221 protein-coding genes are annotated in these 226,133 nt (G+C 74.9%); 116 read left to right on the top strand and 105 right to left on the bottom strand.

The annotated features are described in order from the left end of the window. Nucleotides 1-1,182: 1,182 nt before the first annotated feature. The 4 genes from WCD58_RS24485 (at nt 1,183) to WCD58_RS24470 (ending at nt 4,833) form a co-directional block, all read left to right on the top strand. A complete protein-coding gene (locus WCD58_RS24485) occupies nt 1,183-1,986 on the top strand; it encodes a GAF and ANTAR domain-containing protein (protein WP_337705699.1) in 804 nt (267 codons plus the stop codon). A 203-nt stretch (nt 1,987-2,189) separates the two neighbouring features. Further along, on the top strand, nt 2,190-2,393 hold the full coding sequence (locus WCD58_RS24480; RefSeq protein WP_337705698.1) for a hypothetical protein: 204 nt from the start codon (nt 2,190-2,192) through the stop codon (nt 2,391-2,393). A 142-nt stretch (nt 2,394-2,535) separates the two neighbouring features. After that, nucleotides 2,536-3,582 (top strand): chemotaxis protein CheB, encoded by a 1,047-nt coding sequence (locus WCD58_RS24475; protein ID WP_337705697.1) that lies wholly within the window; start codon nt 2,536-2,538, stop codon nt 3,580-3,582. Nucleotides 3,583-3,753: 171 nt separating this feature from the next. Then, on the top strand, nt 3,754-4,833 hold the full coding sequence (locus WCD58_RS24470) for a GAF and ANTAR domain-containing protein (protein WP_337705696.1): 1,080 nt from the start codon (nt 3,754-3,756) through the stop codon (nt 4,831-4,833). A gap of 37 nt (nt 4,834-4,870) precedes the next feature. On the opposite strand, the gene WCD58_RS24465 is transcribed toward WCD58_RS24470, so the two are convergent. Further along, nucleotides 4,871-6,868, bottom strand: coding sequence for a SpoIIE family protein phosphatase (locus WCD58_RS24465; RefSeq protein ID WP_337705695.1), 1,998 nt, complete (start codon nt 6,866-6,868; stop codon nt 4,871-4,873). A 352-nt stretch (nt 6,869-7,220) separates the two neighbouring features. On the opposite strand from WCD58_RS24465, the gene WCD58_RS24460 reads away from it, so the two are divergent. From WCD58_RS24460 to WCD58_RS24450, 3 genes are all read left to right on the top strand, one after another. Beyond that, entirely contained in the window at nt 7,221-8,261 is a 1,041-nt protein-coding gene (locus WCD58_RS24460) for a helix-turn-helix domain-containing protein (protein ID WP_337705694.1), read from the top strand. A gap of 105 nt (nt 8,262-8,366) precedes the next feature. Continuing rightward, nucleotides 8,367-9,284 (top strand): alpha/beta hydrolase, encoded by a 918-nt coding sequence (locus tag WCD58_RS24455; RefSeq protein ID WP_337705693.1) that lies wholly within the window; start codon nt 8,367-8,369, stop codon nt 9,282-9,284. Between the two features lie 33 nt (nt 9,285-9,317). After that, on the top strand, nt 9,318-10,166 hold the full coding sequence (locus WCD58_RS24450) for a mycofactocin-coupled SDR family oxidoreductase (RefSeq protein ID WP_337705692.1): 849 nt from the start codon (nt 9,318-9,320) through the stop codon (nt 10,164-10,166). On the opposite strand, the gene WCD58_RS24445 is transcribed toward WCD58_RS24450, so the two are convergent. Then, the gene (locus WCD58_RS24445; RefSeq protein ID WP_337705691.1) at nt 10,159-11,541 is read right to left on the bottom strand and encodes a cytochrome P450; all 1,383 of its coding nucleotides are present in this window, start codon (nt 11,539-11,541) and stop codon (nt 10,159-10,161) included. The two genes, WCD58_RS24450 and WCD58_RS24445, sit on opposite strands and share 8 nt — an antisense overlap. Nucleotides 11,542-11,803: 262 nt before the next feature. Beyond that, nucleotides 11,804-12,262 carry a Clp protease N-terminal domain-containing protein gene (locus WCD58_RS24440; protein ID WP_337705690.1) on the bottom strand — a complete coding sequence of 153 codons (459 nt, stop codon included), beginning with the start codon at nt 12,260-12,262 and terminating at the stop codon, nt 11,804-11,806. A 73-nt stretch (nt 12,263-12,335) separates the two neighbouring features. On the opposite strand from WCD58_RS24440, the gene WCD58_RS24435 reads away from it, so the two are divergent. The 7 genes from WCD58_RS24435 (at nt 12,336) to WCD58_RS24405 (ending at nt 16,350) form a co-directional block, all read left to right on the top strand. Next, complete coding sequence (locus WCD58_RS24435) at nt 12,336-12,551, top strand: hypothetical protein (RefSeq protein ID WP_337705689.1); 216 nt, start codon at nt 12,336-12,338, stop codon at nt 12,549-12,551. Nucleotides 12,552-12,567: 16 nt separating this feature from the next. Beyond that, nucleotides 12,568-13,068, top strand: coding sequence for a MarR family winged helix-turn-helix transcriptional regulator (locus WCD58_RS24430; protein ID WP_337705688.1), 501 nt, complete (start codon nt 12,568-12,570; stop codon nt 13,066-13,068). 144 nt (nt 13,069-13,212) lie between these two features. Next, the gene (locus tag WCD58_RS24425) at nt 13,213-13,536 is read left to right on the top strand and encodes a hypothetical protein (protein WP_337705687.1); all 324 of its coding nucleotides are present in this window, start codon (nt 13,213-13,215) and stop codon (nt 13,534-13,536) included. Between the two features lie 674 nt (nt 13,537-14,210). Then, entirely contained in the window at nt 14,211-14,513 is a 303-nt protein-coding gene (locus WCD58_RS24420; protein WP_337705686.1) for a PGPGW domain-containing protein, read from the top strand. Nucleotides 14,514-14,515: 2 nt separating this feature from the next. Next, nucleotides 14,516-15,397, top strand: coding sequence for an NAD(P)H-binding protein (locus WCD58_RS24415; RefSeq protein ID WP_337705685.1), 882 nt, complete (start codon nt 14,516-14,518; stop codon nt 15,395-15,397). A 90-nt stretch (nt 15,398-15,487) separates the two neighbouring features. Further along, nucleotides 15,488-15,820: a hypothetical protein gene (locus tag WCD58_RS24410; protein ID WP_337705684.1), complete on the top strand. Its 333-nt coding sequence runs from the start codon at nt 15,488-15,490 to the stop codon at nt 15,818-15,820. Nucleotides 15,821-15,966: 146 nt separating this feature from the next. Further along, complete coding sequence (locus tag WCD58_RS24405) at nt 15,967-16,350, top strand: hypothetical protein (protein WP_337705683.1); 384 nt, start codon at nt 15,967-15,969, stop codon at nt 16,348-16,350. An 87-nt stretch (nt 16,351-16,437) separates the two neighbouring features. Here the strand turns inward: WCD58_RS24405 and WCD58_RS24400 are convergent, their stop codons facing one another. The 3 genes from WCD58_RS24400 to WCD58_RS24390 all read right to left on the bottom strand — a co-directional run bounded on the left by WCD58_RS24400 (nt 16,438) and on the right by WCD58_RS24390 (nt 19,271). Further along, nucleotides 16,438-17,205, bottom strand: a complete 768-nt coding sequence (locus tag WCD58_RS24400) for an N-acyl homoserine lactonase family protein (RefSeq protein ID WP_337705682.1) — start codon at nt 17,203-17,205, stop codon at nt 16,438-16,440. Then, nucleotides 17,202-18,536 carry an MFS transporter gene (locus WCD58_RS24395; protein WP_337705681.1) on the bottom strand — a complete coding sequence of 445 codons (1,335 nt, stop codon included), beginning with the start codon at nt 18,534-18,536 and terminating at the stop codon, nt 17,202-17,204. Before WCD58_RS24395 ends, WCD58_RS24400 begins: the two co-directional genes overlap by 4 nt. Before the next feature lie 72 nt (nt 18,537-18,608). Beyond that, a complete protein-coding gene (locus WCD58_RS24390; protein WP_337705740.1) occupies nt 18,609-19,271 on the bottom strand; it encodes a TetR/AcrR family transcriptional regulator in 663 nt (220 codons plus the stop codon). A gap of 111 nt (nt 19,272-19,382) precedes the next feature. Between WCD58_RS24390 and WCD58_RS24385 the strand changes: the two genes are divergently transcribed. The 7 genes from WCD58_RS24385 (at nt 19,383) to WCD58_RS24355 (ending at nt 25,510) form a co-directional block, all read left to right on the top strand. Further along, entirely contained in the window at nt 19,383-20,276 is an 894-nt protein-coding gene (locus WCD58_RS24385; RefSeq protein ID WP_444876325.1) for a shikimate dehydrogenase, read from the top strand. Beyond that, nucleotides 20,266-22,107, top strand: a complete 1,842-nt coding sequence (locus tag WCD58_RS24380; RefSeq protein WP_337705679.1) for a sugar phosphate isomerase/epimerase and 4-hydroxyphenylpyruvate domain-containing protein — start codon at nt 20,266-20,268, stop codon at nt 22,105-22,107. The genes WCD58_RS24385 and WCD58_RS24380 overlap by 11 nt, the downstream gene beginning before the upstream one ends. 168 nt (nt 22,108-22,275) lie before the next feature. Further along, entirely contained in the window at nt 22,276-22,575 is a 300-nt protein-coding gene (locus tag WCD58_RS24375) for a hypothetical protein (protein ID WP_337705678.1), read from the top strand. Between the two features lie 17 nt (nt 22,576-22,592). Further along, nucleotides 22,593-24,017, top strand: a complete 1,425-nt coding sequence (locus WCD58_RS24370) for a chloride channel protein (protein WP_337705677.1) — start codon at nt 22,593-22,595, stop codon at nt 24,015-24,017. Then, entirely contained in the window at nt 23,998-24,438 is a 441-nt protein-coding gene (locus WCD58_RS24365; protein ID WP_337705676.1) for a DUF6325 family protein, read from the top strand. Before WCD58_RS24370 ends, WCD58_RS24365 begins: the two co-directional genes overlap by 20 nt. Before the next feature lie 14 nt (nt 24,439-24,452). Then, complete coding sequence (locus WCD58_RS24360; RefSeq protein ID WP_337705675.1) at nt 24,453-24,764, top strand: SHOCT domain-containing protein; 312 nt, start codon at nt 24,453-24,455, stop codon at nt 24,762-24,764. 53 nt (nt 24,765-24,817) lie between these two features. Next, nucleotides 24,818-25,510, top strand: coding sequence for an ankyrin repeat domain-containing protein (locus tag WCD58_RS24355; RefSeq protein WP_337705674.1), 693 nt, complete (start codon nt 24,818-24,820; stop codon nt 25,508-25,510). Between the two features lie 116 nt (nt 25,511-25,626). On the opposite strand, the gene WCD58_RS24350 is transcribed toward WCD58_RS24355, so the two are convergent. Beyond that, entirely contained in the window at nt 25,627-27,099 is a 1,473-nt protein-coding gene (locus WCD58_RS24350; protein ID WP_337705673.1) for an aldehyde dehydrogenase, read from the bottom strand. Nucleotides 27,100-27,129: 30 nt separating this feature from the next. Continuing rightward, nucleotides 27,130-27,675, bottom strand: coding sequence for an NADPH-dependent FMN reductase (locus WCD58_RS24345; protein WP_337705672.1), 546 nt, complete (start codon nt 27,673-27,675; stop codon nt 27,130-27,132). A gap of 188 nt (nt 27,676-27,863) precedes the next feature. On the opposite strand from WCD58_RS24345, the gene WCD58_RS24340 reads away from it, so the two are divergent. Both WCD58_RS24340 and WCD58_RS24335 read left to right on the top strand, forming a co-directional pair. After that, on the top strand, nt 27,864-28,859 hold the full coding sequence (locus WCD58_RS24340) for an AraC family transcriptional regulator (protein WP_337705671.1): 996 nt from the start codon (nt 27,864-27,866) through the stop codon (nt 28,857-28,859). 137 nt (nt 28,860-28,996) lie between these two features. Then, nucleotides 28,997-30,145 (top strand): LLM class flavin-dependent oxidoreductase, encoded by a 1,149-nt coding sequence (locus tag WCD58_RS24335; RefSeq protein WP_337705670.1) that lies wholly within the window; start codon nt 28,997-28,999, stop codon nt 30,143-30,145. Here the strand turns inward: WCD58_RS24335 and WCD58_RS24330 are convergent. Continuing rightward, nucleotides 30,139-31,188 carry a phenylacetaldoxime dehydratase family protein gene (locus WCD58_RS24330; RefSeq protein ID WP_337705669.1) on the bottom strand — a complete coding sequence of 350 codons (1,050 nt, stop codon included), beginning with the start codon at nt 31,186-31,188 and terminating at the stop codon, nt 30,139-30,141. The genes WCD58_RS24335 and WCD58_RS24330 overlap by 7 nt on opposite strands. Before the next feature lie 130 nt (nt 31,189-31,318). Here WCD58_RS24330 and WCD58_RS24325 point away from each other — a divergent pair, with 130 nt between their 5' ends. From WCD58_RS24325 to WCD58_RS24315, 3 genes are all read left to right on the top strand, one after another. Next, nucleotides 31,319-31,594, top strand: a complete 276-nt coding sequence (locus tag WCD58_RS24325; RefSeq protein WP_337705668.1) for a DUF4242 domain-containing protein — start codon at nt 31,319-31,321, stop codon at nt 31,592-31,594. Nucleotides 31,595-31,691: 97 nt separating this feature from the next. Further along, complete coding sequence (locus WCD58_RS24320; RefSeq protein WP_337705667.1) at nt 31,692-32,552, top strand: amino acid kinase family protein; 861 nt, start codon at nt 31,692-31,694, stop codon at nt 32,550-32,552. After that, entirely contained in the window at nt 32,549-33,343 is a 795-nt protein-coding gene (locus WCD58_RS24315) for an amino acid kinase family protein (RefSeq protein WP_337705666.1), read from the top strand. The genes WCD58_RS24320 and WCD58_RS24315 overlap by 4 nt, the downstream gene beginning before the upstream one ends. Here the strand turns inward: WCD58_RS24315 and WCD58_RS24310 are convergent. Together WCD58_RS24310 and WCD58_RS24305 are read right to left on the bottom strand one after the other, a co-directional pair. Then, on the bottom strand, nt 33,330-34,907 hold the full coding sequence (locus tag WCD58_RS24310; RefSeq protein WP_337705665.1) for an alpha/beta hydrolase: 1,578 nt from the start codon (nt 34,905-34,907) through the stop codon (nt 33,330-33,332). The genes WCD58_RS24315 and WCD58_RS24310 overlap by 14 nt on opposite strands. Nucleotides 34,908-34,983: 76 nt before the next feature. Next, a complete protein-coding gene (locus WCD58_RS24305; RefSeq protein ID WP_373696269.1) occupies nt 34,984-35,355 on the bottom strand; it encodes an ArsR/SmtB family transcription factor in 372 nt (123 codons plus the stop codon). An 86-nt stretch (nt 35,356-35,441) separates the two neighbouring features. On the opposite strand from WCD58_RS24305, the gene WCD58_RS24300 reads away from it, so the two are divergent. Next, nucleotides 35,442-37,373, top strand: coding sequence for a heavy metal translocating P-type ATPase (locus WCD58_RS24300; protein WP_337705664.1), 1,932 nt, complete (start codon nt 35,442-35,444; stop codon nt 37,371-37,373). Further along, on the top strand, nt 37,370-38,098 hold the full coding sequence (locus WCD58_RS24295; protein ID WP_337705663.1) for a 2OG-Fe(II) oxygenase: 729 nt from the start codon (nt 37,370-37,372) through the stop codon (nt 38,096-38,098). The genes WCD58_RS24300 and WCD58_RS24295 overlap by 4 nt, the downstream gene beginning before the upstream one ends. 444 nt (nt 38,099-38,542) lie before the next feature. Here the strand turns inward: WCD58_RS24295 and WCD58_RS24290 are convergent, their stop codons facing one another. Beyond that, on the bottom strand, nt 38,543-39,466 hold the full coding sequence (locus WCD58_RS24290) for a LysR family transcriptional regulator (RefSeq protein WP_337705662.1): 924 nt from the start codon (nt 39,464-39,466) through the stop codon (nt 38,543-38,545). Between the two features lie 132 nt (nt 39,467-39,598). On the opposite strand from WCD58_RS24290, the gene solA reads away from it, so the two are divergent. Genes solA through WCD58_RS24265 form a run of 5 tightly spaced genes read left to right on the top strand, consistent with a single transcriptional unit; the run spans nt 39,599 to nt 45,656 of the window. Beyond that, nucleotides 39,599-40,780 (top strand): N-methyl-L-tryptophan oxidase, encoded by a 1,182-nt coding sequence (solA, locus tag WCD58_RS24285; RefSeq protein WP_337705661.1) that lies wholly within the window; start codon nt 39,599-39,601, stop codon nt 40,778-40,780. Further along, complete coding sequence (locus WCD58_RS24280; RefSeq protein WP_337705660.1) at nt 40,773-42,065, top strand: aromatic ring-hydroxylating oxygenase subunit alpha; 1,293 nt, start codon at nt 40,773-40,775, stop codon at nt 42,063-42,065. Before solA ends, WCD58_RS24280 begins: the two co-directional genes overlap by 8 nt. Further along, nucleotides 42,062-43,522 (top strand): aldehyde dehydrogenase family protein, encoded by a 1,461-nt coding sequence (locus tag WCD58_RS24275; protein WP_337705659.1) that lies wholly within the window; start codon nt 42,062-42,064, stop codon nt 43,520-43,522. Before WCD58_RS24280 ends, WCD58_RS24275 begins: the two co-directional genes overlap by 4 nt. After that, nucleotides 43,519-44,709 carry an NAD(P)/FAD-dependent oxidoreductase gene (locus WCD58_RS24270; RefSeq protein ID WP_337705658.1) on the top strand — a complete coding sequence of 397 codons (1,191 nt, stop codon included), beginning with the start codon at nt 43,519-43,521 and terminating at the stop codon, nt 44,707-44,709. The genes WCD58_RS24275 and WCD58_RS24270 overlap by 4 nt, the downstream gene beginning before the upstream one ends. 11 nt (nt 44,710-44,720) lie before the next feature. Beyond that, nucleotides 44,721-45,656: a PDR/VanB family oxidoreductase gene (locus tag WCD58_RS24265; RefSeq protein ID WP_337705657.1), complete on the top strand. Its 936-nt coding sequence runs from the start codon at nt 44,721-44,723 to the stop codon at nt 45,654-45,656. Here WCD58_RS24265 and WCD58_RS24260 read toward each other — a convergent pair. After that, nucleotides 45,640-46,257, bottom strand: coding sequence for a maleylpyruvate isomerase family mycothiol-dependent enzyme (locus tag WCD58_RS24260; protein ID WP_337705656.1), 618 nt, complete (start codon nt 46,255-46,257; stop codon nt 45,640-45,642). The genes WCD58_RS24265 and WCD58_RS24260 overlap by 17 nt on opposite strands. A 186-nt stretch (nt 46,258-46,443) precedes the next feature. Then, nucleotides 46,444-47,517: an alkaline phosphatase family protein gene (locus tag WCD58_RS24255; RefSeq protein WP_337705738.1), complete on the bottom strand. Its 1,074-nt coding sequence runs from the start codon at nt 47,515-47,517 to the stop codon at nt 46,444-46,446. Between the two features lie 164 nt (nt 47,518-47,681). On the opposite strand from WCD58_RS24255, the gene WCD58_RS24250 reads away from it, so the two are divergent. Then, nucleotides 47,682-48,443, top strand: a complete 762-nt coding sequence (locus tag WCD58_RS24250; RefSeq protein ID WP_337705655.1) for a thioesterase domain-containing protein — start codon at nt 47,682-47,684, stop codon at nt 48,441-48,443. Further along, complete coding sequence (locus WCD58_RS24245; RefSeq protein ID WP_337705654.1) at nt 48,440-49,426, top strand: glycosyltransferase family 2 protein; 987 nt, start codon at nt 48,440-48,442, stop codon at nt 49,424-49,426. Before WCD58_RS24250 ends, WCD58_RS24245 begins: the two co-directional genes overlap by 4 nt. A 4-nt stretch (nt 49,427-49,430) precedes the next feature. Here WCD58_RS24245 and WCD58_RS24240 read toward each other — a convergent pair whose 3' ends face one another. Then, nucleotides 49,431-50,741, bottom strand: coding sequence for a lipopolysaccharide biosynthesis protein (locus WCD58_RS24240; RefSeq protein ID WP_337705653.1), 1,311 nt, complete (start codon nt 50,739-50,741; stop codon nt 49,431-49,433). Between the two features lie 283 nt (nt 50,742-51,024). Between WCD58_RS24240 and WCD58_RS24235 the strand changes: the two genes are divergently transcribed. Genes WCD58_RS24235 through WCD58_RS24215 form a run of 5 tightly spaced genes read left to right on the top strand, consistent with a single transcriptional unit; the run spans nt 51,025 to nt 56,371 of the window. Then, on the top strand, nt 51,025-51,846 hold the full coding sequence (locus WCD58_RS24235) for a glycosyltransferase family 2 protein (protein ID WP_337705652.1): 822 nt from the start codon (nt 51,025-51,027) through the stop codon (nt 51,844-51,846). Beyond that, nucleotides 51,836-52,909 carry a glycosyltransferase family 2 protein gene (locus WCD58_RS24230; RefSeq protein WP_337705651.1) on the top strand — a complete coding sequence of 358 codons (1,074 nt, stop codon included), beginning with the start codon at nt 51,836-51,838 and terminating at the stop codon, nt 52,907-52,909. Before WCD58_RS24235 ends, WCD58_RS24230 begins: the two co-directional genes overlap by 11 nt. Beyond that, nucleotides 52,870-55,179 carry a hypothetical protein gene (locus tag WCD58_RS24225; protein WP_337705650.1) on the top strand — a complete coding sequence of 770 codons (2,310 nt, stop codon included), beginning with the start codon at nt 52,870-52,872 and terminating at the stop codon, nt 55,177-55,179. Before WCD58_RS24230 ends, WCD58_RS24225 begins: the two co-directional genes overlap by 40 nt. Next, the gene (locus WCD58_RS24220; protein WP_337705649.1) at nt 55,176-55,382 is read left to right on the top strand and encodes a hypothetical protein; all 207 of its coding nucleotides are present in this window, start codon (nt 55,176-55,178) and stop codon (nt 55,380-55,382) included. Before WCD58_RS24225 ends, WCD58_RS24220 begins: the two co-directional genes overlap by 4 nt. Further along, entirely contained in the window at nt 55,379-56,371 is a 993-nt protein-coding gene (locus WCD58_RS24215) for an alpha/beta hydrolase fold domain-containing protein (protein ID WP_337705648.1), read from the top strand. Before WCD58_RS24220 ends, WCD58_RS24215 begins: the two co-directional genes overlap by 4 nt. Here the strand turns inward: WCD58_RS24215 and WCD58_RS24210 are convergent. Continuing rightward, complete coding sequence (locus WCD58_RS24210; protein ID WP_337705647.1) at nt 56,307-56,969, bottom strand: chorismate--pyruvate lyase family protein; 663 nt, start codon at nt 56,967-56,969, stop codon at nt 56,307-56,309. The genes WCD58_RS24215 and WCD58_RS24210 overlap by 65 nt on opposite strands. Then, nucleotides 56,966-59,329, bottom strand: coding sequence for a non-ribosomal peptide synthetase (locus WCD58_RS24205; protein ID WP_337705646.1), 2,364 nt, complete (start codon nt 59,327-59,329; stop codon nt 56,966-56,968). Before WCD58_RS24205 ends, WCD58_RS24210 begins: the two co-directional genes overlap by 4 nt. Before the next feature lie 233 nt (nt 59,330-59,562). Here WCD58_RS24205 and WCD58_RS24200 point away from each other — a divergent pair, with 233 nt between their 5' ends. Further along, nucleotides 59,563-60,483, top strand: coding sequence for an SAM-dependent methyltransferase (locus WCD58_RS24200; RefSeq protein ID WP_337705645.1), 921 nt, complete (start codon nt 59,563-59,565; stop codon nt 60,481-60,483). Beyond that, nucleotides 60,480-61,556, top strand: coding sequence for a glycosyltransferase family 2 protein (locus tag WCD58_RS24195; protein WP_337705644.1), 1,077 nt, complete (start codon nt 60,480-60,482; stop codon nt 61,554-61,556). The genes WCD58_RS24200 and WCD58_RS24195 overlap by 4 nt, the downstream gene beginning before the upstream one ends. Here the strand turns inward: WCD58_RS24195 and WCD58_RS24190 are convergent. Next, nucleotides 61,465-62,769: a hypothetical protein gene (locus WCD58_RS24190; protein ID WP_337705643.1), complete on the bottom strand. Its 1,305-nt coding sequence runs from the start codon at nt 62,767-62,769 to the stop codon at nt 61,465-61,467. The genes WCD58_RS24195 and WCD58_RS24190 overlap by 92 nt on opposite strands. Before the next feature lie 168 nt (nt 62,770-62,937). On the opposite strand from WCD58_RS24190, the gene WCD58_RS24185 reads away from it, so the two are divergent. The 3 genes from WCD58_RS24185 (at nt 62,938) to WCD58_RS24175 (ending at nt 63,865) form a co-directional block, all read left to right on the top strand. Then, nucleotides 62,938-63,108, top strand: coding sequence for a hypothetical protein (locus WCD58_RS24185; protein ID WP_337705642.1), 171 nt, complete (start codon nt 62,938-62,940; stop codon nt 63,106-63,108). A gap of 137 nt (nt 63,109-63,245) precedes the next feature. Next, nucleotides 63,246-63,575 (top strand): DUF6247 family protein, encoded by a 330-nt coding sequence (locus WCD58_RS24180; RefSeq protein WP_337705641.1) that lies wholly within the window; start codon nt 63,246-63,248, stop codon nt 63,573-63,575. A 17-nt stretch (nt 63,576-63,592) separates the two neighbouring features. Beyond that, the gene (locus tag WCD58_RS24175) at nt 63,593-63,865 is read left to right on the top strand and encodes a hypothetical protein (RefSeq protein ID WP_337705640.1); all 273 of its coding nucleotides are present in this window, start codon (nt 63,593-63,595) and stop codon (nt 63,863-63,865) included. Between the two features lie 8 nt (nt 63,866-63,873). Here the strand turns inward: WCD58_RS24175 and WCD58_RS24170 are convergent, their stop codons facing one another. The 4 genes from WCD58_RS24170 to WCD58_RS24155 form a co-directional block, all read right to left on the bottom strand. Then, a complete protein-coding gene (locus WCD58_RS24170) occupies nt 63,874-64,749 on the bottom strand; it encodes an alpha/beta fold hydrolase (protein WP_337705737.1) in 876 nt (291 codons plus the stop codon). Nucleotides 64,750-64,829: 80 nt separating this feature from the next. Continuing rightward, nucleotides 64,830-65,342 (bottom strand): CGNR zinc finger domain-containing protein, encoded by a 513-nt coding sequence (locus WCD58_RS24165; protein WP_337705639.1) that lies wholly within the window; start codon nt 65,340-65,342, stop codon nt 64,830-64,832. Nucleotides 65,343-65,369: 27 nt separating this feature from the next. Further along, complete coding sequence (locus WCD58_RS24160) at nt 65,370-66,167, bottom strand: hypothetical protein (RefSeq protein WP_337705638.1); 798 nt, start codon at nt 66,165-66,167, stop codon at nt 65,370-65,372. Nucleotides 66,168-66,174: 7 nt separating this feature from the next. Next, nucleotides 66,175-66,723 (bottom strand): HdeD family acid-resistance protein, encoded by a 549-nt coding sequence (locus tag WCD58_RS24155; protein ID WP_337705637.1) that lies wholly within the window; start codon nt 66,721-66,723, stop codon nt 66,175-66,177. Nucleotides 66,724-66,823: 100 nt separating this feature from the next. On the opposite strand from WCD58_RS24155, the gene WCD58_RS24150 reads away from it, so the two are divergent. Genes WCD58_RS24150 through WCD58_RS24140 form a run of 3 tightly spaced genes read left to right on the top strand, consistent with a single transcriptional unit; the run spans nt 66,824 to nt 69,790 of the window. Beyond that, complete coding sequence (locus WCD58_RS24150) at nt 66,824-67,294, top strand: pyridoxamine 5'-phosphate oxidase family protein (protein ID WP_337705636.1); 471 nt, start codon at nt 66,824-66,826, stop codon at nt 67,292-67,294. After that, the gene (bla, locus tag WCD58_RS24145) at nt 67,291-68,172 is read left to right on the top strand and encodes a class A beta-lactamase (RefSeq protein WP_337705635.1); all 882 of its coding nucleotides are present in this window, start codon (nt 67,291-67,293) and stop codon (nt 68,170-68,172) included. The genes WCD58_RS24150 and bla overlap by 4 nt, the downstream gene beginning before the upstream one ends. Before the next feature lie 19 nt (nt 68,173-68,191). Further along, nucleotides 68,192-69,790: a metallophosphoesterase family protein gene (locus WCD58_RS24140; protein WP_337705634.1), complete on the top strand. Its 1,599-nt coding sequence runs from the start codon at nt 68,192-68,194 to the stop codon at nt 69,788-69,790. Here WCD58_RS24140 and WCD58_RS24135 read toward each other — a convergent pair. Genes WCD58_RS24135 through WCD58_RS24120 form a run of 4 tightly spaced genes read right to left on the bottom strand, consistent with a single transcriptional unit; the run spans nt 69,787 to nt 72,561 of the window. Continuing rightward, nucleotides 69,787-70,263 (bottom strand): GNAT family N-acetyltransferase, encoded by a 477-nt coding sequence (locus WCD58_RS24135; RefSeq protein WP_337705633.1) that lies wholly within the window; start codon nt 70,261-70,263, stop codon nt 69,787-69,789. The genes WCD58_RS24140 and WCD58_RS24135 overlap by 4 nt on opposite strands. Then, complete coding sequence (locus tag WCD58_RS24130; RefSeq protein WP_337705632.1) at nt 70,260-71,081, bottom strand: SGNH/GDSL hydrolase family protein; 822 nt, start codon at nt 71,079-71,081, stop codon at nt 70,260-70,262. The genes WCD58_RS24135 and WCD58_RS24130 overlap by 4 nt, the downstream gene beginning before the upstream one ends. Nucleotides 71,082-71,138: 57 nt before the next feature. After that, the gene (locus WCD58_RS24125; protein WP_337705631.1) at nt 71,139-71,879 is read right to left on the bottom strand and encodes an SDR family oxidoreductase; all 741 of its coding nucleotides are present in this window, start codon (nt 71,877-71,879) and stop codon (nt 71,139-71,141) included. Nucleotides 71,880-71,892: 13 nt separating this feature from the next. Beyond that, nucleotides 71,893-72,561 (bottom strand): RraA family protein, encoded by a 669-nt coding sequence (locus tag WCD58_RS24120; protein WP_337705630.1) that lies wholly within the window; start codon nt 72,559-72,561, stop codon nt 71,893-71,895. A gap of 76 nt (nt 72,562-72,637) precedes the next feature. On the opposite strand from WCD58_RS24120, the gene WCD58_RS24115 reads away from it, so the two are divergent. Then, a complete protein-coding gene (locus tag WCD58_RS24115) occupies nt 72,638-73,510 on the top strand; it encodes a beta-keto acid cleavage family enzyme (RefSeq protein WP_337705629.1) in 873 nt (290 codons plus the stop codon). Continuing rightward, nucleotides 73,503-74,264, top strand: coding sequence for a putative protein N(5)-glutamine methyltransferase (locus WCD58_RS24110; protein ID WP_337705628.1), 762 nt, complete (start codon nt 73,503-73,505; stop codon nt 74,262-74,264). The genes WCD58_RS24115 and WCD58_RS24110 overlap by 8 nt, the downstream gene beginning before the upstream one ends. A 73-nt stretch (nt 74,265-74,337) precedes the next feature. On the opposite strand, the gene WCD58_RS24105 is transcribed toward WCD58_RS24110, so the two are convergent. Beyond that, entirely contained in the window at nt 74,338-75,300 is a 963-nt protein-coding gene (locus WCD58_RS24105; RefSeq protein ID WP_337705626.1) for a DNA polymerase domain-containing protein, read from the bottom strand. 345 nt (nt 75,301-75,645) lie between these two features. Here WCD58_RS24105 and WCD58_RS24100 point away from each other — a divergent pair, with 345 nt between their 5' ends. Further along, on the top strand, nt 75,646-76,164 hold the full coding sequence (locus WCD58_RS24100) for a L,D-transpeptidase (protein ID WP_337705625.1): 519 nt from the start codon (nt 75,646-75,648) through the stop codon (nt 76,162-76,164). A 50-nt stretch (nt 76,165-76,214) separates the two neighbouring features. On the opposite strand, the gene WCD58_RS24095 is transcribed toward WCD58_RS24100, so the two are convergent. Beyond that, the gene (locus WCD58_RS24095; RefSeq protein ID WP_337705624.1) at nt 76,215-77,882 is read right to left on the bottom strand and encodes an ABC-ATPase domain-containing protein; all 1,668 of its coding nucleotides are present in this window, start codon (nt 77,880-77,882) and stop codon (nt 76,215-76,217) included. 229 nt (nt 77,883-78,111) lie between these two features. Between WCD58_RS24095 and WCD58_RS24090 the strand changes: the two genes are divergently transcribed. From WCD58_RS24090 to WCD58_RS24070, 5 genes are read left to right on the top strand one after another with little or no spacing between them, the layout of a single operon-like run. Next, nucleotides 78,112-79,878 (top strand): carbamoyltransferase family protein, encoded by a 1,767-nt coding sequence (locus WCD58_RS24090; protein ID WP_337705623.1) that lies wholly within the window; start codon nt 78,112-78,114, stop codon nt 79,876-79,878. After that, nucleotides 79,875-80,984 (top strand): hypothetical protein, encoded by a 1,110-nt coding sequence (locus tag WCD58_RS24085; RefSeq protein WP_337705622.1) that lies wholly within the window; start codon nt 79,875-79,877, stop codon nt 80,982-80,984. The genes WCD58_RS24090 and WCD58_RS24085 overlap by 4 nt, the downstream gene beginning before the upstream one ends. After that, nucleotides 80,981-81,991 carry an LLM class flavin-dependent oxidoreductase gene (locus WCD58_RS24080; RefSeq protein ID WP_337705621.1) on the top strand — a complete coding sequence of 337 codons (1,011 nt, stop codon included), beginning with the start codon at nt 80,981-80,983 and terminating at the stop codon, nt 81,989-81,991. Before WCD58_RS24085 ends, WCD58_RS24080 begins: the two co-directional genes overlap by 4 nt. Further along, complete coding sequence (locus WCD58_RS24075) at nt 81,988-83,559, top strand: amino acid adenylation domain-containing protein (protein WP_337705620.1); 1,572 nt, start codon at nt 81,988-81,990, stop codon at nt 83,557-83,559. The genes WCD58_RS24080 and WCD58_RS24075 overlap by 4 nt, the downstream gene beginning before the upstream one ends. 2 nt (nt 83,560-83,561) lie before the next feature. Further along, a complete protein-coding gene (locus WCD58_RS24070) occupies nt 83,562-83,822 on the top strand; it encodes an acyl carrier protein (RefSeq protein WP_337705619.1) in 261 nt (86 codons plus the stop codon). Here the strand turns inward: WCD58_RS24070 and ald are convergent. Continuing rightward, entirely contained in the window at nt 83,819-84,916 is a 1,098-nt protein-coding gene (ald, locus tag WCD58_RS24065) for an alanine dehydrogenase (protein WP_337705618.1), read from the bottom strand. The two genes, WCD58_RS24070 and ald, sit on opposite strands and share 4 nt — an antisense overlap. Before the next feature lie 90 nt (nt 84,917-85,006). Between ald and WCD58_RS24060 the strand changes: the two genes are divergently transcribed. The 3 genes from WCD58_RS24060 to WCD58_RS24050 are packed head-to-tail and all read left to right on the top strand — an operon-like array spanning nt 85,007 to nt 86,283. Further along, the gene (locus WCD58_RS24060; RefSeq protein WP_337705617.1) at nt 85,007-85,519 is read left to right on the top strand and encodes an Lrp/AsnC family transcriptional regulator; all 513 of its coding nucleotides are present in this window, start codon (nt 85,007-85,009) and stop codon (nt 85,517-85,519) included. 10 nt (nt 85,520-85,529) lie between these two features. Continuing rightward, entirely contained in the window at nt 85,530-85,904 is a 375-nt protein-coding gene (locus WCD58_RS24055; protein ID WP_337705616.1) for a hypothetical protein, read from the top strand. Next, nucleotides 85,894-86,283 carry a hypothetical protein gene (locus WCD58_RS24050; RefSeq protein WP_337705615.1) on the top strand — a complete coding sequence of 130 codons (390 nt, stop codon included), beginning with the start codon at nt 85,894-85,896 and terminating at the stop codon, nt 86,281-86,283. The genes WCD58_RS24055 and WCD58_RS24050 overlap by 11 nt, the downstream gene beginning before the upstream one ends. Here WCD58_RS24050 and WCD58_RS24045 read toward each other — a convergent pair. Then, the gene (locus tag WCD58_RS24045) at nt 86,276-87,067 is read right to left on the bottom strand and encodes an alpha/beta fold hydrolase (protein WP_337705614.1); all 792 of its coding nucleotides are present in this window, start codon (nt 87,065-87,067) and stop codon (nt 86,276-86,278) included. The two genes, WCD58_RS24050 and WCD58_RS24045, sit on opposite strands and share 8 nt — an antisense overlap. A gap of 46 nt (nt 87,068-87,113) precedes the next feature. On the opposite strand from WCD58_RS24045, the gene WCD58_RS24040 reads away from it, so the two are divergent. Beyond that, nucleotides 87,114-87,548, top strand: a complete 435-nt coding sequence (locus WCD58_RS24040; protein ID WP_337705613.1) for a MarR family winged helix-turn-helix transcriptional regulator — start codon at nt 87,114-87,116, stop codon at nt 87,546-87,548. A 45-nt stretch (nt 87,549-87,593) separates the two neighbouring features. Here WCD58_RS24040 and WCD58_RS24035 read toward each other — a convergent pair whose 3' ends face one another. Further along, a complete protein-coding gene (locus tag WCD58_RS24035; protein WP_337705612.1) occupies nt 87,594-88,394 on the bottom strand; it encodes a siderophore-interacting protein in 801 nt (266 codons plus the stop codon). 35 nt (nt 88,395-88,429) lie between these two features. Beyond that, the gene (locus WCD58_RS24030) at nt 88,430-89,071 is read right to left on the bottom strand and encodes a TetR/AcrR family transcriptional regulator (RefSeq protein WP_337705611.1); all 642 of its coding nucleotides are present in this window, start codon (nt 89,069-89,071) and stop codon (nt 88,430-88,432) included. Between the two features lie 90 nt (nt 89,072-89,161). Between WCD58_RS24030 and WCD58_RS24025 the strand changes: the two genes are divergently transcribed. Further along, on the top strand, nt 89,162-89,980 hold the full coding sequence (locus WCD58_RS24025; RefSeq protein WP_337705610.1) for an NAD-dependent epimerase/dehydratase family protein: 819 nt from the start codon (nt 89,162-89,164) through the stop codon (nt 89,978-89,980). Between the two features lie 22 nt (nt 89,981-90,002). On the opposite strand, the gene WCD58_RS24020 is transcribed toward WCD58_RS24025, so the two are convergent. Next, the gene (locus tag WCD58_RS24020; protein WP_337705609.1) at nt 90,003-90,560 is read right to left on the bottom strand and encodes a dihydrofolate reductase family protein; all 558 of its coding nucleotides are present in this window, start codon (nt 90,558-90,560) and stop codon (nt 90,003-90,005) included. 68 nt (nt 90,561-90,628) lie between these two features. Between WCD58_RS24020 and WCD58_RS24015 the strand changes: the two genes are divergently transcribed. From WCD58_RS24015 to WCD58_RS24005, 3 genes are read left to right on the top strand one after another with little or no spacing between them, the layout of a single operon-like run. Further along, a complete protein-coding gene (locus WCD58_RS24015; protein ID WP_337705608.1) occupies nt 90,629-91,990 on the top strand; it encodes an FAD-binding oxidoreductase in 1,362 nt (453 codons plus the stop codon). 15 nt (nt 91,991-92,005) lie between these two features. Then, nucleotides 92,006-93,004 (top strand): ERCC4 domain-containing protein, encoded by a 999-nt coding sequence (locus tag WCD58_RS24010; RefSeq protein ID WP_337705607.1) that lies wholly within the window; start codon nt 92,006-92,008, stop codon nt 93,002-93,004. A 2-nt stretch (nt 93,005-93,006) separates the two neighbouring features. Further along, nucleotides 93,007-94,614, top strand: a complete 1,608-nt coding sequence (locus WCD58_RS24005) for a flavin-containing monooxygenase (RefSeq protein ID WP_337705606.1) — start codon at nt 93,007-93,009, stop codon at nt 94,612-94,614. Between the two features lie 352 nt (nt 94,615-94,966). Here the strand turns inward: WCD58_RS24005 and WCD58_RS24000 are convergent, their stop codons facing one another. The 7 genes from WCD58_RS24000 to WCD58_RS23970 all read right to left on the bottom strand — a co-directional run bounded on the left by WCD58_RS24000 (nt 94,967) and on the right by WCD58_RS23970 (nt 101,018). Further along, nucleotides 94,967-95,590, bottom strand: a complete 624-nt coding sequence (locus WCD58_RS24000; protein ID WP_337705605.1) for a nucleoside/nucleotide kinase family protein — start codon at nt 95,588-95,590, stop codon at nt 94,967-94,969. Nucleotides 95,591-95,600: 10 nt separating this feature from the next. Further along, a complete protein-coding gene (locus tag WCD58_RS23995; RefSeq protein WP_337705604.1) occupies nt 95,601-96,956 on the bottom strand; it encodes an MFS transporter in 1,356 nt (451 codons plus the stop codon). 82 nt (nt 96,957-97,038) lie between these two features. Further along, entirely contained in the window at nt 97,039-97,593 is a 555-nt protein-coding gene (locus WCD58_RS23990; RefSeq protein ID WP_337705603.1) for a hypothetical protein, read from the bottom strand. 11 nt (nt 97,594-97,604) lie between these two features. After that, nucleotides 97,605-98,156, bottom strand: coding sequence for a hypothetical protein (locus WCD58_RS23985; protein WP_337705602.1), 552 nt, complete (start codon nt 98,154-98,156; stop codon nt 97,605-97,607). 120 nt (nt 98,157-98,276) lie between these two features. Continuing rightward, nucleotides 98,277-99,941 carry an acyl--CoA ligase family protein gene (locus tag WCD58_RS23980; RefSeq protein ID WP_337705601.1) on the bottom strand — a complete coding sequence of 555 codons (1,665 nt, stop codon included), beginning with the start codon at nt 99,939-99,941 and terminating at the stop codon, nt 98,277-98,279. Further along, nucleotides 99,938-100,387 (bottom strand): rhodanese-like domain-containing protein, encoded by a 450-nt coding sequence (locus WCD58_RS23975; RefSeq protein WP_337705600.1) that lies wholly within the window; start codon nt 100,385-100,387, stop codon nt 99,938-99,940. The genes WCD58_RS23980 and WCD58_RS23975 overlap by 4 nt, the downstream gene beginning before the upstream one ends. A gap of 10 nt (nt 100,388-100,397) precedes the next feature. Further along, a complete protein-coding gene (locus WCD58_RS23970) occupies nt 100,398-101,018 on the bottom strand; it encodes a cysteine dioxygenase (protein ID WP_337705599.1) in 621 nt (206 codons plus the stop codon). 432 nt (nt 101,019-101,450) lie between these two features. Between WCD58_RS23970 and WCD58_RS23965 the strand changes: the two genes are divergently transcribed. The 3 genes from WCD58_RS23965 to WCD58_RS23955 all read left to right on the top strand — a co-directional run bounded on the left by WCD58_RS23965 (nt 101,451) and on the right by WCD58_RS23955 (nt 106,875). Then, nucleotides 101,451-105,182 (top strand): ABC transporter ATP-binding protein, encoded by a 3,732-nt coding sequence (locus WCD58_RS23965; protein WP_337705736.1) that lies wholly within the window; start codon nt 101,451-101,453, stop codon nt 105,180-105,182. A gap of 138 nt (nt 105,183-105,320) precedes the next feature. After that, a complete protein-coding gene (locus WCD58_RS23960; RefSeq protein ID WP_337705598.1) occupies nt 105,321-106,112 on the top strand; it encodes a hypothetical protein in 792 nt (263 codons plus the stop codon). 109 nt (nt 106,113-106,221) lie between these two features. After that, nucleotides 106,222-106,875, top strand: a complete 654-nt coding sequence (locus tag WCD58_RS23955; RefSeq protein ID WP_337705597.1) for a class F sortase — start codon at nt 106,222-106,224, stop codon at nt 106,873-106,875. Here the strand turns inward: WCD58_RS23955 and WCD58_RS23950 are convergent. Together WCD58_RS23950 and WCD58_RS23945 are read right to left on the bottom strand one after the other, a co-directional pair. Further along, nucleotides 106,868-107,467, bottom strand: coding sequence for a class F sortase (locus tag WCD58_RS23950; RefSeq protein WP_337705596.1), 600 nt, complete (start codon nt 107,465-107,467; stop codon nt 106,868-106,870). The two genes, WCD58_RS23955 and WCD58_RS23950, sit on opposite strands and share 8 nt — an antisense overlap. Before the next feature lie 2 nt (nt 107,468-107,469). Further along, nucleotides 107,470-108,159: a CHRD domain-containing protein gene (locus WCD58_RS23945; protein WP_337705595.1), complete on the bottom strand. Its 690-nt coding sequence runs from the start codon at nt 108,157-108,159 to the stop codon at nt 107,470-107,472. Nucleotides 108,160-108,392: 233 nt separating this feature from the next. Between WCD58_RS23945 and WCD58_RS23940 the strand changes: the two genes are divergently transcribed. The 4 genes from WCD58_RS23940 (at nt 108,393) to WCD58_RS23925 (ending at nt 113,855) form a co-directional block, all read left to right on the top strand. Further along, entirely contained in the window at nt 108,393-108,938 is a 546-nt protein-coding gene (locus tag WCD58_RS23940) for a sigma-70 family RNA polymerase sigma factor (RefSeq protein ID WP_337705594.1), read from the top strand. Beyond that, a complete protein-coding gene (locus WCD58_RS23935; protein ID WP_337705593.1) occupies nt 108,935-109,633 on the top strand; it encodes a zf-HC2 domain-containing protein in 699 nt (232 codons plus the stop codon). The genes WCD58_RS23940 and WCD58_RS23935 overlap by 4 nt, the downstream gene beginning before the upstream one ends. Nucleotides 109,634-109,861: 228 nt before the next feature. Continuing rightward, a complete protein-coding gene (locus tag WCD58_RS23930) occupies nt 109,862-113,659 on the top strand; it encodes a multifunctional oxoglutarate decarboxylase/oxoglutarate dehydrogenase thiamine pyrophosphate-binding subunit/dihydrolipoyllysine-residue succinyltransferase subunit (protein WP_444876326.1) in 3,798 nt (1,265 codons plus the stop codon). Between the two features lie 19 nt (nt 113,660-113,678). Continuing rightward, nucleotides 113,679-113,855 carry a DUF6104 family protein gene (locus WCD58_RS23925; protein ID WP_337705591.1) on the top strand — a complete coding sequence of 59 codons (177 nt, stop codon included), beginning with the start codon at nt 113,679-113,681 and terminating at the stop codon, nt 113,853-113,855. Between the two features lie 15 nt (nt 113,856-113,870). Here WCD58_RS23925 and WCD58_RS23920 read toward each other — a convergent pair whose 3' ends face one another. Continuing rightward, nucleotides 113,871-115,622, bottom strand: coding sequence for a sigma-54-dependent Fis family transcriptional regulator (locus WCD58_RS23920; RefSeq protein WP_337705590.1), 1,752 nt, complete (start codon nt 115,620-115,622; stop codon nt 113,871-113,873). Nucleotides 115,623-115,809: 187 nt separating this feature from the next. On the opposite strand from WCD58_RS23920, the gene WCD58_RS23915 reads away from it, so the two are divergent. Then, nucleotides 115,810-116,769, top strand: a complete 960-nt coding sequence (locus tag WCD58_RS23915; RefSeq protein WP_337705589.1) for an alpha/beta hydrolase — start codon at nt 115,810-115,812, stop codon at nt 116,767-116,769. 10 nt (nt 116,770-116,779) lie between these two features. Further along, entirely contained in the window at nt 116,780-118,414 is a 1,635-nt protein-coding gene (locus tag WCD58_RS23910; protein ID WP_337705588.1) for a flavin-containing monooxygenase, read from the top strand. Nucleotides 118,415-118,421: 7 nt separating this feature from the next. Here WCD58_RS23910 and WCD58_RS23905 read toward each other — a convergent pair whose 3' ends face one another. From WCD58_RS23905 to WCD58_RS23870, 8 genes are all read right to left on the bottom strand, one after another. Then, nucleotides 118,422-119,417 (bottom strand): CobW family GTP-binding protein, encoded by a 996-nt coding sequence (locus tag WCD58_RS23905; RefSeq protein WP_337705587.1) that lies wholly within the window; start codon nt 119,415-119,417, stop codon nt 118,422-118,424. A 42-nt stretch (nt 119,418-119,459) separates the two neighbouring features. Next, nucleotides 119,460-120,428 carry an ABC transporter substrate-binding protein gene (locus WCD58_RS23900; protein ID WP_337705586.1) on the bottom strand — a complete coding sequence of 323 codons (969 nt, stop codon included), beginning with the start codon at nt 120,426-120,428 and terminating at the stop codon, nt 119,460-119,462. Further along, nucleotides 120,425-121,165 carry an ABC transporter permease gene (locus tag WCD58_RS23895; RefSeq protein WP_337705585.1) on the bottom strand — a complete coding sequence of 247 codons (741 nt, stop codon included), beginning with the start codon at nt 121,163-121,165 and terminating at the stop codon, nt 120,425-120,427. The genes WCD58_RS23900 and WCD58_RS23895 overlap by 4 nt, the downstream gene beginning before the upstream one ends. A gap of 2 nt (nt 121,166-121,167) precedes the next feature. After that, nucleotides 121,168-121,803 carry an ABC transporter permease gene (locus WCD58_RS23890; RefSeq protein WP_337705584.1) on the bottom strand — a complete coding sequence of 212 codons (636 nt, stop codon included), beginning with the start codon at nt 121,801-121,803 and terminating at the stop codon, nt 121,168-121,170. Further along, entirely contained in the window at nt 121,800-122,900 is a 1,101-nt protein-coding gene (locus WCD58_RS23885; RefSeq protein WP_337705583.1) for an ABC transporter ATP-binding protein, read from the bottom strand. The genes WCD58_RS23890 and WCD58_RS23885 overlap by 4 nt, the downstream gene beginning before the upstream one ends. Before the next feature lie 125 nt (nt 122,901-123,025). Then, nucleotides 123,026-125,635: a putative bifunctional diguanylate cyclase/phosphodiesterase gene (locus WCD58_RS23880; protein ID WP_337705582.1), complete on the bottom strand. Its 2,610-nt coding sequence runs from the start codon at nt 125,633-125,635 to the stop codon at nt 123,026-123,028. A gap of 648 nt (nt 125,636-126,283) precedes the next feature. After that, nucleotides 126,284-127,534, bottom strand: coding sequence for an NAD(P)-dependent malic enzyme (locus tag WCD58_RS23875; RefSeq protein ID WP_337705581.1), 1,251 nt, complete (start codon nt 127,532-127,534; stop codon nt 126,284-126,286). Between the two features lie 221 nt (nt 127,535-127,755). Next, a complete protein-coding gene (locus WCD58_RS23870) occupies nt 127,756-128,097 on the bottom strand; it encodes a S24/S26 family peptidase (protein ID WP_337705580.1) in 342 nt (113 codons plus the stop codon). Between the two features lie 92 nt (nt 128,098-128,189). On the opposite strand from WCD58_RS23870, the gene sodN reads away from it, so the two are divergent. The 4 genes from sodN to WCD58_RS23850 all read left to right on the top strand — a co-directional run bounded on the left by sodN (nt 128,190) and on the right by WCD58_RS23850 (nt 132,017). Further along, on the top strand, nt 128,190-128,603 hold the full coding sequence (gene sodN, locus WCD58_RS23865; RefSeq protein WP_444876324.1) for a superoxide dismutase, Ni: 414 nt from the start codon (nt 128,190-128,192) through the stop codon (nt 128,601-128,603). 103 nt (nt 128,604-128,706) lie between these two features. Next, nucleotides 128,707-129,357: a histidine phosphatase family protein gene (locus tag WCD58_RS23860; protein WP_337705579.1), complete on the top strand. Its 651-nt coding sequence runs from the start codon at nt 128,707-128,709 to the stop codon at nt 129,355-129,357. A gap of 19 nt (nt 129,358-129,376) precedes the next feature. After that, the gene (locus WCD58_RS23855; RefSeq protein ID WP_337705578.1) at nt 129,377-130,297 is read left to right on the top strand and encodes an NUDIX domain-containing protein; all 921 of its coding nucleotides are present in this window, start codon (nt 129,377-129,379) and stop codon (nt 130,295-130,297) included. A 211-nt stretch (nt 130,298-130,508) separates the two neighbouring features. Then, nucleotides 130,509-132,017 (top strand): HNH endonuclease signature motif containing protein, encoded by a 1,509-nt coding sequence (locus tag WCD58_RS23850; protein WP_337705577.1) that lies wholly within the window; start codon nt 130,509-130,511, stop codon nt 132,015-132,017. Between the two features lie 32 nt (nt 132,018-132,049). Here WCD58_RS23850 and WCD58_RS23845 read toward each other — a convergent pair whose 3' ends face one another. Next, nucleotides 132,050-132,607, bottom strand: a complete 558-nt coding sequence (locus tag WCD58_RS23845; protein ID WP_337705576.1) for a class I SAM-dependent methyltransferase — start codon at nt 132,605-132,607, stop codon at nt 132,050-132,052. A 22-nt stretch (nt 132,608-132,629) separates the two neighbouring features. Next, entirely contained in the window at nt 132,630-132,980 is a 351-nt protein-coding gene (locus WCD58_RS23840; protein WP_337705575.1) for a hypothetical protein, read from the bottom strand. A 112-nt stretch (nt 132,981-133,092) separates the two neighbouring features. On the opposite strand from WCD58_RS23840, the gene WCD58_RS23835 reads away from it, so the two are divergent. Together WCD58_RS23835 and WCD58_RS23830 are read left to right on the top strand one after the other, a co-directional pair. Then, the gene (locus WCD58_RS23835; protein WP_337705574.1) at nt 133,093-134,013 is read left to right on the top strand and encodes a diacylglycerol/lipid kinase family protein; all 921 of its coding nucleotides are present in this window, start codon (nt 133,093-133,095) and stop codon (nt 134,011-134,013) included. 479 nt (nt 134,014-134,492) lie between these two features. Further along, nucleotides 134,493-134,747, top strand: coding sequence for a WhiB family transcriptional regulator (locus tag WCD58_RS23830; RefSeq protein ID WP_133824458.1), 255 nt, complete (start codon nt 134,493-134,495; stop codon nt 134,745-134,747). 192 nt (nt 134,748-134,939) lie between these two features. Here WCD58_RS23830 and WCD58_RS23825 read toward each other — a convergent pair whose 3' ends face one another. Then, nucleotides 134,940-136,424: a sensor histidine kinase gene (locus WCD58_RS23825; RefSeq protein ID WP_337705734.1), complete on the bottom strand. Its 1,485-nt coding sequence runs from the start codon at nt 136,422-136,424 to the stop codon at nt 134,940-134,942. A 77-nt stretch (nt 136,425-136,501) separates the two neighbouring features. Here WCD58_RS23825 and WCD58_RS33720 point away from each other — a divergent pair, with 77 nt between their 5' ends. Further along, complete coding sequence (locus WCD58_RS33720; protein ID WP_373696271.1) at nt 136,502-136,576, top strand: 50S ribosomal protein bL37; 75 nt, start codon at nt 136,502-136,504, stop codon at nt 136,574-136,576. Between the two features lie 65 nt (nt 136,577-136,641). Here the strand turns inward: WCD58_RS33720 and rsrA are convergent, their stop codons facing one another. Together rsrA and WCD58_RS23815 are read right to left on the bottom strand one after the other, a co-directional pair. After that, a complete protein-coding gene (gene rsrA, locus WCD58_RS23820; RefSeq protein ID WP_337705573.1) occupies nt 136,642-136,980 on the bottom strand; it encodes a mycothiol system anti-sigma-R factor in 339 nt (112 codons plus the stop codon). Then, entirely contained in the window at nt 136,977-137,591 is a 615-nt protein-coding gene (locus WCD58_RS23815; RefSeq protein WP_337705733.1) for a sigma-70 family RNA polymerase sigma factor, read from the bottom strand. Before WCD58_RS23815 ends, rsrA begins: the two co-directional genes overlap by 4 nt. A gap of 291 nt (nt 137,592-137,882) precedes the next feature. Between WCD58_RS23815 and ybaK the strand changes: the two genes are divergently transcribed. Further along, nucleotides 137,883-138,368 carry a Cys-tRNA(Pro) deacylase gene (ybaK, locus tag WCD58_RS23810; protein ID WP_373696268.1) on the top strand — a complete coding sequence of 162 codons (486 nt, stop codon included), beginning with the start codon at nt 137,883-137,885 and terminating at the stop codon, nt 138,366-138,368. On the opposite strand, the gene WCD58_RS23805 is transcribed toward ybaK, so the two are convergent. Beyond that, the gene (locus WCD58_RS23805) at nt 138,341-139,483 is read right to left on the bottom strand and encodes an epoxide hydrolase family protein (RefSeq protein WP_337705572.1); all 1,143 of its coding nucleotides are present in this window, start codon (nt 139,481-139,483) and stop codon (nt 138,341-138,343) included. The two genes, ybaK and WCD58_RS23805, sit on opposite strands and share 28 nt — an antisense overlap. A gap of 62 nt (nt 139,484-139,545) precedes the next feature. On the opposite strand from WCD58_RS23805, the gene WCD58_RS23800 reads away from it, so the two are divergent. Then, complete coding sequence (locus WCD58_RS23800) at nt 139,546-140,523, top strand: helix-turn-helix transcriptional regulator (RefSeq protein WP_337705571.1); 978 nt, start codon at nt 139,546-139,548, stop codon at nt 140,521-140,523. Here the strand turns inward: WCD58_RS23800 and WCD58_RS23795 are convergent. Continuing rightward, complete coding sequence (locus WCD58_RS23795) at nt 140,475-141,515, bottom strand: NAD(P)-dependent alcohol dehydrogenase (RefSeq protein ID WP_337705570.1); 1,041 nt, start codon at nt 141,513-141,515, stop codon at nt 140,475-140,477. The two genes, WCD58_RS23800 and WCD58_RS23795, sit on opposite strands and share 49 nt — an antisense overlap. A 95-nt stretch (nt 141,516-141,610) precedes the next feature. Here WCD58_RS23795 and WCD58_RS23790 point away from each other — a divergent pair, with 95 nt between their 5' ends. Continuing rightward, nucleotides 141,611-142,186: a TetR/AcrR family transcriptional regulator gene (locus WCD58_RS23790; protein WP_337705569.1), complete on the top strand. Its 576-nt coding sequence runs from the start codon at nt 141,611-141,613 to the stop codon at nt 142,184-142,186. Here WCD58_RS23790 and WCD58_RS23785 read toward each other — a convergent pair. Both WCD58_RS23785 and WCD58_RS23780 read right to left on the bottom strand, forming a co-directional pair. Then, nucleotides 142,173-142,811, bottom strand: a complete 639-nt coding sequence (locus tag WCD58_RS23785; protein ID WP_337705568.1) for an alpha/beta hydrolase family protein — start codon at nt 142,809-142,811, stop codon at nt 142,173-142,175. The genes WCD58_RS23790 and WCD58_RS23785 overlap by 14 nt on opposite strands. Next, nucleotides 142,808-143,590: an SOS response-associated peptidase gene (locus WCD58_RS23780; RefSeq protein ID WP_337705567.1), complete on the bottom strand. Its 783-nt coding sequence runs from the start codon at nt 143,588-143,590 to the stop codon at nt 142,808-142,810. The genes WCD58_RS23785 and WCD58_RS23780 overlap by 4 nt, the downstream gene beginning before the upstream one ends. 67 nt (nt 143,591-143,657) lie before the next feature. On the opposite strand from WCD58_RS23780, the gene aroA reads away from it, so the two are divergent. The 3 genes from aroA to WCD58_RS23765 all read left to right on the top strand — a co-directional run bounded on the left by aroA (nt 143,658) and on the right by WCD58_RS23765 (nt 146,307). Continuing rightward, nucleotides 143,658-144,980, top strand: a complete 1,323-nt coding sequence (gene aroA / locus WCD58_RS23775) for a 3-phosphoshikimate 1-carboxyvinyltransferase (RefSeq protein ID WP_337705566.1) — start codon at nt 143,658-143,660, stop codon at nt 144,978-144,980. 12 nt (nt 144,981-144,992) lie between these two features. Then, entirely contained in the window at nt 144,993-146,018 is a 1,026-nt protein-coding gene (gene rsgA / locus WCD58_RS23770) for a ribosome small subunit-dependent GTPase A (RefSeq protein ID WP_337705565.1), read from the top strand. Between the two features lie 124 nt (nt 146,019-146,142). Then, nucleotides 146,143-146,307, top strand: a complete 165-nt coding sequence (locus WCD58_RS23765) for a hypothetical protein (protein WP_373696267.1) — start codon at nt 146,143-146,145, stop codon at nt 146,305-146,307. Here WCD58_RS23765 and WCD58_RS23760 read toward each other — a convergent pair. Beyond that, nucleotides 146,304-146,912: a nucleoside/nucleotide kinase family protein gene (locus WCD58_RS23760; RefSeq protein WP_337705564.1), complete on the bottom strand. Its 609-nt coding sequence runs from the start codon at nt 146,910-146,912 to the stop codon at nt 146,304-146,306. The two genes, WCD58_RS23765 and WCD58_RS23760, sit on opposite strands and share 4 nt — an antisense overlap. Before the next feature lie 10 nt (nt 146,913-146,922). On the opposite strand from WCD58_RS23760, the gene WCD58_RS23755 reads away from it, so the two are divergent. Both WCD58_RS23755 and WCD58_RS23750 read left to right on the top strand, forming a co-directional pair. Next, a complete protein-coding gene (locus WCD58_RS23755) occupies nt 146,923-148,191 on the top strand; it encodes an FAD-binding domain-containing protein (RefSeq protein WP_337705563.1) in 1,269 nt (422 codons plus the stop codon). Between the two features lie 50 nt (nt 148,192-148,241). Beyond that, on the top strand, nt 148,242-149,021 hold the full coding sequence (locus WCD58_RS23750) for a DUF5710 domain-containing protein (RefSeq protein WP_337705562.1): 780 nt from the start codon (nt 148,242-148,244) through the stop codon (nt 149,019-149,021). A gap of 8 nt (nt 149,022-149,029) precedes the next feature. On the opposite strand, the gene WCD58_RS23745 is transcribed toward WCD58_RS23750, so the two are convergent. From WCD58_RS23745 to WCD58_RS23725, 5 genes are all read right to left on the bottom strand, one after another. Further along, on the bottom strand, nt 149,030-150,964 hold the full coding sequence (locus WCD58_RS23745; RefSeq protein WP_337705561.1) for an HNH endonuclease signature motif containing protein: 1,935 nt from the start codon (nt 150,962-150,964) through the stop codon (nt 149,030-149,032). A 45-nt stretch (nt 150,965-151,009) separates the two neighbouring features. Next, a complete protein-coding gene (locus tag WCD58_RS23740) occupies nt 151,010-151,627 on the bottom strand; it encodes a hypothetical protein (protein ID WP_337705560.1) in 618 nt (205 codons plus the stop codon). A gap of 116 nt (nt 151,628-151,743) precedes the next feature. Continuing rightward, on the bottom strand, nt 151,744-152,247 hold the full coding sequence (locus WCD58_RS23735) for a DUF6912 family protein (RefSeq protein ID WP_337705559.1): 504 nt from the start codon (nt 152,245-152,247) through the stop codon (nt 151,744-151,746). Continuing rightward, nucleotides 152,244-153,200, bottom strand: a complete 957-nt coding sequence (locus WCD58_RS23730; protein WP_337705558.1) for a patatin-like phospholipase family protein — start codon at nt 153,198-153,200, stop codon at nt 152,244-152,246. Before WCD58_RS23730 ends, WCD58_RS23735 begins: the two co-directional genes overlap by 4 nt. After that, the gene (locus WCD58_RS23725) at nt 153,197-154,612 is read right to left on the bottom strand and encodes a WS/DGAT/MGAT family O-acyltransferase (protein WP_337705557.1); all 1,416 of its coding nucleotides are present in this window, start codon (nt 154,610-154,612) and stop codon (nt 153,197-153,199) included. Before WCD58_RS23725 ends, WCD58_RS23730 begins: the two co-directional genes overlap by 4 nt. Before the next feature lie 66 nt (nt 154,613-154,678). On the opposite strand from WCD58_RS23725, the gene WCD58_RS23720 reads away from it, so the two are divergent. Continuing rightward, nucleotides 154,679-155,458: a TrmH family RNA methyltransferase gene (locus WCD58_RS23720; RefSeq protein WP_337705556.1), complete on the top strand. Its 780-nt coding sequence runs from the start codon at nt 154,679-154,681 to the stop codon at nt 155,456-155,458. A 107-nt stretch (nt 155,459-155,565) separates the two neighbouring features. Then, the gene (locus tag WCD58_RS23715; RefSeq protein ID WP_337705555.1) at nt 155,566-156,099 is read left to right on the top strand and encodes an Rv3235 family protein; all 534 of its coding nucleotides are present in this window, start codon (nt 155,566-155,568) and stop codon (nt 156,097-156,099) included. Nucleotides 156,100-156,106: 7 nt separating this feature from the next. Here the strand turns inward: WCD58_RS23715 and secA are convergent, their stop codons facing one another. The 8 genes from secA to ahcY all read right to left on the bottom strand — a co-directional run bounded on the left by secA (nt 156,107) and on the right by ahcY (nt 168,039). Then, nucleotides 156,107-159,301, bottom strand: coding sequence for a preprotein translocase subunit SecA (gene secA, locus WCD58_RS23710; protein ID WP_337705554.1), 3,195 nt, complete (start codon nt 159,299-159,301; stop codon nt 156,107-156,109). Nucleotides 159,302-159,438: 137 nt separating this feature from the next. After that, complete coding sequence (gene hpf / locus WCD58_RS23705) at nt 159,439-160,122, bottom strand: ribosome hibernation-promoting factor, HPF/YfiA family (protein ID WP_337705553.1); 684 nt, start codon at nt 160,120-160,122, stop codon at nt 159,439-159,441. A gap of 220 nt (nt 160,123-160,342) precedes the next feature. Beyond that, the gene (locus tag WCD58_RS23700; RefSeq protein WP_337705552.1) at nt 160,343-161,107 is read right to left on the bottom strand and encodes a ComF family protein; all 765 of its coding nucleotides are present in this window, start codon (nt 161,105-161,107) and stop codon (nt 160,343-160,345) included. 105 nt (nt 161,108-161,212) lie between these two features. Then, nucleotides 161,213-163,033, bottom strand: coding sequence for an LpqB family beta-propeller domain-containing protein (locus WCD58_RS23695; protein WP_337705551.1), 1,821 nt, complete (start codon nt 163,031-163,033; stop codon nt 161,213-161,215). Next, nucleotides 163,030-164,880, bottom strand: a complete 1,851-nt coding sequence (gene mtrB, locus WCD58_RS23690) for an MtrAB system histidine kinase MtrB (protein WP_337705550.1) — start codon at nt 164,878-164,880, stop codon at nt 163,030-163,032. Before mtrB ends, WCD58_RS23695 begins: the two co-directional genes overlap by 4 nt. A gap of 16 nt (nt 164,881-164,896) precedes the next feature. Beyond that, nucleotides 164,897-165,574, bottom strand: coding sequence for an MtrAB system response regulator MtrA (gene mtrA / locus WCD58_RS23685; protein ID WP_337705549.1), 678 nt, complete (start codon nt 165,572-165,574; stop codon nt 164,897-164,899). After that, nucleotides 165,571-166,287: a dTMP kinase gene (locus tag WCD58_RS23680; RefSeq protein WP_337705548.1), complete on the bottom strand. Its 717-nt coding sequence runs from the start codon at nt 166,285-166,287 to the stop codon at nt 165,571-165,573. The genes mtrA and WCD58_RS23680 overlap by 4 nt, the downstream gene beginning before the upstream one ends. Nucleotides 166,288-166,554: 267 nt before the next feature. Further along, complete coding sequence (gene ahcY, locus WCD58_RS23675; RefSeq protein ID WP_337705547.1) at nt 166,555-168,039, bottom strand: adenosylhomocysteinase; 1,485 nt, start codon at nt 168,037-168,039, stop codon at nt 166,555-166,557. 525 nt (nt 168,040-168,564) lie between these two features. Between ahcY and WCD58_RS23670 the strand changes: the two genes are divergently transcribed. Then, the gene (locus WCD58_RS23670; protein ID WP_337705546.1) at nt 168,565-170,187 is read left to right on the top strand and encodes a long-chain fatty acid--CoA ligase; all 1,623 of its coding nucleotides are present in this window, start codon (nt 168,565-168,567) and stop codon (nt 170,185-170,187) included. A gap of 62 nt (nt 170,188-170,249) precedes the next feature. Here the strand turns inward: WCD58_RS23670 and WCD58_RS23665 are convergent, their stop codons facing one another. The 7 genes from WCD58_RS23665 to WCD58_RS23635 form a co-directional block, all read right to left on the bottom strand. Continuing rightward, nucleotides 170,250-171,806, bottom strand: a complete 1,557-nt coding sequence (locus WCD58_RS23665; protein ID WP_337705545.1) for an amino acid permease — start codon at nt 171,804-171,806, stop codon at nt 170,250-170,252. Nucleotides 171,807-171,960: 154 nt separating this feature from the next. Further along, a complete protein-coding gene (locus tag WCD58_RS23660; RefSeq protein ID WP_337705544.1) occupies nt 171,961-172,911 on the bottom strand; it encodes a cation diffusion facilitator family transporter in 951 nt (316 codons plus the stop codon). A gap of 94 nt (nt 172,912-173,005) precedes the next feature. Next, entirely contained in the window at nt 173,006-174,226 is a 1,221-nt protein-coding gene (manA, locus tag WCD58_RS23655) for a mannose-6-phosphate isomerase, class I (RefSeq protein ID WP_337705543.1), read from the bottom strand. Between the two features lie 37 nt (nt 174,227-174,263). Beyond that, complete coding sequence (locus WCD58_RS23650; RefSeq protein WP_337705542.1) at nt 174,264-175,388, bottom strand: hypothetical protein; 1,125 nt, start codon at nt 175,386-175,388, stop codon at nt 174,264-174,266. A gap of 6 nt (nt 175,389-175,394) precedes the next feature. Then, entirely contained in the window at nt 175,395-175,613 is a 219-nt protein-coding gene (locus tag WCD58_RS23645) for a Trm112 family protein (protein ID WP_337705541.1), read from the bottom strand. A gap of 21 nt (nt 175,614-175,634) precedes the next feature. After that, complete coding sequence (locus WCD58_RS23640) at nt 175,635-177,011, bottom strand: phosphomannomutase/phosphoglucomutase (protein ID WP_337705731.1); 1,377 nt, start codon at nt 177,009-177,011, stop codon at nt 175,635-175,637. A 167-nt stretch (nt 177,012-177,178) separates the two neighbouring features. Next, nucleotides 177,179-177,622: a DUF3499 domain-containing protein gene (locus WCD58_RS23635; RefSeq protein WP_337705540.1), complete on the bottom strand. Its 444-nt coding sequence runs from the start codon at nt 177,620-177,622 to the stop codon at nt 177,179-177,181. A 182-nt stretch (nt 177,623-177,804) separates the two neighbouring features. On the opposite strand from WCD58_RS23635, the gene WCD58_RS23630 reads away from it, so the two are divergent. After that, the gene (locus WCD58_RS23630; protein ID WP_337705730.1) at nt 177,805-178,209 is read left to right on the top strand and encodes a metallopeptidase family protein; all 405 of its coding nucleotides are present in this window, start codon (nt 177,805-177,807) and stop codon (nt 178,207-178,209) included. A 4-nt stretch (nt 178,210-178,213) separates the two neighbouring features. Here the strand turns inward: WCD58_RS23630 and WCD58_RS23625 are convergent, their stop codons facing one another. The 3 genes from WCD58_RS23625 to WCD58_RS23615 form a co-directional block, all read right to left on the bottom strand. Continuing rightward, nucleotides 178,214-178,600, bottom strand: a complete 387-nt coding sequence (locus WCD58_RS23625; protein WP_337705539.1) for a VOC family protein — start codon at nt 178,598-178,600, stop codon at nt 178,214-178,216. Nucleotides 178,601-178,640: 40 nt separating this feature from the next. Then, complete coding sequence (locus WCD58_RS23620) at nt 178,641-182,180, bottom strand: glycosyltransferase (RefSeq protein WP_337705538.1); 3,540 nt, start codon at nt 182,178-182,180, stop codon at nt 178,641-178,643. Nucleotides 182,181-182,278: 98 nt separating this feature from the next. Continuing rightward, a complete protein-coding gene (locus WCD58_RS23615; RefSeq protein ID WP_274198973.1) occupies nt 182,279-182,512 on the bottom strand; it encodes a WhiB family transcriptional regulator in 234 nt (77 codons plus the stop codon). A gap of 376 nt (nt 182,513-182,888) precedes the next feature. On the opposite strand from WCD58_RS23615, the gene WCD58_RS23610 reads away from it, so the two are divergent. From WCD58_RS23610 to WCD58_RS23595, 4 genes are all read left to right on the top strand, one after another. Beyond that, entirely contained in the window at nt 182,889-183,653 is a 765-nt protein-coding gene (locus WCD58_RS23610; RefSeq protein WP_337705537.1) for a site-2 protease family protein, read from the top strand. 66 nt (nt 183,654-183,719) lie between these two features. After that, nucleotides 183,720-184,673, top strand: a complete 954-nt coding sequence (gene cofD / locus WCD58_RS23605; protein ID WP_337705536.1) for a 2-phospho-L-lactate transferase — start codon at nt 183,720-183,722, stop codon at nt 184,671-184,673. Next, complete coding sequence (locus WCD58_RS23600; protein ID WP_337705535.1) at nt 184,666-186,021, top strand: coenzyme F420-0:L-glutamate ligase; 1,356 nt, start codon at nt 184,666-184,668, stop codon at nt 186,019-186,021. The genes cofD and WCD58_RS23600 overlap by 8 nt, the downstream gene beginning before the upstream one ends. Before the next feature lie 3 nt (nt 186,022-186,024). After that, nucleotides 186,025-186,606: an NUDIX hydrolase gene (locus WCD58_RS23595; protein ID WP_337705534.1), complete on the top strand. Its 582-nt coding sequence runs from the start codon at nt 186,025-186,027 to the stop codon at nt 186,604-186,606. Here WCD58_RS23595 and WCD58_RS23590 read toward each other — a convergent pair. Continuing rightward, the gene (locus tag WCD58_RS23590) at nt 186,591-187,541 is read right to left on the bottom strand and encodes a DNA-3-methyladenine glycosylase family protein (protein WP_337705533.1); all 951 of its coding nucleotides are present in this window, start codon (nt 187,539-187,541) and stop codon (nt 186,591-186,593) included. The two genes, WCD58_RS23595 and WCD58_RS23590, sit on opposite strands and share 16 nt — an antisense overlap. Beyond that, nucleotides 187,534-188,640 (bottom strand): mannose-1-phosphate guanylyltransferase, encoded by a 1,107-nt coding sequence (manB, locus tag WCD58_RS23585; protein WP_337705532.1) that lies wholly within the window; start codon nt 188,638-188,640, stop codon nt 187,534-187,536. Before manB ends, WCD58_RS23590 begins: the two co-directional genes overlap by 8 nt. Nucleotides 188,641-188,767: 127 nt before the next feature. Between manB and WCD58_RS23580 the strand changes: the two genes are divergently transcribed. Next, the gene (locus WCD58_RS23580) at nt 188,768-189,238 is read left to right on the top strand and encodes a hypothetical protein (RefSeq protein WP_337705531.1); all 471 of its coding nucleotides are present in this window, start codon (nt 188,768-188,770) and stop codon (nt 189,236-189,238) included. Nucleotides 189,239-189,240: 2 nt separating this feature from the next. Here WCD58_RS23580 and WCD58_RS23575 read toward each other — a convergent pair whose 3' ends face one another. Continuing rightward, nucleotides 189,241-190,110, bottom strand: coding sequence for an alpha/beta fold hydrolase (locus WCD58_RS23575; RefSeq protein WP_337705530.1), 870 nt, complete (start codon nt 190,108-190,110; stop codon nt 189,241-189,243). 100 nt (nt 190,111-190,210) lie between these two features. On the opposite strand from WCD58_RS23575, the gene WCD58_RS23570 reads away from it, so the two are divergent. Continuing rightward, the gene (locus WCD58_RS23570; protein WP_337705529.1) at nt 190,211-192,337 is read left to right on the top strand and encodes a WD40 repeat domain-containing protein; all 2,127 of its coding nucleotides are present in this window, start codon (nt 190,211-190,213) and stop codon (nt 192,335-192,337) included. Nucleotides 192,338-192,360: 23 nt separating this feature from the next. Here the strand turns inward: WCD58_RS23570 and WCD58_RS23565 are convergent, their stop codons facing one another. Continuing rightward, nucleotides 192,361-193,569, bottom strand: a complete 1,209-nt coding sequence (locus WCD58_RS23565; RefSeq protein WP_337705528.1) for an oxygenase MpaB family protein — start codon at nt 193,567-193,569, stop codon at nt 192,361-192,363. A gap of 60 nt (nt 193,570-193,629) precedes the next feature. Here WCD58_RS23565 and WCD58_RS23560 point away from each other — a divergent pair, with 60 nt between their 5' ends. Both WCD58_RS23560 and WCD58_RS23555 read left to right on the top strand, forming a co-directional pair. Continuing rightward, on the top strand, nt 193,630-194,247 hold the full coding sequence (locus tag WCD58_RS23560; protein WP_337705527.1) for a TetR/AcrR family transcriptional regulator: 618 nt from the start codon (nt 193,630-193,632) through the stop codon (nt 194,245-194,247). A 38-nt stretch (nt 194,248-194,285) separates the two neighbouring features. Then, nucleotides 194,286-196,274, top strand: coding sequence for a hypothetical protein (locus WCD58_RS23555; RefSeq protein ID WP_337705526.1), 1,989 nt, complete (start codon nt 194,286-194,288; stop codon nt 196,272-196,274). Here the strand turns inward: WCD58_RS23555 and WCD58_RS23550 are convergent. The 4 genes from WCD58_RS23550 to rfbD all read right to left on the bottom strand — a co-directional run bounded on the left by WCD58_RS23550 (nt 196,271) and on the right by rfbD (nt 199,366). Continuing rightward, the gene (locus WCD58_RS23550) at nt 196,271-197,149 is read right to left on the bottom strand and encodes a glycosyltransferase family 2 protein (RefSeq protein WP_337705525.1); all 879 of its coding nucleotides are present in this window, start codon (nt 197,147-197,149) and stop codon (nt 196,271-196,273) included. The two genes, WCD58_RS23555 and WCD58_RS23550, sit on opposite strands and share 4 nt — an antisense overlap. 17 nt (nt 197,150-197,166) lie before the next feature. After that, complete coding sequence (locus tag WCD58_RS23545; protein WP_337705524.1) at nt 197,167-198,078, bottom strand: tetratricopeptide repeat protein; 912 nt, start codon at nt 198,076-198,078, stop codon at nt 197,167-197,169. A gap of 39 nt (nt 198,079-198,117) precedes the next feature. Next, complete coding sequence (locus tag WCD58_RS23540; protein ID WP_337705523.1) at nt 198,118-198,375, bottom strand: hypothetical protein; 258 nt, start codon at nt 198,373-198,375, stop codon at nt 198,118-198,120. 76 nt (nt 198,376-198,451) lie between these two features. Beyond that, complete coding sequence (rfbD, locus tag WCD58_RS23535) at nt 198,452-199,366, bottom strand: dTDP-4-dehydrorhamnose reductase (RefSeq protein ID WP_337705522.1); 915 nt, start codon at nt 199,364-199,366, stop codon at nt 198,452-198,454. Nucleotides 199,367-199,773: 407 nt separating this feature from the next. Between rfbD and WCD58_RS23530 the strand changes: the two genes are divergently transcribed. Both WCD58_RS23530 and WCD58_RS23525 read left to right on the top strand, forming a co-directional pair. Beyond that, nucleotides 199,774-201,744, top strand: a complete 1,971-nt coding sequence (locus WCD58_RS23530) for an LCP family protein (RefSeq protein ID WP_337705521.1) — start codon at nt 199,774-199,776, stop codon at nt 201,742-201,744. A gap of 60 nt (nt 201,745-201,804) precedes the next feature. Beyond that, on the top strand, nt 201,805-202,524 hold the full coding sequence (locus tag WCD58_RS23525; protein ID WP_337705520.1) for a TIGR03089 family protein: 720 nt from the start codon (nt 201,805-201,807) through the stop codon (nt 202,522-202,524). Nucleotides 202,525-202,626: 102 nt separating this feature from the next. On the opposite strand, the gene WCD58_RS23520 is transcribed toward WCD58_RS23525, so the two are convergent. The 3 genes from WCD58_RS23520 to WCD58_RS23510 form a co-directional block, all read right to left on the bottom strand. Next, nucleotides 202,627-203,199, bottom strand: coding sequence for a DUF805 domain-containing protein (locus WCD58_RS23520; protein WP_337705519.1), 573 nt, complete (start codon nt 203,197-203,199; stop codon nt 202,627-202,629). A gap of 104 nt (nt 203,200-203,303) precedes the next feature. Beyond that, the gene (locus tag WCD58_RS23515) at nt 203,304-204,458 is read right to left on the bottom strand and encodes an acyl-CoA dehydrogenase (RefSeq protein ID WP_337705518.1); all 1,155 of its coding nucleotides are present in this window, start codon (nt 204,456-204,458) and stop codon (nt 203,304-203,306) included. A gap of 96 nt (nt 204,459-204,554) precedes the next feature. Then, nucleotides 204,555-205,814, bottom strand: coding sequence for an FAD-dependent oxidoreductase (locus WCD58_RS23510; RefSeq protein WP_337705517.1), 1,260 nt, complete (start codon nt 205,812-205,814; stop codon nt 204,555-204,557). Between the two features lie 90 nt (nt 205,815-205,904). On the opposite strand from WCD58_RS23510, the gene WCD58_RS23505 reads away from it, so the two are divergent. Further along, complete coding sequence (locus tag WCD58_RS23505; RefSeq protein WP_337705516.1) at nt 205,905-206,516, top strand: TetR/AcrR family transcriptional regulator; 612 nt, start codon at nt 205,905-205,907, stop codon at nt 206,514-206,516. On the opposite strand, the gene purE is transcribed toward WCD58_RS23505, so the two are convergent. From purE to WCD58_RS23490, 3 genes are read right to left on the bottom strand one after another with little or no spacing between them, the layout of a single operon-like run. Further along, the gene (gene purE, locus WCD58_RS23500; RefSeq protein ID WP_337705515.1) at nt 206,489-207,016 is read right to left on the bottom strand and encodes a 5-(carboxyamino)imidazole ribonucleotide mutase; all 528 of its coding nucleotides are present in this window, start codon (nt 207,014-207,016) and stop codon (nt 206,489-206,491) included. The genes WCD58_RS23505 and purE overlap by 28 nt on opposite strands. Before the next feature lie 11 nt (nt 207,017-207,027). Then, nucleotides 207,028-208,215 (bottom strand): 5-(carboxyamino)imidazole ribonucleotide synthase, encoded by a 1,188-nt coding sequence (locus WCD58_RS23495; protein WP_337705514.1) that lies wholly within the window; start codon nt 208,213-208,215, stop codon nt 207,028-207,030. 12 nt (nt 208,216-208,227) lie between these two features. Further along, nucleotides 208,228-209,145 (bottom strand): GGDEF domain-containing protein, encoded by a 918-nt coding sequence (locus WCD58_RS23490; RefSeq protein ID WP_337705513.1) that lies wholly within the window; start codon nt 209,143-209,145, stop codon nt 208,228-208,230. A 132-nt stretch (nt 209,146-209,277) separates the two neighbouring features. Between WCD58_RS23490 and WCD58_RS23485 the strand changes: the two genes are divergently transcribed. From WCD58_RS23485 to WCD58_RS23475, 3 genes are all read left to right on the top strand, one after another. After that, nucleotides 209,278-210,861 (top strand): sigma-70 family RNA polymerase sigma factor, encoded by a 1,584-nt coding sequence (locus tag WCD58_RS23485; RefSeq protein ID WP_337705512.1) that lies wholly within the window; start codon nt 209,278-209,280, stop codon nt 210,859-210,861. After that, nucleotides 210,858-211,343, top strand: a complete 486-nt coding sequence (locus WCD58_RS23480) for a GtrA family protein (protein ID WP_337705511.1) — start codon at nt 210,858-210,860, stop codon at nt 211,341-211,343. The genes WCD58_RS23485 and WCD58_RS23480 overlap by 4 nt, the downstream gene beginning before the upstream one ends. Before the next feature lie 365 nt (nt 211,344-211,708). Then, a complete protein-coding gene (locus WCD58_RS23475) occupies nt 211,709-211,966 on the top strand; it encodes a hypothetical protein (protein WP_337705510.1) in 258 nt (85 codons plus the stop codon). On the opposite strand, the gene WCD58_RS23470 is transcribed toward WCD58_RS23475, so the two are convergent. Next, complete coding sequence (locus WCD58_RS23470; protein WP_337705509.1) at nt 211,929-212,792, bottom strand: SDR family NAD(P)-dependent oxidoreductase; 864 nt, start codon at nt 212,790-212,792, stop codon at nt 211,929-211,931. The two genes, WCD58_RS23475 and WCD58_RS23470, sit on opposite strands and share 38 nt — an antisense overlap. A gap of 61 nt (nt 212,793-212,853) precedes the next feature. Here WCD58_RS23470 and WCD58_RS23465 point away from each other — a divergent pair, with 61 nt between their 5' ends. Next, nucleotides 212,854-213,732, top strand: coding sequence for a LysR family transcriptional regulator (locus tag WCD58_RS23465; protein WP_337705508.1), 879 nt, complete (start codon nt 212,854-212,856; stop codon nt 213,730-213,732). Nucleotide 213,733: 1 nt separating this feature from the next. Here the strand turns inward: WCD58_RS23465 and WCD58_RS23460 are convergent, their stop codons facing one another. Both WCD58_RS23460 and WCD58_RS23455 read right to left on the bottom strand, forming a co-directional pair. Then, nucleotides 213,734-215,014, bottom strand: coding sequence for a sensor histidine kinase (locus WCD58_RS23460; protein ID WP_337705507.1), 1,281 nt, complete (start codon nt 215,012-215,014; stop codon nt 213,734-213,736). A 9-nt stretch (nt 215,015-215,023) separates the two neighbouring features. Further along, nucleotides 215,024-215,698 (bottom strand): response regulator transcription factor, encoded by a 675-nt coding sequence (locus WCD58_RS23455; protein ID WP_337705506.1) that lies wholly within the window; start codon nt 215,696-215,698, stop codon nt 215,024-215,026. A gap of 49 nt (nt 215,699-215,747) precedes the next feature. Between WCD58_RS23455 and hisN the strand changes: the two genes are divergently transcribed. Then, nucleotides 215,748-216,551, top strand: coding sequence for a histidinol-phosphatase (gene hisN, locus WCD58_RS23450; protein WP_337705505.1), 804 nt, complete (start codon nt 215,748-215,750; stop codon nt 216,549-216,551). Nucleotides 216,552-216,614: 63 nt separating this feature from the next. After that, nucleotides 216,615-217,460: a helix-turn-helix transcriptional regulator gene (locus tag WCD58_RS23445; protein ID WP_337705504.1), complete on the top strand. Its 846-nt coding sequence runs from the start codon at nt 216,615-216,617 to the stop codon at nt 217,458-217,460. Nucleotides 217,461-217,924: 464 nt separating this feature from the next. Here WCD58_RS23445 and WCD58_RS23440 read toward each other — a convergent pair whose 3' ends face one another. Beyond that, nucleotides 217,925-218,176 carry a hypothetical protein gene (locus WCD58_RS23440; protein ID WP_337705503.1) on the bottom strand — a complete coding sequence of 84 codons (252 nt, stop codon included), beginning with the start codon at nt 218,174-218,176 and terminating at the stop codon, nt 217,925-217,927. Between the two features lie 102 nt (nt 218,177-218,278). Here WCD58_RS23440 and WCD58_RS23435 point away from each other — a divergent pair, with 102 nt between their 5' ends. Further along, nucleotides 218,279-218,758: a MaoC family dehydratase gene (locus tag WCD58_RS23435; RefSeq protein WP_337705502.1), complete on the top strand. Its 480-nt coding sequence runs from the start codon at nt 218,279-218,281 to the stop codon at nt 218,756-218,758. Here WCD58_RS23435 and WCD58_RS23430 read toward each other — a convergent pair. Together WCD58_RS23430 and WCD58_RS23425 are read right to left on the bottom strand one after the other, a co-directional pair. Further along, entirely contained in the window at nt 218,703-219,371 is a 669-nt protein-coding gene (locus WCD58_RS23430) for a PH domain-containing protein (protein ID WP_337705501.1), read from the bottom strand. The genes WCD58_RS23435 and WCD58_RS23430 overlap by 56 nt on opposite strands. A gap of 32 nt (nt 219,372-219,403) precedes the next feature. Further along, the gene (locus tag WCD58_RS23425) at nt 219,404-220,225 is read right to left on the bottom strand and encodes a biotin--[acetyl-CoA-carboxylase] ligase (RefSeq protein ID WP_337705500.1); all 822 of its coding nucleotides are present in this window, start codon (nt 220,223-220,225) and stop codon (nt 219,404-219,406) included. A gap of 82 nt (nt 220,226-220,307) precedes the next feature. On the opposite strand from WCD58_RS23425, the gene WCD58_RS23420 reads away from it, so the two are divergent. The 3 genes from WCD58_RS23420 to WCD58_RS23410 are packed head-to-tail and all read left to right on the top strand — an operon-like array spanning nt 220,308 to nt 223,166. Further along, on the top strand, nt 220,308-221,951 hold the full coding sequence (locus WCD58_RS23420; RefSeq protein WP_337705499.1) for an acyl-CoA carboxylase subunit beta: 1,644 nt from the start codon (nt 220,308-220,310) through the stop codon (nt 221,949-221,951). Between the two features lie 54 nt (nt 221,952-222,005). Next, on the top strand, nt 222,006-222,245 hold the full coding sequence (locus tag WCD58_RS23415; protein ID WP_337705498.1) for an acyl-CoA carboxylase epsilon subunit: 240 nt from the start codon (nt 222,006-222,008) through the stop codon (nt 222,243-222,245). Between the two features lie 30 nt (nt 222,246-222,275). Then, complete coding sequence (locus tag WCD58_RS23410; RefSeq protein WP_337705497.1) at nt 222,276-223,166, top strand: YceI family protein; 891 nt, start codon at nt 222,276-222,278, stop codon at nt 223,164-223,166. 3 nt (nt 223,167-223,169) lie between these two features. Here the strand turns inward: WCD58_RS23410 and WCD58_RS23405 are convergent, their stop codons facing one another. After that, nucleotides 223,170-223,580, bottom strand: coding sequence for a MarR family winged helix-turn-helix transcriptional regulator (locus WCD58_RS23405; protein ID WP_337705496.1), 411 nt, complete (start codon nt 223,578-223,580; stop codon nt 223,170-223,172). A 94-nt stretch (nt 223,581-223,674) separates the two neighbouring features. Between WCD58_RS23405 and WCD58_RS23400 the strand changes: the two genes are divergently transcribed. The 3 genes from WCD58_RS23400 to WCD58_RS23390 all read left to right on the top strand — a co-directional run bounded on the left by WCD58_RS23400 (nt 223,675) and on the right by WCD58_RS23390 (nt 226,125). Next, on the top strand, nt 223,675-224,574 hold the full coding sequence (locus WCD58_RS23400; RefSeq protein WP_507237435.1) for an alpha/beta hydrolase: 900 nt from the start codon (nt 223,675-223,677) through the stop codon (nt 224,572-224,574). Nucleotides 224,575-224,701: 127 nt separating this feature from the next. Further along, a complete protein-coding gene (locus WCD58_RS23395; protein ID WP_337705494.1) occupies nt 224,702-225,490 on the top strand; it encodes an SAM-dependent methyltransferase in 789 nt (262 codons plus the stop codon). An 11-nt stretch (nt 225,491-225,501) separates the two neighbouring features. Continuing rightward, a complete protein-coding gene (locus WCD58_RS23390) occupies nt 225,502-226,125 on the top strand; it encodes a Maf family protein (RefSeq protein WP_337705493.1) in 624 nt (207 codons plus the stop codon). Nucleotides 226,126-226,133: the final 8 nt, after the last annotated feature.

Raw genomic sequence — 226,133 nt, 5'->3', positions numbered from 1 at the left:
GCGAACTTCATTCCGCTGACGTCACAGCATGGCCGCTCTCGAGTCGTCGCCGCCACTACTCAATATTGTGTGGCACGAACTGGAGAACACGGGAGCCACTCGGTAGAGGCTGGCCGCGACGTCAGAGCACCTCGAGTCCGGGGTAGAACGCTGCTGACCACGTGGGCGCCCGCCCTCCGGAGACTGCCGCTATTGGCTGGACCTCGTCTCAGTGACCCTCCTCGGTGTGAACGAGCCTCGCCTTGCTTGGGTGTCAATTCGTCCTGCCGAACCCACCTTGACCTGCTGCTCGATGTCAGGTCGTGCGCCGGGCCCGGACCACATGCTCTCGCCCGTCCTACCTAGCTAGATGCTGCATGATCTTGAGCCGCTGGACGCGATGAGCGTCTGGCGGCGTCAGCCGGTTGTGTCGTTCATCGGTGCCTAGCGCCCGGGGGCGCTGCGTGCTCTCATGTTGGATCGCCGGCGGCTTGACCCAGCGGCGACTCCGGACGAACAGAATGGGCGAACAAGTCTTCAAGCCGGGCGCCGCACAGGCCAAGCCTGCTCAGCGTGTAGAAGCGGAACGGTGCTGTTTCGGCGTCGGTATCACCGATTTGCTCCGGACAGCTCCAGCCAGTGATCTCGAAGATCGTCCGACGGCGTGGGACGGCTCGTGGGACGAACGAGGGATCCCTGGGAGCTCTTGGAGGCAGGAGCAGCGACAGGTGGAGCCCAAGAAGCCCTGGAAGAGCGCTCGAGACCAGGTAGTTGCCCGGCCTCCGGAGGCGGGAGCGCAGGTTCGAATCCTGCCGGGGGCACCACGTGTTGACCAGCGGAAACGCGTCGTCGGCTCGGGTCCTCGTGGCCCGGATCGTTCCCGCATTCGCCTCCCTCCGTCCCGGAGCGCGCGAGCGTCGTGGACGCCCACTGAGCGTGCGGGGACTTGACCGCAGCGTGTCGAGCGAGGACCGTGAGCCACATCGGCGCATGTACAAGTCGTTCGCCGACCGAACAGAACGTCCCTCGGAGAGGTCTCCGATCAGCTGGGATCGGCGCCTCGTCAGATCGTTCTTCATGTGCGTCCTCGAACAACCGACCGTCGGCGCGGGGCAGAACGCAGCGCATGACGCTTCGCCTCTGCCACCGACCGCGCGGCTCCCTGGCGCGGTCTCCCGCTCCCAGCGGACGGAGACGGTCGCGATGACCGCACACGACATCGACACCTTCACCGCGCACCTGCGACGCAGCACTCGTGGCCTCAACGAACGGCACGGTGTCCGCAACCAGGTCGACGCCCTCGAACGCATCATCGAGAGCGCCGTCGCGGCCGTGCCGGGCGCCCACACCGCCGGGCTGACCCTGACCGACGACCACTACCTCGCGATCGCGGAAGACACCGACTTCCCGGTGACGGGGAAGCTCGACGCCCTGCAGCGCGAGCTGGGTACGGGCCCCGCGACCATGGTGCTGGCCGAGCCGCCGGCCGACGGCGTCGTCGTGGCCGCGGACTTCGCCGGTGAGGCCGGTGAGCGCTGGCCCGAGTTCGCCGCGCACGCCCTCGAGGCCGGCCACCGGTCGATGATCTCGGTGCTGCTCGAGGTCGACGGGAAGCCGAAGGCGGCGCTCAACCTCTACAGCGATCGCTCGGACGCTTTCGACGAGCAGGCGCGTCGTGCGGCGGCGATGGTCGGGATGACCGCCGCGATGTTGCTGCTGGCCGCCGAGCACGTCGCGCAGCTCCGGCACGCCCTCGACTCGCGCGATGTCATCGGCCGCGCCAAGGGCATCCTCATGGAGCGCTTCGGCCTGGACCAGAACGGCGCCTTCGCGAAGCTGCGCGAGGCCTCGCAGGAGACCAACGTCAAGCTCCACGACGTCGCGACCTGGCTCGCCGAGGAGTCCGACGCCCTCGGTGGCCCGGCCGAGAGTACCGACACGCGCGCATCGGCCACTGGCGACACCGCTGACGTCGTGAGCTCGCCGCCGGTCCTGCGCGCCGTCTGACGCCCGCGCGACATCGCCCGTCCGGACCCCTGGGGGCGGTGGTCGGTGTCCGACGGCTCGGATCGAGGAACGCTGCGTTCGTGATGTTCGTCAACGTGTCACCGGTTTCGCCGTCGTGCCAGATCGGGCAGGCTGAGCCGACCGGTTCACGCGTGGTGCTGGGGTCAGGAACGACCAACCCCGGACGACGAGGTGACCCCGACGTGCTCGAGCAGGACCACTCCCCGGCGGGGAGGGCACTTCGCAGCGCGCGCGAAGCCCTCGCGAACGCCGACCGGGTCGTCGAACGGGCCCAGCTCGCGCAGGCCGCGGCACGGTCGGCGCGTACCAGCCGTGCTCCACGGACGGTCGACGCCGAGACGGAGGCCGTCCTCCGCGCGCGGCTCACCCGCCCGGATCCGACCTGATGCGTCGCACGAGCCCTCGACGCGGACCGCTGGTGTTGCGCGTCACAGCGGCGGGCATCCCGCCTTCTTCCGCCCAGGAGCGACAGCAGGAGCTGAGTCTTCTCCGGCCCGTTCTGGGCAGTCTTCCTCAGGAGGCGAGGACATGGCAGATGAGCGGCTGATCGGGCTCGGCGCCTCCGCCGGGGGGATCGAGACCTTGTTCGAGCTGGTCGCCGGGCTCGACCACGACCTGCCCGCGGCGCTGTTCGTGGTGCTCCATCAGTCGGCATCGGCGCGGACGACGCTCCCGGACCTCCTGGGTCGACGCTGCGAGCTACCGGTCGACGCGGCGCGCCACGGTGCCCCGGTGCGGGCAGGACGGGTGGTCGTGGCGCCCCCGGACCGTCACCTGCTGGTCCAGGACGGACGCGTGGTCCTGAGCCGCGGTCCCCACGAGAACGGGCACCGCCCCGGCGTCGACCCCCTGTTCCGATCGCTCGCCCTCGAGGCCGGGCCGAGCGCCACCGGGGTCGTGCTCAGCGGCCTGCTGGACGACGGGGCAGCGGGACTGCTCGAGATCGTCCGCCACGGCGGGAACGCCGTGGTGCAGGACCCCGGGGAGGCGCTCTTCGACGCCATGCCCCGGGCGGCACTCGACCAGGTCCCGGGTGCGGTCGTCGCACCCGCCGGAGCCGTCGGGACCGCCCTGCGTGAGATCGTCGCGCGGGACCCGCTCGGGACCCGTCGGCCGTCGCCGCAACTGGTCTACGAGGTGCGGGTCAGCAGGGCCCAGCCCCCGGAGACGGTGGACGAGGACCCGCCCGGTGAGCCCGCCGGGCTGGCGTGCCCGGACTGCTCGGGTCCCCTGTTCGCGCTCGGCGACGACCGCCTGCACCGCTTCCGGTGCCGGGTCGGCCACGCGTGGTCCCAGGACAGCCTGCGCAGCGCGCAGGACGTCGTGGTGGAGCACGCGCTCTACGAGGCGCTGCGGGCCCTCGAGGACAAGGCGGCGTTGGCGGGTCGCGTCGCCGACGCGGCGGATTCCCGCGGGTCCGCCCTGGTCGCCCGGCGCTCGCGCCGCAAGGCGCACGAGGCGCTCCGGCAGGCGGCCGTCCTGCGCAGGCTGCTCTCCGCGGACGTCGACGACGGCGAGGATCAGGACGGGCACGACGAGAGCACGACCGAGCAGGAGGGGCAGGAGGGGCGGTAAGGGCGGTTCGTTCCCGTCGACCCGCCGTCCGAGTACCCTCGGCCGTGAGTTGACCATCCAGCTCGGCGGTTCGTGCATGCCGCCGCTCCGGGCTGGTGAGGCGTCGAGGCGGGCCGTCCCGGACCGTGCGCTGCGGGAGGTGCGGCGCCTGTTCCCCGACGAGGTGAGAGCGTGGCCCGCACTGATCCGGACTCCCGCGGAGAGCACGTCGAGCGCGTCGAGGTCGTGAACGACGTCGAGGCCGACGGCGCGAGGCTGCTGGAGCTGCTCGACTCGCTGTCCGCCGACCTCGCGGTCGCCACGGCGCCGGAGCGCCCGGACGAGGTCGCCGGCGAGAGCCCGAGTGCCTACGAGAACAGGGCGATCCACACCGCGCGCAGCGTGGTCGAGCAGTCCCGGGCGGCTGCGCTGGCGATGCGCGTCGAGGAAGCCCGGGGGACGGCGCGGCGCCTGGTCGAGGAACGGCGGGAGCGCCGGGGCGGCCGGCCGCGTGACGAGGCGACGTCCGGGACTGTGGAGTCCCACGAGACGGACACGGGCCTGCGGGCCACGCTGTCGGAGTCCGCCCGGCGACTCAGCCGGGTGCGCACCACGTCGGACGACCCGGTCGAGATGCTGCAGGCCATCGTCAACGGGGTGCTGGTCGCCGTCCCGAACGTCGTCGGCGCCAGCATCACGCTGATGGACAAGAAGGGCGCGCTCACCACCCACGCCCCGTCGAACGAGATGGTCGCCGAGATCGACCGCATCCAGACCGAGCTGCGCGAGGGCCCGTGCATCGACGCCCTCGACGACGCGCATGCGGACACGACCATCGCGCCGGACCTGGCGCAGGAGTCGCCGTGGCCGCGGTTCGCCGCCACCGCCCTCGAGTCGGGGGTCCGCGCCGTGCTGTCGTTCCGGCTCGTGGGCAACGGCGCCGCCGGCGCGCTGAACCTCTACGCCGACGCACCGCACCGGTTCACCACCCGCGACGAGCTGCTCGCCGCGCTGTTCGCCGACCAGGCCGCGATCGCCCTCACCGGGGCGCGCCGCACCGGCCAGCTCAACACGGCGCTGGTCAGCCGCGACGTCATCGGACGGGCGAAGGGCATCCTCATGGAGCGCTTCCGTCTCGACGACGAGCGAGCCTTCCGGATGCTGGTCGACGCCTCGCAGCACACGAACGTCAAGCTCTCCGACGTCGCCGAGTGGCTGGTCAGCGACGCGGAGGCGGGCTACGCCACCGGAACGGACCGCCCCGAGAGCTGATCGCCGTCGGTGCCCGGGGCGGGCAGCCCGACGTGGCTCACGCCTCGCCGTCGGGCACGAGGAACGAGACGCGCGTCCCGGTCGGGCCCGGGACGAGCTCGACGTCCCGGGCGATCTCGCGGATCAGGACCAGACCGCGGCCACGGAAGCCCGGGTCTGCCGTCGGCGGACGCCATCGACCGAAGTCGGCGACGGCGACCTGGAGGTCCCCGGTGCTGGTCCGGGAAACGTCGCACACGAAGTCGCCGCCGTGGTGGGCGTACGCGTGCTCGATGGCGTTGGTCGCCGCCTCCCCGAGGACGAGGTGGAGATCGCCCGCCTGATCGTTGGAGAGTCCGGCGCGCGCGGCCCAGTCGTTGACCTGCTGACGCAACGTCCGCAGCGATGCCGGCACGGCCGGGAGCCGGCTCCGGAACGGCGGCGGTATCCACCGGATGATGACCAGCGCGATGTCGTCCGCGCCCGCACCTTCTCCGCCGTCGACCGCGGCCTCGGCCAGGCCCGTGGCGAGCTCTTCGGGATGCCTGTGCCCGACCTTCGCGGTGGTCCGCAGCAACCGGTCGAGTCCCTCGTCGAGGGACTCCCCGCGACGTTCCACCAGACCGTCGGTGTAGAGCAGCACCGACGATCCGGGATCGAGCACGAGGCTCGCGGAGCGGTACGGGGAGCTGCGGGTGCGGACCCCGAGCATGGTGCCCTCGCCGCCGGCCGGGAAGCGGACACCGTCGTCGTCGACGACGAGGAGCGGGAGGTGCCCGGCGAGAGCCCAGGTCAGGATCCCGGTCTGCCAGTCGAAGGTGAGGCATGCGCACGTGCTTCCGAGGGCCCCGTCGACGCCGGCCGCGAAGCGGTCGAGGCGCTCGAGCGCCTCCGCGGGCGGGTGGCCCTCGAGCAGGTAGGCGGACAGGGCGCTGCGGAGCTGGCCCATGATCGCGGCAGCACGAGGGCCGTGTCCGACGACGTCGCCGACGGCGAGCGCGACGGTGGTCTCCCCGACCGGGATGAGCTCGTACCAGTCGCCGCCGGCCTGCGCCCCGGTGGTGGCCGGGAGGTACCGGGTGGCGGTGGTGAGCCGGGCGAGCGCCGGTGCGTCGCGCGGCAGCAGGCTGCGCTGCAACGTCTGGGCGAGCTCGTGCTCGATCAGGTAGACGCGGTCGCGCTCGACCTCGGCCTGCCGACGAGCGGTGACGTCGCGACCGATGGCCTGCCAGAGGCCATCGGGGGTGAACCAGATGCTGAGCTCGACCGCCACGGTCCCGCCGTCGCGATGGCGCATCTCCCAGGTCTCCTGGACGGCCTCTCCCCCGCGCAACCGCTCGATCAACCCCTCGAGCCGGCCCCCGTCCTCGTCGCGCACGAGGTCGTGCACCCGCAGCAGCACGTGCTCGTCGCGGGAGAAGCCGACCATGGCGCAGGCGGCCGGGTTGGCGTCGAGGAACTGTCCGTCCCGGTCGGCGAGCCAGATCCCGTCGGTCGCGCGCTCGAAGAGCAGCCGGAACCGGTCCTCGCTGCGCTGCGCGGTCTGGACGGCCCGGGCGCGCGTAAGCGACTCCCAGCACCGGTTGACGACCACGGCGGTCAGGTCGATCTCGCCGGGCGCCCAGCGCCGCGGGTGCGCCTGGTGCACCGCCATCGCGGCGACGAACCGCTGCTGCTTGGTCAGCGGAAGGCAGATCACCGCGCGGATCCCGGTGGCGGCGTACAGCTCCCGCTGGGTGTCGTCGAGGCGGGGGTCGGTCCGGGCGTCCTCGACCACCCAGGCCTCCCCGCGGCGCATCGCGGCGAGCGCCTCGGGGCCGAACGCCGACATCGCGAACCGCCCGGGCAGGTGCGGCAGGCCCGAGGCCCAGTCCCCGGACATGGTGAAGTGGTCCTCGTCGGCCTCGACCTGGGCGTAGGCACAGCGGTTGGCGCCGACGAACTGCCCGAGCCGCCGGGACACGAGCCGCATGATCTCGTCGACGTCCTCGACCGGGTGCAGGTCGCGATCGAGAGCCGCCAGGAACTCCGGACCGCCGACCATCAGCCCGCTCATCGCGGTCCCCGGCAGCTCGTCGCCCGACCGAGAGGTGGCACCGTCCGCATCCTCCCGCCGTCGACAGAGGGGCCGGGCGACGAGGCCCGTGCAGAAGGCCATCGTAGGGCGATCCCCCGCTGACCAGCCTCTCGACGACGGCCCGAGCGGTGGTCGACCAGGTCCGGAGCAGAGGCCGGGCTTCGGGGGAGTCTCCGACCGCGACCTGCCCGCCGCTCCACGGGGGATGTGCTACACCTCTCGACACCACAAGCGCGTCCTGCTCGCCGGGTCGTGCACGGCGTCGTGGAGGTGCACGGTCGTCCGGACCTCTCGCGACGCACCGTCGACGGGCACGTCGCAGGGGGCAGGCATGGTCGAGCACTCAACACCCACGACGGCCGGCCGGCTCCCGGACGAGGGTCCGGCCGCCCGGTCGCCGGGCGGCCCGGAGGCCGAGGACGTCGGCGACGTCCCTTCGGGCGAACGCGAGGCCGCCGTGGAGGCGCTCATGTCGCGGACGCACGTCGCCATGTCGGTGCGGCTCTCCCCGGACAGGCCCCCGTCCTCGTTCCGGGCCCGGGTCCGTCAGCACCGCCTGCACGACCTCACGCTCGTCGACACGACCTGCGACCCGTGCAGCGGGGTCCGGAGCCGACGCCGGGCGGCCCTGACCCGCGAGCCCTACCTCGGGGTCATGGTCCTGGGTCGAGGACGCGAGACCGTCGACCTCGGGGACGGCATCCGCGCGGACATGCGCCCCGGCTCCGCCGTGGTCTGGCGCAGCGATCGTCCGGCGCGGATCGAGGTGCACGAACCGCAGACGAAACGGACCTTGATCGTGCCGCGCTCGGCTCTCGACGAGGTCGGCGCGGCATCGCGTCTCTTCCGGACCACCGTTCTCGAGCCGAGCGCTCCCGGCACCCGGCTGTTGACCGGCTATCTCGATCTCCTGGCCCGCAGCGGGGCACAGCTCGGCACGCAGGCGCGCGGCGCGGCACGCAACGCCGCGCTCGAGCTCGTCGCCGCCGCCGTCGCCGGTGGTGATCCCTCGTCCGGCACCGGCGTCCCGACACCGCCACGCGCCCTGGTCGACGCCTGGATCGAAGGGCAGCTCCTCGGGGGCGACCTGCGCCCCGAACGGATCGCTGCCGCGCAGGGACTGTCGGTGCGCACTCTCTACCGGATGTTCGAGGAGTCGGGTGAGACCGTCGCCGCCTACGTGCGCGCCCGACGCCTCGCGCGGGCGCGGCACGACATCGTCACCACCGGCGAGACCATCACCGACATCGCGATCCGTTGGGGCTACACGGACGCCAGCCACTTCAGCAGGGCGTTCCGGGGTGCGTACGGGTCGTCGCCCAGCGATTATCGCGAGCTGTTCTCCGGCTGCGGGCCGATGCCGTCGCCGTGACGAGGTCGGCAGGCGTTGGCCCGGTGCTGGCAGGCCGATACCAGCCGCGGGCGTCGCGAGCGAACCACCATCACTCCTCGAGATCGTGGAACCGAGGAGGATCGCGTGGCCGGCGAGGACATCGCATTCAGTGCCCAGAACGCCGTCCTGCGCGGCTGGTTCTACCCACCGTCGGACCGCAGCCGCACCAGTCCGTGCATCGTCCTGCAGACCGGCTTCTCCGGCGTCAAGGAGATGGCGACGCCCGATTACGCCGAGGTGCTCCAGGCGGCCGGCTTCGCGTGCCTGGTCTACGACCACCCCGGCTTCGGCGCGAGTGACGCCCTCCCGCAGTCGCCCCCTCAGGAGATCGATCCCTGGCAACAGGTGCGGTGCATCCAGGACGCGATCTCCTATGCCCAGTCGCGACCCGAGGTCGATCCCGACCGCATCGGACTGTGGGGGACGAGCTTCGCGGGAGGGCACGCCATCGTCGTGGCGGCCGGCGATCGTCGGGTCAAGGCGGTGGTCACCCAGCTGCCGCTGATCTCCGGCTCGCGGACCTTCGACGACCTCGTTCCCATCGGAGCACGAGCCGACCTCGAGGCCACCTTCGCGGCGGAGCGCCGCGCCCGCTTCGCGGGCGCCGACCCGACGCTGCTGCCCGTGGTGGCCGCGGACCCGACGGCGAACGCCGCGCTGTCGTCGCCGGGCGCCTACGAGTACTTCACCGAGCTCGCGCGATCGAGCGCCCCGGCGTGGCGCAACGAGGTCACGCTCTCCTCCATGGAGCTCCTCCGGGCCTACGAACCGGGCGCCTGGATCCGGCTCGTCGCACCGACGCCGCTGCTCATCGTGGCCGCGCCCGGGGACCACCTGGCCGACGGCCGCCAGGTGCTCGCGGCCTACGAGGAGGCGCTGCACCCCAAGAAGCTCGTCAGCCTGCCCGGCGGCCATTTCGACCAGTACTCCGGAACGAACTTCGACCGGGGCTCGGCGGCGACACGCGACTGGTTCGTCGAGCACCTGTTCCCCACGACCTGACAGCACACCGCCGAGACGACAGGAGGACCGGCCATGGGACGGATGGACGGGAAGGTCGCCTTCATCACCGGGGCAGCGCGAGGCCAGGGGCGCCGGCACGCGGAACGGCTCGCCCAGGAGGGCGCCGACATCATCGCCGTCGACCTCTGCGAGGACCTGGACACCATCCCCTACTCGAGCGCGACGCCGGACGATCTCGCCGAGACCGTCCGGCTCGTCGAGCACCTCGACCGCCGGATCGTCGCGCACCGCGCGGACGTCCGGGACCTCGACGGGCTCCGTTCGGCGGTCGCCGACGGCCTCGCACAGCTCGGCCGCATCGACGTCGTGTGCGCGAACGCGGGCGTGGCCAACTTCGCGCCCGCCCTCGAGCTGACCGAGCAGCAGTGGGACGAGGTCATCTCGATCGACCTGACCGGGGTCTGGAAGACGGTCCGCGCGGCCGCCCCCGCGGTGATCGAGGGTGGCCGCGGCGGCTCCGTCATCCTGACCAGCTCGATCGCGGGACTGATGGCCTACCCCAACCTCGCCGCCTACGTCGCCGCCAAGCACGGGGTGGTCGGGCTGATGCGGGCTCTCGCCACGGAGCTCGCTCCCCACCGCATCCGGGTGAACTCGATCCACCCGTCCAACGTCGACACCCCCATGATCGACAACGACCTCGTGCGCGGGTTCTTCACCGGCCAGGAGCGCGCCACCCGGGATCAGGCCGCGCAGGGCATGCAGTCGATCAACGCACTGCCGTTGCCGTGGGCGGAGGTGGACGACATCAGCAACGCCGTCGTGTACCTGGCGTCCGACGAGTCCCGATACGTCACCGGCTCGATGATGACCATCGACGCCGGGGCCACCCTGCCCTTCAAGCTCCCCCACGTCAGCTGAGGCGCCCCGGAGCCCCCGACGACACCACTCGCGACGTGGTGCGGAACCGGACGCGGAAGGGGCTGATCACGCCGGGGAGGCGGGTCGGATCGAGGCGCCGCGGGTGGACCCGCTCGTGCTCGTGGTGCTCGAGCAGCGTCGCCAGGAAGGTGCTGGCGGTGAGGAGCACGAGGTTCTGACCGGGGCACACCCCCGGGCCCTCGCTGAAGGGGACGAGCGGCCAGGTGGTGCGCGCGTCGCCCGCCGGGCCGTCGCCGAGCCAGAGCGCCGGGTCGAAGCGGTGCGCGGCGTCGAGGGTGTCGTCGTCCCGGTGGAAGAACGGCGCGTAGACGGCGACGGCCGTGCCGGCCGGCAGCCGGGCACCGGCCCACTCGGTGTCGCGTGTGGTCTCGCGCAGGATCATCGGCGTGGTCGGCCAGAGCCGCACCGACTCCAGCACCGCGGCCCGCAGCCGCCGCAGCTCCTGCGGGGCGTCGAGGTCCGTGTCCGCGAGCTCGGCCCGCGCCCGGGCACCCTCCTGCAGGTCGGCGGTGAGGAGGGCCAGCGCGCGGATCGTGGCCATGCCGGCGGGGTCGAAGGCGAAGAGCCACTGCGGGATCTGGTCGACCGGGTCGACCTCGGCGTCGTCCCCCGCGGTGGTGGCGAGCAGGCCCGCGAGGCTGCCCGGCTCGGCGCGCTCGAGGTAGCCGGACAGCCGCCCGCGGAAGCGGTCGCGGCGCGTGCGGTCGCGCGGCAGCAGGTAGGACCAGTTGCCCCGGTAGCGCAGCGCGTCGAGGTCGGCCTGCAGCGCCTCGTCGTCGCGGGCCGCGTCGCCGAGCACCACGCGGCGGACCACGCGCCGCCATCCGGCCGAGAACGACGACCAGTCCAGGTGACCGCCGCGCGCGGCGTGCGCGGCCACCTCCCGGGCCTCCTCGCGCACCGCGGTCACGATGGCGGGCGCGAGCCGGTGCACGGGGCGCGGCGTGTCGAGCACGGTCTCGTTGACGGCGCGCCGCTCCTCGCGCGCCCGACCGTGCGAGGCGAGGACGCCGTGGGGCTGGAACTGGCTCAGCGCGCCCTGTTTCTCGCGGTTGGCGAGGGCGAACGGTTCCGGCGAGTCGCCCAGTACCTCGTGCACGTCGTCCGCCCCGAGCACCAGTGCGACCCGGCGCGGCAGCGCGAGCCGGACCAGGCCGTCGCCGTGGCGCCGGTGGAGCTGCTGCACCGTGGTCACGGCGCGGCCGTCGAGGTCGAAGCGCTCCGCGAGGGCCATGGCGCGGGGACGCCGGGCGATCACCCCTTGGGCGAGCGTCGGAGCGACCACGCCCAGCGCGACGCGGAGCGTGTCGGCCACGCCGAGGCGCGGCACGAGACCGCCGTCGGACGGTCCCACGGGTGAGGAGTCCTGTGACCAGGACGGCGACGAGGACGGCGACGAGGACGGCGAGCACACGGGTGGACCTCCCGGGGTCGTCGGACGCGAACGGCTGAGGAGGTCAACCACCCGGGCCGTACCCGCAACCGGGTGTCGCCGACTCCTCGTGGTCGGCGCCGCCGACGGCTCGGGCGCCGGACGCGACGCCGCTGTGACCACCCCCGTCGATCCCTTCCGTGCCCCCGCACGTCGACGAGGCTCACCGACCGGCTGGAGCGCGTCAGGTGTGCTCGGGAACGCCCCGGCGGAGGCGGCGCAGGGCGCCGAGCTGCTCGAGGACGAGCAGCGCGAGACACGGCTCCTCGTCGCTGACGAGTGCCGCGAGGAGGTGGACGTCCTCCAGCGGGCGCTCGGTCGCCGGTCCGCCGCGGTCGACCAGGTGCGTCGCCCGCAGCAGCACCGCCTGCGCCCGCGTGCCGGGACGGATGCCCGCCGGGTCGACGGGCTCGAGCGGCGCCGAGTCCGGCCCCATGATCGCCTCGAGGGCGCGACGCACGGTGCCGATCCGCACGCCGGCCTCGGCCAGGAGCCGCTGCGCCGGGCCGGGCGGGCCCTCGACCAGCGACAGCAGCAGGTGCTCGGTGCCGGCGCGTTCCCGCCCGGTCGCCGCCGCGTGCTCGGCCGCCCGCGACCAGCCCGACCACCGCCGGGCGTCGTTCGCGGGCGATCGCGGCGTCACGTGACCTCACCGACAGGGCTGATTCTTGTGTACAGTACATGCGCCTGATCGGCGGACCGCGTCGGAGGGAACGATGTGGAACGACGACCGGGACGACGAGAACGACCTCGACGAGTGCGACGGGTACGTGGTGCTCATCGCGGACGCGACCACGGGCGAGCTCGACTGCTACGGCCCGTTCCACGACGTCGCGGGCGCCGCGACCCACGTCATGAGCGCGCGCGAGGACCTCTGCCGGGAGGAGTTCGACGGAGTCGTCGTCGAGCTCGTGCGGTGGCACCGGCGCTGACCCTTAGGGTCACCGGGTGACATCCCGGGAGCTCCAGGCCCTCGACGCGGCCATGATGCGGCTGCGCCGCGTCTGGGCCCCGACGCCGTCGCGCACCCCCCGCGTCCCCGACGGCGCCGGCCGCGTGGAGCTGTCGACGGTCCTGGTGGTGGAGGCGTGCGTCCGTGGGGATGCGGACAACCCGACCACGGTGGCGGACGTCGGCGCGTTCGCCGGCGTGGCGCCCAGTACGGCGAGCCGGTTCGTCCGGCGGGCCGCCGAGGCCGGGATGGTCGTCCGTGACGCGCACGACGGCGACGGGCGCCGCGCCGCGGTCGAGCTGACCGACGCCGGCCGGGCGCTCTACGAGCGGGCCCGCGCGTTCCGCCTCCGGCGCCTGCAGGCCACCCTCGACGGCTGGTCGGACGCGGAGGTCCTCGTGTTCGTCGACCTGCTCGGACGCTTCGCCGCCGCGGCCACGGACCCCGACCACGGCGCCCCGCTCGACCCCGCCTTCGAGGGCGACGACGAGCACTGAGCGACCCCTCACCTCTGTGCGTGGACCGCGCCGGTCCGCTTGTTCGGTGTACCGTGCACGGGTCGCGCACAACAGACGTGCGCCGACGCCCGGGAGGTCCCCACCCACCCCGGACCCCGTGCCGAGACCGAGGACGACGAGATCATGGTGCTCACCCGCGCGGCCGAGATCGCGGTCAGCGCCGCGACCCGCCGTGAGGACGTGCCGGCTCGCCGGGTGCGGTTCACGGAGGCCGGCGACGGAGCGTCCTCGGTGATCGTCGAGACGGAGCTCGCCCAAGGGCCGGGACCCGGCGAGTTCGCGGTGAGCCGCGGCGCCGCGACCGTGTACGTACCGGCCGCGCTGTTCGACCGGTACGCGGAGTCGACCCTCGACCTGCACCGACAACCGCACGGCGCGGCACCCCGGCTGGTACTCCGCGCCCCGGCGGCCGCGTCGAGGGCCGCCGACCGACACCGGGGGTCCTGACCCTCGCGGTCGACCCACATCGTCGCTCGCCGTCCGGGCGACGCCCACGGACCGGGTCGGCGCCGTTCGCAGCCACCCCCTCTCGAACGGCACGGCCCGTCCGGCCCGGCCGGTCGCCACTCCCCCCGAGCGACCGGTCGGGCCCCCACGCGCACGTACCCGGCGACGGGCTCGGTTTGTGTACCGTACACATAGGGAATGCGGTCGCGACTTCGCTGCCGCCCGGAGGAGCTCTTCGATGTCTCCCGCGACGCCACCGCCTCGTCCCGGCGCCTCCCCGTGAAAGGCATGGACGAGGGCCAGGACGCACCGGTGCACGGTCTTCCTCCCGGCGGCCCGGAGGCCCGGCGGCGCGGCTGCTCGTGCTCGGTCCTCGCCAACGCCGGGCACCGCGTCGACCCCGCGACCGCCGCTCTCGTCGATCCCGAGTGCCCGGTGCACCGCACCGGCGATCGGCATCGAGAGGGAGGACGAGGATGACCGGAGCCGGGCGCAACGGGCACCACATGCCAGAGGCGGCACGGGAAGCGGCGCCACGACGACCGCTGCGGATCGTGCGGGAGTCGGGACCCGGCGACGATCCCGGCCCGCTCGGTCGGCCCTCTGTCGTGCCGCACGGCAGCCGCCGGCACCGGCTACGGCAGCGTCCGCCGCTGCACCGGGCCTGTCGCCTCGTGATCCTGGTGGCCGGCCTCGTGTGCATCGCCGGCGGGCTCGCCCTGTCCGTCCTGCCCGGGCCGTTGACGATCCCCCCGGTGCTGCTCGGACTGTGGCTGTGGTCCACGGAGTTCGCCTGGGCCCAGCGGCTGTTCCAGAGCGCCGCGGTCAAGGGTCGCGAGGCGTGGCGTCACGCTCGGAAGCACCCCGTCAGCTCCACCACCATCACCGCCGGTGGCCTGCTGATGGTCGTCGCCGGTGTGTGGACGCTGCAGCGCCTCGACGTCGTGTCGACCGTGCGCGCAGCCGTGGGAGCCTGACGATGCCGACAGCGGCGGTGGCCGTCACCGGCGCCACCGGCACGGTCGGCCGGCACGTCCTGCGCGAGCTCTGCCACACCGATCCCGGCGTCGAGGTGCGCGGTCTCGGGCGCGGCGACCGGGATCGGCGCCTCCCCGGCGACGCGCAGTGGGCGCGCTTCTCGTTCACCGACCCGGCGACCTGGACGGCCGCCTTCTCCGGGGTGGACGCCGTGTTCGTGGTCCGGCCCCCCGAGCTCGTGCACGTCACCCGGGACCTGCTGCCCGCGCTGGCCGCGGCGCGCGACCTCGGGGTCCGGCGGGCCGTCCTGCTCTCGGTGCTCGGCGCCGAGCGGAACCCCGTGCTCCCCCACCGCCGCATCGAACGGTGGCTCGAGACGTCGGGCATGGCCGCGACGACCCTGCGCGCGAGCAACTTCATGCAGAACCTCGCCGGCGTGCACGCGGCGGAGATCCGCGACCACGACCGCATCGCCGTGCCCGCGGGGGACGCCGCGATGTCCTACGTCGACGCGCGGGACGTGGCCGCCGTCGCCGCCCGCTGCCTGCTGGAGCAGGCGCCCCGGCGCGGGGCGTGGGACGTCACCGGGCCGGCGGCGATCACCCACCACGACGTCGCCGACGCACTGACCCGCGCCCTGGGCCGCCCCATCCGGTACACCCGGCCCGGCCTGCCCCGCTACTGGGCGCACGCCCACCGGGCGGGCATGCCGGCCGGGCTCGTCGCCGCGACCTCGGTGCTGTACACCCTCGCGCGCGTGGGTGTCGGCAGCCGGACCAGTACGGACGTCGCCACCGTCCTCGGTCGTCGCGGCATCGACATCACCACGTTCGCGGACGACTACCGCAGCGTGTGGTGGCCCTCCCCGCCGGGCCGGTCCTGATCCCGCTGCGCCGACCGGCTCCGGGAGGTCGTCATGTGCACTGTGCACTCGCCGGGCGCGGAACGGGCGGGTCCCGCAGACTCATGCTTCGTGGAGAGCGCCGAGCAGGCGGCCATCACGGCCTTCGAGGGAGCCGCCCGCGCGCTGAGCGCCGGCCGCGCCGCCGGCCCGTCCGGGGACAAGGTCAGCGAGGTCGGCAAGCCCCACGTCGCGGCGGCCGTGGCCGACATGCTCGACGCCGCGGTCCGGCTCCTGCGCACGGTCGACCTCCAACCGCCGGCGGTCGGCGGCCCCGGCCACTCGATGCGAGCCATCGCGCAGCACATGAACGCCGGTGCCGAGCTCGCCCGGCGCATGGGGTCGAACCGAGGCTTCGACGCGGGCCACACCAGCCACCCCGAGCCCCGCTCCCTCACCGAGTAGCGGGCCGCGCGCTCCCTCACCCGATGCTCGCCCTGATGGTTCTCGACGGGCGGGTTGCGCCCAACCGACGTCATACTGACCGCGACGGCTCCAACCCAGCGGGCTTGATCCGAGACTGCCCACAGCTCTCGCCCGGGGGACCGCTCATGAGCCTGCCGTACAGCAAGGTCGCCGTAGCACAGGTCGCGCTCCGCGAAGCGGCCCACTCGCTCGACATCGGCGTCAGGGTGCTCCCCGCCGACGCCGGTCTCGACAGCCTCGCCCTGCGAGCGGTCGCCGCCGATCTCGCCTACGCGATGGATGCTCTGGCGGAGATCGTGCGTCATGTCAGCTTCGGGCCCGTACCGACCTCGGCGCCGCCGTCCGGCGTCAGCTGCCACATGCAGACGTTGTTCCACCACGTCCGTGACGGAGCGACCATGGCGCGGCACATCGCCGCGGTGGAGGGGGCAGTGGACGGGGCGGTGGACGGGGCGGTGGCGGGGGCGCTCCTCACACCGGGCGTCCCGATGACGGGGCCCGACGACTGATCCGCGAGATCCTCGTCGTCGACGTCCGACACCCGGGCGCGGCCGGTCGGCCCGTCCGGCGCTCCACACCGGCCCCGACACATCAGCTCACGCGATACGCATGACACGGTCGTTGTGGACCTGCACGCCGCCCATGAGGTCGGGGTCGTGCCCGGGAACGATCAGGGCGTCGGGGCCGGCGAGCTCGTGGAGGCGGTCGAAGGCCAGGTGGACGTCCGGCAGCGAGTGGAGGATCGGCGGTGGGCGGTCGGCGTCGAGGTTCTCGTGGAAGTGGGCCGCGTCGGAGGCGAGGACCAGCGGGCCCGAGGCGGTGTCCACGCGGACGACCTGCATGCCGGCGGTGTGGCCGCCGACGTGGTGCACCTCGAGCCCCGGCACGACCTCGGTGGAACCCTCGACGAGGTCGAGGCGGTCGCGCGCCGGCCCGGTGAGGTGAGCGAGGTCGTCGCGCGAGACCAGCCAGTGCTCGCGGCGGATGCGCGCCGCGAGCGGGCCGGTCCAGTAGTCCAGCTCCGCGCGCTGCACGACGTACCGGGCCGACGGGAACGCGGCGACCGTCCCGGTGTGGTCGTAGTGCAGGTGCGTGAGGACGACGTGGTCGACGTCGCCCGGCCGGGCTCCCAGTGACGCGAGGCCGTCGATCGGCGAGCCGTGGAAGGCGAGGCCGTCGATCGGCGCCGGCCGCGCGGGGTCGATGCCGGCGTCCACGAGCACGGTGTGCGCGTCGTTCCTCGCGAGCCAGACGTAGTACGCGGTCGGGTGCGGCTCGGCGGAGCGGTCGTCGTGGCCGAGGAAGTGCTGTCCGCGGACACCAGGCCGGCTGGCGAACCGGATCGCGTGGACGGCGAAGGTCACGCGGCCGCCTCCGCGCGCGGCCGGGGCACCGGGCGCAGGCCAAGGTCCTCGGTCGGGGTGCGGTAGTAGTCGCGGCCGGTGGCGACGGCGATGATGTTGATCAGGCACACGACGGCGACGAAGCCCGCGACCGCAGGCCAGTTGCTGCCGTCGTCGCCGGCCAGGGCCGCGGCGATCGAGGGGGCGAAGCCGGCCACGGCGAACCCGATCTGCGTGCCGATCGCGACCCCGGAGAGCCGCACGCGAGCCGGGAACATCTCGCCGTAGAAGGCGGGCCAGACTCCGCCCGTGGCGCTGTTGCCGAGACCGAACACGAGGATGCCGAAGACGAAGATCCAGGCGTAGCTGCCCGCGGAGATCGCGTAGAGGTAGCCGACCATCGTCACGGCCATCCCGATCGACCCGGCGAGGAACACCGGCTTGCGCCCGATCCGGTCGCCGAGGAGCCCGAAGAACGGGATGACGACGATCGCGACGAGGTTGGCCACGACGCCGACCCACAGCATCGCGGTGCGCGAGAGCCCGACGTCGTTGACCGCGTAGGAGAGCGCGTAGACGGTGAAGATCGTGCTGACGGTCGCGATGGTGGCCGCGAGGACGACGCGGATCACCGCACCCGGGTGCTCGCGCAGCAGCTCCTTCACCGGCGCCTTCGCGGTGTCGGCGCGACGCTCCTGCTCACGGAAGACCGGCGTCTCGTCGAGGGTGCGGCGGATGAGCAGCCCCGCGACGACGACCACGGCGCTGAGCCAGAACGGCAGGCGCCAGCCCCAGCTCAGCAGGTCCGCCTCGGGCAACGCGGCGACCGGCAGGAAGATCGCGGTGGCGAGCACCTGCCCGAACTGCGTGCCGCCGAGGGTGAAGCTGGTGAAGTACGCGCGCCGGTGCGGCGGGGCGTGCTCGAGGCTCGTCGACGAGGCGCCGGCCTGCTCGCCGCCGGCCGAGAAGCCCTGCACCAGCCGCAGCACGACCAGGATGATCGGCGCAGCGACACCGATGGTGGCGTAGGTCGGCAGGCAGCCGACGGCGAACGTCGCGACCCCCATCAGCAGGACCGTCGACACGAGGACCCGCTTGCGCCCGAAGCGGTCGCCGAGGTGGCCCAGCACGAACGCCCCGAGCGGTCGGGCGAGGTACCCGGCGCCGAAGGTGGCCAGGGCGAGCAGCGTGCCCGTCGCCGGCTCCGAGCCGGGGAAGAACAGCTTGTTGAACACCAGCGCGGCGGCCGTGCCGTAGATGAAGAAGTCGTAGTACTCGAGCGCGCTGCCGATCCATGCGGCCAGGGCAGCCTTGCGGGGCTGGGCAGGAGGTGCTGCCTGCGGTGCGGTCACGGGCCACTCCCTCGGCACGACTATGTACCAAACAGTTACGTACCGGATGGTGAGTTGTGGAGCTCAGTCGTGTCAAGCACGGCCGACGTGGGCCGTCAGGTACTCCACGACGAGGTCGCCCACCATCCGGCGGTAGTGCTCGCGCCGGGAGGGATCGAGCAGGTCGCGGTCGAAGACGGCCGAGAAGGTGTGGCGGTTGGCGAGCCGGAAGATGCAGAACGCGCTGATCACCATGTGCACGTCGAGCGCGTCGACGTCGATACGGAACAGCCCCGCCGCCCGTCCCCGCTCGAGGATGCCGCCGAGCACGTCGACGGCCGGGGCGGCCAGACCGGCCAGGACCTCGGACCCGCGCAGGTGCTCGGCGCGGTGGATGTTCTCGATCGCCACCAGACGGACGAAGTCGGGGTGCGCCTCGTGGTGGTCGAAGGTCAGTTCGGCCAGGGCGCGGATGGCCCGAGCCGGGTCGAGGTGGTCGACCGCGAGCTGCGACTCGAGGGCCCGGATGCCGGCGTAGGCGTGTTCGAGGACCGCCAGGTAGAGCCCGCGCTTGCTGCCGAAGTAGTAGTAGATCATCCGCTTCGTGGTGCGGGTCCGCGCGGCGATCTCGTCGACCCGCGCCCCCGAGAAGCCGTGGTCGGCGAACTCGGTGGTGGCCACGGCGAGCAGGTCGGCCCGGGTCCGGGCGGCATCGCGACGCCGCTCGTCGGCCCCGTCCACACCCTCGGCGGTCACCGTGTCCCTCCGGTCCACGGCCACGACCCTAGGCCGTTCGATCGAGCCTCGTGACTTATGAACCATCCGGTACGTACGCTCGCGTCTATGAGACTCGGTGTCGATGAGCGCGTGGCCGATCCGGGCACCGTGCACGTCGGACTGATCGGGGCGGGCATCGGACCGTCCCTCTCCCCCGCGCTGCACGAGCGCGAGGCGTCGGCCCTGTCGCTCGCCTACCGGTACACCCGCTTCGACCTCGACGCGCTGGGCGTGGCCCCGGCGGCCGTCGGCGACCTGCTCGCCCGCGTCCGCGACGCCGGCCTGCGCGGGGTCAACGTCACCCACCCCGTCAAGCAGACGGTCCTCGCCCACCTCGACGAGCTCTCGCCCGACGCCGCCGCGATCGGCGCGGTCAACACCGTCCTGTTCGACGACGGGCGCGCCGTCGGCCACAACACGGACTGGTCCGGGTTCGCCGCGGCCCGCCGGACCGGGCTGGCGGGCACCACGCTCGGCCGGGTCGCGGTGCTCGGCGCCGGCGGGGCCGGGGCGGCCGCCGCGCACGCCCTGCTCGTCGAGGGGGCCGGCACCGTCGACGTCCTCGACGTCGACGCCGACCGGGCCCACGCGCTCGCCGTGCGCCTCGCCACGACCTTCGGCGCCGGCCGCGCCGTCGCGTCACCGACCGCGGCTCTCGGCGACGTCCTCGCCCGGGCCGACGGCCTGGTGCACGCCACACCGACCGGGATGGCCGAGCACCCTGGCCTCCCGGTCGACCCCGCCGTGCTGCACCACCGCCTCTGGGTCGCGGAGATCGTCTACCGGCCCCTGCGCACCGGGTTGCTGCGGGTCGCCGAGGCGGCGGGGTGCCCGACGCTCGACGGCGGCCTGATGGCCGTCCACCAGGCCGCCGACGCGCTGAACCTGTTCACCGGCCGGCGCCCGGACACCACCCGCATGCGGCGGCACCTGGCCGAGCTGCTCGACGACCCCGAGCCCCGGGAGGACCCCCGTGCCGGCTGACCTCCGCACCGCCGTTGCGACCGTCTGCCTCTCCGGGGCGCTCGAGGACAAGCTGGCGGCCGCCGCCTCGGCCGGGTTCGACGGCGTCGAGATCTTCGAGCCCGACCTCGTCGCCTCACCGATGTCGCCGGGCGAGGTGCGCCTGCGCTGCGCGGACCTCGGCCTGTCGATCGACCTCTACCAGCCCTTCCGAGACCTCGACTCCACCGACGACGCCCGGCTCGCGGCGAGCTACCGGCGCGCCGAGCACAAGTTCGACGTCATGCGCGCGCTCGGCACCGACACCGTGCTCGTCTGCTCCTCGGTCGCCGCCGACGCCGTGACCGACCGCGACCGACTCGCCGCCCAGCTGCACGGCCTGGCCGAGCGCGCGGGCGACCGCGGGCTGAGGCTCGCCTACGAGGCGCTCGCGTGGGGGCGGCACGTCAACACGTGGGACGCGTCCTGGGACGTCGTGCGCCGCGCCGACCACCCCGCGCTCGGGCTCTGCCTCGACAGCTTCCACGTGCTCTCCCGCGCCTCCGAGGTCGACGGGATCGCCGACGTCCCCGGCGAGAAGATCTTCTTCCTGCAGCTCGCCGACGCGCCGGTGCTCTCGATGGACGTGCTGCAGTGGAGCCGCCACCACCGCCTGTTCCCCGGCCAGGGCGGCTTCGACCTGCCCCGGTTCCTCGGGGCGGTCCTGCGCGCCGGCTACCGCGGGCCGCTCTCGCTCGAGGTCTTCAACGACGTGTTCCGCCAGGCAGACCCGGTGCGCACCGCCGTCGACGGCCACCGGTCGCTGCTGGCGCTCGCCGAGGCGACGGCGGCCCACGGCGCCGGCGTCGACCCGGTGGGCGGACCCGCGCCCGACCTCGAGGGCACGGCGTTCGTCGAGATCGCGACCGGCGGCGACGAGCCCGGCCTCGACCACGCCCTCGCCGCCCTCGGCTTCGCCCGCACCGGGCGTCATCTGTCCAAGCCCGTCGACCGCTGGGAGCAGGGACGCGCCCGCATCCTCGTCAACCGCTCCGGCGAGCACGCGACGGCGATCAGCGCGCTGGCCGTGGAGTCCGTCGACCCGGCCGGAGCAGCCCGGCGCGCCGAGAAGCTGGGAGCCCCGCTGCTCCCCCGCTCGCGGGCACCCGGCGAGGCCGATCTCCCCGCCGTCACCGCGCCCGACGGCACCACCCTGTTCTTCTGCCGGCCCGGCGTCGCCGCGGACTGGAGCGGCGACTTCCACGCCACAGGGGACGCCGCCGACGGGGTCGGCGTCCGCGACGTCGACCATGTCGGGCTCGCCCAGCCTTTCGACCAGTACGACGAGGCGACGCTGTTCTACCGCACGGTCCTCGGCCTCCAGCCCGGCAGCACCGGCGAGTTCGCGGCCCCGTTCGGCCTCGTCCGCAGCCGCGCTCTCGCCGACCCGTCTCGCCGCGTGCGCCTCGCGCTCACGGTGTCGCTGCTGCGCCGGGGCGACTGGGCACCGGGCATCCCGGAGCCGCAGTACGTCGCACTCGCCGTCGAGGACATCGTGGCCGCCGCCCGCGCGGCCCGGGCCGCCGGCGCGCCCCTGCTCGCTATCCCGGACAACTACTACGACGACCTCGCCGCGCGCGTGGAACTCCCTCCCGACCGGCTCGCGGACTACCGCGAGCTCGGCGTCCTCCACGACCAGGGGCCCGACGGCGCGTACCTGCAGGTGTGCACCGAGGTCCTCGCCGGGCGCATCTTCGTCGCCCTCGTCCAGCGCGTCAGCGACGTCGACGGCTACGGCTGGGCCGACACCCCGGTGCGCATGAGCGCCCATCGGCGTCAACGCCTGACGCGGCGGCAGCTCTCCTCGGGCTGACCGGCTCCGCGACCCAGGTCGCCCTGCCCGCCTCCGGCCTCCGTCGTCGACCAGGACGCCGGGCGCCTGCTCGTCGGGCGCTGCGCTGACTCACCTGGTGCAGGTGATGTGCGCACGCCGGCGCGCGTCCCACCGTGGACGGGCATCGACCACCCACGGAGGTCCGCCATGGCGTCGCATCCCCTCGACCGCAGGTTCAACTCCCGCCTCTTCCTCGGCGGCGCGGTGCTCGCCGCGACCGGCAGCGTCCTCGTGAGCGTCGGGCTCGGGCTCGGCAGCGCCGCGCTCCTCGACGCCGCCCGCCGCTGGCAGCGGGGCACGGAGATGTCGCCCGCGCAGCTGGCGCGGCACGCGATCGGTGTCGCGCAGGTGGCGACGAACGCCGGCGCGCAGGCCTGGCAGGCGCCGATGCCGAACGGGCGCCGGAGGGTGGCGGCAGGCGACGGGCACGCCGCGCCCGTGTCGTGACCGAGGCCGTCTCCGGCGTGGCAGCTCCGCAGGGCTCCGCGCCGCACGCCGGCCACCCCCCGGCGACCACACCGTCGGCGGCGCCGCCCACCGACCCGTTCACGATCCTGCGCTCGCGCCGCTACCTGGGGCTGCTGGCGCTGGCCGCCGTGCTCGGCGTGCCGATCTCGGCGGTCGCGTACGGGTTCCTCGTCCTCGTCGGCGGCCTCCAGCGGTGGACGTTCCAGGGTCTGCCGGCGTCCCTCGGGTTCGCGGCGGCGCCGCTGTGGTGGCCCCTGCTGCCGCTCGGCGTCGCGGGGCTGCTGGTCGGGGTGGTCGTGCGCTACCTGCCCGGACGCGGCGGCGAGTCGCCCGCCGACGGCTTCCACTCCGCCGGGTACCCGGAGCCCGCCGCCCTCGGCGGCATCGCCGCGGCGGCCGTCGCCAGCATCGGGCTCGGCGTCGTCGTCGGCCCGGAGGCCCCGCTGATCGCGCTCGGGGGCGGGCTCGCAGTGGTCGCGCTACGGCTGGCGCGCCGCGGGGCGGCGCCGGCGTCGGTCGCGTCGGTGGTCGCGGCCACCGGGAGCTTCGCCGCGGTGAGCACGCTGTTCGGGAACCCGCTGGCCGGCGCGTTCCTCATGATGGAGGCCATCGGGCTCGGCGGCGCCACCGCGACGATGGTGCTGGTCCCGGGGCTGCTGGGGTCGGGGATCGGCTCGCTGGTCTTCCTCGGGCTGGACTCGTGGACCGGCTTCGGCACCTTCTCCCTGGCGATCCCGAACCTGCCGCACGCGCCCTCCCCGACCGTCGCGTCCCTCGCGTGGGCGGTGGTGACGGGCGTCGTCGCCGGCGGGCTGTGCTTCGCCATCCGGTGGGTGGCCCTGCGGCTGCGGCCGGTCGTGGTGCCGCGGCCGGTCCTGCTCACGCCGCTGGTCGGCCTCGCGATCGGCGCCCTCGCGGTGGTGTTCGCGGCGGCGACCGGGCACGGCGCGTCCGACGTGCTGTTCTCCGGCCAGGACGCGCTGGGGCCGCTGCTGCAGGACCCCGCCGCGTACGGGCTCGGCGCGCTCCTGCTGCTCATCGCGTGCAAGGGCCTCGCCTACGCCGGGGCGCTGAGCAGCTTCCGCGGCGGCCCCACGTTCCCCGCCATGTACCTCGGCGCGGTGGGCGGCACGGCGCTCGCCCTGCTGCCGGGCCTCGACCCGCTCTCCGGCGCGGCGATCGGGATGGGCGCGATGACGGTCGGCATGCTGCGCCTCCCGCTGACCTCGGTGCTCCTCGCGACCCTCTTCCTCGGGTCGGCGGGGATGGCCGTGGTGCCGCTCGTGATCGTCGGCGTCGTCACCTCCTACATCGTCACCCTGCGGCTGCCCGACCCCGCCGGGACGCGGTCACCCTCGCCGGGCGAGGCCGCGCCCGCGGCGCCCGGCAAGCATCGGACCCATGACCGAACCCAGAGCTGAGACGGGCCCCATCGACTACCTCGTCGTCGAGTTCCCGGCGGGCACCCCGACCGGCGTGGGCATGCCCCTGCTGCTCGACCTCGTCGACCGCGGGCTCATCCGCATCCTCGACCTGGTCTTCGTGAGCAAGGGCGACGACGGGACCGTGGCGGGCCTCGAGCTGGCCGACCTCGACGGCGACGGCGAGCTCGACCTGACGGTGTTCGCGGGCGCGTCCTCGGGCCTGCTGGGTGCCGACGACCTGGACGAGGCCGGCGCCGTGCTCGACCCGGGCGCCACGGCCGCGGTGCTGGTCTACGAGAACGTCTGGGCGGCACCGCTCGCGACCGCGCTGCGCCGCAGCGGTGCGCAGCTGGTCGCCGGTGGCCGCATCCCCGTCGACGAGGTCGAGGCCGCCCTCGCCCCGTCGGTCCCCGCGTAGAGGAGTCGAGAGCGATGCCAGGACTGTTGCGAGGTCTCGCCCGCACCGCGCTCGTGGCCGGCACGGCCACCGCGGTCTCCAACCGCGTCTCCCGCCGCCAGGCCGGGCGCTGGGCCCGGGAGGAGGAGGCACAGCAGTACGAGCAGCAGCAGTACCAACAGCAGTACCAGCAGCCGCAGTACCAGCCGCCGCAGTATCAGCAGGCCCCGCCGCCGGGCGGTGGCGACACCATCGAGCAGCTCCGCCAGCTCGGCGAGCTCAAGAGCCAGGGCATCCTGACCCAGCAGGAGTTCGACGAGCAGAAGCGGCGGATCCTCGGGACCTGAGCGTCCGATCGGTGGACTGACACGCCGATCCCGGTCGGCGAAGCTGGACGGTGATGGTCCGACCCGCCCCGGCCGCGACGCAGCTCCTCTGGGACGCCGTCCTCGAGCGCTCCGACCTCGAGCCCACCGTCCTCGCCCTCCGCGACGCCCTCTCCGACGCCGTCGAGGCGGGCCACTGGGCGCACGTCGCGACGCTGCTCGACCGCACCGACGACGACCTGCCCTCCGCGCTGAGCGCCAACGCCCTGCGCGCGGGCGACCGCAGCGGCACGGCGCCGCTGCACCACGCGGCGCGACAGGGCGCGCACCCCGACGTCGTCGACGACCTCGTCGCGCGCGGCGCCTGGCGCACGCTGCGCACCACCGACGGCGAGACCGCCGAGGCGGTGGCGCGCCGGCTCGGGCACGCCTCGCTCGCCGACCGGCTCCGCCCGGAGCCCGCGATGGTGATGGACGACGAGGCGGTCGCCGACGTCGAGACCTTCCTGCGCGCGCTCGTGGAGGTCCGCACGCGCCGGATCGCCCGCCCGCTGCGCCACCCCCAGCTCGGCCCGCTGCTCGAGTACCCCGACACGACGATGTGGGTCCGCGTGCCCGGGATGTACGGCGGCTTCGCGTGCCGCTGGGCCGAGGACACCAGCGAGCCGACGGTCGAGGTGCGCAGCGCGAGCCGCGTCGTCGGCGGCTCCGGGCGGACACACCACGTCACCGCCGAGGGCGTCGAGCTCGTCGCGCGCGTGCTCTGAGCGTCCCGACGCCCTCACATGCTCCCGGCGTCGCCGACGGCCCGCCGGACCGTCGTCGATCCCCGTGCGCAGCGCCCGGTCCATCCGCGGGCCGACGTCCGCCCACCCCAGCGCCACTAGCCCAACGTGAACGGGTCGCGCGTGCCGCCGGTCAGCTCGACCCACACCGCCTTGGTCTCGAGGTAGGCGTCGACGCCGTGCACGCCGTTCTCGCGGCCCAGGCCCGAGGCCTTGTAGCCGCCGAAGGGCACGCTCGGGCCGAGCACGCGGTAGGCGTTGATCCACACCGTGCCGGCCTTGATGCGGGCGGCCACCCGGTGCGCGCGGTGCACGTCCTTCGTCCACACCGCGCCGGCGAGGCCGTAAGGGGTGTCGTTGGCGAGCTTGATCGCCTCGTCCTCGTCGGTGAACGTCACCGCCGAGAGCACCGGCCCGAAGACCTCCTCGCGGTAGACGGTGTCGGTCGGCTTCACGCTGAGCACGGTCGGACGGACGAAGTAGCTGCCGAGGCTCTCCTCCGCCACGCCCCCGTAGGCGACGGTCGCGCCCTCCTCGCGGGCCTTGTCGAGGTAGCCGAGCACCTTCTCGTACTGCGGCCGGTTCGCGACCGGCCCCATCTCGGTCTCCGCGTCCATGGGGTCGCCGAGCTTGATCGTCGACGCCCGCTCGGCCACCAGGCGGACCAGCTCGTCGTGGACGTCCGCGTGCACGATCAGCCGCGAGCCCGCCATGCACGTCTGCCCGGTCGCGGCGAACACCCCGGCGACGAGCCCGTTCGCCGCGGCCTGGAGGTCGGCGTCGGGGAAGACCACCTGCGGCGACTTGCCGCCGAGCTCGAGGGTGACCGCGTTGAGGTTCTCCATCGCCGCCTTGCCGACGGCCTTGCCGGTGGCGGTCGAGCCGGTGAAGGCCACCTTGTCGACGCCCGGGTGGGACGCGAGGTGGGCGCCGGTGTCGCGGGAGAGCCCGGTGACGACGTTGACGACGCCGTCGGGGATGCCGGCCTGCGCGATGAGGTCCGCGAACCCGAGCGTCGAGCCCGGCGCGTGCTCCGAGGGCTTGATCACCGCGGTGCAGCCGGCCGCGAGCAGCGGGGCGAGCTTGAACGTCATCAGCAGCAGCGGCGAGTTCCACGGCGTGATCGCCGCGACGACCCCGACCGGCTCGCGGCGGGTGTAGACGAGGTAGTTCGGGTTGGGCGAGGGGATCTGCTGACCCTCGATCTTGTCGGCGAGCCCCGCGAAGTAGTGGTACCAGCCCCCGAGCCCGTGGAGCTGGCCGATCATCTCGCGGTAGAGCTTGCCGGAGTCGTTGACCTCGAGCGTCGCCAGCCGCTCGGCGTTCTGGCCGATGAGGTCGCCGAGGTGGCGCAGGCACGCCGCGCGGGCGAAGCCCGTCATCCGCCCCCACTCGCCGTCGAGCGCGGCGCGGGCGGCGCCGACGGCGGCATCGACGTCCTCGGGGCCGCCGTCGGGGATCGTCGCCCAGTCCCGCCCGGTGTACGGGTTCTGGGACGCGAACGTCCTCCCGGAGATCGCGTCGACGGCCTTGCCGCCGATCAGCAGGCGGAACTGCTCGAGGTCGGCCACGGGAGTCACTCCTCGGTGTCGGGAACGGGGTCAGAGCAAGGGGCGCAGCGCCTGGACGGACGGCGCGGCGCGCACGGCGGCGGTGAACTCGGCGAACGCGCGCCCGTGGGTGTGGGCGAGGTCGGCGGCGCGGTCGGTGAGCGTGCCCGCGTCGACGTAGTCGGCGCCCTCGAAGTACAGGCCCGGCGAGAGCACCTGCGCGGCGAAGAACCCGCCGAGGACGTCGCGCAGGTCGTCGACGGCGAGGAAGTGGTGGGCGGTGGCGCCGGTGTGGACGATCGCCGCCGCCTTGCCCAGCAGCGGCGCGCGGGTGTCGCCGGCGATGCCGCGCTCGGTGTTCTCCAGGACGCCCTTGATCAGGCTGCTGGAGCGCGCGCGGTAGGTCGGCGTCGCGAAGGCGATGCCGTCGGCGCGCTCGATCGCCTGCTGCACGGCCTCCGGGTCGGGGGCGTCGGCGAGCTCGAGGACCTCGGTCGCCGCGCCGGCCGCCGCGGCGCCCTCGAGCAGCGCGCGCACCGCCACGAGGCTGCGGCCGCCCGGCGACGGCGACCCGACGATCCCGAGCAGCGTGGTCATCCACCGAGGCTAGGAAGCACCGGCGAGCCGGCCCCATCCGTCACGCGCACCGCGACAGCCGATATGCGCAGGACCCGGCGGTGGAACATCTCCGCACGTCACGGCGGGTCGTCGATCGACTTGCCGTGCCGATCGGTTGGGTGCAACTGTGGCCCGCGACACGGTCGCACGGGGGCGAGGGGTCAGGCGTGGACGCAACCGCCGAGCACGAACCCCTCGCCGGTCACGCCGTCATGAACACCGCGGACGTCGACGAGGCCCAGCACGTCGTCACCGAGGTCTACGTCCGCCACGAGCTCGACTCGCTGGGCGGGCGCCCGCTCGACGCGCGGCTCAACTGCGTCGCCTCGGAGCGGATGACGCTGGGCTACCTCGTCTACGGGGCGAACGCGTCGCTCGACCTGCCGCCGCTCGAGCACTGCTACCACGTCAACCTGACCCTCTCCGGGAACACGCAGGTCACCCGCCGCGGCGGACGCGACCACGCGATCACGGCCGGCGGGCGCAGCGGCGCCGTGCTGCTGCCCACCGAGCACTCGACGGTCACGTGGACCCCGGAGGCGACGCAGTTCGCCATGAAGTTCAACCGGGCGCCGCTCGAGGAGCACCTCGGGAGCCTGCTCGGCCGCCCCGTCCACGACCCGCTCGACTTCGACGTCACCATGGACCTCACCGCAGGCCCCGGCGCCGCGCTGCTGGCCGCGGTGCGCTTCCTGCAGAGCGAGATCGACCGGCCCGGCGGGATCGCGGACGCGCCGCTCGCGCGGGCCCAGCTCGAGACCTACGTGATGACCGCCCTGCTGCACGGGGTGCCGCACCAGTACACCGACGCGCTGCACTCCCCCCGCGCCGAGGACCGCCCGGCGATCGTGCGCCAGGCGCTCGACCACATCGACGCCCACGCGGACGAGGCCTTCACGATCCCGCAGCTCGCGCGGCACCTCGGGGTGTCGACGCGCACCCTGCAGGTCACCTTCGCCCGCAACGTCGGCGTGACGCCCAGCGAGTACGTCCGCGACGTCCGCCTGGCGCGCGTCCACGCCGACCTCCTCGCCGCCAACCCGGCCGACACCTCGGTCACCGAGCGCGCGGCGGCGTGGGGGTTCCTGCACCAGGGCCGCTTCTCCGAGCAGTACCGGCGCAAGTACGGGCAGCTGCCCTCGCAGACGCTGCGACAGGGGTGACGCCTGCGCTTATCGGACCCATCGCTGCGTCTCGCGGATGTCCGGGCCCGGGCCCGCTGCTTAGCGTGGTCCCGATCACAGCGGCGCGTGCCCATCCGTGCACGCAGCGCTCCCCCGACGCACGCCGGAGGTCACCCATGGTCCAGACGATCACCCGCGGCCGCGAGCAGGAGATCCCGCTACGGCACCCGCGCGAGAACGGCCGGCCGTCGATCTTCAACGACCAGAAGATGAAGCTCGGCCTGTTCGGCTCGAACTGCTCGGGCGGCCTGTGCATGACCGACGCGCCGACCACCTACGAGATCACGTGGGACCACACGAAGTCGATCGCGCAGAAGGCCGACCGGCTCGGGATGGAGGCAATGGTCCCCGTCGCCCGCTGGAAGGGGTTCGGCGGCAACGTCAACTTCAACGGCACCAACTTCGAGACGTTCACCTGGGCCGCCGGGCTGGCCGAGTGCACCGAGCAGATCACGATCTTCACGACCACCCACATCCCGACCGTGCACCCGATCGTCGCGGCGAACATGGCCACGACGATCGACCACATCTCGGGCGGCCGGTACGGGATGAACCTGGTCATGGGCTGGTTCACCCCCGAGATGCACATGTTCAACCCCAGCCAGCTCGAGCACGACGAGCGCTACCAGTACGGCGGGGAGTGGCTGGAGTTCGTCGAGAAGCTCTGGACCGCCGAGGGCGAGTTCGCGTTCGACGGGAAGTACTTCCAGGCCCAGGAGCTGGAGTCCGAGCCCAAGCCGGTGCAGAACCCGCGCCCGGTGCTCATCAACGCCGGCAACTCGTCGGCGGGCACGGACTTCTCGGCGAAGTACGTCGACATCAACTTCGCGTCGCTGGACCTCGAGAAGATGCCCGACTACACCCAGGCGATCAAGAAGAAGGCGAAGGACTCCTACCAGCGCCAGATCAGCACGATGACCTACGGGCTCGTCGTGTGCCGGGACACCGAGGCCGAGGCCAAGCGCGTCCACCAGGAGATCATCGACAAGGGCGACTGGCCCGGCGCCCGCCACCTCATGAGCATCATCGGCGTCGAGAGCCAGTCGTTCGGCGAGCAGATCGAGAAGTTCCAGGAGCGCTTCATCGCCGGCTGGGCGGGCCAGCCGCTGGTGGGGACGCCCGAGCAGGTCGTCGACGGCTTCCAGCGGCTCTCCGACGCCGGCATGGAGGGCATGATCATGGGCTTCCTCGACTACAACGAGGAGATCGACCACTTCGGCGAGGCCGTCATGCCGCTCATGCGCGAGGCCGGGTTGCGCTACTGACCCTGCTCGACGGAGTCCCGCAGCAGTCCCGTCGCTGCATGGCAGTTGACGTACTCGTAGTACTGCGACCCCGCGTCGATCACCGCGACTTCGTGGTAGAGCCGCAGCGACGGGACGTGCCGGGCCCGGCTGACGAAGGCCACGAAGACGTTGAGGTGGCTCGGGTGCGACTCGGCCCAGCGCTCGAGCAGGTCGAGCGAGCGCCAGTACGAGATGGCGTAGGTCGTGTCCAGCGGGACGCCGTCGGCGTCGACGTTGCGCACGTAGCGGTTGCTGTAGCAGCCGATCCGCTGGCCGCGGTCGCGCAGGAAGTCCATGGCGTCGGCCAGCGCGGGCTCGATCGCGCCGAGGTAGAGCTCGCGCTCCTCGGGCGGGGTGTCCGTCCAGTCCTGGCCGGACCGGATCAGCGCCACGTTCTCGTGCCCGCGGACCACCACGCGCCCGGACGGGTCGCCCTCGGCCCGCAGCTCCCCGTCCGGGCTCATCCGGTCGGTCTGCGAGCGCGGGATGCGGTCGCGCATCGCTCCCCAGTAGGCGTGCTCGGTGACCTGGTCGCTCACGTCGTCGAGCACCCCGCCGACGCCGGGGAGCCCCTCGGTGAAGGGGTAGAGCGTCTCGAAGCGGTCGACGCCCGGCGCGAGGATCTCGCGGAAGACGCCGACGCCGGCCGACAGGCGCTCGGGCGCGTCCCACCAGCCGGCCACCTCGGGGCGTGCGAGCCAGCGGTCGTACGTCGCGGTGTCGCGCCAGTACGCGGCGGCGATCAGGGTGTCGTACCCCTGGGCGTCGACGTGGTGGGTGAGGTCCCACCCGCCCGGCCCGTCGTCGAGCGCGAACCCGTCGGTGATCGCCCGCAGGGTCGCCCACGCCTCGGCGCGCCGCTCCTCGCCCCGGTACTGCACGCCGAAGTAGCCCATGACGACCGCCGTCACGTCCCGGCCGACGCGCGCGACCCAGATCGGGAAGGGCGGCCGGTACTCGTCGGGCACGCGGCGCGACAGCGTGCGGGGGCACTGCAGGTGCGTGTCGATCGCGGATTCCACGCGTCCTCCCGAGATGGGTACCGCCGGGCCGAACTACGGGGATTCTCTCCCGACGCGTCCGCGCCGCGCCCGCTCCTAGCGTTCTCGCAGGCCACGAGGCCGACGAGGACCACGAGCGAGGAGCAGCACCATGGCCACCTTCCTGATCGAGCGGAACATCCCGGGCGCGTCCGGCCTGTCGGACGAGCAGCTGCGAGAGATCGCGACGACCTCCAACGACGTCGTCGACTCCCTCGGCGTCGCCTACACCTGGAGCCACAGCTACGTCGCCGGCGACAAGTTCTACTGCGTGCACGAGACCGACGACGCCGACACCGTGCGCGAGCACGCCCGCCGCGGCGGCTTCCCCGCCGACGTCGTCGTCGAGGTCGCGGCCACCATCGGCCCCGGGACCGCGGACGCATGATCCCCTTAGGGTGAGGGCGACCAGGGCCGACGACGTGCCTCCCCCCGGCACGCCGTCGGCCCTGGTCCCGTCATGCACCCCACGAGGAGGTCCCCTGGTGTCCGTGTCCGCGAGCGGGTCGGCGGACCATGCCGACCTCGCCGACCTCGCCGCCCTCCTGAGCGACCGCTCGCTCGACGACGCCGGTCTGGCGGCCCTGAGCGACCGGGCGCCGGAGATCCCGACGCTGCCCGGCGTCTCGGTCGTCAAGATCGGCGGCCAGAGCCTCATGGACCGGGGGCGCACCGCCGTGCTGCCCCTGGTCGACGAGATCGTGGCGGCGACGGCGATCCGCCGGCTGCTCATCGGCACCGGCGGCGGCACCCGCGCCCGGCACGCCTACGCGCTGGCGGCCCAGCTGGGCCTGCCGACCGGCGTGCTCTCCGAGATCGGCTCGGCGGTCGCCGGCCAGAACGCCACGATGCTCGGCTTCCTGCTCGCGAAGCACGGCATCCCCGTCGTCGAGGCCAACGCCTTCGCGACGCTGCCGCTGCGCCTGGCCGAGGTCGGCGCCGCGGTCTTCCCGGGCATGCCGCCCTACGGCCTGTGGCAGCGCGTGCCCCACGAGGGCGTCGTCCCGCCCTACCGCACCGACGCCGGCTGCTACCTCGTCGCCGAGACCTACGCGTGCGAGCAGATGATCTTCGTCAAGGACGAGGACGGCCTCTACACCGCGAACCCGAAGAACGACCCCGCGGCGACGTTCATCCCCGAGATCACCGTCGACGAGCTGCTCGCGCGCGACCTGCCCGACCTCGTGCTCGAGCGCGGGATGCTCGAGCTGCTGCGCGACGCCCGCCACGTCCGGTCCGTGCAGGTCGTGAACGGCCTCGTGCCCGGCAACCTCACCCGCGCCCTCGCCGGCGAGCACGTCGGCACGATCATCACGGCAGTTCCGAGAGGCGGAGGCCCGCAGTGACACCCGACGACCGCCAGGGCCGCGACGTCGAGTCCGCCTTCGTCCGCCAGACCCTGCTCGACCGCGACCTCGTCCGTTCCGCCGAGCCGGACGACGTCGACCGGATCCGCCTGCTGCCGTGGCTCGAGGTCGTCGTGCTGGGCGGCTCGACGATCGTCGACCGCGGGCGCGACGTCCTCGTCCCGCTGACCGACGAGATCCGCTCGCTGCTCCCCGACCACAGGATGCTGCTGCTCACCGGCGCCGGCGTCCGCGCACGCCACGTGCTGGGCGTCGGCCTCGACCTCGGGCTGCCGACCGGCGCGCTCGCCGGGCTCGCGGCCACCGAGGCCGAGCAGAACGGGCGCCTCGTCGCGTCGCTGCTCGCGGCCGAGGGCGTGTCGTACCTGCCGCACCAGACCGTCGCGGGCCAGCTGCCCGTGCACCTCGCCGCCGCGAACGCCGCGGTCTCCAACGGCTACCCGCCCTACGGCGTCCACGAGTTCCCGGCGGCCGCGGGGCGCCTCCCGGTGCACCGCACCGACACCGGCGCGCTGCTGCTCGCCGACGCGTTCGGGGCGTCGCGGCTGGTCTACGTCCGCGACACCGCGGCGCTCGCCGGGCTGCCCGACGTGATCTCGGCGAAGGAGCTGCTCGCCCGCGACGGCGACCTGCCGGTCGACCGGCTCGCGCTCGAGCGTCTCGGCCTCGCGCGCCACGTCACGTCGCTGACCCTCGTCGACGGGACCACCCGCGGCGCGCTGACCGGCGCGCTGTCCGGCAAGGGCGGCGTCACCGTCACCGCGGTGTGACTCCGGGGAACGGCGGCCCGTCCGGCTGGCAGACGGTGCCCGGCGGCGGCGTCACGAGGTCGACGAGGTAGCGCTCGCGCGCCGCGTCGACGCACGCGCCGGGGTCCTGGTAGGTCGGGTGGCCGTAGCCGTCCTGGACGAGCAGGACGGCGTTGCCGAGCCGCTGCTGGGTGGCCTCGGCGTTGCGGATGCCCGTCGCCGGGTCCCACCGGTTGTTGATCAGCAGGACGGGGTTCTGGGTGCGGGCGGTCCACGGCCCGGCGTAGCGGTCGTCGCTGCGCCCGGGCCACCCGGACGCGCACGGCCCCCAGAGCCACCACCCGTTGACCGCGCCCCACAGCGCGCTGCTGCGGTCGAACTCCGGGACCACGGTGGGCCACGCCGTCACCGGCTGCTGTGCCGGCCCGTCGAGGCAGGAGATCGACGACGACGTGACGCTCGACTGGTAGCCCTCGGGCGACTGGTACTGCTGCGCCGAGGTCTCCAGCGCCGAGGCGTCGCCGTTCGCGGCCGCGTCGAGGTCCGTCGCGAACTGCGGCCACATCTCCGGCACCCGCAGCGGGGTGAAGGTGGAGACGAGCAGGTCGCCGTAGGTGAGCTCGCCGGGCGGGGTCGCGGTCGGCGCGGGGATCGGCCCCAGCCGGGCGCGGTCGAACAGGGCGGCGACGCGCTGGTCGACGGTCTCGGGGCCGCGGGCGAGCGCGCAGCCGGTCGGCCCCGCCTGCTGACAGAGCTGCCGGAACCGGGCGAAGACCCCGTCGGTGTGCGCGACGTCGCCGACGGTCCGTGCCTCGGCGCTCTCGGTGTACTCGACCGCGTCGATGAGCCCGTCGAGCATCACCGCGCGCACACGGTCGGGGAACATGTTGACGTAGGTCTGGCCGATCATCGTCCCGTAGGAGAGCCCGACGTAGGTGATCTGCGGGTCGCCGACGGCGGCGCGCAGCGCGTCGAGGTCGCGGGCCGTGTCGGTGGTGGAGACGTGGTTCAGCAGCTCGCCGCTGACCTCGCCGCAGCGCCGCGCCAGGTCGGTCGTGCGCTGGGCGTAGGCCTGCGACTCGGCGGCGGTGGCCGGGATGCTCACGCCCGCCCAGAACCGCGCCTGCTCCTCGGGCGACGTGAAGCACTCGACCGGCGAGCTGTCGTTCGTGCCGCGCGGGTCCCAGCCGACGACGTCGAACCGGCCGCCGCCCCAGCGGTCGAAGTCCGAGCCGCCGCCCGCGACCAGCTCGACGCCGCTCTGCCCGGGGCCGCCCGGGTTCACGAACATCGACCCGAGGCGCTCGGCCGGTTTGCTCGCCTGCCGGCGCATGACGGCCAGCTCGATCTGGCGGCCCTGCGGCGCGTTCCAGTCGAGCGGCACCGGCAGGCGCGCGCACTGCAGCGCGGGGTCCTGGTCGGCCGGCGGTGCACAGGGCCCCCAGGCGATCCCCGGACCGGGGGCCGGTCCCGTGACCGGGGAGGCCGGGGCCGCACCGGCCTGCTGCGTGGCGGAGGAGCAGGCGGCCGCCATCAGCGCGCAGCACAGCGCGGCGATCACGGCGCGGAACACACCCAGTGTCATCGAGACCCACCCGTTCGAGGGACAAGTCGGATCAAGCTACTGGGTATGGATCACGCTGTGCAGCTAGAACTGTCGCCTATCGGACAGTTTCCGGGACGTCGCTGACGCCCAGGCGCAGGTGCTGGACATGGTTGACGGCCTCGGTCAGCAGACGGGCGACGTGCTGGTCGAACAGCCGGTAGGAGATCTGCTTGCCCTGGCGGGTGCCGACGACGAACCCGAGCTGGCGCAGCACGCGCAGCTGGTGGGACACCGCGGACTGCTCCATCCCGACGGCCGCGGCGAGGTCGCCGACCGACGACGGGCCCTCGGCGAGGTGCAGCAGGATGCGCAGCCGGCTCGGCGTGCTCAGCGCACTGAGGGTCTCGGCGATGCCCTCGACGGGGACGTCGGTCCCCAGGCGCAGCGAGGCCAGGATCGACGTCTCCCCCGGCGTCCCGTGGCCCACGCCGGCGATGCTACCGAGCCGCCACCTCACGACCTGCTGAACCGACCAAATATGAACACATGCTCACGTGAGCTAGCGTGCGGGGCATGGCGATCGGTGGGTGGTGGCGGAGCGCCGTGCGTCTGGCGGAGGCGCGGTGGGCGCTCGCGTCGCTGGCGTTCTTCGTCGTCGCGGCGCTCGCGCAGCTGGCCGACGCACCGGTGTGGATGTGGGGGCCGCTCTACGCGGCCTGCTACCTCACCGGCGGCTGGGAGCCCGCGCTCACCGGGCTGCGCGCCCTGCGCGAGCGGACGCTCGACGTCGACCTGCTGATGATCGTCGCGGCGGCCGGCGCCGCGGCCATCGGCCAGGTGTTCGACGGCGGGCTGCTCATCGTCATCTTCGCGACGTCCGGGGCGCTGGAGGCCTGGGCGACGGAGCGGACGGAGTCGTCGGTGCGCGGGCTGCTCGAGCTGGCGCCGCAGAGGGCTCGGCGGGTGCTCCCCGGTGACGGCGAGGAGGAGGTCGACGTCGTGGACCTGCGGGTCGGCGACGAGGTGCTCGTCCGCCCCGGGGAGACGATCAGCGCCGACGGGACCGTCGTCGACGGCGCCGGCGAGGTCGACCAGGCGAGCATCACCGGCGAGCCGCTGCCGGCGGCGAAGGCGGCGGGCGACGACGTCTACGCCGGCACGGTGAACGGCACCGGGGCCCTGCGCGTGCGGGTTTCTCGGGAGGCGGGCGAGTCGGTGGTGGCGCGCATCGCCGTGCTGGTCGAGCAGGCCGCGGCGACGACGGCGCGCACCCAGCGGTCCGTCGAGACGATCGAGCAGCGCTACTCGGTCGGCGTCGTCGTGGCCACCGTGGCGATCTTCGCGATCCCGCTGTGGTCCGGCGAGGAACTCCGGGGCGCCCTGCTGCGGGCGATGACCTTCATGATCGTCGCCTCGCCCTGTGCGGTGGTGCTGGCGACCATGCCGCCGCTGCTCGCGGCGATCGCGACGGCGGGGCGCCACGGCGTGCTGGTGAAGTCGGCGCGGGTGATGGAGGACCTCGCGACCGTGGACGCGGTCGCGCTCGACAAGACCGGCACGCTCACCGAGGGCCGGCCGGAGCTCGCGTCCGTGCGCGGGGACGCCGCGGTGCTCGGGCTCGCCGCGGCGGCGGAAGGGCCCAGCGAGCACCCGCTGGCGCGGGCGGTCGTGGCGGGCGCGCGGTCGCGGGGGGTGCGCGTGCCCTCGCACGTGAGCGACTTCGCCGCCGAGCCGGGGCGGGGCGTGCGCGCGGTCGTCGAGGGTCACGTGGTGCGGGTGGGGAGCCCGGCGCTGCTGGGTGTCTCGCCGGCCCTGCGCCCGCTCGTCGACGACGTCGAGGCCGAGGGGCACACCGCCGTCGTCGTGCTCGTCGACGATCACCCGCGGGCCGTGCTCGCGCTCACCGACGCCCTGCGCCCCGGCGCCCGCGCGACCGTCGCGGACCTGGCCGCGCGCACCGCCGAGGCGCCCGTGCTGCTGACCGGCGACAACCCGCGCACCGCCGCGCGGATCGCCGACACCGTGGGGATCGCCGACCGCCGCGCCGGGCTCCTGCCCGCCGGCAAGGTCGCCGCGATCGAGGAGCACCACGCCGCCGGGCGCCGGGTGATGGCCGTCGGCGACGGGATCAACGACGCCCCGGCGCTCGCCGCCGCGCACGTCGGCGTCGCGATGGGCCGGGCCGGCGCCGACCTGACGCTGCAGGCCGCGGACGTCGTGGTGGTGCGCGACGAGCTCGCGACCCTGCCCGCCCTGATCGACCTCGCCCGCCGGGCGCGCCGCGTGGTCGTCGCGAACCTCGTCATCGCCGGATCGATCATCACCGGCCTCGTGGTGTGGGACCTCGTCGGCACGCTCCCCCTGCCTCTGGGCGTCGCGGGGCACGAGGGGTCGACGGTGCTGGTCGCCCTGAACGGGCTGCGCCTGCTGCGGTCCGGCGCCTGGCCGCGCCGCCGGCCCGTCGCTGCCACGCGGACGGAGCCGTCGGTGTTCTCCCGGACATGACGACGACCGAGGTGTCCACGCAGCCCGACCTGCCCGCGCTGGACGGGCTCGACTGGACGAGCATCGGCGAGGCACTCAACCGCGACGGGTACGCGACCACCGGTCGGCTGCTCGACCCGGAGCAGTGCGCGGAGACGATCGACCTGTTCGACCGCGACGAGGTGTTCCGGTCGACCGTCGAGATGGCGCGGCTGTCGTTCGGCGAGGGGCGCTACCGCTACTTCGCCGACCCGCTGCCGCCGCTGGTGCAGGCGCTGCGCACCCGGCTCTACCCGGGCCTCGCGTCCGTCGCGAACCGCTGGGCCGACGCGCTCGGCGAGGACGAGTGGCCGACCGAGCACTCCGGGCTCGTCGAGCGCTGCGCCTCCGCGGGCCAGCACAAGCCGACGCCGCTCGTGCTGCGCTACGGCCCCACCGGCTACAACTGCCTGCACCAGGACGTCTACGGCGACCTGACCTTCCCGCTGCAGCTGCTGATCATGCTGAACACGCCGGACGTCGACTTCACCGGCGGCGAGAGCGTGTTCGTCGAACAGCGCCCGCGCCAGCAGTCGCGGGCGATGGTCGTGCGCCCGGGGCTCGGCGAGGGCGTGATCTTCCCGGTCCGGTACCGCCCGAAGCTGGGTGCGCGCGGCTACCACCGCGTCCAGATGCGCCACGGCGTCTCGGCGGTCCACACCGGCGACCGCCACGTCCTTGGGATCATCTTCCACAACGCTCGCTAGGTGTCAGCGGCGTGTCAGCGGCGTGGCGCTGCGGACACTCAATGTCCGTAGCGCCACGCGCTTGCACAGGTGTCAGCGGTGGGCCCCCGCTGACGCTCAGCGTCTGTATCGCCACCCGCTCGACGCGCGAGGCTCTCGAGACCATGGAGATCGACATCGCGGGCACGCGCCTGCCGCGTCACGTGACGGAGATCAGGAGAGCGATGTCCACCCCCGGCGGGCCGCGGAGGTGCACCACGCTCTCTTGATCTCTGCGGAGTGCCCGACGAGGCCGCGCCGCGCGCCCTGAGCGCTGCCGTCGACGGTTACTGGCTGGTATCGCTCGCCTCGCGAGCGATACCAGCCAGTAACCATGACCTCCACGCTCGGCTCGCCGCTGAATCGAGCGCGTGGCGTTGCAGACACTCAACGTCTGCAACGCCACGTCGCTGACACGAGGGCTCGCTAGGGATCGAGCGCGTCGAGGCGGGTCTCCGTGACGTGGCGCAGCGCCTCGAGGCCCGCCGCGATGGTCGGCAGTTCCTGCGAGCCCGCGCGGACCGCCGAGATCACGCGCCTCGTCGGGGCCGGGCCCGTGGTGATCCGCAGGCGGCGGGTGTCGTGTTGCGCGGGCAGGTCGGCGAGGCGTGGGACCAGCGCGACACCGAGGCCCCGCGCGACGAGGGCGGCGCCGGTGTCCCACTCGTCGGCGTAGTGCGCGATGTCCGGCGCGAACCCCGCCTGCGAGCACGCCAGCGTCACGAGCTGGTGGTAGGCGCGGCCCGTGTTCCCGCAGACCCACGGGTCGCCCGCGAGGTCGGAGAGCGCCACGACCTCGGCCCCGAGCAGCGGGTGCCCGGGGCCGACGAGGACGTCGAGCGGCTCGTCGAACAGCGGGTGCTGGTCGAACGCCGGGTCCGACGCCGGCGGGATGCTCGGCGTCGCGACGACGACGGCGAGGTCGACGTCCTCGGCCGCGAGCAGGTCGAACGAGCGGGCCGGCTCCGTCTCGCGCAGGTGCGCGCGCAGCTGGGGGTGCTCGCGGCGCAGGTGCTCGAGGACGCGCGGCACCACGACCGCCGCCGCGCTCGAGAACGCCGCGAAGCGCAGCGTCCCCCCGACGGCGCCGGCGCGGTGGGCCGCGAGGTCGGCCCGCGCCTGCTCCCACTGCGCGGTCAGCGTCTCCCCGTGCGCGAGCAGCGTGTGCGCCGCCGGCGTGAGCCGCACGCCCCGCCCGACGGGCTCGAGGAGCGGCACGGCGAGCTCGCGGGCGAGCGCCTGCATCTGGTGCGACACCGCCGACGGCGTCAGCCGGCAGACCTCCGCGGCGGCCGTGACGGTGCCGTGCCGGGCGATCGCCGCGAGCACCCGCAGACGCCGGTCAATCATGTACTCAACGTACAAGATCATAGGTTCGACGTTTCGATGGACGTGGAAGGAATCCCGCTCCCACACTGCGACCACGCACCCGTCACCGCCGCCGGCCGGTGCGTCGACCACCACCTGGAGCAGGAGATTCCCTTGTCCTACCGCGCGATCGTCGTCGGCCTCGGCGGGCTGGGATCGGCGGCCCTCTACCGCCTCGCCGCGGAGCTCGGCCCGGGCGTGCTGGGGCTCGAGCAGTTCGAGCTCGGGCACGCCCGCGGCGCCTCCCAGGACCACTCGCGGATCATCCGGCTCGCCCAGCACCAGGAGGAGTACGCGGCGCTCGCGGCCCCCGCGTACAAGGCCTGGCACGAGGTCGAGGCCGAGGCGTGCCAGCAGATCGTCACCCCCACCGGCGGCCTGGTGATCGAGGACCGGGCGGCACGGGCGGGCATCGCCACCGGCAGCCGCAACATCGAGGGCTACACCGCGATGTTCGACCGGTTCGGCGTCGCCTACGAGCGCCTCGACGCCGACGAGCTCGTCGCGCGCTGGCCGCAGTTCCGCGTGAACGGCAGCGAGCAGGCGCTCTACCAGCCCGACTCCGGCATCGTCGACGCCGCGCGCGCCAACGCCGTGCACCGCGCCCTCGCCCGCGCCCACGGCGCCGAGATCCGCGCGAACACCCCCGTGCGTGCCATCAAACCGGACGGCGAGGGCGTCGCGGTGGTCACCGACGAGGGCGTGCTGCGCGCCGACAAGGTCGTCGTCACCAGCGACGCCTGGACCAACCAGGTCCTCGCCGATACCGGCACCGCGCTCCCCCTGACCGTCCTGCAGGAGCAGGTCACCTACTACGCCACCCCGCATCTCGCGGAGTTCGCGCCGTCCCGCTTCCCGGTCTTCATGTGGCACGGCGCCCACAACTTCTACGGCTTCCCGGTCTACGGCGAGGTCGCCACCAAGCTCGGCCAGCACATGGGCGGCCACGAGACCACCGCCGACGACCGCACGTTCGAGCCCGACCCCGTGCGCCGGGCGCGCTACGCCGACTTCGTCGGGCGCCACGTCCCGCGCTTCGGCGGCCCGGAGCTCTACTCGAAGACCTGCCTCTACACCGTTCCCCCGGACCAGGACTTCGTGCTCGACACCCTCCCCGCGCACCCGCAGATCGTCGTCGCCAACGGCGCGGGCCACGCGTTCAAGTTCGCCGCCCTGATCGGGCAGCTGCTCGCCGAGCTCGCGCTCGACCACACCCCGTCCCAGCCGATCGGGAGCTTCTCGATCACCCGCCCCGCCCTGACCGACCCGAACCACCCGCGGAGCTTCCATGTCTGAGACGACCCTGCCCACGACCCTGCCCGCGCGTCCCGTCGACCCCGCCACCTACACCGACGAGGCCACGTACGCCGCCACCCGGCTGCCCGTCGAGCTCGCCTCGACGCTGCTGCCCGACGCCTACTCCGCGCCCGAGTTCTTCCGCCTCGAGCAGGAGAAGGTCTTCGCGTCGGGGTGGGTCGCGGTCGGGCTCGCCGCCGACGTCGACCGCCACGGCGCGTGCATCGTCGTCGACGTCGCCGGCCGCTCGGTGATCGTCACCCGCAACCGCCACGGTGCGCTGCGCGCGTTCCACAACGTCTGCCGCCACCGCGCCACGAAGCTGCTCCCGGGCGACGCCCGCGAGGTCGGCCACCGCGGGCGCATCCGCTGCCCGTACCACTCGTGGACCTACGACACCGACGGGAAGTGCCTGGGCACCCCGCTGTTCGAGGGCTCCGACGTCCCGGCCGGCGAGGAGTCGATCTTCGACACGTCCGTCGCCAAGGGCTTCGACAAGGCCGACTACGGGCTGCACGACGTCGCCGTCGACACCTGGGGCCTGTTCCTGTTCGTCAACCTCGACCCCGACGCGTCGCCGCTGTCGGTGCACCTGGGCGACCTGCCGACCCGGTTCCGCGACTACCGGCTCGACGAGTGGGTGCCGCAGCGCCGGCTCACCTACGACATCAACGCCAACTACAAGCTCGTCGGCGAGAACTTCATGGAGTACTACCACCTGCCCTGGGTGCACCCCGAGCTCAACCAGGTCTCCAAGTTCTCCGACCACTACCGGTGGCAGGGGCCCGGCATGTACACGGGCATGTGCACGACGCCGGTGTCGCGCAACACCGACGCCGGCGGGTGGGACGGCCTGCAGGCCCTGAGCACGCTCGGCGCGCAGGACGCCGACAGCGGCCGGTTCGTCTGGCTGTTCCCGAGCACCGCGCTCGTCGTCCTCCCGAACCACGCGTTCGTGCTGTTCAACCGCCCGGTCGCCGCGAACCGCACCGTCGAGACCGCCGTGCTGCTGGCGCACCCCGAGTCGCTCGAGCACCCGGAGGCCGAGGACGGCATCGAGCAGCTCGCGAAGTTCTGGGACCTCGTCAACACCCAGGACATCGAGATCGTCGAGCGGGTCCAGGAGGGCATCGAGAACCCGGCCTACCGGGGCGGGCGGATGTGCTTCCGGTTCGAGGAGCCGCTGCACCGCTTCCAGAACATGGTGATCGACAAGGTGGTCGGCGTCGATCGCGTCCCGGGCGGTGACGAGGACACGATGACGCGGATGTTCCCGGACCCGTGACCGCGACCGCCCCCGCCTCAGGGCACGTCGTCGGCGGCGCGACGGTGCCCTCGCGCGACGGCCGCACGATCCCCGTCGAGGACCCGTCGACCGGCGAGACGATCGCCGAGATCGCGCGCGGCGACGCGCACGACGTCGACGCCGCGGTGGCCGCCGCGCGGGTGGCCGCCCGCCGCACGCGCCGGACGACGCCCGCCGAGCGGGCCCGGATGCTACGGGCCCTGGCCGCCTCGCTCGACGCCGACCGCGAGGAGTTCGCCCGCCTCGAGACCCTCGACACCGGCAAGCCGCTCTCGCTCGCGCGCGGCGAGATCGCGGGGTGCGTCGGTTACCTCGACTACTACGCCGGCGCCGCCGACAAGCTGCACGGCGAGACCATCCCGCTCGGGCCGGGCTCGCTGGCCTGGACCGTGCGGGAACCGGTCGGGGTCACCGCGCACATCGTCCCGTGGAACGCGCCGCTGTCGATGCTGTGCCGCAGCGTCGCCCCGGCGCTCGCCGCGGGGAACACCGCGGTGGTCAAGCCCGCCGAACAGACCCCGCTGACCGCCCTGCGGTTCGCGGGGCTCGTCGAGGCCGCGGGCTTCCCGAGCGGGACGGTCGACGTGGTCACCGGCCTCGGCACCGAGGCCGGGCACGCGCTGGCGGGCCACCCGGGGATCGGCTCGCTGACCTTCACCGGCTCGGTCGCCACCGGGCGCGCCGTGCTGCGGGCCGCGGCCGAGCACATCACCCCGGTGGTGACCGAGCTCGGCGGCAAGTCGCCGCAGATCGTGTTCGCCGACGCCGACCTCGACGAGGTCGCGCGCCAGGTCGTCATCGGCTTCACCACCAACACCGGCCAGTACTGCGACGCCGGCACCCGGCTGCTCGTCGACCGGGCGGTGCAGGACGAGCTCGTCGAGCGCATCGTCGCCCGCACCGCCGCGCTGACCATCGGGGCCGGGATCGACGACCCCGACCTCGGCCCGCTCGTGTCCGCCGAGCACCACCGCCGCGTCACCGGCTACGTCGAGATCGGGCGGCAGGAGGGCGCGCGGGTCGCCGACACCCCGCGTGCGCTCCCCGGCACCGGGTACTTCCTCGCACCGACGACCTTCGTCGACGTCACCCCGGACATGCGCATCGCCCGCGAGGAGATCTTCGGCCCGGTGCTGGCCGTGCTGCCGTTCGACGACGAGGAGCACGCCATCGCCCTCGCCGACGACACCGACTACGGCCTCGGCACCGGCATCCACACCCGCGACATCGACCGCGCGCTGCGCGTGGCCGACCGCGTGGACGCCGGCTACGTGATGATCAACGACTACTTCGCCGGCGGCCCCGGCGTCCCGTTCGGCGGCACCGGGCACAGCGGCACCGGCCGCGAACGCGGGCTGGTCGCGCTCGAGAGCTACGTGACGCTCAAGACCGTCGTCGCCCGCGTCGCCCCCGTACACCAGGAAGGAACCCCGTGAGCACGACATCCGCGGACGTCGTCGTCATCGGCGGCGGCCTCGAGGGCTGCGCCGCCGCCTGGGCCCTCACCGGCCGTGGCGTGACCGACGTCGTCATCGTCGAACGGGCGACCGTCGGCTCGGGCGGCACCGGGAAGTCGTCGGGGGTCGTGCGCAGCCACTACGGCGTCTCCTCGCTCGCGGCGATGGCCGCCAGCAGCCTGCAGACGTTCGAGGACGCGCCGCTCGTGCTCGGCGCCGACGTCGGCTTCCACCAGACCGGCTACGTCGTCGGCGTCGGCCCGGAGAACGTCGACGCCTTCGCCGCCTCGCTCGAGGCCCAGCGCGCCGTCGGCGTCAAGACCGAGGACGTCGACCACGGCGAGGTGCAGAAGCTCTGGCCGGTCGCCGACCTCGCGCCGTTCGGGGCCTTCGCCTACGAGCCGCGCGGCGGGTACGGCGACGCCTACCAGACCGCGCAGGCCTTCGCGGGCGCCGCACGCCGGGCCGGGGCGCGCCTGCGGCAGGGCACCACGGTCACCGCGATCCGCACGGCCGGCGACCGCGTCACCGGTGTCGAGCTCGCCGACGGCACGGTGGTCGCGGCCGGCACCGTCGTGCTCGCCGCCGGCCCGTGGTCGGTGCCGCTGCTCGCCGCGCACGGGATCGAGCTGCCGCTGACCGCGCACCGCGAGCAGATCGTGCTCGTCGACCCCGGGCAGCCACTCGGGCCGGTGCCCGTGTTCTCCGACCTGGTGTCGCTCCAGTACATCCGGCCCGAGGGCACCGGGCAGCTGCTGTTCGGCAACTCGGACCTCTCGGTGCTCGAGCCCGCGGACCCGGACCGCTACTCGAACCGGGCGAGCCCGGACGCGGTCGACGTCGCCGTGGAGAAGGTCGGGACACGCCTGCCGGGTCTCGCCGATCCGGCGGTCGCCTCGACCTACGCGGGGTGCTACGACGTCACGCCCGACTTCAACCCGGTGATCTCGCGGACCGGGCTCGACGGGCTGGTGGTCGCCGCCGGGTTCTCCGGCCACGGTTACAAGATCTCCCCCGCCGTCGGGCGGCTCGTCGCCGACCTCGTCGTGGACGGCACGAGCTCCGACCCCGACATCCCCGCCGGGGACTTCCGTCTCTCCCGGTTCGCGGAGGGGGCGCTGCTCACGAGCCCGCACCCGTACGTCGGCGCCGGCCAGATGCGCTGAGAGGGCCACCCATGGACATGATCGTCACCGAGCGCCGCGACGAGGCCGACGGCGTCGTCGCCCTGACGCTCGCCCGCACCGACGGCGGCGAGCTCCCGGCGTGGGCGCCGGGCGCGCACGTGGACGTGCACCTGGCGGACGGGCTCGTCCGCCAGTACTCGCTGTGCGGCGACCCCGCCGGCCGGACGCGCTGGCGCCTCGGCGTGCTGCGCGAGCCCGTGAGCCGCGGGGGCTCGGAGTTCGTGTTCGACAAGGTGCACGGCGGCGACATCGTGACGGTGGGCGAGCCGCGCAACCACTTCGCGCTCGAGCCCGCGGCACGCTACGTCTTCGTCGCCGGCGGCATCGGGATCACGCCGATCCTGCCGATGATCGCGGCCGCCGAGGCGTCGGGCGCCGAGTGGACGCTGCTCTACGGCGGGCGCACCCGGCGCTCGATGGCGTTCGTCGACGAGCTCGCCGCCCACGGCGACCGCGTGACGATCGCGCCGCAGGACGAGGTCGGGCTGCTCGACCTCACCGGCCTGCTCGCCACCCCGCGCCGCGGCGCGCTCGTCTACGCGTGCGGTCCCGAGCCGATGCTCTGCGCGGTCGACTCCTTCATGGCCGGCTGGCCCTCGGGGAGCCTGCGCGTCGAGCGCTTCGCGCCGAAGACGCTCGAGAACACGGGGGCCGAGGGCTTCGAGGTCGAGTTCGCGGCCAGCGGCGTCACGGCCGTCGTGCCCCCGGACCGCAGCATCCTCACCGTCGCCGAGGAGGCGGGGATCGCCGCCCTCTGGTCGTGCCGCGAGGGCACGTGCGGGACGTGCGAGACGCCGCTGCTCGCCGGGCGCGCCGAGCACCGCGACTCGATGCTCACCGCGGAGGAGCAGGCCGACCAGAACACGATCTTCATCTGCGTCTCGCGCGCCGAGCAGGGGTGCCCCCGCCTCACGCTGGATCTCTGAGGGCCTCGACCCCGGTGAGCTCGCCCGGCGCGGTCGGGCGCCCGCACGCGACGAGCAGCAGGGCGAGCGCGGGCCCGCGCACCTCCGGGCCCTCGCCGAGCGCGAGGTCGGCGTCGGTCGCCGTGAGCCGCACCCGCGCGACGAGCTCCTTCGCGCCGCCGAACGACGCCGGCGTGCGGGCCTGGAGCCGCAGGGCCCGCGCGACGGCCTCCGCCGGGTAGGCGCGCCGCAGTCCGAGGGGCCGGCGGACGTCCTCGCCGTGCACGATCTCCTCGACCAGTCGGGAGTCGAGCGGCGCCGGGGGCGTCGTGCGGCGGGAGGCCACCGCGCGCAGCCGCGCGAGGGTCTCCTCCGGCGACCCGCCGCGCTCGCGCGTCACGCCGCGCGCGTTCTGTCGGTCGAAGTCGAACCCGGCGCGGGCGAGCCCGAGGACGAAGCCGACGCGGGTCGTCCGCGCGGTGTCGACGAGGTGGGCGACGACGTCGTGCACCGTCCAGCCCGGGCACGGCGAGGGCTGCGACCACCGCCGGTGATCGCTGCCCTCCAGGTCGTCGATCAGGGCCGCGCGCTCCGCGTGCACCATCGACCAGACGTCGTCCACGGGTCCTCCTCGTCTCGGGCTCCGAGGGTGTGACGGCGGCCGGGCGCCGGACTCATCGGCCGTACGCGGGATGGGTCACGGTGTCGCGCTGCTCGACGAGCCGGTGCGCGTCCGCGGGAACGCCGGCGCCCCGCCCCATCCCTGACTGATGCGAGTCGAGTCCCGGCATCGTCGCCTCCTCGTGAATCAGGTCCGTACCGCCGCCAGCAGCGGCACCACGTGCTCGTCCCCGGTCAGCGAACCGTGCTGGCCCGGCAGGCGCGAGAGCAGGCGCTCCCCCTCGGTGCGCACGACCGCGGCGCTGCCCCGCAGGGCGGCGACGACGTCGGGCACGCGCGGGCGCACCGCGTCGTCGAGGGCCCCGAACCAGCCGCGGTCGACGACCTCGGCACCCGTCAGCACCCACGCGTCCTCGCCGAGCACGCCGCGCCAGGTGGCGAGCACGTCGTCGGCGGCGCCGTCGTCGGCGTAGACGAGGCGGGCGCGCGGGTCGCCGCCGACCAGCGCGACGCCCGCCTGCAGGTCCGGGTCGGTGTCGGCGTCGTAGCGGCGGTCGACGCGCACCATCCCGTGGTCGCCGGTGACGGCGAGCAGCGCGCCAGCGGGGAGCTCGGCGACGAGCTGCTCGACGAGCCGGTCGATCTGGCGCAGCTGCCAGCGCCACGCCGTCGAGCCGGGGCCGTGCAGGTGCCCGAGCTGGTCGAGGTCGGAGTGGTACCCGTAGACGAGCTGCGGGCCCGGGCGCCCGAGGGCGTCGAGCAGCTCGGCGGCGAGGTCGCCGAACGCGCCCACCCCGCGGTAGTCCGCGCCGCGCAGCGCCGAACGGGTCAGCCCCGAGGTGCGGAACGCGCGGGCGGACACGACGGTGGCGCCGACGTCGAGGCCGACGGCACGCTCGAAGACGGTCGGGTGGGGCTGGACGGTCTCGGGCGGCAGGAGCTCGGCCGCGTCGCCGGCGTCGCTGGTCCAGGTCAGCGAGTCGAGCAGGGTGCCGTCCACCCGGAAGCGGATGCCGAGCGTGCCGTGGGTCCCCGGCGGCAGGCCGGTGCCCAGCGAGGTCACGCTGATCGAGGTGCTGCTCGGGAAGCCGGCGAGCAGCGGCCCGTGGTCGGACATGGCGGCGAGGAACGGTGCGTCCGCCGCGTGCTCGTGGAGCAGCCGGTGGCCCAGCCCGTCGACGAGCAGCAGGGCGGCCGCGCGCACGGGCGGCAGGTCCAGACGCATCGGTCCGCCGGTGACCGCGTCCAGCAGCGCCGGCATCACGTCGTGCAGACCGGGGCGGGTGGCATCGGGCAGGACGAGCTCGGCGGCCTCCACGCCCCGCATTCTCGGTTAGCACGGCCACACCGTCACGCGGAGTCTCGCCCCGGCGAGGAAGGGGAGGCTAACCTCGCTCGACAGCGAACGGGACGAGAGGACGGAACGTGTCGGTTCTGGACACCACACCCCCGGCGACGGCATCGCGTCCCCCGCTCTGGTGCTTCGCCGGCGGCGGCGCGCCCGCGCTGGCGATGCTGCCGATCGCGCGCTCGCTGCCGGCCGACCAGTCCGTGCACGGGCTGCAGGCCCACGGCTACGAGGGCCGCGCCGTGCCGGACTTCTCGGTGCGCGGAGTGGCGCGCCGCTTCGAGCGCCGCATCCTCGCGACCACGCCGACCGGCCCGTACCCGCTGGTCGGGCACTCGTTCGGCGGGCTCGTGGCCCTCGAGGTCGCCCACCGCCTGACCGCGCGCGGTGCCTCGGTGCCGTTCGTGATGATGCTCGACAGCGTGCTGCCGCCGGCGCTCGGTCACTCCGAGGGCCTGGCCACCACCGACGGGCCGCCGCCGGCCCCGGAGGCGCCGACGCTCTCCGCGGCGTGGGTCCGCCAGCGCCTGCGCCGTCGCGCCCAAATGGCAGCGGCGGGCCTCGTGCCGCTGCCCCGGGGCGTGCGCGACGAGGTGTTCTGGGAGCGCAGCATGCGCATGGCCGCCCGTCACCGTCCGCGGCGCTGGACCGGGCGCGTCGTGCTCGTGCTCTCCGAGCACAACACCGACGACGTCGAGGCCTGGGCGCCGGTGACCAGCGGCGAGATCGTCGTGCACCGCGTGCGCGGGGGCCACAGCGCGATCATGCGCCCGCCGTTCCACAAGCCCGTGGTCGAGATCCTCGCTGCCGAGCTGGACCGCGCCCGAGCGGAGCGGTGACGCCCCCGACCGTCACCGTCGTCGTCCCGGTCCACGGGGCAGCCGAGCACATCGTGCGGTGCCTGACGTCGCTGGCGCGCCAGGACCGCGGTCCGGACCAGGTGGTGCTCGTCGACGACCGGGGCCCCGACGACTCGATCCCGCGCGCGGTCGCCGCCGCCGGGGTGCTCGACCTCGACGTCACCGTCGTGACCCACCCGGAGAACCGGGGGCTCGGCGCAGCCCGCAACACCGGCCTCGCCGCGACGACCGGGGACGCGGTGCTCTTCCTCGACGCCGACGACGAGCTGCGCCCCGACGGCCTCGCCCTGCTCGCCGACGCCCTCCGGCGCCATGACGCCGACTTCGCGGCCTCCCGCACCGTGACCATCCGCCCGGACGGCACCGAGCTCGCCGAGGTCGAGCGGCCGTACCGCCGCGAGGTGGTGCCCGGCCGCGCCTACGCGCGGGGCCTGCTGCGCGACCGGCACCGGGCCTACGCCGGGAACAAGCTCTTCCGCCGCGCCGCGCTCCCCGCCGAGATGTGGGACGTCGGGCGGGCCTACGAGGACTTCGCGCCCGTGCTGTACGCCGCGCGCCGGGCCGCGCGGGTCGCGCTGGTCGACACCCCGGTCTACCGCTACACCGTGCACCCGACGTCGATCTCGCGGCGCTGGGGCCGCCACACCACCGACCTGCTCGCCGTCGGCGACGACGTCCGCCGCGCGCTCGCCGGCCCGTCCCGCGACCGGACCTGGCGCCGCGACGCGGCGGTGTACGGCGTGCTGAACGTGGCGCTGCCGGTGGCCAACATGGCGCTGCGGGCCCGCGCGGCCGACCCCGCCGCGTCCGGCGTGGAGGACGCCGTGACCGCCGCGCGACGCCAGGTCGGGCCCTACGCGCTCGGCGCGCTGGCGCTCGAGGGCCGGCTCCGCCCCGCCGCGGCGGCCGCGGTGCTCCGGCTGTCGCCCGCGGCCTACGCGCGGGTGCTCGCAGTGCGCTGAGCGGTCAGGGGTCGAGCTCTCCTATCGGCGTGCTCCCCTGATCGCTCCGTCTCCCGGCGCGCAGCAGTCGGATGAGCGGCACGAGGACGATCGCTCCCGCGACGGCCTCGGTGACGACGTAGGCGAGCCCGATCCCGGGCAGCCCCATCGTCGGCACGAGCAGCACACACCCGCCGACGATCGTGACGGTCATGATGATCTGCACGGCCACCGCCAGCCGCAGGCGCCGGTGTACGCGGGCCAGGGCGCTGTAGAGCACCGGCACAACGGCGAGCACCGTGCTGGCCGCCATCACCCGCACGAGCCCCGTGCCCTCGACGCCGTACTGCGGCCCGAGCCAGGACAGGACGATCGGGGCACCGACGAGCAGGAACAGCGCGCCCCCGCCGGCCACACCGCCGAGCAGCAGCACCACGCGGCGCGTCAGCGAGGCGAGCCGCTCCGGGTGGGCCGCGGCCTCGGCGACGAACGGGCCCACGATCATCGTGATGAGCAGCATGAGCGCGGTGATGATCGTCCAGGCCATCGTGAAGTAGCCGTTCGCCTCGGCGCCGAGGGCGTGGATGACGATCAGCGGGATGACCAGCGGCGGCAGCGCCGAGACGACGGTGATGCCGTAGGTCGCGCCGAAGAACTCGACCAGGCCCGCGGTCGGCGGGAGGTCGGGCGGGCGGGCGAACTCCTCGGCGCGCAGCGCCCGGCGGAACACCCAGACGAGGACGACCCCCGCGGCGAGCGCAGCCGGCACGGTCCACGCGAGGACGATCGCGAAGCCGGTCCCAATGGCCGCGACGGCGATCACCAGCCCCAGCTTGGCCACGGCGTGGACCACGTTCTTGACCGCCGCGTAGCTCGCCCGCCGGAAGCCGGTGAGCAGGTTGTCCTGCAGCGCGAACGCGGCGAGCACACCGGTGACGAGCGGGAAGCTCCAGCGCTCGAACGGGGTCATGAGGACCCGGTCGCCGGCACCGACGAGCACGAAGCCCGCCCCGAGGAGCACCGCGAGCAGGAAGGCCAGGGCGCTGCTGGAGGCGAGCAACCGCCGCGCGCGCGTCCCCGCCACCGGCAGGAAGCGTTCGTACATGCCGCCGATGCCCTGATTGGCCAGCGTGCCGAGCGTGGTGGCCGTCGAGATCGCCGCCGACCCGCGGCCGATCTCGGCGACCGGGAACGTCCGCGCCGTCGCCGCCCAGAAGACCATGCCGAGCAGCCCGGTCACGAGGCTCGACGCGGCGAGGGCCAGCGAGTTCACCGCCAGCGCGCTGCGCCGGTCGGTGACGGGTGCCGGCGCGGTGATCGCGCGGGACTCCGGCACCCGGCCTCCTTCGCATGGTGAGTCGGTGTCCGTCGGTGAGGTCAGGCAACCCTCAGTCGGCGGGCCACGCTAACAGGTGAACTACCGCATCGATCAATCACTGTGAGTTGAAAATCGGATGTCACATACCGTTCACCAACTCCCAAACGTGACAGCACACACTTGGCTGGACTGATCCACATAGCAGGTGGTAACCAAGGTAAGGCTTTCCTCAGTCGGGGGGGATGGCCGACGGAAACCCTCTGATCCTGGGAGCCCCATGCCCGCGCGACCTTCCCGTCCGGTGGAACCGACGGTCACCGTGGTGATCCCCGCTCGCAACGAGGCCGACAACCTCCGCGAGCTGCTGCCGCGCCTGTCGACCGAGCACGAGGTGCTCGTCGTCGACGGTCACTCCACCGACGAGACCGCCCACGTCGTGCGCCGGGTCCGCCCGGACGCGCGCCTCATCACCCAGACCCGTCGCGGCAAGGGCAACGCTCTCGTCTGCGGCATGACCGCCGCGACCGGCGACGCCATCGTGCTCGTCGACGCCGACGGCTCGGCGGACCCGGGCGAGATCCCGCGGTTCGTCGACGCCCTGGCCGACGCCGACGTCGCCACCGGCTCACGCACCATCACCGGCGGCGGCAGCCACGACCTCACCCAATTCCGCGCCGCGGGCAACCGGATGCTCACGGGCCTCGCGAACCTCGCGGTGGGCTCACGGGCCTCGGACCTCTGCTACGGCTACAACGCCCTGTGGCGCGACGTGCTGCCCGCGCTCGGGCTGCCCGACGTCGACGCCCGCAGCCCCTTCCGCCTCGGTGACGGCTTCGAGATCGAGGCGTTCCTGCACTGCCGCTCGACGCGCGCCGGGCTTCGGGTGGCGGAGGTGCCCAGCGTCGAGCTGGCCCGCCACCACGGGGCGAGCAACCTGCACTCGGTCAAGGACGGGCTGCGCGTGCTCGCGATGCTGCTCGCCGAGGGCGTGGAGCGCCCGCTCGGGGCGTCCGCCCCGCCTGCCCAGCAGCGTCCGCTCACCCCGCGGCCCGCGCCGGGCCGCGCCGGGACCCGCCGAGCCCTGCGCCGCGCGGCCCACCCCGTCGTGACCGATGTCAGCTGAGAGCGACCTCCGGCCGGCCCCCTCGCGTGGCCGGCCGGAGCCCTCCGGTCCGTCCTCCGCGCTCTCGGCGCCGCCGCGCGTCACGGCGATCCTGTGCACGCTCGGCCGGCACCCCCGCCTGCGGGACGCCGTGACCGCATTGCGCCGGCAGCGCGACGTCGACCTCGAGGTCGTCGTGGTCGACAACGATCCCGCGTCGGGGCGCACGACCGCGGCCCTCGCCGGGCTGGACGAGGAGCCGGGCGCGCCGCTGTGGGTCGTCGCCGCCGAGCGCCGCGGCCTCTCCGCGGCCCGGAACGTGGGGCTCGCGGCCGCGACCGGTGACCTCGTCGCGTTCACCGACGACGACGCGCTCCCGGCGCCGGACTGGGCCGCGACCGTCGTGGCGCTCTTCGACGACGCCCCTGAGAGCAGCCGTCTGAGCTGTGTGACGGGCCGGGTGGTGCCCGGTTCCCTCGAGACGCCGTGGGAGCGGCTGTTCGAGGAGGCCGGCGGCTTCGACAAGGGCGGCGAGCCGCTCGCCTGGTCCCTGGCCCCCGACGGTCCCTCGGCCGCCCTCGGCCGGCCCGGCCCGCGCGGCGTGCTCTACCCGTACGGGGGCACGGAGTTCGGAGCCGGCAACAACATGGTCTTCCTGCGCGCACGCCTCGACGATCTCGGAGGCTTCGACGAGGACCTCGGGGCGGGCACGCCCACCCGCGGAGGGGAGGACCTCGACGTGTTCCGGCGCGTCCTGCTCGCCGGCGACACGCTCGCCTACAGCCCGGGGGCCGTCGTCCACCACTTCCACCGCGACTCGGCCGACGCGCTGCGCGACCAGATGTACGGCTACGGCACGGGGATGGCCGCGGCGATGACCAAGATCCTCACCTCGGACGGCAGGGCGTCGTGGCACCTCGCCCGGCACCTCGCCAGGGTGGGCTGGGTGGTGTTCAGCCGGCGATCGCCGAAGAACGTCGGCAAGAGCGACGGCTACCCGGGCTGGCTCACCCGGGCCGAGCTCGCCGGGTACCTCGCCGGCCCGTGGCTGCTGCTGCGGACCCGCCGGAGCCGGCGGCGGTGACGGCGGCACCCCTCGTCACGCTGCGCCCGCTCGAGCCGACGGCGCACGGGGGCGACCGACTCGACACCGCCGAACCGCCCTCGGGCCCACGCCGGTGGGGGCTCGGCGCCTGGGCGGCGGTCGCGCTCTCCGCGCTGCTCGCGGTGCTCGTGCCCGTCCTGGTGCTCGCCGACGCGGCGGTCCCGGGACGGGCGCTGCTCTGCGTCGCGTTCGTGATCGCGGTGCCGGGCGTCCCGGTGGCGCTCGCTCTGCGACTGCCCGACCAGCCGGTCACGGCCGCGCTCGCGGTGGCGATCTCGCCCGCCGCGGCGATGCTGGCCGCGACGACGGGCGTGCTCACCGACGCGTGGGACCCCACGGGTGCCCTGCTCGTCCTCGCCGGGACCGGCCTCGTCGCCACGGCGGTCGCCGTGACCCGCGAGCTGCTCCACGCCCGTCCCGTCCTGCCGTCCTGGCGGGCGGCCGGCGGACCCGAGCCCGCGGTGCGCGCGGCGGTCCTCGGCCTCCTCGTGCTCGCCCTCGTCCTGTGGTGGGCCGCGACGCGCGTGCTCGACCCCCGCCTGACCGGTCCGGCCGGACTGGTCCTCGCCCTGCCGTGGACCTACTGGGCCGCCCTGGTCCTCGTCGCCGCGGCCGCCGCGCTCGCGCTGACCCGCCCCCGCCCGGACCACGTGGCGATCGGCGCGGTCGTGGGCACGCTCGTCCTCGTCGCGTACGGCGTGGTCAACGTCGCGGACGGCGCGGGCTCGGTCGGTGCGGGGTGGGTGCAGGTCGGCTTCGCCGAGGCGATCGCCCGCACCGGCGACACCGTGCCCGGGGTCGACGCACGCTTCAGCTGGCCGGGCTTCCTGGCCGGCATCGCCCAGCTGACGACCTGGGCCGGCCTCCCCGGCGCCGGACCGCTGCTCGTCCTCGCCCCGGTGGTGTTCGAGCTGCTGACCGTCCCCGCGCTGTGGGTGATCGGCCGCGCGGTCACCGCGTCGCCGCGGCTCGCGTGGGTCGGGGTGGTGCTGTACCTGCTCGTCAACTGGTACCAGCAGGACTACTTCTCGGCGCAGGCCACCGCCTCGGTGCTCGGCACCGGCGTGCTCGCGGTGCTCCTCTGGGCGGCGACCGCCGCGCCGCCGGGGCCGGACGACCCCCGCCCCTGGTGGCGCCGCGCCCTCACCGCGCCGCTGCGCCTCCCCGCGCGGCCCGCCGGCGTCGACGGGCCGACCACGGTGGCGCTCGACGTCCTGCTGCTCGTGGTGCTCACCGCCGTGATCGTCGGGCACCAGCTCACCCCGACCGTCCTGCTCGCCGCGCTGGCCTGGTTCGTCCTCGCGGGCGCCACCCGCCACCGCACGCTGGTGGTCGCGGCGTTCGTGTTGTTCGTCGGCTGGTTCTCCTACGGCGCCACCGACTACTGGACCGGGCACCTCGCCACCGTGTTCGGCGACGTCGGCCAGGTCGGGTCGGTCGTGTCCGCCGGCGTCGGGGACCGGATCGCGGGCGACCCCGTCTATCAGGCGATGCAACTGGTCCGCGTCGGGTGGACCGCGCTGCTCGGCCTCCTCGCCGCGGTCGGCTGGTGGCTGCTGCGGCGCGAGCGCAGTGCGGTCCTCGTGCTCGGCCTCGCCGCCGCGCCCGCGGCGCTGGTGCTCGTGCAGTCCTACGGCGGCGAGGTCGTCATCCGCTGCGCGCTGTACGCGAGCCCGTTCCTCGCCCCGCTCGCCGCCGTGGCGCTGGCCCGCCTGGTGTGCCCGGCGCGAGGCCTGAGACGGGGCGTGCCCGGTCTAGTCCCCGTGCTCGTCGCGGCCGGGCTCGTCGCGGGCTCCGTCGCGCTGACCACCACGCGCGGCGTCAACGTCTCGTTCGAGCACGTCGCCGCGGTCGAGGTGGACGCGGCCCGGCTCGTGCACGCGAGCGCCCGGCCGGGCCAGTCGGTCGCGGGCCTCGGTCCCGTCGGTCCGCTGCCGATGGCCGGGGTCGGCGTCGTCCGCGCGGAGGGTCTCGTCGACCGCGCGGAGTGCTCCGACCGTCCCTATCCCGCCTGCGTCGCCGCACGGCTGGGGCCGACCGGCGACGGCGGGCCGGACTGGGTCTACGCCACCGCCGGGATGGAGGCCGAGGGCGTGCTGCAGGGCGAGCAGCCGCCCGGGTGGGTTCCCGCGGGCCTCGCCGTCCTCCAGCAGTCCGGTCGCTACCGCACGGTGGTCGCGACCGACGACGTTGTCGTCCTCGAGAAGGTCGGCCGGGTCGAGCCCTCGATCGGGAGGAACCTGCGATGAGCTTCCTGACCAGCGACTACGGGGCCTGGTGGGTCGTCGCGGGGGTGGTCCTCGCCCTGGCGGCGACGGTGCTGCGCGAGTGCCGCACCGACGGTGTGCCCACCGGGGGACGCGTCACCCGGTGGTCGGTCCACGCCGCCCTGGCCGTCGTGGTCGTCGTGCTCGCCGCGAGCACGGCGGCGCGGTTCGCGACGGTGCTGTGAGGATCCGGTCCGCCGTGCTCGCCGCCGTGGTCGGCGTGCTCGCCCTAGCCGGGGTGCTGCACGGGGCCGCGGGCCCGCCGTCGATCCGCCCGCTCGAGCCGCGGCCCGCGGGCGTGCGCGCGGAGGCGGAGGTGCGGAAGGACGTCCCCTACGCGTCGGCCTCCCCGGTGCAGACGCTGCACCTCTCGCTGCCGCACCGCTACGGCGTCGCAGTCCCCCTCGTGGTGGTCGTGCACGGCGGCGGGTGGTTCGAAGGCGACAAGGGCGACGTGCTCGGCATCGTGCAGTCGCTCAACGCCGCCGGGTACGCGACGGCCGCCGTCGGCTACCGGCTCAGCGGCGAGGCGCCCTTCCCCGCCGCGGTGGTGGACGTCGCGACGGCCGTGCGCTGGGTCCGTGCGCACGCCTCGACGTACGGCGTGGACGCCTCGCGGATCGCGCTGATGGGGCTGTCGGCCGGTGGCCACCTGGCCTCGATGGTCGCGGTGACCGGCGGGGAGACCGATGTGCTCGGGGACGACGCCGCGCCGTTCGCGAGCGGGGTGGCCGACGACGTCGCGCGGCGGTCGGCGGCCGTGCAGGCGGTGGTGAGCTGGTACGGGCCGTCGGACTTCGCCGCCATGGACGCCCAGGCGGCGGTCAGCGCCTGCCGCGGCGAGCCCGACGTTCACGGGGGCGCGGACTCACCGGAGTCACGCTGGCTGGGCGTGCCCGTGGCGACGCACCCGGAGCGGGCGGCGGCCGCCGCGCCGGCGACCTACCTCGACGGCGCGGGCGATCTCCCGCCCTTCCACCTCGCGCACGGCGACCGCGACTGCACGGTGCCGCGCGCCCAGTCCGACGGGCTCGCGGCCGCGCTGCGCGACGCCGGGGCGTCGGTGTCGCTGACCGTGCTGCCCGACGGCGAGCACGCCACCGACGCGTTCACCGAGGAGCAGATCGGGCCCTCGATCGACTTCCTGGACGGTGTGCTCGGCGCGGCGCCCTGACCGGTGCCCTCGCGGCCCCGCCCAGCGCCGCGGGCGAGAACCACTCGGTGATCGCCGCGAGCGGGCGGCCGGACGCGACCGCGCGCATGCGGTAGGTGCGGGCGGGGACCTCGCTCTCCGGGGCGACGGCCAGGCGCCCGGCGAGCTCCCCGGCCGGCCGCAGGCCCCAGCGCAGCAGCTCGCGGCGCACCGCCACGCCGTGGGCGGCGAGCAGGCGACCGATGGGCTCGTCGGTGGTCCCGAGGCGGTGGGCGAGCGGCGCGGGCAGCACGCCGAGCACCGCGACCAGCGTGGCCGCGGCCAGCACGGTGCCGCCGCCGACGAGGTCCAGCTCGCGCACGAGCAGCTCGTCGCCCGCGCCGGCGTCGAGGACGTCGCCGGCGAACCACGCCCAGCGCCGGGAGTCGTCGGCGGGCTCCCCCGCGTACGACGCCCCGTCCGCCTGCGCGCCCCACTCCGCGCGCAGCGGCAGGCGCCAGTGCGCGCGGACCGCCGTGGTCACGGTGGCGCCCGTGAGGATCTCGAGGCTCGTGGTCGTCAGACCGTCGCCGCGCAGGACCAGCTGCTCGACGGCCCCGAGCCCGGGGACGCCGCTCATACCGGAAGGGCTGTGCCGAGGGCCTGGCGGGCGGCGTCGAGGCTCGCCGGGTCGACGACCGGGTCGGAGGCTCCCGCGACGACGACGTCGACGACGCGGACCCCGGCCGGCGCGACCGGGGCGAGCGTCCCGGCGCGCACGGCCCGGACGAGCAGCACGGCTCCCTCGTGGGCGAGGAGCACCGCGGCCGCCGCGGCGGGGCGGTCCCCGCCGGTCACCAGGACCCACGGCCCGCCCGGGTGCCGCGACGTGACCGCGCGGGCCAGGGCGGGCGGGGTGCGCCGTCCGCGGGAGCGGCGCGTGAGGTCCGCCGCGCGCAGGTCGTCGAGCGTGGTGCCGTCCGTGCCCAGCGCGGCGACGAGGGCGTCGAGGGCCGGGTCGGGCGCACCGGACCGGAGCACGATCGGTCGCGGCTCCGCGCGCCCGCGCTGCAGCACGACGTGCGGCGAGGCCGCCGGCGGGACCACGAGCGCGTGGAGTCGCCGCGCCACCGGACGCAGCACACCGCCGCGCTCCCGACCGCTGCGCGCATCCCGCCCCAGCTCCGCCGCCCGCGCCGCGAACTCCCGCAGCGTCGGCGCGTCGGCGAGGTCGCCGGTCCGCAGCCGCACACCGAGGCGCTCGGACACCATGACGAGCATCTGCTCGACGTCGAGCGAGTCGCCGCCGATCTCGGTGAAGTCGCTGTCGCGCCCGACCTCGTCGACGCCCACGACGGCGGACCAGATGTTGGCGACCACGGCCTCCCACGCCGAGCGCGCCGGCTCGCCGACCGTCGGGGGCGGCGGGGCGGGCAGCGCCGCGCGGTCGAGCTTCCCGCGCTCGTTGCGGGGCAGCGACTCCAGCACCACGAGGGCCGACGGCACCATCCACTCGGGCAGCCGGTCGCGCAGGGCGCGGCGCAGCGCGGTGGTGGACAGCGCCTTCTCGGTCGACTTCGGCGCCACGTAGGCGACGAGGCGCGCCTCGGTGCCGTCGGCAACGGCGTGGCCGACCACCACCGCCTCGGCGACGTCCGGGTCGGTCAGCAGGACCGCCTCGACCTCGGCGGGCTCGACCAGGTAGCCGCGGATCTTCAGCGCCGAATCCTGCCGGCCGAGCAGGTGCAGGGTCCCGTCGGCGTCGCGACGCCCGCGGTCGCCCATGAGGTAGCGCACGCGGCCGTCGGGCAGGGGGACGAAGCGCGCGGCGGTGGTGTCGGGGTCGCCCAGGTAGCCCTCGGCGAGGTAGGCCGAGGTCACCGTCACCTCGCCGATCTCGCCGTGGGGCACGTCATCGCCGTGCTCGTCGAGCAGGCGCACGAGCTTGTTGGCGGCGGGGCGCCCGACCGGGACGACGCCGTCGGGGACGGGGTCGGCGGGGTCGATGCGGTGGAAGGCGAGATGGCCGGTCTCCGACGACCCGGACCACGACGTGTACACGGCGTCGGCGCGCAGGTGGCGGCGCAGCGCGGCGACGTCACGGCCGTGCACGGCCTCGCCGCAGGTGGTCGCGAGCCGCAGGCCCTCGAGCCCGCCCTCGGGGGGCAGCACGCCGAGCAGGCTGCGCAGTAGCGAGGGCGTGGTGTGCAGGGTGGTCGTGCCCGTGCGGGCGAGGAAGTCGGGGAGCTCGCGCACGCCGGACAGGCGCGGGTCGGCGATGCAGAGCGTGGCGCCGTTGAGCAGGCCCATGAAGAGGACGGTGAGCCCGGCGGCGAAGGCGCTGGGCAGCACGAGCGCCGTCCGGTCGCCGGGTCCGAGGTCGAGGTCGAGCGCCGCGCCCCAGGCCTCGTTGACCAGCCACCCGTCGTCGTAGGTGACCGCCTTCGGGGTGCCGGTCGAGCCGGAGGTGAAGACGACGCAGCGGCGCCCGGGCGACGGCGGGCGCGGCGGCGCGGGCGGGGCGGCGACGACGGTGTCGAGCGCGAGCAGCTCCGGGCGGGACCGGCCGGCGGCGAGGATCGCGTCGGCGGCCTCCCGGCGCTCCTCGTCGGCGACGAGCGCGATCGCGTCGGCGCGCTCGAGCACCAGCGCCAGGCGCTCGACGGGCAGCAGGGGGTCGGCGACGACGACCGGGCGCCCGGTCCCGAGCACGCCGAGGATCGCCAGCAGGCTGGTGGTCGACTGCTCGGCGAGGACGGCGATCGGGCGCGTGTCCGGCTCCTGGCGTCCCCCGGCGTTCACCGCGACCTCGAGCTCGGCGGCAATCGCGTCGACCCGTTCGGCGACCTCGGCGAACGTCGCCGTGCGCTCGCGGCTGACGAGGGCCTCGGCGTCGGGCATCGCCCCGGCCAGCACCCGAAGCCGTCCGACCACGGTGGGCGCCTCGTCGCCCGGGCCGGGGACCTCGGGGAGCCAGGTGGACGGCACGGATGACGTCATGGAGCGAGTCCTCACGACAGAAGGAGAGCAACCCGCACCCCGCGGCAGGTTTAGGACAGCCTAAGCTAGGTCAGCAGCCGCACAGGATCAAGCACTTGGTGACGTTCTGTGCGCATAATCTCCAGACTGTTCCCTCGGACGTGCCACTTTGGGTTTCCTGTCCGGGTTGATCGCGCTCCCTGACTCCGTTGTGTGACGACGGCGTTAATCGACATCTTCCCGCAGGAGGACGTGTGCTGAAGTACGCCGGTGTCGCGGCGGCCTCGAAGGGCTTCTCGGCCTCCGCCCCGGGACGCCGGCTCTACCGCAGGCTCGGCAACGTCGCGCTCGAGCGCAGCCGCCGGGCCGAAGGCCTCCCGCAGCGCTACCTCGACCGGGCCGAGCGGCTGCTCGCGCTCTGCGAGACCTACGACGTGCTCGCCCCCGGCGACCGCGTGCTCGAGCTCGGCACGGGCTGGGTGCACTGGGAGGCGACCGTCCTCGCCCTGCACCACGACGTGTCGGTGACGCTCTTCGACGTCTGCGACAACCGCCTGCTCGGCGCCTACCGGACCTACCTCGCGGGGTACCGCGCGCACCTCGCCGCCGCGCCCGACGGCGACGGCACGCGCCGCGCGCTCGACCGGCTCGACGCCGCGCTGGCCGCCGACGACTTCGCCGGCATCTACCGCGTGCTCGGCTTCGACCACGTCATCGAGCCGTCGGGGCACCTCGACGGGCTGGACGCGGGCGCCTACGCGCTGGAGGTGTCGGCCGACGTCCTCGAGCACGTGCCGGCCGGGATGCTCGCGGAGTACCTGGACGAGGCCCACGCGCTGCTGCGCCCGGGCGGGCACGCGATCCACCAGATCGACCTCGCCGACCACTACCACTACTTCGACCCCTCGATGTCGCCCAAGCACTACTACCGCTACTCGGACACCACGTGGCGGCGCTGGTTCGAGAACGACGTCCAGTACTTCAACCGGGTCCAGCGCCCCGAGTGGCGCGCGCTGTTCGCCGGGGCCGGCTTCGGGATGGTCGAGGACGACGACCGGTCCCTTCCGCCCGAGGAGCTGACCCGGCTCGACGCCGCGCCCACCGCGGCCCCGTTCGACGCGCTGAGCGACGAGGACCGCGCGTGCCTGCAGATGCTGACGGTGCACGCCGCGTGAACCTCACCGCCGCGGTCGTCGTCTGTGCCTACACCGAACGCCGCTGGGACGACCTGTGCGCCGCCGTGGACTCGGCGCTCGCCCAGGACCCCCGCCCCCGGGAGGTCGTGCTCGTCGTCGACCACCACGAAGGGCTCCTCGAACGCGCCCACCGCGAGCTGACCGCCGCGGTGACCGTGCTGGCGAACACCCGCCGCCGGGGGCTCTCGGGCGCCCGGAACACCGCCGTCGACCACGTGCGCGCGTCCGGTGGCGCCGACGTGGTGGCCTTCCTCGACGACGACGCGGCCGCCCGCCCCGGCTGGCTCGCCGCCCTGCTCGCGCCGTACGCCGACCCGGCGGTGGCGGCGGTCGGCGGCACCGCCGTGCCGCGCTGGCCGGGCGGGGACGCGCCGGCGGTGCTGCCCCCGGAGCTGTGGTGGGTGGTCGGCTGCACCTACACCGGCCAGCACCCGGAGCGGGGCGCGGTGGAGGTGCGCAACCTCATGGGCTGCTCGATGTCCTTCCGCCTCACCGCGCTGGACGCCGCCGGCGAGTTCGCCGAGGAGATGGGCCGCATCGGGACGGTGCCGCTGGGCTGCGAGGAGACCGAGCTCTGCCTGCGCGTGCGGCAGTACGTCCCCGGCGCGCGCGTGCTGCTCGAGCCCGCCGCGGTCGTCGACCACCGGGTCTCCGCCGACCGCACGGGCTGGTCGTACCTGGGGCGCCGCGCGCTGGCCGAGGGCCTGTCCAAGGCCGCGGTCACCCGCCGCGCCGGGACCGGGCGCGGCCTGGCGGCCGAGGCCGACTACACCCGCCGCGTCCTGCCCGTCGCGCTGGGCCGCGAGGCCCGGTCGGCGGTTGCGGCGCTCGCGGCCGGCGACCCGGCGGCCGCGCAGGACCGGGTTCGGGCGGGCGGCGCGATCGTGCTCGCCGTCGGGGCCGCGGGTGTCGGGTTCCTGCGGGGGCGGGCGGCCGAGACGGCGCCGCCCGAGCACCGGATCAGAAGCGGGGCAGGACGGCCGTGGCGTAGCCGGGCAGGTCGAGCGGGCCCGCCGTCGTGGCGACGGAGGCACTCTCCGCCGAGGAGTTGACCACCAGGACGCCGTCGGCGGCGCGGAAGCCGAGCAGCCGGGTGTCCGGGGAGCGGCCCACCTCGACCTCCCCGCGGGCCAGGCGTGGCGCGAGCCACGTCCAGGGCTCGGTGAGCGGGGTCGGGGTGCCGCCGGCGGCGGTGGCGACGTCAGTCCACAGGGCGGCGTGGCGCAGCGGCTCCCCGGCCTGGGGCTGCCAGAGCAGCGCGGTGTCGACGCCGCTGCGGGCGAACGCCGCGACCGCCTCGAGCGCCATCACCGCGCGCTGCGGCGTGTCCGACCGGGTCTCCGTGTCCGCCGGCTCCGGGTAGAACTCCGCCCACCAGATCGGCAGGTCGCTGCGCTCGCGCAGCCAGCGGGTGAGCGCCGCGAACCGGTCGACGCCCCGGGTCGGCGTCGTGATCAGCCCGGCGTCCTTGGTGCCGGTGCCGCCGTCGATCGTCAGGAAGTCGGCGCCGTCGTAGTGCGCGAGCCAGTACGACACGGCGTCGAGCGCCCGCCCGTCGGTGACGCCCCACGGTCCGCGCACGTCCGACGGCGTGCCGCCCCGCCCGTCCGCCGACCACGCGTCGAGGGGGACGTAGGGGCCGCCGACCAGGACGTCCGGGCGGACCTGCTTCACCGCGCGGTGGATGCGGTTGTAGAGGTCGGTGTACGCGGCGGCGTCCCACGTGTTGGTCGCGGCGTCGTGGAAGCCCTTGAACTCGTTCCACACCTGGACCGCGGCGACCTGCGGATACCGGGCGACGGCGTCGGCGGACAGGCGCGCGAAGTCGTCGAAGTGCTCCGGCTCCGGCGCGGTCTCGATTTCGGCCCAGTCGGTGGCGCCGGGCGCGCCGCCCTTCATCCAGTCCGGGGCGCCCGCCAGCGTGAGCACCGTGGTGCCGCCGGTCCCGGCGATCAGCCGCATGCGCGCGTCGAGGGAGGTCCAGTCGCGGACCCCGGGCGACGGCTCCGGGTTCTGCACGCCGAAGCCCATGAGGTGCTGGTTCTGCCAGCGGCCGGCGCCGCGCAGGATCTCGCGGCCGCGGGCCACGGCGGACGGGTCGCCGAAGGCGTCGAGGCTGTACTGCATGTGCGTCACGCCGAGCGACAGCGGGCGCTCCTGGGCCACCCAGCCCCAGTCCGGTCCCGGGGCCGTCGATCCCGCCCCGGCCCCGCACGACACGAGCACGACCACGGCCAGGACCAGGGCCGTGAGCAGGGGGCGCACGTGATCAGGATAGGGCCCCCTTACCCGGGATCGGCGTGATGATCGACGCTCCCCGTATCGGCATGCACACCCCATGCCGAATACGTAGGGCCGTTCGAGTGATGACTACTGGCTTCTCCGACGACCCGCTGTCACCGTCGGGACTCTCGGTGACCGAAGGAGCCCGCCATGACCGCCGACGTCCTCACCCGGCCCGTCGCCACCGTCGCGCGCCGCGGCCACGAGCACGACCGCTCCTGCTACTGGGACGTGTTCGCGTGCCGGTGGGCCGGTCCGGCGCACCCGGACCTCGCCGGACCGGCGTCCGTGCCGTCGCCCCGGCGCTCGCCGGAGGACTGAGCCCGTGATCGCTCCGAGTGCTCCGTCGACCCGACCTCACCGGGTCATCGGAGCACCTGGGGCGATCGACGCCGTTCAGCAGGTCGGATCGAGCGTTCGCCTCCAGCCCGTCGGACGCCTGCGCTAGCGTCGACGTCGTGACCGCGACGCATCCGGTCGGCCCCGGACCCGAGCCCCGGAACGCGCTCGCGCCCGGCGCACAACCCGCGGCGATCGCCGCCGCGCTCTGGCCGGAGGACCGGGAACGCTTCCTCGAGTCCTATGACCGCGAGCTGGGTCGGGCTCGCTCGACGCTGGACCTGACCTCGCTCTTCGCCACGCTCGAACAGTGGCGTGGGCTCGCCGCGATGCAGTCACGGCCCGACCAGTACCGCCGCGATCTCCGCCGGGCCGCCGAGCTCATCACCGGTGTGCCGAGCCCGGACGACGAGCCGATCGAGGTCACACGCGCCAAGGCCGGCGCCTAGGCCCAAGAACGATCTCGGTGTCCTACGAGCTCGAGCCGGAGGCCCTCGACGAGTTCCGGGCGAAGGTGGCCGAGCTGCCCGACGCCGTGCGGTCGGCGATCGAGGACGTGATCGCTGAGCTCGGCGCGCGACCGTGGCACAGCTTGCCGATGAACGAGGCCAACCCGAACGGCCAGTACCGCTTCGTCGCCGTCGACGTGGCCACCGGCTACGGCTTCGTCACCTTCGTGGTCCTCGAGGCGGAGCATCGGGTATCGATGGTCGACCTCGTCTGGTTCGCGTACGACTGATCCGCTGCTCAGGCCGCGACCGACCCCGTCGCGACGCGGCGGTGCAGGAAGTCGCGGATGATCGGCGCGACGTCGTCGAGGTGGCTCTCGAGCAGGAAGTGTCCGCCGTCGAGCAGGTGGACCTCGGCGTCCGGGGCGTCGGCCAGGAACGCCTCGGCACCCGCCGGGCCGAAGATCTCGTCGTTCCGGCCCCAGACCGCCAGCACCGGCACGCGGGTGACGCGCAGCATCTCGTGCAGCGCGGGGTAGAGCGGCGGGTTGGTCGTGTAGTCGGCGAACAGGCGCAGCTGGACCCGGTCGTTGCCCGGACGCGAGACGAGCGCGTGGTCGTGGTGCCACGTGTCGGGACTGACGACCTCGGCGTCGGGCACGCCGTGGGTGTACTGCCAGCGGATCGCCTCGAGCGACAGCGCGGGCCGGACGCCCGCCTCGGTCTCCGGGGTCTGCTCGCGGCCCCACGCCCACACCGGCGCCCAGAAGTCCTCGACGAAGCCCGCGTCGTAGGCGTTGCCGTTCTGGCTGATGATCGCGGTGATCGCGTCGGGGTCGCGGAGCGCGAGGCGCCAGCCGACGGGGGCGCCGTAGTCCTGCACGTAGATCGCGTACCGGGTGACGCCGAGCGCGGCGAGCAGCTCGGCGGTGAGGTCGGCGAGGGCGTCGAAGGAGTACGCGAACTCGTCGACCGGCGGGGCGTCGGAGAGCCCGAACCCGAGGTGGTCGGGGGCGATCACCCGGTAGGAGCCGGCGAGCCGCGGGATCAGCTCGCGGAACATGAACGAGCTCGTCGGGTAGCCGTGCAGCAGCACGACCACCGGGGCGTCCGGCGCGCCGGCCTCCCGGTAGAAGAGCGAGTGCCCGCGGACGGTGGCGTGACGGTGGCGGATCACGACTAACCTCTCACGTCGGTTTCAACGGTTAGTCAGGGACAGTGCCCGACGCCAACCGTTCTCGCAAGGGTGAGTGGTTAGGCTCGCTGGTGGTGGCGGGACGCCTTCACGCGGTTGCCGCACGTGGCCATCGAGCACCAGCGGCGGGTGCCGTTGCGCGAGGTGTCGAAGAAGTGCAGGACGCAGCGGTCGTGGGCGCAGCGGCGGATCCGGTCGGGCGCGCGCTCGACCAGGCGCAGGTAGTCCTCCGCCGCCGACCAGGCCGGGAGCCAGGCGGGGCTGTCCGCCTCGGCCCGGGTCACCGGGCCGCCCGGGCCGACCTCGCGGCGCAGCCGGCCGTGGCGCAGGACCTCGTTGAGGCCGTCGGCGGTGTCGCGGTCGACCACGTCGACCAGCGCGGTGCGGGCGCGGCGCAGCGCGGCGAGGGTCTCCTCGTCGGCGGGCCCGTCGAACCCGTGGCCCGCCAGCCAGGGCGCGAGGCCGTCGACGTCGGCGAGCAGGTCGCGCTCGACCTCGCCGTCGAGCCAGCGGGTGTTGAGCAGGTCGAGGGCCAGCGGCTCGCCGGTCAGCGGGCGGGGATCGACCGACATGGCATCGAGAGTAGCCACACCCCGGGCTCAGCGACCCGCGGCGAGCACTCCGCCGGACGGGAAGAGGTGGTGCTCGGCCACCAGCGCGAGGAACCGGCGCGCGAGCTGCGGGGACGCCGCGACGCCGGCGGGCACGGCGCCGCCCGTCTGCGCGTACGCGCGCCCGGCGAGCTGCTCGAGGAGCTCGGTGACGGGACCGTCGGCGGGTCCGGTCAGCCGCGCGAGCCGCGCCCCGCCGAGCGTGCGCTCCGCGTACTCCGGGAACACACCGGCCAGGAAGAGCGCGCCGTCGCCGATGCGCCGCCACACCCCGGGCTGCTGGTCGGCGGGGACGGCGGAGAGCAGGCGCGCGAGCGCCGGGAGGTCGAGCTCGTCCCACCGCTCCCGCCGCCGGCCCCACTCGTCGCGGCGCCACACGGCCCCGGAGGTCAGCCGGGAGTAGGAGGCGAGCAGCTCGGCCAGGTGCAGGCGGTGCTCGGGGTCGGCCGCGAAGGCCGCGAGCACCGGGGCGTCGAAGATCGGGACCCGGGTCCGCGGCGCCGTGCGGTCGGGCGTGTGCAGGCGCCCGACGAGGGCCCGGCTCGTCCGGTGCACCGCCGCGGCGAGCAGGAGGAACGGCGAGACGTGCCGGAACCGCCCGCCCTCGTCACGGCGCGCGGCGAGGACGGCGTCGGCCACCGCCGGCCGGTCGAGCAGGTCGAGCACGAGCTCGGGGCGCCGGCGCAGCGGCGCCACGCGGGTGGGCTCGCCGTCGGCGAGGGCCAGGAGGTCGCGGTCGGTCAGGTGCTCGCCGTAGCGGCGCCCGACGGCCTCACGCGCGTCCATCGCTCCATCATGCGGCGCGGCGCATGCTCAGGGCGAGGCCGATGTCCATCGCCCCGCGGAGCAGGAAGCCGAGCGCGATGAAGATCGCGAGCGTGCCGACGGCGGTGCCGGGGGACACGATGAGGATGAAGGCCACGACGATGCTGAGGATGCCGAGCACGATGTTCCACCACCGGTGGTCGCGCTCGGAGAAGCCGACCAGCAGGTCGTGCACTCCCGCCACGATGAACCAGAGGATCAGGCCCCAGACCAGCACGAGGATCCCGCCGCCGGGCTGGAAGAGCACGAGGACGCCCGCCACGAGCGCCAGGACACCGAAGGCGGCGAGCCACCCGCGTCCCGCGGAGCCGGTCTCGGCGCGCCAGGCGACCCCGATCTCGAGCGCGCCCTGGATGATCAGACCGATCCCCAGGGCGAACGCCACGCCGAGGAGGGCGAGTCCGGGGCGGAACAGGGCGATGATGCCGACGAGCACGCCGATGATCCCGGACGCGAGGATCCATCCCCACCCCCTCGACTCCCGACGCACGCCGACCGCACCCAGTGCGCTGCTCATCCCTGTCCCCTCCCGCCACACCGGTGATCAGGGCACATCGAATCGCCGTCGCGGCTCCGTGTCGAGAGGGCGCGCTTGACCGCACTGATGGGGTGAGTGCGTGAGCACGCGACTGCTCGACCCCGCGGACCCCACCGACGCCCATGCGGCGGAGCGTCTGGCGTCCGAAGCGGTGATCTGGCTGGGCACGGTGGCCCCCGACGGGCGGCCGCACACGGTGCCGGTGTGGTTCGCGTTCGACGACCCCACGGTGACGGTCTTCAGCCGCCCGGACACCGCCAAGGTCGGTCACCTGCGCACCCACGACCTCGTCACCGTCGCCCTCGACACCGCCGGCCAGGGCGCCGACGTCGTCACCGGCAGCGGGCGGGCGACGCTCTCCGAGCTCGGGAAGGTCGAGAAGGCGCTCGACGCGTTCGGCCGCAAGTACGCGCCGATGCTCGGCAGCCAGCCGCTCGACGCCTGGCTGATGACGTTCTCGCTGCCGATCGTCGTCACGCTCGACCGGTTCGTGGCGTGGCGGAACACCGCCGACGGGCTCGAGTACCGGTCGCTACCCTCCCGCGGGTGATCAACCGCCGGGCCGCACTGGTCGGGGCCGGCCTCACCGTGCTCGCCGGGTGCGCGCGGAGCGAGCCCCCGCCTCCCCCGTCGACGACCCTGTCCGAACCCCCCATGGCCCTCGCCGGGCTCGAGCAGCGCTCCGGGCGCCGGATCCGGCTGCTCGCCCTCGACACCGGCGGCGGCCGCGCCCTCGCCCACCGCGCCGACGAGCGGGCGCTGATGTGCTCGACGGCCAAGGTCCTCATCGTCGCCGCGGTGCTCGACCGCGCCCGCCGCGAGCCCGGGCTGCTGGACCGCACGATCCGCTGGTCGCGCGCCGACCTGCTGGACCACGCGCCGACCACCGCGCGCTTCGTCGAGAGCGGGATGACCGTCGCCGCCCTGTGCGAGGCCGCGATCGTCGTCAGCGACAACACCGCCGCCAACCTGCTCACCGGGGTCGTCGGCGGGCCTGCGGCGACCACCGCCTTCGTCCGCACACTCGGCGACACGACGACGCGGCTGGACCGGCTCGAGCCCGAGCTCAACGAGACCGCCCCGGGCGACGAGCGCGACACGACCACGCCCGCCGCGATGGTCGCCGACCTGCGGGCGCTCGTGCTCGGGGACGCCCTCGACCCCGCCGGTCGCGACCGGCTCACGGGCTGGATGGTCGGCGCCACCACCGGCACCGAGCAGATCCGCGCCGGGCTCCCCCGCGACTGGCACGTCGGCGACAAGACCGGCTCCGGCGCGCAGGGCGAGAACAACGACGTCGCCGTCGTCTGGCCGCCCGGCCGCGCGCCCTGGGTGATCGCGGTGTTCACGACGCCCTCGGATCCCACCAGCACCAACGGCAGGGCGACGATCGCGGACGCGACGCGGATCGCCACCGCCGCGCTGTGATCGCCACTACGGTGCGGTCATGGTCGACGGCGAACCGGTGCGGCTCCCGGCGGTGCGCTGGCTCTCGCCGACGGAGCTGATCCGCACCGGCGTGACGGTGATCCTGGGCAGCACCGTCGCGGCCTACGCCGACAAGCGCGACGTCATGGCCGGCACGACGTTCGCCCAGGACGTCTCGTTCCACGAGGTGGCGGACGACGAGCCGTTCTGGTTCGACTTCCTCTGCGACACCGGCGACGGCTTCCCCGCCATGGCGACGGTCGCGACGCTGCTCGGCGCCCCGGAGCTGACGGTCGACGGCGCGACGCTGCCGCGCGGGCGGGTGCTGCTGATGGGCGGCGACGAGGTCTACCCCGTGGCCGGCACGCTCGCCTACGAGCAACGGCTGGAGAGCCCGCTCGAGGAGCAGTTCGTCGCCGACCCGGACGGCGTCGTCCCGACCGTCTACGCGATCCCCGGCAACCACGACTGGTACGACGGCCTGACCGCGTTCCTGCGCGTGTTCTGCCAGGGCCGGCACGTCGCCGGGTGGAACACCGACCAGCGGCGCTCGTACTTCGCGCTGGGGCTGCCGCACGGCTGGTGGGTGCTGGCCATCGACATCCAGCTCGACACCTACGTCGACGCCACCCAGCTCGCGTGGTTCCGCGCCGTCGTCGCGCGGATCCCCGACGGCGACCGGCTCGTGCTGCTCACCGCGGCGCCCGCCTGGTACGGCGCGCAGGACGGCGACGACCGCTCGATGGACCGGCTCGCGTTCTTCCTGCGCGAGATCCTCGGCGACCGCGACCTGCCGATCCGGCTCGTGCTCACCGGCGACACCCACCACTACGCCGTCTACTCCCTCGAGCACCCCGACCGCGAGCAGGTGCTCGTCACCGCCGGGCACGGCGGGGCCTACACGTCGCCGACGCACTTCCTGCCCGACGAGCTCGACGTCACCACCGACCTCGCCGACCCCGGCCCGAAGCGCGCGACCGGGACCCACCGCTACGTCCGGCGCGCGGCGACCTTCCCGACCGTGCGGACCTCGCGCGCCGAGGCGTTCCGCGTGCTGTGGCGGCTGCCGCTGCGCAACGGCCTGCTGCTGCCGCTGCTCGTGCTGCTGCCCGCGCTGGTGATCGTGCCGTGGGTGCTCGGCGTGCCCGCGGTGTCGGTGATCGCCGCGGTGGCCGTCGCGGGCGGGTCGTACGCGTTCGTCGTCCCGCAGCGCGCCGGTCGCGTGCGGCGGATCGCCCTCGGGCTCGCGCTCGCGCTCCCGGAGCTGGCGGTGGCGATCGCTGCGACCGTGGTCGCCGCCCGGCTCGACGCGCCGCTCGCGACCGTCCTCGTGGTCCTCGCCGCCGGGCTGCTGTCGAGCCTCGTGCTGTCGACGTTCCTGCTGATCGCGGCGCGCGGGGCCAACCGCAACGAGCTGTTCGCCGCCCAGAGCATCGAGGACCACAAGGGCTTCCTGCGTCTGCGCGTCGATCCCGACGGGACGCTGACCCTCTACGCGCTCGGTGTGGGGACGGTGCCGCGGCGCTGGCGGTGGTCCCCCGGCGCCACGCCCCGCTGGACGCCGCGCACGCCCGTGGACGTGCACCTGGTCGACGAGCCGATCGTGCTGCGTCCCTAGTCGAGGACGAGCGTCATGTGCACGCTGTTCGGGTCCTCGGGGTAGTCGCCGAACGGGCCGCAGCGCACGAACCCGTGGCGCGCGTAGAGCCGCTGCGCGGGCGCGAAGTGCGCGGACGACCCGGTCTCGAGGGACAGGCGCCGGTAGCCGCGCCGGCGGGCCTCGCCGACGACGTGCCGCAGGAGCGCCCCGCCCACCCCGAGCCCCTGGTACGCCGACGCCGTGCGCATCGACTTGATCTCGCCGTGCGTCGCGTCGAGCTCGCGGAGGGCGCCGAAGCCGAGCAGGACGTGGTCGTCCCGGACGGTCCAGAAGGTGACGTCGGGGCGGCGCAGCGCGTCGAGGTCGAGCGCGTGCTTGCTCTCCGGCGGGGACGCCGCCCGCATGTCGTCGAGGTGCTCGGCGAGGAGCGCGGCGACCTCGGGGCCGGCGAGATCGTCAGCGTCGACCCTGACGATGCTGACGCCGCTCACCGGACGGGCGTGAGCTCGGGCCGCTTCGCGCCGAGGTCGTCGCCGCTGCTGCGGCCCTGGGCGCGGCGCTGCACCCACGGCCAGAGGTGCTCGCGCGCCCACCGGACGTCCTCGACGCGGCGGTGGCTCCACGTCGTCGGTGTCGCCGCGGGCCACGGCGCGTGCCAGTCGAGCTCGGGCGGCAGGCCGAGGACCTCGCTGACCCGCGCGGCGACCCGGGCGTGCCCGCCGGGGTTGAGGTGCAGGCGGTCGTCGGTGCGGGCGCGCATGTCCGACAGCGGCGGCATCACCCACAGGTCGACGAGGTAGGCGCCCTGGCGATGGGCGATCTCGCGGATGTGGTCGTTCATCGAGGCCAGGCGCTTGCCGATGAGGTTGAGCAACGGGCTCTCGCGGGTGTCGAACCCGGTGAACACCAGCACGTCGGCGCCGGTGGCCCGCAGCGTCGCGACCGCGCCCTCGAGGCGCTCGGCGAGCGCGGCGGGGTCGGCGCCGGGGCGCAGGAGGTCGTTGCCCGCGGCGCAGAGGCTGACGAGGTCCGGGCCCATGCGGACGGCCTCGGGCACCTGGGTGCGCACGATCGGGTCGAGCAGCAGCCCGCGCACGGCGAGGTTGGCGTACCGGAACCCCGGGTCGCGGCGGGCCATGGCGGCGGCGAAGCGGTCGGCCCAGCCGCGCTCGCGCCCGGTCGCCGGGTCCGGGTCGCCGACGCCCTCGGTGAAGCTGTCGCCGAGGGCGACGTACGAGCGCCAGCGCGTCGTGGTGTCGCGCGTGGTGTCGCGCGTGGTGGTGGCCTGCCGATCCCCCGCTCCGCTCACGTCCGGCGATTCTGCTCCCCGCCCCGATCTCGGGAACACCTGGGAGGGCGCTCCCGGTTACCGGCCGCCCGCGACGTCCAGCACGCTCCCCGTGCAGTAGGAGGCCTCGTCGGAGAGCAGCCAGGCGACCGCGGCGGCGACCTCGTCGGCCGTCCCGGCGCGGCCCACGGGCACCAGCGGGCCGATGCGTTCCACCCGGTCGGGTTGCCCACCGGACGCGTGGATGGCCGTGTCGACGATGCCCGGCCGCACCACGTTGACGCGCACGCCCTCGTCCGCGACCTCCTTGGCCAGCCCGAGCCCGAGGGTGTCGACGGCCGCCTTGGACGCGGCGTAGTCGACGTACTCCCCCGGCGAGCCGAGCCGCGACGCCGCCGAGGACACGAGCACGATCGACCCGCCCGGCCCGCCGTGCGCGGTCGAGAGGCGCCGCACGGCCTCGCGGCAGGAGACGACGGCGCCGACGACGTTGATCGCGAGCATCGCGGCGACACGCTCGGCGGACATCGCGTCGACCCGCGCCTTCGGCACCACGACCCCGGCGTTGACGACGACCCCGCCGAGGGGGCCCAGCTCGTCGGCCGCGGCGAACGCCGCCTCGATGTCGGCCTCCACCGCCGCGTCCGCGCGGACCGCCCGCGCCTCGACGCCAAGCGAACGGGCCGCGGCGACCACCTGCCCGGCGGCGTCGGCGTCACTGCGGTAGGTGACGCAGACGTCCCACCCGGCGGCCGCGGCACGCTCCGCGACGGCGGCACCGATGCCGCGGCTGCCGCCGGTGACGAGGAGAACCCCCATCAGACAGCCCCCATCAGACGAGGAAGCGCAGCGACGAGTCCCGGCCCTCGGCGCGCGCGGCGCGGTGGTCGTCGAGGTTCGTGTGGTCGGCGAGTCCGCGTCCGGTCCCCATGCTCGCGAGCACCGCCGCCTCGGCCCGCTCGACCTCCTCGGCGCCCGCGAGCGCGCCGCGGACCTGGGCGGGCGTGGCGACCGCGAGGCCGTCGTCGTCACCCAGCACGACGTCGCCGGGCCGCACCGGCACCCCGCCGAGCGCGACCGGCCCCAGGTTCAGGCCGCGCGGGTCGTGCGCGCTGCCCGAGGCGGGCGTCGACCCGCGGGCGAACACCGGCAGCCCGATCCGGCGCAGGCCCGCGACGTCGCGGCAGTACCCGTCGATGACGACCCCGGCCAGCCCGTTGCGCCGCGCCTCGGCGGCCACCAGCTCGCCGGCGACGGCCCGCGTGCCCCGCGGGTTGACGACGACGAGGACCGACCCCGGCGCGGCCTCGCCGGCGGCGAGCAGCACCGGGAGGTGGTCGTCGGGGGCGACGACGGTGACCGCGGGCCCCGCCATCCGCACGTCGGGCACCATCGCCCGGATCGCGGGGTCGGGCAGGGCGAAGGACTTGTCGGCGTCGCAGAGCGAGGAGGTCGCGAGCGCGCGCACCCGGCCGAGCTCGTCGGGGGTCAGAGGGTCCACGGGCGGTCATGATGCTCGACGCGGGGCCGTGTGGCGACGATCCTTCGGCGTCGTGACATCTCCAGGGTCGTCTCCAGTGATCGTCGAGGTCGCCGTCAACGGGGCCACGCCGCGCTCGGCGAACCCGCACGTGCCGCTGACCCCGGCCGAGGTGGCCGACGAGATGCTCGCCTGCGTCGCGCGCGGCGCGAGCATCGCGCACGACCACCACGAGGCGATGTTCGTCCCCGACGGCGTGCACCCGGTGGAGCCCTACGTCGAGGCGTGGTCGCCGGTGCTCGCGCGGTACCCGGACCTGCTGCTCTACGCGACGATGGCCGCCGGCGCCCGCGGCATCCCGATCGAGACGCGGTGGGCGCACCACGAGGAGCTCGCCCGCCGCGGGCTCGGCGGGCTCTCGCTCGTCGACCCCGGGTCGGTGAACCTGGGGCTGACCAGCGACGGGGCGGTCGCCGCGGCCGCCGCGCCGGGCCCGTACCAGAACAGCCTGGCCGACACCGAGCACATGTTCGCCCGCTGCGCCGCGCACGGCACCGGCCCGTCCATCTCGATCTTCGACCCGAGCTTCCTGCGGGTCGCGCTGACCCTGCACCGCCACGGACGCGTGCCGCCCGGCGCGATCGTCAAGCTGTACTTCGGCGGCGAGCTGGAGTTCGGGCTGCCGCCGACGACCACTGCGCTCGAGGCCTACCTCGAGATGCTGGAGCCGAGCGGGCTGCCGTGGTCGGTGGCGGTGCTGGGTGGCGACGTCGTCGCCTCCGGGCTCGCCGAGACGGCCGTGCGCCGGGGCGGGCACGTGCGCGTGGGGCTCGAGGACTTCGCGGGGCCGTCGACACCGACGAACACCGCGCTCGTCGACGAGGTCGTGGCGCTGCTCGCGGACCTGGGGCACCGACCGGCGACGATCATCGAGACCCGGGAGATCCTGGGGCTACGTCCTCGTGGATGACCACCTCGCGGACCGCCTGCGCGCCGCCGGCTGCGTGTTCGCCGAACAGGAGGCGGCGCTGCTGCGCGCCGCGCCCGGCGACCTGCAGACCCTCGCGGCCCGTCGGATCGCCGGCGAGCCGCTGGAGCAGATCCTGGGCTGGGCGGAGTTTGCGGGGCTGCGGGTCGCGGTGACGCCGGGGGTGTTCGTGCCGCGGCGGCGCAGCGAGTTCCTGGTGGGGCGGGCGGCGCTCGGGCTCGTCCCGGGTGCCGTCGTCGTCGACGTGTGCTGCGGCACCGGGGCGATCGGGGCGGCGCTGCAGGCGGCGTCGCCGGGGATCGTGCTGCACGCGGCGGACGTGGACCCGGTGGCTGTGGCGTGCGCCCGGGCCAACCTGCCGTTCGCGGCGGGCGTGCACACCGGTGACCTGCTCGACGCCCTCCCGCCGTCGCTCGCCGGGACCGTCGACGTGGTCGTCGCCAGCACCCCGTACGTGCCGAGCGCGGCGGTCGCCGCCATGCCGCCCGAGGCGCGCGAGCACGAACCGCTCGTGGCCCTCGACGGCGGCGGGGACGGGATCGACGTGGTGCGCCGGCTCGCGGCCCAGGCGCCGGCGTGGCTGCGGGCGGGCGGGCGCCTGCTCGTCGAGTGCGCGGGGCACCAGCGGCTCTCGGCGCGCGACGCGCTCGAAGGCGTCGGGTTCGCGGTGTCGATCGCGCGCGACGACGAGCACGACGCGACCGTCGTCGCGGGCGTGCTCGAGCACCCTCGGTAGCGGAGATCAACCTGAGCGCGTGGCGATACGGACACTCATCGTATGCGGCGCCACGCCGCTGACACGGGCGCGGCTACTCGGCGCGTTCGGCGGCGCGCTTGCGGCGCTTGCCCTCGTGCATCGCCTGGACGCGGGCGACGGGGATCGTGCGGCCCTCGGCGACGAGGTCCTCGGGCAGGGCCTGCGGCGCGGGGAGGGCGTCGGGGTCGCTCCACGGGTCCGGGCGCCCGAGAGCGGTCGCGACGGTGATCTCGGCGGGCACCACGGTGTCCAGCTCGTCCCACGACACCGGGAACGACACCGGCAGGCCCGGGCGCACGCGCGGGCTGTAGACCGACGCGATCGTCGAGCCCCCGGCGCGGGTGGGGTCGACGAACACCTTGCCGCCCCGGTCGGCGCGGATGAACGCCGTGGTCGCGATCGCGGGGTCGAGGCGCTCGGTGCGGACGGCCAGCGCGCGGGTGGCGCCGGCGACGTCCTCGTGGGTCGGGCCGGGCGCGAGCGGGACGAGGATGTGCACGCCCTTCGCGCCCGTCGTCTTCACCACGCCGTGCAGGCCCGCGTCGTCGAGCGCCCGGCGCACCAGGTGCGCGGCGGCCACCACGGCGTCGAACCCGGCGTCCTCGGGCGGGTCGAGGTCGAGCACGAGGTGCTCGGGGACCTCCATCGCCGCGGCGCGCACGAGCGTCGGGTGGTACTCGATCGCGCGCTGGTTGGCGAACCACAGCAGCGTCGGCAGGTCGTCGCACAGCGCGTACGCGACCTCGCGCCGCGAGGACTCGGCCCAGAACGACACCGTGCGCACGAAGTCCGGCGCGTACGTGGGGACGTTCTTCTGCATGAACGGCTTCTGCCCGCGCAGCGCCCGCACCACCGACAGCGGGCGTCCCGCGAGCGCCGGCAGGATCCGCGGCGCCATCGCCTCGAGGTAGTCGACGAGCTCGCGCTTGCTCACCCCGGCGCCGGAGAACAGCTCCTGGTCGAGGTTGGTCAGCGCGACGCCGTGCCGCTCCTCGCCCGCGCCCTTCGCCGCCACACGCCGACCTTCCCGGGCGCCCGCCGCGACGGCAAGGTCCGGTCGGGGTCACGCCGGCGCCGGTACCGGCGACGATCTCCGGTAGGTCCCGGATCACCCGGACGAGGACCGCTTCCGCCACGTCGTCCGGTACGTCCCACCCCGCGCTGGAGCAGGGGGCGGGGGGTCCGCGAGGGCGGTCCGCGGGGATGAGAGAGTCCCCGCCCGGCAGGCTCGTGTGCCACGGAGCGCAGTCGGATCTTCACTCTCGGGAACCACCCGGAGAGACCACTCGTCCGTGACGCCCACGCTGCCGTTGAGAGGGAGGCGCCGTGCGGTGCGGCGCGAACCGTCGAGAGGAGCACGGTGGGTCGGCACACCTGGATGGAGATCGGGGCTGCGGGGCGGTCGGCGCGTGATGGCGCCCGGCGTCGGATCGGCGGCCGGGTCGCCGCGCTCGTCCTCGGCCTCGTCGCGCTGGCCGGCCTCGGCAGCGTCGGTGCGGTCGCGATGGCCGTGCCGAGGGCCGCCATGCCGTGCGAGGACAACGTCAAGGCCTGCGCCCGCCTGTCGACCAACGAGGCGTGGCTCTCCGACGGCAAGGGCAACATCCTGCGCGGCCCGGTGCGGATGAACCACGGCGCGCCCGGCAACGAGACGCCGGTGGGCTTCTTCTCCGTGCAGCGCAAGGAGGAGGTCCACCTCTCCAAGGAGTACAACAACGCGCGGATGCCCTGGTCGGTGTTCTTCGACGACAACGGCCGCGCGTTCCACGGCGGCGACCCGGCCCGGCAGTCGGCGGGCTGCGTGCGCATGGCCGACCCCGACGCCCAGGCCTTCTTCAACGGCCTCAACGTCTACGACCGGGTCCAGATCGTCGAGTAGTGGCCTTCGGCCTCGTGAGTGATGTGGGTCGTCCTGACGACCCATGTCACTCACGTGCGGCGCAGCCGCATCGACCGCAGGCGGTTGAGGGCGGCGGCGACCTCGTGGCGGCGGGGCCGGGCGATGTCCGCTGAATCACCCGGGCGCCCGTCGAGCAGCGCCCCCAGACCCTGCCGGTCGAGCTCGGCGTCGAGCAGGTCCAGGCCCTCGGCGAGGGTGATCGTGCCGTCGAGGACCCCGTCCCCGAGCAGCGCGAGCGCCCGCCCGATCCCCGCGACCTGCGAGCGGTCGGTGATCTGCTCCACCGCCGAGAGGTCGATGTCGTCCTCGCCGAACGTCAGCGTGTCGCGGCCCCGGGCGGTGACCCTCCGCTTCCCGCGCGCCGTCGGGTCCAGCGAGCCGGGGTCGACGACGCGCGGCGTCACCTTCGGGAAGCCGGTGTGCTCGACGGTGCGCGCCGGCCCGGCGGCCGCGATCTCGTGGGCGCGCGCCGTCACGTCCGACGCGCGGTAGGCGTCCATCATGATCACGGTGTCGGCGACGCCGAGGTAGTCGCCGGACCCGCCCATCACCAGCACCGTCGACACCCCGTGCTCGGCGTGCAGCGGGCGGACGCGCTCCACGAACGGCACCAGCGGCTCGGTCGCGATGAGCTGCTGCATCCGCGCGTCGCGGATCATCATGTTGGTCGCCGACGTGTCCTCGTCGATGAGCAGCACGTCCGCGCCCGCCTCGACGGCCTCGACGGTCGACGCGGCCTGGCTGGTCGATCCCGAGGCGTTGGTGGTCGAGAAGTCGTCGGTCGGCTCGCCGGAGGGCAGGTGCGCGACGAACGCCGAGACGTCGAGGTGGATCACCGCGCGCCCGTCCTCGGCGCGCAGCTTGACCGCGTCGGGCCGGGTCACGACCTGCTCGCGCCCGTCGCCGGGCACGTGGTCGTAGACGCCGGCCTCCAGCGCGCGCAGCAGCGTCGACTTGCCGTGGTAGCCGCCGCCGACGATCAGCGTGACGCCCTCGGGCACGCCGAGGCCGCTCACCTCCCCGGCGTTGGGGGCCGTCAGCGTCACCTGCAACGAGGACGGGCCGCCGAACGGCGTCGCACCGTCCAGCGGCCGGTCGTCGACGCCGCTGCGCCGGGGCAGCACCGCGCCGTCGGCGACGAACGCGACCAGCCCGCGCCCGGCGAGCGCCGCCCGCAGCGCGACGGCGTCCTCGACGGTCTCGACGAAGGTCCGCGCCGCGTCCTGGTCCACCGACGCCCAGCACAGCGCCTCGCGCGCCGCGGCCGGCAGCGTCTCCCCCAGCAGCGTCGCCGCCTCGCGCCCCAGGATCCGGCGCTTCGGGCCCGGGAACGGGACGCCGACCTCGACCGTCACGACGCCGTCGGCGTCCACGGTGCCGGCGCTGCGGTCGAGCACCTCGGGCCCGCCCGCGTCGACGTGCACCGGCGTGCCCCGCAGCGCCCGGCGCAGCCCGCGCAGCAGGAAGCCGGCGAGCGCGCGGCGGCGGTCGGCGGTCGCGTGGAGATCGGCGGGCAGGCCGGCGTCGGACACGGTCAGCCGGACCCGGCTCGGCGGCGCGAACGGGTCGGCCTGCACGCGCAGCACCTCGAGCGTCACACCGCCGACGGACCACGACCCCGACAGCGACTTGTAGCGCCCGTAGCTCGCGCCGTCGAGCGAGCGCAGGGACGCGGCCAGATCGGAGCGTGCAGCCATGGGCGGGATGGTGCCCGCCGGAGACCCGGCGCACGCCCGGGGAACTCTGGGCGCCCCCCGCGCGTCTTCTGTCACAGATGACCGGAGAGAATTGTCCGGTTCCCGCCGCTCCGGCCCCGGAGCGCAACAGATGACCTTTTCACAGGAGGGCCCCCACGCACAGGGGAAGCATCGCCCAGGCGATAGTGGAACCGCTCACAACGTCGTGTCCTATCCCCAGAGGAGCGCCGTGATCGTCCTCGGCCTGTCCGGTCTGCCGCGCTCGCAGGAGCACCTGCGAGCCACCTCCCCCGACATCGATCCGCTCGACGCGCGGATCTGTCAGGGCCTCGACAGCGCCGCCGCGCTGGTCGTCGACGGCCGCCTCGTGGCGGCCGCCGCCGAGGAGCGGTTCACCGGCGAGAAGGGCACGGGCGCGCTGCCCGCGCAGGCCATCGCGTCCTGCCTCGCGGAGGCCGGCCTGACCCCCGACGACGTGGACCTCGTCGCCCACGGCTTCGACTACGAGCGCCACCGCCGCGCCTTCGAGCTCGCCGGCACCCCGTTCGACGAGGTCTACGCGAGCGCCACCGTGATCGACGGGCTCGCCGAGCTCGGCTGGACGCGCGTCGCCGAGCGCTTCCGCCCGGTGCGCCACCACGTCGCGCACGCCGAGTCCGCGCTGGCCCCGAGCGGGTTCGAGCGCGCCCTGGTGGTCGTGAGCGACGGCATGGGCGAGGCGGAGTCGCTGTCGGTGTTCCGCGCCGATGGCGACGAGCTCGAGCTCCTCCACACCGTCCCGATCGCCGCGTCGCTCGGCATCCTCTACTCGATCGCGACCCGGTTCCTCGGGTTCCAGTTCAACAACGACGAGTACAAGGTCATGGGCCTCGCGCCCTACGGCGACCCGGAGCGGTTCCGCCCGGTGTTCGAGAAGCTCGCCCGCGCCGACCTCGAGCGCGGCACCGTCGTCGTCGACTGGCCCGCGGGCAGCCTCACCGAGCCCGCCGCGGGCTACCCGCACGCCCGGGCGTTCCTCGCCGAGGCCGCGTTCACCCCGCAGGCCCCCGACGGCGACATCCACCGCGACGAGGCGGACTTCGCCGCCGCGCTGCAGGAGCGCCTGACCACCGTGCTCGTCGATCTCGTCGGGCACTGGCTCGAGCGCACCGGCGAGCGGAACCTCGCCCTGGCCGGCGGCACGTTCCTCAACTGCAAGGCCAACCAGTCGATCGCCGACCTGCCGGGTGTCGACGCGGTGTTCGTCCAGCCCGCCTCGGGCGACGACGGCACGGCGCCGGGCGCGGCGTGGCACGTCGCGCGCACCGAGGGCGGCGGCCTCGCGCCGGTCACCGGGCCGTTCGACCCGTACCTCGGCCCGGCCTACACCGCCGACGACGTGCGCGCCGAGCTCGACGCCCGCCCCGAGCTGACGTGGACGTTCCTCGGCGAGACCGACGAGTACCACGCCCGCGCCGCCGACGACATCGCCGCCGACCGGATCGTCGCCTGGTTCTCCGGGCGCATGGAGTTCGGGCCGCGCGCGCTGGGCCACCGCTCGATCCTCGCCCGCCCCGACGGCGACCGGATCAAGGAGCGGATCAACGGCGCCGTGAAGTTCCGGGAGGCGTTCCGCCCGTTCGCGCCCGCGGTGCTCGACGAGGACGTCGACCGGCTGTTCGTCACCCGCGGCTTCGAGCCGGACCGCTACATGCTCTGCACCGCGCAGGTCCGCCCCGAGGCCCGCGGCGTCGTCGAGGGGATCGTCCACGAGGACGACTCCGCGCGCATCCAGACCGTGCGCGACGACCTCGCCCCCGGCTTCGCCCGCCTGCTGCGCGAGGTGAAGGCGCGCACCGGCTCGGGCGTGGTCGTCAACACGTCGTTCAACGTCAAGGGCCAGCCACTGATCATGGCGCCGGGCACGGCGCTCGACACGTTCGCCGGGATCGCTCTCGACCGCCTCTACATCGAGGGGTACGTCGTGGAACCTCGCGCGGGCACGAAGGACGCATGACCGGAATCCGACCCCTGCTGCGGGAGGACCTGCCCGCCGTCGCCGCCCTCTACGAGCGCCTCGCGCGCTCCGGGCGGGACACGCCCCCGGCGCCCCTGGCCGGGTACCTGGCGCGTACGACGCTCGACGCCGTCTGGGCCGACCCGGAGATCCCGCCGCTGGTCGCGGAGGGCTCCGACGGCCGGGTCATCGGGTTCCTGGCCTCCTATCCGCGCCGCCTGCGCCTCGACGGGCGGGCGCTGCGGGTGGGCTGCTCGGGGCACCTGGTGGCGGACCCGTCGACGCCCGGGATCGGCGCCCTGCTCACGCGGGCCTACCTGCGCGGGCCGCAGGACCTCACGATCACCGACGGCGCGACCGACCTCATGCGCCGGATGTGGCGCCAGCTGCGCGGCCGCGTGCGCACGGCGCCGTCGTTCGCCTGGTACCGCGTGCTGCGTCCCACCTCGGCGGTCGCCGCGCACCTCGGCGACCGCGGGCGGTCAGTCCCGGGCCCGCTGCGCACGGCCGGCGGGGGCGTCGACGCGCTGGTGCGCCGGCTCCCGCGGATCGGGGCGCGGCCGGCCCCCGCGCCCGACCCGGAGCTCGCGAGCGAGCCGCTGACCGTCGAGGCGCTCGTCGAGCAGACCGCCGAGGCGCCGCGGCACTGGCGCCTGCACCCCGACTACGACGCCCGCTACCTCACCGCGCTGTTCACCGAGCTCGACACGGTCGCGCCGGCGCGCGGCGACGTCGTCCGCACGCTGGTGCGCGGTCGCGGGGGCAAGGTGCTCGGCTGGTACGTCGCGTTCGCCCCGGAGGGCGGGATCGTGCAGGTCCAGCAGCTGGCGAGCACCACCGGCGATCCGGGCCCGGTGCTCGACCACCTCCTCGCCGACGCGGACGCCCGCGGCGCGGCCGCCGTCTCCGGGCGGCTCGAGCCCTCGCTCGCCGAGGCCGTCCGCGAGCGGCGCTGCCTCGTGCGCCCGGCGGCCTGGGCGCTCGTCGACTCCAAGGACCCGGGCGTGCTCGCTGCCCTCGACGCCGATGACACCCTCCTGACCCGACTCGACGGTGAGTGGTGGATGGGCCACCACGTGCTCTGGCCCCAGGGAGTGCCCGCATGACCGGTCTGACGGTCTACTCGACCTGCCCGCAGTCCAAGGACGTGGCGGCCCCGGACTACCTCGACGCGGTCGCCGCGACCGCCCGGTGGAGCGAGGAGGCCGGCTGCGCGGGGATGCTCGTCTACACCGACAACGGGATCGCCGACCCGTGGCTGGTGGCGCAGACGGCGATCGCCGCGACGTCGCGCCTCGCCCCGCTGGTGGCCGTGCAGCCGGTGTACATGCACCCGTACACGGCGGCCTCGATGGTGTCGTCGCTCGCGTACCTGCACGGCCGCGCGGTGCACCTCAACATGCTGGCCGGGGGCTTCAAGAACGACCTCCTCGCGCTCGGCGACCGCACCGAGCACGACGACCGCTACGCGCGCACCGTCGAGTACACCCAGATCCTCACCGCCCTGCTGCGCGGCGAGACCGTCACCCGCGACGGCCGCTGGCACCAGGTCGAGAACCTGCGCCTCGCCCCGGCCCTGCCGCCGGAGCTCATGCCCGAGGTGCTGATCTCGGGCTCCTCCCCCGCCGGGCGCGCGGCGGCCGAGGAGATCGGCGCGACGCCGATCCGCTACCCCGAGCCGCTCGGTGACGCCCCGGACGCCCCCACCGGCGGCGGCGTGCGGATGGGGATCATCGCCCGCGACGACGCCGACGAGGCGTGGCGCGTGGCCCACGAGCGCTTCCCCGCCGACCGCGCGGGCCAGGTCGCGCACGCGATGGCGATGCGGGTCTCGGACTCGCACTGGCACCACCAGCTGACCGCGGCCGCGAAGAACCCGACGCCGCCGGCGGCGCTGGACGCGGAACCGGAGCCCTACTGGCTCGGCCCGTTCCAGAACTACCAGTCGTTCTGCCCGTACCTGGTCGGCTCGCACGACCGGGTCGCCGCGGAGGTCGCCCGCTACGTCGAGCGCGGCACCGACGTCTTCGTGCTCGACATCCCGCCCGCGGCCGAGGACCTCGGCCACGCCGGCGAGGTGTTCGCCCGGGCCGGCGCGGCGGTGGGCGCGTGAAGCACCTGCAGGATCTGCTCGCCGTCTCGGCGGACCGCCACGCCGACCGCCCGGCCCTCGTCGGCACCGACGTGACGATGACCTACGCCGAGCTCGACGGGGCGGTCAACCGGGTCGCGCACGTGCTGCTCGAGCACGGACTCACCCCCGGCGCGCGGGTGTGCGTGCTCGCCGAGAAGGCGCCGTGGACGATCGCCGCGCTGATCGGCACCCTGCGCGCGGGCGGCGCCTACGTCCCCGTCGACCCGGCCGGGCCGGCGTCGCGCGTGGCGCGGATCGTGGGCGCCGCCGAGCCCGAGGTGGTGCTGGTCGACGGCGCGTCGCGCGCGCTGCTCGACGAGGTGCTCGCCGAGCTGCCCGAACAGCGCCCGGTCGTCGGGGCGATCGACGTCCAGGAGGGGCTCGCCTTCACCCGCGACGACCTGCTCACCGCGGCGAGCACCCACCCGGGCGTCGCGCCGACCGACCTCGCGCACCTGCTCTTCACCTCCGGCTCCACCGGGATGCCGAAGGGCGTGATGATCAACCACGACACGGTCCTCGCGTTCGTCGACTGGGGGCTGCGCCACTTCGGCACCCGCCCCGGCGACCGGGTCTCCGGGCACCCGCCGCTGCACTTCGACCTGTCGACCTTCGACATCTACGCGACGCTCGCCGCGGGCGCCGAGCTGCACCTCGTCCCGGCCTCGCTGGGCGTCGACCCGCGGGCGACCGCGGCGTTCATCCGCGACCGGGCGCTGACCCAGTGGTTCTCGGTGCCGAGCGTGCTGACCTATCTCGCGCGGTTCGACGTCGTCGCCCAGGACGACTTCCCGGCCCTGGAGCGGCTGCTGTGGTGCGGGGAGGTCCTGCCGACGCCGGTCCTCGCGCACTGGATGCGCCGGCTCCCGCACGTGCGGTTCACCAACCTCTACGGCCCGACCGAGGCGACGATCGCGTCGTCGTGGTTCGACGTGCCCGGGGTCCCGGCCGACGAGACCGTCCCGGTGCCGATCGGCCACCCGTGCGACGGCGAGGAGCTGCGCGTCCTCGACGACGCGATGGCCCCGGTGCCGACCGGGGAGATCGGCGACCTCTGGATCGGCGGCGCGGGCCTGTCGCCGGGCTACTGGCGCGACCCGGAGAAGACGGTCGCGGCGTTCGTGCCCGACCCCTCGGGCGAGCGGCTCTACCGCACCGGCGACCTGGCGCGCGCCGACGACGACGGCGTCGTGCACTTCCTGGGCCGCGCGGACTCGCAGGTCAAGAGCCGCGGCTACCGCATCGAGCTGGGCGAGATCGAGGCCGCGCTCGCGACGGTGCCCGGGATCCGCGAGGTCGCCGTGGTCGGCGTCGACACCGGTGGCTTCGAGGGCACGACGATCTGCTGCGCGTACTCGGTGGCCGAGGGCCACGTGCTGCCGGCCACGGACGTGCGACGGCGGCTGACCGAGCTGGTACCGAGGTACATGGTGCCGGCGCGCTGGGCGGAGCTCGACGACCTGCCCCACAACGTGAACGGCAAGATCGACCGCCCGGCGCTGCGGGACCGCTTCGCCCCCGCAGACGCGACGACAGGAGGACGCTGAGCATGCCCGACGCCACCACCGGGCCCCTGACCGAGCGGCTGACCGACCTGGTCCGCGACCGTCTCGGCGTCGAGGTGCCCGCACCCGACACCGACCTCGTCGCCGAGGGCCTGCTCGACTCGCTCGCGCTGGTGACGCTGATCGTCGGCCTGGAGGACACCTTCGGCTGCCAGCTCCCGCTCGACGACTTCGACATCGACCGCTTCCGCAGCGTCGACGCGATGGCCGCGTTCCTCACCGAGGTCGGGGTGACGGCCGACTAGAGCGCGCTGACGGGCAGGCCGTGCGCCTCGCCCACGGCGGGGCTGTAGAGCTCGCCGGCGTGGGTCGCGAGGCCGTCGGCCAGCCCGGGGTCGGCGGCCAGCGCGTCGCGCCAGCCGTGGTCGGCGAGCGCCAGCGCGAACGGCAGGGTCGCGTGCGTGAGCGCGTGGGTGGAGGTGTTCGGCACCGCGCCGGGCATGTTCGCCACGCAGTAGAAGAGCGTGTCGTGCACCGGGAACGTCGGGTCGGAGTGCGTCGTCGGGTGCGACGAGGCGAAGCAGCCGCCCTGGTCGATGGCGATGTCGACGAGCACCGCGCCCGGCTTCATCCGCGCCACGAGCGCGTCGGGCACCAGCGTCGGGGCCTTCGCGCCCGGCACGAGGACGGCGCCGACGACGAGGTCGGCGTCCAGCACGGCGCGCTCGAGGTTGTCGACGCTCGAGTACATCGTCTGCACGCGGCCCGCGTAGCGCGCGTCGAGGGCGCGCAGGGTGTCGAGGTCGGTGTCCAGCACGGTGACGCGGGCGTGCATGCCGACGGCCATCTGCACCGCGGACGCGCCGGAGACGCCGCCGCCGATGACGACGACGTGGCCCGCGGGCGCACCGGGGACGCCGCCGAGCAGCAGGCCGCGCCCGGCGTTCGAGCGCATGAGGTGGTACGCGCCGACCTGCGGGGCGAGGCGGCCAGCGACCTCGCTCATCGGGGCGAGCAGGGGCAGCGCGCCGTTCCGGGTGACGGTCTCGTAGGCGATCGCCGTCGTGCCCGCGTCGAGCAGGGCGTCGGTGCACGCGCGCGAGGCGGCGAGGTGCAGGTAGGTGAAGAGCGTGAGGTCGGCGCGCAGGCGGTGGTACTCCGAGGCGACCGGCTCCTTGACCTTGACGACCATGTCGGCGTCGCCCCACACGTCGTCGGCATCGGCGAGGATGCGGGCGCCGGCCTCCTTGTACTCGTCGTCGCCGAACGCGGAGCCGAGCCCCGCGCCCTGCTCGACGGTCACCGTGTGGCCGTGGGCGACGAGCTCGCGCACGCCGCCGGGCGTCAGGGCCACCCGGAACTCGTTGTCCTTGACCTCGGCGGGCACCGCGACCTTCATCGTGCTTCTCCGTCCCTCGACTCCCCTCCAGCGTGAAATTCCTGCGCTGTGATCGGTATATGGGTGAAGAAGATTCTGTAGATTGACGGTATGCGCGAAGGATTGGACGATCCGCTCGTGCGGGCGGGGTCTGCGCCGCACGATGTGCGGGCGCTCGACGAGGTCGATCGCGCGCTGTTGGCCCACCTCGTCGCCGACGCCCGGATCACCAACGCCGCGCTGGCCGAGGCGGTGGGCATCGCGCCGTCCACGTGCCTCGCGCGGGTGCGGTCGCTGCGCGAGCGCGGGGTCATCCGCGGCTACCACGCCGACGTCGATCCGGCCGCCGTCGGGCTGCCCCTGCAGGCGATGATCTCCGTGCGGCTGCAGAGCGACGCCCGCGACCGCCTGGGCGAGTTCACGGGGCTGGTGCGCCGGCTGCCGGAGGTCCGCGACGTGTACTTCGTCGCCGGCGAGGACGACTACCTCCTGCACGTCGCGACGGCCGGCACGGGCGCGCTGCGCGACCTCGTGGCGCGGCTCAACGCCCACCGCGACGTGGCGGGCACGGTCACCAGCCTGATCTTCGACCACCTCCGGCCCGTGCCGGGTCCCGGCTCGTAGGCTGCCGTCCGTGATCGTCGGCCTGACCTTCGTGGTCCTCGCGCTCGCCCTGGCGTGGGCGCTGTGGTGCGGGGTGTCCGCGGCCGTGGGACAGGCCCCGACCGTGCGCCACCGCATCGGGCTGCTGGTGCTCGAGGGCGTGGCGCTGGTCGTCGCGCTGGTGATCGTCGTCGGGCTGGTCGTCGAGGGCGGGCGCACCACGGGCGCCGTCGTGGAGATCGTCGGCTACCTCGTGGCGACGCTGATCGTGCTGCCCATCGGCGCGGCGCTGGCGCACGGCGAGCGCACCCGGTACGGCTCGGTGGTGCTCGCGGTCGCGGGGGTCACGCTGGCGGTGCTGTCGCTGCGCACGGGCCAGGTGTGGACGGTGACCGGTGCCCGCTGAGCGGTCCCTGTCCGGCGGCCCCGGGCGCGTGCTGCTGGTGGTCTACGTCGTGTTCGCGATCTCGGCGGGCGCCCGCGCGCTGTACCAGATCGCGGTGCAGTTCGAGCGCGCACCGGAGGCCTACCTGCTCTCGGCGTTCGCGGCGGCGGTGTACCTCGTCGCCGCCGTCGCCCTGGGCCGCGGGGCGCGGCGGGTGGCGCTCGTGGCGGTGGTCATCGAGTTGGTCGGCGTGCTCGCCATCGGCACGCTGTCGCTGCTGCGCCCGCAGGACTTCCCCGACCCGACGGTGTGGTCGGACTTCGGCATCGGCTACGGCTTCGTCCCCGTGGTCCTGCCGATCCTGGGCCTGCTCTGGATCCGCCGCGCCTCAGCTATGTGAGCACTTTCCGGTGCTCTAGCACCGGAAACTGCTCACGAAGGAAGGTGAGCAGCGCGCGGTTGAAGGTGCCGGGGGCCTCGAGGTTGGGGTAGTGCGCGGCCCCCTCGATCTCGACGACATCGTGCGCGACCTCGCGGGCCATGCGCTGGTGGTCGGGGGCGTCGAGCAGGCCGACGATCGCGAGCACCGGGATCTCCAGCTCCCGGGCGCGCTCCCCGGCGTCCGCGACCGGCGTCGGCAGCACCGGCGGGCCGTCGGGCACGTGGTGCTCGAGCGTCGCGACCGCCATCTCCCGGACGTGCGCGAGCACCGCCGGGTCGACGTCGTCGAGGGGCCGGTCGATCCCGAAGCTCAGCGCGAGGAAGATCCGGATCCACGCCTCCGGGTCGCGGTCCTCCTCGGCCCGCCGCCAGCGGGCGAGCAGGTCGATGGTCGCGGGGTCGCGCCACTCCGGCTCCCCCGCCCCGGCGCCGCTGACGACGAGGCGCTCGACCAGCTCCGGGGCCTCGAGCGCGACGTCGACGGCGGTGCGGGCGCCCAGCGAGATGCCGACGAGCGCCGTCGGCCCGAGGTCGAGCGCGCGCAGGAGCGCGGCGACGTCGTCGGCGTGGCGGAACGGGGCGGTCGGGGTCGGCGACGCGCCGTGCCCGCGCAGGTCGGGGGCGACGACGCGGTGGGTGCGCGCGAGGTCGGCGATCTGGGGGTCCCAGAGCCGGTGGTCCAGCGCGCCGCCGTGCAGGAGGACGACGGGCGGGCCGTCACCGTGGTCGGTGTGGTGCAGCATGACAACCAAGGTGTCATGTTGTCAGCCATATGACAACATGGGTGTCATGAGCGAACCCGGGACCCGCCTCGCCGCCGTGTTCGACGTCCTCGGCCCGCTCTACCGGCGCGGGGTGCGGGCCGTCGAGCAGGAGGGCGGCATGCCCGTCGGGGTCCGCGCGGTCCTCGACGCGCTGGCCGGCTGCGGGCCGACGACGGTGCCGGCGCTCGGGCGCACGCTCGCGCTGTCCCGGCAGTTCGTGCAGCGCTCGGTGGACGACGCCGCCGGGCGCGGGTGGGTGCGCACGCGCGAGAACCCGGCGCACCGCCGGTCGGTGCTCGTGGAGCTCACGGCGTCCGGGGAGCAGACGCTGACCGACGTCCGCGACGGCGAGCGCCGGGAGCTCGGAGCTCTCGAAGAAGCCCTGGACCCCGACGACCTCGACGCCTGCCTGCGCGTCCTGCGCGCCCTGTCCGCCCGCCTCACCGACCACCCCACGTGAGTGCTTTCCGCCCCTATAGGGCTGGAAAGCGCTCACATGGGCCGGTCAGCCCAGCCCGGTCCCCTCGACGCCGCGGCGCCAGTAGCCGTCCAGGTCGACCGCCGCCGTGGGCAGGAACGCGCGTAGGCGCCGGCGCACCGGGCGCAGGGCGCCGGCCTCGGCGCCCATCCACGCGAACCCGTCGCCCGCGGGCGGGGTGAACGCGGCGACACCCTCGTCGAGCAGCGTCGTCGTGCCCGGCGCGACGTCCCCGCGACGGCGCCAGTCGACCCTCACGTGCCCCGGGACGTCGCCGAGGTAGGCCTCCTCGGCGGCATCCGCGACCTCGACCACGATGTGCACGGGCACCGTCGGCAGCTGGTCGATCCACCGCGCCAGCGCCGGCAGGGCGGTCTCGTCACCGCCGAGCAGGTACCAGTCACGCGCCTCGACCGCGAGGCTCGAGCGGGGGCCGTGCAACCACAGCGCACCACGCGGGTCCTCGGCCCACGTCCCGGCGAGCCCGCCGCCGTGGCGCACGAGGTCGATCTCGACGACGCCGGCCGCGGGGTCGTGGCGGCGCAGCGTGTACTCCCGGTACGGCCGCGGGATGCCCGCCGGCGGCACGACGAGCCCGCGCGCGTTCAGTTCCGGTTCCGGCGGCTCCTCCCCCGGCGCCGGCGGGAAGAACACCTTCGCGTGGTCGGTCGGCCCCGCCACGGGCAGGTCGTGCAGGTCGCCCGCGAGGCGGACCCGCCGCATCCGCGGCGTGAGATCCCACGCCTCGACGACCTCCACCCGCCGCGGACGCGACGCCTCCGGCGTGTGCTCGACGTGCGAGACGATCGGGGCGTCGCGGACCACCATGGCCCCACGCTAACGAGCGCGGTCCCCCTCCCCGATCAGGACGGCCTCCGCGCCGGCGGCGACGGCGCCGGGCCTTCCCCGGCCGACGTGCACCGGAGTCCGTCGAGGAAGACCGCGAGCCGCCGGTCGCGGTGCCCGGGCTCCTCGCCGGGAACGGGCAGACAGAGGAGGGCCACGGCGTGCAGGAGCTCCTGGGCGTCGAGGTCGTCGCGCACGCGGCCGGTGGCGGCCGCCGCGGCGAGCAGCGGTCGCAGGGCCGGCTCGATCCGCGCGTCGAAGTGTCCGCGCAGCGCCTCGAACGCCGGATCCTCGGAGTGCAGGGCGTGCGCGAGGCCCTGCTTGTGCGCGAGGAGCGCGGTGTAGCGATCGAGCCACGCGACCAGGGCCGTCTCCGGGTCATGGGCGGCGCCGAGCGTCGCGACCGCGTCGGCACAGGTGTCGATCTCGTGGCGGAGCACTGCCAGCACCAGGTCGGAGCGACGGGGGAAGTGCCGGTAGAGGGTGCCCACGCCGAGCCCGGCCCGGTCGGTGATCTGTTTCGCGGGGGCGTCCACCCCCTCGTCGGCGAAGACGGCGGTCGCCGCCGCGACCAGCGCGTCCATGTTCTGGCGCGCGTCGACCCGGCGACGCCGCGGCGGCGTGCCGTCTCCCACCGCACGGTCGGGCTGCTCGCTCATGGTCTCTCTCGTTGCTCAACCGGAAAGCTCTTCCGTATATTAACGGAAAGCTCTTCCGCTTCCACTGCAGCACAGCGACGAGAAGGACACATGAGCGACATCCTGGTCACCGGCGCCACAGGGCTGGTCGGGTCACGACTGCTCGCACGCTTCCACGCCGACGGGCACGCCTGTCGCGTCCTGGTCCGCCCGGGCCGAGAGCTCCCGCCGGGCGTGGAGGTCGCCGAGGGCGACGTCCTCGCCCCGGACACACTCGGGGACGCGCTCGCGGGCGTGTCGACGATCATCCACCTCGCGGCGTCGTTCCGTGACGGCAACGACGAGCAGACGTGGGCGGTCAACCTCACGGGCACGCAGAACCTGATCGACGCCGCCCGCGCCCATGCCCCCGACGCCCGGTTCCTGATGGCCAGCACCAGCAACGTCTACGACGCCGGCGCCGACCACCCCGCCCGCGAGGACGACGCCCTGCACCCGGTGCTCGCCTACCCCGCGAGCAAGGCCCGGGCGGAGGAGGAGCTCCGCGCCAGCGGTCTGACCTGGAGCATCCTGCGACTGCCGTTCGTCTACGGCGAGGGGGACGGTCACCTCGAGGCGGCGCCCCGCATGATGGCCCGGCGCGGCTGGCATCCCGCCCACCGGATGAGCGTGGCGCACCACGCCGACATCGCCCACGCCTTCGCGATCGCCGTCACCGGGGCCATGGACGGTCTGACGGTCAACATCGCCGACGAGGCTCCGCCCACGCTCTACGAGATCGCCCAGATCGTGGGCGAGACCTACCCCGCGTCGGACGAACCGCTGACCGACCCGTGGCACCTCCACGTCGACGCGACGCTCGCGCGGCGCCTCGGGTTCCGGCCCAGGGTGCGGACCGTGTACCAGGCGCTCGCCGAGAACCTCCTGTAGATCCCGACGGGCGTTCGAGCCCTCAGGGCCGGACCCGGTAGCGCAGGTGCACCGCGCCACTGGCGAAGCGCCTCTCGCCGACCAGCTCCAGGTCGAGCCGCACCCCCTCGGGCAGGAAGCGGGTGCCGCCGCCGACCACGACGGGCATGACCACCGGCGCGATCTCGTCGACCAGCCCCGCCGCGAGCGCCACGGCCGCCAGGCCGGGCCCGTCGACGGTCAGGTCGCCGGACTCCTTGAGCTCCCGCACGGCGTCGGCGTCGAACTCCCGCTCGATGCGGGTGCGCGCGCTGGCGACCGTGTCGAGGGTCCGGGAGTAAACGATCTTGTCGGCCGCCTGCCAGGTCTTCGCGAACTCCGCCACCTCCGGCGGCTCGTCCGGCAGCGCGTCGGCGGTCTCCCAGAACACCATCGTCTCGTACATGCGGCGCCCGTAGAGGTAGGTGCGGACGTCCCGGACCATCTCCTCCATGGCGGAGTGCAGCTCGGGGTCCTCGGCGATGCCCCAGCCGAAGTCGCCCGCGGCATCGGCGGTGTAGCCGTCGAGCGACGTCAGCATCGAGTAGATCAGACGGCCCATCTCACGCTCTCCTCTGGTTGCATTTCACAACTGGTTGGCAGCGTAGCGGCTCGTGCTAGGACTCGGGAATGCTCCAGTGCCTCGCCGACGCCGTCGGACCCGACCACGTCCTGCCGGGCGACGACCCGTCCGTCGCGGAGCTGTGCGCCGACGAGGCTCTCGGCGTCCCGGCCGGCAAGCCCGTCGCCGTGGTGTGGCCGGGCGACCGCGACGAGGTCGCCGCCGTGGTGCGCGCCGCCCGCGACGCCGGGGTCCCGCTGACCGCCCGCGGCGCCGGCACCGGGCTCTCCGGCGCCGCGACCCCCGACGACGGCGCCGTGCTGGTCTCGTTCGCGCGGATGGACCGGATCCTCGAGATCGACCCCGTCGACGCGGTCGCGGTCGTCCAGCCCGGGGTCTCGCTCGCGGACCTCGACGACGCCGCCGCCGCGCACGGCCTCACCTACCCGGTGCACCCGGGCGAGACGTCGGCGTCGCTGGGCGGCACCGTCGCGACCAACGCGGGCGGGATGCGCGCGGTGCGCTACGGCGTCACCCGCTCGCACGTGCTCGGGCTGGAGGCGGTGCTCGCCGACGGGGCCGTGGTGCGCACGGGCGGGAAGCTCACGAAGATCTCGTCGGGCTACGACCTCACCCAGCTGCTCGTGGGCTCGGAGGGCACGCTCGCGCTGGTCACCGAGGTGACCGTCCGGCTCCACCCGCGCCTGCCCGCGCGGCGCACCGTGCTGGCGCCGTTCCCGTCCGCGGACGCGATGATCGCGGCGGTCGGCAGGGTCGTGTCGTCGGGGCTGGAGCCGGCGATCTGCGAGTACCTCGACGGGCCGACGATGCGCGCGGTGTGCGGGGCCGCCGACCTGTCGCTGGGCCTGCCCGACGACCTCGTCGACGCCGACCACCTGCTCGTCGAGCTCGCGGGCCGCCGCCAGGAGCGGGTCGACGAGGACGCCGAGGAGCTCGCCGACGTCCTCGGGGCCGCCGGTGCCGCCGACGTCTTCGACCTGCCCGCGGGCTCGGCGCGCCGGCTCGTGGAGGCGCGCGAGAAGGCGTTCTGGGCGGTCAAGGCCGCGGGCGCCGACGAGATCGTCGACCTGGTCGTGCCCCGCTCGGCGATGGCCGCGTTCCTGTCCCGGGCCCGCGCGGCCGGCGACGCGCACGGCTCGCGCGTGCTCGGGTGCGGGCACGCCGGCGACGGCAACGTGCACCTGGCGGTGTTCCAGCCGGACCCCCAGCGTCTCGCCGCGACTCTCCACGACGTCTTCGCCGCCGGGACCGCCCTGGGCGGGGCGGTGTCGGGCGAGCACGGGGTCGGACGGGCCAAGGCGCACCTGCTCGCGGAGTTCGGTGATCCGGTGGCGCTCGACGTCGTCCGTCGCATCAGGGCCGCCCTCGACCCCGACGGCGCGCTGAACCCCGGCTGCTCGGTGCGGTGACGCTAGGGTCGCGACGTGGCGGAGCTGGTCATCGCCCGCAACCCCGATGCGGGCTCGTCGCTGGGGTTCCTGCTCTGGCTGCCGCTGGGCGACGGCCTGGTGTTCCGCACGTCGGGCACGTGGCCGCGGACCAAGGCGCTGTACTGCCACCCCGCCGAGCCCGGGGAGTGGCCCGCCGACCCCGAGGTCGTCGAACGCGTCGCGCTGCGCTCGTGCGCGCGGCGGGGTGCGGCCATCGACGTCGTGCTCGACCGGGCCCGCGAGAACCGGTCCCAGATCGTCTACACCCGCGGGCGCGGCCGGGACATGGTGTTCTGGCAGTCGCCGCGCACGCGCAAGCAGGCGCGTCCGCAGGTCCGGACACCGACGGCGCGGGCGCCCGGTGCGGACGAGCTCGAGATCCTCGTCGACGCACACGAGCGCTACCCGTACACGTTCCCGTCCCAGCAGGTCCGGACCGCCCGGCGCACGCTCCCGGCCGGCGACTACGGCGTCGTGCTCGGCGGGACGCTGGTCGCGTCGGTCGAGCGCAAGTCGCTGTCGGACCTGGTCTCCAGCGTCAGCAGCGGGCGCCTGCGGTTCGCCCTCGGCGATCTCGCCGCGCTCCCCCGCGCGGCCGTGGTCGTCGAGGACCGGTGGTCGCAGGTGTTCGCGCAGCGCCACGTCCGGCCCGCGCAGGTCGCCGACTCCCTCGCCGAGCTGCAGGTCCGCTGGCCGGCGATCCCGATCGTCTTCGCCGAGACGCGCCCGCTCGCCGAGGAGTGGACGTACCGCTTCCTGGCCGCCGCACTGGCGTGGGCGCGCGACGAGAACGCCGTCGGCACCCGGCTGCCGGGGGCGGTGACCGAGCTGTCCTCGGGGACGGCACCGGAGCCGTCGACCGCCGAGGTGCGGGCGTGGGCCCGCGAGCAGGGCATCGCCGTGCCCGACCGCGGACGGCTCCGGCCCGAGGTGTGGGAGCGGTACCGGGCGGCGCACGGTTGTCCCGACGGGGATCACGACCGACACTCGTGAGCATGGGCAACGATCCCGACGTCGTCGTCATCGGGGCCGGGTTCGCCGGGCTCTACGCCGTCCACCGCCTGCGCGGGCTGGGGCTGTCCGTGCACGGGCTCGAGGCGGCCGACGGCGTCGGCGGCACCTGGTACTGGAACCGGTACCCGGGCGCGCGGTGCGACTCGGAGAGCTACTACTACTGCTACGCGTTCTCCCGGGAGCTCGAGCAGGAGTGGGACTGGTCGGAGCGCTACCCGGGCCAGGCGGAGATCCTGTCCTACCTCGAGCACGTCGCCGACCGCTTCGACCTGCGGCGGTCCTTCTCGTTCTCGACGCGCGTCGTCTCCGCGTCCTGGGACGGTGCGCGCTGGGTGCTCGAGACCGAGGACGGCGCGCGGTGGACCTGCCGGTGGCTCGTGACGGCGGTGGGCTGCCTGTCGTCGGCGAACGTGCCCGACATCCCGGGCCTGGAGTCGTTCGCCGGCGAGTGGCACCACACCGGGCAGTGGCCGCACGAGGGCGTCGACGTCGCGGGCCGGCGGGTCGGGGTGGTCGGCACCGGCTCCACCGGCATCCAGGCGATCCCCGTGCTCGCGGCGTCGGCCGGGCACCTCACGGTCTTCCAGCGGACGGCGAACTTCAGCATCCCGGCGCGCAACGCCCCGCTGTCCGCCGACGAGGCGGCGGGCTACAAGGCGGACTACGCCGCGATCCGCGCGGTCCAGCAGGCGTCGACCAACGGGCACCCGTTCGTCATCAGCGACGTCGACACGCTCGCCCTGTCCGACGAGGAGCGCCGCTCGCTCTTCGAGCGCGCCTGGGAACGCGGCGGCCTGCGGTTCCGCGCGGCGGTGCGTGACGTGCTCGCCGACCCGGCGGTGAACGAGAAGGCGTCGGACTTCATCCGGTCGAAGATTCGCACGACAGTCGACGACCCCGTCGTCGCCGAGGCGCTCACCCCGCGCGACCACCCGTTCGCCACCAAGCGCCCGCCCATCGACACCGACTACTTCGAGACCTACAACCGGCCGAACGTGTCGCTCGTGGACGTGCGGGCGGACCCCGTCGATGCCGTCGTGCCGGGCGGGGTGCGGCTGGCGTCGGGAGCCGAGCACCCGCTCGACGTCCTCGTGTTCGCCACCGGCTTCGACGCCCTGTCCGGCCCGCTGCTGCGCCTCGGCCTGCGGGGCGCCGACGACGTGACCCTCGCCGACGCGTGGGCCGAGGGCGCGGCGACCTACCTCGGGCTCGGCGTCGCGGGCTTCCCGAACCTCTTCACGATCACGGGCCCGGGCAGCCCGTCGGTGCTCACCAACATGCCGACCTCGATCGAGCAGCACGTCGACTGGATCGCCGACCTCGTGACCTACCTGCGCGCCCACGACCTCGACGCCGAACCGACCCCCGAGGCGCAGGCGCGGTGGGCGGAGCACGTGCGCGAGGCGGCCGACGCGACGCTGCTCCCGCAGGCGGCCAGCTCCTGGTATTTGGGCGCGAACGTGCCCGGCAAGCCGCGTGTGTTCCTGCCCTACGCCGGCGGGTTCGCCCGCTACCGCGGGATGTGCGACGCGGAGGCGGAGGCGGGCTACCCGGGGTTCGCGCTGCGCTCGCGGCGGCGGGCGGCGTAGGCGGCGCCGAGCGGCACTCGGCGCATGATCGTCCGGCGGTGGCGTCTGCGGAACGCGCCGGTCGGCTTCGGAGGCGCGCGGCTCCCGGTCGGCGAGAGGCACCCTCCGGATGATCATCGCGCCTCGCCGCCTGCGGAGCGCGCCTCTCGCCCCGCCGCACCAGCGCATACATGCCCGCCGGCCCGCCGGCCCGCCGGCCCGCCGCCCCGGCGTGTCGCGCCGGCGAGCGTGTGACGATCCTGGCGTCACATGCCGGGGATGCCGCATCGCTCGCGCGTCCAAGATCGTGGCGCCTTTCCTGACGTTCAACGTCAGCGTGGCCGCCACGCTGACATACGACGTGCGTCAGGGGTCAGGCGGTCTGGAGGGCCGGGCGGTCGGGGTGGTCGGCGCGGACGACGAGGTCCGCCACGCTCACCGGGTCGACCTCGTCGGCGTAGCGCGCGTAGGCGGGCAGGGTCCACGCCTCGTCGGCGGGGGTGCGGCGCTGGAGCACCGTGTCCGAGAGGGCGAGGTGCACCGCGAGCTCCGCCGGCAGGCCGCGGCCGAGCAGCAAAGGGCCGTCGACGACCACCACGCCCGACGCCGGCAGCGAGACCCGCTCCGCGCGTGCCGCGCGCTCGACCTCCACGTCCCAGAGCCGCGGCAGCACCTCCCCGCTGCCGCCGGGACCGAGCGGGGCGAGCACCTCGCGCACGAGCGCGCCCGCGTCGAGCCAGTCGTCGTAGAACGAGTCGGGGTCGGTGCGCCCGCGCTCGAGGCGCACCGACGCCGGGCGCAGGAAGTCCCACGCCGACACCCGCACCACGGGCCGCGAGCGCACCCGCAGCGGGTCGACGAGCGCGTCGGCGAGCACCTCCGGGCGGGCCGGCGGCGCCCCGTCGACCAGCACCCGGACGTGTCCCGGGCCGGCGCGCTCGATCGCGGCGACGAGCTCGCCGGCCAGGGCGTCGGGGGTCAGGGGGCGGATCGGCATCCCCTCGAAACTACGTCGCCGTGCGCTCCGAGCGCGCCGCGTCGTCGATCGCGTCCTGGCCCGCGTTGTCCTCGGACGCGAAGTCGGCCTCGTCGGCCTCCGGCGGGCGCGGGTGCATGAGCAGCAGGGCGCCCAGCGAGACCACCGCGCAGATCACGATGTAGATCGAGATCCAGAAGCTCGACCCGGTCGCGGCCAGGATCGCCGCGGCGATGAGCGGCGCCGGGCCGCCCGCGGTGATCGAGGCGAGCTGGTAGCCCAGGCCCGCGCCGGTGTAGCGGATGCCGGTGCCGAAGCTCTCGGAGATCAGCGCCGCCTGCGGCCCGTACATCAGGTCGTGGAACACCAGGCCGAGGATCATGCCGAGCAGGACCAGCCCGCCGGTCCGTGTGTCGAGCAGCGCGAAGTACGGGAACGCGTAGAGCCCCGTCAGCACGACGCCCGCGCCGTACACCAGGCGCCGCCCGATCCGGTCGGAGAGCCACCCGAAGAACGGCACGCTGACGATGCCGATGCAGGCCGCGAAGATCAGGTAGAGCAGCAGGTCGCTGCGCTCCAGGTCGAGCTGCTGGGTGCCGTAGACCAGGACGAACGAGGTGAACAGGTAGAACGGGCCCTGCTCGGCGGTGCGGACGAACATCGCCTTGAGCACGTCGCGCCACTGGGTGCGCAGGGTCTCGGCCAGCGGCAGCTTCGCGACCTTGCCCGACGTCTTCACCTGGGCGAACGCCGGCGACTCGAGGACCGTGAGGCGCACCCAGAGCCCGATGCCGATGAGCACCACGCTGGCGATGAACGGCACCCGCCAGCCCCAGGCGAGGAACTCGGGGCCGGAGAACTGCCAGACCACGAACGTGCCGAGCGCGAGCCCGATCGGGACGCCCGCCTGCGGCCAGGCCGCCATGAGGCCGCGCTGGCGGCGGTGGCCCCACTCCATGGCCATGAGCACCGAGCCGCCCCACTCACCGCCGACGCCGATGCCCTGCAGCACGCGCAGCAGCGTCAGCAGGATCGGGGCGAGCACGCCGATCGTCTCGTAGGTGGGCAGCAGGCCGATGACGACCGTCGCCCCGCCCATGAGCAGCAGCGTGGCGACGAGGCTGTACTTGCGGCCGATGCGGTCGCCGTAGTGGCCGAAGATCGCGGCGCCGATGGGCCGCGCGGCGAACCCCACGAACTGCGTCGAGAACGCCAGCAGGACCCCGCCCGCCTCGGAGTTCGCGAAGAACAGCGGCCCGAACACCAGCGCGGCGGCGGTGTTGTAGAGGAAGAAGTCGTACCACTCGATGGTCGTACCGACGGTGCTCGCGACGACGGCCCGGCGCTTGAGCGCCCGACGGTCGGCTCCGGCGGGAAGTGTGCTCATGCCGGACCATCGTTGCGACTTCACTCACACAGGGCAATAGCTCGGGCGCTCCGCGTGACTACGCCGTTCGGAGCAGCACCGGTCAGATCACCGAGAAGCGGTCGGTGAGCGGCTCGCCGTCACTGCGCGAGATGAGGCAGCTGACCTCGCGGCCACCGCGCGTGGCTCCCGCCGACCCCGGGTCGGCGAACGCCGCCCGGCTCGGCACCACGGCGGTCATGCGCAGGTCGTCGCGGTCGACGCCGCTCGCGGACGGCACCAGCAGGTCGGAGTCGACGTACATCGCGCAGAAGGCGCGCCCGAAGTCGGCCAGGGCGGCCTCGCCCGGGTACGACACCGCGCGGCCCTCGCCGATCGGCGCGGTCGACGCGACGACCTCGACGTCGTGGGGCGTGCCGCACTGTGCGTCGGCGTCCGCGCCGAAGCCGCCGCCGGAGGCCAGCTGCCCGCGCGCGCACTGGCCCTCGAACAGCGTGAACTGCTCGAGGTCGCCGCCCGCCCCGAACGTCAGCACGTCGGGGGCGGCGGTGAACGGGCGCCAGCCGGCCATGAGCGCGCCGGCCAGCAGCACCACGAGGACGGCGGCCACGGCCCCGGCGGCGAGGACCACACGTCGCGGTACGGCCGGGCGCGCCATCCTCACGGTGCTCAGTTCTCCTGCTCCACGTGCAGCGCCTGCTCCTCGACGGTGCCCGGCTCCCGGTCGATGCCGGCGACCTCGCCGATCGTGTCGTCGGCGGGCAGGCCGGTCGGCTCCGCGCTGCCGTTCGCGGACGAGACGCCGAGCTGGACCTCGCGCTCCTCGTCGGCGAGCAGCTCGGCCTCCGTCGCACCGTCGCCGCCCTGCGTGTCCAGCACCGCGGCGCCGCCGACGCCGTCGACGGCGTTCGCCGGGTCGTCGACCGACTCGTCGAGCTCGTCGATCGGCGTGTCCGCGAGCGGCCGGTCCGGCGGCTGCTCGGCCTCCGCCTCGGGCTCCTCCTGCGGCAGGCGGTAGTCGATGCTGGGGGACTCGGTCTCCCATTCCTGGGTGCCGCCGAGCCGCACGTCGCGGCTGTAGCCCTCGGGGGCGTCCATGCCGTCCTCGAGCGGGTCGGCACCCATGCGGTCCTCGTCCATGACGACGGACGGCTCGGCGTCGAGGGCGGAGATGTCGTTCTCCACCTCGGCCTCGATCCGGTCGACGGGCTCCTCGCTCACGCGTCCTCGCTCCTCATCGCGACAGCGGCGGACAGTCTCCGCCGTCCCGCAGCGTTTCCCGTCGGCGGGTCCCGTCATGCGCCCGGCACGGCCGGGTGAGGTGTGGGCGCGGCGAGCGGCTCAGCCCCGGATGCGCGTGGTGCCCTCGCCCCACTCCTTCGCGCGCAGCTCGAACTTCTGGATCTTCCCGGTCGACGTCTTGGGCAGGTCGTCGACGATCTCGACGTCGCGCGGGGCCTTGTAGCGCGCGATGGTGCCCTTGACGTGCTCGATGATCGCGTCGGGCTCCGCCGACTGCCCGGAGCGCAGGATCACGAACGCCTTGGGCCGCTCGCCCCACGTGTCGTCGGGCACGCCGACCACGGCCGCCTCGAGCACCGCCGGGTGGGAGAGCACGGCCTGCTCCACCTCGACGGTCGAGATGTTCTCGCCGCCGGAGATGACGACGTCCTTGGCGCGGTCGCGCAGCTCGACGTAGCCGTCGGGGTGCATGACGCCCAGGTCGCCCGAGTGGTACCAGCCGCCGGCGAACGCCTTGGCCGTCGCGTCGGGGTCGCGGAAGTAGCCGGACATGACGTTGTTGCCGCGCATGACGATCTCGCCCATCGTCTCCCCGTCGTGGGGCACGTCGACGAGCTCGACCGACGCCCAGTCGGTGACGCCCTCCCCGAGCGTCTCCACCACGCGCAGCGGCTCGGTCTGGAGCATCCCGACACCCTGGCGGGCCTGCAGCTTCGCCCGCGCGTGCTCCTCGAGCCCGCGCCACTCCTCCTGCCACTGGCACACGGAGTAGGGCCCGTAGGTCTCGGTGAGCCCGTAGACGTGCACGATCCGGAAGCCCATCTTCTCCATCTCGAGGATGGTGGTCGGGCTCGGCGGCGCGCCGGCGGTGGTGACGACCAGCGCGTAGTCCAGGGTCCGCGCCTCCGCCGCGTTCATGATCGTGGTGACGACGGTCGGCGCGCCGTTGAGGTGGGTGACCCGGTGCTCGCCGATGAGGTTCCAGATGGCGTCGCCGCGCACCTCGCGCAGGCACACGTGGGTGCCGCCGATCGCCGTGATCGCCCACGGCGTGCACCACCCGTTGCAGTGGAACATGGGCAGCGTCCACAGGTAGACCGTCGACGGGTCGTGGTACGAGTGGACGATCTCGCCGAAGGAGTTCAGGTACGCGCCGCGGTGGTGGTACTGGACGCCCTTGGGACGCCCCGTGGTGCCGCTCGTGTAGTTGATGCTGATCGTGGAGCGCTCGTCGGTGATCTCCCAGGCGAGGTCCTCGCCCTGGTCACCGCGGGTCAGCAGGTCGTCCCAGGTGGGGCCGTCCACCGACGCGCCCGCGTCCGGGCCCTGCGGGTCGACGAGGGTGACGATCTCGCGCACGGTCTCCAGCGAGCCCGCGATCGGCTCGACGGTGCCCCGCAGCGCCGAGTCGACGATCAGCACGGTCGCCTGCGAGTGGTCGAGGATGTAGCGCACCTCCTCGCCCGACAGGCGTGTGTTCACCGCGACGAGCACGGCCCCGGCCAGCGGCACGCCGAAGTGTGCGACGAGCATCGGCGGCACGTTGGGCAGCAGGCACGCCACGCGGTCGCCGGGCTGCACGCCGCTCGCGCGCAGGGCGCGGGCCAGGCGCTGGGCCTGCTCGGCGAACCGGGCGTAGCTCGTGCGCTCGGTCCCGTGCACGATCGCCGTCTTGTCGGGATAGACGTCGGCGGAGCGGCGCAGGAACGCGAGCGGCGTGAGCGGGGTGATCCAGGTCTCGGGCGCGGTCACGCCCCGGATCATCGCCCGTCGCCGTGTGTCGGGCCAGGGCCCCCTGCGTGACGGCGGGCGTAGTCGGGCCGCTCGTCCGACCCGGGCGCCGTCTCGAGCCCCTCGGCCGCCCAGGCCCGGAAGCCGCCGACGACGTCGGTGGCCCGGTGCAGCCCGAGGTCCTGCAGGGCCGCCGCCGCGAGCGAGGACGTGTAGCCCTCGGAGCACAGCACGATCCACTGCTGGTCGTGGTCGGTGGCCTCGGCGACGCGGGCGTCGGAGGCGGGGTCGAGGCGCCACTCGAGGTGGTTGCGCTCGATCACCAGCGCGCCCGGCACCGTGCCCTCGTCGAGGCGCTGCCAGCCGGGGCGGATGTCGACCAGGCGCCCGCCCGCCGCGACGGCCGCGGCCGCGTCGGCCGGGTCGAGGCGGTGCAGGCGGGCCCGCGCGTCGGCGAGGATCTCGGCGATCGTGGTCACTCGCGGCCCTTCATTCGGGAGCCTGTCCCGGCGCGATGAGCTCCGAGCGCGTGCGGCGCAGCACGCCCGCCTCGACGCCGTAGTACGACATCGCGGACAGCGGCGGCGAGTAGGCGTGGACGCTGACCGCGGTCTCGACGTTGCGGTTCGACACGTCGTGCACGTGCCCGAGACCGAACGCGACGGAGCGGCCCGGGTCGAGCGCGCGGCGGCGCAGGCCCGGCCCGCGGGCGGGCAGCTCCTCGGCGGGGCAGTTGCTGTCGTCCTCGGAGCCCGCGGTCCAGCGCCACTCGGTCAGCGAGCCGCGCACGACGGTGAGCGCGCCGATCGAGCCGCCGTGGTCGTGGAGCTCGGCGGCCTGGTCGGTGGCCCAGGAGATCAGCCAGACGTCGAGGTGGTCGTCGGCGTGCAGGCGCCGCGACCAGCGGTGCGCCGGGTCGACCTCGACGGTGTGGCGGCCGGCGTCGACCTCCGCGGCCACCTCGCGGGTGAGCGCGAGGAGGTCGGCGAGGCTCGCCGGGGTCGGGCCGTCCTGCCAGCGCCGCAGGTCGGGGCGGCGCGAGCGGGGGCGGGTGAAGGTGTCGGAACGGGCGGTGCGGTCGTGCGCGGGGTGGTCGACCAGGGCGGTCACGGAACTCGTCCTCCGGGGGTGCGGGCGTCCGCGCACCCACGCCACCGGCGGTCTTCAGCCGATCACAGGAGGGAGGTGCGGTGCGCGGGCGAGGGGACGTCACGGCCGGACGGCACGTGACTTCGACTCGTCAGGCCCGGCAACACCGCTGGTCGAACAGGTGCGCACGACGGCTCTCCCAGAGGGGGCCGAGGAGGAAGTGCTGCACGGGCACATTTGACCACGGCGCCGGGGGTTCGTCACGTGCGGGTCCCGATCCGGATCACCGCGTCGGGCGGGGTGTCGGTGGGCGGTCCTAATCTGGAGGGGATCGGCCACCACCACACCCGGCCACCACACCCGGAGGACACCACGGAGCGCACCCCTGCGCCGGCACGCCGCGAGCGCGGCTGGGTCCGGCGTCTCGCCCGCGACTGCTGGCGCCGCCCGGCGCTGACGGTCGCCGCCCTCACCGCCTCCGTGTTCGGCGTCAGCCTCGAGGCCGTCGGCCCCCTGCTCATCGGCACGGCGGTCGACCGCGCCGTCGCGGGGTCCACCGCGGGGCTCGGCTGGCTGGTCGCCGCCATGGCCGGCATCGCGGTGGTCCGCTTCGGCGCGGCCTTCCTGCGCCGCTACCTGGGCGGACGGCTGTCGCTGGGGGTGCAGCACGACCTGCGGCGCCGCGTGTTCGGCTCCGTCTCGCGCCTCGACGGCCCGAAGCAGGACGCGCTGCGCACCGGTCAGGTCGTCTCGCGGGCGAACTCCGACCTGCAGCAGGTCCAGGGGCTGCTCGGCATGGTGCCGCTGGTCGCGGGCACGCTCGGCCAGCTCGTCGTGTCGGTCGCGATCATGATGTTCCTGTCGCCGCTGCTCACGGCCGTCTCGCTGGTCGTGCTGCCGCTCGGCGCCGTGTTCACCGCCCGCCTGCGCCGCCGGCTGTACCCGGCGACGTGGTCGGCGCAGCAGCGCGCGGCGGAGGTCGCGCAGCACGTCGAGGAGACGGTCACCGGGGTCCGGGTGGTCAAGGGCTTCGGGCAGGAGACGCGCGAGGTCGGCCGGCTGCGCGAGGCCGCGCGGAAGCTCTACGCCGAGCGCCTGCGCGCCGCGTGGCTCAACGCCCGGCTGACGCCCACGCTGACGGCCCTGCCGACGGTCGGGCAGCTCGTCGTGTTCGCGCTCGGCGGCGCCCTGGCGGTCGACGGGTCGATCTCGCTGGGCGTGTTCATCGCGTTCACCTCGTACATCGCCGCCCTGGTCGGGCCGGCGCGCCTGGTCGCGGGGCTGGTCGTCATGGGCCAGCTCGCCCGCGCGAGCGTGGAGCGCGTCTACGAGCTCGTCGACTCCCAGCCCGAGATCGTCGACGCCCCGGGCGCCCGCGTCGTCCCCGACGGCCCGCTGGGCGTGCGCCTCGACGACGTGCGCTTCGGCTACGCGCGCAGCGAGCCGGTGCTCGACGGCCTCTCGCTCGACATCACCCCGGGCGAGACGGTCGCGCTGGTCGGCACCGCGGGCTCGGGCAAGTCGACGGTGGCCCTGCTCGCGCCCCGGTTCTACGACGTGCAGGAGGGTTCGCTGCGCATCGGCCCGCCCGGCGACCTCGCCGACGTGCGCGAGCTGCGGCTGGACTCCCTGCGCCACGCGGTCGGCGTGGTGTTCGAGGAGGCGTTCCTCTTCTCCGACACCGTGCGCGCCAACATCGCCTACGGCTTCCCGGACGCCACCGAGGAACAAATCCGCGCGGCCGCCGTCGCCGCGCAGGCCGACGCGTTCATCACCGCGCTGCCCGAGGGCTACGACACCCGCGTCGGCGAGCGCGGGCTCACGCTCTCCGGCGGCCAGCGCCAGCGCGTCGCCCTGGCCCGCGCCCTGCTCTACGACCCCCGGGTGCTCGTCCTCGACGACGCCACGTCGGCGGTCGACGCGAGCACCGAGGCGGCGATCGGCGAGACGCTGCGGGCGGTCACCGCGCAGCGCACCACCATCGTCATCGCCCACCGGCGCTCCACGCTCGCCCTCGCCGACCGCATCGCCGTCCTCGACGGCGGCCGGGTCGTCGACGTCGGTACCCGCACCGAGCTCGAGGGCCGGTGCCGGCTCTTCCGCGAGCTGCTCGCCGGCCCGCAGGACCGCATCGACGAGACCGGGCGGATCGACGAGAACGGGCGGGCGCCGGACGGGTCGGCCGAGGTCACCCCGGGTCTGACCCGCTCGCTGTGGCCCGACGACCCCGCGCCCGACCGGCCGCTGCCCGCGCCGGAGCCGGTGGCCGTCGCGGCCGGGTCGGACGCGCTCGCGGGCGGGATCAACGGCGGGGCGTCGCCGGAGATGCGCGCGCAGCTCGACCGCCTGCCGCCCGCCGGCGAGGCGCCGCGCCTCTACGGCGAGGACCCGACGGCGCCCGACCCCGCGTTCCGCCTCGGCCGGCTGCTGCGCCCGGTGCGCTGGGCGCTGCTGCTCGCGGTGGTGCTCCTCGGGCTCGACGCGGCGGCCACCGTCGCGTTCCCGTCGCTGGCGCGCCTCGCGGTCGACGGCGGCATCCAGGCCCGCTCGCTGGACGTCCTGTGGCTCGCGGTGGGGCTCGGCGTGATCGTGGTCGCCGTCGACTGGTTCGTGGTCGCCGCCCAGACCGTGCTCACCGCGCGCATCGGTGAGGGCCGGCTCTACCTGCTGCGCACCCGCAGCTTCGCCCACCTGCAGCGGCTCGGCCTCGACTTCTACGAGCGCGAGCTCGGCGGCCGGATCATGACGCGGATGACCACGGACGTCGACGCGCTGTCGACGTTTCTGCAGACCGGGCTCGCCCAGGCCTTCGTCGCCCTGCTGACGATCCTCGGGGTGGCCGTCGCGCTGCTGGTCACCGACGTCGAGCTGGCGCTGGTCGCGCTCGCGGTGATGCCCGTGCTGGTGATCGCCACGGTGATCTTCCGCCGCATGTCGTCGGTCGCGTACGCCGAGGCGCGCGAGCGGGTCAGCGTCGTCAACGCCGACCTGCAGGAGAACGTCGCCGGACTGCGGGTCGCGCAGGCCCACACCCACGAGGAGCTCTCGGCGGCCACGTTCGCCGACAACAGCGACGCCTACCGCCGGGCGCGGCTGCGCGCCCAGCGCCTCATCGCGACGTACTTCCCGTTCGCGGCGATGCTCTCCGACCTCGCGCAGGCCGCCGTGCTCGGCGTCGGCGCCGCCCGGGTGGCCACCGGCGGCCTGTCCCCCGGCGTCCTCGCCGCGTTCCTGCTCTACCTCGCGATGTTCTTCGGGCCGGTCCAGCAGCTCTCGCAGGTGTTCGACGGCTACCAGCAGGCCCGCGTCGGTCTCACGCGCATCGGCGAGCTGCTGCGCACGCCGACCTCGGTGCCCGCCCCGGAGCACCCCGTGGTGCTCGACGATCTGCGTGGCGAGGTCGAGCTGCGCGACGTCGGCTTCTCCTACGCCGGCGCGGAGACCCCGGCGCTCGCCGACTTCTCGCTGCACGTGCCGGCGGGGCGCACGGTGGCGCTGGTCGGGGCGACGGGCGCGGGCAAGTCGACGGTGGTCAAGCTCGTCGCCCGGTTCTACGACGCCTCGTCGGGCGCCGTGCTCATCGACGGCGTCGACGTGCGCGACCACGACCTGCCGAGCCTGCACCGGCGCCTGGGTGTCGTGCCGCAGGAGGCGCACCTGTTCGTGGGCGACGTCGCCACCAACATCGCCTACGGCGACCCGGACGCCACGCCCGCGCGCGTCGAGCAGGCCGCGCGCGACGTCGGGGCGCTCGAGATGATCGCCTCGCTGCCCGGGGGCTTCCGCCAGCCCGTGGGCGAGCGCGGCGGCGGCCTGTCCGCAGGGCAGCGCCAGCTCGTGGCGCTCGCCCGCGCCGAGCTCGTGGACCCCCGGTTGCTCCTGCTCGACGAGGCCACCGCCGCCCTCGACCCCGCCACCGAGGGCGCGGTGCTGGCCGCCGGCGAGCGGCTCGCCGCGCCGCGCACCACGTTCGTCGTCGCCCACCGGCTCGGCACCGCCGCGCGCGCCGACCACATCGTCGTCATCGACGGCGGCCGGATCCTCGAGGAGGGCACGCACGCGGAGCTGCTCGCGAGCGACGGCGCCTACGCGCGGCTCTGGCGCGCCGGGGCCGGGACGGTCGACGACGCGGTCGGCGAGGGCGGGCTCACCGACCCGGACGACGACCTCGCCCGCGCCGGCTGAGCACAGCTTTCGGGCGGTAGGGGGCGAGCGGTTCGATCTGGTGCGCAATCGCCCGTTTCCCGAACCGACGGGCACCGGGTGCACGGAAAGCAGGCACAGGTCGGCGACGACGCCGGCCCTCGCCAGAGAGGCCTTTCCGTGAGCATTCGCCGCAGGCTCGCCGCCGCTGTCGTCACCGGCGCGGCGGCACTGACCCTCGCCGGGCTCGGCGCCGGCACCGCTGCCGCCGCCGACCCGATCGCCACCATCCCCGACCTGACCGGCCAGTCGTCCTCGGTGCGCCTCGACTCCGGCTTCACCGACGCGCTCGGCCAGCTGCAGGTCACGCCCGGCACGATCGGCGACGCGACGCTGGAGAACGGCAGCGTCAGCTTCCCGATCACCGGCGGCAACGTCACCGTCTACCGGCCGGGCGACGCCAACCCGTACGTCCAGGGCCGCATCGAGCACGACGGCAGCGGGCTGAGCCTGACGAAGGGCGACACGAAGGTCGAGCTGACCGACTTCGTCATCGACCCGGGCAACCCCGCCACGCTCAGCGGCAAGGTCAGCGCGGGCGGCCAGACGCTCGCCGAGTCCGCCGTGCTGTTCGACCTGGACGGCTCGACGCTGCAGCCCATCACGACCGACGCCGCCGCGGGCACGGCGACCCTGACCGGCACCACGGTCCGTCTGTCGTCCGGCGCCGCCGACGCCCTGAACCAGGCCTTCGGCACCGACGCGATCCAGGGCGGGCTGACCATCGGCGTCGCCACGATCGTCGTCAACCTGCCCGGTCAGATGCCGGCCATGCCGGCGGGCGGGGTGGAGACCGGTGGCGGGTCCACGAGCGGTCCCGACGCCGGGCTGGTCGTCGCCGGCGTCGCGGCCCTGATGGTCGCGGGCGGGGTCGGTCTCGCCGCGCGCCGTCGCGGTGCGCGCCGGAACTGACGGCACTCCACCCCGGTTACTGGCTGGTGTCGCTCGCTGAGCGAGCGATACCAGCCAGTAATCGCCAGCCCCCTGATCCCTGATCCGACCCCGCCCCGAGGAGCACGCCGTGACCGAGCCCGGACCCCGCAGGACGCTCGCGGTCGTCGCCGGCCTGCTCGCGGTGCTCGGTCTGGTCCTCGTGGGGATCGGGGCGACCGGCACCACCGCCCCGCCCGCACCGGCGGCGGCCGCTGCTGCGGCGAGCACACCGACCCCGACCGCCGGGCCGACGGCGGCCGCCGGCCCCCGCCAGGAGCCCTCGACCGGGCCCCGGCCGGTGGCGCTGGACATCCCGGCGATCGGCGTCACCGGACCGGTCAACGAGGTCGGCCTGCAGCCCGACGGCACGCTCGAGGTGCCGGCGCCGGGCCCGCGCTACGACCAGGCCGCCTGGTACCGGGGCTCGCCGACACCCGGGCGCGTCGGGCCCGCGGTGATCCTGGGCCACGTCGACTCCGCCGCGAACGGCCCGTCGGTGTTCTACCGCCTCGGCGAGCTCCGTCCGGGCGAGCGGATCACCGTGACCCTCGCCGACCGCTCCACGCGGACGTTCGCGGTCGACGAGGTGCGCTCGGTTCCCAAGGACGCGTTCCCCCGGTTCGAGGTCTACGGCGACACCGCCGGCCCCGAACTGCGGCTGATCACCTGCGGCGGCACCTTCGACGACGCGGCCCGCTCGTACCGCGACAACACGGTGGTCTTCGCCCGGCTGGTCAGCTGACGCGCGTCGCGTGCACCACGAGGTTGTCGGTGTAGCTGCGCTCGCCGCGGTCGAAGTCGCCCGCGCAGGTCACGAGGCGCAGCACGTCGGTCGCCGTCGCCCCGAAGACCGCGAACGTCGGGAACACGTCCTTGGCGACCTGTTCGGTGCGCTCGACCGCGTAGCGCGCCACGGATCCGTCGGAGCGGCCGACCTCGACGACGTCGCCGGGCCGCAGGTCGCGCAGGCGGAAGAAGACGGCCGGGCCGCGGCGCGAGTCGACGTGCCCGAGCAGCACCGTGGGCCCGCGCCCGGCCGGGATCGCGACGTCGGCCGGCGTGGCGCCGCGGCGCCACGCCGACAGCGTCCGGTCGAACCACCCGACGCGCGCGAAGTCCTGCGGCACCTCGGCGGTGCCGTCGGGCGCCACGCCGAGGGACAGGACCTCCCGCTCGTCGACCCCGATGGCGGGGACGCGCAGCGACACCGGCACGACGCCGGCCGCGGCGGGCCGCTCGCCGGAGGACACGGCCGCGCGGCCGGGACCGTCCGGCGTGCCGGCACAGCCGGCGAGCAGCAGGACGATCCCGGCCAGCACGAGCGCGAGACGCATCGTCAGGAACGGCTGGCGCGGCGGCGCAGCGCGAACGCCCCCGCGGCGGCGGCCGCGACGAGGGCCCCGGCGCCGAGGGCGGCGGGAGCGGTCTCGTCCGAGCCGCCGGCGCCGGTCTCGACACCGCCCATCGGCACGGGCATCAGCTGACCGCGCACGGCGCCGGCGGTGTAGTCGGCGGTGTGGGTGTCACCGAAGAACGCGGAGGGGTTCTCCTCGATCTGGCGCACCGTGAAGCCCGTACCGGTGTCCTGGCCGTTCGCCATCACGCCGGTCGTGAACGGCCCCTGCAGGCAGCCCGAGCTGGTCCGGGTGTCGCCCTCGCCCTCCGGGTTCGGGAACGCGATGCGCGGCGGGCCCGCGGCGCCCTCGGCGGCCTCGTGGATGTGCGTCGCGGTGCGCGCCGGGCTCTGGTACTCGCCGGTGATGCCGTTCAGCGTGAGGTCGTAGCAGATCACGTCCTCGTCGCTGTTGATCCGGTAGTTGAACGTGCCGGTGGCGCCGGGCTGCCCGGGCGCGGGCTGGCCGTTGTTCCCGATCACGGTGTCGGGGGTCGCCATGACGGTGAACATGCTGGTGAAGCTGTCCGGCTCGTCGACCGGGGTGTCGGCCAGCGCGGTGCCGCCGCTGAACAGGACCGCGCCGGCGGTCAGGACGGAGAGGGCGGCGAGCTTCGGGAGTGCACGGCGCACGAGGGGCCTCCTGGTGGGCGGGATGTCCGGATCGCCCGTCTCTACGGAGCCCTCCGCCGCCGCGTTCACCGCAGCGCCGGAAATGTCTGAACGGATCCGGCGCCCCCGCCGTACCCACGACCGTGACCCGCGCCGCCCCCGTGCCCGTCGTGCCGGCCGCGGGGCACGTCACGGGGCGGTCACACGGTGACGCGCAGAATGCTCCGATCGGCAGACCGCGCAGGGAGGAACGGGTGAGCGACGCCGCGGGCACGGCGCGCGCGCCCGTGAACCTGCGCCGCATCGAGGACCTCGAGGCGGCCTACCGCGACCACGCCGGCGAGCTCGAGCGGTTCGCCCTGCGCCAGCTGCGCGATCCCGGGGCCGCGGCCGACGTGGTCCAGGAGGTGTTCGTGCGCGCCTGGCGCCACGCCGAGCGCTACGACGCCGCCGTCGCGAGCCTGCGCGTGTGGCTGTTCACGATCGCGAAGAACGTCGTGGTCGACCACGTCCGCCACCACCGCAGCCGCCCGGGGACGCCGACCGCGCCGGGCGACCTGCCCCCGGCCTCCGAGCGGGACTTCAGCGACGACCTCGTGACGTCGTGGTTCGTCGAGGAGGCGTTGACCAGGCTCGGCGACGACCAGCGCAGCGCCATCGTCGAGACCTACGTGCGCGGGCGGCCCTACGCGGAGGTCGCCGCGGAGCAGGGCGTGCCCGTCGGCACGCTGCGCAGCAGGGTCTTCTACGGGCTCAAGAACCTGCGGCACATCATGGACGACATGGGAGTACCGCTGTGACCAGAACTCCCGACGGCCATCCCGACGGCCCCGCCCACGACGCCCTCCGCGAGCAGCTCGGCGCCCACGCGCTCGGGCAGCTGGGCGACGACGAGCGCGCCGCGGTGGACGCGCACCTGGCGGGCTGCGCGTCCTGCCGCGCCGAGCTCGCCGAGATCGCCCCGCTGGCCGGGCCGCTCGCCCGCGTCGACCCGGACGCCGCTCCCTCCCCGTCGGTCCCGCCGGGCGACTTCGCCGCCGTACTGGGCCGCCTGCGGGAGGAGGACGCGCCGGTGACGCCGCTGCCGACCCACCGGCGCCGCCGCGTCCCGCTGCTCGGGGCCGCGGCCGCGGCGGCGGTGATCGGGCTCGCCGGCGTGGGCGTCGGCGTCGCCGCGAGCACGGCGGGCGAGCCGCCGGTCGAACCGGCCGCCGTGCAGGCCCTCGACCCGGGCATCCGCGCCGACGCCGGCACGATCGACCACACCTGGGGCGTCGAGGTGGTGCTCACCGCCTCCGGGTTCGCCGAGGGGCAGCGCTACGAGGTCACCGTCCTCGACCGGGCCGGGCGGCCCGTGCCCGCGGGCGCCTTCCGCGGCACGGGCGCGGCGGAGATGGTCTGCCGGCTGAACTCCTCGGTGCTGCGCGAGCAGGCCGGCGGGTTCGTCGTCACCGACGCCGACGGCGACGAGGTCCTGCGCTCGCGATTCGCGTGACGTGCGGCACCCTGCGTGTCCGTGAAGTGGCCCTGTGGCACCGATCGGGGGCCGAGCCGCCGCATGGACCGGTGCAGTAGCCGACAGGGCACCGACCCCGGGAGGTGTCAAGCGCTAATCTGGACACGCTCCCGACGCCACCGCGACGACTGATTGAGGCGATTTCGAGTCGTGTCGAGTAGTAGCCCGACCGCCCAGTTCGGACCCAACGAGTGGCTGGTCGACGAGATGTACCAGCGCTACCTGGCCGACCCCAACTCCGTCGACGCCGCGTGGCACGACTTCTTCGCCGACTACAGCCCCGACACCGCGCCCGACGAGGCCGGGGCGCACGCGAGCGCCGGCAACGCGGCGAACGGCACGCTCTCCGCCGAGACCGCCGAGCCCCGCTCGTCGTCGTCCAACGGCGAGGCCCGCGCGGACGCCGCGCCCGCCGAGCGCCCCGCCACGGAGCGCCCCGCCGCGGAGCGCACCGAGCAGAGCACCCAGCAGGCCCCCCAGCAGCAGGCCTCCCCGGAGGCTCCGAGCGAGAAGGCCCCGGTGACGAGCGCGCCCACCCAGTCGACCGGCACCTCCACCGGCACCGACTCGACGAGCAAGCCGGCCGCGGGCACCACGAGCCCGGCCAAGTCGGCGCAGCCCGGTGCCGGCAACGGTGCGGTCGAGACCACGAAGCCGCTGCGCGGGGCGCAGAACGCGATCGCCAAGAACATGACGGCGTCGCTGCAGCTGCCGACGGCGACGAGCGTGCGCGCCGTGCCGGCGAAGCTGCTGGCCGACAACCGCATCGTGATCAACAATCACCTGCGGCGCACGCGCGGCGGGAAGGTGTCGTTCACCCACCTGCTCGGCTACGCGATGGTGCGCGCCCTCGCGGACTTCCCGAACATGAACCGGCACTTCGGCGAGGACGAGAAGGGCAAGCCCGCCGTCGTCGACCCCGGTCACGTCAACCTCGGCCTGGCGATGGACCTGCCGGGCAAGGACGGGTCGCGCTCGCTGGTCGTGGTGGCCCTCAAGGGCACCGAGAACATGAGCTTCGCCCAGTTCTGGGCGGCCTACGAGGACATGGTGCGCAAGGCCCGCACGGGCTCGCTCACCACGGAGGACTTCTCCGGCGTCACGATCTCGCTGACCAACCCGGGCACGATCGGCACCAACCACTCGGTGCCGCGCCTGACCGTCGGCCAGGGCACGATCGTCGGCGTCGGCGCCATGGAGTACCCCGCCGAGTTCCAGGGGGCGAGCGAGGAGAAGCTCGCCGACATGGGCATCAGCAAGATCATCACGCTGACGTCCACGTACGACCACCGGATCATCCAGGGCGCCGAGTCCGGCGACTTCCTGCGCCGCATCCACCACCTCGTGCTCGGCGAGGACGGGTTCTACGACGACATCTTCGCGTCGCTGCGGATCCCCTACGAGCCGATCCGCTGGCGCCAGGACCTGCCGTCGTCGCAGATCGACCGCACCGCGCGGATCATCGAGCTGATCGACGCGTACCGGACGCGCGGCCACCTCATGGCCGACACCGACCCGCTGTCGCACCCCCAGCGCAAGCACCCCGACCTCGACATCGCGTCGCACGGCCTGACGCTCTGGGACCTCGACCGCGAGTTCCCCGTCGACGGCTTCGGCGGGCGCGACTGCATGAAGCTGCGCGACGTCCTCGGCGTCCTGCGCGACTCGTACTGCCGCACCATCGGCATCGAGTACATGCACATCCTCGACCCCGAGAAGCGCGCCTGGCTGCAGGAGCGCATCGAGCGCCCGCACGAGAAGGTGCCGGTCGCCGAGCAGAAGTACATCCTCTCGAAGCTCAACGCGGCCGAGGCGTTCGAGGCGTTCCTGCAGACCAAGTACGTCGGGCAGAAGCGCTTCTCGCTCGAGGGCGCCGAGACCGTCATCCCGCTGCTCGACGCCGTGCTCGACACGGCCGCCGCGCACGAGATGGACGAGGTCGTCGTCGGCATGCCCCACCGCGGGCGGCTCAACGTGCTGGCGAACATCGTCGGCAAGCCCGTCTCGCAGATCTTCCGCGAGTTCGAGGGCAACCTCGACCCGGGCCAGGCGCACGGATCCGGCGACGTGAAGTACCACCTCGGCGCCGAGGGCAAGTTCTTCCGCATGTTCGGCGACGGCGAGACCACGGTGTCGCTGACGTCGAACCCCTCGCACCTCGAGGCCGTCGACCCCGTGATGCAGGGCATCGTGCGGGCCAAGCAGGACATGCTCGACAAGGGCCCGGAGGGCTTCACCGTCCTGCCGGTCGCGCTGCACGGCGACGCCGCGTTCGCCGGCCAGGGCGTGGTGGCCGAGACGCTGAACCTGGCGCTGCTGCGCGGCTACCGCACCGGCGGCACCGTGCACGTGATCGTCAACAACCAGGTCGGCTTCACCACCGCGCCCGAGCACACCCGCTCGACGCACTACTGCACCGACGTGGCGAAGATGATCGACGCCCCGGTCTTCCACGTGAACGGCGACGACCCGGAGGCCTGCGTCTGGGTGGCGCGGCTGGCTGTCGAGTTCCGCGAGCGCTGGAACTCCGACGTCGTGATCGACATGATCTGCTACCGCCGACGCGGCCACAACGAGGGCGACGACCCCTCGATGACCCAGCCGGAGATGTACGACGTCATCGACGCCAAGCGCTCGGTGCGCAAGACCTACACCGAGTCGCTGATCGGCCGCGGCGACATCTCGCTCGACGAGGCCGAGCACGCGCTGCGCGACTACGGCAGCCAGCTCGAGCACGTGTTCAACGAGGTCCGCGAGCTCGAGAAGGCCGACCCCGAGCCGAGCCCGTCGGTCGAGTACGAGCAGGCCGTCCCGAACTCGCTGCAGACGGCGGTGCCGCTGGACGTCATCCAGCGGATCGCCCGGGCGCACACCGACCTGCCCGAGGGCTTCGCGGTGCACCCGCGCGTCAAGCCCGTCCTCGAGCGGCGCGCCAAGGCCGCGGCCACCGGCTCCGAGGAAGGCATCGACTGGGCCTACGCCGAGCTGCTGGCCTGGGGCTCGCTGCTCATCGACGGCAAGCTCGTGCGCCTGTCGGGGCAGGACTCCCGGCGCGGGACGTTCGTGCAGCGCCACTCGGTGGTCATCGACCGCCACGACGGCTCGGAGTACGTGCCGCTGCGCAACCTGACCGCCGACCAGGGCCGCTTCATGCCCTACGACTCGGCGCTCTCGGAGTTCGCGGCCGTGGGCTTCGAGTACGGCTACTCGGTGGCCAACCACGAGGCGCTGGTGCTGTGGGAGGCGCAGTTCGGCGACTTCGTCAACGGCGCCCAGTCGATCATCGACGAGTTCATCTCGTCCGGTGAGGCCAAGTGGGGCCAGACCTCCGACGTCGTGCTGCTCCTGCCGCACGGCCACGAGGGCCAGGGCCCCGACCACACCTCGGGACGCATCGAGCGGTTCCTGCAGCTGTGCGCCGAGGGGTCGATGACGGTCGCGCTGCCGTCGAGCCCGGCGAACTACTTCCACCTGCTGCGCCGCCACGCCACCGACGGCGTGCGCCGCCCGCTGGTCGTCTTCACGCCGAAGTCGATGCTGCGCAACAAGGCGGCGGTGAGCCCGGTGGAGGAGTTCACCTCGGGGGGCTACCGGCCGATCCTCGACGACCCCGCCTTCGCCTCCGGCGGCACGGACGGCGTGACGCGCGTGCTGCTCTGCGCCGGCAAGATCTACTACGAGCTGGTCGCCGCTCGCGAGAAGGCGGGCCGCACGGACGACACCGCGATCGTGCGGATGGAGCAGCTCTACCCGCTCGCCACCGAGGAGCTCACCGCCGTCCTCGACCGGTACCCGAACGCGGCCGACGTCCGCTGGGTGCAGGAGGAGCCAGCGAACCAGGGCGCCTGGCCGTTCCTGGGCCTGTGGCTCCCGGAGCGGATGAACGGCCGCCTGCCCCACCTCAAGCGCGTCTCCCGGCGCCGCATGGCCGCCCCGGCGGCCGGTGTCGCCAAGGTGCACGAGGTGGAGCAGAAGGCGCTCATCGCCGAGGCGCTGGCCGACTAGTGGCTACGGACTAGCGGTCATGTACTTCACCGACCGTGGGATCGAGGAGCTCGAGGACCGGCGGGGCGAGGAGGAGGTCAGCCTGGCGTGGCTGGCCGACCGCCTCCGCGCCTTCGTCGACGCCCACCCCGAGCACGCCGGCGCCGCCGACCGGTTCGCGACGTTCCTCGCGCGCGACGACGCCGACGACGAGTAGGGCCACGGGCGGGCGTCAGTCCAGCCCGAACTCGCGCATCTTGCGATAGAGGGTCGTGCGCCCGATGCCGAGGGCCCGGGCCGCGCGGCTGCGGTTGCCGCCTGCGGTGCGCAACGCACCGAGGACGGCGTCGCGCTCGGCCCGCTCGAGCAGGCCCGCCGACCGGCGCCGGGCGCGGAGCTCGTCGGGCAGGTCAGCGGGCTCGACGAGGCCGCCGCCCGCCCGGCGCGCCAGGCCGACGACGGTCGTCCGGAGCTCGGCGACCCCGCCGGGCCAGTGCCAGCCGGCCAGGAGATCCCAGGCGGCGGGCGCGAGCCGGGTCCCCCGGTCGGGCTCCGGGAGGTCGGCGAGCATCGAGCGCACGAGCGCCGGCAGGTGCTCGCGGCTCTGGGCCGGCGTCGGGAGCCGGACGGCGGTGGCGAGCCGGCGGACCGTGCCGAGGGACGCGTCGTCCACGCGGTCGGCGTCGTAGGTGATCACGACGGGCGGGTCCGCCGCGGCGAGCGCGGCGAGCGCCGGGAGCTCGTCGGGCACCACGGCGTGGGCCCGCAGCACGAGCACGCCGCGCCCCGCCGCGACGGCCGCGCGTGCGGTCGGCGCCCAGTCGCCGTCCCGGCTCGGGTCGACGACCACCGGGTCGCGGGCGCCCCGGAACCGCAGGACGCGCAGGCCGGTGTGCCGCCGCCCGGTGCCGTCGCCGCCGGTCAGCACGACCCGCTCGCCGAGCCGCAATGCCTGGCGGATGCGCCGGTCGACGTCGGGGACGTGGTGCAGCGGCGCACCGGCGCGGTCGCGCGCGGCGTCGGCGCCGCCCGTGTCCGGCGTGGCCCGCTCGGGGAGCAGACGCACGCTGAACGCCGTCCTCCCCCGGTCGCGGATGGGCTCGACCACGGCCTCGCGGGGACCGTCGGGCAGGGGGACGATCATCCGCCGCGTCCGGTCCGGGCCGCGGTCGGCGAGGAAGCGCCAGAGCAGCGGGTGCAGGTCGGGCCCGCCGTGCACGAGCCCCTGCCGGTTCGCGAGCACCGTGTCCTCGTCCACCACGAACGCGCCCTCACCGGTGCCGCCGACCGCGAGGTAGGAGCTGACGAGCCGGCGGCGCCGCTCCCCCGCCTCGTCGAGCAGGCGCTCCTCGATCTGGCGCCCGATGTCGGCGGTCATCGCGGTCATCAGCGGGTGCACGTCCCGCACCGCGCAGGCCAACGAGAACGAGCCGGCCACCCGACCCGTGTACGGCTCGAAGACCGGGGTGCCGGCGCAGGTCAGGTCCTCGAAGCGCGGGTTGTAGTGCTCGGGGCCGCGCACGAGCACCGGGCGCCGCTCGACGAGCACCGTGCCGAGACCGTTCGTGCCGACCGCGCGTTCGGAGAGGTCGAAGCCCTCGGCGGCGCTCGCACGGTCCATCGCCGTGCGCTGCCGCCGCTCGTCGGCGTGGCGCACCACGATCCGGCCGGTCGCGTCGGAGAGCACCATCGCGACCGCCACGTCGGCGAAGCTGACCCGCAGCCGGTCCAGCACCGGGGCCGCGGCCCGCGACAGCGCCGCCGACACGTCGTCGGGCTCGCGGTAGGGGAGGTGCTCCGGCGCGACCGGCACGCCCTCGCCCACGCACCGCCGCCAGCTCGTCTCGATCAGCGACGGCACGCCCGCGTGCCCCGGCGGCGCACCGAGGACACCCCGGTCGACCAGGGCCTCGCGGCTGCGCCGCGTGCGCACCAGCTCGACCGACGACAGGGTCGGTCGGTGGCGGGATTCGTCTCGACGCATCGTCGCCTCGCACGTCCGGGCGGGTCCGCCGCCCGACGCAGACCCCACTCCACAGTGCCCCACGTCACACGGAGACGCCAGATCGTCACGGCCGGTTCGTGGTCCACGCGGTGTTCCGGATCGGAACACCCCGGGCCGCCGGACGGCCGGGAAGGGTCGCGTCAGATCACGGAGCGAGGAGGCCGCCATGACGGACACGACAGCGACGACGGCGACGACGGCGTCCGCCGGGTCGGGGGCCTCGGGGGCGTCCGCCGAGTCGGACGCCCTGCGCGCGCTCTACGCCGACTGGACCGCGATCATCTCCACGACGCCCGACCTGACGACGCGCCTCTTCCGCAGCATCTTCGACGAGTGGCACCAGCCGACCCGCGAGCCGGAGGACGTCACCTACGCCGAGGAGACCGTCGGCGGGGTGCCGGGCATCTGGACCCTGCCGGTCGGCGCGGACCGCACCCAGGTCCTCGTCTACACCCACGGCGGCGGGTTCGCCGTGGGCTCGGCCGCCAGCCACCGCAAGCTCGCCGGCCACGTCGCGAAGGCGCTCGGTGTCACGGCGTTCGTCCTGGACTACCGGCGCGCCCCCGAGCACCCCCACCCGGCGCAGGTCGAGGACGGCGTGGCCGTCGTCGACGCCCTCGTGGACCGGGGTGTGCGCCCGGAGGACATCACGACGATCGGCGACTCCGCCGGCGGCAACCTCGCCGTGGCGATCCCGCTCGCCCTGCGCGAGCGGGGGCGTCCGCTGCCGGGCCGGGTGATCGCGTTCTCCCCGTGGCTGGACATGGAGAACACCGGCGAGAGCCTCGTGACCAACGCGGCCACCGACGCGCTCGTCACCGTGCCCCTGCTCGAGAGCATGATCGCCGGCGTCCTGGCGGAGGGGCGCATCCACCCGCGGACGCCGCTGGCGAACCCGCTGCACGCGGACCTCGCCGGCCTCCCGCGGCTCTACGTCAACGCCGGCGACGCGGAGACCCTGCGCGACGACGCCGTCCGCCTGGCCGCGCGCGCCGAGGCCGCGGGGGTCGACGTGACCCTCTCGGTCGTCGACGACATGCAGCACGTCTTCCCGTTCCTCGCCGGGGCCGCGCCCGAGGCCGACGACGAGATCGCCGCGATCGCGGCCTGGTACCGCCGAGCCTGAGGAGCCCGTCATGAGCACCGAGACCAGCACCGAAACCGGCACCGACCTCGACGCGATCGTCATCGGCGCGGGCTTCGGCGGCATCTACATGCTGCACAAGCTGCGCGACCAGCTCGGCCTGCGCGCCCGCGCCCTGGAGAAGGGCGGCGGGGTCGGCGGCACCTGGTACTTCAACCGCTACCCGGGCGCGAAGTCCGACACCGAGGGCTTCGTGTACCGCTACTCCTTCGACGACGACCTGCTCGCCGACTGGGACTGGAGCACCCGCTACCTCGACCAGCCCGACGTCCTCGCCTACCTCGAGCACGTCGTCGAGCGCTTCGATCTCGCGCGCGACATCCAGCTCGGCACCGAGGTCACGCGCGCCACCTTCGACGAGGACGAGGCGCGCTGGCACGTCACCACCGCGGCGGGCGAGCGGTTCACGTGCCGCTACCTCGTGACGGCGCTCGGCCTGCTCGCGCGCACCAACATCCCCGACATCCCCGGGCTCGACGACTTCGCCGGACGCCTCGTGCACACCAATGCCTGGCCCGACGACCTCGACCTGCGCGGGCAGCGCGTCGGGGTGATCGGCACCGGCTCGACCGGCACCCAGTTCATCGTCGCGGCCGCGCCGCTGGCCGAGCACCTGACCGTCTTCCAGCGCTCGCCGCAGTACTCGGTGCCGTCGGGGAACGGGCCGGTCGACCAGGCCGAGGTCGACGAGACCAAGCGGAACTTCGGCACCATCTGGGAGCAGGTGCGCGGGTCGGTCGTCGCGTTCGGGTTCGAGGAGAGCGACGTCGCGACGATGAGCGTCTCGGCGGAGGAGCGGGAGCGCGTGTTCCAGGAGAACTGGGACAAGGGCAACGGCTTCCGGTTCATGTTCGGGACGTTCAACGACATCGCCACCGACCCGGACGCCAACGCCGCCGCGGCCGCGTTCATCCGCTCCAAGATCGCCGAGATCGTCGACGACCCCGAGACCGCCCGCAAGCTCACCCCGACCGACCTCTACGCCAAGCGCCCGCTGTGCAACGAGGGCTACTACGAGACCTTCAACCGGGACGACGTCACCCTGGTCGCGCTCCGGGAGAACCCCATCGAGCGCATCACCGCGCGCGGCGTGCGCACCGCCGACGGCGTCGAGCACGCGCTCGACGTGCTCGTGCTCGCGACCGGCTTCGACGCCGTCGACGGCAACTACCGGGCGATGGACCTGCGCGGACGCGGCGGGCAGCACATCGACGAGCACTGGGCCGAGGGGCCGACGAGCTTCCTCGGGGTGTCGGTCGCCGGGTTCCCCAACATGTTCATGATCCTCGGGCCGAACGGCCCGTTCACCAACCTGCCCCCGAGCATCGAGGCGCAGGTCGACTGGATCGGCGAGCTCGTCCGGCGGGCCGAGGAGTCCGGCGCCGCGGCGGTCGAGCCCACCCAGGACGCCGAGGACCGGTGGACCGACACCTGCCGCGAGATCGCCGACATGACGCTCTTCCCGCAGGCCGACTCGTGGATCTTCGGTGCGAACATCCCGGGCAAGCGCAACGCGGTGATGTTCTACATGGCCGGCCACGCCGCGTACCGCCAGCAGCTCTCCGACGTCGCCGACGCGGGCTACGAGGGCTTCGTGATGTCCGACCGCGAGGCGGCGGCGAGCTGACGCCCGCTCACACCGCGTCGACGCGCTCGGACTCCTCGTAACGCAGGACCGGGAGCAGCGAGGGCTCGCCGGCCGCGGGGTCGGCGGCGCAGCCGTCGACCGCCGACTCCAGACCCGCCGCGTCGAGACCCACGCCGAGGAACACCAGCCGGGCGCCGGTGACCGTGACGGACCGGGGCGCCGGGCGCACGCGGATCGCCGTCCCGACCGTCTGCACCACGAACGGGGCCGCGCCGGGGAAGCGCACGACGCCCTTGGCGCGGAACACGCCGGGCGGGCCCGCCTCGAGGAACGCCGCGAACCGCGCCGGGTCGAGCGGGGCGTCGCGCTCGACGGCGACGCTGTCCCAGTGCGCGTGGGCGTGCTCGGTGCCGGGGTCCTCGCGCAGCAGGGCGTCGAACGACAGCTGGCCCGACCGGGGCGGGCGACGGCGGGCCGGCGGGTCGACGAGCAGCGCCGGGTCGAGCGCCCCGCGGACCACGGGCAGCACCGGGCCCGGCGCGACCGCCTGCAGGACGGCGAGCAGCGGGGCGGGGTCGTCGACGAGGTCGACCTGGTTGAGCACCACGAGGTCGGCGAGGCGGACGGCGTCGTCCGGCTCGCCGTGCACCGCGTCGACCACGGTCACCAGCCCGCCGTACGCCGCGTGGCGCGCCTCCCCCGCGATCGCGTCGAGCAGCAGGCGCACGAGCTCGCGGGGATCGGCGAGGCCGCTGGCCTCCACGACGACGAGGTCGAGGCGCGCCGACGGTGCCGTGAGCTCGGCGAGCAGCCCGGCGAGGCCGTTGGCGTCGGTGGTGCAGCACAGGCAGCCGTTCGCGAGCGACGTGACGGCGCTGGCCTGCCCAGCGACGAGCATCGCGTCGATCCCGATCGCCCCGAAGTCGTTCACCACGACACCGATCCGGACCCCGTCGGCGCGGCGCAGCAGGTGGTTCACCAGCGTCGACTTGCCGGCGCCGAGGTGACCGGCGACCAGCACCACGGGCACGCGACGGGGCACGCCGACCACCCTCGCAGACGGCCGGCGTGCCCCGACGAGGTGCTAGCGGATGCCCGCCGAGTTCAGCCAGTCGCGGGCGACGGTGGCCGGGTCGGGGCGGTCGGGGCCGGCGAGGCGCTGGTTGAGCTGGGTCAGCTGGGTGGTGTCCATCGCCGCGGAGATCTGGTTGAGCGTGTCGGTGACGCGCGGGTCCGCCGACTTCGCGCGGTTGACCAGCGGCACGACGTTCTGGGCGGCGAAGTTCGACCGCGGGTCCTCGAGCACGACGAAGTCGTTCTCGGGGATCGAGGCGTCGGTGGTGAACAGGTCGGCGGCCTGGACGGTGCCGTCGCGCAGCGCGGCGACGGTGAGCGGACCGCCCGCGTCGAGGGCGCGGAACTCGCGGAACGAGCAGTTGTAGAGCCGCTGCAGCCCCGGGACGCCGTAGGAGCGCTGCTGGAACTCCGGCGGGCCGCCGAAGGCGACCGTCGGGCACAGCGGGGTGAGGTCGTCGATCGAGCGCAGGTTGTTCTGCGTGGCGAAGGCCCGGGTGACGACGACGGCGTCCTTGTCCTCGGCCGCGCTCTGCTGCAGCAGCTGGAGCTGGGGCGGCAGGGCGCCGGAGACCTGCTGGTAGACCTGGTCGGACGCCGTGGCGGTGGCCTGCGGGTTGAGGAACTGCAGCAGGTTGCCGGTGTAGTCGGGGACGAGGTCGATCTCGCCGTTCTGCAGCGCCGGGAAGTAGGTCTCGCGGCTGCCGATGCCGAAGCGGCGCTCGACGGCGACGCCCCTGGTCTCCAGCGCGCTGGCGTAGATCTCGGCGAGCAGGCGGTTCTCGGTGAAGTTGGCCGAGCCGATGCGCACGGTGCCCTGGGCCGACGGCGCGGCGGGCTGGGTGGCCAGCGGGTCGGAGCTGCCGCCCCCGCACCCGGCGAGGAGCACGCCGACGGCGGCGACCGCCGCCAGGAGCAGCGCTCGCGGCCGACGGAGCGGAGCGGAGCCCGGCCCCGGGTGGCGCTGTGATCGGATCATCGGTCGGACCTCTCTGGGGACGGCGGGGTGGAAACCGTGGGGAGGGCGTCGGCGGTGGGGCCGTCGGCGCGGCGACCCAGCCGGAGACGCTCGGGGCCGGGCGTCACGAACCGCCCGAGGAGCTGGAGCACGAGCTCGACGACCACCGAGAGCACCGCGACGATCAGCGCGCCGCCGAGCATCTGCGGGAAGTCGCGCACCGCGAAGCCGTCGATGATGTAGCGGCCGAGACCGCCGAGGCCGACGTACGCGGCGATGGTGGCGGTGGCGATCACCTGCAGCGTCGCGAACCGCACCCCGCCGAGGATCAGCGGCACCGCGGACGGCAGCTCGACCTGCAGCAGGATCTGCCTCTCGCGCATCCCGATGCCGCGCGCGGCGTCGACGGCGCCGGGGTCGGCGCCCGCGACACCGGAGTAGGTGCCGGCGAGGATCGGCGGGATCGCGAGCAGCACCAGCGCGAGCGTCGGCGGCAGCAGGCCGAGGCCCAGCAGCAGCACGAACAGCACGAGCACGCCGAGCTCCGGCAGCGCCCGCAGGCCGTTGGCGACGCCGACGACGGCGAGCCCGCCCCTCCGCGTGTGCCCGATGATCGCGCCCACCGGCAGCGCGATGACCGCGGCGATGACGACGGCGAGCAGGGTGTAGCCGAGGTGCTCGAGCACGCGCGCGGGGATGCCGGAGGACCCGCTCCACTGCGCGGGGTCCGAGAACCAGTCGACGAGACGGCCGAGCACCGCTACACCCCCGTCCGGGCCCGCGACCAGGGCGTGAGCGTCCGGCCGAGCGCGAGCCACAGCGCGTCGAAGAGGAAGGCGAGCAGCACCGAGCCGACGATGCCGGTGACGACCATCGCCGTGTAGTCCTGCTGGAAGCCGTCGGTCATCAGCGTGCCCAGCGACTGGATGCCGACCAGCGCACCCACCGTGACCAGCGAGAACGCCGACACCGACGCCACGCGGAGCCCGGCGGTGAGCACCGGCACGGCGAGCGGGAGCTGAACGCCGAAGAAGAGCCCCGACGGCCGGTAGCCGACGGCGAGCGCGGCCGTCGTGACGTTCTCCGGCACCGCGTCGAGCGCCTCGGCGACGCTGCGCACGAGCAGCGCGACCGTGTAGATGGTCAGCGTGAGCCCGACGTTGACCGGGCTGAGGATGGGCGTGCCGAGGATGACCGGGATGAAGACGATGAGGGCCAGCGACGGGACGGTGTAGAGCGCCCCCGACAGCGGCACCAGCACGCGGCGGGCGCCGGCCGACCGGTGCGCCCACCAGCCCAGCGGCAGCGCGATGAGCAGCCCGAGGATCACCGGGATCAGCGCGAGCAGGACGTGCGCCACGACCAGGTCGTCGAGGTCGTAGCCGAAGGCCCTCACGACGGGCTGCTCCGGTCGAGCAGCGCCAGCACAGCGTCGGTGTCGACCCCGCCCCGGTAGCGGCCCGCGCCGTCGACGGCGACCCCGCGCCCGGCCGGCGAGCTCAGCGCCGCGTCCAGGGCCCCGCGCAGCGTGCCCGCCGCGTCGGCCGCGGCGTCGTCGCCGTCGGTGACGTACACGGAGCCGAGCTCGTGGCGCGCGCCGTCCGGGCCGAGCCAGGCCGCGGGGCGCTCGCTGCCGTCGAGCAGCACCGTCCACTCCCCCGGGACGGCCCGATCGGTGGAGTCAGGGGAGTCGCCGTTGGCGTCGGCGCGGGTCGGCAGGTCGACCAGCCGCAGCGCGGTCGCCGGCACGAAGCCCAGGCGCCGGTAGCCGCGGTCGCGGCCCACGAAGCCGGACACGAAGTCGTCCACCGGGGCGGCGAGCAGCTCGTCCGGCGGCGCGAACTGCGCGAGGCGCCCGCCGACGCGCAGCACGGCCACCCGGTCGCCCAGGCGGATCGCCTCGTCGATGTCGTGGGTGACGAACAGGATCGTCTTGCCCAGGTCGGCCTGCAGGCGCAGCAGCTCGTCCTGCAGCTCGACGCGCACCACGGGGTCGACCGCGGAGAAGGGCTCGTCCATGAGCAGCACCGGCGCGTCGCCGGCGAGCGCGCGGGCCACGCCGACGCGCTGCTGCTGGCCGCCGGAGAGCTGCGCGGGCCAGCGCTGCGCGAGCGCGCCGTCGAGCCCGACGCGCTCGAGCACCTCGGCCGCCCGCGCGCGGGCCTCGCGCCGCGACAGACCCTTGAGCACGGGGACGGTGGCCACGTTGTCGATCACCCGGCGGTGCGGGAACAGGCCCGCCTGCTGGATGACGTAGCCGATGCCACGGCGCAGGTCCGCCGGGTCGCCCCGGGACACGTCGCGCCCGTCGAGGTACACCGCCCCCGAGGTCGGCTCGACCATGCGGTTGACGGTGCGCAACGAGGTGGTCTTGCCGCACCCCGAGGGGCCGACGAGCACCGTGATCTCGCCCTCGCGCGCCGTCATGGACAGCGCCTCCAGCCCCACCGTGCCGTCGGCGAAGCGCTTGCCCACGTCCCGGAACTCGATCACGTGCTGACTCCCGGGATCCGCCGGTGGCCATGGGCGACCACCGAGTCGAGGCGAGAATGTAATCGGCGACCCCGACACCCGCGACCGATCACGGGTTCCCGACCCGAGGTGGTGTGACGGCGGTCTCAGCCGGCCCGGCGGTCCTCCGGCGTCAGCGGCCCGCGGCGCAGCAGCTGCGTGAACGCCTCGCCCGGCATGGCGCGGGCGAACAGCCAGCCCTGGTAGGCGTGCACGCCGAGGTCGCGCAGGACCGCGAACTGGTCCTCGTCCTCCACGCCCTCGGCCACGCAGACCTGCCCGATCGCGGCGGTCAGGTCGACGACGGCGCGGGCGACGGCGCGGTCGGACTCGCCGGTGGCGACGCCCCGGACGAAGCCGCGGTCGAGCTTGACGATCTGCGCGGGCAGCCCGGTCAGCCGCGACAGCGACGAGTAGCCGGTGCCGAAGTCGTCCACCGCGAACCGCACACCGGCGGCGATCAGCTCGTTCATCTCGCGCAGGGTCGTCGACGGCAGGTCGGCGAGGCAGGTCTCGACGAGCTCGAGCACCAGGCGGTCGTAGGGCAGGCCCGCGGCGGTGACGGCCTCGTGCACGGTGTCGAGGAAGTCGGGGTCGCCGGGCAGCAGGCCCGCGAGGTTGACCGCGACCGAGGGCACGATCCCGTCCGGGCTCGAGGGCGGCCAGACGGCGGCCTCGCGCACGGCGGTGCGCAGCACCCAGCGGTCGAGGTCGCCCAGCAGGTCGGCCGCCTCGGCCACCGGCAGGAACTTGTCGGGGAAGATCAGGCCCTGCTCGGGGTGCTGCCAGCGCACCAGCGCCTCGGCGGTCTGCACCCGCCCGTCGGGCCCGACGACCGGCTGGAAGTGCAGCACCAGCTCGTCGTTGACCATGGCCTCGCGGAGCTGGGTCTCCATGCGCAGCGCCTCGTCGGCGCCCTTCATGATCGCCTCGTCGGCGAGCGCGAAGCGTCCGGTGCCGCCGCTCTTGGCCTCGAACAGCGCCGCGTCCGCGAAGCGCATCAGGTCGCCGGTGCCCGGGTGGGCCGGCGCCGGGTCGAGGCCCGCGAGCTCGGTGGCGCGCTCGCGGCGAAGCACCTGCTCGACGGGGTCGGCGGTCGGGTCGATGTCGGGCTGGGCGGGGTCGGCCTGGGAGTCGGCGCCGATCGTCGCGCCCACCGCCGCCCCGACCGTCGCCGAGATCCGCACGAGCTGGCCGTGCACCGGGATCGCCGTGCGCAGGATGCCGGCGACCGTGGCCGACAGGGCGTCGAGCCCGCCGTGCAGGTCGACGTCGGCGCACACCACGACGAACTCGTCGCCGGCGCTGCGCGAGGCCGCGCAGCCGGCGGGCAGGCGCTCGCGCAGCCGCGCCGCGAGCTCGACGAGCAGCTCGTCGCCCGCGTCGTGGCCCAGGGAGTCGTTGACGCGCTTGAAGTTGTCGAGGTCGCAGAACAGCACCCCGGTGCGCCGCGCCGTCGGGCCGGCGAGCAGGCGCGACACCGTGGTGGTGAGCGCGCGCCGGTTGGGCAGGCCGGTGAGCTCGTCGTGCATGGCCTGGTGGCGCAGGCTCGCCTCGACGCGCCGGGCGTCGGTGACGTCGGTGAACACGACGAGGTGGGTGACGCCGCCGTCGTCGTGCACCGAGACCGACACGTGCAGCTCGCACCACACCGGGTCGGCGTCGGCGCCGCCCGCGCCGCGCTCGCGGGTGCGCAGGGCCCGCGGCGCGCAGGACCAGCTCACCGACCCCGCCGAGCCCGCCGGGCGCGAGAGCAGCGGCGTCACCGGGCCGGGCGTCACCGCGGTCTCGGCGCCGAGGTCGAGCAGCTCGTCGGCGCGGCACCCGCGCAGCGCCTCCGGGCCCTGCCCGAGCAGCCGGCACAGCGCCTGGTTCGCCTTCACCAGGCGCTCGTCGTCGTCGAAGAGGGCGATGCCGACGGGGGCGACGGCGAGCAGGTCGGTGAAGCGCTGGGTCAGCGCCCGCAGCCGCTCCTCGGCCTGGCGACGGCCGGTGACGTCGGCTGCGGTGCCGAGCACGGTGCCGTCGGGGCGCAGGGCGGCGTGCAGCTGCAGGATGCGCCCGGTGCCGTCCCCGAGGCGCGCCTCGGCCTCCAGCGGCGTCCCCTCGGTGACCAGCGCGACCCAGCGCCGGGCGAACCCGTGCCGGTCGGCCGGGTGCAGTGCGTTGAGGAGGTCCTCCGCCCGCCGGCTCGGCAGCAGGTCCGTCCCGAGCAGCTCCGCCAGCACGGGCGACAGCCACGCCGAGCCGGAGTCGAGGTCGACCTCCCAGTGCCCGAGCCCGGCGATCCGCTCGACGTCGGCCGCGGACGGGCCGGACACCGGCTCCTGGTCGGAGGACAGGTCGGCCTGCCGGGGGTCCTGGCGGGGCACCGGCTCCGTGGCCGGCTCGGCCCGCGGCACCAGGACGAGCGTCGCGCCACCCATCGCGTCCGGCCAGACGACGACCTGCACGGGCAGCGGGGTGTCCGCCCGGCGGCGCAGCCGCGCGGTGAGCAGGCCGTCGGGGCCGGCGCAGGGGTCGACGGGCGCGAGGTCGAGGAGCAGCTCGTGCAGCGGCCGCCCGAGCATCCGCGCCGGCGTGACGCCGCCGGACGGGTCGACGAGCTGCGCGACCTGGTCCCGCACGGCGACGACGCGCCCGCGGGCGTCGTGGTGCAGCGCGGCGCCCGCCGGCAGCGTCACGCCGCCCTCGGGACCGCCGTCGGCGGGGGGCATGACCGCGAGCGCCTCGGCCCGGTGCCTCGCCGCCCGACCTGGCGCCGCAGAGGCCGCGTGAGCCGCGTGAGCCGCGGAGGCGACGGCGAGGCCACGCGAGCCCGGCACCGGCACGGCACTCCCCACGTCTGCGCTCCCCTCGCCGCGGGTCCTCCGCCGCTCCGGGTGGAACGGCGTCTCCGCGTCTGTCTCAGGCAACGAAGGAGACCCGGTCCGGGTCCGGGTGGATCACCCCGTGGGGGGATGCCGCGCGGCGACCGCGTGTTCCGACGCGTTCTGCTGCACGACACGGACGATCGACCTTGAGGTCACCGACCGGTCGTCGCGCCGAAGCGGACGGAGTCCACGACGAGCGGCAGACGGACCAGGACCACTCGCCCGATGGACCGCGAGATCACCCACCTGCGGCTCAGCGCCCTACGGTCGGTGCTCCCCGCCGGTGACGAACGGTCCGGATCTCGCCACGAACGCTCCGCAACCTCCGGAAGGATGACGGGTGATCGTCCGGGTGAGCGACAGCGACACGCGCACTGATCGCGTTACCAGCCGGTACCCGATCCGCTGACGACCCAACCGTCGTGAGCAACCCGGTTGTCCGCCACCTCTGGTGGACAACTGAATGGCCCGCTACCGGGTGACGTGGGATCTCTAGTGGTGACCGTCCGCCGCGACCTCGGCGACGTGGCGGCGCACGACCCCCTCGTCCGCGGCGGCGCGCGCCACGGCCGCGGCGACCGCGGGTGCCACGCGGTCGTCGAGGGCGCTGGGGACGATGTGGTCGACGCCGAACTCCTCGTCGCCCGCGGCGATGTCGGCGATCGCGTCGGCGGCGGCGAGCTTCATCGCCTCGGTGATGCGCCGGGCCGCGGCGTCGAGGGCCCCGGCGAACACGCCGGGGAAGGCGAGGACGTTGTTGATCTGGTTCGGGTAGTCGCTGCGCCCGGTGGCGACGACCGCGGCGTGCTTGCGCGCGACCGCCGGGTCGATCTCCGGGTCGGGGTTGGACAGCGCGAACACGATGCCGCCCTCGGCCATCGAGGCGATGACCGACTCGGGGATGGTCGAGCCCGAGAGCCCGAGGAAGACGTCGGCGCCGGCCACCGCGGCGGCGAGGTCGCCCCGCACGCCGCGCGGGTTGGTCTCCTCCGCCAGCGCCATCTTCTCGACGTTCATGCCGTCGCGGCCGGCGTGGATGACGCCGCGGGAGTCGAGCACGACGACGTCGCTCGCCCCTGCCGAGAGCAGGATCTTCGCGCAGGCGACGCCGGACGCCCCGGCACCGCTGACGACGACCCGCAGCGAGGCGAGGTCGCGGTCGAGCACCCGGGCGGCGTTGCGCAGGGCGGCGAGGACGACGATCGCGGTGCCGTGCTGGTCGTCGTGCATGACCGGACAGTCGAGCGCCTCGATCAGCCGGCGCTCGATCTCGAAGCAGCGCGGCGCCGCGATGTCCTCGAGGTTGACCGCGCCGAAGCTCGGGCGCAGGTGCACGAGCGTGTCGACGATCTCGTCGACGTCGGTGGTCTCGAGGACCAGCGGGATCGAGTCGAGGTCGGCGAACGCCTTGAACAGCGCCGACTTGCCCTCCATCACGGGCAGGGACGCGCGCGGGCCGATGTCGCCCAGGCCGAGGACGGCGGTGCCGTCGGAGACGACGGCCACCAGGCGGTGGGTCCACGTGTAGCGGGCGGTGAGCGCCTTGTCGTCGGCGATCGCGCGGCAGACCTTCGCCACCCCGGGCGTGTAGGCGATGGAGAGGTCGCGCCGGCCGGACAGCCCGACCGTCGGGGCGATCGAGAGCTTGCCGCCCTCGTGGGACGCGAACACCTCCTCGTCGGTGATGTCGCGGCCGTCGAGGGACGGCTGGTTCGTGGTGGCGTCGTTGCCGGGGTCGCTCACGGGGGCTCCAAGCGGGCGGTGGGGGTCGCGCAGGCAGGCCTGCCGAGGTGGGGGTACCCGGGCGGGAGGTGGTGGCGGCACCCGCGGTCGGCGGATGCCGGGCGGGCCGTCGGCGCGGGTGGGCGCGCGGCCCGGGCCATGCAGTTCGCTCACCCGGTCGCGCGGAATCCTCCCGCGTCGGTGGGGGTCGTGTCTGCGTCCGGGGTCACCCCGGCGCGCCGCTACCGAGCGTGCAGGCGTCCCGGGCGGGGCCAGAGGCGCCAGCGGACGGGCCCGAGCGCCTCGGCGGCGCCCAGGGTGCGGGAGTCGGTGGAGGCCTCCGGGGCGTCTCCGACGGCGAACCAGCCGTCGTCGAAGGGCAGCGCCGCGCGCTTCACCGAGAGCTGCCCGGGACGGGAGGCCCAGCGCACGAGGGCCAGCTCGCCGGGCCGCACCGTCGCGCCCGGCAGGGCCACCACGACGTCCCCGTCACGCAGCGTCGGGGCCATCGATCCCCCGCGCACGAGCACACGTCGCGGGAGCCGTGCCACCAGCGTGATCAGCAGCTCACGGGTGGTCCGCACCGGCCGCGCTCCACGTGTCGGGGCCCCGTCACAGGGGTACGTTGACTGTCGTCGGAACGATCACCATTCCTCAACAGGAAGAGGGAGGCGAGATGGGACTGCTCTCCAGCGTCCTGCGCCCGCGTCTGGAGGCCACCGCACACTGCGACCTCCCCTGCGGCGTCTACGACCCGGCCCAGGCCCGGATCGAGGCCGAGTCGGTCAAGGCGATCCAGGAGAAGTACCAGTCGAACGAGGACCCGGCCTTCCGGACCCGCGCCATCCAGATCAAGGAGGAGCGCGCGGACCTCGTCAAGCACCACCTCTGGGTGCTGTGGACGGACTACTTCAAGCCGCCGCACTTCGAGAAGTACCCGCAGCTCCACGAGCTGTTCAACAAGGCCACCAAGGCCGCGGGCGGCGGCGCCGACGGCGCCAAGTCGTCGATGGACCCGCAGACCGGTCAGCAGGTCCTCGACTACATCGCCGAGATCTCGGACATCTTCTGGGAGACCAAGAAGGGCTGATCCCCTTCGGTGGTCCCTCACGGATCTCCGACGCGCCCGTCCCCGACATCCGGGGGCGGGCGCGTCGTCGTGTGCGGGCCCGCGAGCGGGTAGGAACGCCGCTGTGAACGCAGCTGCGAGCGCGACCCCCGTCGGACGCATCTACGTCCTGCGGCACGGCGAGACCGAGTGGTCCCGCGACGGACGGCACACCAGCCGCACCGACCTCCCGCTGACCGACACGGGCGAGGAGGCCGCCCGGACCGCCGGGCACCTGCTCGTCACGCTGCGCGGCACCGACGTCCCGCCCCCGGCGGTGTGGACCAGCCCCCGGCGCCGGGCCGCCGACACCGCGCGGCTGGCGGGCCTGGAGCCCTCGGCCGTCCGCGACGACCTCGTCGAGTGGGACTACGGCGCGTACGAGGGCCGCACGACCCCGGAGATCCGCGAGGAGGTCCCCGGCTGGACGGTGTGGACGCACCCGTGCCCCGGCGGGGAGACCGGCGCCGAGGTGGCCGCCCGGCTCGACCACGTGCTCGCCGACGCCGCCCAGGAGCTCGCGGCGCGCGACGTCGTCCTCGTCGGCCACGGCCACGCCGGGCGCGTGCTCATCGCCCGCTACCTGGGCCTCGCACCGTCCGCTGGGGTCGGGTTCGCGTTCGACGCGGCGTCGGTGACCGTGCTGGGCCACGAGCGCGGGGTCCCGCGCATCGACCTCCTCAACGCCCCCGGCGGCCTCGTCGAACCCCCGCCCCCGCCGGCCGACCGGCACTGACGACCAGGGCGGGACGACGATGGCTCGCCGTCACGTCACCGTGCACCTCGACGGCGACGCCGCGCGTGCCGTCGACGCGCTGCGGGCCGACTGGGACCCGGCGATGCGGCGCATCTGCCCCGCCCACATCAGCGTCGTCTACCCCGAGGAGACCGTCGACGTCGCACTGCTGCTGGACCGGCTCGCGGAGGCGGCCCGGGAGACTGCGCCCTTCACGGTCCGGCTGGGCGCCCTCGCGGCCGACGACGAGGGGCGCGGCGGGGTGTTCGCGATGGTGGAGGACGGCGTCCCGGCACTCGAGGCCCTCCGCGACCGGCTGCTCCTCCCGCCGCAGGGGTTCGCGGGGCACCCCTTCCACGCGACGATCGCCCACCCCCGCACGTCGGGGTCGCCGGCGGCGTGCTGGTCGCACGTGCGCGGCGGCCGCCTGGACGTCGCGTGTTCTGTGCACGAGGTGCTGTGGACGGTCACCGACACGTCCCACCGCGAGGTCCTGGCCAGGTTCCCGCTGGCGGGGCCTCCATCCCGTCTCCCGATGGCGGCCGGGGTCCTCGTCCGCGACGGGCGCGTCCTGCTGGGTCTGCGACGCGCGGACCGTGCGTCGTACCCCGGGGTGTGGGACCTGCCGGGCGGACACGTCGAGCCCGGCGAGGCACCCCGCGCCACCGCGCGTCGCGAGCTGCGCGAGGAGCTCGGGATCGACGCGGAGCTCGAGGCGCCCTGGCGGCGGCTCGTCGACGACGAGGTCGAGCTCTCGCTCTGGCTGGTCCGCCACTGGGACGGGGAGATCCGCAACGCCGCCGGCCACGAGCACGAGCGACTGGGTCGGTTCACCGCCGAGGAACTGCGGACCCTCGACCTGGCCCACCCCTCCTACCTCGCGCTGCTGGGTGAGGCACTCGAACCCGGCGCCGGGCGCCACGGCTCGACGGACGGGTGAGGCCGCGCGAGAGGCACGGCGCGCACGATCAAGACGGCGTGCGGGCTGCGAGAGGCGCCGGTCGTCCTGCCCCTGGGAGCGGCGTCCGCCGCGATCGGCGCGTCTCACATGATCAAGACGCTGCTGAGCTGCGGAAGGCGCTGGTCGCGAATCGGCGTCGTCGGTATCGCCGGTGTCGTCAGTGTCGCCGATGTGCGGTAGGATCGAACACATGAGCGAACCGTTGGGTGGTGCGGAGCGGGAGGTGTTCGACCGTGCCCGCGCCCACGTGATCGCTCAGCGACGCGGCTACTACCAGCGGTTGCAGGACATCGCCGCGCTCGACGAGCTCGGCGCGGTCAGTTCCACGGGGTATCGCAGTCTGCCGAACCTGGTCGCCGATCTCGACAACGTGGATCATCCCGAGGCGAAGCGGCTGGTGGACGAGGCCGGCGACCTGTGCGCGCGGACCTCGCTGTCGGGCGAGGTGCTGCCCGCCCGGCTGCCGGCCACCGCGGACGCGCTGGCCGAGGGGTTGGTGGACCCGGCGCACGTGCGGATCATCCGGGACACGGTGCGCCACCTGGCCGGGCTGCTGACCCCGCCACCGCCCGACGAGCTCGCCGGGGTCGAGCAGACGCTGGTGGACAAGGCGCAGCTGCTGCCGCCGAAGATGCTGCGCCGGCTCGCGAAAGCGTTCGTGGACTTCTACGACCCCGACGGGGCAGCACCTTCTGACGGGGAGGACGCCGGCGACGAGATGCACATGCTGCGCCGCCGCGACGGGTCGCTGGTGTTCAAAGGCCGGCTCGGGGATCCGCTCGAGGCCGAGAAGATGGTCGAGGTGGTCGGGGTGCTCTCCGCCCGCGCGGGCAGCGAGGACCAACGATCCCTGGCCCGACGCCAGGCCGACGCGCTCAAAGACCTCATCGACGACGCCCGCGGCCCCCACGGCATCGCCACCGACACCCGCCGCGGGGAGAACGACACCACCGACCCCGCGCGCACCGACACCGACACCGACGAACCGGCCGCCCACGAACCAGGCGCCGACGCCGAGCCCGACCCGGACGACGAGCACGTCGGCGGCGGCGAGCCGGGCCTCGCCGCGGACGACGAGCCGGACGACGAGCCGGACGACGCTTCGGACGACGCCGAGGGCCAGGCGCCGCTGGCGTTGATCCCCGAACCACGCCGCCTCGAGGCCGACGCGCCCTCACCGGCGAGCCGGGGCTGGACCGAGCGGCCCGGGCGGGTCCTGCTCACCGTCACCATCGACCACCGCTGGCTCTGCCAAGCCCTCCAGCAGAACGGTGGCTACGGGACGCTGGACTCCGGGCACCACGTCGACGCCGCCACCATCCGCCGCTGGGCCTGCGACGCCGAGATCATCCCCATGATCCTCGGCTCGAAATCCGAACCCCTCGACGTCGGACGACGGCAACGCACCGCCCCCGACGCCATCCGCCGCGCCCTCAACCACCGCGACGGCGGCTGCGCGTTCCCCGGCTGCGACCGCCGACCCCGCCGCTGCCAGGCCCACCACGTGCGCCACTGGTACCCCGACGGCGACACGGCCCTGGACAACATGTGCCTGCTCTGCCGCTACCACCACCAGCTCGTCCACCACGGCCACTGGACCATCGAGATGATCAACGGCCGGGCGTGGTTCACCCCACCCTGGTACATCGACACCGAACGACAACCCCGGCTCGGAGGACGAGCCCGCATCCCCACCTGATCACCGGAACGCTCCGGTCGCGGAGGCGTGCTCTACCGCCCTGCCCGGAACCGGAACGACCGCTCGCCGGCGTCCGCGGAGGCGTCGAGGAAGCCGGCGTCGTGCAGCCGGTCGGGCATCGTCGCGGGGTCGACGACCACCATCGTGTCGCCGACGTGCAGCAGCCGGAAGCGCAGGCTGCGGACGCTGTCCGAGCCGGCGAAGACGCCGCCGGGCCGCAGGACGCGCGCCGCCTCGGCGAACACCCGGTCCTGCTGGGCGGGCGAGGGCACGTGGTGGAGCACGGTGAAGCAGACGACGACGTCGAAGCTCGCGTCGCGGAACGGCAGGCGCGCGCCGTCCGCGGTGTGCACGTCGACGCGGCCCTCCATCGCGCGGTCCAGGTCGGTCGCCAGCTTCGGGTCGACCTCCACGGCGGTCAGGGCGCCGGCGCGCTCGACGAGCCACCGCGTCGTCACGCCGTAGCCCGGCCCGATCTCGAGGACGTCGCCACCGAGGTCGAGGCCCTCGAGCGCCCACGGCATCACCTGGCCGTGCATGCGCTCGGCCCAGCGGTCGGAGCGGCACAGCCGGCGGTGCATCGCGTTCATCGCCACGACGACCGAGTTCCCCTCACTGCTCCGCCCACGCGCGCGCGGGCGCGCACAGCAGCCCGTAGAGCACCGCCGCGGCGGCAGCGATGACCGGCACGCCCCACTCCGGGCGCTGCGAGGGCACGGCGGCGTAGAACGCGCACCCGATGGTGAGGAGCTGGGCGACCAGCGCCGGCCCGCGCGCGCCCCGCTGACCGCGCAGCAGCGCCACGGCCGCGACGGCGAGGCCCAGGGCGAGCAGCACGACGAAGCCCCAGACGGAGAACGCCACGCCGGCGCTGGCCATCAGGACCGCCACCACGACGCCGACGGCGGCCTCGGCGAGCACCCCGACGGCCGCGAGGCGCACGGAACGGGGCGGGGCGGACACACCGATCAGGGTAGGTGGCGGGTCGTGCTGTCCCCCCGGTGGCCGAGAGATCGGCGACATCACGGGACCGCACCCCCCGACCGGAGGGGGCACCCCGTCTACGGTGAGGGCCGTGCGTGCGCTGCTCGTGGCCAATCCCTCGGCCACCACGACGACGGCGGCCGGTCAGGACGTCATCGCGCACGCGCTCGCCAGCGAGATCAAGCTGGACGTCGTCGCCACGCGCTACCGGGGTCACGCGGCCGAGCTCGCCGCCCGCGCCCGGTCGGAGGCCATCGACCTCGTCATCGTCCTCGGCGGCGACGGCACCGTGAACGAGGCGCTCAACGGCCTGCTGGCCGACGGGCCCGGGGAGCACGTCCCCGCGCTCGGGGTGGTGCCCGGCGGGTCGGCCAACGTCTTCGCGCGCGCCCTCGGCGTCCCGCGCGAGCCGCTCGAGGCCACCCACCGGCTGCTCGGCGCGCTCCACGAGGGGCGCTCGCGCACGGTCGGGCTCGGGCGCGCCGACGAGCGGTGGTTCAGCTTCAACGCCGGCCTCGGGTGGGACGCGGACGTCATCGCCTCCATGGAGCGCGCCCGCGGCCGCGGCCACGACGCCACCCCGACCCGCTACGTCGCCACCTCCATCCGCCGCTGGACGCGGACCCGCCTGGACCCGCCCGACCTCACCGTCGAGATCGCGGGCGAGGAGCCGGTCAGCGGCGTGCGGCTGGCGATCGTGTCGAACACCGACCCGTGGACCTACCTCGGATCCCGCCCGGTGCGCACCAACCCCGGCTGCTCGTTCGACAGCGGCCTGGGCCTCTTCGCCCTCAAGTCGGTCGGCCTGCCGACGGTGCTGCGCCTCATCCAGCAGATCCTCAGCCGCGACGGGGCGACCGGGCTGAAGTCCGTGGTGCGCCGCGACGACGTGCCCGCCCTGCGGATCACCAGCGACGAGCCGGTCAACCTCCAGGTCGACGGCGACCACCTCGGACAGCGCAGCGATGTCGAGTTCGTGGCGGTGCCGGACGCCCTCCGCGTGGTCGTCTGACGCCCGATTCCGGGTGATGTGAAGCCCGCGTGAAGCCACGACGGGCGGTCGGTGGCGTTCTGAATCGAGTCCACCTGCTGCCGTTCGTCGTGCACCCCCGGACGGGTGGACGGCTCGTCGTGCTGTTGTCGTCGCTCGTCGCAGCCGAACGGTCATGACCGTCTGCGCAATTCCACTCACCGACCGAGTTCGCCCGCCGAACCGCTTGGCACTCGATCTCGCAGGTCACGTCCTGCAGATTGAATCGCATCCCCCGCGAATGCCGGGAAGGACGCACGACCCACCACGGGCCGGGCGATCCGGACCGGTCGGGTCCGTCGTTCGAAAAGCGAGCGTCGGGCGGGAGATCGGGCGACAGTGAGTGTCCCTGATCTCCGTTGGCTGGTCACGGCGCCACACCGGAGCTGTGACGAGGTCGAGAACACGACGACCACGACTGGTGCGTTCCCCGAGACGCACCCACCGAGGAGCTCAGAACGATGGACTGGCGGAACGACGCTGCTTGCCGCGACGAGGACCCGGAACTGTTCTTCCCCGTCGGCACGAGTGGCCCCGCGCTCTCCCAGATCGCGCGTGCGAAGAGCGTCTGCCGGCGTTGCCCGGCGATGACCGAGTGCCTGAAGTGGGCGCTCGAGTCGGGTCAGGACGCCGGCGTGTGGGGCGGCGCGAGCGAGGACGAGCGCCGTGCCCTCAAGCGCCACGGCGTGCGGCCCGAGGTGCACACCGGCTTCTGATCCGGATCGCGGACGCCAGCTCCCCGGCGTCCGCCCCGGACCGACCCCCCGGCGCACGCTCCCCCACCCCGCGCCGGATCGGGGCCCGGACGCTCGCTCCCCACGCGTCCGGCCCCGAGAGAGCAGGTCACGCAGGCCCCGGACCGTCCCCCGAAGACGGTGCCGGGGCCTTCGTGTGTCCGATGGCCCCGGCTAGCGTCCCCGGTGCTGCAGGGGCACCCGCAGGACGGCCCGCGTGCCCGCCTCCTCGCCCGGCAGGATGCGCAGGGCGCCCGCGAGCTCGGAGTCGACGAGCGTGCGCACGATCTGCAGGCCGAGGCCCGTGGCCCGCTCCAGCGAGAAGGTCTCGGGCAGCCCGCGGCCGTCGTCGCGGACCTCCACCTCGAGCTGGGCGGCCGACCGCGACGCCGCGATGACCACGGTGCCCGAGGCCCCCTCGGCGAACCCGTGCTCGAGGGCGTTGGCGACCAGCTCGGTGAGCACCATGACCAGCGGCGTCGCCATGACCGCCGACAGCACGCCCACCTCGCCCTCGCGGCGCATCGCGACCCGGGCGCCGGGGCGGGCGAGGTCGTTCATCATCGGCAGCACGCGGTCGAGCACCTCGTCGATGTCGACCTTCTCGTCCACCGACGCGGCCAGCGCCTCGTGCACCAGGGCGATCGACGCGACGCGGCGCACCGACTCGGTGAGCGCCTCCTGGGCCTCGGCGTGCTGGGTGCGGCGGGCCTGCAGGCGCAGGAGCGCCGCGACGGTCTGGAGGTTGTTCTTCACGCGGTGGTGGATCTCGCGGATCGTCGCGTCCTTGCTCAGCAGGGCCCGGTCGCGCCGGCGGACGTCGGTGACGTCGCGGACCAGCACCAGGGCCCCGCTCGGCACGCCCCGCGGGTGCAGCGGCAGCGCCCGCAGCACGGCCGTCGCGCCGTGACCCTCGAGCTCGGCGCGCTGCGACGGGGTGCCGGCCAGCGCGCCGTGCACGTGCTCGGCGGCCTCGGCGCCCTCGAAAGCGTCGTCGGAGACCTCCTTGACCACGGCGGCGAGGTCGGCGCCGACGAGCTCCTCGCTCCACCCGAGGCGGTGGAACGCGGACGCGGCGTTCGGGCTCGCGTAGAGCACGCGCCCCGTCGAGCTGCTGCGCACCAGCCCGTCGCCCACCCGCGGCGACGAACGGCCCTCGTCGCGCCCCTCGGCGGTCGGGAAGGTGCCGTCGGCGACCATCTGGCACAGGTCCGCGGCGACGGCGAGGTACGAGATCTCGAGCGTGCTGGGCACCCGCGGCGCCGCGAGGTTGGTGTCCCGGCCCAGGACCGCGACGACGTGCGGCGCGTCCGGGCTGCGGACCGGCACCACCTCCCGGCGCACCGAGCGGCCCCGGTGCCAGCGGGGCTGGTCCTCGCGGCGCATGGTGGTGTCGGTGAAGGCGCGGTCGAGCTGCGGGTGCTGGCTCGCGGAGGCCCGCGCGCCCACCATATCCTCGGGATGAGCGGTCGCCGTCGTCGTCGGGCGGCTCTGTGCGACGCACAGGAGGTCACCGTCGGTCGTGCGCACCCACAGCAGGAAGTCGGCGAACGACAGGTCGGCGAGCAGCTGCCACTCGGCGACCACGCGCTGCAGGTGGGCCGCCGCCGCCCCCGAGAGGTCGGTGTGCGCGGCGAGCAGGTTCGACAGCGTCGACACCGGCCGGCCCCTGTTCCCCACGGCGATCATCCAACCACCGCGCAGGTCGGGTGCCCGCGACATGGGATGATGGCCGCATGTCGAAGCGCGCGCGCCAGAAGCGGGACCGCAAGAAGAAGGGCAGCAACCACGGCAAGCGTCCCCACGCTTAGCCGTGCAGCACACGAAAGGGCCCGTCCGCGAGTGATCGCAGACGGGCCCTTCGTCGTCGTGGGGCTCAGCTCTTCCAGGACTCCACGCGGGTCTGGTTGACCTCGACGACCGTGCCGGCCGGGCCGCGCTCGACGGTGACCTCGGCCTGCTCGAGCACCGTGGCGCGGATCTGCTCGCGCAGCCGCTGGTGCAGGGTCGCGGGGGCGTGCTCGCCGCGGCAGCTGCGGGTGAGCAGCGTCTTCACCTTCTCCTCGAGCCCGTAGCGGGCCAGGCACGGCCCGCACTCGTCGAGGTGGCGGCGCAGCTGGGCGTCCCGGGCCTCGTCGCACTCGTGGTCGAGCAGGAGCCAGACCTCGGCGAGGACCTCGGAGCAGTCGGTCTCGTGCGGCTCTCCGCAGCTCATCGCTGGACCCCCTCTCCGGTGGAGACCCGGTCGGCCCCGTCACGGATGAACCCGCGGTCGCGGGCGGTGTCGGTGAGCGCCTCGCGCAGCTGGCGCCGGCCCCGGTGCAGCCGCGACATCACGGTGCCGATCGGGGTGCCCATGATCTCGGCGATCTCCTTGTAGGCGAAGCCCTCGACGTCGGCGAGGTAGACCGCCATCCGGAAGTCGTCCGGCAGGTTCTGCAGCGCGTCACGGATGTCGGTGTCGGGGAGGTTCTCCAGGGCCTCGGCCTCCGCAGAGGGGAGCCCGGAGCTCGAGTGCTCCCCGGCCTGGGCGAGCTGCCAGTCGGTGATCTCCTCCGTGGGCGACTGCTGGGGCTGGCGCTGCCGCTTGCGGTAGGTGTTGATGTAGGAGTTGGTGAGGATCCGGTACAGCCACGCCTTGAGGTTCGTGCCGGGGCGGAACGAGGCGAACGACGAGTACGCCTTCAGCACCGTCTCCTGCACCAGGTCCTCGGCGTCGGCCGGGTTGCGGGTCATCCGCAGCGCCGCGCCGTAGAGCTGGTCGACCATCGGCATCGCGTCGCGCTCGAAGCGCGCCGCCCGCTCCTCGGGCGTCTCGGTCGCCACGTCGACGACCTCACCGGGCCCCTCGTCGGTGTCGTGGGGGGTCTCAGGAGTCACAGCCCTCGCCGCGTCGGCCACGGGGCTCCCTTCGGGCCGCGCCTCGGGCGCGGTCGGGACGTCGATGAATCCCGGGGAGACTACCCGCGTCGGGCGCAGGACACCCGGTCCCGCGGACGACGTCACGCCGTCGAACGGCGTCGCGGCGGCCGTCGGGGCCTCCGCCATCGTCATCAGTGCTGGCATGTCCGGCTCAACGCGGTGACCGGGTGCGGGATTCCCCTACCCTCGCCGCTCGTGGCGCGACGAGTGGCGGCTTCGACCCCGGCCCTGGCGGCGCTCGACGACGCCGGGATCGCGTACCGCACGCACCCCTACACGGCGCCCGGCAAGACCGCCTACGGGACGGAAGCCGCCGAGGCGTTGGGCCTCGACCCGGGCCGGGTGCTCAAGACGCTCGTCGCCGAGGTCGACGGGACGCCGGTGCTCGCGATGGTGCCGGTGGCCGGGACCCTGGACCTCAAGGCGCTCGCGGCCGCGCGGGGCGGCAAACGGGCGGTGATGGCCGACGCCACCGCCGCCCAGCGGCTCACCGGCTACGTCGTCGGCGGCATCGCGCCGCTCGGCACGCGCCAGCCGCTCGACGTCGTCGTCGACCTGTCGGTGGCCGAGCACACGACCGTCTACTGCTCGGCGGGCCGCCGGGGGCTGCAGATGGAGCTGGCCCCCGACGACCTCGTCGCCGCGACCGGCGGTCAGCTGGCCGAGATCGGCGCCGGCTGACCGAAGAACACCCGCAGGTCGCCGGCGATGACCTCCGGCAGCTCGAGCGCCGCGAAGTGCCCGCCCCGAGGGTGCCGGCTCCAGTGCACGACGTTGCTGTTGTCGCGCTCGGCGAACACCTTGATCGTCTGGAAGTCGTCGGCGAACACCTGGACGCCGGTGCGGGCGGCGCTCACGCGCGGCTCGACCCCCGAGTGCGCCTCCTCGAAGTGGTAGCGCACGGCGGTGGCGGCGGTGTTGGTCAGCCAGTACAGCGAGACCTGGGTGAGGATCTGCTCCTCGGTGACCAGGCTCGTGCCGTTGCCGAAGCTGTTGAACAGCTCGTTGTAGGCGAGCTGGCCGACCGGGGAGTCGGCGAGGCCCACCGCCACGGTCTGCGGGCGCGAGCCGTTCATCTGGTTGTAGCCGCCGACCGACCGGAACCACTGCATGTGCTCGAGCCCCGCGTGGTCGGACGGCTCGAGGCGCTCGAACTCGCTCGGGTCGCCCGACGGGAAGCTGAACAGGTGCAGGACGTGCAGGCCGAGGAACCCGGGCGGGTCGAGCAGCCCGAGCTCCCGGGCGACGAGCGCACCGCCGTCGCTGCCGTGCGCGCCGTAGGTGTCGTAGCCGAGCCGGCGCATCAGGGCGTCGTAGGTGCGCGCGACCCGGGCCATCGTCCAGCCCCGGTCGGCCACCGGCGTCGAGAAACCGAAGCCCGGCATCGACGGCACGACCACCGAGAACGCATCCTGCGCCCGCCCGCCGTGGGCCACCGGGTCGGTGAGGGGCCCGATCATGTCGAGGAACTCGGCGAACGAGCCGGGGTAGGTGTGCAGCAGGAGCAGCGGGGTGGCGCCCGGCTCGGCCGAGGGGACGTGCACGAAGTGGATCGTCTGGCCGTCGATCTCGGTCAGGTAGTTGGGGACGGCGTTCATCCGCTTCTCCTGGGCGCGCCAGTCGAACGACCGCCACTGCTCGACCATCGCGGCGAGGTAGTGGTTCGGGGTGCCGTAGTCCCAGTCGTCGCCGGGGGCGGGCCGCGGCAGGCGGGTGCGGGCGAGCCGGTCGGCGAGGTCGTCGAGGTCGGCCTGCGGGACGTCGATGGTGAAGGGCCGGATGTCCGTGCTGCTCATGAGGAGAACGATAGGAACCAACCAGGCACGTTTCGTTCCGCGTTTCCGGCAGGATTCGTCCCGTGCGCGACACCTCCGCCCGGATGCTGGCCCTCCTCTCGCTGCTGCAGTCCCGCCCCGACTGGCCGGGACCGGAGCTCGCGGCACGCCTGGGCGTGAGTGACCGGACGATCCGCAACGACATCGCCCGCCTGCGCGAGCTCGGCTACCCCGTCGACGCGGAGACCGGGCGCGCGGGCCGCTACCGCCTCGGGGTGGGGGCGTCGCTGCCGCCGCTGCTGCTCGACGACGAGGAGGCGGTGGCCGTGGCGATCGGGCTGCGCGCGGGCACCGGGTTGGCCGGGGTGCAGGAGACCAGCGCGCGGGCCCTCGCCAAGCTCGAGCGGGTGCTGCCGTCGCGGCTGCGGCGCACCGTGTCCGCGCTGGTCGAGGCCACCGCCGCGGGCCCGGGGAACACCGGCACCGACGCCCCCGACCCCGAGGTCGACCCCGCGCTGCTGCGCGCGGTGGCCGAGGCGATCCGGGACTCGTCGTCACTCCGGGTCGCCGACGCCGACGGCCCCACCCGCCTGCTCGAGCCCTACCGGCTCGTGAGCTGGGAGCGCCGCTGGTACGTGGTGGTGCGCGACCCCCGGACCGGTTCCTGGACCGTCCTGCGGGCCGACGGCCTCGCGCTGCGCACCCCGGGCGGGCCGCGGTTCACGCCCGCCGACCCGCCCGAGGACCTCACCGACCTGGTGCTGCGCGAGGTCGCCGCGGCGGGATGGTCGGTGCACGGGCGGATCGTGGTGGCCGCGCCGGCCGCGGAGGTGCTGGCGCGGATCAACCCCGCGGTCGGCGTGGTCGAGCCGCGCGACGACCACAGCTGCGTGCTGGTCACCGGCGCCGACAGCGTGGCGACGATCGCGGCCTACGTCGGCATGCTCGACATGGACTTCCGCGTCGAGGGCCCGCCCGAGCTCGTCGAGCAGCTGCGCGTCACGGGTGAGCGCTACCTCCGGTCCATCTCGACGACGAACCGGAACCGGACATCGCCCTGACCGAGCCGGTCCATGGCCTCGCCGAGCCGCTCCGGCGAGAGGATCTCCACGTCGGCGACGATGCCGTGCTCCGCCGCGACGTCGAGCATCTCGCGGGTGGCCGGGACGCCGCCGCTGCCGGTGCCGGCGATCCGCTTCTCGCCGACGACCAGGCTCATCGGGTCGATCTCGAGCGTCCGCGGCGGGATGCCGGCGAGGACGTAGGTGCCGTCGACCGCGAGGGCGGCGAGGTAGGGCGCGAGGTCGAGCGGGTGGCCCGTGGTGTCCAGGAGCAGGTCGAAGCGCCGGGCCTGGCGGGCGAGCGCGTCGGGGTCGCGGGTGAGGACGACGTCGTCGGCACCCAGCGCCTTCGCCGCGTCCGCCTTGGCCTCGCTGGTGGTCAGGGCGACCGTCTCGGCGCCGAGCGCGTGGGCGAACTTGATCGCGAGGTGCCCGAGCCCGCCGACCCCGACGACGCCCACCGTCGTCCCCGGGCCCGCGCCGAAGCGGCGCAGCGGGCACCACGTGGTGATCCCGGCGCACAGCAGGGGCGCCGCGCCCGCCGGGTCCAGCCCGGCCGGCAGGGCGTAGGTGAAGTGGCGGTCGACGACGATCTCGCTGGAGAACCCGCCCTGCGTGATGCCGCCGGAGACCCGGTCCTCGCCGCCGTAGGTCAGGGTCGGGAACGCCTCGCAGTCGTTCTCGCGGCCGGCGCGGCACGCCGAGCAGGTCCGGCACGAGTCGACGATGTTGCCGACGGCCACGCGGTCGCCGACGGCGAGGTCGTCGACGTCGTCGCCGACGGCCTCGACGACCCCGGTCATCTCGTGTCCGGCGACCAGCGGGAACGCCGCGGGGTCGCCGGCCGCGAGGGCGTGCCGGTCGGTGGCGCAGACGCCGCAGTGGGTGACGCGGACGACGACGTCACGGGGGCGCGGGTCGCGCCGGGTGAAGCTCCACGGCCGCGGGGCGGCGCCCGGGACGTCGGCGGCCCATCCGGTGACCTGGCGCATGAGCGACCTCCTGTGAAAACAACTGGTTGGTTACTTCTGCGACGGTAGGCGCGTCGAGCGGGGATCGCAACTGAACGGTTGGTTATGCTCGTGGCGTGCCCAAGGACGGCGCGGCGACCCGTCGCCGCCTGCTCGACGCCGCGACCGCGGAGTTCTCGCGGTACGGCATCGCCGGCGCGCGCGTCGACCGCATCGCCGAGGCCGCCGAGGCCAACAAGGCGCAGATCTACGCCTGGTTCTCCTCGAAGGACGGCCTGTTCGACGCGGTGTTCGCCGAGCACCTCGCGCTGATCGTCGACCTCGTGCCGATCGACGCGACCGACCTCCCGGGCTACGCGGTACGGCTCTACGACGCCTACCTCGAACGGCCGTCGGTGGTCCTGCTCGCGACGTGGGCGCGCCTGGAGCGGGTCCCGACCGGCGACCTGCTGACCAGCGTCGCGCCGGACGTCGACACCAAGCTCGCCGCCATCCGCTCCGCCCAGGCCGACGGGCTCGTCGACCCCGCCCTCGCGCCGCGCGACGTCTACTCGATGGTGATCGCGCTGTCGATGTCCTGGTCGCCCGCGGCCACGGTGTTCACCGCCTCGCCGGACGACCCGGCCGCCGACCACGAGCGGCGCCGCGCCGCCCTGCACGCCGTCGCGACGCGGGCCTTCAGTCCGGGCTGACGCTCGCCACGGGCGCCAGGACACGTTCCAGCCACGGGCCGACGGCCGCGGCGACCGGCCCGCGGGCCTTGAGCGAGTGGTCGCCGGCGAGGACCACGACCTCGCGCGTGGGCGTCGGCTCCGGGATGCCGAAGCGATCGCGCTCGCCGGAGACCGCCAGCACCGGCACCGTGACCGCGTCGATCTCCGGCCCGCGGTCGGGGCGGGTGCCGTCCCGGCGCGCCGGCGCCAGCAGCGGGAAGGCGAGGGCGAGGACGGCGACGGGTCCGAGCGCCGCGGCCCCGCGACAGGCCACCCGCGCGCCCGAGGACCGCCCGCCGTGCACCTGCGGGACGCCGGGGAGGGCGGCGGTGAGGTGCTCGACGACCGCGGCCCACGCCACGTCGAGGTGCGCCGCGGGCGGCGGGGCCTTGCGGTTCGCGACCCGGTAGGGCTGGAGCACCCGGGCGACCGCGAGCCCCGCCTCCCGGGCCGCGGAGCGCGCGCCGAGGAGGTCGGGCGCCTCGACGCCGCCGCCCGCGCCGTGGCCGAGGACGAGCAGCCCGCGCGGCGCGCCGCCGGGCTCGTCGAGGTGGACCGCGGCCGGGCCGTGCGGGGTGTCGACCGTGGTCGCCGGGTCGGTCACTGCGTGGCCGGCACGTCGAGATCCAGCTCCAGCCCCTGCTGCTCGGGCTCCTCGTGGCTCTCCTCGACCAGCTCCGCCCCGTGGTTCTTCACGTTGTTGACCTTGGTGGACACCTGGCGCAGCTCGAACGACGTCAGGAGCTCGGGCGGCGGGGGCTCGAGGAGGTCGGTCGGGTCGTCGTTGTCCGGGTCGAGCCACGCCTTCCAGCGCTCGGCCGGCAGCACGAGCGGCATCCGGTGGTGGATCTCGGTGAGCGGGCCGGCGGCGTCGATGGTGACGACCGTGGTGCTGATCAGCGGCGAGGTGCCCTTCGGCGCGTCCTTGGGCCGCCAGGTCTCCCACAGGCCGGCGAAGGCGAGCGACCTCCCGTTCGGCAGCGTGATGAAGTACGGCACCTTCCGCCCGCCGGGGCCGTCCTTCTGCCACTCGAACCAGCCGTCGGCCGGCAGCAGGCAGCGGCGCCCCTTGACCGCCCGGCGGAACGCGGGCTTGCTGGTCAGCGAGTCGGACCGCGCGTTGATCATGCGGTTGCCGACCTTCGGGTCGTCGGCCCAGCCCGGCACCAGCCCCCAGCGCATGGCCCGCAGGCTGCGCTCGAGCGTCTGCGGGTCGGCCTTGCCGCTCGCGTCGCGGGGGTGCCGGTCGACCACGCCGATCACCGTGGTGGTCGGCGCGACGTTGTGGTCGGGACCGGGCCACGCGCCGTCGGTGGCGTCGACGGCGTCGAACTCCTCGGCGAGGGTGGCCGGGTCCTTGGCCTGGCTGTAGCGGCCGCACATGCCTCCATCCTGGCACCGGACACCGACAGGACACCGCTTGCGCGAGGACTCGCGAGAGGATGGGCCCATGAGCGATCAGGCCGACCGGCCCTGGGCCGCCCCGACCGCCGACGGACCGGTGCGGGGCACGGTGTCGGTGCCGGGGTCGAAGTCGGTGACCAACCGCGCCCTGGTGCTCGCCGCGCTCGGCACCGACGGCGTCACCCGACACGTCCGGGGGGCGGCGCGCTCGCGCGACACAACGCTGATGGCCGGGGCGCTGGAGGCGCTCGGAGCGGCCGTGACCAGCACCGACGGCCGCGCCGGCACCCTCGACCTGGCGATCACCGCCCCGCGGACCTTCCACGCCGCCCACGTCGACTGCGGCCTCGCGGGCACCGTGATGCGCTTCGTCCCGCCGCTGGCCGCGCTCGCCGACGGCCCCGTGGTGCTCGACGGCGACCCGCGGGCCCGCGAGCGGCCCATGGGCGGGATCGTCGAGGGCCTGCGCGGGCTGGGCGTCGAGGTCGCCGGCGAGGCCCTGCCGCTCACCGTGTCGGGCGGCCCGCACCCGGCGGGCGGCGAGGTCACCGTCGACGCGTCCGCCTCGAGCCAGTTCGTCTCGGGCCTGCTGCTCTCGGGCGCCCGGTACACCCGCGGCGTCACCGTCACCCACGCCGGCGAGCGCGGCGTCCCGTCGCTGCCGCACGTCGCGATGACGGTGGCGATGCTGCGGGGTGCCGGCGTGACCGTCGCCGAGGAGGCCCAGAGCTGGCAGGTCGCCCCGGGCCCGGTCGCCGCGCCGGAGGTCCTCGACGTCGAGCCGGACCTGTCGGGAGCCGCCGTGTACCTGGCCGCCGCGGTGGCCACGGCGGGCGAGGTGACGATCGCGGGCTGGCCGGAGGGCGACCTGCAGCCCGGCGGCGTGGTCCGGCGCGTCCTGGAGGCGTTCGGTGCGCAGGTCACGCTGTCGGCGGAGGGCCTCACGGTGCGCGGACCCGGCCGTCTCGACGGCGTCGACGTCGACCTGCACGAGGTCAGCGAGCTGACGCCCACCGTCGCCGCCCTCGCCGCCCTGGCCGCCCGCGACGGGGCGTCGTCGCGCCTGCGCGGCGTCGCGCACATCCGCGGCCACGAGACCGACCGCCTCGCCGCCCTCGTCGCCGAGCTCGGCACCGTGGGCGCCCGGGTGGCCGAGACCGAGGACGGACTGGAGATCGCCCCGGCGCCCCTCGGCGCGCCGACGCGGCCGTGGCGGGCCTACGCCGACCACCGCATGGCCACGGCCGGCGCGATCGTCGGGCTCGTCGTGCCCGGCGTGACGATCGACGACGTCGCCGCCACCACGAAGACCCTCCCCGACTTCGCCACCGACTGGCCCGAGCTCGTCGGCGCCGGGGTCGGGGTCTGAGGGTCCGGGGCGGTGACACGCGGCGGCGGGCGGGGATCGACCTCGCGGCTGGACGAGTCCGACGTGCGGGTGCGGCCCGGCCGGGGCACGCGGCCGCGCAGCAAGCGCCGCCCCGAGCACGCGGACGCCGCCCCGGCGATGGTCGTCGGCGTCGACCGCGGGCGGTGGACGTGCGCCCCCGACGAGGACCCGACCCGCCGCGTCGTCGCCATGCGGGCCCGCGAGCTGGGCCGCACGCCCGTCGTCGTCGGCGACCGGGTGGGGCTGGTCGGCGACGTGTCCGGGGGCGAGGACGCGCTGGCGCGGATCGTGCGCGTGGCCGAGCGCTCGAGCGTCCTGCGCCGCACCGCCGACGACACCGACCCCTACGAGCGGGTGGTCGTCGCCAACGCCTCGCACCTGGTGATCGTCACGGCGCTGGCCGACCCGGTCCCGCGCACCGGGTTCGTCGACCGCGCGCTGGTCGCCGCCTACGCGGGCGGGCTGGAGCCGGTGCTGTGCCTCACGAAGGCGGACCTCGCCGACCCCGACGCGTTCGCCGCGAACTACGCGGCCCTCGACCTCGCCGTCGTCGTCACCCGGGCCGACCGGGATCCCGAGGCGCTCCGGGAGGTCGTCGCGGGACGGGTGTCGGCGCTGATCGGGCACTCCGGGGTGGGCAAGTCGACGCTGGTCAACGCGCTGGTGCCCGACGCCGACCGCGCCGTCGGCGAGGTGTCCGGGGTGGGCAAGGGGCGGCACACGTCGACGTCGGCGGTCGCCCTGGCGCTCCCCGATCTCGACGGCTGGGTGATCGACACCCCGGGCATCCGGTCGTTCGGTCTCGCCCACATCGCGCCGGACGACGTCGTCGCGGCGTTCGGCGACCTGGCCGCCGCGATCGAGGAGTGCCCACGCGGCTGCGGGCACCTCGGGCCGCCGGCGGACCCGGAGTGCGCGCTCGACGCGGAGGTCGCGGCCGGGCGCCTGTCCCCCGCGCGCCTGGAGGCGCTGCGGCGGGTGCTGGAGGCGCTGCGGACGCCGGCGTGGGAGACGTGAGCGAGGGCGAGGGCTCCACCGGCGGGGAGTCCACCCTGACCGTCCTGCTGGCGCTGGCGGCGAACGTGTTGGTCGCTCCGGGACGGGATCGCCTCGGTGATGATCGGCGTCCTGCCGGGCCTGCGTGCGGCTCGACGACGAGCTGCACGAGCGGTTCCCGGACCTCGACCAGGTCTTCATCGAACCGGTCCCCCGCACCGACCCGGACATGCGCGCCGCGGTGCTCGACCGCGACGGCACCCTGCTCGCCACCTGGCGGCGCGAGCACGACGCCCGGGACGGAGGTTAGGCGGGCGCGGTGCTCCGGACGACCACGTCGGCCCGATGTGCCGTGGCCGCGATCAGCGCGGCGTTCGCGGCGTCGCTGCCGTCCGCCCGGGCGACGGCCTCGGCGTGGCTACGGCCGTGGTGCTCGTGGCGGGCGATGAGCCGGGTGCGGCGCAGGTCCTCGTCGGGGTCGACGAACCACGCCTCGTCGAGCAGCCCGCGGACGCCGTCCCAGGGCGGCTCGTCGAGCAGGAGGTAGTTGCCCTCGGTGACGAGGACCAGCACGTCGGGCGGGACCTCGAGCGCGCCGGCGACCGGCTCCTCGATCTCGCGACGGAACTCCGGCGCCCAGACCGTCGCCGCCCGGGACCGGACCCGGTCGAGGAAGGCGACGTAGCCCGCGGCGTCGAAGGTGTCGGGGGCGCCCTTGCGCTCGCGGCGGCCCAGGCGGTCGAGGACCGAGTTCGCGAGGTGCCACCCGTCCATCCCCACCACCGCGACCTGGGGGCCGGCGAGCGACGCCGCGAGCGTCGACTTGCCCGCCCCCGGGCCACCGACGATCCCGAGCAGGCGGCGGCGCCCGTCGGCGCGGGCGGCGGCGAGGAGGTGGGAGACGTCAGGAGTCACCCGCGCATGATTGCCCACGACCGGGTACCGCTGGTGGATGCAGCTGCCCGTCCCCGCGCCGGGGCCCGACGCCGCGGTGGCCTTCGTCCGGGAGCACCTCGCCGATCTCGCGTGCGACCGGCCCACGGCGTCGCCGTCGATCCGGGGCGGGCAGAGCGCCGCCGACGCAGCCCTGGCCGCGCTCGACGTCACCGGATACGCGGGGCGCCGCAACCAGGTCCTGCCGACCGAGCGGCGCGGGGCCTCGCGGATGTCGCCGTACATCCGCCACCAGCTCGTCGACCTCACCGCGCTGTGGGACCACGTCGCCGACGCCCCGTCCAACGACCGGCGCAAGTACCGCGACGAGCTGACCTGGCAGGAGTACACGCGGCACCTCTACGCGCGCTTCGGGCGCCACGGCGAGCCCGCCCTGCACGCCGAGCTGCGGGCGTACCCGCCGTCGCCGCCCGAGCCGTGGGACGAGCCGTGGCCGCGGGACATGGCCTGCGTGGACGCGACGCTCGACGAGCTGCACACCCACGGGTGGCTGGTGAACCAGACGCGGATGTGGCTGGCGAGCCAGTGGACCGTGCGCGCCGGCGCCCGGTGGCGTGACGGCGAGGAGGCGTTCTTCACCCACCTGCTCGACGGCTCCCGCGCGGCGAACCGGCTCAACTGGCAGTGGACCACCGGCGCCGGCAACGGGAAGGCCTACGCGTTCTCGCGGTGGCAGGTCCAGAAGCGGGCGCCCGCGCTGTGCCGGGGGTGCGTCCTGCGCGACGCCTGCCCGGTCGCGTCGTGGCCCCAGGACGAGCGCACGACCCGCGCGCCGTCCTCGGAGCTGCTGCGGGGCGACCCGGATCCGGCGGTGACGGCGGGGCCGGTGCTGCCCTCGGCGGACGGTGACGTCGACGCGGTCTGGCTGACCGCGGAGTCGCTGGGCGACGCCGACCCCGCCCTGGCCGCGCACCCGGACGCCCCGGCGGTGTTCTGCTTCGACGAGCCGCTGCTGCGGCGGCTGATGCTTTCGGGCAAGCGGCTGGTGTTCCTCGCCGAGACCCTGGCCGACCTCGCGACCCGGCGCCCGGTGGAGATCCGTCGTGGGCGGGTGGCCGACGAGCTCGCCGGGCGTCGCCTCGCGGTGACCTTCGCGCCGGTGCCCGGCTTCCGGCGGCGCGCGGCCGAGCTCGAGCCCGCCGTCGTGCACCCGTGGCCGTGGCTGTTCCGCCCACGGTCCGGGCGGATGCAGTCGTTCACGGCCTGGCGCAAGGGGATGCCGGCGCAGCCGGACCGGTGACGGTCCGCGTGTCGGGTCGGCGTGTCGGGTCGGCGTGCCAGGCTGGGCCGGTGCGGGAGCAGCAGCCCTGGCTCGACGTGCCGTTCGGGGAGAAGGACGAGGCCAAGGCCGCCGGCGCGCAGTGGGACTGGCGGGCCAGGCGCTGGTACGCACCCCGCCCGGGGATGCCCGAGCTGGCGCGGTGGCTGCCGGACCACTCGTCCTCGTCGTCGCCATCGCCCTCGCCCTCGCCCGACGAGGACCTGGCCGACCGGGCGCCCTCTCCCGAGGCGGCGCCCGAGCTCGTCGGGGCCGGGCGGGCCTGGCCGGCGGGCGCCGAGGGCGAGGTCCGGCTCGCGGAGGCGCTGCGCGAGCTGACCGAGGCCGGGCCACTCGCCCAGCGCCGTCCGCCGTGGCGGGTGCTGCACGCGGTGCCGATGGGCCCGGGCCGCGGCGACATCGACCACGTGCTGCTCGGGCCGCCGGGCCTGGTCACCGTCGACACCGCGCACCACCACGGCCGGTCCGTGCGCGTCGACGGCGACCGCATGACCGTCGACCGGGAGCCCGTCGACCACGTCCCCCGCGCCCGGGCCGAGGCCGAGCGGGCCGGGCGGCTGCTCGCGGCCGCCCGCCGCGACGACCCCGGGGCGGCGCCGCCGGCCACGGCCGCGCTGGCCGTGGTCGCGGCGTCGGTGCGTGTCACGTCGTCACCCGGGGGCGTGCTCGTCGCGACGCCGACCGGCCTCCCGCGGCTGGTCACGGCCCTGCCCGCGGTGCTCGCCGACGACGAGATCGACGAGCTCTACGCCGTCGCGCGGCGGCTGGGCACGTGGACGCGCGAGCTCTGAGCCCTGCCTCAGAAGGGCGGTGGGCCGGGGTCGTCGGCCGGCGGCGGGCGGCCGGTCGGTGGAGGCGGTGCTGATGCCGGTCCCGGCGCCGGGGGCGGGTAGGGATCGTTCTCCCAGAGGGGCCCGTCGTCGGCGCAGCGGTCCGGCTCCGGGTTCGACGGGACCGAGGGCGGACGGGGCGCCGGGAGGTCGTCGACCACCGGGCGCGGCGGGCGCTCGTAGGTGTGTCCGGTGGGGCTGGTCCAGGTGAACCAGCCGGGCCGGGGCTGCGTGAGCGTCCAGCCGTGGTCCTTGAGGTCGTGATCGTGCCCGCAGAGCGGGCCGAGGTTCGCGCCGACGGTGAGCCCGTGTTCGAGCACCGAGCGGGTGTGGTCGATCTCGGCCTCGATCGCCGACGCCCCGCACGGCGGGAAGACGCACGCGCGGTCGCGCATCGTGATCCAGCGCCGCAGCGCCGCCGACGGGAACCGCGCCAGGGCCTCCCGGGCGTGCCGGCGGCGCCGCGCCGCCACCCGCGCCCGGGCGGCCGCATCCGGCCCGGCGCCGCGACCGAAGGGTGAGAGCCCGCCGGCGGTGCCGTCCGGAGCGTTGGCTGCACGTTCCTCGGCCGCACGCTCCTCGGCCTCCCGGGCGGCCCGGTCCTCGGCCCGGGCGGCACGCCACATCGCGAGCTGGTGCTGCAGGTCGGCGAGCAGGCGCTCCCAGCCCGGATGGTCGCCCGGGCGCAGGCGGTCGAGCACGGCCTCGCTGACGTGCAGCTCGACCACCGGCCGCGGCGCACCCTCGATCGGCGGCTCCTGCGGCGTGGTCGTGGCGTGCGCCGGGCGGTGGCGGGTGACGAGGACGGCGACCAGGGCCCCGGTGTCGTCGGTGACCGCCACCCGCCACTCGGCGTCGCAGTACGCCGCGGCGAGCTCGCGGGCCGTGCCGGCGGGGACGACGCCCCACCCGGGCAGGCGGGCCGGACGGTCGTCGAGCAGCAGCAGGGTCCGCAGCCCGACCCGCAGCTCGAACCGCGACTGACGCGTCGCCCGCCGCCCGGACGGCGAGTCGGGAGGGCCGCCGGAGTCGTCCGGTGGGGTGCCGGGCGGGGCGTCGGCAGGGTTCGCCGTGCGCCGCGGCTGCGGGTCGTCGGGCAGCGCGGCGGCGAGCACCGCGGCGACGAGCTCCTCGTCGGTGGCGCCGGCGTTGTCGGGATGCCACATGGCGAGGAAGACGTCGGCGCGGATGGTCTCGATCAGCCCGGTCCGCCCCGCCGCCTGGGCCCGCGCGGCGAGCGCGTTGACCCGGCGCGTGACGCTCACCCCGCCGGGCAGCGGCAGGTCCATCGCCGAGATGTTGACGGTGCCCGCCTCGGTGCAGCGCGCCCGGACACGGCGCTGGCGACGGTGCCGGCGGTAGAGCGTCTCCGCCCACTGCGGATCGAGGGCCTTGGCCATCGCCTGGACCCGGTCGATCAACCGCGCCGGCGTCAGCGTGCCCGCCTCGCCCAGCACCGTGCCGATCACCTCGGCGGCATGCTCGCCGGACAGCGCGGCAATCCAGCGCACCAGGATCGCCACCCGCTGCTCGTCGATCAGCCCGGCCCGCCACGCCGCCCCGAGCCCGGGGTGGCGCTCGGCCGCCTCGGCGAGGTTCAGCACCCCCGCCACCGCCGTGCGCGACGCCGCGGGCACCACCCGCAGCTCGTCCCCCGCCGCGGGCACGTCGATCTCCGCCCGCCCGCCCGGCGCCCCGGGGTCGGCCAGCGACGCCTCCCGGGCCGCCAGGTGGAAGCACGCCTGCTGGTGGGCGAGCTGGCGGCGCTGGGCGGCCACCAGCCGGACCGTGTCGTACGGCGACACCCGCCGCGGATCGATCCGCTCCAGCGCGACGGCCAGCCCGGCGCCGGCGGGGAGCTCCTCAAGCCCCGCCGGCACCTCCTGGAAGCCGTCGTCGAACACGTGTTCGAGTCTAGCGCCCACCCCCGACAGCCCGAGGGCCTTCGCTCAGATCTGCTGGGCCCACCCGACGACCAGCAGCACCGCACCGAGCACGACCACGCCCGAGGCGGGCACCACCCACCACCGCCGACGGACGCCGAGCCCGGAGTCGGTGAGCACGGCCTCCGTCAGCAGGACGTGCAGCGCCGCGAGCCCCCACCAGACCAGGGCGACGACCACCAGCACCCCGACCCACGCCCACCCGTGCGCCGCCCACGCCCCGACGAGGTTCGGCCCGCCCCACGCGCCGTCGTACGGCCCGGGCACGACGAAGCCGTAGAACGGGCCGCGGGCGGTGGCCAGCAGGGCCATCCACGTCAGCCACCAGAACAGCAGGCCGAACACCACGCCGAGCAGCCCGTGGACCATCACCCGCGCGCCCCGCACCCGGTCCTCCCGGAGCGCGGTCGGGAAGCCACCGCAGGCGAGGTGCCGCCGCGCGGCGTCCACACCGCCGGCCGGACCGCTGACGGCGACCGCCATCATCACGCCCGCGGAGGCCGGGAGCAGGCCGAGGCCGTAGGCCAGGCGCCGCCCGGCCGCGCGCCGACGCGAACCGACCGCCTCCTGAGCACGCGGCATCGCACGAGCGCTGGGGACCGGCGTCGTCGCGGCGTGGCTCATGCCCCGGGACGGTAGGGCCGCACCCCGACACCGCGAATCACCCCGAGGGACCGGATCCGCCTCCATCGGAAGGATGAGGCCCGGCCGGAAGTACGGCCGGAGGTACGACCGAAGTCCTACAGCAGCTCGAGCACGAACGGGAGCTCCTGGACGCCGTACCAGGCGAGCTCGTGGTCCTCGGCCTCGCCGAGGGTGAACTCGGCGTCCGGGTCGCCCAGGTCGGCGGCGTCGACGACGGCCGCCGCGGCGCGCACGGCGCCGCCGGCCTCCTCGAGGTCGAGGTGCACCGCCGCCAGCCGCGACATGGGGATGGGGCCGGCGACCCGGACCACGGCGTCGTCGAGGTCCGGGCGCAGGGTCACGTCGTCGACGTCGGCGCTGACGACCGCCCGACGGGGCGGAGCGGAGGAATCCTCCGCCAGCTCGGTCGCCAGCAGGCGCAGCGACGCCCGGGCCGCCTCGCTCATGGCGACGTACTCGAGCTCCTCGTCGTCCCCCGCCGCGTACGCCTCCCGTAGCCGTGGGGTCAGCGCGAACGCCGTGCCCGACAGCGGCTGCAGCTGCTCGGTGTCGAGCAGTCGTCGCAGGCCGGCCACCGTGGCCGGGACGTAGATCCTCACCGTTCCCCTGTCCTCTCGCGCTCCCAGCGCGCCGCGGTGGTCCGCAGCGCGACCTGCGCGACCTCGGCCTGCTTGCGCGGGTCCATGACGTTCCAGCCGGTCACGGCCCGGTCCTCCGCGTCGGGCGCGTGCTCGGTCACGGAGACCCCGGCGGCCCGCAGCCGCGCGATCTCGTGGTCGGAGCGCCCGCCGATCAGCCCGCGCAGCCAGCCGTCGGTGGCCCCGACGGGATTCGACCACACCGCCGGCGACGCCCCCGACCGGGCCAGGGGGACGAGCACGAGGGCCTCGTCGACGCGGGGCAGGTCGTCGTCGAGCAGGAGGTCGGCCGACGTCGCCGAGCAGACCCCGCCGTCGACGTAGCGACGCCCCGCGATCCGCACCGGCGAGAACCAGCCCGGCACCGCGCACGACGCCGTCGCCGCCTCCGCCATCGACGCCGGCGGCGCCCCGGTCCGCCCGAACGGCACCCGCGCCCCGCTGTCGTAGTCCATCGCGACGATCCGCACCTGCGGGTGCTCCGGCCACTGCTCGCGCGCCCACTTCGCCGCCCAGCGGTGCAGGCCGGTGGTGTCGCCCCGGCCGGTCGGCAGCAGCGCCGCCCCGAACGCCAGCGGCGGGAAGCGGCGCGGCCTGCGGGCGATCTCGCCCAGCAGCCGCAACGACCCGGGCCCGACCCGCGGTACCGGCGGCAGGCCCCGCCGCGCCGTCGACTGCGGGGCGCCCTTGGGGCGGACCGGCGCCGGCGGCGGGTCGAGCAGCTGGGCGAGCATGTCCGACACCGGCACCCCGCTGGCCAGCGCGGCGGCGATCACCGACCCCGCCGAGGTCCCGACCAGCACGTCCGCCTCGCGCGCGTCGCGCCCGGTCTCGAGCTCCCAGGTCGTCAGCGCGGCGACGGTCCACGCGTAGCCCAGCTGACCCCCGGTCCCCAGCACCAGGCCGAAGCTCACTTGGGCACCGTCGCCCGCAGCTCGGCGAGGGACTCGGTCACCAGCTCGCCCAGCTCGTCCACGTCGGCCATCGAGTCCCGGTCGGCGTTGAAGCCGTAGAAGACCCCGCCGTCGTAGGACGTCAGCCCCACCGCCAGCGACTGCCCCTTCGCCAGCGGCACCACCGGGTACATCTCGAGCATCCGCGCCCCCGCCGCGTAGAGGGCGTGCTGCGGGCCCGGCACGTTGGAGACGACCAGGTTGAACAGCCGGCGCGCGAACCCGTTGGCGGCCCGGGCCCCCAGCGCGTGCAGCGTCGGCGGCGCGAACCCGCCCACCCGCACCAGCGCGTTCGCCCCGACCGACTGGCCGGACTCCTTGTGCTCCCGCATCGCGTGCGCGACGTGGTGCATCCGCAGGACCGGGTTGGGCTCGCCGACGGGCAGGTCGACCAGGAACGACGCGATCTGGTTGCCGAGCAGCCCGGCCCCCGCGATCGACCCCGTGGTCTCCGCGTCCCCGCGCACCGACAGCGGCACCATCGCCCGCATCGTGGTCGTCGGCGACACTGTCGCGCCCCGCGAGAGCAGCCAGTTGCGCAGCGCGCCGGAGATCACGGCCAGCACGACGTCGTTGATCGTCCCGCCGTGGGCGCGGCGGACGGCGCGGTAATCCTCGAGGTCGGTGCGGGTCATCGCGAACCGGCGCTGGGTCGAGATCGGCACGTTCAGGGGGCTCACCGGCGCGGGGCGCACCGCGGTGCGCACCGCCGAGAACAGTCCCCCGGCGACGCCCGCGACCTTGGTGACGGTGTCCGCGGCGTCCCGGACCGCGTCGCGCGCGGCCTCGACGGCGTTGCCGGGGCGGGAGACGTTCTCGCTCATGGCGTCGTAGATGAGCCGCCACGACGACGGCTCGCGCCGCGCGGTCCACTCGTCCTCCGGGGTCGGGCGGCCCGACGCCGTGTCGTCCAGCACGACCTGGCCGATGTCGATCGACGCGACCCCGTCGACCATCGCCTGGTGGGTCTTCGTGACCAGCGCCACGCGCCCGCCCGACAGCCCGTCGACCAGGTACATCTCCCACAGCGGGCGGGTGTGGTCCAGCGGGCGCGACATGAGGCGGGCGACCAGGTCGCACAGCGCCCGCTCGGTGCCCGGAGGCGGCAGCGCGGAGCGCCGCACGTGGTAGGTGACGTCGAAGTCGACGTCGTCGATCCACACCGGACGCGCCATGCGGCCCGGGACCTCGCGAATCTTCTGGCGGTAGCGCGGGACCAGCCCGATCCGGCTGGAGATCAGCTCGACGAGCCCGTCGTAGTCGAACCCGGACCGCGGCTTGCGGAAGACGGACACGCTCCCGACGTGCATCGGAGTCGTCGGTTGATCCATGTAGAGGAAGGAGGCGTCCAGCGCCGACAGGCGGTCCGGCATGGGCGCGATCGTCGCACAGGGACCGAGCCGCGGCCGGGGGTCGGGCGGTCTGCCAGGCTGGTCGTGATGTCGCCCTCACCCAGCTCACGGTCGGATCGGCCGGTGTCGCCGAAGGACGCCTTCGTGACGGTCTACGGGCGCAAGCCGGTGCTGGAGGCGCTCGGCGACCCCGCGCTGGAGGTCGACAAGGTCGTGCTCGCCGAGGGCGCCGACCGCGACGCCGTGCGCACCTTCACCGAGGCCGCGCGGGCCCGTGGCCTGGTGCTCCAGCGGGCGTCGGCGCAGCGGGTGAAGGTGCTGGCGGGCAACGGGCGCCAGGACCAGGGCGTGCTCGCCGACGTCGTCGCGCCGCGGATGCGCCCGCTGGAGCACTTCCTGGAGGACCTCACCGGCCCCGCCCGGGTCCTCGTGCTCGACGGCCTGACCAACCCCGCGAACGTCGGGATGATGCTGCGCTCGGCCACCGGCGCCGGGCTCGAGGGCGTCCTGCTGCCGCGGCGCGGGGCGCCGTCCATCGACCCGCTGGTGATCAAGGCCTCGGCCGGCGTCGCCTTCCACGCCCCCGTCCTGCGCGCGCGGACCGCCGCCGACGGCCTCGGCGCGCTCGCGGAGGCGGGGTTCGTGCTGTTCGGGCTGGACGGGCCCGGGCCCACCTCGTTGTTCGACGCCGAGCTCCCGGACCGCGTGGCGCTGGTCGTGGGCGGGGAGACCGACGGGCTCACCGACGACGTCCGCGCCGAGCTGCACGGGACCCTGACCATCCCGCTGGCCGAGGGCGTCGAGTCGCTCAACGCCGCCGTGGCCGCCTCGATCGCCTGTTTCGAGCTGGCCCGCCGGCGGGGCTGACTTTCCGCGAACCGCCCCTGCGCGCGCCCCGGGCCTGCCTAGGCTCGCCGCGTGCCCCGGTCCTCCCCCGGCGCCGTCCCTGTCTCGTCGCGCCCGGGAGGACCCGCATGCTCTCCACCGTTCCCGCCCCCGTCCCCGCCCCCGTTCCCGCCCGCGCCCGCCGGGTCGGCGCCGTGCCCGCCCCGCGCGTGCGCCCGCTCGACGAGGTGCTCGCCGGGCCCCGGGCGCGCCGCCCCGCGACGCCTGCGCCGGCGCACGAGGTCCGGCGCGCCCAGCACGACCTCGACCGCCTCGCCGCCGCCCTGCGCCCGCTCGCGGCGCGGATGCTCACGGCCGTCGGCGACGTCCTGGCCGGGCGCCGCCCGCCGCGGCACCTCGACGCCCTGCTCACACCCGACGCGCTGGCGACGCTCGCGCGTGCCGCGCCGGGCCCCGCGTCGGCCGCGTCCCGGAGGCCGCCGCCCGGAGGCGGCGCGCTGCGCGGCCTGCGGGTGTGCGCGGTCGGGCCGCGAGCCGTCGAGGTGGCGGCCGTGATCCCCGGTCAGGACCGGGTCCGCGCGCTCGCGGCCCGTCTCGAGCGCGCCGACGACGGGCCCGCAGACCCCGGCCGGTGGCACCTGGTGGCGCTGTGGCCGGGGTGAGGGGAACTCAGCCCGGCGTCCGGGGCGGCGCCCCGTGGCACTGCTTGTACTTGCGCCCCGAGCCGCACGGGCAGGGCGCGTTGCGCGACGGGGTGTCGGCGCGCCGGGCCTGCTGCGGGTTGGAGCGGGCGGCACGGCCACCGCCGTTGCCGTCACCCGCCGCGTGCCGGGCGGCCTGGCCGTCCTCGTCGGGGCCGCTGTAGTTCAGCTCCTGCGGGCGGCGCCCGCCGAGCCCCGCCCCGCGGAACGCCTCGGGCATCGCGCTCTGGTCGAGCTGCGACAGCGCCGGCCCCGCGGCCGTCGCCGGGCCGCCGTCCTGCGCGGCGGCGGGCTGCTGGGCGCGCCGGTTCGGCTGCCCGCCCTGGCCGTTGCCGGGCCGCTGGGTCTCCGGCGCGGGACCGCGACCGGGCCGGTTGCGCCCGCCCCGGCCCGTGGGGACCTGGGCAGCGGGGGCGGCGGGGGCCTGCGGCGGCGCGCCCGCGGGCGGCATCGCGCCGGGCGGCACCGGGCCTCCCGGGCCGCGCTTCGGCACCGGGATCGCGCTGGTCGGGGCGCCGGCGAGACGCGGGTCGACCGGCAGCGGCGCCGCGCCCGCGGTGGTCCGGGTCTGGGTCGTCCGCGGGTCGGGCGTGTCCGGGGTGATCGCCGCCTGGACGTTGGTGTCCGTGGACGGGTTCGCCCCGGGCACCGCGTCGACGGGCGCCTGCTCCTCGACCTGGATGGTCAGGTTGAACAGGAACGCGACGGACTCCTCGCGGATGCCCTCCATCATGGAGGTGAACATCTCGAAGCCCTCGCGCTTGTACTCGATCTTGGGATCGCGCTGCGCCAGCGCCCGCAGGCCGATGCCCTGCTTGAGGTAGTCCATCTCGTAGAGGTGCTCGCGCCACTTGCGGTCGAGCACCGACAGGACGACCTGCCGCTCCAGCTCGCGCATCCCGCCCTCGGGGGCGATCTGGTCGATCTCGCCCTCGCGGCGCGCGTAGGCCTCGAGCGCGTCCTCGGTGAGCACCTCGACCAGCAGGTCGCGGTCGATGTCGTCGTGCTCCTCGACGAGGTCCTCCCACGCGACCCCGACCGGGTAGAGCTGGCCGAGGCCCGTCCAGAGCTTCGCGAGGTCCCAGTCCTCGCTGTAGCCCTCGGAGGTCGCGCCGTCGACGTAGGCGGTGACCACGTCGACGATCATGTTCTGGACCTGGTCGGAGAGGTTCTCGCCCTCGAGGACGCGGTGACGCTCGGCGTAGATCACCGTGCGCTGCTGGTTCATCACCTCGTCGTACTCGAGGACGTCCTTGCGGGCCTCGAAGTTCTGCTGCTCGACCTGCGTCTGCGCGCTGCGGATCGCCCGCGAGACCATCTTGGCCTCGATGGGCATGTCCTCGGGCAGGTTGAACCGCGTCATGATCGACTCGACCATGGCGCCGTTGAACCGCCGCATGAGCTCGTCGCCCAGCGACAGGTAGAACCGCGACTCGCCCGGGTCGCCCTGACGTCCGGAGCGGCCGCGCAGCTGGTTGTCGATGCGCCGCGACTCGTGGCGCTCGGTCCCCAGCACGTAGAGCCCGCCGGAGTCCTTGACGCTCTCGGACTCGCGCTCGACCTCCTCCTTCACCTCGGCGAGCGTGGTGTCCCACGCCGCCTCGTACTCCTCGCGCGTGTCGACCGGGTCGAGACCCTGGGCGCGCAGGCGCTGGTCGGCGATGAAGTCGGGGTTGCCGCCGAGCACGATGTCGGTGCCGCGGCCGGCCATGTTGGTGGCCACCGTGACCGCGCCGCTGCGCCCGGCCTCGGCGATGATCTGGGCCTCCTGCTCATGGAACTTGGCGTTGAGCACCGAATGCGGCACGCCCCGCTCCTTGAGCAGCTTCGCCAGGTACTCCGAACGCTCGACGCTCGTGGTGCCGATCAGCACCGGCTGCCCGCGCTCGTAGTGCTCGGCCACGTCGTCGGCCACGGCCTCGAACTTGGCCGGCTCGGTCTTGTAGACCAGGTCGGCCTGGTCGACGCGCTGCGGCGGGCGGTTGGTCGGGATGGTGACCACGCCGAGCTTGTAGGTCTTCGAGAGCTCCGCCGCCTCGGTCTGGGCGGTACCGGTCATGCCGCTGAGCTTGGAGTACAGGCGGAAGTAGTTCTGCAGCGTGATCGTCGCCAGCGTCTGGTTCTCCGGCTTGATCTCGACGCCTTCCTTCGCCTCGATCGCCTGGTGGAGACCCTCGTTGTAGCGGCGGCCCACCAGCACGCGGCCGGTGAACTCGTCGACGATCAGGACCTCGCCGTCGCGGACGATGTAGTCCTTGTCGCGGAGGAAGAGCTCCTTGACCTTGATCGCGTTGTTCAGGTACCCGACGAGCGGGGTGTTCGCCGCCTCGTAGAGGTTGTCGATGCCGAGCTGGTCCTCGATGAAGGACACGCCCTCCTCGGTGACACCGATGGTCTTCTTGCGCTCGTCGACCTCGTAGTGGACGTCGCGCGTCATCTTCGGCGCCAGGCGGGCGAACTCCGTGTACCAGCGGGCGCTCTGCTCCGCCGGACCCGAGATGATCAGCGGCGTGCGGGCCTCGTCGATGAGGATCGAGTCGACCTCGTCGACCACCGCGAACGCGTGGCCGCGCTGCACGCACTCGGCCTTCGACCAGGCCATGTTGTCGCGCAGGAAGTCGAAGCCGAACTCGTTGTTCGTGCCGTAGGTGATGTCGGCCCGATAAGCGCGCCGCCGCTCGTCACCGGGCATGCCGGAATAGATCGCGCCGACCTCGAGACCGAGGAAACGGTGCACGCGGCCCATCCACTGCGAGTCGCGCTGCGCCAGGTAGTCGTTGACCGTGATGACGTGGACGGGCTCGCCCGAGATCGCGTTCAGGTACGCCGGGAGCGTCGAGACCAGCGTCTTGCCCTCACCGGTGCGCATCTCCGCGACGTTGCCCTCGTGCAGCGCCGCCCCGCCCATGAGCTGCACGGGGTAGTGGAACTGGCCGAGCGTGCGGGACGCGGCCTCACGGACCACCGCGAACGCCTCGGGCAGCAGGTCGTCCAGCGACTCGCCGTCGGCGTAGCGCTCGCGGAACTCGTCGGTCTTCGCCCGCAGCTCGTCGTCGGTCAGCTCGGCGATCTCGTCGGCGAACGTGTCGACATAGTCCGCGATCTTGCCGAGGCGCTTGACCGTGCGCGCTTCGCCCGCCCGCAGCAGTCGGTTCAGGACCACGGTGGTGACCTCGCTCGTCCTCGTCGGCGCCACGGTTCCGGAAGACCCGGCGCACACAGCGGCACGGGCCCGTTCCCCATCGTAGGCGCTCGGGGAACGGGCCCGGCCGGTGCGGGTCTCCGGTGTGGGAGTGCGGGTCAGACGAGGGCGATGACGCCGTAGGCGTAGCCGTGGCGTCGGTACACCACGCTCGGCCGGCCCGAGTCCTTGTCGGCGAAGAGGAAGAAGTCGTGCCCGACGAGCTCCATCTGGGAGAGCGCGTCGTCGATCGTCATGGGGATCGCGTGGTGCTCCTTGTGGCGCACCACCTGTCCGGGCAGGTACGGGTCGATGTCCTCCAGGGCGGAGGTGTCGTCGGCCGGTACGCGCGCGGCCGGGACGTCGATCTCCCACCCCTCCTGCGCCACCGGCTCCTCGCGCTCCAGCACCTCCGTCGTCGTGGACGCGGCCGCGGCGATGTCCGAGAGGGAGAGCCCGCCGGTGGCCTGCGCGACCGACGTCGGCACGCGACGTCCGTGGCTCACGCGGCGGCGGTCGTGCGCACGGCGCATCCGGGCCTCGAGGCGCGCGACGGCCTGGTCCATCGCGCAGTAGAAGTCGGCCGAGCAGCCTTCACCGCGCACCACGGGGCCGCGTCCGCGACCGGTGATCTCCACGCGCTGGCAGTTCTTGGATCGACGGGGGTTCGGCTCGTGAGAGAGCTGGACCTCCATCCGGACGATCTTGTGGTCGTAGCGCTCGAGACGGCCCAGTTTGTCTGCCGTGTGCTCGCGGAAGTGAGAAGGGACCTCGACGTTTCGTCCGCAGACAACGATCTCCAAGACGACCTCCCGGTCTGGGGATACGGTGCGCGGCCCGCTCGTCGGGGAGGGATCGGATCGGCATGCCTCGCCGGGACCGGGACCGCGTCGAAACTGCGTTCGCGCCTCCTGTCGTTCACCGACTCAGGATGTGAGGCGTCACCGTAGTGACAACTCCCGTTCCCATGGAAGGTCCGATCCGCCCGAAGACGACCTCTCGGACGACACCCGCGCGGGTGGTTCACCCTGCGTGTCGGCGGCCGAACGGGTGACCCGGCGACCGGGCCTCCCCACTCACCCGGGTGGACGACCGCCGGGCGCGGGAGTCGGCCACGGTGAGCACCACGACCACGTCGACCGGCCGGCCCGCCGCCGCGAGCAGGCCGGTCGCGGCCCGCGCCGTCGCCCCGGTGGTGAGCACGTCGTCGAGCAGCGCCACCGCGCAGCCCGGCGGCGGCAGCCCGCGCGGGCGCAGCCGCAGGTGGCGCGCGAGGTTGTCCGCGCGTCCGGCGGCGTCGAGCCCGACGGCGTCGGCGGCGCCCCGGCCCATCGTCAGGGCGCGGGAGACGCACGGGAGACGCAGCGCGGCGGAGCTCGACCCGCCGACGGCCACGGGCCCGGTCGTTCTGCTCGCTCCCACCACCGCCCGCGCCAGGCGCAGCATGTGATCGCCGCCGCGGGCGCGCGCCGCGGACGGGCGCGAGGGGGCGGGCACGAGCGCCGCCGGCGGGACCCGCCCGGCCCGCAGCGCCTCGGTGACCAGCCCGGCGAGCGGGCGCGCGAGCTCGCGGCGTCCCCGCTCCTTGTAGGACAGCAGCACCTCCCGCGCGCTGCCCGCGTAGGGCGCGAGCGCGAGCACCGGCGGCAACCCCGGCAGGTCGAGCAGGGCGGGGCTCCGCCACCGGTCGCGGCACGCCGCGCACCACCGCTCGCCGTCGAGCCCGCACCCGGCGCACGGCGAGGGCAGCACGAGGTCGGCGAGCGCGAGCCATGCGTCCTGCAGCACGCCGCCCAGCGTCGGGCCGGACCGTCGCCCCGGGCCAGCACCGGCCCCGCGCCCTGGGGACGCGACCGGACGATGGGGACGGCGGACGGAGCAGTCGGCCCGTGGTCAGCCCGGGTAGGCCGGCACCGTCCCCGCGCCGAAGCCCGGCACCGACTGCCAGACGTCGCCGCCGGCGCCGCTCCCGCCGTCGAGCGGCAGGGTCCAGGTGCCGCCCTGGTCGGCGACGACCAGCGGACGGCCCGGCCGGGCGGCGACGGCGGTGACGGGCGGTGTCAGGTTCGTCGTCGACAGGGACTCGACGTCCAGGCCGTCCACCGAGGCGAGGGTGACCGGGCGGTCGGCGCGGTTGCCGACGGCGACGAGCTGGTCGGTGCGCGTCCAGCCCACGTCGAGGACCTGGTCGAGCGCCTCGGGCCGCAGCTCCGTGACCGACCCGAGCCGGGCGCCGCCCGCGCCGTCGCGCGCGATCGCCGCGACCAGCACGTGTCCCCCGGTCACCAGCGCGATCCGGGACCCGTCCGGCGAGATGCGCACCGCGGACACCGGCCCCACGGCACCCGGCGGGGCGGTGACGCCGGCGCCCGCCAGGGCGGAGGTGTCGACCGCGACCGGTCGCACCGCCCCGCCCGGTCCCTGGCGCACGGCGCGCACGACCGTCGTGCCGTCCTGCACCGACCAGACCTCGGTGCCGTCGGGCGTCCAGGTGGGCCGGGCCAGCGAGCGGCCCTCGATCCCGCTGGCGGCGAGCTCGGCGCCCCCGGCGCCGGTGAGCAGGCGCGCCCGCGTGGCCGCCGGGTCGGCGCCCGGGGTCTCCTCGGCCACCACCGCCACGTCGCCCTCGTAGCTCGCCGACGCCGACACCGCCCGGTACGCGCCGCGGCCGGCGGGTCCGCCCTCGGGCTCGCCGGTGAGCAGGCGCAGGCGCCCGCTGTCGGCCACGAGCACCGGGACCTCGGTGTCGCCGGGGCCGCCGACCACCGGGTCCACCGGCAGGTCGGGGCGCCGCGCCACCTCGGGGGGCAGGCCCGCGAGGGTGTCGCCGACCGCGACCTCCGGCCGGCCGGGCAGCAGGGGCTCGCCGTCGACCAGCAGGCGGACCTGGGAGACCCCGATGCCCGCGAGCGTCAGCGTCACCTGCTGGGCGATCTCGCGCCGGCGCGGGTCGTCGAGCGGGCCGGTGCGCGACAGGTCGACCACGGCCGTGCCCTCGGGTGTGAGCGTGACGTCGGAGCGCAGCGTGGTGCCGGCCGGCAGGGAGCTGACCGCGGCGCCCGCCAGCGACTCCGACGGCCCGGCGAGCAGGTACTGCAGGGTGCGCGTCGGCACCGACCGCGCCGGGCTCGTCGCCAGGTAGCGGGGGTCGGAGACGGGGCCCGCGCGCTGGGGGTCGAGGAACCAGGTGCGCACCGGGCGGGTGTTGGCGCGCAGGTCGGAGCGCCGCACGATCGTGCCCGTCGGCAGCGAGGAGATGCGCCACTGGCCGTTCTGCTCGGTGAGGCGCACGTCGACCTCCACCGGGCGCACGCCGGCCACGAACACGCCCTCGGGGGTGAGGACGCCCAGCGCGGTGGCCCGGATGCGCACCGCGGCCTCGCCCACCGGCGCCGGGCGGTCGGCGAACACCGTGTCCACCTGGTCGTTGACGACGACCGGCGCCGCGCCGTCGTCCCACGTCCCCGCCGCGCCGGCGGTGAGGAACCCCCGCGCGGCCCGGTGGCGCTCGGCGGTCGCTCCCGACGCGAGCACCCACCCCCGCACGGTCTCCAGCGGCCCGGCGTCGCGGGCGGGGCCCGGCGGGGCGGTCGGCTCGGCGGCGTCGCCCACCCGGCGCAGGACGGTGACGTCCGACGACCCGGGCACCGATGCGCAGCCGGCGGCGAGGGCCAGCAGCAGGGCCAGGGCGAGGAGGACGGGCCGCCGCCTCACCGCGCCACCGACGTGCCGGGGTCGGGCGGGGGCGAGGGCTCCGGGAAGGACACGTCGTCGAGGTCGTCGCGGATCTCCGGCGCGGTGTCCTCCTCCTCCATCGGCGGCAGCGCCGTGCCCGTGGTGGGCGCGGCGTCGTGGATCCCCGGCTCCGCGGCGGCCGGCGCGGCGGCGACGGGCAGCAGGGGCAGCGGGCTCGTGCGCAGGCGCTCGCCGTGGTGCAGCGGCAGGGTCAGCCGGAACACCGCGCCCCGGTCGACCTCGCCCCAGGCCTGCAGCCAGCCGCCGTGCAGGCGGGCGTCCTCGAGGCTGATCGCGAGCCCGAGGCCTGTGCCGCCGCTGCGGCGCTGCCGCGACGGGTCGGCGCGCCAGAACCGGTTGAAGACCAGCCCCGCCTCGCCCGGCTTGAGGCCGATCCCGTGGTCGCGCACCACCACCGCCAGCGCGCCCTCGTCGGCGGCCAGGCGCACCTCGATCGGGCGACTCTCGCCGTGGTCGATGGCGTTGGCGAGCAGGTTGCGCAGGATGCGCTCGACGCGCCGGGGGTCGACCTCGGCGAGGACGGGCCCCCCCGTGTCGCCCTGGTCGCCCAGGTCGAGCAGCAGCGGCGTGTGGGTGTCCTCCACGAGGTGCCGGACGGTCTCCGCGGCGCGGCGGACCACCGCGGCGACGTCGACGGTCTCGAGGCCCAGCTCGGCCATGCCCGCGTCGAGGCGGCTGATCTCCAGCAGGTCGGAGAGCAGGGTCTCGAAGCGGTCGAGCTCGTCGACGAGCAGCTGCGCCGACCGCGCGGCGGTGACGTCGGAGGGGTCGACCTGCGCGTGCAGCACCTCGGCGGCCATCCGCACGGTGGTCAGCGGCGTGCGCAGCTCGTGGCTGACGTCGGAGGTGAACCGGCGCTGCAGCGCCCCGAACTCCTCGAGCTGGCGGATCTGCGACTGGATGCTCGCCGCCATCTCGTTGTACGACTCGGCGAGCCGGGCGACCTCGTCGTCGCCGTGCACGGGCATGCGTTCGTCGAGGTGGCCGTCGGCGAAGCGTTCGGCGACGTCGGCGGCCTGGCGGACCGGGCGCACGACCTGCCGCGTCACCACCGACGAGATGCCCGCGAGCAGGACGAGCAGCACCCCGGCGGCCAGCGCGAGCGTGCTCTGGACGAGCGCGAGCGTGCGCTGCTCCGCCGAGAGCGGGAACAGCAGGTAGAGCTGCAGGTTCCGTCCGGCGGTGCGCACGGGCTGGCCGACGACCAGCGTCGGCACCGGCGCCGCCTGACCCGCCGAGGCGACCGTGAGGTACTTGGTGGCGAGGAAGCCCTGCAGCACGGGCGCCCGCAGCTGCGGCGGGATCACCTCGGCGGGCCCGGCGCTGACCTCGCCGGTCGTGCCGCCCGGCACCGTCGGCAGCGCGCCGGGCACCGCCCCGAGCGTGTCCGAGCCCGCGATCAGCACCGCGTCGAACGCGCCGGCGTCGCTGGCCGGGTCGTTGCCGCGCGTCACGCCGTTCGAGCCGGCGTCCCGCCCGCTGGTGGAGAGCCGGTCGAGGACGTCGTCGAGCACGGCCTGCGCGCCGTCGCGGTCCGGGTCGATGCGGGCGAGGTCGCGCTCGAGGGCCTGGCGCGAGATGTCGGCCTGGATCAGCGCGGCCTGCTCCTTGCCCTGGACCAGCCGGTCGGCGATCTGGGTCTGGAGCACCAGTCCGAGCACCGCCACCACGACGATCGACATGGCGAGCGTCGAGAGCACCACCCGCAGCTGCATCGAGCGGCGCCAGAGCACACGGACCTGGCCGACGCGCTCGGCCACGAAGCGGTCGAGGCGGCGGCGCAGCCCGGTGAGCAGGGACGTCACGGGAAGGCCACCCCGATCAGGGCGGACCGGCCTTGTACCCCACCCCGCGGACGGTCAGCACGACCTCGGGGTGCTCCGGGTCGACCTCGACCTTCGAGCGCAGCCGTTGGACGTGCACGTTGACCAGCCGCGTGTCGGCGGCGTGCCGGTAGCCCCAGACCTGCTCGAGCAGCACCTCGCGGGTGAACACCTGGCGCGGCTTGCGGGCCAGCGCCACCAGCAGGTCGAACTCCAGGGGCGTCAGCGGGATGGTGCGCCCGTCGCGGCGCACCTGGTGGGCCGGGACGTCGATGGTGACGTCGCCGATCTGCATCTGCTCCGCGGGCTCGGACGGAAACTGGCGCAGGCGCGCCCGGATGCGCGCGACGAGCTCCTTGGGCTTGAACGGCTTGACCACGTAGTCGTCCGCGCCGGACTCCAGCCCGAGCACCACGTCCACCGTGTCGGTCTTCGCCGTCAGCATCACGACGGGGACCCCGGACTCCGCGCGGATCGCCCGGCACACGTCGATGCCGTTCATCCCCGGGAGCATGAGGTCGAGCAGGACGAGATCGGGCGCGCTCTCGCGCAGGGCCGGCAGCGCCGCGGGGCCGTCGTTCACCACCGTGGTCTCGAAGCCCTCGCCCTCGAGGACGATCGTCAGCATCTCCGCCAGCGAGGCGTCGTCGTCCACCACGAGGATCCGCGAGCTCATGTCTCAATGGTGTCACTTCTCACCGACGATCCGGACGAGATATCGCCCGGCGATCCGGTTCCGAGTCGTTCTGCGACCAGCGACTCAGCCGTTCGGGTGAGTGCCGCGGGGCCCTCGTCCGCCCCGACCACCGACCAGGGCGCGAGCCATGTCCGCGCGACGAGCTCGTCGTACACCTGCGCGCACCGGGCCTGCAGGGCCGCGTCGGACTCGTAGCCGTCCGGGGTCCGCGACGGGTCGGAGGCGGCGCGCTCGCGCACCCGCCGCGCGGCCAGCTCGCCCGGGACGCGGACGAGCACCTGGACGTCGGGCGTGGGCACCCCGAGCCGGTCGATCTCGAGCGCGTGCACCCAGGCGACGAACTCCCCGTCGGCGTCCTGCTCCTCCCGCGCCGCCCCGTACGCGGCGTTGGAGGCGACGTAGCGGTCGACGAGGACGAGGTCGTGGGTGTTCCTCGCCTCCCGGATCTCCGCGGCGGCCCCGGCCCGGTCGAGCGCGAACAGCACGGCCATCGCGTGCACCGACGACCGCAGGTCGCCGTGCGCGCCGTGCAGCGCCTCGCCCGCCAGACCGGCGTGGACGTCGGCGTCGTAGCGGGGGAACGCGTGCGTGCTGACGCTGGCGCCGCGGCGGGCGGCGGCGTCGGCGAGCGCCGCGACCAGCGTCGCCTTGCCCGCCCCGTCGAGGCCCTCGACGGCCACCATCACGCCCACGGCGGAACCTTATGCGGGCGGGCCCGTGGGTTCCGAGCGAAGGGCCCCTTCGGTCGGATCGAGCGGCGAGGGGCACCCCTCGCCGGAACGACGGGGCGCACCGGGGAACGACCGAAGGGCCCCCTCGCTCGAGTAGATCGAGCGAGGGGGCCCTTCGGTCAGATCAGCCGGTACCGGTGATCACACGCCCACCACCGGAGCGCGGCGCAGATCGGTCGGTAGCGCGACGGAGGAGCGCTCACGACCGCATCTGCTTGCCGCGAAGACTCAGTAGCGGTAGTGCTCCGGCTTGTACGGGCCCTCGACGTCGACGCCGATGTACTCGGCCTGCTCCTTGGTGAGCTTGGTCAGCTCCGCGCCGAGCGCCTCGACGTGGACCTTCGCGACCTTCTCGTCCAGGTGCTTGGGCAGGCGGTACACGCCGATCGGGTACTCGTCCGGCTTGGTCCAGATCTCGATCTGCGCGATCGTCTGGTTGGCGAACGAGTTCGACATGACGAAGCTCGGGTGCCCGGTGGCGTTGCCGAGGTTCAGCAGCCGGCCCTCGCTCAGCAGGATGATCGAGTGGCCGTCCTCGAACTTCCACTCGTCGACCTGCGGCTTGATGTTGATCCGGTTGGCGCCGGACTTCTCGAGCTTCTCGACCTGGATCTCGTTGTCGAAGTGGCCGATGTTGCCCAGGATCGCCTGGTGCTTCATCCGCTTCATGTGGTCGAGGGTGACGATGTCCTTGTTGCCGGTCGTCGTGATGACGATGTCGGCGTCCTCGATGACGTTCTCGAGGGTGTTGACGTCGTAGCCCTCCATGAGCGCCTGGAGCGCGCAGATCGGGTCGGTCTCGGTGACCGTCACGCGGGCGCCCTGGCCGCGCAGCGACTCGGCCGAGCCCTTGCCCACGTCACCGAAGCCGGCGACGACGGCCTTCTTGCCCGAGATCAGCACGTCGACGGCGCGGTTGATGCCGTCGATGAGCGAGTGGCGGCAGCCGTACTTGTTGTCGAACTTCGACTTGGTGACCGAGTCGTTGACGTTGATCGCCGGGAAGAGCAGCTTGCCCTCGTTGAAGAACTCGTACAGGCGGTGGACGCCCGTCGTGGTCTCCTCGGTGACGCCCTTGATGCCCGACGCGACCTTGGTCCAGTGCTGCGGGTCGTCCTCGAGGCTGCGGCGCAGCGTCGCGAGCACGACCTGGTACTCGGCGGGGTCCTCGGCGGTGACGCTCGGGACGACGCCGGCCTTCTCGAACTCGACACCCTTGTGGACGAGCATGGTGGCGTCGCCACCGTCGTCCAGGATCATGTTCGGACCGCGGGTCTCGGAGTCCTTCCACGCGAGCATCTGCTCGGCGCACCACCAGTACTCCTCCAGCGTCTCGCCCTTCCAGGCGAAGCAGGAGATGCCCTTGGGCTCGTCCGGGGTGCCGTGCGGGCCGACGACGACCGCGGCAGCCGCGTGGTCCTGGGTGGAGAAGATGTTGCAGGAGGCCCAGCGGACCTCGGCGCCCAGCTCCACCAGGGTCTCGATGAGCACGGCGGTCTGCACCGTCATGTGCAGCGAGCCGGAGATCCGGGCGCCGTGCAGCGGCTTGGCCTCGGAGTACTCGCGGCGCAGGGCCATCAGACCGGGCATCTCGTGCTCGGCCAGGCGGATCTCGCGGCGGCCGAAGTCGGCCTCCTTGAGGTCGGCCACGGCGAAGTCGATGCCGTTGCGCGTGTCGTGCTTGTCGTTGACGGTGCCTACTGCGTTCGCCATGACTCCTCGTCTTCTCGGGTTGGGGCCGATGGTGGACCGCGGTGCCGGGCCCGTGACGGGGGTGCGTCTCGACCGGTGGACGGGACACACCGGGACGTCACGGAACTCGGGGCACGGTTCACCACCATCCACAGGCGCCCTTGCGATGGTGCGGACCACTGCCGAGCGTGGCGGACGGTCACGGACCGTCCGTTGCAGCGCCACTCGACAGCTTCCGTTCGCACGAGGTGTGCGATCGATGCCGTGACAGAAGTCCAGCACAGGCCCCATAGCCGGTCAACCGGAACGCGCCGCGTACGGGGCCGCACGCACGCATCCGGTGAGCCGTCCGCGCAGGTCTCGTCCGGATCGGCACGGAGTGCGTCAGGCGGGTCACACCGCGACCACGGCCCGGGGGCCACCGCCCGTGACGACCCCGGCCCGGATTCCGGCGAGGGGGTGATTCCGGACGCAGGACCGTAGGATGCGTGACCGGAACCACAGAGATCCCCGGTCACTTGGGAGGCCACGGACGTGCTCGGACAGATGCAGGACTACCCACTCGCCCTGCCGCACGTGTTCCACCGCGCCGAGCAGCTCTTCGCCCACAAACCGATCGTCGGTGTCGGGGCGAGCGGCACGGTGCACCGGACCGACTACGCGAGCTGGGCCCAGCGCGTGCGGCGGGCCGCGGCCGCGCTCGACGAGCTCGGCGTCTCGGCCGAGGGCCGGGTCGGCACGTTCAGCTGGAACAGCCCGGCCCACCTCGAGCTGTACTTCGCCGTGCCGTGCAGCGGGCGCGTGCTGCACACGCTCAACATCCGGCTGTTCACCGAGCAGCTGATCTACATCGCGAACCACGCCGAGGACGAGGTCGTCTTCGTCGACCGCTCGCTGCTGCCGCAGTTCTGGCCGCACGTCGACGAGATGACGACGGTCCGCAAGGTGATCGTCATCGACGACGGCGCCGACGTCGAGATCCCCGACGACGACCGCGTCCTCGACTACGACGAGCTGCTCGCCTCGGTGGAGCCGGTGCAGGGCCAGTTCCACATCGCGGACGAGAACCAGGCCGCCGCGATGTGCTACACGTCGGGCACCACCGGCAACCCGAAGGGCGTCGTCTACTCGCACCGCTCCTCGGTGCTGCACTCGATCGCCGTGCTCATGGCCGACGTCGCCGGGCTCGTCGAGCGCGACGTGCTGCTGCCGGTCGTGCCGATGTTCCACGCGAACGCCTGGGGCACGCCGTACGCGGCGGTGTTCGCCGGCTCCTCGATCGTCTTCCCCGGGCCGAACATGACCCCGAAGGCGATCGCGGGCATCCTGCGCGACCACGACGTCACCGTCACCGCGGGCGTCCCGACGATCTGGATGGGCGTGCTGCCCGAGCTCTCCGAGGGCGACCTGCCCCACCTGCGCCTGCTGCTCTGCGGCGGGTCGGCGGTGCCCAAGTCGCTGTCCGAGGCGTGGCGCAAGAAGATCGGCCTGCCGATCACCCAGGCCTGGGGCATGACCGAGACCAGCCCCATCGCCACCACCGGCGTGCTCAAGAGCGTCCACGACGGGCTCTCCGACGACGAGCTCGCCGACGTCCGCGCCACCGCGGGCACCCCGGCGCCGCTGGTCGACCTGCGCATCTGCGACCCGGACTCCGGCGAGGTCCTGCCCTGGGACGGCGAGACCTCCGGCGAGCTCCAGGCCGCCGGGCCGTGGATCGCCGCGTCCTACTACGGCAACGAGGACGGCGGCAAGCAGTTCACCGAGGACGGCTGGCTCAAGACCGGTGACGTGGCGGTGATCGACCGGTACGGCTACGTCAAGCTCGTCGACCGCACCAAGGACCTCGTGAAGTCCGGCGGCGAGTGGATCTCGTCGGTCGACCTCGAGAACGAGATCATGTCGATGGAGGGCGTCGCCGAGGCCGCGGTCATCGCGATCCCCGACGAGAAGTGGTCGGAGCGCCCGCTCGCGTGCGTCGTCCCGAAGCAGGGCGTCGAGCTGACCCGCGAGGCCGTGCTCGAGCACATCGCCACCCGCGTCGCGAAGTGGCAGGTGCCCGACGACGTCGTCTTCATCGACGAGGTGCCCAAGACCTCCACGGGCAAGTTCTCGAAGAAGACGCTGCGCGAGAAGTTCGCGGGACACCAGGCGCCCGCGAAGGCCTGAAACGTCACGACGGCCCCCGGAGCGTCGCTCCGGGGGCCGTCGTGTGCTCTCCGACGAGCCGGCTACTGCGGCTGCGTGGGCGGGGCGCTCGGGCCCGCACCCGGGTTGGTCACCGACGACTCCTCGCCGCGCTCGCGCTTGCCGAGCACGGAGTTGCGGCGTGAGTAGGCGAAGTAGATGACCACGCCGAGCACCATCCACACGATGAACCGGATCCAGGTCTCGACGGTCAGGTTGATCATCAGCCAGAGGCAGCAGATCACCGCGAGCGTGGCCACCAGGGGCAGGGCCTTGACGGTGAAGCCGCGCGGCAGGTCCGGGCGCCGGCGACGCAGGTAGACCGTCCCCACCGCGACCAGCACGAACGCGAACAGCGTGCCGATGTTGACCATCGACTCGAGCTCGTCGATCGGGAAGAAGCCGGCCAGCACGGCGCAGAGCGTGCCGATGATGATCGTGATCTTCACCGGGGTGCCCCGGGAGCCCGTCTGGGCGAGGTTGCGCGGGAGCAGCCCGTCGCGGCTCATCGCGTAGAAGACGCGGCTCTGGCCGAGCATGAGCACCATGACCACGGTGGTCAGGCCGGCGAGGGCACCGATCGAGATGACCGTCGAGGCCCAGTTCGCGCCGACCAGCGAGAACGCCGTCGCCAGGGTCGCGCTCTCCTCGCTGCCGGGCGGGGTGGAGAGCTGGGTGTAGTTGACCATGCCGACCAGCACGAGCGAGACGGCGACGTAGAGGACCGTGACGACGCCGAGCGAGCCGAGGATCCCGCGGGGCAGGTCCTTCTGCGGGTTCCTGGTCTCCTCGGCGGTGGTGGACACCGCGTCGAAGCCGATGAACGCGAAGAACACCAGCGAGGCGCCGGCGAGCAGGCCGTAGATGCCGAAGTTCGACCCGTCGCTGCCCGCGATCAGCGACAGCAGCGATGCGTCGCCGCCGCCGCCGCTCTCGCGCTCGCCCCCGGGCGGCGGGATGAACGGCGTGTAGTTCTGGGCCTTGACGTAGAACAGGCCGACCACGATGACGAGCAGCACCACGAGCACCTTGACCGAGGTGATGATCGTGCTGACCCGGCTCGAGAGCTTGATGCCCATGACGAGGACCACCGTCAGGGCGGCGATCACGAGGACCGCGCCCCAGTCGAAGGTCACCGGACCGAGCTCGAAGGAGGCGGCGGTGCTGCTGCCGCCGAACAGCTCACCCAGGTACTGCGCCCAGCTCTTCGAGACCACGGCGGCGCCGAGGGCGTACTCGAGGACGAGGTCCCAGCCGATGATCCAGGCGATGAACTCGCCGAAGGTCGCGTAGGAGAACGTGTAGGCGCTGCCGGCCACCGGGACCGTCGAGGCGAACTCGGCGTAGCACAGGCCGGCGAACCCGCAGGCGATCGCGGCGATGACGAACGAGATCGCGATGGCCGGGCCGGTGATGTCGCCGGCGACCCGCGCGGTGATGGTGAAGACGCCGGCGCCGATGAGGACCGCGACACCGAAGACGGTGAGGTCGAAGGCACCGAGCTCGCGCCGGAGCTTGCTGCCCGGCTCGTCGGTATCGGCGATGGACTGTTCCACCGACTTGGTCCGGAAGAGCCCGCCTTGCGGCTGGGTCGACGTCATGGGCACTCCTGAAGGTCCGACCGAAACCGTCCGTGGTCGCGCGGCACCTTACGCCCGCAGAGCCCCCGGACGAGTACGGAGACGACCAGATCCGTGACGGCGTGTTCACGCCGCTGCTGCGGCCGGACGCGCCGCGGCGTCCGGTCGCGACGACTCAGTGCGGCGAGGGGTCCAGCGCCTCGTCGACGGGCCCGGCGTCGCTGCGGTCGAGGTCCGGCTCGAGGTACACCAGCCGGGCCTCGGGCACGGCCTCGCGCAGGCGGGCCTCCGCGTTGTCGATCGCCTCGGCGACGACCTCGGTCGGCAGCGCCGAGGACACCGCGATCTTGGCGGCGACCAGCAGCTCCTCGGGCCCGAGGTACTGGGTGCGCAGGTGGATGACGCGCTCGACCGGACCGCCGACCAGCGACGAGGTGATCGTGCGGACGAGCGGCGGGCTCGCGCCCTCGCCGATGAGCAGGCTCTTCGTCTCGACGATGAGGATGACCGCGATGACGCCGAGCAGGATGCCGATGCAGATCGTGCCGATCGCGTCCCAGATCGGGTCGCCGGTCAGCGTCGAGAGCCCGACGCCGCCGAGGGCGAGCACGAGGCCGACCAGCGCCCCGGTGTCCTCGAGCAGCACGACCGGCAGCTCCGGGTTGACCGACTGGCGGATGAACCCCCACCAGGTGGCGTCGCCCTTGAGCTCACGGGACTCGTGCACCGCGGTGCGGAAGCTGAACCCCTCCAGCACGATCGCGACGACGAGGATGACCACCGCGACGATCGGGGAGGTCAGCTCCTCGTGCGCCGAGAGCTTGTGGATGCCCTCGTAGATCGCGAAGACCGAGCCGAGGCTGAACAGCAGCAGCGCGACGACGAACGAGTAGAAGAACCGGTCGCGGCCGAAGCCGAACGGGTGCTCGGGCGTCGCGGCGCGCTTGGCGCGCTTGCGCCCGAGCAGGAGCAGCCCCTGGTTGCCGGTGTCGGCGACCGAGTGGACGCTCTCGGCGAGCATCGACGACGAACCCGTGATCGCGAAGCCGACGAACTTGGCCACGGCGATGCCGGCGTTGGCGGCCAGCGCGGCGATGATCGCCTTGCCGCCTCCGGATGCGGACACGGAGTGCCTCCAGGGGATGGACGGGGCCGGAGTCTGATCGGGGCGGGATGTGAGTACTGGGTGAAATCTAACGCCCGACCCGGGGTGCGCTCTCCTACCCGTCCAGACCGTCCGCGGCGGCGAACGCCAGGGCGGGGCCGTCGACGGCGGCGACCGTCACCGGACCGTCGCACGCGGGCACCCACGCGGCCGTCCCGCGCGGGACCTCCTGGCTCTGCCCCCGCGACGACGTCAGGCGCACCGTGCCCTGGACCGTGATGACGATGCGGGGGCCCTCGATGCCGAGGTCGGCGTCCTTCTCCTCGGTGCCGTCGAACGCGCAGCGGGCCAGGCTGAAGTACTCGCTCGGCGTGAACCGCGTGACCGGTCCCGCGCCCTCGCCGGGCAGCAGCGTCGGCGGCCCCGGCACGAAGTCGAGCACCCGCAGCAGCTCGGGCACGTCGACGTGCTTCGGGGTGAGCCCGCAGCGCAGGACGTTGTCGGAGTTGGCCATGAGCTCCACCCCGGCCCCGGCCAGGTAGGAGTGCGGCGACCCGGCCGGCTGGTAGAGGCACTGGCCGGGCTGCAGGACGACCCGGTTGAGCAGCAGCGCCGCGAGGACGCCGGCGTCGCCGGGGTAGCGCTCCCCGAGGTCGAGCAGCGTGCGCGCCTCGGTGGTGAACTCGCCGCGGGACCGGGCGTGGGCGACGCAGCCGTCGAGCAGGGCCGGCACCAGGTCGTCGACCGCGCGCTGCGGCAGCGTGATCCACGTGGTGAACAGCGCCCGCAGGCCGTCGGCGTCGGGCTGGGCGGCGAGCAGCTCGGTGTGGTGGTCGAGCGCGCGCACGTCGAGGGCCCGCAGCAGGCGCACCGTCCCCGCCGGGTCGCGGAACCCCGCGAGCGCGTGGAACTCGGTGAGCGCGCAGAGCAGCTCCGGCTTCGGCAGCGGGTCCGGGTAGTTCCGGTCGGACGCCGTGCGCGGGACGCCGGCCGCCTCCTCGCGCGCGTAGCCCGCCGCGGCCTGCTCGGCCGACGGGTGCGCCTGCAGGCTCAGCGGCTCCTCGGCCGCCAGCACCTTGAGCAGGTAGGGCAGGCGGTCCGACCAGCGCTCCCGGCGCGACGGCCCGAGCGTGCCCGCCGGGTCGTCGCGCAGCACGTCGGCCAGCGAGCTGCCGTCGCCCGGCCTGCCCGTCAGCTGCGAGGGCTCGTCGCGGTGCGCGCCGAGCCAGAGCTCGGCCTGCGGGTGCGGCGACGGGACCTCACCGCCGAGGAGCTCGGCGAGGTGCGTCCGGGACCCCCACGCGTACGTGCGCACGCTGCCCCTGAGGACCTCCACGTGTTCGTGCCTCCGTCTGAGAACTAGCAGAGTGGGTTCAGCCGGTCCGGACCCCGGTCGCCCGCGCCCCGAGGGCCAGGCCGAGGTAGACCGCGGTGAAGTCGAGGCGGGTGGCCAGCACGGCCGCGCGCAGCGCGTCCGGCGACGGGCCCTCCCCGGCCAGCTCGACGTCGTCGATCTCCAGCACGTCCGCGCCCGGGTGGCGGGCGCCGACGTCGGCGACGAGCCGCCGTGTCGTGAGGTCCTCACGCACGGCCAGCAGGACCAGCCGTGGCGGCGGGGCCGCCGGGGCCGGGTCGTCGAAGGGGTCGGCGAAGATCGACGCCTCCCCCGAGCTCTCGACCAGCCGGGCCTGCAGGGCCGGCTGGGCGCCGGCCGCGGCCGCGGTGGTCGCCTGCGCGACGACCCCCGCGTGCGTGGCCAGCACGGTGGCGCCGTAGCCCGCGAGCAGGCCGGCGACGGGGTCGGCGCCCCACAGCAGCGGGGTCCGCTCGGCGAGGCGCAGCGCGAGGCTCTTGGCGGGGTTGACGAACGCCTCCCCGCGCGGGCCGTCGCGCTCGGCCTCGGCGTCGAGGCGGTCGGCGAGGTCGTCGAGATCGAGGTCGAGGAGCTCGAGCGCCCCGGCGACGGCCAGCCCGGTCGCGAGGACGGTGGCGGTGTCGAGGCCGTCGGCGTCCTCGCCGGGGACCGCGAGCGTCATCCGGGGCGTCACCGCGAGGACGCGCCCGGCGCCGGCGGCGGCCGCGGGCCCCTCGCCGGGGCCGGTGAGCACGACGTGGGCGCCGCGGCGCACCGCGCGGTGCACGGACTCGGCGACGTCGGCCTCGACGGGGTCGCCCTCACGGCCCCGATGGGTGGCGACGACGACGTCGAGCGGGCCCAGCCACGGGGGCGCCACGCCGCTGACGATCACCGGGAGCGGCGCGGTGGGCGTGAGCAGCGCGGCCATGAGCCGGCAGGCGGACTCGGTGGTGCCGGGGCGGGTGAGCAGCACCAGCGCGCGGGGCCGCAGGCCCGCGAGCTCGCGCCGGACGCCGGCCTCGCGGGCGGCCTCGGCGGTCGCCCGCACCTGGGCGCCCGCGGTCGCCACCGCGCGCAGGATGCCGTCGTGGTCGGCGGCGAGCAGGCGGGTCTCGTCGGAGAGCAGGGCGTCGTCGAGCACCGCGACTCACCCCTGCGTGTTCTGCTCGGGGCCCCCGGTCGCCTCGGACAGCAGGAGCACGGGGATGCCGTCGGTGACCGGGTAGCGCCGGTCGCAGACGGTGCAGGTCAGCACCGGGCTGACCGTGCCCTCCGTGTCCTCGGGCGTGCCCGGGCGCAGCGCGCCGTGGTCGGGCGCGGGGCAGGCCAGGATCTCCAGCAGGTCGGTGTCCAGACCGAGCGGCATCGGGTCTCCTCCTCGGTCGGTTCAGCCGCGGACGAGGCCGAGGACCTCGTCGCGCAGCGCGGCCACGGCGTCGTCGTCGGCGGCCTCGACGTTGAGCCGCAGCAGCGGCTCGGTGTTGGACGGGCGCAGGTTGAACCAGGAACCGTCGGACAGGGTGACGGTGAGCCCGTCGAGGTCGTCGGTGGTGACGCCGTCACGCCCGCCGAAGGTCTGTTCCACCTCGGCCATCACAGCGCGCGGGTCGTCCACCGTCGAGTTGATCTCCCCCGACGCGGCGTAGCGGGAGTACTGCGCCATGAGCTCCGAGAGCGGCCGGTCCTGCTCGCCGAGCGCGGCGAGCACGTGCAGGGCCGCCAGCATGCCGGAGTCGGCGCGCCAGAAGTCGCGGAAGTAGTAGTGCGCGGAGTGCTCCCCGCCGAACACCGCGCCCGTCTCGGCCATCGTGCCCTTGATGAACGAGTGCCCGACGCGCGAGCGCACGGGCTTGCCGCCCGCCTCGGTGACGATCTCGGGGACGGCCCGCGAGGTGATCAGGTTGTGGATCACCGTCGAGCCCGGGTGCTTGGCCAGCTCGCGGCTCGCGACCAGCGCGGTGATCGCGCTCGGGCTGACGGCGTCGCCCTTCTCGTCGACGAGGAACACGCGGTCGGCGTCGCCGTCGAAGGCCAGACCGGCGTCGACGCGCCCGATCGTCATGACCTTGCGCTGCAGGTCGCGCAGGTTGTCGGGGTCGAGCGGGTTGGCCTCGTGGTTGGGGAACGAGCCGTCGAGCTCGAAGAACAGCGGCTCGACCTCGATCGGCAGCGGGTCCAGCACGGCGGGCACGGTGTGCCCGGCCATGCCGTTGCCGGCGTCGACGACGACCGAGAGCCGGCGGATGTCCGAGAGGTCCACCAGCGAGCGCAGGAAGGCCGCGTAGTCCTCGAGCAGGTCGCGGCGGGTGATCGTGCCGCGCACCTCGTCCCCGGCGGCCTCGCCCGGCCCGCGGTCGAGCAGCGCGGCGATCTCGTCGAGCCCGGAGTCCTGGCCGACCGGCGCGGCGCCCGCGCGGCACAGCTTGATGCCGTTGTAGGCCGCCGGGTTGTGGCTCGCGGTGAACATCGCGCCGGGCATGTCGAGCGAGCCCGAGGCGTAGTACAGCTCGTCGGTGCTGGCCAGGCCGATGGCGACGACGTCGACGCCGAGCGAGGTGACGCCCTCGGCGAACGCCTCGGAGAGCTCGGGCGACGACTCGCGCATGTCGTGGGCGACGACGACGCCGCGGCCGCTGCCGAGCCCGGACTCCTCGTCGAGCAGGATGCGCGCGAAGGCCGCCCCCACGTCCCGGACGAAGGTCGCGTCGAGCTGCGTGCCGACCAGGCCGCGGATGTCGTAGGCCTTGACGACCTGGTCGATCACCTGGGCCCGGTCCGGTGCCGCTTCCCGTGTCCCCTGCTGCGCACTGGCCACGTCGCCAGCCTATCGGCGCGACCGCCGCGTCGCGCCTGCCGGGAGGGCACGTCCGCCGATGGGTGAACGGTCGTCCGCGACCGTTCCGGACGATCAGTTCCCGGTCGGTCGCCCGGTCAGGACGACGCGGGGTCGGGCAGCACCCGGAGGTGGCCGCGACGGCCCGTCGGCGTGCTCGCCACACCACCGCCGACGCCGCTCGCCATGCTCGGGGGCGGCGGCGCGGCCTGCCCGAGACCCGAGCCGGCCGTGATCCGCGGGCGCCCGTCGGAGCCGTCGAGCGGGCGGTCGGCCCGGCCGGCCTCGCGCACGGCCTCGGCGAGGGCGGTGAGGTCGTCGGCGGAGGGCTCCGCCGGGAACTCGCCCTCGTAGCGGACGACCTCCCACCCGCGCGGGGCGGTGAGGCGGACGGCGTGGCGTTCGCAGAGGTCGTAGGAATGCGGCTCGGCACTCGTCGCCAGCGGACCGACCACGGCGGTCGAGTCCGAGTAGACATAGGTCAGGGTGGCCACGGCCGCGTGACCACACCCGGTCCGTGAGCACTTCCGCACTCCTCGCACGAAGCAGCACAGTAGTCCGCCGAACGGCCGTGATCGTGCAGGCGCGCGGGGCGCGTCGCGCCTCCACCGGGCGTCGCCGCGTAGGCTCCGCGGGCGTGACCAGGAGCGCGAGTCGCCGGGGCAGCACGCCGGCACCCGGGCCGCGTCGGCGGCGCCGCGACCGGCGCGGACGCGGCCTGCGCATGCCGCTCTACCCGTCGGGCTCCCCCGCCTCCCGCACGCGCGCCGAGCGCTTCGACGCCCTGGTGCTCGAGGCCCTCGAGCCGATCGAGGAGCGCTGGAGCGCCGAGCTCGCCGACCTCGACGTGGCCGTCGACGACGTGCCCGAGGTGCCCGCGGGGACGCGCTCGACCGCCGACGACGACGCCGTGCTCGGTGACGGCGAGGTGCCGCTCGCCCGCCTCGTGCCCGCGGGCATGGACCGCCGCGGCGCCGTGACCCGCGCGCGCATCGTGCTCTATCGCCGCCCGCTGGAGGCCCGCGCGCTCGACGGCGAGGACCTCGCCGACCTGCTCCACGACGTGCTCGTCGAGCAGGTGGCGGGCTACCTGGGCGTCGAACCGGACACCATCGCCGGCGAGGAGTAGGCGACTACTCCCAGCTGTGGTGCACGGCCTCGACGTTGTGGCCGTCGGGGTCGCGGAGGAACACCGCGTAGTAGCCCGGGTGGTACTCCGTGAAGATCCGGGGCGCGTGCAGCACCTCCGCCCCGTGGGCGAGGGCCGCCTCGTGCACCGCGTCGACGGCCGCCCGGTCGGGCGCGGAGAACGCGACGTGCAGCTCCTGCTCGACGCCCTGCCCGGGGGCGAGCCAGAAGGCCGGGTGCCCGCCGGCGCCGAGGCCCACGACCTCGGGCGCACCGGGCGGACCGGTGGGGATGCGCACGCCGACGGCCAGGCCGATCGGCGCGAACACCGCGGTGTAGAAGGCGACGGAGGTCTCGACGTCGCCTGCGGGGAATCCGACGTGGTCGAACATGCGCCGGAGCGTAGGGCGCACCCCCGACAGCGCTCCCGCCCTAGTCCAGGCGCTTCCGCGACGGCAGCGCCGAGAGCGCGGTGAACAGGACCAGCGCGAGCTGGAGCAGGAGGAGCAGCAGGCGCACGGTCTCGTCGCGGTCGACGACGACGGCCCCGCCGCCGGGCGGGACGGCGACGCCGACGAGGTGGCCCCAGGCGGGCACGACCTCGGCGGGCGCGCCGCCGACGGTCGCGGTCCACCCGGACTCCAGCTCCGCGGCCACCACGAGCAGCCGGCGGTCGGCGCCCGGGGAGACGCGCACGCCGACGGTGGGCAGGTCCGACGGCACCGTCGTCACGCCGGCGGGCCGGCGCGGGGCGGCGCGGGCCTCGGTCGCGTCGTCCGAGATCGGCGGCTCGAGCAGGACCGCGCCGGCCACGGGCAGGGCCACCCGGGCGGTCGGGCGCCCGTCGGACACCGGCGGGGCGTCGGTGAGCAGCGGCCCGGCCGCGGTGCGCACCGAGCGCGCGGTCTCCTGGTCGGGCAGCACGATCAGCCCGGTGCCGCCGGTGGCGAGCTCGGCGACGCCCGCCTGCGCGGTGGCGGGGTCGCCGGAGAGCAGCGCGCGCACGTCGCGCACCAGGCGGGCGGGGGCCGCGCCGACCGGGGCGAGGTCGTCGTCGCCGAAGCGCGGCAGCTCCGGGCCGGCGCGCCGGGTGGTGTCGGGGTCGCGGGTGACGACGACGACCCGGGCGCCCGCGGCCGCGAGCTCCCCGGCGGCCTGCGGCGCCAGGGCCGGGGCCTCGGTGTCGACGAGCGCGCCCGCTCCCCCGCGCAGCACGGTGACGACGGCCAGCCCGGCGACCGCCACCGCCACCACCGGCACGGCGACGCTGCGCGCGCGGGCGCTGCGGTCGGCGCCGGCACCGCGCGGGCGCAGGCGGCCGGCCAGGCCCTCCATCGCGCCCGCGACCCGCCCGCCGAAGCCGGCGCCACCGAGGTCCAGCTCGGAGTCGCCGCGGCGGGCCGGACCGCGATCGACCGGGTCGCGGCGCCCCAGCAGGCGCCCGATCGGCTCGGTGCGGGCCGCGGCGACCTGCGCGAGCAGGCTCCACAGCGCCCCGCACGCCGCGACGGCGAGCGCCGGGCCGGTCCAGCCGGGCCGGGCGTCCCCACCCGCGAGCGGGGGCAGCGCGAACGAGCCGACCACGCCCGCGGCGGCGACGCCGAGCAGCAGCAGGGCCAGCCCCGGGACGGCGGCGCGCCGCGGCGCGACGAGCGCCCCGCCGACGGCGAGCACCACGAGCAGCAGCCCCGCCCAGGGCACCGTCGCGTCGCCGCCGGGGTCGAGCGAGAGGACGTCGAACGCGGAGACGAACCGCTCGGCCACCGGCGACCCGGTGCCGTGCAGCAGGACCTCCGGCGCGGCGAGCAGCACGGTCGGCCAGGGCAGGAGCAGCAGCACCGGCAGCAGGACGATCACGGCCAGCGACATCGCCCGGCGCCCGGCGGCCTTCGGGGGCGCCGGCACCAGCACGAAGCCGATGACCACGACGACCAGCACGAGCGCGTGCACCAGCGGGGCGAAGGCGCTGACGACGCCGAGCGCGAGCGCGGTGCCCGCCGCCGTGCTCCACCACGACCCGCGCCGGCCCGCGACCCGCACCCCGCGCAGCACGGCGACGACGCCGGCGAGCACCAGCGGCAGCAGGATCACGGCCACCACGCCGTCGAGCCGGCCCTGGGCCACGGCGCCGGCGGTGATCCCGAGCAGCGCGTAGACCGCGGCGGCCAGCGCGCGCAGCACCCGACCCACCCGCAGCTCGCGGGTCGCGAGATAGGCGGACAGGCCCGCCAGCGGCAGCGCCGCGAGCAGCAGGAGCGACACCGCGGCGGACGGCCCCCCGAACGGCGCCACGGGGCCGCCGAGCGTCCCGACGACCGCGAGCGCGGCCGGGGCGGGCGCGCCCGTGCCGCCCGCGACCGGGTGCCACGCCGCGAGGTAGGACGACCAGAGCTCGCGCAGGCCCGGGACCTCGGCGATCCGGCCGCCGGCCAGTCCGAGCCCGAGGCGGGCGCGCTGCGTCACCAGCGAGACGAGCGTCAGCCCGACGACGAGCAGCAGCGGCGGGGCGAGCAGCAGCTCGCGCGCCACGCGCCCCGGGGTGATCGGGACGTAGACGACGCGCTCGCCGTCGGGCGCGGGGCCGGGGTCGCTCGGCCGGATGGGCGCGACCGCCTCGGTCGGCGGCTCCGGGTCGGCCGGGGAGCGGGGCCCGGGCAGCGCGACCGCGAGGGACTCGCCGGGCCGCCGCAGCCCCGCGGTGCGCCGGCGGCGCAGCCCCGCCCCGGCGGGCAGGGCGGCGGGTCCGACGGCCGGGCGGCGCTCGGCGTCGTCGGACGCTCCCCGCTCGGGCCGGACGTCGCGCTCGGCCCACTCGGGCAGGCGGCCGAGGTCGAGCTCCTCGCGCAGGCGCCCGCGCACGAGCGAGGTCAGCCCGCCGCGCACGGCGTTGCGCAGCCGCGTGGTGCGGCTGGTGAGCAGGCCGCGCAGCTCGCGGGGCAGGGCCGTCGCGCCGGTGCTGCGCCGGCGGCGCGCGTCGGCGAGGTCCGCGAGCCCCGGACCGGAGCCGAGCACGCGGGACAGGCCCGCCAGCTCCGCGCCGGCCGCCCGGCCCCGGCGGACCAGCAGCAGGCCGAGCGCCCGGAGCACCGCGAGCACGGGCAGGCGCAGGAGACCGAGCACGAACGCCGGGCTCGAGCAGTTCGCGAGGAACGTCCGCACGCCGTGGGCGCGGTCGGTGGCGCGGTAGCGCGGGTCGACGCCCGCGGTGTCGAGGGTGCGCGCGCGGGTCGTCAGCCCGCGGGCGTGGCGCAGGCGGGCCGAGGGCGCGCAGAGGACGAGGCCGCTGGCGCGGTTGACGCGCCAGCCGTAGTCGACGTCCTCGCGCAGCAGGCCGAGCGCGGTGTCGTAGCCGCCGAGGGAGTCCCACTCGCGGCGGCGCACCAGCGACCCCGCCGACCCGACGGCGAGCACCTCGGAGTTGGTGGCGAACTGGCCGAGGTCGAGCTCGTCGGCCCCGATGCCGGTCTGCCGCGAGCCGGACGCGTCGATCGAGACGCCGGCCTCCACGACGAGACGGGGGTCGTCCCAGTCGAGGCACAGCGGCCCGAGGACCGCGGCGGACGGGGACGTCGCGGCGACCGAGAGCAGGACGTCGAGGCAGTCCGGATCGGGGGCGGCGTCGTCGTGCAGGACCCAGAGCCAGTCACCCGAGCCCCTGTCGGCGTGCTCCCGTGGACGCCCCACCTGGGCGCCACGTCCCCAGCGCCGGTCCGCGTCGTCGACGGCGGTGTGGACGGCCTCGGCGAATCCGGTGTCGCGGGGCATCCGCAGCACGACGTCGACCTGGTTGCTCGCGGCGAGGATGCCCGCGGTGGCGTCGGCCGAGCCGGTGTCGACCGCGATCACCCAGCGCGGACGGCGGGTCAGGCGCGCGAGCGCGTCGAGCGTGCCCGGCAGCCAGGCCTCACCGTCGTGGCAGACCAGGACGGCGAGCACCGGCGCCGCCGCGCCCACCGGGGACGATCGAGCCACGGCGCCGTCCTTCCCCTCGGGGCGGACCTCCGAGGGCGCCCACGCTGCGGTCGGCGTCCGAGACTAAGGACCCGCCCGTGGGATGGGACGGCGGGGGTCTAGACCGCGCGCCGCTTGAGACGCCGGCGCTCGCGCTCCGACAGCCCGCCCCAGATCCCGAAGCGCTCGTCGTGGCCGAGGGCGTACTCCAGGCACTCGCTGCGGACCTCGCAGCTGTTGCAGATCTGCTTGGCCTCCCGGGTGCTGCCGCCCTTCTCGGGGAAGAACGCCTCCGGGTCGGTCTGCGCGCACAGGGCGCGCTCCTGCCACTCCTGCTCGTCCTCGGTCACCATGGCGAGCTCGGACAGGACGTCCCTCAGCCCGGCCTTGGGCCCGTGGCCGGACTCCATGGCCCAGCTCCGCGCTTCACTTCCTCCGCTACCCAGCACCACCGACCCGCTCTCCGCACCGTTCACGACGCCTCCCTCGCCTCGACTCCCCCGGCCCCCCGCTGAGCGGACGAGGCGTCGGCCCCGCACCGACGTGTCATCGCGTAGGAATTACACCGGTGTCGTTCCATCCGGGTCAAGCCGGGGGCCCCGTGTGGCCGCATGTCGCGACGACCGGTCGTCACGTGCGGTGAACGTCATGCGCTATCCGTAGCAATGCACAGCTTCTTCGCTCCCCGGCTGCTCCAACCGGCCCCGACGGGTCGGGGACACTGGACCCGTGGCCCCCCGCGTGTCCCGGCTGCGATCGCCGGTCAGCCCCATCTTCCTGGTCCTCGTGGCGCTCACCGCCGCCGGGGGTGCGCTGACGCTGCTGCCCTCCGAGGGCGCGATCATCGGCGGCACCGTCCTGCTGGTCCTCGCCGGGTGGGCCGTGTCGCTGTGCCTGCACGAGTTCTCGCACGCCCTGACCGCCGACCGCTGCGGCGACCACTCGGTGCGGGCGCTCGGCTACCTCACCCTCGACATCCGCCGCTACGCGAACGTCGGCCTCACGCTCGTGCTGCCGCTGCTGTTCCTGATCCTCGGCGGCATCCCGCTGCCCGGCGGCGCCGTGTGGATCCAGCGCGCGGCGCTGCGCTCCCGCCCGGCCATCAGCGCCGTGTCGCTCGCCGGGCCGGTCGCCAACCTCGTGCTCGCCGCCCTGATCTCGCTCGCCCTGGCGCTCACCGCGCCGCCGCTGCCGCTCGCCGCCGCGCTCGCGTTCCTCGGGCTGATCCAGATCCTGACGTTCGTGCTGAACCTGCTGCCGGTGCCGGGCCTCGACGGCTGGGGCGTCATCGACCCCTACCTGCCCTGGCGCACGCGGCAGGGCGCGGCGCGGATCGCGCCGTACGCGCCGCTCGCGATCATCCTGCTGCTCTTCCTGCTGCCGGGCGCCTCGGCGGTCCTGTTCGCGGTGTCCGACGCGCTGTCCTCGCTCGTCGGCGGCGACTCGACGCTCGCCGCGGTCGGGCAGGACCAGTTCATCTCGCTCTTGCGCTGACCCTCCGCACCCCGCTGTCGGGGTGGAGGAGGACGATCGCGGGAGCAAGCCACGAGAGGAGCTCCGGTGCAGGTCACCGTTCTGGTCGGGGGCGTCGGGGGCGCCCGCTTCCTGCAGGGCGTCAAGGCCGCCGCGGGTCCCGGCGACACCATCCGCGCGGTGGTCAACGTCGGGGACGACATCTGGCTGCACGGGCTGCGCGTGTGCCCCGACCTCGACACCTGCATGTACACGCTCGGCGCGGGCATCGACACCGAGAAGGGCTGGGGCCGCGCCAAGGAGACGTGGTCGGTGCGCGAGGAGCTCGAGGCCTACGGCGCCGACCCGACGTGGTTCGGGCTCGGCGACCGTGACGTCGCGACGCACCTCGTGCGCACCCGGATGCTGCGGGCCGGCTACCCGCTCTCGCAGGTCACGGCGGCGCTGTGCGCCCGGTGGCAGCCCGGGGTCGAGCTGATCCCGGCGAGCGACGACCGCATCGAGACCCACGTCGTCGTCGACGACCCGGCGGACGGCCAGCGGAAGGCCATCCACTTCCAGGAGTGGTGGGTGCGCCACCGCGCGGCGCTCACCGCGCACTCGTTCGCCTCGGTCGGGCGCGACCAGGCCACCGCGAGCCCGGACGCGCTCGCCGCCGTGGCCGACGCCGACGTCGTGCTCGTCGCGCCGTCCAACCCCGTGGTCAGCGTGAACACCATCGTCGACGTCCCCGGCATGCGGCCGGCGCTGACGGCGGCGCCCGGCAAGGTGATCGGCGTGTCGCCGATCGTCGACGGGCACGCGGTGCGCGGCATGGCCGAGGCGTGCCTCGCGGCCGTCGACGTGCCGGTCAGCGCCGAGGGCGTCGGGCGCTGGTACGGCTCGCGGTCCACCGGCGGCCTCCTCGACGGCTGGCTCGTCGCGCCGGGCGACGGGGCGGAGGTGCCGGGCGTCGAGGTCCGCGAGGTGCCGCTGATGATGACCGACCCGGACACCACCGCGGCCATGGTGCGGGCCGCCTACGAGGTCGCGGGTGTCTGACCACGCCGATCACGCCTCGGCGGGCCTGACGCTCTGGGGCGTCAGCGGGCTGCCCGAGTTCCGGCCCGGCGACGATCTCGCCGCGGCGCTGGCCGGCGCGCTCGAGGGATCGCTCGCCGACGGCGACGTGCTGGTCGTGACCTCCAAGGTGCTCTCCAAGGTCGAGGGCCGGCTGGTCACCGTGCCGTCCGACCCCGACGAGCGCGACGCGGCCCGGCGCCGGCTGGTCGACCGCGAGACGGTCCGCCTGCTCGCCACCAAGGGCCGCACCAAGATCGTCGCCAACCCGCTGGGCATCGTGCAGGCCGCGGCGGGCATCGACGCGTCGAACGTCGCCGGCGACGAGGTCGCCCTGCTCCCCGAGGACCCCGACGCCTCGGCCGCCGCCCTGCGCGCCGCGCTGCGCGAGCGCCTCGGGGTCGACGTCGCCGTCGTCGTCACCGACACCATGGGCCGCACCTGGCGCACCGGCCAGACCGACGCCGCCATCGGCGCCGCGGGCCTCGAGGTGGTGCACGCCTACGGCGGGGCGGTCGACGCGCAGGGCAACGAGCTGGTGGTCACCGAGGTCGCGGTGGCCGACGAGGTCGCCGCGGCCGCCGACCTGGTCAAGGGCAAGCTCGGCGGGGTGCCGGTCGCCGTCGTGCGCGGGCTGCCGGCGGCGCTGCGCTCGGAGACCTCCCGGGGGGCCGACCTCGTCCGCCCGGTCGAGGAGGACCTGTTCTGGTTGGGCACCGACGAGGCGCTGCGGCGGGGCCGGCGCGAGGCCGTGCCGGCGCGGCGCTCGGTGCGGGCGTTCTCCGCGGACCCCGTCGACGCCGACGCGCTGCGCCGGGCCGGGGCCGCCGGGCTCACCGCGCCCGCCCCGCACCACACCCGCCCCGTGCGCTTCGTCCGCCTCGGGTCGCCGGAGGTCCGGAAGCGCCTGCTCGACGCGATGGCCGAGGCGTGGCGCGCCGACCTGCGCGGCGACGGGTTCGCCGAGGACGCGGTCGCCCGGCGGGTGGCGCGCGGAGACCTGCTGCGCACCGCGCCGGAGGTGGTGCTGCCGTTCCTCGTGCTCGAGGGCGCCCACCCCTACCCCGACGACCGGCGCGCCGCGGCCGAGCACACGATGTTCACCGTGGCCGGCGGCGCCGCGGTGCAGGGGTTCCTCGTGGCGCTGGCCGCCGAGGGGCTCGGGTCGTGCTGGGTGTCGTCGACGATCTTCGCGGCGGACGTCGTGCGGGCCGAGCTCGCGCTGCCCGCCGACTGGGAGCCGCTGGGGGCCGTCGCGATCGGGCACCCGGCCGCCGAGCCGCCCCCGCGCGGCGAGCTGACCGTCGACGACCGATGGGTGGAGATCTGATCTGTGAGTGACGACCTGACCCTCGCCGCCACCACCCGGGCCGCCGTCACCACGGCCGCCGCGCACGCCGACGCCCGCGCGGTGCTCGACCGCTGGCGTCCGGGGGCCCGCGAGCTGGATTCCGTGCGCCTGGCGCTGCTGTCCTACCTCGACGCCCGTCCCGACGCGTGCTCACGCTCCTGCGCGCCGGGCCACCTCACCGCGTCGACCCTGGTGCTCGACGCCGCGGGCGAGCGGGCGCTGCTGACCCTCCACCCGCGTGTCCACGCGTGGATCCAGCTCGGCGGCCACATCGAGCCCGGCGACGCGACGCTCGCCGGCGCGGCGCTGCGCGAGGCGACCGAGGAGTCCGGCATCGAGGGCCTCGTCCTCGACCCGGAGCCGGTGCACGCCGAGGTCCACGCGCTGACCTGCTCGCTGGGCGTGCCGACCCGCCACCTCGACGTCCGCTTCGTGGCGCACGCGCCCGCCGGGGCCGTCGAGGCGATCAGCGAAGAGTCGCTGGACCTGCGCTGGTGGCCGCTCGCCGAGCTGCCCGACGAGGTCGCGTTCGGGCGCGCGCTCCTGGGTCAGTACGTCCGGTAGTCCTTCGGCGAGAACCGCGGCCCGAAGCGCGGGCGCCGGAACCCCGACGCCTCGATGTAGCGCACCGCCCGCTGGCGCTGCGGCGCGTAGCAGGCGAGCACCTCGAGCATCCCGGCGTCGTCGAGCTTGTGACCGACGAGCGCCCAGCCGACGGTCGTCGGGATGTGGAAGTCGCCGACGCTGACCGCGTCCGGGTCGCCCCAGGAGCGCTGCGCGACCTCGGCGGCCGTCCAGACGCCGATGCCGGGGACCTTCTGCAGCAGCGCCCGGCCGGCCTCGCCGCGCAGCTCGGCGGCCTTCTCGAGGCGGTGCGCGACGGTGGCGCAGGCGAGGATCGCGCGGCGGCGGCTCTGGTCGACGCCCGCCTTGTGCCACTCCCAGTCGGGCACCTCGCGGATGCGCCGCGGCGTCGGCGGCAGCTTCATGCGCCGCGGGGTGGGGCCCGGCGCGTCCTCGCCGAAGCGCCAGCACAGCTCGCGGAACGAGCGGCGCGCCTCGGTGCCGGTGACCTTCTGCTCCAGGATCGCGGGCAGCAGCTGATCCCACACCGTGCGCGTGGCGCCGAGGCGCAGACCCGGCATGCGCCGCCGGGTGTCGGCGACCAGCGGGTGGTGGCCGACGAAGCCGGCGTCGTCGTCCTCGGCGCCGAGCAGCGCCGGCACCCCGTCGACGATCCACCCGGCCCCCGGGCCCCACGCCCGCGCGTGGACCACGCCGTCGCGGCGGGTCAGGGCCAGCGTCGCGGGGCCCTCCGGCGTCGGCGTGGCGCGCCAGAGCTGCCCCCCGTCGGGGCCGTCGAGCTCGGTGTGGAAGGTCGGGTCGCCCTTGCCGCGGCGCAGCGGGGCGACGAGCGCCCGCACGTCGAGGACGAAGTCCGGGCGCCAGGTCCGTTCCGCCTCCGGCGCGGCGGCGACTTCGCGGACGACCTCAGGCACCACCCGAGAATCGCAGACCGCCGTCGGGGATCACGAGACCGGGCCAGATGCGCACGCCGGCGAGCAGCTCGCACGACGCGCCGATCGAGGCGCCGTCGCCGACGACGGCGTCGGTGACCACGGTGTCGTCGCCGATCGTCGCGGCCGGCCCGATCACCGACCGCTCGACGAGCACGCCGTCGCCGACCCGCGCGCCGTCCATGAGCACCGAGCCGGAGACGCGGCTGCCCTCGCCGATCTGCACGTCGGCGCCGACGGTCGTCCCGTCGGTGAGCGACGCCGACGACGCGACCTTCGCGCCGGGCAGCAGCAGCGCCGTGCCGACGGGGCCGGGCAGCGCGGCGGTCGGCGCGGCGCCCTGGACGAGGTCCGCGCTGCCGCGCACGAAGGAGGCGGGCGTGCCGAGGTCGAGCCAGTACGACGACTCGACGTGGCCCTGCAGCCGCGAGCCGGCCGCGAGCAGGCCCGGGAAGGTCTCGCGCTCGACCGAGACGGGCCGTCCGGCGGGGATGGTGTCGAGCACCTCGCGCCGGAACACGTAGCAGCCGGCGTTGACCTGGTCGGTCGGCGGCGTGAGCGTCTTCTCCAGGAACGCGGTGACGCGGCCGGTGCCGTCGGTGGGCACGCAGCCGAACGCGGTGGGGTCGGGGACCCGCACGAGGTGCAGGGTCGCCTCGGCCCCGGCGGTGCGGTGCTCGCCGACCACCGCGCGGACGTCGACGCCGGAGAGGATGTCGCCGTTGAACACGACGACCTCGTCGAACTCCGGGGCGAGCGCGTCCGCGGCGTAGCGGATGCCGCCGCCGGTGCCGAGGGGCTCGGGCTCCTCGCGGCAGGTCAGGTCGAGGCCCAGCGTGGAGCCGTCGCCGAGGAAGCCCTCGAACACCTCCGCCCGGTAGGCGGTGCCGAGCACGACCGTGCGGATGCCCGCGGACGCGATCCGGGACAGCAGGTGCGCCAGGAACGGCACCCCCGCGGTGGGCAGCATGGGCTTCGGTGTGGTGAGGGTGAGCGGCCGCAACCGGCTGCCCTGCCCCCCGACGAGCACGACCGCGGCGGTCCGCGCCGGGTCGATCACCGCCGTCTCCCCCGCCTGCATCACCCGTAGACCCCCCTCGTCGATGACGAATCGTGACCGCGGGCGATAGTGTGGACCCTCCCCGGGGCGTCCGGCGGCACGACCCCGCCGGTGTCCCGCCGGTGGGGGAACGAGCAGGAGGGGTGCGGTGGCCTCGAATGCGTGGGAGCGCGCCCAGGACGCCATCGCGCACGCCTCCCAACGGGCCACGGAACGTGACGAGGACATCGTCACGCCGGACACGGCCGTCTCCCCGTTCGACGCGTCGAGCACCACGGTGCTGCCGCACACGATGGCCTCGCGGCGCGGACCGGGCCACGACCCGGATCTGACGCAGCGTCTGCGCACCAACGGCCACGCCAACGGGCACCACCGCGCGCCGGACCCCCGGCGCCCGGCCGACCCGTCCGGCTACTCCGCCCAGTCGGGCCCCTCCGACGACGACGGCGACGCGACCACCGTGCGCTTCGACACGCGGTCGAGCACCCACCCGGGCACCTCGCCCTTCCCAGCCAACCCGTTCCCCGGCGGCCCCGGCCCGGCGCCGGTCGACGATCGGGACGAGACCCCGGCCGAGGAGCCCCGGCGCCCGTGGTGGAAGCGGCTGTTCGGCGGTTAGACCTACTCCACCCGCGCGTGGAACGCCTCCAGCCGCGCGTCGACGGCGTCGGCGTGCGAGCTCGGCAGGGCGTGCGTGGCGTCCGGCCACACCTCGACCTCGACGTCCGGGATCAGCGCCCGCGCGCGGGCGGCGGCACGCCCGGCGCGCAGGACGGTGCTCCGGCCGCCGAGCAGGGCCAGCACCGGCATCGCGAGCGAGCGCAACGCGGCGTCCGACGGGAAGCCGGGCGGGCCGAGCCGCATCCGGTACGCCCGCGCGCCGAGCTCCATGACCGGGGTGATCGGGTCGTCGGGGGGTGGCTCGGCGCCGCCGGCGTAGCGCAGGAGGAGCGCGCGGCCGCGGTCCGGGGCGACCAGGGAGGCCAGCGAGGCGAGCACGAACCCCGGCCGCAGGCGGGCGAGGGTGTGCGCGGGGTCGAGCAGGGCGAGCGAGCGCACGGCCCCGGAGTGGCACACCGCGAGCTCGGTGCCCCACCGCCCACCGAGCGACGCGCCGACGAGGTGCACCGGCCCCCCGACGGCGTCGACCACCTCCGCGAGCCAGGCCGCCTGGTCGGCGTCGCCCGCGATGGGCGCGGTCTGCACGCTGGCGCCCGGCTCGCCGAGCAGGTCGAGGGCCCACACGGTGCGCCGCGCCGCGAGCGCGGGCAGGTTCGGCGCCCACATCGCGGTGGTGCCGATGCGGCCGGGCACCAGCAGGAGCGGGGTGCCGGCCCCGGTGCCGAACCGGTGCACCCGCACGGTGCCGAAGCGCGTGTCGACCGTGCGCGACACGTGCGCCGGCAGCGCCGCCATGGCCGCGTGCAGGGCCGCCGCGTAGCGCGCGCGGGCCCGCTCGTCGACGAAGGCCCCGACCGTCGTGCTGCCCATGGGTCGAGGAGATCGTGGGCGGGGCGCGCCGCGCCACGGTCTTCCGGCCATCGCTCGGGGCCGAAGGGCCACCGGTAACGAGTCCGACGGGGCCTCCGACGTGATCGATGTGCCCGACGGGTCCTGGTCCGCGCTGGAGTCGGCCGTCGCGGCCGAGGGTGTCGACGCCGTCCTGGCGCGGTGGGACGGCCCCGAACCGCTGCGCCGTGTGCTGGACCTGGAGGCGCACCACCTGCGCGGCGGGGAGACCGGGTCGTTCGTCGCCCAGCAGGTGCTCACCCGGGCCCGCGCGCTCGGGTTCTCCGAGACCGCCCGGGGCGCGCGCGAGCGGATCGACGCCGAGGGCCGGACGGTGCTCGAGGAGCGCTGGCGGACCCGGCCGTTCCCGCCGGCGCTGCTGCGCACCCTGGCCGGGCACCGGGCCGGTGTCGCCGACGCCGCGTTCGCCCCGGACGGGCGGCTGTTCTCGATGGCCGAGGACGGCGACCTGCGGGTCTGGGACGTGAGGACCGGTCTCTCGCGGCCCGTCGTCCTCGCCCGGCCGTCGCCGTCCGCGCGCCCGATCCGGCTCGCCGTCTCCGGCGACGGCGCCCTGCTGGCCGTGGCGTTCCTGGACCGGGCGATCCACGTGCTCGGCCTCGGCGACGGCACCGCGACCGCCGTCGGGCACCACGACGGCTGGATCCACCGGCTGCGCTTCGTCCCCGGTCCGCGCCCGCGCCTGGCCTCGGTGTCCGAGGACCGGACGGTCGCGATCTGGGACGTCGCCGCGCGCCGCGCCCTCCACGTCCTGTCCGGACACGCCGGTGACGTCACCGCGTTCGCGGTCTCCCCCGACGGCCGGACCGTGGTGTCCGGTGCCGGCGACGCCACCCTGCGGGTCTGGGACGTCGACACCGGGGTGTGCCGCCAGGTGGTGGAGGAGGACGACGACGTCTTCGCCCTCGCCTTCGGCGCCGACGGCGGCACGCTGCACGCGACCACACGCCGCGGCGCGGTCCTGCGCTTCGACGTCCGGGGCGGCGCGCTCGGCGACCGCGTGCGCCTCGACACCCCCCGCGTCGGGCGGTACGGGCGCGGCTGGGCCCGCGACGTCGCCGTGCTGCCCGGCGGGCGGGCACTGGTGGCCAACGACGACACCGTGCTCGACGTCTGGGGGCCGCGGGCTCGGGTGTCGTCCCTGACCGGGCACCGCGGGCCCGTCACCGTCGCCGCCGTGAGCGCGGACGGGCGCCGGGCGGTCACCGGCGACGAGGCCGGGACGCTGCTGCTGTGGGACACCGACGCGGCGGACGACGTGCCCGACGCGCTGCCGGGTCTGCCGCTCGGGGTCGCGTCGGTCGCGGTCTCGCACCGCGCGGGGGTGGTCGTGGCCGGTTCTCGGGAGCTGCCCCTCGTGGCCCGGGACGTCGGCACCGGTGAGGAGCTCTGGACCGTCCGGTCGGAGGAGGACTCGGAGGAGGAGCCGGACCCGGGACCCGACCTGATGTGGTCCTCGCCGTCCGGGCTCTACACCGCCCTGGGGCGCACGGTGGAGCTCCGCTCGCTGCGCACCGGCGCCGTCGAGCACACCGTGGAGATGCCCGGGACCGTGGCGGTGGGGCGCGGCGACCACGCCGTGACGGTCGCGGGGCGCCGCCTCACCGTCGTCGACGCCGCGACGGGCGCGGTCGGGGCGACGGCGGAGCTCCCGGCACCGCTCGGTGTCCCTACGCGGGTCGCCGCGGCGCGCGGGCTGGAAGTCGTCGCCGTCGCCGGCGGGGGCCACCTCGCGGTGTGGGACCCGCGCTCCGGGCGCGGCGCCACGGTCGAGCTCCGGCTCCACGCGACCAGCACGGCGGTGGCCGACGGCCCCGAGGTCGTCGTCCGCGACCTCGCGGTCGACGACGAGGGCTGCCACGTGCTCGCGGCCGGCGACGAGGGGCTCGTGCACTGCTGGGACGTCGCGAGCGGGCGGGTCACGGTCCTGTCCGCGGACCGGACGCGCGTGCCGGCCGTCGCCGGCCTCGCCGGGCACCGGGCGGTGTCGGTCGGGGAACGGGACGGCGTGGTGACCGTCTGGGACCTCACCGCCGCGTGGACGGTGTGCGCGGCGCCGCTCGACAGCAGGCTCAGCGCGGTCGCCGTCGACGGCGACCACCTCGCCGTCGGCGACGGCGCGGGCAACACGCACCTGCTCCGGCTCGCGGACGGCGGGCGAGCGCGTGGCGATACGGACACTGGGTGACAGCGACGCCACGCCGCTGACACCTACCCCGGGAGCGCGGCGACCTCGGGGCGGGCGCCGGCGAAGCGGCGGCCGATCTCCTCGCGCGTCCAGGCGTCGCCGCGGCGTTCGAGGGCCCGGCGGCCGGCGCGGGTGCGGGCCACGAGCCCGGAGAGGACGAGGTTGCGCAGCACCACCGGCGGCACCGTCCACGGGAGGGCGTCGGGCAGCCCCAGGTCGCGGAGCGCCTCGCGGCCGAGGAACCAGCGCAGCAGCCCGAGCACGTGGCGGCGGCGCAGCTCCCCGCGCCACCCGCCCGCGAGGGTCCGCTGGCCGTCGACGAGCGCGCCCGCGAGCGCCGGTCCGGCGGGCGTCACGTCGTCCTGGACGAGCAGCACGTGGTGCAGGAAATGGTTCTGCTCGCGTTCGGTCGTGAACAGCCAGTCGTGGTCGACGCCCATGAGCCAGCCGACGTAGCGCCACAGGTGCATCACCGCGCGGGACTCGGCGGGCGTCACCACCCAGCCCAGCGCCCGCGCCCCGAGCAGGCCGGTGCTGCTGAACAGCCCGAGGGTCGCGGCCTGGTCGGACTGGTTGACCGGCAGGCCCCAGTGCCCGACGTCCCAGCGCCCGTTGGTCTCGAAGCGCCGGTTCACCAGCGCGTGCATGGCCCGCACGTGCACGGTCAGGCGCCAGCCCTCGCCGTCGCGGCGCATCCCGCCCGGGGAGATCACCGCCCGCGCCCATTCCGTGGTCTCGCCGAGCCGGCGCGTGGCCGTCGACCCGGTCAGCCCGCCGGTGGCCACGAGCAGGTCGGCGGGGCCGCCGAAGCGGTAGCCGCCGATCAGCGACAGCGTGAGCAGGACGTCGTCGAGCGTGCGCCCCATCCGCCGCAGCGCCCGCCCGCCCCGCTCGACCTCGTCGAGGTCCACCCACGACGGCGTGTCCTCGACCTCGGCGAAGAAGTCGGCCAGCGCCGATCTCTCACGGGTCTCCCCGCCCAGCGCCCGGTGGAACGCCGCCATCGTCACGCGCTCGCCGTCGCCGCGCGGCCTGCTCATCGCCGCGGCGAGGGCGGCGCCGACCTCGTCGCGCGCGAACATCCGCGTGCCGATCCGGTCGAGCAGCTCCTCGTCGACGCCCCGGACCCGCGCCACCACGCCCAGCGGCCGCGCGATCCGCCGCGACCGCTCCGGCGCCGCGCGGAACCGTCCGGGATAGCGCGGTGTGTCCACCTGCTCGCCTGCCACCATGACGTCCATGCTGAGACGAGTTCCTGCTCGCGTTCAAGTCGCGTCGTTTCCCGTCGCACCGTGACGGCACCGCGCCGCCGGCGGCAGCCGCGCCAGGAACGCTCGCGCGAGATGGTCGAACGGATCGTGGCCGCCGGCCGGACCGTGCTGCTCGAGCGCGGCGTCGAGGGCCTGACCACGAACCACGTCGCCGCCGCGGCCGGCATCAGCCCGGGCTCGCTCTACCAGTACTTCCCGGACAAGGACGCCATCGTCGACGAGGTCGTCGCCCGCTACGCCGACGACCTCGAGGAGCGCGTCACCCGGGCCTTCGTCGACACGGCGGCCGAGCGCGACCCGGCGCTCGCGGTGCGGCGGGTCGTGCTCGCGCTGGCCGACGCCCTCGCCGAGCACCCGTCGCTGCTCCGGGCGGTGGCCGAGCGGCTGCCGCGCGCCGGCGACGACCGGCGCGCCGCGTTCGCCCGCCGCGTCGACGCGCTGCTGACGAGCACCCTGCTCGCCCGCCACGGCGGCGAGCTGCGCCACCCGGCGGGCACGGTCGCCTGGCTGCTCGTGCGCACCGTCGAGAGCCTGGCCGTCGCCTACGTCCTGGAGGAGCCGGCGATCGACCGCGAGGCGTTCGCCGACGAGGTCACCGCTCTGGTCCTGGGGTATCTCGGGCGGGCGCTCGCCGGCTGACACCCTCCGTTGTCGGGGGTGGGCGATAGTCTGATGACGTGTTCGAACAGGTGTTCGCATCGTTGCCGGAGGGTGTCGCCACGACACCTCCCGGCGCGGCGCTGGGCGCCCTGCTCGAGCAGGTCGACCCCCGCGCCGTGTCCCCGCACGACGCGGTGATCCTGGCCGGCGCCTGGCGCCGCCAGCTCTCCCACCACGAAGCCCGCTTCGCCCTGGTCGCGCGCGAGGTGGCGCTGGCCGACCCCGACCGGCCGGGCGGCCGACGCGAGGGTTACACCGAGTTCAGCACCGACGAGCTGCGGGTCGTGCTGTCCGAGTCCCGCACCCGGGTGTCGAAGCTGCTCGGGCAGGCCGACACCGCGATCGCGGCGATCCCGGAGCTGTGGGCGGCCTGGGACGCCGGGCGGATCGACACCGACCGGGTGCGGTTGTGTGTCACCTGGACCTCGTCGCTCTCGGCCGAGCACGCCCGCGCCGTGGTGCTCGCGGTGCTGCCCGAGGCGCCGCGGCTCACGCTGTCGGGGTTGGTCGAACGGCTCCAGCAGGTCGCGACCGGGCTGGACCCCGGGTGGGCGGCCAAGCTCTACGACAACGCCCGCCGGCAGCGCCGCGTGCGGGCCCGGCGCACCGAGACCGGCACGGTGAACCTCTCGGGGCTCGACCTGCCGTTGGATGCCGGGGCGCTGTCGACCGCCCATGTGGAGACCCTGGCGCTGCGGGCGAAAGCGGCCGGGCACCCCGGGCTGATCGACACCGTGCGCGCCGACATCTACCTCGCGCTCCTGAGTCCCCGCCCGGCCGGGTGGGACGACGACGCCCTGGTCGCTCACGTCGTCGCCCACGCCGACCCCACCGATCCACGCGGACGCCGCGCCCCGCAGCACGTCGGCGCCCACGGCCCCCGCCCCGGCGGCGACACCCGCCCCACCGACCGCGACCCCGGCCCCGGCCCCGGCCCCGGCCAGCCCGAACCCGACGAGCCCGAGGCCGGCGAGCCCGAGGCCGGCGAGCCCGAGGCCGGCCAGCCCGAGGCCGGCCAGCCCGAACCCGACGAGCCCGAGGCCGGCCAGCCCGAACCCGACGAGCCCGAGGCCGGCGAGCCCGAGGCCGGCGAGCCCGAGGCCGGCGAGCCGGCCGTCGCGGGCCCGCGACCGACGATGTCGCGGCGGGCGCGGATCGAGATGCGGATCGGGCTGCTCACCCTGCTCGGGTACGACGAGAAACCCGGCATCATGCCCGGCTACGGCGTCATCCACTCCGTGTTCGCCCGCGGCTTCGCCCGCCAGCTCTGCCACGCCGAGTGGCGGGTCGCGGTCACCGACGACCACGGACACCTGCTCGCCGCCCTGGTCACCCGACGCCGACCCACCGGCTACCGCACCACCCCCGAGCGGCGACGACCCGCCGCCCGCCCCGTGCTCGAGCTCCACATCACCGAGCAGGAGCTCACTCGCAGCATGCGCGAGCCCGGGATGTGGGCACCGGTCCTCGACGATCTCCGCGCACAGTTCCGGGCCTGGACCGGTCCACCCGACTCACCCGCCGAGGCGCGGCGCCGGTTCCCCTCCGCCGCGCTGGCCCGCTGGATCCGCTCCCGCGACCGCACGTGTGTCTTCCCGCCCTGCCGTGCGTCCTCGCTGGTCACCGACATCGACCACACCCGCGCGGTCACCGACCGTGGGCAGACCCTCGAGGACAACCTCGACCCGCTCTGCGGGCACGACCACCTGCTCAAACACGAGGGCGGCTGGCGCCTCGAGCAACCCGCGCCAGGGCACTTCGTGTGGACCAGCCCCACCGGGCACAGCTACCCACGCCCGCCCCGGCCGGTCACCCCCGACATCCCCGAGCCGGGCCGGTACCGGCACCGCTCCAGCACCAACCCCCCAGAGCTCGCCGGCGACGCACCCCTCTGGACCAACGACCCGTACCCCGCCGGACCACCGGCCGGCCGGCCGACGACCAGACCACCACCCCGCACGACCGGGCGGAACGAGCCGGAGGACGACGACCCGCCGCCCTTCTAGAACGCGCTGCGGGCCCCCGAGCGGGCCCGCAGCGTCAGCCCCGCGCGCAGCGCGAGCCGCAGCGGGGCCCAGCGCGCGCCGCGGTAGCGGTCGGCGAGGAAGCGGTAGGCGCTGCGGTGGTGCTCGGCGAGCATCCGCGACGAGGTCGGGGCGTCGCGCTCGGTGGCGTGCCCGCCGCTGTGCACCACCTCGGCGTCGGGGACGTAGACGTTGAGCCACCCGGCGCGGCCGAGGCGGTCGCCGAGGTCGACGTCCTCGAAGTACATGAAGTAGCGGGGGTCGAAGCCGTCGACCGAGTCCCACGCCTCGCGGCGCAGGAGCACGCACGAGCCCGAGAGCCAGCCCGCGGTGCGCTCGGCGACCGCACCCTCCTGGCGGTAGGAGCGTGTCCACGGGTTGGCCGGCCACACCGCCGCGAACAGCGCGTGCCCCACCCCGCGCCCGAGGCTGGGCTGCAGGCGCGCCGACGGGTACACCTCGCCGCCGGTGCGGATCAGCGGCCCGATCGAGCCGGCACGCGGCCACCGCTGCCCGGCGTCGACGAGGGTGTCCAGGCACCCCGGCCCGAAGACGATGTCGGGGTTGGCGACCAGCACCCAGCCGACCTCGGCGGGCAGCCCGGCCACGCCCCGGTTGGCCGCCGCGCCGTAGCCGACGTTCTCGCCGATCCGCAGCAGCTCGACCCGCTCGTCGGCGGCCGCCGCGGCCTCCGGGGCGCCGTCGACCGAGCCGTTGTCGGCGAGCACGACGCGGTACGGGCGGGTGGTGGCCTTCTCCAGGGACGACACGAACTCGGCGAGCGCCTCGCCCGGGGAGTAGGTCACACAGACGACGGCCAGTCCGTCACCGTAGGTCTCGGGCGAGGTATCGGGCACGGCCGCATTGTCGCCGGTCAGTCGTCGTACTCGTCGACCAGCCCGCGGTACTGGTTCTCCAGCAGCGCGACCGCGTCCGGGTCGCCGTGGCGGGCGGCCTCCTCGATGTAGGGCTGCGCCTCCTCGGCGCGGCCGAGGTCGAAGAGGAACCGCCCGACGTGGAAGGCGGCGCCCGGCTCGCCGGTCTCGTGGGCGCGGCGCAGGTGCTCCTCGGCCCCGTCGTGGTCGCCGTGGTGCTCGCGCAGGAACCAGCCGTAGTAGATGTGCCCGCACGGCGCGCCCTGCTCCGCGGCGCGGCGGTAGAGGTCCGCGGCCTCGCCGACCCGGCCCTCGGCCAGCCGGCAGTCGGCGAGCGCGAGGAGGGTGGCGGGCCGGTCGTCGTCGAGGAACTCCTCGGCGAGCTCCGTGGCCGTCACCGGGTCGTCGAGCTCCTCGAGGTGCAGCGCGACGAGGTTGAGCGGGGCGAGCTCGTCGCCGAGCCGGACCGCCCGGTCGAGCACGTAGAGCGCCTCCTGCGTGCGGCCGCGCCCGCGCAGGAAGACACCGTAGTCGTTGGTGGCGGCCGGGTCGCCCCCGTCGAGGCCGACGAGGAACGCCGCCTCGGCGCTGTCGTGGTCGCCGATCGCGGCGAGGGTCTCGCCGAGAAGACCGGCGTGCTCGCTCTCCCGGCGGCTCATGACGGCGGGGATGAGCAGGTCGGCGGCCTCGCGGCGCTCGCCGCGGGCGAGGTGGGCGTGCGCGAGCAGCGCGGGCGCGGACGGCTCGCCGCTGGCCAGGGCGCGGCGCAGCAGGGCGATGCGTTCCTCGACGCTCTCGACGGTGTCGCCGTCGGTCGCCGTGGCGATCTCGTGCGCCTCGGCGCAGAGAGGCTCGTCGTCGGGGTGCGGTGCGGCAGCCCCGGTCGCCCCCGCCGTGGCCTGCTCCGTCATTGGATCAGTGTGCGCCGCCGACGCGGTGACCAGAAGGGCCTAGAGGCGCGGTCCGCTGGATCCGTCCTCCGTCGACGGCAGCGTGAGCGGCCAGTAGCGCCAGGCGTCGGGGGACACGGCGGACGTCGCCGACGTCGCCGCCTGCGCCCGCCGTTCCCGGCGCGCGCAGCGGCGCCGCTCGGCCTGCCAGCGCTCGTCGCGCGCGACCCGAGCCCGCAGCCGATGACGCTCGCGCCCGGCGTCGATCACCAACCACACGGCGACGAGACCGAGCAGCCCCAGGAGCACCGTCTCCACACCCATGACCGTTCAACGCGCGAGAACGCCGCGAGGACACGCAAATGACAACGATGGGATTAAGTAGCTAGCCCATTCAGCCCAGCAGTAGCGCCGGATGGTGGCGTACCGCGGTGCGCAGGGCGTCTCGCCAGGGTGGTAGCGGCTCCAGCCCGGCGGAGCGCCACGACGCGTCCGACAGCACCGACCACGCCGGCCGCGGCGCCGGGCGCGGGAAGGACGCCGTGTCGCACGGGCGCACCCGCTCGGGATCCGCGCCCAGCTCCTCGAACACCGCGCGCGCGAGGCCCCACCACGTGGTCGCCCCGCCGCCCGCGGCGTGCCGCGTGCTGGCCGGCGCCGACGAGCGGGCCAGGGCGATCAGCCCGTCGGCGAGGTCACCGGTCCAGGTCGGGGAGCCGTGCTGGTCGTCGACGACGTCGAGGACGTCGCGCTCGCGGGACAGCCGGGCCATGGTGCGGACGAAGTTCGGGCCCGTCGCGCCGTAGAGCCACGCCGTCCGGACGATGTGGTGGGCGTCGGGCAGCGCCGCGCGCACCCGCTCCTCGCCCGCCAGCTTGCTCCGGGCGTAGACGCCCTCCGGTGCCGTCGGGTCGCCCGGCTCGAGCGGTCGCCGCTCGCCGCCGGGCAGCGGGCCGAGCACGTAGTCGGTCGAGACGTGCACCAGCCGTGCGCCGACCTCCGCGCACGCGGCGGCGAGCACACCGGGCGCCTCCGCGTTGACCGCCCAGGCCCGCGCGGCGGCGTCGGGATCGGTCTCCGCGAGGTCCACGGCGGTGAACGCCGACGCGTTGACCAGCACCGCCGCCCCCTCGCCCGGCGCGGCACGCCACGCGCGCACCGCCGCGCGGACGGCCTCGGCGTCGGTGACGTCGAGTTCGCTGCGGGTCAGAGCCGTCACGGAGTCGGTCGGCGGAGCGCCCGAGGCGCCGGGCGTGCCGAGACGCGCGACCAGGTCGGTACCCAGCGCTCCCCCCGCGCCGATCACCATCCACCGCACCGGAGCCCCCCTCCCGTCGATCACCCGGACGGAGTCTCGCAGCCGCGCGGAACCCGGGCGGCCCCACGGTGGGCGTGTCCGGTGACGACGCAGGGTCCGGGCGGCCCGCGCCCACCCTGCTCGGGAGCGGGGTCCGGGCCCGGTGCTCACCGCGCGTCGCCGCGACGCGCCGACGAGCCGTCCAACGGGTGAGAGCCCCCGATCGAACCAGCCGCCGTCTAGCCTGCGAATCACGACGAACCCTGCCGTGACGGCGGGGTTCCCCACCGGTGGGCGCGATGCCGCGCCCGGGGGCACGTGGGGAGCCCACCCGCAGCGCGGGCGCGTGTCGTGATCAGCGACGGACGACGATCGAGCGACGGTCCCGCCGGGGGCCGGGGCGCGGAGGGAGGCGGGCGATGGATCGCGGCGACCCCCGTGACGCCCCCGACCCGTCCCGCCGCGACCCCGCCCGCCGCTTCGGGCCGTCCGCGGCCCGCCGCAGCCCCGGGCGCGCGGGCGGACCGGCGGCGGACGACCCCTGGGGCGACGACGAGATCACCGAGCCCGACCGCCGCCCGTCGGCCCGCCGGGGGTCGAACGGCTCCAACGGCACCAACGGGTCGGCCGCGCCCGACGCCCGCCTGCGCCGGCGCGACCTCGCGGAGCTCTCCACGACGCCGGCCGGCACCCGCCGGGGCCCCGCGGGCGACGGGCTCGCCCCGCCCCCCGAGCGCCCGCGTCGGCCCGCGTCGCCACCCGCCGATCGCGAGCGGCCCCGCAAGCCCGCCCCGGACAAGGGCCGCCCCCGGGATCCCCGGGACAGGGAGCGCGAACGCCGCCCGGCCCCGCCGCCCCCGCGCCCGCCGGGGACCTCACGGCCGCCGCGGGAGCCCGAGCCGCCGGACGATCGCCGGGGGCGCCGCTCGATCGCCCGCACGGTGCGCCTGGGTCTCGTGGTGCTCTCGGTGCTGGTGTTCGCGCTGTCCGGCACGGCGTGGGCCGCGCTGTCGGGCAGCATCAGCGGGTCGAGCGCGCTGGGCGGCGGCCCGGTCGGCAACGCCGCCGACGGCGCCACCGACATCCTGCTCGTCGGCGTCGACAGCCGCACCGACGCGCAGGGCCAGCCGCTGCCCGACGACGTCCTGCGCGAGCTCGGCGCCGGCGCCGCGGACGGCGTCGTCAACACCGACACGATGATGCTGGTGCGCGTCCCCAACGACGGCAGCCGCGCGGTCGCGTTCTCGATCCCCCGCGACAGCTACGTCAACATCCCCGGCGGCTTCCGCCGCGACAAGATCAATTCGGCGTACCCCGGCGCGAAGGCCGAGGAGGCCAACCGGCTCGTGCAGTCCGGGGTCAGCGACCCGCGCGAGGTCGACGTCCGCTCCTCCGAGGCGGGCCGCCAGGCGCTCGTGGCCTCGGTCGCCGACCTCACGGGACTGACCGTCGACCACTTCGCCGAGGTCAACCTCATGGGCTTCTACACGCTCACCAACGCCATCGGTGGCGTCGACGTGTGCCTCAAGAACCCCGTCGACGACGACCTCTCGGGCGCCCGCTTCCCGGCCGGCCCGCGCACCGTCGCCGGCCACGACGCGCTCGCCTTCGTCCGCCAGCGCCACGGGCTGCCCAACGGCGACCTCGACCGCATCCGCCGCCAGCAGGCGTTCCTCGCGTCGATGTCGCGCAAGGTGCTCTCCAGCGGCACGCTCGGCAACCCGGTCACCCTCGGCCGGCTGCTCGACGCCGTGCGCCAGTCCGTGGTGCTCGACGGCAACTGGGACCTGCTGCAGTTCGGCGGGCAGATGCAGGACGTCAGCGCCGGCGCCGTCGCCTTCCTGACCATCCCCACCAACGGCACCCGCAACGTCGACGGCCGCGGCGAGGTCCTCGACGTCGACCCCCGCGAGGTGCGCGACTTCGTCAACGACGCCATCGGGCCCGAGGACTCCGCGGACGCCAACGACGAGGGCCCGGCGCCGGCGACGATCCCGGTCGACGTCCGCAACGCCTCGGACACCCAGGGCGCCGCCGCGCGTGTCGTCGCCGTGCTCTCCGCCCAGGGCTACGCCCGGACCGTCGCCGGCAACGCCGAGGCGCCCGCGCCGCGCTCGGAGGTGCTGTTCGGGCCGGCCGGCGACGGCGGCGGCGCGCGCGTGGCCAGCAGCCTCGGCGACCTCCCCACCCGCTTCGACCCCACGGTGCCGCCGAACTCCGTGCGCGTCCTGCTCGGCGCCGACTACCGCGGCCCGGGCGCCGCCGCCCCGACGCCCGCCCCGTTCAGCAGCTCGAGCACCGACTCCGACTCCGAGTCCCAGGCCGCCGCCGCCCCGGCGCCCGCACCCCAGCCGGCGATCACCGCCGAGGGCGTCCCCTGCATCGACTGAGTGGTCGCGCCGAGGAGATGCGCGCTCCGATGGTCGGTACTCGTGGGAGAGTCACCCTCGATGACCGTCACCGACGCCCTGCTCGCGCCGCTGCTCGCCGGCGACCCCGCCAAGCCGCTGATCACGTTCTACGACGACGCCACCGGCGAGCGCATCGAGCTCTCCGGCGCGACGTTCGGCAACTGGGTCGCGAAGACCGCCAACCTGCTGCGCGACGAGTGCGACGTCGAACCGGGCGCGCCGGTGGCCGTGCTGCTGCCCGCGCACTGGCAGACCGCGGCGGCGCTGTGCGCGATCTGGTCGTGCGGCGCGGAGGCGGTCGCCGACCCCGCGGGCGCCGAGGTCGCGCTCGCCGACGCGAGCACCCTCGAGGCGGCGGTGGGCGCCGGGCTCGTCGTCGGCTTCTCCCTCGACGCGTTCGGGCAGGGTCTCGGCGACACCCTGCCGAAGGGCGCCGTCGACTACGCGACCGAGGTCCGCGTGCACGGCGACCACTTCGACCCGCTCGCCCCGGTGCCCGACGACGCCCCGGCCCTCGCGGGCGCCGACGTCGCGACCGTCGTCGCCACCGCCCGGGCGCGCGCCGCGGAGCTGGGGCTCGGCGCCGACGACCGCGTGCTGTCCACCGCCGACTGGCCGCTCGCCACGGCGGGCGGGCTCGTCGACGGCTTCCTCGCCGTGCTCGCCGCGGGCGCCTCGCTGGTGCAGGTCCGCCACCCCGCGGGCGACCAGGAGCGGCGCGCCGGCACCGAGAAGGTCACCCGGGTGCTCGGCGCCTGACCACCCCCACACACACGAACGGCGCTCTCGCTGCTTCGGGAGCAGCGAGAGCGCCGTTCGTTCGTCGTGTGCGGACCCGCCGAGGCTCGGCGGGTCCCGGGATCAGGCCTGCGGGGTCTGGTTGCCCTGCTGCGGGTAGCCGCCCTGCTGGGGGTAGCCCGGCTGCTGCGGGTAGCCGCCCTGCTGCGGGTAGCCCTGCTGCGGGTAGCCGCCCTGGTCCTGCTGCTGCGGGTAGCCGGCCTGCGGGTACTGCTGCTGCGGGTAGCCGCCCTGCGGGTAGCCGCCGGCCATCTCCTGCTTCGGGTTCATGCCGTACTCGTTCGCGCCCGGCGTGCCCTCGGTCGCCCACCAGACGATGAGGATGATCGCGCCGACCAGCGGGATCAGCGCCAGCAGCTGCCACCAGCCGCTACGGCCGGTGTCGTGCAGGCGCCGCGCGCCGACCGCGAGGGACGGGATGAGCACGGCCAGCTGGTAGAGCGAGGTGAGCAGGCCGCCGCCGGTGGCGAAGCCGGTGCTCGTCGCGGTGAAGGTCGCGGTGCCGATCAGCACGTCGATGATGCTGAGGACGATCACCGCGAGGATGTTGAACAGCACGAACATCCAGAACTCGGTGCGACGCGCACGCCCGCTGAAGTCGGCGTACTGCTTGAGCACCTTCAGGTACCACTGCATGGGGGACCTCTCACGGAGCGTGGGGAGAGATCGCGGTCATCGCGGCCTCTTTCGCCCGGCTAGGCTAGCTCCCCATACGCTCTGTGACGAGTACCCCGAACGGGCTACTTCTTGAGGAGCGCCCGCGCCATGACCATGCGCTGGATCTGGTTGGTGCCCTCGTAGATCTGGGTGATCTTGGCGTCGCGCATCATGCGCTCGGCCGGGAAGTCGACCGTGTAGCCGGCACCGCCGAAGATCTGCACGGCGTCGGTGGTCACCGACATCGCCGTGTCGGAGGCGAAGCACTTCGACGCCGAGGCGATGAGGCCCATCTTCTCGCCGCGCTCGGCCCGCGCCGCCGCCGCGTAGACCAGGTGGCGGGCGGCCTCGGTGTTCATCGCCATGTCGGCGAGCATGAACTGGAGGCCCTGGAAGTCGGCGATCGCCTTGCCGAACTGCTGGCGCTCGCGCGCGTAGTCGACGGCCGCGTCGAGCGCGCCCTGCGCGATGCCGACGGCCTGCGCGCCGATGGTCGGGCGGGTGTGGTCGAGCGTGGCGAACGCGGTCTTGAGCCCGGTGCCGGGCGCCCCGATGATCCGGTCGCCGGGGATGCGGCAGTTCTCGAAGTAGATCTCGGTGGTGGGCGAGCCCTTGATGCCGAGCTTGTGCTCCTTCGGCCCGACCGAGAACCCGGGGTCGTCCTTGTGCACCACGAACGCCGAGATGCCGTTGGCGCCCTTGTCCGGGTCGGTCTTCGCCATGACCGTGTACCAGTCGGAGATGCCGCCGTTGGTGATCCAGCACTTGGTGCCGTTGAGCACCCAGTCGTCGCCGTCCTGCACCGCGCGCGTGCGCATCGAGACGGTGTCCGAGCCCGCCTCCCGCTCGGAGAGCGCGTAGCTGATCATCGACCGGCCCGAGGCGATCGTCGGCAGCACCTGCTGCTTGAGCTCCTCGGAGCCCGACAGGATGATCGGCATCGAGCCCAGCTTGTTCACCGCCGGGATGAGCGAGGCCGACGCGTCCACCCGCGCGACCTCCTCGATGACCATGCAGGCCACGATCGAGTCGGCGCCCTCGCCCCCGTACTGCTCGGGGATGTGGATCGCGTGGAAGCCGTTCTGGGTCAGCGCGGTGCGCGCCTCCTCGGGGAACCGCGCCTGCTGGTCCACCTCCGCGGCGTGCGGCGCGATCTCCTTCTCGGCCAGCGCGCGGATCGACTCGCGCAGCGCGTCGCGCTCCTCGCCGAGGCTGTACAGGTCGAAATCCGGGTCCACGGCGTTCCTCCACACACGACTGCGTTGCGAGGCCACGATACTCGGACGTCCTACCGTCGTGGGACCTCGCGATCGCCCGAGGGCGTGTGGTCCCCGCTACGGTCGGTGCGCCGGGACCGGTTCGGGTGCGCGCCGTGCGAATCCGGGGGCGTGCTCGGGGCGCAGGCCGACGCCGATGAGGTAGGCGGGCACGGCCGTCGCCGGCGGGAAGGCCGCGAGCAGGCGCCGGATCAGCCGCGGCGGGCCGGCGCGGCGCCCCGCCAGGATCGGCACCACCAGTCCCCGGTGCATCGCGCGCTGCAGGGCCTGCACCGCGAGCGTCGGCAGCAGACGCCGGCGGCGGACGGCGTCGAGGTCGAGGGGCTCGCCCCGGCGCAGCGGCCCGGCCAGCAGCGTCGCCGCGGCCACCGCGTCCTGCACGGCGAGGTTGATGCCGACCCCGCCGATCGGCGACATCGCGTGCGCGGCGTCGCCGAGGCAGAGCAGGCCGTCGACGTGCCAGCGGCGCAGGCGGTCGAGGCGGACGTCGAGGTGCTTGACGTCGTCCATGCGCGCCAGCGTGTCGACGCGGTCGGCGAGGTCGGGCGCGAGCTCGGCGACGTCGGCGCGGAAGGCCTCGATGCCCCGCGCGCGCAGGGCGTCGTCGGTGCCCTTCGGCCCGAGGTACGCGATCTGGAAGTAGTCCTCGCGCGGGATGACGACGGCGAAGCGCCCGCCGCCCATGCGGGGCATCAGCGCGGTGACCTGGTCGTCGGCGCGCCGCGGCAGCCGGAACCACCAGGCGTCCATCGGGCACGGGTGGTCGACGACGGTGAGCCCGGCCTGCGCCCGCGCCGTCGAGCCGCGGCCGTCGCAGGCGGCGACGAGGTCGGCGGCGATCTCGCCCTCGACCCCGTCCGCGGTGCGGTACGCGACGCCGGTGACGCGGCCGGTGTGGTCGCGGCGCAGGTCGGTGACCTCGGTGCTCATGCGCAGCGTGAACGTGGGCTCGGCCGCGCCGGCCTCGGCGAGGAGGTCGAGCAGGTCCCACTGCGGGACCATCGCGATGTAGGGGTGCGCGATCCGCAGGCGGCGCAGGTCGCCGAGCACGAGCGGGTCGCCGACGTCGTCGACCGGGAAGGCCACCCGGTCGAACCGGCTCTGCGGCAGCGCCGCGAAGCGCTCCCCCAGGCCCAGCTCGTCGAGCAGGTCGAGCGTCGTCGGGTGGACGGTGTCGCCGCGGAAGTCGCGCAGGAAGTCGGCGTGCTTCTCGAGCACCGTCACCTCGACACCGGCCCGGGCGAGCAGCAGCCCGAGCACCATCCCCGCCGGGCCGCCCCCGGCCACACAGCACGTCGTGCGTTCCACGGTCCCCACCTCCAGGGTTTCAACGCCTGTTGAATCCCGAGTGTGGACCGGCGCCGGGCAGAAATCAACAGGCGTTGAAGGACGGCGTAGGGTCGCCCCGTGACGACGACCGGACGGCGGGGGCGGCGCCCGGGTGACTCGGGCACGCGGGCGGCGATCCTCGAGGCCGCGCGGTCGCGCTTCAGCACCCAGGGCTTCCGCGCGGCGACGGTCCGCGCGATCGCGGGCGACGCCGGCGTCGACCCCGCGCTGGTCATGCACTACTTCGGCACGAAGCAGGGCCTGTTCGTCGCCGCCATGGAGTTCCCGCTCGACCCCGCCGAGGTCGTGCCGCGGCTGCTCGCGCCCGGGATCGACGGGCTGGGCGAGCGGCTGGTCGGGTTCCTGCTGCAGGTGGTCGACGAGCTGGGCGAGGCCAACCCGATGCTGGGGCTCGTGCGGTCCGCGGTCAGCCACCCCGAGGCGGCGCGGATGATGCGGGAGTTCCTCGGCGAGGCGATCCTCGACCGGGTCGCCGAGGCCGTCGGCGAGACCGTGGGAGCCGACCGCCCCCGCCTGCGCGCCGACCTCTGCGCCTCGCAGATCGTCGGGATCATCATGGCGCGCCAGATCCTCGAGCTGCCCGAGCTCGCGGCCGCCGACCGCGCGACGCTCGTCGGCGCCTGGGGGCCGACGATCCAGCGCTACCTGACGGGGTCGCTGGCCTCCTGAGCCTCGCCGTGGGCGCGCGCCGCCAGGGCCTCGTCCTTGGCGGCGACCGTCTCGGCGAGCCCCGCCTGGAACCGCTCCATGGCCCGGGCCAGCGACGGGTCGGACGCGCCGAGCATCCGCACGGCGAGCAGCCCGGCGTTGCGCGCCCCGCCGATCGACACCGTCGCGACGGGCACCCCCGCGGGCATCTGCACGATCGAGAGCAGCGAGTCCATTCCGTCGAGGTGCTTCAGCGGCACCGGGACGCCGATCACCGGCAGCACCGTCGCCGACGCGACCATGCCCGGCAGGTGCGCCGCGCCGCCGGCGCCCGCGATGACCGCGCGCAGCCCGCGCCCGGCGGCCGCGGTGGCCCAGTCGAGCATCACCCGGGGCGTGCGGTGGGCGGAGAGCACGCGCGCCTCCCACGGCACGTCGAACTCGTCCAGCGCCTCGGCGGCCGCGCGCATGGTGGGCCAGTCGGAGTCGCTGCCCATGACGATGCCGACGGCCGGGGGCATCTCGGAAACGCTCACTGGTGCGGGTCCCATCCGTCGCTCCACACGCCGGTGGAGAGGTGGTCGGCGGCCAGCCGGGCGCGGGTCCGCACGTCGTCGAGGTCGTCCCCGAGCACGGTGACGTGGCCGACCTTGCGCCCGGGGCGCTCGGCCTTGCCGTAGAGGTGCACCCGGGCCTCGGGGAAGCGGGCCAGGGTGTGGTGCAGGCGCTCGTCGACGCCGGTGGCCGGCACGGGGTCGCCGCCCAGGATGTTGGCCATGACGGTGACGGGCGCGGTGGTCGCCGTGGAGCCCAGCGGGTAGTCGAGCACGGCGCGCAGGTGCTGCTCGAACTGCGAGGTCACCGAGCCCTCGATCGTCCAGTGCGCCGAGTTGTGGGGCCGCATGGCGAGCTCGTTGACCACCAGACCCCGCTCGGTCTCGAACAGCTCGACCGCGAGCAGCCCGACGACGCCCAGCGCCGCGGCCACGCGCAGCGCGAGCTCGCCGGCCTCCTCCGCGCGGTCGGCGTCGAGCCCGGGTGCGGGGGCGAGCACCTCGGTGCAGATGCCCTGCTCCTGGACGGTCTCGACCACCGGCCACACCGCCGCCTGGCCGAACGGCGAGCGCGCGAGCACGGCGGCGAGCTCGCGGCGCAGGGTGACCTTCTGCTCGACCATGAGCGGCGTGCCCGCGGCGAGCAGCTCGGTCACCGTCGTCTTCGCGGCGTCCTCGTCGTCGAGCACCCACACCCCGCGGCCGTCGTAGCCGCCGCGGACCGCCTTGAGGACCACCGGCCAGCGGTGCTCGGCGGCGAAGGCGGTGACGTCCTCGACGCTCGCCACCGCCGCGAACGGGGGCACGGGCTCGCCGAGGTCGCGCAGCCGGGTGCGCATGACGAGCTTGTCCTGGGCGTGCAGCAGGGCGTCCGGGCCGGGGTGGACGTTGTGCCCCTCGGCGACCAGGGCGCGCAGGTGCTCGCCGGGCACGTGCTCGTGGTCGAAGGTGACGGCCTCGGCGCCCGTGGCCGCGCGGCGCAGGGCGTCGAGGTCGGTGTGCTCGCCCAGCACGACGTCGGGCGCGACCAGCGCCGCGGGCTCGTTCGGCCCCGTCGCCACGACCCGCAGCGACTGGCCGAGGGCGATGGCGGCCTGGTGGGTCATCCGCGCCAGCTGGCCGCCGCCGATCATGGTCACCACGGGCAGGCCGGTGCGCTCGTCCACGGTCGGAGGAGGCTACGCGCCGGAGGGGGTGTGATCCGGCTCCGGCTCCTGCCCGCGCAGCCGCTCGAGCAGCGCGCAGGCGCCGTCGTGGGTGGCGGGCAGCCGCGCGATCCGCACCGTCGGCGACCCGACCATCCCCTCGGCGGCCGCGAGCCGGCGCGTCAGCAGGCGGCGCAGCACGGCCGCGCGCTCGGCGAGGCCCTCGCGCGGCGCGAGGACGACGACGGTGCCGCGCCCGACGACCGCGAGCGACTCGCCGGCGTCGAACACCACGCCCGCGGCCTCCCCCGCGATCGACAGCGGGGCGACGCGGCGCCAGTCGCGGACGTCGAGGGCGAGCACGACCAGCCCGTGGTCGTCGCCCGCGGCGCGGCCGTGCGCGCGGGCGGCGCGGTAGACCTCGGCGAGGCGGGTGCGCAGGTAGCGGACGCTCGCGAGCCCCGAGAGCGGGTCGACCGCGGCGGTCTCGGCGATGTCGCCGCAGGCCACGTCGGTCCAGGCCAGCGACACCGCGCGCAGCAGGCGCACGCCGTCGGGACCCCGGTGCGAGGCGCGCGCCTCGACCACCGCGGACCCGTCGACGTCGGTCGCGCCCGAGGCGGCGGTGCTCAGCGCGGCGAGGTCGGTGAGGGTCTCGGCGAGACCGACGCCGGCGCTCGCGCGGGCGCCCGCCCAGCGGGCGAGGGCGCGTTCGACGGCCCGGTCCCGCGCGGTCTGGCTGTCGTGGCGGGCCGTCGCGACCGCGCAGACCGTGTCCACCGCGGTGTCCGGCCACTCCGCCGCCGCCGCCCACCCGAGGGCGCTGCTGCACGCGTACCACCGCTCGCGCAGCACCGCCGCACGCTCGGGACGCGGAGTCGCGCCGCCGAGCGCGGCCGTCACGACCTCGTCGTGCGCGTGGGTCGCCGTGCCGATCCTGCTGACGTCCATCCCCGGCCTCTCGTGCGGCGTCGTCGGGAGAAGAGACGCGCGGGGCCGTCGCCCATGACGGTGACGGTCACCGATTCGGCCGTAGGGACCACGCGACACTCGACCGGACGGGTGAGGGGGGAGGTGACGCCCATGTTTCTCGACGACGCCGGGGACGGCTCCGGGGAGGACGCCCGCAGCGACGCCGAGCTCATCGCGCGCCTGCGGGGCCGCGGTGCGGACCAGGACTCGACCGCCGCCTTCGCCACCCTCTACGCGCGCCACCAGCAGGCGGCCCGCTCGCTCGCGCGCCAGCTCGCCCGCTCCCCCGCCGACGCCGACGACCTCGTCGCCGGCGCCTTCACCCGCATGCTCGAGGTCCTGCGCGCCGGGCGCGGTCCGACCGAGGCGTTCCGCGCGTACCTGCTGACCTCGGTGCGCCACCTCGCCTACGACCGCAGCCGCGCCGAGCGGCGCCTCGACCTCACCGACGACATCGCCGACGTCCACGGCGTCGACCCCGACGGCACCGTCGTCCCGTTCACCGACCCCGCGCTCGCGGGCCTGGAGCGGACGATGGCGGCGAAGGCGTTCGCGACGCTGCCCGAGCGCTGGCAGGCCGTGCTCTGGCACCTCGAGGTCGAGGGCGACAGCCCCGCCGACATCGCGCCGCTGTTCGGGCTCACCGCCAACGCCGTGTCCGCGCTCGGCTACCGCGCCCGGGAAGGCCTGCGCCAGGCGTACCTCCAGGAGCACCTCGAGTCCGGCACCGGGCGCTGGGACCGGCGGCACCGCGAGACCGGCGAGAAGCTCGGCGCCTACACCCGCGGCGGGCTGGCGCGCCGCGAGGCCCAGCGCGTCGAGGCCCACCTCGCCGAGTGCGCCGAGTGCCGCGCGCTCGCCGACGAGCTCCGCGACGTCAACGCCGGCATGGTGCGCTCGGTCGTCGCGCCGCTCGTGCTCGGCGCGGGCCTCGTCGGCTACCTGGCCTCGCGCGGCTCGACCGGCCCGCTCGCGTTCCAGGCCAGCACCGGCGAGCTCGCGATCGCCGGGGGCGGCGCGCTGGGCGTGCTCGGCGCGCTGACCGGGCTCACGCCGCGCCCGGTCGTCCCGGTGCGGATGCGCTCCGCGGGCGTCGTGGGCCTGGCGGGCGTCGTCGGCGTGGCGGCGTTCGTCCTCGGCGACGCCGTCGAGCCGCCGGCGCTCCCGCCGATGCAGGCCGGGCCGGCGCTCGTGCCGCCCGCCGCGGTCCCCCCTCCCGGGGAGCCCGCCGTCCCACCGATCCTGCCGCCGGGGACGCTCCCACCGGCCGCGTCACCGGGCGGTCCGTCCGCCGGCGGCGCGGCGGCTGCTCCCCGGTCCCCGGCGGCTCCCGCGTCCCCGGCGTCCCCCGCGGCCGGCCCGGCCCGTCCGGCCCGCGCCGCCCCGGACGCCGCGCTGGCCCTGCCGGGGCTGCTCGACGGGGAACCTCCGGCGTCGACCGCGCCGAGGGCATCGACGACGCGCGGCGACTCCCGTCGGGACCGGGCGGGCGCCGCGCAGCGGACCGGCGCGGGCCGCGCCCCGGAGCGTCGGGCCCCGGCGGCCGACGGCGACGGCGGGCGCACCCTGCTCGCGGCGGAGCGCACCGGCGGCGACTGCCTGGTCACCGCGCGGCTCCCGGTGCTCGACACGCAGGGCGTGATCTGCCGGACCGGCCCCGGGTCGCGGGAGGGCTCTCTAGACTCGGCGCGATGACCGGGGTCCGCGACGTGCCGGGTTGGGCCACCCGGCTCGCCGGTCGCCACGGCGAGCTGGTCAAGTTCGCGACGGTCGGGGCGATCACCTTCGTGGTCGACACCGCGGTGTTCGTCACCGCCAAGTCCACGGTCCTCGAGCCCAAGCCGGTCACCGCGAAGGTCGTGGCGGTGCTCGTCGCGACGATCGTCGGCTACGTGCTCAACCGCGAGTGGTCGTTCCGGATGCGCGGCGGCCGCGGACGCCCCCACGAGGCGCTGCTGTACTTCGGGGTGTCGGGCGTCGCGCTCGCGATCAACGCCGCGCCGCTGGGTGTCTCGCGCTACGTCCTCGACCTCGCGACGCCCGCCGTGTCGGTGCTGACCGAGCACGTCGCGGACCTCGTCAGTGCCCAGATCGTCGGGACCCTCCTCGCGATGGTCTTCCGCTGGTGGGCGTTCCGGCGCTGGGTGTTCCCCGACGAGATCGGTCCCCTGCGCTGAGCAGACGGCCGGGGGTATACCCGGTGGTCCCACCCGGAGCTCCCGAGGGGACGATCGTGCTGGTCGCCGCCGTGGTGGGACGCCCGGCGGACGGACCCTGCGCTCCGCGGGTATACGGTCGGCTCTCTCCTCGGGTGGAGATCTCCCGACGTGACCGCCGTGCGGGACCGATCGGGGTACGCGCCTCCACCGACCGATGACCTCGACACCGCCGTCCGGTGATCACCATGACCGCCGGTCTCCGATGACGGGCCGGTCGTCGCCCGAACGCGCTGAGTGTTCCAAGGTTCTTGATACCTTCGGTACCGCTCGACCGCAGGGGCCTGCGCAGGTTCGGGCTCGGAGGACGCGGAGGAGGACCAGCTGTGCCGAAGCTGCCGTGCCCGCATCGACCCGCCGGCCGGGACGTCCCCGCCGATCCGCTGCTCGAGCCCGACGAGCTCGAGCAGTGCGACGGGTTGATGGTCCTCGTCCTCGACCCCGTCACCGGCGCCGCCGACACCTACGGCCCCTACCCCGCCGGGCGCGCCCGCGAGGAGGCCCACGGGCGCCGCCAGGAGCTCGACGCCGAGGACCTCACCGAGGTCACCGTGGCGCTGGTGCGCCACCACCGCCCGCGCTGACGTCCGTCCCGACCGACAGCGGCTCCCACCGCTCGAGATCGTCGGCGAGCCCCGCGAGGCGTGTGCGGATCCCGGCCACGGCGTCGCGGCCCAGCGGCAGCCGCAGCGGCGCGTCGTCCGCCGCGAGCGCGGTGAGGATCGCGGTGGCGGCCTTCGCGGGGTCGCCGGGCTGGGTCCCGTCGCCGCCGGTGACGAACGCGCGCGTCGGCCCCACGGTGTCCTCGTAGGCGGCCATCGGCGTCGACATCACCGCCGCGCCCGGACGGAACAGCTCGGTCCGGAACGCGCCCGGCTCGACGACGAGGAACCGGACGTGCGGGCACTCCTGCGCGACGGTCTCGGTGAGCCCCTCGAGCGCGAACTTCGTCGCGCAGTAGACCCCGAAGCCCGGCACGCACACCTGCCCGCCGACCGACGACATCTGCACCACCGCCCCCGACCCCTGCGCCCGGAAGTGCGGCAGCGCCGCCCGCGTCAGGAACGCCGGCCCCATGACGTGGAGGTCGAACAGCGCGCGCAGCTCGTCGTCCGTGGTCTCCTCCAAGGCGCCGACCTGGGTGCGGCCGGCGTTGTTGACCAGCACGTCGAGACGGCCGTGCCGGGCGACGACGTCGTCGACGGCGGCGGTCAGGTCGGCCGAGGGGCCGGTGACGTCGAGGGCGAGCGGCTCGACGCGGTCGGGGTGGGCGTCGGCCAGCCCGGCGAGGGCGTCGGTGCGGCGGGCCGCGGCGACCACCGTGTCGCCGGCGGCGACGGCCGCCTCGGTGATCGCGCGGCCGAAGCCGCTGGAGGCGCCGGTGACGAGCCAGACGCGGGAACCTGTCATGACCCCGATGCTCGCGACGACGGGGCTGGACGTCCAAGACCTGGTGTGATGACCATCGGCTATGGACGTCCACTCCCGCGACCTGCGGTACTTCCTCGCGGTCGCCCAGGAGCGGCACGTGACGCGCGCGGCGGCGCGCCTGCACGTCAGCCAGCCCGCCCTGAGCAAGCAGCTGCGCGCCCTCGAGCGCCAGGTCGGCGCGGTGCTGCTGCACCGGCTCCCGCACGGTGTCGAGCTCACGCCCGCCGGCGAGGCGCTGCTGCCGCACGCGCGGGCGGTGGTCGAGCGCACCGACGAGGCCGCCCGCGACGTCGCCGCCGCGGGCCTGCGCCTCGTGGTCGGCCTGAGCACCGGGGTCGGCCGCGGCCTGCTGCCCGCCGTGCGCTCGCGTCTCGTGCACCGCGATCCCCCGCTCGATCCCCGCGTGCGCCTGGTGGCGTGGGACGACGCGACGGCGGGCCTCGCCGACGGCACCGCCGACGTGGCCGTGGCCTGGGCGCCGGTGCCCGGGCGGGTGCGCACGCTCGAGCTGGCGCGCGAGGCGGTGTGCGCGGCCCTGCCGCCGGGCCACCCGCTCGCCGGGCGGGCGTCGGTGCCGTTCGCGGCGCTGCGCGACGAGCCGTTCCTCGCCCTGCCGCCCGAGGCGGGCCCGCTGCGGGCGTCGTGGCTGGCGGACGCGCACCGCGACGGGTACCCGGCGAGCGTCGGCGCCGAGGTGCGCTCGGTCGAGGAGACCCACGAGGCGCTGATCGACGGGCGCGGCGTCGTGCTCGTCGCCGCCGGGAACGCCGACGCCCTGGCGCGCGACGGGGTCACCGTGGTCGGGGTGGACGACCTGCCGCCCTGCTCGCTGGTGCTCGCCTGGCGCGCGGACGACCGCCGCCCCGCGGTCCGCGCCTACGTGGACGCCTGCCGGGAGGTGCTGGCGAGCAGATCGTGACTCAGCGCGGCCCCGTCGTCGGCAGGGGCCGGGGCGCGGCGACGGTCCGGTCGGTGCGGGGCACGGGCAGGAACACCGAGAACGTCGCGGGCCGGGTACGGGCGAGCTCGAGGCGCCCGCCGTCGGCCTCGATCAGCGCGCGGGCCAGCGCCAACCCCACCCCCGTCGACGCCGCGCCCGACACGCCGCGGTCGAACACGTGCGGGGCGAGCTCGGGCGGCACGCCGTCGCCGTGGTCGCCGACCTCGACGACGATCGTGTCGTTGTCCGACAGGCGCGCGGTGAGCGTGACCGTGCCCTTGCCGTGGCGCATCGCGTTGTCGACGAGCACCCCGAGCGCCTCGCGCAGGCGCCCCGAGGTGGCGCGCGCGACCAGGCCCTCGGGCGTGCGCACCCGCACCGTGCGGCCCTCGGCGCGCAGCGGGTCGCGCCACTCGTCGGCGACGGCGTCGAGCTCGCCGGCCACCTCGATCGGCGCCGCGCCCGCCGCGCGGGCCTCGCGGGCCGAGGCGAGCAGCTCGTCGAGGACCTCGGCGAGGCGCTCGGCCTGCTCCAGGGCCGCGGAGCCCTCCGCCGAGACGTGCTCGTCGGGGTGGGCGGCGAGCTCGTCGAGGCGCAGCTGCAGCGCGGTGAGCCGGCTGCGCAGCTGGTGGGACACGTCGCCGACCAGCTCGCGCTCGCGCTGCAGCAGTTCCGCGAGCGCCGTGGCCGAGGAGTCGAGCACGTCGGAGACGCGGTCGAGCTCGGGGATGCCGTGGCGGTGCGGGGCGGGCCGAAAGTCGCCGGCACCGAGCCGGGCGGCGCGCCCGGCCACCTGCTGCAAGGGGTCGGCCAGGCGCCGCGCGGTCAGCGTCGCGACCACCGCCCCGACGGCCACCGACAGCAGCACCGCCGCCAGCACCAGCGCCGTGGCCTGCAGCTGGCGCGCCCGCATCTCGGTGGTCGGCTCCGAGAGCACCGCCGAGCCGCTGAGCCCGAAGGGCAGGGTCTCGCTGACCGTCGGGCCCGGTGCCAGCTCGCCCAGCGTGCTGACCCCGCGCGGTGTGCGGACCACCAGCGACCCGCCCGGCGGCACCGCGATGCCCACCGCGCTGAGGTCGACGGGCCGGTCCACCGACACCTGCGAGTCGAGCGTGGCGACGACCTGGCGCAGCCGGGAGTTGATGTCGGCGCGGGTGAAGTCCTCGACCAGGCGCCACGTGGTGAGCGCCAGCGGCCCGCCCAGCACCGCCACGGTGATCGTGACGACGATGAGCGTGGAGACGAGGATCCGGCGTCGCACCAGCGGGACCTAGGTGTTGAAGCGGAACCCGACCCCGCGCACCGTGCTGATGCGCCGGCCGCCGCCGGACCCGCCCCCGTCGTCGGCGAGCTTGCGGCGCAGCCACGACATGTGCATGTCCAGGGTCTTGGAGGTCTTCATCTCGGGGTCGTTCCAGACCTCGCGGAGGATCTCCTCGCGGGACACCACCTGGCCGGCATGGGCCATGAGCACCCGGAGCAGCTCGAACTCCTTGTTGGCCAGGCCGACCTCGACCCCGTCCACCGTCACCCGGCGCGCGGACGGCTCGAGGCGCACCCCGCCGGCGTCGAGCACCTCCGGCGCCCGCCGGCGCAGCAGCGCCCGCACGCGGGCCAGGAGCTCGGCGAGCCGGAACGGCTTGCCCACGTAGTCGTCCGCGCCCGCGTCCAGCCCCACGACGAAGTCGACCTCGTCGGTACGGGCGGTGAGCATGAGCACGGGCAGGTCGGGCTGGTCGGCGCGCACGCGCCGGCAGACCTCGAGCCCGTCCATCCCGGGCAGTCCGAGGTCCAGCACCATGAGGTCCGGTCCGGCGGCGCCCGCGCGGTGGAGCGCGGCCTGACCGTCGCCGACGACGTCGACCTCGTAGCCCTCGCGCTGGAGCGCGCGGGAGAGGGGTCCGGCGATCGCCGCGTCGTCCTCGACGAGCAGCACGGTGGTCACAGCGCCACAGTAGCCCCGCTGCGGAACCGAACTGGCACCATCGCCCGCCATGTGCTCCGCCGGTCCGACCAGCGCATCCGCCGACCTCGACCTCGCCCTCTCCCTCGCCGACGCCGCCGACGCGGTGACCCTCCCGCGTTTCCGGGCGGTGGATCTGCGCGTCGAACGCAAACCGGACCGCACCCCCGTCACCGACGCCGACACGGCCTGCGAGGACCGCCTGCGCGCGCTGCTCGCCGAGCACCGCCCCGACGACGCGATCCTGGGCGAGGAGCGCGGCGGGGAGCTCGGCGCCGGCCGGGTCTGGGTGATCGACCCGATCGACGGCACCAAGAACTTCTCCCGCGGCGTGCCCGTGTGGGCCACGCTCATCGCGCTGGTCTCCGACGGGCGCCCCGTCGCCGGCGTGGTCAGCGCGCCCGCGCTGCAGCGCCGCTGGTGGGCCGCGGCGGGCCGGGGCGCCCACACCAGCGACCCCGCCCGCGGGCTCGCGGCCGCGCCCGTGCAGGTGTCGGGCGTCGGTGCCCTCGAGGACGCCTACGCCTCCACCACCGATCTCGACTACTGGCGGGGCATCGAGCGCCAGGACCAGTGGCTCGCGCTCACCCGCGCGTGCTGGGAGAGCCGCGCGTTCGGCGACTTCTGGCACCACTGCCTCGTCGCCGAGGGCCTCATCGACGTCGCGGTCGAGCCCGCCGCGTACACCTGGGACCTCGCGGCCGCGCAGATCCTCGTCGAGGAGGCCGGCGGCCGGCTCACGGACCTCACCGGCGCCGCCCGCCCCGACGGCGGCGACTCGCTGACCACCAACGGGCACCTGCACGACGCGGCGCTCGCGCTCGTGCGCCGGTAGGCGCCGCCGGGTGGGTGCAGCGCACCCAGGCCCGCGCCCCGGCCCGCTCCTACCGTGGAGCCCGTGACCCGCGACAACGAGCTCGGCGAGTTCCTGCGGGCCCGCCGCGCGCTGGTGCCGCCCGAGCGGGCCGGCCTCCCGCCCGAGCACGGCCGCCGTGTGGCCGGGCTGCGCCGCGAGGAGGTCGCGCTGCTCGCCGGGGTCAGCACCGACTACCTGGTCCGCCTCGAGCAGGGCCGCGAGCGGCACCCCTCGCGGCAGGTGCTGGTGTCGGTGGCGCGGGCCCTGCAGCTCGACGAGGACGCCACGACGCACCTGCTGCGGATCGGCTTCCCCGAGGTCCTCCCGGAGCGGGCGCCCGTGACCGCGGTGTCGCAGGAGCTGCGGCGCCTCATGGACCAGATGCCGGCCTCCCCCGCGTTCGTGGTGGGCCCCGGCCAGGACGTGCTGGCCGCCAACGCGCTCGCCCGCGCGCTGTACAGCCCGTTCTCGCGGTTCGACAACCTCCTGCGCATGATCTTCCTCGACCCGGCCGCGCCGGACTTCTACCTCGACTGGGAGCAGATCGCGCACACCGCCGTGCGCAACCTCCGCGCCCTGTCGACCGAGGCGGCCGAGCGCACCGAGCAGGTGGTCGGGGCGCTGTCGGTGCGCAGCCCGGCCTTCGCGACGTGGTGGGCGAGCCACGACGTCGGACCGCGGACCACCGAGACGAAGCGCTTCCGCCACCCCGAGGTCGGCGAGCTGAGCGTGCACTTCACGACGTTCGCCGTCGGCGGCTCCCCCGGCCAGCACCTCTCGGTGTACACCGCCGAGCCCGGCAGCCGCACCGCCGAGGCGCTGGCCCGGCTGGGCTCGCGCACCCCCCGTCACGACGAGACCTCGGGAGAGACGACGACATGGTGCTGACATGGTGCTGACCTGGCTCATCACGGGCTGTTCCGTGGCCTGGGACGCGCGCTCGCCACGACGGTGCTGGAGCGGGGCGACCGCGGCGGCCGCGCTGGCCGGGCGCGCCGTCGGCGGCGTCGACGTCCTGGTCGACAACGCCGAGCCGATGGGCATCGCGACCGTGATCGTGGAGCCCGGGCCGTTCCGCACGGAGTTCCTCGGGCGCTCCCTGCGCACCGCCGCCACGGAGATGCCCGAGTACGCCGCGACCGTCGGCGCGCGGCGCCGGTACCGCGCGGACAACGACGGCGGGCAGCCCGGCGACCCCGCCGAGGCCGTGGCGGTGACGCTCGAGGCGATCGACGCCGACGAGCCCCCGCTGCACCTGCCCCTGGGCGACCGCGCCCACGCCCTCGCCCGCGGCAGGTTCACCGCGTTCCTGGAGTCCATGGACGCGTGGGCGCCGGTGTCGCTAAGACCTCCTACGACGACGCCTGACCGGCGAGCCGCGCCCACACCAATCGCCCGAACAGCGAGAAGCACGCCGCCGACTCGTCGTCGAACCGCGTCCACTCGAACCGCCCACCGCGCTCGCACCAGAACACCTCCCACGCCTCGTCCTCCCCCGGCACGGGGCGCACGCACCACGCCCGCTCGACCTCCGCGTCGAGGCTGACCACCACCCCGGTGACCCCGGCGTCGGTCAGCCAGCCCGCCAGCTCACCGGCTCGCACACGGGGTTCGACGCAGCCGCGGGGCGGACGGTTCCACGGGACGGCACGAAGCCCGCGGAGCTGCCGCGCCGGAGGCGCAGCACAGCTGGCACGATCACCGCCGTGACCGAGCCCGAGGTCTGGTTCGAGGATCTGCCCGCCGGCCGGCGCATCGCGCTGGGCACGGTGGTCGTGGACCGCGACGAGATGCTGGCGTTCAACCGCCGCTTCGACCCGCAGCCCTTCCACGTCGACGAGGAGGCGGCGCGCGCGTCGCTGTTCGGCGGCCTGTGCGCGTCGGGGTGGTTCACCGCCTCGCTGTGGATGCGGTGCTACGTCGACGGCGTCCTGTCGCGCTCGGCGTCCATGGGCTCGCCCGGCGGCGACGAGATCGCCTGGCCGGCACCGGTGTTTCCCGGCGACCGGCTGGAGGCGGAGATGGAGATCCTCGCCGCGCGCGTCTCGGCGAGCCGCCCCCAGCTCGGGCTGATCACGCTCGCCGGCACCCTGACCCGCGACGGCACGACCGAGGTGTTCCGGTCGCGCTTCACCGGGATGTTCGGGCGGCGCGAGCACGCAGCGAACGGCGCCGCCACCGGCTGACCGCCGGAGGCTCGGGCTCGGGGTCGGGGTCGTCCTCGGGGTCGTCGTCGGGGTCGTCGAGGTCGTCCTCGGCGTCCTCGTCCGACCACGCCCCCCAGCCCCCGGCCGGCCCGAGCCCGCCGCGGTCGTCGGCCACGCCCTCGACCAGCGAGGCCAGGCGTTCGACGTCCCCGAGGCCGGAGAACTCCCACGGCTCCTCGGTGCCCGCGGTCGACAGGATGAGCGTGCCCGCCCCGAGCAGGCGCTCGACGCCGCTGCTGCGGGTGCGCACGCCCGTGATCGTGGCGCCGGCGACGTCGACGCTCTCGCGGGTCAGCACGCCCTCGCGCACGAGCAGGCGCCGGTCGGTGACGACGAGGTGCGTGCACCGCCAGCGCACGAGCGGCAGCACCGCGAGCCACACGACCGCGAGCGCCGCCAGGAGCACGACCGCCACCCGCACCGCGGTGCGCGTCGACCCCTCCCCGATCCCGCCCGCGAGGCCCGCGAGCAGCGCCGCGAGGAACACCGCGACGGGCGGCACGAGCGCGGGCACGACGAGCATCCGCCAGTGCGGCCGGCGGTGGGCGAGGACGTGCTCGCCCCGCCGGAGCACGCCGTCGGGGTAGGCCACGAGCACCCCCTCCCCGGGACTCGGCTCCGAGGTTAGCGAGCCGCGGGCCGTACGTGGACGACGTCGCCCGCCGACACGACGGTGGTGTCCCCGTCCGGGGCACGCACGGCGAGGCGCCCGTCGCGGTCGACGTCCACGGCACGCCCCTCGAGCAGGCGGTCGCCGGGCAGCATCACCGACACCTCGCGGCCGAGCGTGGCGCAGCGCGCGCGGTAGTCGTCGACGATCCCGGCGGCGACGACGTCGCCGTGCGCGTCCCGCCAGCGCCGGTCGAGCTCGGCCAGCGCGCGCAGGACGGCGACGAGCACGACGTCGCGGGCGACGTCGGCGCCCTCGGCGACCAGCGAGGTGGCGCCCGCGGGCAGGTCGGCGGCGGGCGTCGCGACGTTGACGCCCATCCCGATCACCAGGGCGCGCCCGGCGGGACCGCCCCCGACCTCGGCGAGGATCCCCGCGCCCTTGGCGGGCTCGGCCCCCAGGAGCAGGTCGTTGGGCCACTTCAGGGCGGCCGGCACGGTGCTGACCGCGCCGACCGCCTCGACCAGCGCCAGCCCCGCCAGCAGCGGCGCCCACCCCCAGCGCTCGGTCGCGATCTCGTGCGGGCGCAGCAGCACCGAGAACGTCAGGCCCTCGCCCGCCCGGTCCTCCCACACGCGGTCGCGGCGCCCGCGCCCGGCGTCCTGGTGCTCGGCGACCAGCACCGTCCGGTCCGGGGCCGGGTCGGGGCCGTCGGCGCGGGCCAGGAGGTCGGCGTTGGTCGAGCCGGTGCTCGCGACGACGTCGATCGACGCCCAGGGACCGGAGGGGGCACCGAGGGTGCGGCGGAGGGCGTCGGCGTCGAGGGGTGCGGCCACGAGCGCGCACCGTAGTGCCGCTGGTCACCTCACCGCCCGCGTAGCCCGAACGTGTCGGGAGCGGTCGCTACAGTGCCGCCCCATGACCGCCGCGACGGAGCCGTTGCCGGAGCCCGGGGACGCCTCGGACGAGCCCGACGTCCACACCTCGGCGGGCAAGCTCGCCGACTGGCACCGCCGCCAGGATGACGTGGTCCACGCCGGCAGCGAGCGGGCCGTGGAGCGCCAGCACGCCAAGGGCCGCAAGACCGCGCGCGAGCGCATCGACCTGCTGCTCGACGAGGGCAGCTTCCTCGAGTTCGACGCCATGGCGCGCCACCGCTCCACCAACTTCGGCCTCGACGCCAACCGCCCCTACGGCGACGGCGTCGTCACCGGGCAGGGCACGGTCGACGGCCGCCCGGTCTGCGTGTTCTCCCAGGACGCGACGGTGTTCGGCGGGGCGCTCGGCGAGGTCTACGGCGAGAAGATCGTCAAGGTCATGGACGTGGCCATGAAGATCGGCTGCCCGGTCGTCGGCATCAACGACGGCGGCGGCGCGCGCATCCAGGAGGGCGTCGTCGCCCTCGGGCTCTACGGCGAGATCTTCAAGCGCAACGTGCACGCCTCGGGTGTCGTCCCCCAGATCTCGCTGGTCATGGGCCCGGCGGCCGGCGGCGCGGTGTACTCGCCCGCGCTCACCGACTTCACGGTGATGGTCGACGAGACGTCGTTCATGTTCATCACCGGCCCGGACGTCATCAAGACCGTCACCGGCGAGGACGTCGGGTTCGAGGAGCTGGGCGGCGCCCGCACCCACAACGCGACCTCCGGCAACGCGCACTACCTGGCCTCCGACGAGGAGGACGCGATCTCCTACGTGCAGGAGCTCCTGGGCTACCTGCCGTCGAACAACCTCACCGACCCGCCGCGGATCCCGGGCGAGGAGGAGACCGGCTCGGTCCCCGACGGCATCGGCGACACCGACCTCGAGCTCGACACGCTGGTCCCCGACTCGCCCAACCAGCCCTACGACATCCGCGAGGCGATCACCCGCGTCGTCGACGACGGCGACTTCCTCGAGGTCCAGGCGCTCTACGCCGCCAACATGGTCGTCGGCTACGGGCGCATCGAGGGGCGGCCGGTCGGCGTCGTCGCCAACCAGCCCACCCAGCTCGCCGGCTGCCTCGACATCGGGGCCAGCGAGAAGGCCGCGCGGTTCGTCCGCACCTGCGACACCTTCAACATCCCGGTGCTGACCTTCGTCGACGTGCCGGGATTCCTGCCCGGCACCGACCAGGAGTACAACGGCATCATCCGCCGCGGCGCGAAGCTGATCTACGCGTACGCCGAGGCGACGGTCCCGCTGGTCACGGTCATCTGCCGCAAGGCCTACGGCGGCGCCTACGACGTCATGGGTTCCAAGCACCTCGGCGCCGACGTCAACATCGCGTGGCCGACCGCCCAGATCGCCGTCACCGGCGCCTCGGGCGCGGTGAGCATCCTGTACCGCAAGGAGCTCAAGAAGGTCGAGGACGACGGCGGCGACGTCGAGGCCCGGCGCGCCGAGCTCCAGCAGGAGTACGAGGACACCCTGGCCAACCCCTACGTCGCCGCCGAGCGCGGGTACGTCGACGCCGTCGTCCCGCCCTCGCACACCCGCGGCTACGTCGCCCGGGCGCTGCGGATGCTGGAGACGAAGCGGGAGACGCTGCCGCCGCGCAAGCACGGGAACGTGCCCCTGTGAGCGCAGCGAACGCGGAGGTGTGGCTGTGAGCGCAGCGAACGCGGAGGTGTGGCTGTGAGCGAGGAGCAGGAGCAGGCACCCGCGCGTCCGGTCCTGCGGATCGTGCGCGGCGAGCCCGACGCGGCCGAGATCGCCGCCCTGACGGCTCTGCTGGCCTCCGCGGGAGGGGGCGGTGCTGACGGGGAGGCCCCCGACCCGACGCCGCGGTCGGGCTGGGCGCGTCACGTCGATCTCGTGCGCGGTCCGGTCCAGCCGGGCCCCGGTGGCTGGCGGGCCTCCGCCCGACCACGCTGACCCGCCCCCGATCCCCCTGGTGACCCCCTGATGGCCCTGTTGCGCCGACGCCGTCGCACACCGATCGGTGGCGAGACCTATCGCGACGCCGACCACGCGCTGATGCCGATCCCGCCCACCGGCGGGCTGGTCAGCGCCCAGCTGCGCACCATGGAGGGGCGCCCGCTGCCGGGCGTCGTGGTGGCGGTCATCGAGACCGAGGGCCTGCGCCGGGTGGTCACCGAGGCGGTCACCGACCCGTTCGGCTTCTACACCGCGGCCGTGCCCAGCGGCACGTACACGCTGCGCGCCACCCTCGGCGGCTACAGCACCCTGACCCGCGACATCATCGTCGGGCGCGGCGACCACGCGGCGCTCGGCGCGCTGACGATGTCCGCCGACCAGGGCAGCACGCGCCCCTCGCCGGGCGAGTGGGTGATCGACGACGCGCACAGCCGCCTGGGCTTCGTGGCGCGCCACATCGCGCTGTCCCGCGTCTACGGCCAGTTCACCCGGTTCCGCGGGTCGATCCAGGTCGCCGAGGACATCGAGGACTCCAGCATCGACGTCGTCATCGACGCCGCCAGCATCGAGACCCACAACGCCCAGCGCGACGCCCACCTGCGCTCGCAGGACTTCCTCGCCGTCGACGAGCACCCGCAGCTGCAGTTCTCCAGCACGCGCTTCGCGGTGCGCTCCGGCAACTCGTGGACGATCGACGGCGAGCTCTCGATCCGCGGGCGCACCAACGACGTCCGCCTCGACACCACCTACCTCGGCACGCAGTCGTGGAACGGCACGCGCGTCGGGGCGACCGCCACGACGTCGCTGCACCGCGAGCACTTCACGCTGAACTGGCAGCAGATGGTCGCCCGCGGCATCCCGGTGGTCGGCTCGACGATCCAGATCCACCTGGACATCCAGGCCGTCCTGCAGCTCTGACGGTCACGACTCCAGCAGGTCGCCGAGGATCCGCGCCAGCTCGGTGCGGTCGCGCGGGCTGATCCGCGCCAGCCGGCGGTCGAACTCGGTCGCCAGGGCCGCGAGCGCGCGGTCCCGCGCCGCCTCGCCCTCGGGGGTCAGCACGAGCCGGTGGCGCCGCAGGTCCTCCTCGTCGATCTCGCGGCGCAGCAGGCCCTTGGCGGTGAGGCTGCGCACGTAGGCCGTCACGCTCGCCTTGGGGATGACCAGCGTCGCCGCGAGCTCGGCCGGGTACGGCGACGCACCGACCTCGGCGAGCACGAAGAACTCCTTCGTCTCCAGCCCGAGCCCGGCGAGCTCGGCGCTGCAGGCGTCCAGCACCACGGTGAGCAGGCGGTGGTTCAGCGTCCACAGCTGCGCGGCGTCGACCGGCACGGGAGCCCTCCGGAAAAGTGGTACTGTTTCGTACTAGTTCGACAACGAACTTCATGGCATGTCGAACCGAACCCTACGCGAAGGGACTTCCGCCGTGCTCCAGCACATCGCGATCCCGCGCGGGCCGATCGAGCTCGCGGCCGACCTCCACCTGCCCGACGACGCCGACCCGTCGGCACCGCGACCCGTCGTCGTCCTCTCCACCCCCGGCAGCAGCGTGAAGGAGCAGATCGGCGCGAACTACGCCTCCCGCCTCGCCGCCCGGGGCATCGCCGCCCTGGTGTTCGACCCCGCCCACCAGGGCGCGAGCGGCGGCGAGCCCCGCGACCTCGAGGACCCCTACCGGCGCGGCGAGGACATCTCCTACGCCGTCGACGCGCTCGACACGCTGCCCGGCGTCGACCCGGAGCGCGTCGGCGTCCTCGGCATCTGCGCCGGCGGCGGCTACGCGGTGCACACCGCCCGCACCGACCACCGCCTCCGGGCGGTCGGCACGGTCGTGCCCGGCAACATGGGCACCTCGTTCCGCGGGTTCCAGCCCGGGGGCCCGGTCGCCGCGCTCGACACCCTGGCCGCGGCGCGCACCGCCGAGAACCGCCGGGGCGCGCTGACCCGCGAGCCGTGGCTGCCCGAGACGACCGACGGCGTCGACGACGTCGACACCGCCCAGGCGATCACCTACTACCGCACCCCGCGCGGCGGGCACGAGCACTCCACCAACCGCCGCCTCGCCCGCGGTGACGCGCTGCTGCTGGGCTACGACGCGTTCCACCTGGTCGACCCGCTGATGACCCAGCCGCTGCAGGTGATCCTCGCCGGACGCCGCGGCACCACCGGCTCCTACGAAGTGGGCACGGCGCTGTGGGAGATGGCGCCGAACCCCGTCGACCTCATGGTGGTCGAGGGCGCCGGGCACTACGAGATGTACGACGTGCCCGAGTACGTCGACGCCGCCGTCGACCGGCTGGCCGCCTTCTACGCCGACCACCTGTGAGCCGACCATCTGTGCGCCGACCATCTGTGCGCCGGCCGCGCGGGCTCCTGCGACGCTGGGGCGCGTGAGCGGTGACGGGGGCGACGTCGTGGCGCGGCTACGGTGGCGGCGTGTGGGGGGACCGACGGTGACCGAGGGGTTCGACAGCGACGTGCCGTCGCCGGCGCGGATGTACGACTACTACCTCGGCGGGCAGGACAACTTCGCCGCCGACCGCGTGGCCGCCGAGGCGGTGATCGCCAGCCACCCCGAGCAGCCGCAGCTCGCGCGCAACAACCGCGCGTTCCTCGTCCGCGCCGTCGAGCACCTCGCCGCGTCCGGGATCCGGCAGTTCGTCGACGTCGGCACCGGGATCCCGACGGCGCCGACGGTGCACGAGGTGGCGCGCCGGACCCACCCCGGAGCGCGGGTCGTCTACGTCGACGACGACCCCGTGGTGCTGGCGCACGCCCGCGCGCTGCTCGCCGAGGACCGCGAGGTCGCGGTCGTCGAGGCCGACATGCACGACCCCGACGCGATCACCGCGCACCCCGACGTGGCCCGGCTGATCGACTTCAGCGAGCCGGTCGGCGTCCTGTTCGTCGCGGTCCTGCACTTCTCCCCCGGCGACGAGCCCCGGCGCATCCTCGGGCACTTCCGCTCACGGATGGTCCCCGGCTCGTTCCTCGTGCTCTCCGCGGGCAGCTCGGAGGGCCTCTCCGACGCCGAGCTCGCCGAGATCCACGACGCCTACGCGCGCACCCCGCGGGGCGGGCACCTGCGGTCCCGCGAGGAGATCACCGGGTTCTTCGACGGCTTCGAGCTCGTCGACCCGGGGGTCGTCGACGTCAGCCGCTGGCGGGGCTTCGAGCGCCCGACGCACATCTCGATCCTCGCGGGGGTCGCCCGCCGGGTGACGCCGGAGCCGCCGACGTAGGGTGCCGCCCCGTGCGTCTGGTCCTCGCGTCCGCGTCCCCGGCCCGGCTGGCCATCCTGCGATCCGCCGGGGTCGAACCCCTCGTGGAGGTGTCCGACGTCGACGAGGACGCCCTGCTCGCCGAGCTCGGCGACGAGGCCTCCCCCGTCGACCGCGTGTCGGCGCTCGCGCTGGCCAAGGCGCGGACCGTCGCCGCCCGGGTCGCCGAGGCGGTGCCCGACTGCGTGGTCGTCGGCGCCGACTCGATGCTGCACCTCGAGGGCGAGCTCGTCGGCAAGCCCGGGTCGATCGACGCCGCCCGCGGCCGCTGGGACCAGATGGCCGGGCGCACCGGGGAGCTGATCACCGGCCACGCGCTCGTCGAGATCGCCGGCGGCGTCGCGGGCCGGGAGGTCGCCGGGCACGCCACGACGGCGGTCGCGTTCGGAAACCCGACCACCGCCGAGCTGGAGGGCTACCTCGCGAGCGGCGAGCCGCTGGCCGTCGCCGGCGCGTTCACCCTCGACGGCCGGGGCGCCTGGTTCGTCGAGGGCATCGAGGGCGACCCGTCGAACGTCGTCGGCCTCAGCCTGCCGCTGACCCGCCGCCTGCTCGCCGAGATCGGCGTCGGCGTCGACGCCCTCTGGGCCGGCTGATCCCTGTG

Origin of the sequence: Actinomycetospora flava, from assembly GCF_037400335.1 — a bacterium.
In the GTDB taxonomy this organism is placed as follows: Bacteria; Actinomycetota; Actinomycetes; order Mycobacteriales; family Pseudonocardiaceae; genus Actinomycetospora; species Actinomycetospora flava.
The sequence above is the reverse complement of the archived record's forward strand: the minus strand, read 5'-3'. Positions and strand labels throughout refer to the sequence as shown.

What these genes read in the sequence shown, in the direction of transcription:
- WCD58_RS24485 (WP_337705699.1), top strand. Translation starts at nt 1,183, where the DNA reads ATGACCGCACACGACATCGACACCTTCACCGCGCACCTGCGACGCAGC.
- WCD58_RS24475 (WP_337705697.1), top strand. Translation starts at nt 2,536, where the DNA reads ATGGCAGATGAGCGGCTGATCGGGCTCGGCGCCTCCGCCGGGGGGATC.
- WCD58_RS24465 (WP_337705695.1), bottom strand. Translation starts at nt 6,868, where the DNA reads ATGAGCGGGCTGATGGTCGGCGGTCCGGAGTTCCTGGCGGCTCTCGAT.
- WCD58_RS24460 (WP_337705694.1), top strand. Translation starts at nt 7,221, where the DNA reads ATGGTCGAGCACTCAACACCCACGACGGCCGGCCGGCTCCCGGACGAG.
- WCD58_RS24450 (WP_337705692.1), top strand. Translation starts at nt 9,318, where the DNA reads ATGGGACGGATGGACGGGAAGGTCGCCTTCATCACCGGGGCAGCGCGA.
- WCD58_RS24435 (WP_337705689.1), top strand. Translation starts at nt 12,336, where the DNA reads ATGTGGAACGACGACCGGGACGACGAGAACGACCTCGACGAGTGCGAC.
- WCD58_RS24425 (WP_337705687.1), top strand. Translation starts at nt 13,213, where the DNA reads ATGGTGCTCACCCGCGCGGCCGAGATCGCGGTCAGCGCCGCGACCCGC.
- WCD58_RS24415 (WP_337705685.1), top strand. Translation starts at nt 14,516, where the DNA reads ATGCCGACAGCGGCGGTGGCCGTCACCGGCGCCACCGGCACGGTCGGC.
- WCD58_RS24405 (WP_337705683.1), top strand. Translation starts at nt 15,967, where the DNA reads ATGAGCCTGCCGTACAGCAAGGTCGCCGTAGCACAGGTCGCGCTCCGC.
- WCD58_RS24375 (WP_337705678.1), top strand. Translation starts at nt 22,276, where the DNA reads ATGGCGTCGCATCCCCTCGACCGCAGGTTCAACTCCCGCCTCTTCCTC.
- WCD58_RS24365 (WP_337705676.1), top strand. Translation starts at nt 23,998, where the DNA reads ATGACCGAACCCAGAGCTGAGACGGGCCCCATCGACTACCTCGTCGTC.
- WCD58_RS24360 (WP_337705675.1), top strand. Translation starts at nt 24,453, where the DNA reads ATGCCAGGACTGTTGCGAGGTCTCGCCCGCACCGCGCTCGTGGCCGGC.
- WCD58_RS24355 (WP_337705674.1), top strand. Translation starts at nt 24,818, where the DNA reads ATGGTCCGACCCGCCCCGGCCGCGACGCAGCTCCTCTGGGACGCCGTC.
- WCD58_RS24345 (WP_337705672.1), bottom strand. Translation starts at nt 27,675, where the DNA reads ATGACCACGCTGCTCGGGATCGTCGGGTCGCCGTCGCCGGGCGGCCGC.
- WCD58_RS24335 (WP_337705670.1), top strand. Translation starts at nt 28,997, where the DNA reads ATGGTCCAGACGATCACCCGCGGCCGCGAGCAGGAGATCCCGCTACGG.
- WCD58_RS24325 (WP_337705668.1), top strand. Translation starts at nt 31,319, where the DNA reads ATGGCCACCTTCCTGATCGAGCGGAACATCCCGGGCGCGTCCGGCCTG.
- WCD58_RS24310 (WP_337705665.1), bottom strand. Translation starts at nt 34,907, where the DNA reads ATGACACTGGGTGTGTTCCGCGCCGTGATCGCCGCGCTGTGCTGCGCG.
- WCD58_RS24300 (WP_337705664.1), top strand. Translation starts at nt 35,442, where the DNA reads ATGGCGATCGGTGGGTGGTGGCGGAGCGCCGTGCGTCTGGCGGAGGCG.
- WCD58_RS24295 (WP_337705663.1), top strand. Translation starts at nt 37,370, where the DNA reads ATGACGACGACCGAGGTGTCCACGCAGCCCGACCTGCCCGCGCTGGAC.
- WCD58_RS24290 (WP_337705662.1), bottom strand. Translation starts at nt 39,466, where the DNA reads ATGATTGACCGGCGTCTGCGGGTGCTCGCGGCGATCGCCCGGCACGGC.
- WCD58_RS24280 (WP_337705660.1), top strand. Translation starts at nt 40,773, where the DNA reads ATGTCTGAGACGACCCTGCCCACGACCCTGCCCGCGCGTCCCGTCGAC.
- WCD58_RS24265 (WP_337705657.1), top strand. Translation starts at nt 44,721, where the DNA reads ATGGACATGATCGTCACCGAGCGCCGCGACGAGGCCGACGGCGTCGTC.
- WCD58_RS24255 (WP_337705738.1), bottom strand. Translation starts at nt 47,517, where the DNA reads ATGCCGGCGCTGCTGGACGCGGTCACCGGCGGACCGATGCGTCTGGAC.
- WCD58_RS24230 (WP_337705651.1), top strand. Translation starts at nt 51,836, where the DNA reads ATGTCAGCTGAGAGCGACCTCCGGCCGGCCCCCTCGCGTGGCCGGCCG.
- WCD58_RS24220 (WP_337705649.1), top strand. Translation starts at nt 55,176, where the DNA reads ATGAGCTTCCTGACCAGCGACTACGGGGCCTGGTGGGTCGTCGCGGGG.
- WCD58_RS24210 (WP_337705647.1), bottom strand. Translation starts at nt 56,969, where the DNA reads ATGAGCGGCGTCCCCGGGCTCGGGGCCGTCGAGCAGCTGGTCCTGCGC.
- WCD58_RS24205 (WP_337705646.1), bottom strand. Translation starts at nt 59,329, where the DNA reads ATGACGTCATCCGTGCCGTCCACCTGGCTCCCCGAGGTCCCCGGCCCG.
- WCD58_RS24185 (WP_337705642.1), top strand. Translation starts at nt 62,938, where the DNA reads ATGACCGCCGACGTCCTCACCCGGCCCGTCGCCACCGTCGCGCGCCGC.
- WCD58_RS24165 (WP_337705639.1), bottom strand. Translation starts at nt 65,342, where the DNA reads ATGTCGGTCGATCCCCGCCCGCTGACCGGCGAGCCGCTGGCCCTCGAC.
- WCD58_RS24160 (WP_337705638.1), bottom strand. Translation starts at nt 66,167, where the DNA reads ATGGACGCGCGTGAGGCCGTCGGGCGCCGCTACGGCGAGCACCTGACC.
- WCD58_RS24155 (WP_337705637.1), bottom strand. Translation starts at nt 66,723, where the DNA reads ATGAGCAGCGCACTGGGTGCGGTCGGCGTGCGTCGGGAGTCGAGGGGG.
- WCD58_RS24140 (WP_337705634.1), top strand. Translation starts at nt 68,192, where the DNA reads ATGGTCGACGGCGAACCGGTGCGGCTCCCGGCGGTGCGCTGGCTCTCG.
- WCD58_RS24125 (WP_337705631.1), bottom strand. Translation starts at nt 71,879, where the DNA reads ATGGGGGTTCTCCTCGTCACCGGCGGCAGCCGCGGCATCGGTGCCGCC.
- WCD58_RS24095 (WP_337705624.1), bottom strand. Translation starts at nt 77,882, where the DNA reads ATGGCTGCACGCTCCGATCTGGCCGCGTCCCTGCGCTCGCTCGACGGC.
- WCD58_RS24085 (WP_337705622.1), top strand. Translation starts at nt 79,875, where the DNA reads ATGACCGGAATCCGACCCCTGCTGCGGGAGGACCTGCCCGCCGTCGCC.
- WCD58_RS24080 (WP_337705621.1), top strand. Translation starts at nt 80,981, where the DNA reads ATGACCGGTCTGACGGTCTACTCGACCTGCCCGCAGTCCAAGGACGTG.
- WCD58_RS24070 (WP_337705619.1), top strand. Translation starts at nt 83,562, where the DNA reads ATGCCCGACGCCACCACCGGGCCCCTGACCGAGCGGCTGACCGACCTG.
- ald (WP_337705618.1), bottom strand. Translation starts at nt 84,916, where the DNA reads ATGAAGGTCGCGGTGCCCGCCGAGGTCAAGGACAACGAGTTCCGGGTG.
- WCD58_RS24060 (WP_337705617.1), top strand. Translation starts at nt 85,007, where the DNA reads ATGCGCGAAGGATTGGACGATCCGCTCGTGCGGGCGGGGTCTGCGCCG.
- WCD58_RS24045 (WP_337705614.1), bottom strand. Translation starts at nt 87,067, where the DNA reads ATGCTGCACCACACCGACCACGGTGACGGCCCGCCCGTCGTCCTCCTG.
- WCD58_RS24040 (WP_337705613.1), top strand. Translation starts at nt 87,114, where the DNA reads ATGAGCGAACCCGGGACCCGCCTCGCCGCCGTGTTCGACGTCCTCGGC.
- WCD58_RS24035 (WP_337705612.1), bottom strand. Translation starts at nt 88,394, where the DNA reads ATGGTGGTCCGCGACGCCCCGATCGTCTCGCACGTCGAGCACACGCCG.
- WCD58_RS24030 (WP_337705611.1), bottom strand. Translation starts at nt 89,071, where the DNA reads ATGAGCGAGCAGCCCGACCGTGCGGTGGGAGACGGCACGCCGCCGCGG.
- WCD58_RS24025 (WP_337705610.1), top strand. Translation starts at nt 89,162, where the DNA reads ATGAGCGACATCCTGGTCACCGGCGCCACAGGGCTGGTCGGGTCACGA.
- WCD58_RS24020 (WP_337705609.1), bottom strand. Translation starts at nt 90,560, where the DNA reads ATGGGCCGTCTGATCTACTCGATGCTGACGTCGCTCGACGGCTACACC.
- WCD58_RS24015 (WP_337705608.1), top strand. Translation starts at nt 90,629, where the DNA reads ATGCTCCAGTGCCTCGCCGACGCCGTCGGACCCGACCACGTCCTGCCG.
- WCD58_RS24005 (WP_337705606.1), top strand. Translation starts at nt 93,007, where the DNA reads ATGGGCAACGATCCCGACGTCGTCGTCATCGGGGCCGGGTTCGCCGGG.
- WCD58_RS24000 (WP_337705605.1), bottom strand. Translation starts at nt 95,590, where the DNA reads ATGCCGATCCGCCCCCTGACCCCCGACGCCCTGGCCGGCGAGCTCGTC.
- WCD58_RS23995 (WP_337705604.1), bottom strand. Translation starts at nt 96,956, where the DNA reads ATGAGCACACTTCCCGCCGGAGCCGACCGTCGGGCGCTCAAGCGCCGG.
- WCD58_RS23990 (WP_337705603.1), bottom strand. Translation starts at nt 97,593, where the DNA reads ATGGCGCGCCCGGCCGTACCGCGACGTGTGGTCCTCGCCGCCGGGGCC.
- WCD58_RS23980 (WP_337705601.1), bottom strand. Translation starts at nt 99,941, where the DNA reads ATGATCCGGGGCGTGACCGCGCCCGAGACCTGGATCACCCCGCTCACG.
- WCD58_RS23950 (WP_337705596.1), bottom strand. Translation starts at nt 107,467, where the DNA reads ATGCGTCTCGCGCTCGTGCTGGCCGGGATCGTCCTGCTGCTCGCCGGC.
- WCD58_RS23930 (WP_444876326.1), top strand. Translation starts at nt 109,862, where the DNA reads ATGTACCAGCGCTACCTGGCCGACCCCAACTCCGTCGACGCCGCGTGG.
- WCD58_RS23925 (WP_337705591.1), top strand. Translation starts at nt 113,679, where the DNA reads ATGTACTTCACCGACCGTGGGATCGAGGAGCTCGAGGACCGGCGGGGC.
- WCD58_RS23920 (WP_337705590.1), bottom strand. Translation starts at nt 115,622, where the DNA reads ATGCGTCGAGACGAATCCCGCCACCGACCGACCCTGTCGTCGGTCGAG.
- WCD58_RS23915 (WP_337705589.1), top strand. Translation starts at nt 115,810, where the DNA reads ATGACGGACACGACAGCGACGACGGCGACGACGGCGTCCGCCGGGTCG.
- WCD58_RS23910 (WP_337705588.1), top strand. Translation starts at nt 116,780, where the DNA reads ATGAGCACCGAGACCAGCACCGAAACCGGCACCGACCTCGACGCGATC.
- WCD58_RS23900 (WP_337705586.1), bottom strand. Translation starts at nt 120,428, where the DNA reads ATGATCCGATCACAGCGCCACCCGGGGCCGGGCTCCGCTCCGCTCCGT.
- WCD58_RS23880 (WP_337705582.1), bottom strand. Translation starts at nt 125,635, where the DNA reads ATGCCCCCCGCCGACGGCGGTCCCGAGGGCGGCGTGACGCTGCCGGCG.
- sodN (WP_444876324.1), top strand. Translation starts at nt 128,190, where the DNA reads ATGGGACTGCTCTCCAGCGTCCTGCGCCCGCGTCTGGAGGCCACCGCA.
- WCD58_RS23855 (WP_337705578.1), top strand. Translation starts at nt 129,377, where the DNA reads ATGGCTCGCCGTCACGTCACCGTGCACCTCGACGGCGACGCCGCGCGT.
- WCD58_RS23850 (WP_337705577.1), top strand. Translation starts at nt 130,509, where the DNA reads ATGAGCGAACCGTTGGGTGGTGCGGAGCGGGAGGTGTTCGACCGTGCC.
- WCD58_RS23845 (WP_337705576.1), bottom strand. Translation starts at nt 132,607, where the DNA reads ATGAACGCGATGCACCGCCGGCTGTGCCGCTCCGACCGCTGGGCCGAG.
- WCD58_RS23830 (WP_133824458.1), top strand. Translation starts at nt 134,493, where the DNA reads ATGGACTGGCGGAACGACGCTGCTTGCCGCGACGAGGACCCGGAACTG.
- rsrA (WP_337705573.1), bottom strand. Translation starts at nt 136,980, where the DNA reads ATGAGCTGCGGAGAGCCGCACGAGACCGACTGCTCCGAGGTCCTCGCC.
- WCD58_RS23805 (WP_337705572.1), bottom strand. Translation starts at nt 139,483, where the DNA reads ATGAGCAGCACGGACATCCGGCCCTTCACCATCGACGTCCCGCAGGCC.
- WCD58_RS23795 (WP_337705570.1), bottom strand. Translation starts at nt 141,515, where the DNA reads ATGCGCCAGGTCACCGGATGGGCCGCCGACGTCCCGGGCGCCGCCCCG.
- WCD58_RS23780 (WP_337705567.1), bottom strand. Translation starts at nt 143,590, where the DNA reads ATGTGCGGCCGCTACAGCCAGGCCAAGGACCCGGCCACCCTCGCCGAG.
- aroA (WP_337705566.1), top strand. Translation starts at nt 143,658, where the DNA reads ATGAGCGATCAGGCCGACCGGCCCTGGGCCGCCCCGACCGCCGACGGA.
- WCD58_RS23740 (WP_337705560.1), bottom strand. Translation starts at nt 151,627, where the DNA reads ATGAGCCACGCCGCGACGACGCCGGTCCCCAGCGCTCGTGCGATGCCG.
- WCD58_RS23725 (WP_337705557.1), bottom strand. Translation starts at nt 154,612, where the DNA reads ATGCCGGACCGCCTGTCGGCGCTGGACGCCTCCTTCCTCTACATGGAT.
- WCD58_RS23720 (WP_337705556.1), top strand. Translation starts at nt 154,679, where the DNA reads ATGTCGCCCTCACCCAGCTCACGGTCGGATCGGCCGGTGTCGCCGAAG.
- WCD58_RS23715 (WP_337705555.1), top strand. Translation starts at nt 155,566, where the DNA reads ATGCTCTCCACCGTTCCCGCCCCCGTCCCCGCCCCCGTTCCCGCCCGC.
- mtrA (WP_337705549.1), bottom strand. Translation starts at nt 165,574, where the DNA reads ATGAGCTCGCGGATCCTCGTGGTGGACGACGACGCCTCGCTGGCGGAG.
- ahcY (WP_337705547.1), bottom strand. Translation starts at nt 168,039, where the DNA reads ATGGCGAACGCAGTAGGCACCGTCAACGACAAGCACGACACGCGCAAC.
- WCD58_RS23670 (WP_337705546.1), top strand. Translation starts at nt 168,565, where the DNA reads ATGCAGGACTACCCACTCGCCCTGCCGCACGTGTTCCACCGCGCCGAG.
- WCD58_RS23665 (WP_337705545.1), bottom strand. Translation starts at nt 171,806, where the DNA reads ATGACGTCGACCCAGCCGCAAGGCGGGCTCTTCCGGACCAAGTCGGTG.
- WCD58_RS23645 (WP_337705541.1), bottom strand. Translation starts at nt 175,613, where the DNA reads ATGCCGCTCGGTCTGGACACCGACCTGCTGGAGATCCTGGCCTGCCCC.
- WCD58_RS23630 (WP_337705730.1), top strand. Translation starts at nt 177,805, where the DNA reads ATGCCGCTCTACCCGTCGGGCTCCCCCGCCTCCCGCACGCGCGCCGAG.
- WCD58_RS23625 (WP_337705539.1), bottom strand. Translation starts at nt 178,600, where the DNA reads ATGTTCGACCACGTCGGATTCCCCGCAGGCGACGTCGAGACCTCCGTC.
- WCD58_RS23615 (WP_274198973.1), bottom strand. Translation starts at nt 182,512, where the DNA reads ATGGTGACCGAGGACGAGCAGGAGTGGCAGGAGCGCGCCCTGTGCGCG.
- manB (WP_337705532.1), bottom strand. Translation starts at nt 188,640, where the DNA reads ATGCAGGCGGGGGAGACGGCGGTGATCGACCCGGCGCGGACCGCCGCG.
- WCD58_RS23575 (WP_337705530.1), bottom strand. Translation starts at nt 190,110, where the DNA reads ATGGGCAGCACGACGGTCGGGGCCTTCGTCGACGAGCGGGCCCGCGCG.
- WCD58_RS23565 (WP_337705528.1), bottom strand. Translation starts at nt 193,569, where the DNA reads ATGGTGGCAGGCGAGCAGGTGGACACACCGCGCTATCCCGGACGGTTC.
- WCD58_RS23545 (WP_337705524.1), bottom strand. Translation starts at nt 198,078, where the DNA reads ATGACGGAGCAGGCCACGGCGGGGGCGACCGGGGCTGCCGCACCGCAC.
- rfbD (WP_337705522.1), bottom strand. Translation starts at nt 199,366, where the DNA reads ATGGTGATCGGCGCGGGGGGAGCGCTGGGTACCGACCTGGTCGCGCGT.
- WCD58_RS23530 (WP_337705521.1), top strand. Translation starts at nt 199,774, where the DNA reads ATGGATCGCGGCGACCCCCGTGACGCCCCCGACCCGTCCCGCCGCGAC.
- WCD58_RS23525 (WP_337705520.1), top strand. Translation starts at nt 201,805, where the DNA reads ATGACCGTCACCGACGCCCTGCTCGCGCCGCTGCTCGCCGGCGACCCC.
- WCD58_RS23520 (WP_337705519.1), bottom strand. Translation starts at nt 203,199, where the DNA reads ATGCAGTGGTACCTGAAGGTGCTCAAGCAGTACGCCGACTTCAGCGGG.
- purE (WP_337705515.1), bottom strand. Translation starts at nt 207,016, where the DNA reads ATGCCCCCGGCCGTCGGCATCGTCATGGGCAGCGACTCCGACTGGCCC.
- WCD58_RS23490 (WP_337705513.1), bottom strand. Translation starts at nt 209,145, where the DNA reads ATGGACGTCAGCAGGATCGGCACGGCGACCCACGCGCACGACGAGGTC.
- WCD58_RS23485 (WP_337705512.1), top strand. Translation starts at nt 209,278, where the DNA reads ATGTTTCTCGACGACGCCGGGGACGGCTCCGGGGAGGACGCCCGCAGC.
- WCD58_RS23480 (WP_337705511.1), top strand. Translation starts at nt 210,858, where the DNA reads ATGACCGGGGTCCGCGACGTGCCGGGTTGGGCCACCCGGCTCGCCGGT.
- WCD58_RS23470 (WP_337705509.1), bottom strand. Translation starts at nt 212,792, where the DNA reads ATGACAGGTTCCCGCGTCTGGCTCGTCACCGGCGCCTCCAGCGGCTTC.
- WCD58_RS23465 (WP_337705508.1), top strand. Translation starts at nt 212,854, where the DNA reads ATGGACGTCCACTCCCGCGACCTGCGGTACTTCCTCGCGGTCGCCCAG.
- hisN (WP_337705505.1), top strand. Translation starts at nt 215,748, where the DNA reads ATGTGCTCCGCCGGTCCGACCAGCGCATCCGCCGACCTCGACCTCGCC.
- WCD58_RS23420 (WP_337705499.1), top strand. Translation starts at nt 220,308, where the DNA reads ATGACCGCCGCGACGGAGCCGTTGCCGGAGCCCGGGGACGCCTCGGAC.
- WCD58_RS23410 (WP_337705497.1), top strand. Translation starts at nt 222,276, where the DNA reads ATGGCCCTGTTGCGCCGACGCCGTCGCACACCGATCGGTGGCGAGACC.